Source organism: Variovorax sp. V116, from assembly GCF_041154435.1.
Taxonomy (GTDB): Bacteria; Pseudomonadota; Gammaproteobacteria; order Burkholderiales; family Burkholderiaceae_C; genus Variovorax; species Variovorax paradoxus.
In genome coordinates, this window is sequence record NZ_AP028661.1 from 4,965,001 (window position 1) to 5,185,920 (window position 220,920).

221 protein-coding genes, 1 tRNA gene and 2 pseudogenes (2 of these 224 cut by a window edge) are annotated in these 220,920 nt (G+C 68.5%); 93 read left to right on the plus strand and 131 right to left on the minus strand.

All coding sequences use genetic code 11. From position 1 onward, the window contains the following. Together ACAM58_RS23715 and ACAM58_RS23720 are read left to right on the plus strand one after the other, a co-directional pair. Positions 1-608, plus strand: the end of a protein-coding gene (locus tag ACAM58_RS23715; RefSeq protein ID WP_018907346.1) for an ATP-binding cassette domain-containing protein. Its footprint begins 1,300 nt before the window's first position; 608 of the gene's 1,908 nt are visible here — the last part of the coding sequence; the start codon falls outside the window, past its left edge; it ends in the stop codon at positions 606-608. A gap of 93 nt (positions 609-701) precedes the next feature. Continuing rightward, a complete protein-coding gene (locus ACAM58_RS23720; protein WP_015867533.1) occupies positions 702-2,453 on the plus strand; it encodes a phospholipase D family protein in 1,752 nt (583 codons plus the stop codon). 10 nt (positions 2,454-2,463) lie between these two features. Here ACAM58_RS23720 and ACAM58_RS23725 read toward each other — a convergent pair whose 3' ends face one another. From ACAM58_RS23725 to ACAM58_RS23740, 4 genes are all read right to left on the minus strand, one after another. Next, positions 2,464-3,372: a copper chaperone PCu(A)C gene (locus ACAM58_RS23725; protein ID WP_015867534.1), complete on the minus strand. Its 909-nt coding sequence runs from the start codon at positions 3,370-3,372 to the stop codon at positions 2,464-2,466. Positions 3,373-3,407: 35 nt separating this feature from the next. Continuing rightward, on the minus strand, positions 3,408-5,690 hold the full coding sequence (locus ACAM58_RS23730; RefSeq protein ID WP_369663674.1) for a TonB-dependent receptor: 2,283 nt from the start codon (positions 5,688-5,690) through the stop codon (positions 3,408-3,410). Positions 5,691-5,806: 116 nt separating this feature from the next. Further along, positions 5,807-6,178: a DUF2946 family protein gene (locus ACAM58_RS23735; protein ID WP_015867536.1), complete on the minus strand. Its 372-nt coding sequence runs from the start codon at positions 6,176-6,178 to the stop codon at positions 5,807-5,809. Between the two features lie 11 nt (positions 6,179-6,189). Beyond that, on the minus strand, positions 6,190-7,350 hold the full coding sequence (locus ACAM58_RS23740; RefSeq protein WP_230537990.1) for a TraB/GumN family protein: 1,161 nt from the start codon (positions 7,348-7,350) through the stop codon (positions 6,190-6,192). Positions 7,351-7,458: 108 nt separating this feature from the next. Between ACAM58_RS23740 and ACAM58_RS23745 the strand changes: the two genes are divergently transcribed. Both ACAM58_RS23745 and ACAM58_RS23750 read left to right on the plus strand, forming a co-directional pair. Then, positions 7,459-7,872 carry a VOC family protein gene (locus ACAM58_RS23745; RefSeq protein ID WP_015867538.1) on the plus strand — a complete coding sequence of 138 codons (414 nt, stop codon included), beginning with the start codon at positions 7,459-7,461 and terminating at the stop codon, positions 7,870-7,872. Beyond that, the gene (locus ACAM58_RS23750; protein ID WP_018907344.1) at positions 7,869-9,083 is read left to right on the plus strand and encodes a toxin-antitoxin system YwqK family antitoxin; all 1,215 of its coding nucleotides are present in this window, start codon (positions 7,869-7,871) and stop codon (positions 9,081-9,083) included. The genes ACAM58_RS23745 and ACAM58_RS23750 overlap by 4 nt, the downstream gene beginning before the upstream one ends. Positions 9,084-9,114: 31 nt before the next feature. On the opposite strand, the gene ACAM58_RS23755 is transcribed toward ACAM58_RS23750, so the two are convergent. The 3 genes from ACAM58_RS23755 to ACAM58_RS23765 are packed head-to-tail and all read right to left on the minus strand — an operon-like array spanning position 9,115 to position 12,113. Continuing rightward, complete coding sequence (locus ACAM58_RS23755) at positions 9,115-10,089, minus strand: tripartite tricarboxylate transporter substrate binding protein (RefSeq protein ID WP_015867540.1); 975 nt, start codon at positions 10,087-10,089, stop codon at positions 9,115-9,117. 3 nt (positions 10,090-10,092) lie between these two features. Further along, positions 10,093-10,323, minus strand: coding sequence for a hypothetical protein (locus ACAM58_RS23760; protein WP_015867541.1), 231 nt, complete (start codon positions 10,321-10,323; stop codon positions 10,093-10,095). Continuing rightward, positions 10,320-12,113, minus strand: a complete 1,794-nt coding sequence (locus tag ACAM58_RS23765; protein ID WP_369663675.1) for an FAD-dependent monooxygenase — start codon at positions 12,111-12,113, stop codon at positions 10,320-10,322. The genes ACAM58_RS23760 and ACAM58_RS23765 overlap by 4 nt, the downstream gene beginning before the upstream one ends. Positions 12,114-12,196: 83 nt before the next feature. Here ACAM58_RS23765 and ACAM58_RS23770 point away from each other — a divergent pair, with 83 nt between their 5' ends. Next, on the plus strand, positions 12,197-12,976 hold the full coding sequence (locus ACAM58_RS23770; protein WP_015867543.1) for a LuxR C-terminal-related transcriptional regulator: 780 nt from the start codon (positions 12,197-12,199) through the stop codon (positions 12,974-12,976). Here ACAM58_RS23770 and ACAM58_RS23775 read toward each other — a convergent pair whose 3' ends face one another. Continuing rightward, positions 12,977-14,047 carry a fumarylacetoacetate hydrolase family protein gene (locus ACAM58_RS23775; RefSeq protein ID WP_369663676.1) on the minus strand — a complete coding sequence of 357 codons (1,071 nt, stop codon included), beginning with the start codon at positions 14,045-14,047 and terminating at the stop codon, positions 12,977-12,979. Between the two features lie 134 nt (positions 14,048-14,181). Here ACAM58_RS23775 and ACAM58_RS23780 point away from each other — a divergent pair, with 134 nt between their 5' ends. Together ACAM58_RS23780 and ACAM58_RS23785 are read left to right on the plus strand one after the other, a co-directional pair. Then, positions 14,182-15,414, plus strand: coding sequence for a DUF3108 domain-containing protein (locus tag ACAM58_RS23780; protein WP_369663677.1), 1,233 nt, complete (start codon positions 14,182-14,184; stop codon positions 15,412-15,414). Positions 15,415-15,534: 120 nt separating this feature from the next. Then, positions 15,535-15,813, plus strand: a complete 279-nt coding sequence (locus tag ACAM58_RS23785; RefSeq protein WP_015867546.1) for a DUF3567 domain-containing protein — start codon at positions 15,535-15,537, stop codon at positions 15,811-15,813. A 77-nt stretch (positions 15,814-15,890) separates the two neighbouring features. Here ACAM58_RS23785 and ACAM58_RS23790 read toward each other — a convergent pair whose 3' ends face one another. Continuing rightward, positions 15,891-16,952, minus strand: coding sequence for an AbrB family transcriptional regulator (locus ACAM58_RS23790; RefSeq protein WP_369663678.1), 1,062 nt, complete (start codon positions 16,950-16,952; stop codon positions 15,891-15,893). A gap of 126 nt (positions 16,953-17,078) precedes the next feature. On the opposite strand from ACAM58_RS23790, the gene ACAM58_RS23795 reads away from it, so the two are divergent. Further along, positions 17,079-17,849 (plus strand): ChaN family lipoprotein, encoded by a 771-nt coding sequence (locus ACAM58_RS23795; protein WP_369663679.1) that lies wholly within the window; start codon positions 17,079-17,081, stop codon positions 17,847-17,849. Between the two features lie 31 nt (positions 17,850-17,880). On the opposite strand, the gene ACAM58_RS23800 is transcribed toward ACAM58_RS23795, so the two are convergent. Next, positions 17,881-19,215 (minus strand): aminotransferase class III-fold pyridoxal phosphate-dependent enzyme, encoded by a 1,335-nt coding sequence (locus tag ACAM58_RS23800; RefSeq protein ID WP_307595586.1) that lies wholly within the window; start codon positions 19,213-19,215, stop codon positions 17,881-17,883. A 67-nt stretch (positions 19,216-19,282) separates the two neighbouring features. On the opposite strand from ACAM58_RS23800, the gene purU reads away from it, so the two are divergent. Next, on the plus strand, positions 19,283-20,140 hold the full coding sequence (purU, locus tag ACAM58_RS23805) for a formyltetrahydrofolate deformylase (protein ID WP_307595585.1): 858 nt from the start codon (positions 19,283-19,285) through the stop codon (positions 20,138-20,140). Positions 20,141-20,167: 27 nt separating this feature from the next. Here the strand turns inward: purU and ACAM58_RS23810 are convergent, their stop codons facing one another. The 4 genes from ACAM58_RS23810 to ACAM58_RS23825 form a co-directional block, all read right to left on the minus strand. Beyond that, positions 20,168-20,545 (minus strand): YXWGXW repeat-containing protein, encoded by a 378-nt coding sequence (locus ACAM58_RS23810; protein ID WP_015867551.1) that lies wholly within the window; start codon positions 20,543-20,545, stop codon positions 20,168-20,170. Between the two features lie 132 nt (positions 20,546-20,677). Further along, the gene (locus ACAM58_RS23815; protein WP_369663680.1) at positions 20,678-21,946 is read right to left on the minus strand and encodes a GDSL-type esterase/lipase family protein; all 1,269 of its coding nucleotides are present in this window, start codon (positions 21,944-21,946) and stop codon (positions 20,678-20,680) included. A gap of 122 nt (positions 21,947-22,068) precedes the next feature. Further along, on the minus strand, positions 22,069-25,365 hold the full coding sequence (locus tag ACAM58_RS23820; protein ID WP_369663681.1) for a carboxyl transferase domain-containing protein: 3,297 nt from the start codon (positions 25,363-25,365) through the stop codon (positions 22,069-22,071). An 11-nt stretch (positions 25,366-25,376) separates the two neighbouring features. Then, positions 25,377-26,990, minus strand: coding sequence for an AMP-binding protein (locus ACAM58_RS23825; protein ID WP_369663682.1), 1,614 nt, complete (start codon positions 26,988-26,990; stop codon positions 25,377-25,379). A gap of 86 nt (positions 26,991-27,076) precedes the next feature. Here ACAM58_RS23825 and ACAM58_RS23830 point away from each other — a divergent pair, with 86 nt between their 5' ends. From ACAM58_RS23830 to ACAM58_RS23840, 3 genes are all read left to right on the plus strand, one after another. Next, complete coding sequence (locus tag ACAM58_RS23830; RefSeq protein ID WP_369663683.1) at positions 27,077-27,775, plus strand: TetR/AcrR family transcriptional regulator; 699 nt, start codon at positions 27,077-27,079, stop codon at positions 27,773-27,775. A 30-nt stretch (positions 27,776-27,805) separates the two neighbouring features. Beyond that, positions 27,806-29,068 carry a branched-chain amino acid ABC transporter substrate-binding protein gene (locus ACAM58_RS23835; protein ID WP_369663684.1) on the plus strand — a complete coding sequence of 421 codons (1,263 nt, stop codon included), beginning with the start codon at positions 27,806-27,808 and terminating at the stop codon, positions 29,066-29,068. 434 nt (positions 29,069-29,502) lie between these two features. Then, entirely contained in the window at positions 29,503-32,727 is a 3,225-nt protein-coding gene (locus ACAM58_RS23840; RefSeq protein ID WP_369663685.1) for a bifunctional cytochrome P450/NADPH--P450 reductase, read from the plus strand. 12 nt (positions 32,728-32,739) lie between these two features. Here ACAM58_RS23840 and ACAM58_RS23845 read toward each other — a convergent pair whose 3' ends face one another. The 5 genes from ACAM58_RS23845 to ACAM58_RS23865 form a co-directional block, all read right to left on the minus strand. After that, positions 32,740-33,513, minus strand: a complete 774-nt coding sequence (locus ACAM58_RS23845) for a triacylglycerol lipase (RefSeq protein WP_015867558.1) — start codon at positions 33,511-33,513, stop codon at positions 32,740-32,742. Between the two features lie 86 nt (positions 33,514-33,599). Continuing rightward, complete coding sequence (locus ACAM58_RS23850) at positions 33,600-34,235, minus strand: TetR/AcrR family transcriptional regulator (RefSeq protein ID WP_307595580.1); 636 nt, start codon at positions 34,233-34,235, stop codon at positions 33,600-33,602. Positions 34,236-34,285: 50 nt separating this feature from the next. Next, positions 34,286-34,816, minus strand: a complete 531-nt coding sequence (locus ACAM58_RS23855; RefSeq protein WP_307595579.1) for a phasin family protein — start codon at positions 34,814-34,816, stop codon at positions 34,286-34,288. A 17-nt stretch (positions 34,817-34,833) separates the two neighbouring features. Beyond that, the gene (locus ACAM58_RS23860) at positions 34,834-35,391 is read right to left on the minus strand and encodes a hypothetical protein (RefSeq protein WP_062364305.1); all 558 of its coding nucleotides are present in this window, start codon (positions 35,389-35,391) and stop codon (positions 34,834-34,836) included. A 137-nt stretch (positions 35,392-35,528) separates the two neighbouring features. After that, entirely contained in the window at positions 35,529-37,202 is a 1,674-nt protein-coding gene (locus tag ACAM58_RS23865; protein ID WP_369663686.1) for a wax ester/triacylglycerol synthase family O-acyltransferase, read from the minus strand. A 153-nt stretch (positions 37,203-37,355) separates the two neighbouring features. Between ACAM58_RS23865 and ACAM58_RS23870 the strand changes: the two genes are divergently transcribed. Together ACAM58_RS23870 and rocF are read left to right on the plus strand one after the other, a co-directional pair. After that, positions 37,356-39,449, plus strand: a complete 2,094-nt coding sequence (locus ACAM58_RS23870; RefSeq protein ID WP_369663687.1) for a prolyl oligopeptidase family protein — start codon at positions 37,356-37,358, stop codon at positions 39,447-39,449. Beyond that, positions 39,446-40,369, plus strand: a complete 924-nt coding sequence (gene rocF / locus ACAM58_RS23875) for an arginase (RefSeq protein ID WP_015867564.1) — start codon at positions 39,446-39,448, stop codon at positions 40,367-40,369. Before ACAM58_RS23870 ends, rocF begins: the two co-directional genes overlap by 4 nt. Positions 40,370-40,375: 6 nt before the next feature. Here the strand turns inward: rocF and ACAM58_RS23880 are convergent, their stop codons facing one another. From ACAM58_RS23880 to ACAM58_RS23900, 5 genes are all read right to left on the minus strand, one after another. Next, positions 40,376-41,425, minus strand: a complete 1,050-nt coding sequence (locus ACAM58_RS23880; RefSeq protein ID WP_244883464.1) for an aromatic acid exporter family protein — start codon at positions 41,423-41,425, stop codon at positions 40,376-40,378. 5 nt (positions 41,426-41,430) lie between these two features. Next, on the minus strand, positions 41,431-41,922 hold the full coding sequence (locus tag ACAM58_RS23885) for a MarR family winged helix-turn-helix transcriptional regulator (RefSeq protein WP_018906600.1): 492 nt from the start codon (positions 41,920-41,922) through the stop codon (positions 41,431-41,433). A gap of 50 nt (positions 41,923-41,972) precedes the next feature. Continuing rightward, the gene (locus ACAM58_RS23890; RefSeq protein WP_155736568.1) at positions 41,973-42,665 is read right to left on the minus strand and encodes a DUF2242 domain-containing protein; all 693 of its coding nucleotides are present in this window, start codon (positions 42,663-42,665) and stop codon (positions 41,973-41,975) included. Positions 42,666-42,748: 83 nt separating this feature from the next. Continuing rightward, positions 42,749-43,402 (minus strand): nucleoside/nucleotide kinase family protein, encoded by a 654-nt coding sequence (locus ACAM58_RS23895; RefSeq protein ID WP_369663688.1) that lies wholly within the window; start codon positions 43,400-43,402, stop codon positions 42,749-42,751. A gap of 31 nt (positions 43,403-43,433) precedes the next feature. Then, positions 43,434-44,705, minus strand: coding sequence for a Glu/Leu/Phe/Val dehydrogenase (locus ACAM58_RS23900; RefSeq protein WP_015867569.1), 1,272 nt, complete (start codon positions 44,703-44,705; stop codon positions 43,434-43,436). Positions 44,706-44,906: 201 nt separating this feature from the next. On the opposite strand from ACAM58_RS23900, the gene ACAM58_RS23905 reads away from it, so the two are divergent. Then, positions 44,907-45,368 (plus strand): hypothetical protein, encoded by a 462-nt coding sequence (locus ACAM58_RS23905; RefSeq protein ID WP_369663689.1) that lies wholly within the window; start codon positions 44,907-44,909, stop codon positions 45,366-45,368. A 22-nt stretch (positions 45,369-45,390) separates the two neighbouring features. Here the strand turns inward: ACAM58_RS23905 and ACAM58_RS23910 are convergent, their stop codons facing one another. Further along, positions 45,391-48,363 carry an L-glutamate gamma-semialdehyde dehydrogenase gene (locus tag ACAM58_RS23910; RefSeq protein WP_369663690.1) on the minus strand — a complete coding sequence of 991 codons (2,973 nt, stop codon included), beginning with the start codon at positions 48,361-48,363 and terminating at the stop codon, positions 45,391-45,393. Between the two features lie 88 nt (positions 48,364-48,451). Here ACAM58_RS23910 and ACAM58_RS23915 point away from each other — a divergent pair, with 88 nt between their 5' ends. Continuing rightward, positions 48,452-48,925: an Lrp/AsnC ligand binding domain-containing protein gene (locus ACAM58_RS23915; RefSeq protein ID WP_018906595.1), complete on the plus strand. Its 474-nt coding sequence runs from the start codon at positions 48,452-48,454 to the stop codon at positions 48,923-48,925. Between the two features lie 6 nt (positions 48,926-48,931). Here the strand turns inward: ACAM58_RS23915 and ACAM58_RS23920 are convergent, their stop codons facing one another. Beyond that, positions 48,932-49,630, minus strand: a complete 699-nt coding sequence (locus ACAM58_RS23920; protein ID WP_018906594.1) for a YggS family pyridoxal phosphate-dependent enzyme — start codon at positions 49,628-49,630, stop codon at positions 48,932-48,934. A 51-nt stretch (positions 49,631-49,681) separates the two neighbouring features. Between ACAM58_RS23920 and ACAM58_RS23925 the strand changes: the two genes are divergently transcribed. From ACAM58_RS23925 to ACAM58_RS23935, 3 genes are read left to right on the plus strand one after another with little or no spacing between them, the layout of a single operon-like run. Beyond that, entirely contained in the window at positions 49,682-50,725 is a 1,044-nt protein-coding gene (locus ACAM58_RS23925) for a type IV pilus twitching motility protein PilT (RefSeq protein ID WP_015867574.1), read from the plus strand. A 28-nt stretch (positions 50,726-50,753) separates the two neighbouring features. Continuing rightward, a complete protein-coding gene (locus tag ACAM58_RS23930; protein WP_015867575.1) occupies positions 50,754-51,890 on the plus strand; it encodes a PilT/PilU family type 4a pilus ATPase in 1,137 nt (378 codons plus the stop codon). 43 nt (positions 51,891-51,933) lie between these two features. Further along, the gene (locus ACAM58_RS23935; RefSeq protein ID WP_015867576.1) at positions 51,934-52,842 is read left to right on the plus strand and encodes an NAD(P)-dependent oxidoreductase; all 909 of its coding nucleotides are present in this window, start codon (positions 51,934-51,936) and stop codon (positions 52,840-52,842) included. 47 nt (positions 52,843-52,889) lie between these two features. On the opposite strand, the gene ACAM58_RS23940 is transcribed toward ACAM58_RS23935, so the two are convergent. The 3 genes from ACAM58_RS23940 to ACAM58_RS23950 all read right to left on the minus strand — a co-directional run bounded on the left by ACAM58_RS23940 (position 52,890) and on the right by ACAM58_RS23950 (position 54,766). Continuing rightward, positions 52,890-53,666 carry a BON domain-containing protein gene (locus tag ACAM58_RS23940; protein WP_015867577.1) on the minus strand — a complete coding sequence of 259 codons (777 nt, stop codon included), beginning with the start codon at positions 53,664-53,666 and terminating at the stop codon, positions 52,890-52,892. Then, on the minus strand, positions 53,663-54,307 hold the full coding sequence (locus ACAM58_RS23945; RefSeq protein WP_018906593.1) for an SIS domain-containing protein: 645 nt from the start codon (positions 54,305-54,307) through the stop codon (positions 53,663-53,665). Before ACAM58_RS23945 ends, ACAM58_RS23940 begins: the two co-directional genes overlap by 4 nt. A gap of 87 nt (positions 54,308-54,394) precedes the next feature. Further along, positions 54,395-54,766, minus strand: a complete 372-nt coding sequence (locus tag ACAM58_RS23950) for a YraN family protein (protein ID WP_015867579.1) — start codon at positions 54,764-54,766, stop codon at positions 54,395-54,397. A gap of 45 nt (positions 54,767-54,811) precedes the next feature. On the opposite strand from ACAM58_RS23950, the gene rsmI reads away from it, so the two are divergent. Then, the gene (gene rsmI / locus ACAM58_RS23955) at positions 54,812-55,768 is read left to right on the plus strand and encodes a 16S rRNA (cytidine(1402)-2'-O)-methyltransferase (RefSeq protein WP_018906592.1); all 957 of its coding nucleotides are present in this window, start codon (positions 54,812-54,814) and stop codon (positions 55,766-55,768) included. Between the two features lie 9 nt (positions 55,769-55,777). Here rsmI and ACAM58_RS23960 read toward each other — a convergent pair whose 3' ends face one another. Next, a complete protein-coding gene (locus tag ACAM58_RS23960; protein WP_026284233.1) occupies positions 55,778-56,617 on the minus strand; it encodes an IclR family transcriptional regulator in 840 nt (279 codons plus the stop codon). A gap of 100 nt (positions 56,618-56,717) precedes the next feature. Here ACAM58_RS23960 and ACAM58_RS23965 point away from each other — a divergent pair, with 100 nt between their 5' ends. From ACAM58_RS23965 to ACAM58_RS23985, 5 genes and pseudogenes are all read left to right on the plus strand, one after another. Continuing rightward, complete coding sequence (locus tag ACAM58_RS23965; protein ID WP_278876595.1) at positions 56,718-57,710, plus strand: tripartite tricarboxylate transporter substrate binding protein; 993 nt, start codon at positions 56,718-56,720, stop codon at positions 57,708-57,710. Positions 57,711-57,747: 37 nt separating this feature from the next. Then, positions 57,748-58,772: pseudogene (locus ACAM58_RS23970) on the plus strand (class I adenylate-forming enzyme family protein); the annotation flags it as partial. A gap of 171 nt (positions 58,773-58,943) precedes the next feature. Then, complete coding sequence (locus ACAM58_RS23975; protein ID WP_369664511.1) at positions 58,944-59,261, plus strand: hypothetical protein; 318 nt, start codon at positions 58,944-58,946, stop codon at positions 59,259-59,261. A gap of 17 nt (positions 59,262-59,278) precedes the next feature. Continuing rightward, complete coding sequence (locus ACAM58_RS23980) at positions 59,279-60,064, plus strand: citryl-CoA lyase (protein ID WP_369663691.1); 786 nt, start codon at positions 59,279-59,281, stop codon at positions 60,062-60,064. Further along, the gene (locus ACAM58_RS23985; protein ID WP_015867585.1) at positions 60,061-60,882 is read left to right on the plus strand and encodes an SDR family NAD(P)-dependent oxidoreductase; all 822 of its coding nucleotides are present in this window, start codon (positions 60,061-60,063) and stop codon (positions 60,880-60,882) included. Before ACAM58_RS23980 ends, ACAM58_RS23985 begins: the two co-directional genes overlap by 4 nt. A 30-nt stretch (positions 60,883-60,912) precedes the next feature. Here ACAM58_RS23985 and ACAM58_RS23990 read toward each other — a convergent pair whose 3' ends face one another. Both ACAM58_RS23990 and ACAM58_RS23995 read right to left on the minus strand, forming a co-directional pair. Next, positions 60,913-61,644, minus strand: coding sequence for a glutathione S-transferase (locus ACAM58_RS23990; RefSeq protein ID WP_369663692.1), 732 nt, complete (start codon positions 61,642-61,644; stop codon positions 60,913-60,915). 54 nt (positions 61,645-61,698) lie between these two features. Then, positions 61,699-62,331: an FMN-dependent NADH-azoreductase gene (locus tag ACAM58_RS23995; RefSeq protein ID WP_278876590.1), complete on the minus strand. Its 633-nt coding sequence runs from the start codon at positions 62,329-62,331 to the stop codon at positions 61,699-61,701. A 104-nt stretch (positions 62,332-62,435) separates the two neighbouring features. On the opposite strand from ACAM58_RS23995, the gene ACAM58_RS24000 reads away from it, so the two are divergent. Continuing rightward, positions 62,436-63,338, plus strand: a complete 903-nt coding sequence (locus ACAM58_RS24000; protein WP_015867588.1) for a LysR family transcriptional regulator — start codon at positions 62,436-62,438, stop codon at positions 63,336-63,338. Between the two features lie 222 nt (positions 63,339-63,560). Here the strand turns inward: ACAM58_RS24000 and ACAM58_RS24005 are convergent, their stop codons facing one another. Next, positions 63,561-64,133 (minus strand): helix-turn-helix domain-containing protein, encoded by a 573-nt coding sequence (locus ACAM58_RS24005; protein ID WP_062364282.1) that lies wholly within the window; start codon positions 64,131-64,133, stop codon positions 63,561-63,563. Between the two features lie 188 nt (positions 64,134-64,321). Here ACAM58_RS24005 and ACAM58_RS24010 point away from each other — a divergent pair, with 188 nt between their 5' ends. Further along, positions 64,322-64,651: a helix-turn-helix domain-containing protein gene (locus tag ACAM58_RS24010; protein ID WP_307595564.1), complete on the plus strand. Its 330-nt coding sequence runs from the start codon at positions 64,322-64,324 to the stop codon at positions 64,649-64,651. Between the two features lie 130 nt (positions 64,652-64,781). Here ACAM58_RS24010 and ACAM58_RS24015 read toward each other — a convergent pair whose 3' ends face one another. The 4 genes and pseudogenes from ACAM58_RS24015 to ACAM58_RS24030 form a co-directional block, all read right to left on the minus strand. Continuing rightward, the gene (locus ACAM58_RS24015) at positions 64,782-64,871 is read right to left on the minus strand and encodes an IS3 family transposase (protein WP_369664512.1); all 90 of its coding nucleotides are present in this window, start codon (positions 64,869-64,871) and stop codon (positions 64,782-64,784) included. Between the two features lie 175 nt (positions 64,872-65,046). Continuing rightward, positions 65,047-65,172: pseudogene (locus ACAM58_RS24020) on the minus strand (hypothetical protein); the annotation flags it as partial. Positions 65,173-65,412: 240 nt separating this feature from the next. Beyond that, a tRNA-Arg gene (locus tag ACAM58_RS24025) sits at positions 65,413-65,487 on the minus strand. A gap of 43 nt (positions 65,488-65,530) precedes the next feature. After that, positions 65,531-66,211: a TetR family transcriptional regulator gene (locus tag ACAM58_RS24030; RefSeq protein WP_015867590.1), complete on the minus strand. Its 681-nt coding sequence runs from the start codon at positions 66,209-66,211 to the stop codon at positions 65,531-65,533. A 176-nt stretch (positions 66,212-66,387) separates the two neighbouring features. Between ACAM58_RS24030 and ACAM58_RS24035 the strand changes: the two genes are divergently transcribed. From ACAM58_RS24035 to ACAM58_RS24050, 4 genes are all read left to right on the plus strand, one after another. Then, positions 66,388-67,662: an efflux RND transporter periplasmic adaptor subunit gene (locus tag ACAM58_RS24035; protein WP_015867591.1), complete on the plus strand. Its 1,275-nt coding sequence runs from the start codon at positions 66,388-66,390 to the stop codon at positions 67,660-67,662. Between the two features lie 16 nt (positions 67,663-67,678). Then, complete coding sequence (locus ACAM58_RS24040) at positions 67,679-70,843, plus strand: efflux RND transporter permease subunit (protein WP_015867592.1); 3,165 nt, start codon at positions 67,679-67,681, stop codon at positions 70,841-70,843. Continuing rightward, on the plus strand, positions 70,836-72,260 hold the full coding sequence (locus tag ACAM58_RS24045; RefSeq protein WP_015867593.1) for an efflux transporter outer membrane subunit: 1,425 nt from the start codon (positions 70,836-70,838) through the stop codon (positions 72,258-72,260). Before ACAM58_RS24040 ends, ACAM58_RS24045 begins: the two co-directional genes overlap by 8 nt. 115 nt (positions 72,261-72,375) lie before the next feature. Further along, positions 72,376-72,984: a cytochrome c5 family protein gene (locus ACAM58_RS24050; RefSeq protein ID WP_015867594.1), complete on the plus strand. Its 609-nt coding sequence runs from the start codon at positions 72,376-72,378 to the stop codon at positions 72,982-72,984. Between the two features lie 68 nt (positions 72,985-73,052). On the opposite strand, the gene ACAM58_RS24055 is transcribed toward ACAM58_RS24050, so the two are convergent. Genes ACAM58_RS24055 through ACAM58_RS24065 form a run of 3 tightly spaced genes read right to left on the minus strand, consistent with a single transcriptional unit; the run spans position 73,053 to position 75,125 of the window. Continuing rightward, positions 73,053-73,604 carry a DUF2946 family protein gene (locus ACAM58_RS24055; protein ID WP_027729890.1) on the minus strand — a complete coding sequence of 184 codons (552 nt, stop codon included), beginning with the start codon at positions 73,602-73,604 and terminating at the stop codon, positions 73,053-73,055. 5 nt (positions 73,605-73,609) lie between these two features. After that, on the minus strand, positions 73,610-74,620 hold the full coding sequence (locus ACAM58_RS24060) for a YheT family hydrolase (RefSeq protein WP_038107951.1): 1,011 nt from the start codon (positions 74,618-74,620) through the stop codon (positions 73,610-73,612). Between the two features lie 52 nt (positions 74,621-74,672). Next, on the minus strand, positions 74,673-75,125 hold the full coding sequence (locus ACAM58_RS24065) for a nuclear transport factor 2 family protein (RefSeq protein ID WP_015867597.1): 453 nt from the start codon (positions 75,123-75,125) through the stop codon (positions 74,673-74,675). A 218-nt stretch (positions 75,126-75,343) separates the two neighbouring features. Here ACAM58_RS24065 and rutA point away from each other — a divergent pair, with 218 nt between their 5' ends. Genes rutA through rutF form a run of 6 tightly spaced genes read left to right on the plus strand, consistent with a single transcriptional unit; the run spans position 75,344 to position 79,631 of the window. Then, on the plus strand, positions 75,344-76,459 hold the full coding sequence (gene rutA, locus ACAM58_RS24070) for a pyrimidine utilization protein A (RefSeq protein WP_027729891.1): 1,116 nt from the start codon (positions 75,344-75,346) through the stop codon (positions 76,457-76,459). Positions 76,460-76,472: 13 nt separating this feature from the next. Then, positions 76,473-77,231, plus strand: coding sequence for a pyrimidine utilization protein B (gene rutB / locus ACAM58_RS24075; RefSeq protein ID WP_018906584.1), 759 nt, complete (start codon positions 76,473-76,475; stop codon positions 77,229-77,231). A gap of 34 nt (positions 77,232-77,265) precedes the next feature. Continuing rightward, positions 77,266-77,658 (plus strand): pyrimidine utilization protein C, encoded by a 393-nt coding sequence (gene rutC / locus ACAM58_RS24080; protein WP_369663693.1) that lies wholly within the window; start codon positions 77,266-77,268, stop codon positions 77,656-77,658. Positions 77,659-77,660: 2 nt separating this feature from the next. After that, a complete protein-coding gene (rutD, locus tag ACAM58_RS24085) occupies positions 77,661-78,461 on the plus strand; it encodes a pyrimidine utilization protein D (RefSeq protein WP_027729892.1) in 801 nt (266 codons plus the stop codon). After that, positions 78,458-79,057: a malonic semialdehyde reductase gene (locus tag ACAM58_RS24090; protein WP_018906582.1), complete on the plus strand. Its 600-nt coding sequence runs from the start codon at positions 78,458-78,460 to the stop codon at positions 79,055-79,057. The genes rutD and ACAM58_RS24090 overlap by 4 nt, the downstream gene beginning before the upstream one ends. A gap of 46 nt (positions 79,058-79,103) precedes the next feature. Next, complete coding sequence (gene rutF / locus ACAM58_RS24095) at positions 79,104-79,631, plus strand: NADH-dependent FMN reductase RutF (RefSeq protein ID WP_341461374.1); 528 nt, start codon at positions 79,104-79,106, stop codon at positions 79,629-79,631. A gap of 160 nt (positions 79,632-79,791) precedes the next feature. Here rutF and rutR read toward each other — a convergent pair whose 3' ends face one another. Further along, positions 79,792-80,550, minus strand: a complete 759-nt coding sequence (gene rutR / locus ACAM58_RS24100) for an HTH-type transcriptional regulator RutR (protein ID WP_015867604.1) — start codon at positions 80,548-80,550, stop codon at positions 79,792-79,794. A 202-nt stretch (positions 80,551-80,752) separates the two neighbouring features. Between rutR and ACAM58_RS24105 the strand changes: the two genes are divergently transcribed. The 7 genes from ACAM58_RS24105 to ACAM58_RS24135 all read left to right on the plus strand — a co-directional run bounded on the left by ACAM58_RS24105 (position 80,753) and on the right by ACAM58_RS24135 (position 87,960). After that, entirely contained in the window at positions 80,753-81,757 is a 1,005-nt protein-coding gene (locus ACAM58_RS24105) for an isopenicillin N synthase family oxygenase (protein WP_027729893.1), read from the plus strand. 325 nt (positions 81,758-82,082) lie between these two features. After that, positions 82,083-82,469, plus strand: a complete 387-nt coding sequence (locus ACAM58_RS24110; protein WP_015867606.1) for a VOC family protein — start codon at positions 82,083-82,085, stop codon at positions 82,467-82,469. 67 nt (positions 82,470-82,536) lie between these two features. Further along, a complete protein-coding gene (locus tag ACAM58_RS24115) occupies positions 82,537-83,652 on the plus strand; it encodes a BMP family ABC transporter substrate-binding protein (RefSeq protein ID WP_062364277.1) in 1,116 nt (371 codons plus the stop codon). 25 nt (positions 83,653-83,677) lie between these two features. Then, positions 83,678-85,216 carry an ABC transporter ATP-binding protein gene (locus ACAM58_RS24120; RefSeq protein WP_062364275.1) on the plus strand — a complete coding sequence of 513 codons (1,539 nt, stop codon included), beginning with the start codon at positions 83,678-83,680 and terminating at the stop codon, positions 85,214-85,216. Continuing rightward, the gene (locus tag ACAM58_RS24125) at positions 85,209-86,360 is read left to right on the plus strand and encodes an ABC transporter permease (protein ID WP_062364273.1); all 1,152 of its coding nucleotides are present in this window, start codon (positions 85,209-85,211) and stop codon (positions 86,358-86,360) included. The genes ACAM58_RS24120 and ACAM58_RS24125 overlap by 8 nt, the downstream gene beginning before the upstream one ends. After that, the gene (locus ACAM58_RS24130) at positions 86,357-87,289 is read left to right on the plus strand and encodes an ABC transporter permease (RefSeq protein ID WP_062364271.1); all 933 of its coding nucleotides are present in this window, start codon (positions 86,357-86,359) and stop codon (positions 87,287-87,289) included. The genes ACAM58_RS24125 and ACAM58_RS24130 overlap by 4 nt, the downstream gene beginning before the upstream one ends. Next, positions 87,286-87,960 carry a cysteine hydrolase family protein gene (locus ACAM58_RS24135; RefSeq protein WP_062364270.1) on the plus strand — a complete coding sequence of 225 codons (675 nt, stop codon included), beginning with the start codon at positions 87,286-87,288 and terminating at the stop codon, positions 87,958-87,960. Before ACAM58_RS24130 ends, ACAM58_RS24135 begins: the two co-directional genes overlap by 4 nt. A 7-nt stretch (positions 87,961-87,967) precedes the next feature. Here ACAM58_RS24135 and ACAM58_RS24140 read toward each other — a convergent pair whose 3' ends face one another. Further along, positions 87,968-88,729 carry a hypothetical protein gene (locus ACAM58_RS24140; RefSeq protein WP_062364268.1) on the minus strand — a complete coding sequence of 254 codons (762 nt, stop codon included), beginning with the start codon at positions 88,727-88,729 and terminating at the stop codon, positions 87,968-87,970. 56 nt (positions 88,730-88,785) lie between these two features. Here ACAM58_RS24140 and ACAM58_RS24145 point away from each other — a divergent pair, with 56 nt between their 5' ends. The 3 genes from ACAM58_RS24145 to ACAM58_RS24155 are packed head-to-tail and all read left to right on the plus strand — an operon-like array spanning position 88,786 to position 90,861. Beyond that, positions 88,786-89,379 (plus strand): LemA family protein, encoded by a 594-nt coding sequence (locus tag ACAM58_RS24145; RefSeq protein ID WP_027730126.1) that lies wholly within the window; start codon positions 88,786-88,788, stop codon positions 89,377-89,379. Between the two features lie 16 nt (positions 89,380-89,395). Then, the gene (locus ACAM58_RS24150; protein ID WP_027730127.1) at positions 89,396-90,334 is read left to right on the plus strand and encodes a YgcG family protein; all 939 of its coding nucleotides are present in this window, start codon (positions 89,396-89,398) and stop codon (positions 90,332-90,334) included. A 2-nt stretch (positions 90,335-90,336) separates the two neighbouring features. Further along, positions 90,337-90,861: a TPM domain-containing protein gene (locus ACAM58_RS24155; protein ID WP_027730128.1), complete on the plus strand. Its 525-nt coding sequence runs from the start codon at positions 90,337-90,339 to the stop codon at positions 90,859-90,861. A 116-nt stretch (positions 90,862-90,977) separates the two neighbouring features. On the opposite strand, the gene pdeM is transcribed toward ACAM58_RS24155, so the two are convergent. Beyond that, a complete protein-coding gene (pdeM, locus tag ACAM58_RS24160) occupies positions 90,978-91,661 on the minus strand; it encodes a ligase-associated DNA damage response endonuclease PdeM (protein ID WP_062364267.1) in 684 nt (227 codons plus the stop codon). 76 nt (positions 91,662-91,737) lie between these two features. Here pdeM and trxC point away from each other — a divergent pair, with 76 nt between their 5' ends. Next, on the plus strand, positions 91,738-92,187 hold the full coding sequence (trxC, locus tag ACAM58_RS24165; protein ID WP_015867617.1) for a thioredoxin TrxC: 450 nt from the start codon (positions 91,738-91,740) through the stop codon (positions 92,185-92,187). Between the two features lie 15 nt (positions 92,188-92,202). Here trxC and ACAM58_RS24170 read toward each other — a convergent pair whose 3' ends face one another. From ACAM58_RS24170 to ACAM58_RS24265, 20 genes are all read right to left on the minus strand, one after another. Continuing rightward, entirely contained in the window at positions 92,203-94,971 is a 2,769-nt protein-coding gene (locus ACAM58_RS24170; protein ID WP_062364265.1) for a ligase-associated DNA damage response DEXH box helicase, read from the minus strand. Next, on the minus strand, positions 94,968-96,623 hold the full coding sequence (locus ACAM58_RS24175) for an ATP-dependent DNA ligase (protein ID WP_028254167.1): 1,656 nt from the start codon (positions 96,621-96,623) through the stop codon (positions 94,968-94,970). The genes ACAM58_RS24170 and ACAM58_RS24175 overlap by 4 nt, the downstream gene beginning before the upstream one ends. Further along, positions 96,620-97,750, minus strand: coding sequence for a ligase-associated DNA damage response exonuclease (locus tag ACAM58_RS24180; protein WP_028254168.1), 1,131 nt, complete (start codon positions 97,748-97,750; stop codon positions 96,620-96,622). Before ACAM58_RS24180 ends, ACAM58_RS24175 begins: the two co-directional genes overlap by 4 nt. Positions 97,751-97,822: 72 nt before the next feature. After that, a complete protein-coding gene (locus ACAM58_RS24185) occupies positions 97,823-98,347 on the minus strand; it encodes a DUF3617 family protein (protein WP_028254169.1) in 525 nt (174 codons plus the stop codon). A gap of 71 nt (positions 98,348-98,418) precedes the next feature. Continuing rightward, complete coding sequence (locus ACAM58_RS24190; protein WP_062364261.1) at positions 98,419-99,126, minus strand: phosphatase PAP2 family protein; 708 nt, start codon at positions 99,124-99,126, stop codon at positions 98,419-98,421. Between the two features lie 49 nt (positions 99,127-99,175). After that, positions 99,176-100,339, minus strand: coding sequence for a Gfo/Idh/MocA family oxidoreductase (locus ACAM58_RS24195; protein WP_028254171.1), 1,164 nt, complete (start codon positions 100,337-100,339; stop codon positions 99,176-99,178). A 151-nt stretch (positions 100,340-100,490) separates the two neighbouring features. Then, positions 100,491-101,456, minus strand: coding sequence for a substrate-binding domain-containing protein (locus ACAM58_RS24200; protein WP_027730147.1), 966 nt, complete (start codon positions 101,454-101,456; stop codon positions 100,491-100,493). A gap of 58 nt (positions 101,457-101,514) precedes the next feature. After that, positions 101,515-102,516 carry an ABC transporter permease gene (locus tag ACAM58_RS24205; protein ID WP_028254172.1) on the minus strand — a complete coding sequence of 334 codons (1,002 nt, stop codon included), beginning with the start codon at positions 102,514-102,516 and terminating at the stop codon, positions 101,515-101,517. Next, the gene (locus tag ACAM58_RS24210; RefSeq protein WP_028254173.1) at positions 102,503-104,044 is read right to left on the minus strand and encodes a sugar ABC transporter ATP-binding protein; all 1,542 of its coding nucleotides are present in this window, start codon (positions 104,042-104,044) and stop codon (positions 102,503-102,505) included. Before ACAM58_RS24210 ends, ACAM58_RS24205 begins: the two co-directional genes overlap by 14 nt. After that, positions 104,041-105,210, minus strand: a complete 1,170-nt coding sequence (locus ACAM58_RS24215) for an ROK family protein (protein WP_028254174.1) — start codon at positions 105,208-105,210, stop codon at positions 104,041-104,043. The genes ACAM58_RS24210 and ACAM58_RS24215 overlap by 4 nt, the downstream gene beginning before the upstream one ends. Before the next feature lie 237 nt (positions 105,211-105,447). Beyond that, a complete protein-coding gene (locus ACAM58_RS24220; RefSeq protein ID WP_015867628.1) occupies positions 105,448-105,867 on the minus strand; it encodes a F0F1 ATP synthase subunit epsilon in 420 nt (139 codons plus the stop codon). A 12-nt stretch (positions 105,868-105,879) separates the two neighbouring features. Then, positions 105,880-107,280, minus strand: a complete 1,401-nt coding sequence (gene atpD / locus ACAM58_RS24225; protein WP_015867629.1) for a F0F1 ATP synthase subunit beta — start codon at positions 107,278-107,280, stop codon at positions 105,880-105,882. Between the two features lie 127 nt (positions 107,281-107,407). Next, positions 107,408-107,797: a hypothetical protein gene (locus tag ACAM58_RS24230; RefSeq protein WP_018906554.1), complete on the minus strand. Its 390-nt coding sequence runs from the start codon at positions 107,795-107,797 to the stop codon at positions 107,408-107,410. Between the two features lie 87 nt (positions 107,798-107,884). After that, complete coding sequence (gene atpG, locus ACAM58_RS24235; protein WP_018906553.1) at positions 107,885-108,760, minus strand: F0F1 ATP synthase subunit gamma; 876 nt, start codon at positions 108,758-108,760, stop codon at positions 107,885-107,887. A 21-nt stretch (positions 108,761-108,781) separates the two neighbouring features. After that, positions 108,782-110,335: a F0F1 ATP synthase subunit alpha gene (gene atpA, locus ACAM58_RS24240; protein WP_015867632.1), complete on the minus strand. Its 1,554-nt coding sequence runs from the start codon at positions 110,333-110,335 to the stop codon at positions 108,782-108,784. Between the two features lie 48 nt (positions 110,336-110,383). After that, complete coding sequence (locus tag ACAM58_RS24245; protein ID WP_018906552.1) at positions 110,384-110,914, minus strand: F0F1 ATP synthase subunit delta; 531 nt, start codon at positions 110,912-110,914, stop codon at positions 110,384-110,386. A gap of 8 nt (positions 110,915-110,922) precedes the next feature. Next, complete coding sequence (locus tag ACAM58_RS24250; protein ID WP_007830193.1) at positions 110,923-111,393, minus strand: F0F1 ATP synthase subunit B; 471 nt, start codon at positions 111,391-111,393, stop codon at positions 110,923-110,925. Positions 111,394-111,470: 77 nt separating this feature from the next. Next, positions 111,471-111,737, minus strand: a complete 267-nt coding sequence (atpE, locus tag ACAM58_RS24255; protein WP_172672154.1) for a F0F1 ATP synthase subunit C — start codon at positions 111,735-111,737, stop codon at positions 111,471-111,473. A 58-nt stretch (positions 111,738-111,795) separates the two neighbouring features. Beyond that, entirely contained in the window at positions 111,796-112,665 is an 870-nt protein-coding gene (gene atpB / locus ACAM58_RS24260; RefSeq protein WP_015867634.1) for a F0F1 ATP synthase subunit A, read from the minus strand. Between the two features lie 4 nt (positions 112,666-112,669). Further along, positions 112,670-113,155: an ATP synthase subunit I gene (locus ACAM58_RS24265; protein ID WP_015867635.1), complete on the minus strand. Its 486-nt coding sequence runs from the start codon at positions 113,153-113,155 to the stop codon at positions 112,670-112,672. Positions 113,156-113,312: 157 nt separating this feature from the next. On the opposite strand from ACAM58_RS24265, the gene ACAM58_RS24270 reads away from it, so the two are divergent. The 4 genes from ACAM58_RS24270 to lipA are packed head-to-tail and all read left to right on the plus strand — an operon-like array spanning position 113,313 to position 116,208. Next, on the plus strand, positions 113,313-114,206 hold the full coding sequence (locus tag ACAM58_RS24270) for a D-amino acid aminotransferase (protein ID WP_018906550.1): 894 nt from the start codon (positions 113,313-113,315) through the stop codon (positions 114,204-114,206). Then, positions 114,203-114,517, plus strand: coding sequence for a YbeD family protein (locus tag ACAM58_RS24275; protein ID WP_018906549.1), 315 nt, complete (start codon positions 114,203-114,205; stop codon positions 114,515-114,517). Before ACAM58_RS24270 ends, ACAM58_RS24275 begins: the two co-directional genes overlap by 4 nt. A 19-nt stretch (positions 114,518-114,536) precedes the next feature. Next, positions 114,537-115,217 carry a lipoyl(octanoyl) transferase LipB gene (lipB, locus tag ACAM58_RS24280; RefSeq protein WP_018906548.1) on the plus strand — a complete coding sequence of 227 codons (681 nt, stop codon included), beginning with the start codon at positions 114,537-114,539 and terminating at the stop codon, positions 115,215-115,217. A 7-nt stretch (positions 115,218-115,224) separates the two neighbouring features. Further along, entirely contained in the window at positions 115,225-116,208 is a 984-nt protein-coding gene (gene lipA / locus ACAM58_RS24285) for a lipoyl synthase (protein WP_015867639.1), read from the plus strand. Between the two features lie 20 nt (positions 116,209-116,228). On the opposite strand, the gene ACAM58_RS24290 is transcribed toward lipA, so the two are convergent. Continuing rightward, on the minus strand, positions 116,229-117,797 hold the full coding sequence (locus ACAM58_RS24290) for an MFS transporter (protein ID WP_028254145.1): 1,569 nt from the start codon (positions 117,795-117,797) through the stop codon (positions 116,229-116,231). Positions 117,798-117,909: 112 nt separating this feature from the next. Here ACAM58_RS24290 and ACAM58_RS24295 point away from each other — a divergent pair, with 112 nt between their 5' ends. From ACAM58_RS24295 to ACAM58_RS24320, 6 genes are all read left to right on the plus strand, one after another. Then, the gene (locus ACAM58_RS24295) at positions 117,910-118,815 is read left to right on the plus strand and encodes a LysR family transcriptional regulator (protein ID WP_018906546.1); all 906 of its coding nucleotides are present in this window, start codon (positions 117,910-117,912) and stop codon (positions 118,813-118,815) included. A gap of 111 nt (positions 118,816-118,926) precedes the next feature. Further along, positions 118,927-120,459, plus strand: a complete 1,533-nt coding sequence (locus tag ACAM58_RS24300; protein ID WP_018906545.1) for a class I adenylate-forming enzyme family protein — start codon at positions 118,927-118,929, stop codon at positions 120,457-120,459. Then, positions 120,440-121,576 (plus strand): SLC13 family permease, encoded by a 1,137-nt coding sequence (locus tag ACAM58_RS24305; RefSeq protein WP_018906544.1) that lies wholly within the window; start codon positions 120,440-120,442, stop codon positions 121,574-121,576. The genes ACAM58_RS24300 and ACAM58_RS24305 overlap by 20 nt, the downstream gene beginning before the upstream one ends. A gap of 37 nt (positions 121,577-121,613) precedes the next feature. Further along, on the plus strand, positions 121,614-122,327 hold the full coding sequence (locus ACAM58_RS24310) for an AraC family transcriptional regulator (protein ID WP_018906543.1): 714 nt from the start codon (positions 121,614-121,616) through the stop codon (positions 122,325-122,327). A gap of 71 nt (positions 122,328-122,398) precedes the next feature. Beyond that, entirely contained in the window at positions 122,399-123,250 is an 852-nt protein-coding gene (locus ACAM58_RS24315; protein WP_028254146.1) for a DMT family transporter, read from the plus strand. Positions 123,251-123,323: 73 nt separating this feature from the next. Beyond that, positions 123,324-123,647 carry a hypothetical protein gene (locus ACAM58_RS24320; RefSeq protein WP_015867646.1) on the plus strand — a complete coding sequence of 108 codons (324 nt, stop codon included), beginning with the start codon at positions 123,324-123,326 and terminating at the stop codon, positions 123,645-123,647. A 78-nt stretch (positions 123,648-123,725) separates the two neighbouring features. Here the strand turns inward: ACAM58_RS24320 and ACAM58_RS24325 are convergent, their stop codons facing one another. The 12 genes from ACAM58_RS24325 to ACAM58_RS24380 all read right to left on the minus strand — a co-directional run bounded on the left by ACAM58_RS24325 (position 123,726) and on the right by ACAM58_RS24380 (position 133,227). Continuing rightward, entirely contained in the window at positions 123,726-124,769 is a 1,044-nt protein-coding gene (locus ACAM58_RS24325) for an NADP-dependent oxidoreductase (RefSeq protein ID WP_018906541.1), read from the minus strand. A 117-nt stretch (positions 124,770-124,886) separates the two neighbouring features. Beyond that, on the minus strand, positions 124,887-126,284 hold the full coding sequence (locus ACAM58_RS24330) for a HAMP domain-containing sensor histidine kinase (protein ID WP_015867648.1): 1,398 nt from the start codon (positions 126,282-126,284) through the stop codon (positions 124,887-124,889). Further along, entirely contained in the window at positions 126,281-126,979 is a 699-nt protein-coding gene (locus tag ACAM58_RS24335; RefSeq protein ID WP_026284223.1) for a response regulator transcription factor, read from the minus strand. The genes ACAM58_RS24330 and ACAM58_RS24335 overlap by 4 nt, the downstream gene beginning before the upstream one ends. A gap of 50 nt (positions 126,980-127,029) precedes the next feature. Next, the gene (locus ACAM58_RS24340) at positions 127,030-127,437 is read right to left on the minus strand and encodes a hypothetical protein (protein WP_018906539.1); all 408 of its coding nucleotides are present in this window, start codon (positions 127,435-127,437) and stop codon (positions 127,030-127,032) included. Beyond that, positions 127,431-127,931 carry a DUF4260 domain-containing protein gene (locus ACAM58_RS24345; protein WP_015867651.1) on the minus strand — a complete coding sequence of 167 codons (501 nt, stop codon included), beginning with the start codon at positions 127,929-127,931 and terminating at the stop codon, positions 127,431-127,433. Before ACAM58_RS24345 ends, ACAM58_RS24340 begins: the two co-directional genes overlap by 7 nt. Further along, the gene (locus ACAM58_RS24350; protein ID WP_018906538.1) at positions 127,924-128,391 is read right to left on the minus strand and encodes a Spy/CpxP family protein refolding chaperone; all 468 of its coding nucleotides are present in this window, start codon (positions 128,389-128,391) and stop codon (positions 127,924-127,926) included. Before ACAM58_RS24350 ends, ACAM58_RS24345 begins: the two co-directional genes overlap by 8 nt. Before the next feature lie 45 nt (positions 128,392-128,436). Continuing rightward, entirely contained in the window at positions 128,437-128,808 is a 372-nt protein-coding gene (locus ACAM58_RS24355) for a hypothetical protein (protein WP_018906537.1), read from the minus strand. Positions 128,809-128,943: 135 nt separating this feature from the next. Further along, positions 128,944-130,740 carry a phosphoenolpyruvate--protein phosphotransferase gene (ptsP, locus tag ACAM58_RS24360; protein ID WP_015867654.1) on the minus strand — a complete coding sequence of 599 codons (1,797 nt, stop codon included), beginning with the start codon at positions 130,738-130,740 and terminating at the stop codon, positions 128,944-128,946. Positions 130,741-130,750: 10 nt separating this feature from the next. Then, a complete protein-coding gene (locus ACAM58_RS24365) occupies positions 130,751-131,020 on the minus strand; it encodes an HPr family phosphocarrier protein (protein WP_015867655.1) in 270 nt (89 codons plus the stop codon). After that, complete coding sequence (locus tag ACAM58_RS24370) at positions 130,989-131,444, minus strand: PTS sugar transporter subunit IIA (protein ID WP_015867656.1); 456 nt, start codon at positions 131,442-131,444, stop codon at positions 130,989-130,991. The genes ACAM58_RS24365 and ACAM58_RS24370 overlap by 32 nt, the downstream gene beginning before the upstream one ends. Continuing rightward, positions 131,441-132,688 carry an MFS transporter gene (locus ACAM58_RS24375; RefSeq protein WP_369663694.1) on the minus strand — a complete coding sequence of 416 codons (1,248 nt, stop codon included), beginning with the start codon at positions 132,686-132,688 and terminating at the stop codon, positions 131,441-131,443. Before ACAM58_RS24375 ends, ACAM58_RS24370 begins: the two co-directional genes overlap by 4 nt. Then, positions 132,685-133,227 carry a hypothetical protein gene (locus tag ACAM58_RS24380; RefSeq protein WP_015867658.1) on the minus strand — a complete coding sequence of 181 codons (543 nt, stop codon included), beginning with the start codon at positions 133,225-133,227 and terminating at the stop codon, positions 132,685-132,687. Before ACAM58_RS24380 ends, ACAM58_RS24375 begins: the two co-directional genes overlap by 4 nt. Before the next feature lie 89 nt (positions 133,228-133,316). On the opposite strand from ACAM58_RS24380, the gene ACAM58_RS24385 reads away from it, so the two are divergent. Next, positions 133,317-133,814 (plus strand): TlpA disulfide reductase family protein, encoded by a 498-nt coding sequence (locus ACAM58_RS24385; protein ID WP_015867659.1) that lies wholly within the window; start codon positions 133,317-133,319, stop codon positions 133,812-133,814. A 202-nt stretch (positions 133,815-134,016) separates the two neighbouring features. Next, the gene (locus tag ACAM58_RS24390) at positions 134,017-134,604 is read left to right on the plus strand and encodes a GNAT family N-acetyltransferase (protein WP_015867660.1); all 588 of its coding nucleotides are present in this window, start codon (positions 134,017-134,019) and stop codon (positions 134,602-134,604) included. Positions 134,605-134,616: 12 nt separating this feature from the next. Here the strand turns inward: ACAM58_RS24390 and ACAM58_RS24395 are convergent, their stop codons facing one another. The 23 genes from ACAM58_RS24395 to ACAM58_RS24505 all read right to left on the minus strand — a co-directional run bounded on the left by ACAM58_RS24395 (position 134,617) and on the right by ACAM58_RS24505 (position 151,779). Next, positions 134,617-135,123, minus strand: coding sequence for a peroxiredoxin (locus tag ACAM58_RS24395; protein WP_015867661.1), 507 nt, complete (start codon positions 135,121-135,123; stop codon positions 134,617-134,619). A 94-nt stretch (positions 135,124-135,217) separates the two neighbouring features. Continuing rightward, a complete protein-coding gene (gene rpsQ, locus ACAM58_RS24400) occupies positions 135,218-135,487 on the minus strand; it encodes a 30S ribosomal protein S17 (RefSeq protein WP_015867662.1) in 270 nt (89 codons plus the stop codon). Between the two features lie 9 nt (positions 135,488-135,496). Next, complete coding sequence (rpmC, locus tag ACAM58_RS24405; RefSeq protein WP_026284221.1) at positions 135,497-135,706, minus strand: 50S ribosomal protein L29; 210 nt, start codon at positions 135,704-135,706, stop codon at positions 135,497-135,499. A 55-nt stretch (positions 135,707-135,761) separates the two neighbouring features. Beyond that, complete coding sequence (rplP, locus tag ACAM58_RS24410) at positions 135,762-136,178, minus strand: 50S ribosomal protein L16 (RefSeq protein WP_015867664.1); 417 nt, start codon at positions 136,176-136,178, stop codon at positions 135,762-135,764. Between the two features lie 28 nt (positions 136,179-136,206). After that, entirely contained in the window at positions 136,207-137,133 is a 927-nt protein-coding gene (rpsC, locus tag ACAM58_RS24415; protein ID WP_015867665.1) for a 30S ribosomal protein S3, read from the minus strand. Positions 137,134-137,150: 17 nt separating this feature from the next. Further along, positions 137,151-137,483, minus strand: a complete 333-nt coding sequence (rplV, locus tag ACAM58_RS24420) for a 50S ribosomal protein L22 (RefSeq protein ID WP_007838134.1) — start codon at positions 137,481-137,483, stop codon at positions 137,151-137,153. A gap of 9 nt (positions 137,484-137,492) precedes the next feature. Then, positions 137,493-137,771, minus strand: coding sequence for a 30S ribosomal protein S19 (rpsS, locus tag ACAM58_RS24425; RefSeq protein WP_007838132.1), 279 nt, complete (start codon positions 137,769-137,771; stop codon positions 137,493-137,495). Between the two features lie 10 nt (positions 137,772-137,781). Next, a complete protein-coding gene (gene rplB / locus ACAM58_RS24430; protein ID WP_015867666.1) occupies positions 137,782-138,606 on the minus strand; it encodes a 50S ribosomal protein L2 in 825 nt (274 codons plus the stop codon). 2 nt (positions 138,607-138,608) lie between these two features. Next, positions 138,609-138,944 (minus strand): 50S ribosomal protein L23, encoded by a 336-nt coding sequence (rplW, locus tag ACAM58_RS24435; protein WP_007838129.1) that lies wholly within the window; start codon positions 138,942-138,944, stop codon positions 138,609-138,611. Continuing rightward, positions 138,941-139,561 (minus strand): 50S ribosomal protein L4, encoded by a 621-nt coding sequence (rplD, locus tag ACAM58_RS24440; RefSeq protein ID WP_013543942.1) that lies wholly within the window; start codon positions 139,559-139,561, stop codon positions 138,941-138,943. The genes rplW and rplD overlap by 4 nt, the downstream gene beginning before the upstream one ends. After that, positions 139,561-140,241, minus strand: coding sequence for a 50S ribosomal protein L3 (gene rplC, locus ACAM58_RS24445; RefSeq protein WP_015867667.1), 681 nt, complete (start codon positions 140,239-140,241; stop codon positions 139,561-139,563). Before rplC ends, rplD begins: the two co-directional genes overlap by 1 nt. A 254-nt stretch (positions 140,242-140,495) precedes the next feature. Continuing rightward, positions 140,496-141,047 (minus strand): hypothetical protein, encoded by a 552-nt coding sequence (locus ACAM58_RS24450; protein WP_307597097.1) that lies wholly within the window; start codon positions 141,045-141,047, stop codon positions 140,496-140,498. A 17-nt stretch (positions 141,048-141,064) separates the two neighbouring features. Further along, positions 141,065-142,645, minus strand: coding sequence for a hypothetical protein (locus ACAM58_RS24455; protein ID WP_307597098.1), 1,581 nt, complete (start codon positions 142,643-142,645; stop codon positions 141,065-141,067). 145 nt (positions 142,646-142,790) lie between these two features. Further along, positions 142,791-143,105, minus strand: coding sequence for a 30S ribosomal protein S10 (gene rpsJ / locus ACAM58_RS24460; protein WP_007838118.1), 315 nt, complete (start codon positions 143,103-143,105; stop codon positions 142,791-142,793). Between the two features lie 21 nt (positions 143,106-143,126). Continuing rightward, a complete protein-coding gene (gene tuf / locus ACAM58_RS24465; protein WP_012745744.1) occupies positions 143,127-144,320 on the minus strand; it encodes an elongation factor Tu in 1,194 nt (397 codons plus the stop codon). Between the two features lie 196 nt (positions 144,321-144,516). Next, complete coding sequence (gene fusA, locus ACAM58_RS24470) at positions 144,517-146,616, minus strand: elongation factor G (RefSeq protein WP_015867670.1); 2,100 nt, start codon at positions 146,614-146,616, stop codon at positions 144,517-144,519. A gap of 96 nt (positions 146,617-146,712) precedes the next feature. Then, positions 146,713-147,186: a 30S ribosomal protein S7 gene (gene rpsG / locus ACAM58_RS24475; RefSeq protein ID WP_007829591.1), complete on the minus strand. Its 474-nt coding sequence runs from the start codon at positions 147,184-147,186 to the stop codon at positions 146,713-146,715. 153 nt (positions 147,187-147,339) lie between these two features. Then, positions 147,340-147,717: a 30S ribosomal protein S12 gene (gene rpsL, locus ACAM58_RS24480; RefSeq protein ID WP_013543948.1), complete on the minus strand. Its 378-nt coding sequence runs from the start codon at positions 147,715-147,717 to the stop codon at positions 147,340-147,342. Positions 147,718-147,907: 190 nt separating this feature from the next. Further along, positions 147,908-149,077: a D-alanyl-D-alanine carboxypeptidase family protein gene (locus ACAM58_RS24485; protein WP_015867671.1), complete on the minus strand. Its 1,170-nt coding sequence runs from the start codon at positions 149,075-149,077 to the stop codon at positions 147,908-147,910. A 52-nt stretch (positions 149,078-149,129) separates the two neighbouring features. After that, entirely contained in the window at positions 149,130-149,762 is a 633-nt protein-coding gene (locus ACAM58_RS24490) for an alpha/beta hydrolase (RefSeq protein WP_062364242.1), read from the minus strand. A gap of 72 nt (positions 149,763-149,834) precedes the next feature. Beyond that, the gene (locus ACAM58_RS24495; RefSeq protein ID WP_015867673.1) at positions 149,835-150,188 is read right to left on the minus strand and encodes a ferredoxin; all 354 of its coding nucleotides are present in this window, start codon (positions 150,186-150,188) and stop codon (positions 149,835-149,837) included. Between the two features lie 32 nt (positions 150,189-150,220). Further along, positions 150,221-151,336 carry a VanZ family protein gene (locus tag ACAM58_RS24500; RefSeq protein ID WP_018905078.1) on the minus strand — a complete coding sequence of 372 codons (1,116 nt, stop codon included), beginning with the start codon at positions 151,334-151,336 and terminating at the stop codon, positions 150,221-150,223. Positions 151,337-151,350: 14 nt separating this feature from the next. Continuing rightward, a complete protein-coding gene (locus ACAM58_RS24505; protein ID WP_015867675.1) occupies positions 151,351-151,779 on the minus strand; it encodes a CopD family protein in 429 nt (142 codons plus the stop codon). A 364-nt stretch (positions 151,780-152,143) separates the two neighbouring features. Here ACAM58_RS24505 and hemB point away from each other — a divergent pair, with 364 nt between their 5' ends. Together hemB and ACAM58_RS24515 are read left to right on the plus strand one after the other, a co-directional pair. Then, a complete protein-coding gene (gene hemB / locus ACAM58_RS24510) occupies positions 152,144-153,133 on the plus strand; it encodes a porphobilinogen synthase (protein WP_015867676.1) in 990 nt (329 codons plus the stop codon). Positions 153,134-153,136: 3 nt separating this feature from the next. Continuing rightward, complete coding sequence (locus tag ACAM58_RS24515; protein WP_015867677.1) at positions 153,137-154,297, plus strand: magnesium transporter CorA family protein; 1,161 nt, start codon at positions 153,137-153,139, stop codon at positions 154,295-154,297. 89 nt (positions 154,298-154,386) lie between these two features. On the opposite strand, the gene ACAM58_RS24520 is transcribed toward ACAM58_RS24515, so the two are convergent. Beyond that, positions 154,387-154,755 carry a hypothetical protein gene (locus tag ACAM58_RS24520; RefSeq protein WP_015867678.1) on the minus strand — a complete coding sequence of 123 codons (369 nt, stop codon included), beginning with the start codon at positions 154,753-154,755 and terminating at the stop codon, positions 154,387-154,389. A gap of 255 nt (positions 154,756-155,010) precedes the next feature. On the opposite strand from ACAM58_RS24520, the gene ACAM58_RS24525 reads away from it, so the two are divergent. Further along, positions 155,011-155,910: a LysR family transcriptional regulator gene (locus tag ACAM58_RS24525; RefSeq protein ID WP_307595021.1), complete on the plus strand. Its 900-nt coding sequence runs from the start codon at positions 155,011-155,013 to the stop codon at positions 155,908-155,910. 21 nt (positions 155,911-155,931) lie between these two features. Here ACAM58_RS24525 and ACAM58_RS24530 read toward each other — a convergent pair whose 3' ends face one another. Beyond that, positions 155,932-156,615: a dienelactone hydrolase family protein gene (locus ACAM58_RS24530; protein WP_307595023.1), complete on the minus strand. Its 684-nt coding sequence runs from the start codon at positions 156,613-156,615 to the stop codon at positions 155,932-155,934. A gap of 40 nt (positions 156,616-156,655) precedes the next feature. Next, entirely contained in the window at positions 156,656-157,261 is a 606-nt protein-coding gene (locus tag ACAM58_RS24535; RefSeq protein ID WP_174545063.1) for a 2-hydroxychromene-2-carboxylate isomerase, read from the minus strand. 73 nt (positions 157,262-157,334) lie between these two features. On the opposite strand from ACAM58_RS24535, the gene ACAM58_RS24540 reads away from it, so the two are divergent. Further along, entirely contained in the window at positions 157,335-158,081 is a 747-nt protein-coding gene (locus ACAM58_RS24540) for an SDR family oxidoreductase (RefSeq protein WP_369663695.1), read from the plus strand. Positions 158,082-158,083: 2 nt separating this feature from the next. Further along, on the plus strand, positions 158,084-158,737 hold the full coding sequence (locus tag ACAM58_RS24545) for a MarC family protein (protein WP_015867683.1): 654 nt from the start codon (positions 158,084-158,086) through the stop codon (positions 158,735-158,737). A gap of 6 nt (positions 158,738-158,743) precedes the next feature. Here ACAM58_RS24545 and ACAM58_RS24550 read toward each other — a convergent pair whose 3' ends face one another. The 10 genes from ACAM58_RS24550 to purT all read right to left on the minus strand — a co-directional run bounded on the left by ACAM58_RS24550 (position 158,744) and on the right by purT (position 169,587). Then, complete coding sequence (locus ACAM58_RS24550; protein WP_369663696.1) at positions 158,744-159,205, minus strand: EVE domain-containing protein; 462 nt, start codon at positions 159,203-159,205, stop codon at positions 158,744-158,746. 7 nt (positions 159,206-159,212) lie between these two features. Further along, positions 159,213-160,379, minus strand: coding sequence for an ABC transporter substrate-binding protein (locus tag ACAM58_RS24555; protein ID WP_369663697.1), 1,167 nt, complete (start codon positions 160,377-160,379; stop codon positions 159,213-159,215). 43 nt (positions 160,380-160,422) lie between these two features. Further along, the gene (locus ACAM58_RS24560) at positions 160,423-162,303 is read right to left on the minus strand and encodes a long-chain fatty acid--CoA ligase (RefSeq protein ID WP_369663698.1); all 1,881 of its coding nucleotides are present in this window, start codon (positions 162,301-162,303) and stop codon (positions 160,423-160,425) included. A 4-nt stretch (positions 162,304-162,307) separates the two neighbouring features. Then, a complete protein-coding gene (locus ACAM58_RS24565; protein ID WP_018905088.1) occupies positions 162,308-163,081 on the minus strand; it encodes an ABC transporter ATP-binding protein in 774 nt (257 codons plus the stop codon). A 469-nt stretch (positions 163,082-163,550) separates the two neighbouring features. Next, the gene (locus ACAM58_RS24570) at positions 163,551-164,381 is read right to left on the minus strand and encodes an ABC transporter ATP-binding protein (protein ID WP_369663699.1); all 831 of its coding nucleotides are present in this window, start codon (positions 164,379-164,381) and stop codon (positions 163,551-163,553) included. Further along, positions 164,378-165,454 (minus strand): branched-chain amino acid ABC transporter permease, encoded by a 1,077-nt coding sequence (locus ACAM58_RS24575; RefSeq protein ID WP_018905090.1) that lies wholly within the window; start codon positions 165,452-165,454, stop codon positions 164,378-164,380. Before ACAM58_RS24575 ends, ACAM58_RS24570 begins: the two co-directional genes overlap by 4 nt. A 94-nt stretch (positions 165,455-165,548) precedes the next feature. After that, entirely contained in the window at positions 165,549-166,424 is an 876-nt protein-coding gene (locus ACAM58_RS24580; RefSeq protein WP_369663700.1) for a branched-chain amino acid ABC transporter permease, read from the minus strand. Positions 166,425-166,441: 17 nt separating this feature from the next. After that, positions 166,442-167,272 carry an AraC family transcriptional regulator gene (locus ACAM58_RS24585; RefSeq protein WP_018905092.1) on the minus strand — a complete coding sequence of 277 codons (831 nt, stop codon included), beginning with the start codon at positions 167,270-167,272 and terminating at the stop codon, positions 166,442-166,444. A 110-nt stretch (positions 167,273-167,382) separates the two neighbouring features. Beyond that, positions 167,383-168,321, minus strand: coding sequence for an alpha/beta hydrolase (locus ACAM58_RS24590; RefSeq protein WP_018905093.1), 939 nt, complete (start codon positions 168,319-168,321; stop codon positions 167,383-167,385). Between the two features lie 63 nt (positions 168,322-168,384). Continuing rightward, positions 168,385-169,587 (minus strand): formate-dependent phosphoribosylglycinamide formyltransferase, encoded by a 1,203-nt coding sequence (gene purT, locus ACAM58_RS24595; RefSeq protein ID WP_369663701.1) that lies wholly within the window; start codon positions 169,585-169,587, stop codon positions 168,385-168,387. A gap of 180 nt (positions 169,588-169,767) precedes the next feature. On the opposite strand from purT, the gene ACAM58_RS24600 reads away from it, so the two are divergent. Genes ACAM58_RS24600 through ACAM58_RS24610 form a run of 3 tightly spaced genes read left to right on the plus strand, consistent with a single transcriptional unit; the run spans position 169,768 to position 172,811 of the window. Next, positions 169,768-170,616 (plus strand): 3-hydroxybutyryl-CoA dehydrogenase, encoded by an 849-nt coding sequence (locus ACAM58_RS24600; RefSeq protein ID WP_018905095.1) that lies wholly within the window; start codon positions 169,768-169,770, stop codon positions 170,614-170,616. 34 nt (positions 170,617-170,650) lie between these two features. After that, the gene (locus ACAM58_RS24605) at positions 170,651-171,466 is read left to right on the plus strand and encodes a crotonase/enoyl-CoA hydratase family protein (protein ID WP_062364226.1); all 816 of its coding nucleotides are present in this window, start codon (positions 170,651-170,653) and stop codon (positions 171,464-171,466) included. Positions 171,467-171,476: 10 nt separating this feature from the next. Then, positions 171,477-172,811, plus strand: a complete 1,335-nt coding sequence (locus ACAM58_RS24610; RefSeq protein WP_062364225.1) for a serine hydrolase — start codon at positions 171,477-171,479, stop codon at positions 172,809-172,811. An 18-nt stretch (positions 172,812-172,829) separates the two neighbouring features. On the opposite strand, the gene ACAM58_RS24615 is transcribed toward ACAM58_RS24610, so the two are convergent. Next, positions 172,830-173,600: a type III pantothenate kinase gene (locus ACAM58_RS24615; protein ID WP_015867697.1), complete on the minus strand. Its 771-nt coding sequence runs from the start codon at positions 173,598-173,600 to the stop codon at positions 172,830-172,832. 134 nt (positions 173,601-173,734) lie between these two features. Between ACAM58_RS24615 and lysM the strand changes: the two genes are divergently transcribed. Beyond that, a complete protein-coding gene (lysM, locus tag ACAM58_RS24620) occupies positions 173,735-174,196 on the plus strand; it encodes a peptidoglycan-binding protein LysM (RefSeq protein ID WP_018905098.1) in 462 nt (153 codons plus the stop codon). Between the two features lie 355 nt (positions 174,197-174,551). Here the strand turns inward: lysM and ACAM58_RS24625 are convergent, their stop codons facing one another. Beyond that, positions 174,552-174,965, minus strand: a complete 414-nt coding sequence (locus ACAM58_RS24625) for a rhodanese-like domain-containing protein (protein ID WP_062364223.1) — start codon at positions 174,963-174,965, stop codon at positions 174,552-174,554. A 221-nt stretch (positions 174,966-175,186) separates the two neighbouring features. Between ACAM58_RS24625 and ACAM58_RS24630 the strand changes: the two genes are divergently transcribed. The 3 genes from ACAM58_RS24630 (at position 175,187) to ACAM58_RS24640 (ending at position 178,995) form a co-directional block, all read left to right on the plus strand. After that, complete coding sequence (locus ACAM58_RS24630; protein ID WP_015867700.1) at positions 175,187-176,296, plus strand: TRAP transporter substrate-binding protein; 1,110 nt, start codon at positions 175,187-175,189, stop codon at positions 176,294-176,296. 120 nt (positions 176,297-176,416) lie between these two features. Next, positions 176,417-177,085 (plus strand): TRAP transporter small permease subunit, encoded by a 669-nt coding sequence (locus tag ACAM58_RS24635; RefSeq protein WP_015867701.1) that lies wholly within the window; start codon positions 176,417-176,419, stop codon positions 177,083-177,085. Further along, a complete protein-coding gene (locus tag ACAM58_RS24640) occupies positions 177,082-178,995 on the plus strand; it encodes a TRAP transporter large permease subunit (protein ID WP_369663702.1) in 1,914 nt (637 codons plus the stop codon). The genes ACAM58_RS24635 and ACAM58_RS24640 overlap by 4 nt, the downstream gene beginning before the upstream one ends. A gap of 49 nt (positions 178,996-179,044) precedes the next feature. Here ACAM58_RS24640 and ACAM58_RS24645 read toward each other — a convergent pair whose 3' ends face one another. Further along, positions 179,045-181,108 carry a PEP/pyruvate-binding domain-containing protein gene (locus ACAM58_RS24645; protein ID WP_369663703.1) on the minus strand — a complete coding sequence of 688 codons (2,064 nt, stop codon included), beginning with the start codon at positions 181,106-181,108 and terminating at the stop codon, positions 179,045-179,047. 138 nt (positions 181,109-181,246) lie between these two features. Between ACAM58_RS24645 and ACAM58_RS24650 the strand changes: the two genes are divergently transcribed. Next, positions 181,247-183,193, plus strand: coding sequence for a DUF6600 domain-containing protein (locus ACAM58_RS24650; protein ID WP_369663704.1), 1,947 nt, complete (start codon positions 181,247-181,249; stop codon positions 183,191-183,193). Between the two features lie 98 nt (positions 183,194-183,291). Beyond that, complete coding sequence (gorA, locus tag ACAM58_RS24655; protein WP_369663705.1) at positions 183,292-184,650, plus strand: glutathione-disulfide reductase; 1,359 nt, start codon at positions 183,292-183,294, stop codon at positions 184,648-184,650. Here the strand turns inward: gorA and ACAM58_RS24660 are convergent. Then, on the minus strand, positions 184,647-185,543 hold the full coding sequence (locus ACAM58_RS24660) for a ketopantoate reductase family protein (RefSeq protein ID WP_369663706.1): 897 nt from the start codon (positions 185,541-185,543) through the stop codon (positions 184,647-184,649). The two genes, gorA and ACAM58_RS24660, sit on opposite strands and share 4 nt — an antisense overlap. 108 nt (positions 185,544-185,651) lie before the next feature. On the opposite strand from ACAM58_RS24660, the gene ACAM58_RS24665 reads away from it, so the two are divergent. Both ACAM58_RS24665 and ACAM58_RS24670 read left to right on the plus strand, forming a co-directional pair. Continuing rightward, positions 185,652-187,169, plus strand: a complete 1,518-nt coding sequence (locus ACAM58_RS24665; RefSeq protein ID WP_015867707.1) for an AMP nucleosidase — start codon at positions 185,652-185,654, stop codon at positions 187,167-187,169. A 150-nt stretch (positions 187,170-187,319) separates the two neighbouring features. Beyond that, complete coding sequence (locus ACAM58_RS24670; protein WP_018905106.1) at positions 187,320-188,279, plus strand: tripartite tricarboxylate transporter substrate binding protein; 960 nt, start codon at positions 187,320-187,322, stop codon at positions 188,277-188,279. A 9-nt stretch (positions 188,280-188,288) separates the two neighbouring features. Here the strand turns inward: ACAM58_RS24670 and ACAM58_RS24675 are convergent, their stop codons facing one another. After that, positions 188,289-188,990 (minus strand): helix-turn-helix transcriptional regulator, encoded by a 702-nt coding sequence (locus ACAM58_RS24675; protein ID WP_018905107.1) that lies wholly within the window; start codon positions 188,988-188,990, stop codon positions 188,289-188,291. 83 nt (positions 188,991-189,073) lie between these two features. On the opposite strand from ACAM58_RS24675, the gene ACAM58_RS24680 reads away from it, so the two are divergent. Continuing rightward, positions 189,074-190,255 (plus strand): cytochrome P450, encoded by a 1,182-nt coding sequence (locus ACAM58_RS24680; protein ID WP_307595054.1) that lies wholly within the window; start codon positions 189,074-189,076, stop codon positions 190,253-190,255. A gap of 21 nt (positions 190,256-190,276) precedes the next feature. Here the strand turns inward: ACAM58_RS24680 and ACAM58_RS24685 are convergent, their stop codons facing one another. Further along, positions 190,277-191,248, minus strand: coding sequence for a pyridoxamine 5'-phosphate oxidase family protein (locus ACAM58_RS24685; protein ID WP_307595056.1), 972 nt, complete (start codon positions 191,246-191,248; stop codon positions 190,277-190,279). Beyond that, complete coding sequence (locus ACAM58_RS24690) at positions 191,245-191,904, minus strand: glutathione S-transferase family protein (RefSeq protein WP_018905110.1); 660 nt, start codon at positions 191,902-191,904, stop codon at positions 191,245-191,247. The genes ACAM58_RS24685 and ACAM58_RS24690 overlap by 4 nt, the downstream gene beginning before the upstream one ends. Positions 191,905-192,036: 132 nt before the next feature. Here ACAM58_RS24690 and ACAM58_RS24695 point away from each other — a divergent pair, with 132 nt between their 5' ends. The 3 genes from ACAM58_RS24695 to ACAM58_RS24705 are packed head-to-tail and all read left to right on the plus strand — an operon-like array spanning position 192,037 to position 194,822. Next, positions 192,037-192,927, plus strand: coding sequence for a LysR family transcriptional regulator (locus ACAM58_RS24695; RefSeq protein WP_018905111.1), 891 nt, complete (start codon positions 192,037-192,039; stop codon positions 192,925-192,927). Positions 192,928-192,983: 56 nt separating this feature from the next. Further along, complete coding sequence (locus ACAM58_RS24700) at positions 192,984-193,967, plus strand: ATP-binding cassette domain-containing protein (protein WP_018905112.1); 984 nt, start codon at positions 192,984-192,986, stop codon at positions 193,965-193,967. A gap of 12 nt (positions 193,968-193,979) precedes the next feature. Continuing rightward, positions 193,980-194,822, plus strand: coding sequence for an ABC transporter permease (locus ACAM58_RS24705; protein ID WP_062364207.1), 843 nt, complete (start codon positions 193,980-193,982; stop codon positions 194,820-194,822). Between the two features lie 439 nt (positions 194,823-195,261). Here ACAM58_RS24705 and ACAM58_RS24710 read toward each other — a convergent pair whose 3' ends face one another. Then, a complete protein-coding gene (locus ACAM58_RS24710) occupies positions 195,262-196,227 on the minus strand; it encodes an IS110 family transposase (RefSeq protein WP_369663129.1) in 966 nt (321 codons plus the stop codon). Between the two features lie 446 nt (positions 196,228-196,673). On the opposite strand from ACAM58_RS24710, the gene ACAM58_RS24715 reads away from it, so the two are divergent. From ACAM58_RS24715 to ACAM58_RS24730, 4 genes are all read left to right on the plus strand, one after another. Then, complete coding sequence (locus ACAM58_RS24715; RefSeq protein ID WP_062364206.1) at positions 196,674-197,132, plus strand: MarR family winged helix-turn-helix transcriptional regulator; 459 nt, start codon at positions 196,674-196,676, stop codon at positions 197,130-197,132. Positions 197,133-197,221: 89 nt separating this feature from the next. After that, positions 197,222-197,647: an organic hydroperoxide resistance protein gene (locus ACAM58_RS24720; RefSeq protein ID WP_015867717.1), complete on the plus strand. Its 426-nt coding sequence runs from the start codon at positions 197,222-197,224 to the stop codon at positions 197,645-197,647. 202 nt (positions 197,648-197,849) lie between these two features. Continuing rightward, positions 197,850-198,968 (plus strand): DUF2855 family protein, encoded by a 1,119-nt coding sequence (locus tag ACAM58_RS24725; RefSeq protein ID WP_369663707.1) that lies wholly within the window; start codon positions 197,850-197,852, stop codon positions 198,966-198,968. Positions 198,969-199,001: 33 nt separating this feature from the next. Further along, positions 199,002-200,036: a serine/threonine protein kinase gene (locus ACAM58_RS24730; RefSeq protein WP_062364204.1), complete on the plus strand. Its 1,035-nt coding sequence runs from the start codon at positions 199,002-199,004 to the stop codon at positions 200,034-200,036. A 5-nt stretch (positions 200,037-200,041) separates the two neighbouring features. Here ACAM58_RS24730 and ACAM58_RS24735 read toward each other — a convergent pair whose 3' ends face one another. Continuing rightward, entirely contained in the window at positions 200,042-201,013 is a 972-nt protein-coding gene (locus tag ACAM58_RS24735) for a LysR family transcriptional regulator (protein ID WP_307597294.1), read from the minus strand. A 91-nt stretch (positions 201,014-201,104) separates the two neighbouring features. Between ACAM58_RS24735 and ACAM58_RS24740 the strand changes: the two genes are divergently transcribed. The 3 genes from ACAM58_RS24740 to ACAM58_RS24750 all read left to right on the plus strand — a co-directional run bounded on the left by ACAM58_RS24740 (position 201,105) and on the right by ACAM58_RS24750 (position 205,306). Next, a complete protein-coding gene (locus tag ACAM58_RS24740; protein WP_307597297.1) occupies positions 201,105-202,817 on the plus strand; it encodes an acyl-CoA dehydrogenase family protein in 1,713 nt (570 codons plus the stop codon). 82 nt (positions 202,818-202,899) lie between these two features. Then, on the plus strand, positions 202,900-203,838 hold the full coding sequence (locus ACAM58_RS24745; protein ID WP_307597299.1) for a tripartite tricarboxylate transporter substrate binding protein: 939 nt from the start codon (positions 202,900-202,902) through the stop codon (positions 203,836-203,838). A 316-nt stretch (positions 203,839-204,154) separates the two neighbouring features. Continuing rightward, the gene (locus ACAM58_RS24750; protein WP_307593337.1) at positions 204,155-205,306 is read left to right on the plus strand and encodes a CaiB/BaiF CoA-transferase family protein; all 1,152 of its coding nucleotides are present in this window, start codon (positions 204,155-204,157) and stop codon (positions 205,304-205,306) included. Here ACAM58_RS24750 and ACAM58_RS24755 read toward each other — a convergent pair. The 5 genes from ACAM58_RS24755 to ACAM58_RS24775 form a co-directional block, all read right to left on the minus strand. Next, a complete protein-coding gene (locus ACAM58_RS24755; protein ID WP_307593340.1) occupies positions 205,301-206,206 on the minus strand; it encodes a LysR family transcriptional regulator in 906 nt (301 codons plus the stop codon). The two genes, ACAM58_RS24750 and ACAM58_RS24755, sit on opposite strands and share 6 nt — an antisense overlap. A gap of 37 nt (positions 206,207-206,243) precedes the next feature. Beyond that, complete coding sequence (locus ACAM58_RS24760; protein WP_028254072.1) at positions 206,244-206,729, minus strand: hypothetical protein; 486 nt, start codon at positions 206,727-206,729, stop codon at positions 206,244-206,246. After that, entirely contained in the window at positions 206,726-208,762 is a 2,037-nt protein-coding gene (htpG, locus tag ACAM58_RS24765; RefSeq protein ID WP_307593342.1) for a molecular chaperone HtpG, read from the minus strand. The genes ACAM58_RS24760 and htpG overlap by 4 nt, the downstream gene beginning before the upstream one ends. Before the next feature lie 110 nt (positions 208,763-208,872). Further along, positions 208,873-209,916, minus strand: a complete 1,044-nt coding sequence (locus ACAM58_RS24770) for an ABC transporter substrate-binding protein (protein ID WP_307593344.1) — start codon at positions 209,914-209,916, stop codon at positions 208,873-208,875. A 57-nt stretch (positions 209,917-209,973) separates the two neighbouring features. Beyond that, entirely contained in the window at positions 209,974-210,891 is a 918-nt protein-coding gene (locus tag ACAM58_RS24775) for a LysR family transcriptional regulator (protein ID WP_307593346.1), read from the minus strand. A 99-nt stretch (positions 210,892-210,990) separates the two neighbouring features. Between ACAM58_RS24775 and ACAM58_RS24780 the strand changes: the two genes are divergently transcribed. Both ACAM58_RS24780 and aqpZ read left to right on the plus strand, forming a co-directional pair. Beyond that, positions 210,991-212,001: an NAD(P)-dependent alcohol dehydrogenase gene (locus ACAM58_RS24780; protein ID WP_015867729.1), complete on the plus strand. Its 1,011-nt coding sequence runs from the start codon at positions 210,991-210,993 to the stop codon at positions 211,999-212,001. Positions 212,002-212,175: 174 nt separating this feature from the next. Continuing rightward, the gene (gene aqpZ, locus ACAM58_RS24785) at positions 212,176-212,892 is read left to right on the plus strand and encodes an aquaporin Z (protein ID WP_307593349.1); all 717 of its coding nucleotides are present in this window, start codon (positions 212,176-212,178) and stop codon (positions 212,890-212,892) included. A 3-nt stretch (positions 212,893-212,895) separates the two neighbouring features. Here the strand turns inward: aqpZ and ACAM58_RS24790 are convergent, their stop codons facing one another. The 5 genes from ACAM58_RS24790 to ACAM58_RS24810 form a co-directional block, all read right to left on the minus strand. Next, positions 212,896-213,234: a hypothetical protein gene (locus ACAM58_RS24790; protein ID WP_015867731.1), complete on the minus strand. Its 339-nt coding sequence runs from the start codon at positions 213,232-213,234 to the stop codon at positions 212,896-212,898. Positions 213,235-213,345: 111 nt separating this feature from the next. Then, complete coding sequence (locus ACAM58_RS24795) at positions 213,346-214,749, minus strand: sensor histidine kinase (protein WP_369663708.1); 1,404 nt, start codon at positions 214,747-214,749, stop codon at positions 213,346-213,348. Between the two features lie 61 nt (positions 214,750-214,810). After that, a complete protein-coding gene (locus ACAM58_RS24800) occupies positions 214,811-215,467 on the minus strand; it encodes a response regulator transcription factor (protein WP_018905127.1) in 657 nt (218 codons plus the stop codon). An 86-nt stretch (positions 215,468-215,553) separates the two neighbouring features. Further along, positions 215,554-216,675, minus strand: a complete 1,122-nt coding sequence (locus ACAM58_RS24805) for a winged helix DNA-binding domain-containing protein (RefSeq protein ID WP_369663709.1) — start codon at positions 216,673-216,675, stop codon at positions 215,554-215,556. Positions 216,676-216,685: 10 nt separating this feature from the next. Next, positions 216,686-217,507 carry a pseudouridine synthase gene (locus ACAM58_RS24810; protein WP_015867735.1) on the minus strand — a complete coding sequence of 274 codons (822 nt, stop codon included), beginning with the start codon at positions 217,505-217,507 and terminating at the stop codon, positions 216,686-216,688. A gap of 146 nt (positions 217,508-217,653) precedes the next feature. Here ACAM58_RS24810 and ACAM58_RS24815 point away from each other — a divergent pair, with 146 nt between their 5' ends. The 4 genes from ACAM58_RS24815 to ACAM58_RS24830 form a co-directional block, all read left to right on the plus strand. Then, complete coding sequence (locus ACAM58_RS24815) at positions 217,654-218,793, plus strand: glycosyltransferase (protein ID WP_369663710.1); 1,140 nt, start codon at positions 217,654-217,656, stop codon at positions 218,791-218,793. Further along, a complete protein-coding gene (locus ACAM58_RS24820) occupies positions 218,790-219,281 on the plus strand; it encodes a hypothetical protein (protein ID WP_018905130.1) in 492 nt (163 codons plus the stop codon). Before ACAM58_RS24815 ends, ACAM58_RS24820 begins: the two co-directional genes overlap by 4 nt. Further along, on the plus strand, positions 219,278-219,856 hold the full coding sequence (locus tag ACAM58_RS24825; RefSeq protein WP_018905131.1) for a dual specificity protein phosphatase family protein: 579 nt from the start codon (positions 219,278-219,280) through the stop codon (positions 219,854-219,856). Before ACAM58_RS24820 ends, ACAM58_RS24825 begins: the two co-directional genes overlap by 4 nt. 100 nt (positions 219,857-219,956) lie before the next feature. Further along, positions 219,957-220,920, plus strand: partial view of a zinc-binding dehydrogenase gene (locus ACAM58_RS24830; protein ID WP_369663711.1) — the 5' portion only. The gene runs 167 nt beyond the window's last position; only the first 964 of its 1,131 coding nucleotides appear in the window; the start codon lies at positions 219,957-219,959; the stop codon falls past the right edge of the window.

Genomic DNA, 220,920 nt, shown 5'->3' on the forward strand with positions numbered 1-220,920 from the left:
GCGAGCGCAACCGGCTGCTGCTGGCGCGCCTGTTCGCGCGCCCGGCCAACGTGCTGGTGCTCGACGAACCGACCAACGACCTGGACATCGACACGCTGGAACTGCTGGAAGGCCTGCTGCAGGACTACGACGGCACCGTGTTCCTGGTCAGCCACGACCGCACCTTCCTGGACAACGTAGTGACCAGCACGATCGCCTTCGAGGGCGACGGCCACTGGCGCGAATACGAGGGCAGCGTGCAGGACTGGCTGATCCAGTCGAAGCGCGCGCGCGAGATCGCGGAGCAGCGGCAGGCCGCCGGCGCCCCGCCTGCCCCGCCGCCCGCACCGGCTCCCGCCGCCGCCGAACCGGCGCCCGCGCGTCCGGCCGGCGCCGCCCGCAAGAAGCTCAGCTACAAGGAACAGCGCGAACTCGAGGCGCTCCCGGCGCTGATCGAGGCGCTCGAGGCCGAGCAGAAGCGCATCGGCGAAATGCTCGAGCTCGACGGCGGCGCGATCTACGCCAGCGACGCTTCGCGCGCGGCCGAGTTGAGCCAGCGCCACGCCCAGATCGACGACGAACTGCTGGCGGCGCTGGAACGCCAGGAAGAGCTGTCCGCCGGGCGCTAGTTCATTGGTTCTACGACGGGCCGTCCCGCCGTCCCACGCCGCGGCGGCGCCGACTGGGCTATATATGCGGCTTCCAAGCTCCGGGAACGCCGCATGTCTTCCTTCTACGCGCTCTTTGGCCGAAGCATTGCGCTTCTTGTCCTTGTCCTGCAGGGCGCCTGCGCACAACTGCCCGAGCACGTCGACCGGCCGGTCTCGACCGCGCTCGCCTCGCCCAACGGCACCGCGCTGGAGGCCCTGGTGCAGCAGCGGCGCAAGGCCGACGGGGCGCGCTTCGAATCCGGCTTCCTGCTGCTCGCGGGGCCGCCCGCCGCCTACGGCAGTCGGCTCGCGCTGATCGAAGGCGCGCAGAAAACGCTCGACCTGCAGTACTACGCCATCCATGCCGACGCCAGCACCGGCCGGCTGGTGCGGGGACTTCGAGCGGCGGCCGAGCGCGGCGTGCGCGTGCGAATCCTGCTCGACGACCTGCACAGCACCGGGCGCGATGCGCTGGTGCTGGGCCTGGCGTTCGTGCCGAACATCGAGATGCGCCTGTTCAACCCGCTGGCCGGCGCGCGCGGGACTTCGCTGGCGCGCGTCTTCAACTCGATCGGCGATGCCTCGCGGATCCAGCAGCGGATGCACAACAAGCTCTTCCTCGCCGACAACGTGCTCGGCGTCACCGGCGGGCGCAACCTGGGCGACGCCTATTTCGGCAATGCGCTGAAGGGCAACTACATCGACGTCGACATCCTGGCGGCCGGGCCGATCGTGCGGGACCTGTCGCGCAGCTTCGACAGCTACTGGAACAACGAACGCGCCTACCCGGTCCAGTCGCTGGTCAAGCGCAGCGAGCTGGAGGCCATCCGCGAGCGCGCGCAGCAGGCCGACCGGGAACTGGCCGACGAGTCGGCTCGGGCGCAGAACTCGCCGCCGCCGGCCCCCCCGCCGCCCGCGCCCGGAACAGAACCGAAGGACGGCGCCGCCCCGACGCCGGCACAGCTCGCCCGCGCCTGGGACGAAAAGCCGATGGACCTGCGAACCGCCCGTTTCGTCTGGGCGCCCGCGGTGATGCTCGCCGACCAGCCCGGAAAGATCCCGGCCGACAAGGGCGCCGAGAAGACGAGGGCGCCGGGCCTGGTCGTGAGCCAGCCCGGGGACGCCGCCAGCTCGTCGCGGCGCGCGGCGGCGCTCGAAGCCAGCTCCGACCTGGCCGCGGGCAGCGACACGGTGGTCGAAGGCCTGCTGCAGCTGATCGGCCAGGCCCGCAGCGACCTGCTCATCATCTCGCCCTATTTCGTGCCCGGCCCGGACATGATGCAGGCCTTTGCAGCGGCGCGGGGGCGGGGCGTGCGCATCCGCGTGCTGACCAACTCGCTGTCGTCGAACGACGCGCCGGTGGCGCATGTCGGTTACTCCCGCCATCGCGAGGATCTGCTCAAAGTGGGCGTGGAGCTCTACGAGCTGCGCAGCGAGCAGGCCAGCGTCGGCAATGCCTTCGGCTCGTCGGGCAGCGGCGGCAGCCTCGGCGAATCGCGCTCGATGCTGCATTCGAAGGTGCTGGTGATGGACGGCCGGCTGCTGGTGGTCGGCTCGATGAACCTGGACCTGCGCTCGCAGCTGCAGAACACCGAGATCGCGCTGCTCGTGCGAAGCGCCGAGCTCTCGCGCGCGGCCTCCGCCCAGATCGAGCGCGGCATGCGCGAGGGCTCATGGCGGGTCGAGCTGGACGGCGGCTCGCTGGTCTGGCGGGCGCCCGAAGGCAGCGGGCTGAAGGACACCTCCACCGAGCCCGACGCCAGCCTGACCCTGCGCCTGCTGCTGCGGCTGTTCGGTCCGCTGGCGCCGGACCAGCTGCTGTAGGGCGCCGGCGTCAGTGCTTGTGCTGATGGGCCGGCGCGGCGGTGTCGGCTCCTTCGGGCGCGCCCACCGGCAGGTTCAGCTCGAGCGAGCTCTTCTGGCCCTTGGCATCCTCGAAACGCAGCGTCATCGGCACGGTCGAACCCTTGGCCAGCGCCTGCTTCAGGTCCATCATCATCACGTGGTAGCCGCCCGGCTTGAGCTCGACGGTCTGGCCGGCAGGCAGGTCGAGGCCGCCCGGCAGTTCGCGCATCTTCATGGTGTCGCCTTCCATCTTCATCTCGTGCACCTCGGCCACGCCGGCGGCCGGCGTCGTGATGCCGACCAGCCTGGCGCCCGTGGGCGCGGTGAGTTTCATGAAGGCCCCGGTGCCGCTCTGGCCCGGCACCGACTGGCGCACCCAGCCGTCGCGCACGTCGACCGTGGCCACGCCCTGCGCCACCACGTCGAGCCTGGCGGCAGGGCTCTTGAGCCCGGTGGTCGAAGTGCCCGAGGCCGGCACTTCCGCCCAATCGATGCTGCCCACGTCGCAGGTCTGCAGCACCTTGAACCACAGCGGGCCGGGCGTGCCCGGCACCTTGCCGCGCAGCACGAACTCGGCGCGCTCGCCGGCGGGCAGCGCCGCTTGCGGGTTTTCGGCGGTCCAGCGCACTTCGCCGTCGCCGGCGTTCTTCTGCACGTCGAGCTTCCAGCCCTTGCGCGCCTGGGCGTCGCTCAGCAGGAAACCCTTGGGCAGGCGCACGGCCAGGCCGGTAGTGGCCTTGGCGCCTTCGCAGGCATGGCCGACGCGGAAGGCCGCGTTGTAGTCGCTGCCGACGGTGGCGCCGCCGCGCGGCAGCGTGACGTGGGCGCAGGCGGCGGCCGTGCCTGCCAGCAGGGCGCAGGCGGCGGCGGTCTTGAGGATGGTGCGCGGATGGTTCATTGCGGGAACTCCTTGAAAAAGGCGGTTGAAAGGAATCAGAGGTCGAACTTGAGTTCGGCCACGTAGGTGCGTTGCGGATAGGGGTGGAAGGCCCAGTACTTGTTGTTGTTCAGGTTGTCGATGCCTAAGGCGGCGCTCCATTGCCGGTCGATCCGGTAGCGGATGCGCGCGTCGACCACGAAGAACTTCGAGAAGCCCATGTAGGCCGCGCCGTTGCCGTCGCTGTTGTCGAGCGTGCCGTACTGCTTGCCGCTGTAGCGGGCGCCGACGGTGTAGCTCCACCTCGCATCGGGCCGGTAGGTGGCGAGCAGCGTGGCCCGCAGCTTCGGCACGCGCGGCTGCTCGCGGCCGACGCTGGCCGGAAAACCGCTGTTGGCCGCGATCTTCGAGCGCGTCAGCGTGAGGCTGCCGCTCAGGTCCAGCCCCTTCACGCCCACGTCGACCGCGTTCAGCGCCACCTCCAGGCCGCGGGTGCGGATGGCATCGACGTTCTGCACCGTGCTGACCAGATTGGTGAGGGCCTGGCTGTAGAGCGCGTCCTTGGTGTTCTCGAAGAACAGCGTGGTGCGCAGCACGCCGTCGAGCCCCCAGCCCTTCAGGTCGCGCTCGGCGCTGAGCTCCGTCGTCCAGGAGCGCTCCGGCCGCAGGTTCGGATCGGTGTTGACGATGCGGTTGCCGTCGATCGAGCCCTGGTAGAGCTCGCTCACCGTCGGCATGCGCACTGCCCGGCCGGTCGATGCCTTGAGCAGCCAGTCCGGCGTGGCCTGCCAGGCAAGGGCCGCCTTGGGCGAGTCGTAGCTGTTCCTGCGCGGCGCGAAGTCGAGCAGCTTCGTCGCGCTGCCGAGCTGGCCGCCGTAGGCCTCCCAGCGTTCGTGGCGCAGGCCGAGCGTGGTCTTCCAGTCCTTGGCGAAGCGCCAGGTGTCCTGCACGTAGAGCGACTGCAGCCGGGTTTTGCCGTTGAAGCCGGAGAACGGCGACACGGCCGGCCCGGCGATCCAGTCGAGCGTGTTGCCGACGCTGGTGCGCAGGCGGGCGGTGTCCTGCTGGAAGCCGAAGTCGACCACGTGCGCGCCCACGCCCTCGGCCGAGCCGATGGGCCGCCATGTGCCGGCGGCCTTGAAGGTGTGCCAGCCGGAGCCCCCCATGTCGGTGGTGCGGCCCGGTCCGCCGCTGAAGGCGCCGGGCAGCGGCGTGGTCGGCGTGCGCGAGGTGTCGCGCGCATAGTCGAACAGGCTTGCGGACAGCTCCCAGTCGAACACCCCGCCGGTGTGGCTCTTCACCGAGAGGCCATGCATGTAGTGGGTGAGCGCGGTTTCGGTCGGCGCCAGCGCGGCGCTCGGCGCATCGAGGTTGTAGCTCCGCCCGGCGATGTTCACGCGCCCCGAATACACCGGCCCACCGAAGGCATCGCGCAGGTAGGTGTCGACGCTGCCGTGCGTGGTGTTGTTCCAGGCGCCCAGCGTGTAGGTGGCGCGCACCGTGGGCGAGAAATCGTAGGCCAGCTTGAGCTTGGCCTGCTCCTGCGTGGTGTCGTAGATCGTCGAGCCGCCTACCAGCCACCAGGGCTGGTTCGACGGGTCCAGCCCCAGAACCGCCCCGGTGACCGGCGTGCCGGCATTGCCCAGGGTGCCGGCACTCGCGAGCCGGTTGCCGAACACCAGCGCCTGCCCCTTGCTGTGGGTGCGCGAGGCGCTGAGCCACCATGACCAGTCGCCGCTGCGGCTGCCCAGCGAGAGCTCGAGCTGCTGGCCGGCGGGCGAGGAGTGGCTGTTGTACAGGTCGAAGTTGGAGGCGAAGCCGCTGAGCTTGGCGTGCGCTTCGAGCCGGGTGGGCATGCGCGTCACGTAGTCGACCACGGCGCCGACCGAGTTGCCCGGATAGGCCGCCGAGAACGGCCCGTACAGCACGTCGACCCGCTCGATCTCCTCGGGCGAGACCATGCCCCAGCGCGGCGCGTAGGTAGCGCCGTTGCCCAGCGGGTTCGACAGCATGACGCCGTCGGCATACACCATCGAGCGCGCGCTGTTGCCCGTGCCGGAGGCGCGCGTGGCAAGCACCGCATGGTTGAAATCGCCGATGTAGCGCTTGCGCACCACGAGGCTGGGCAGGTACTTGAGCGCGTCTTCGCCGTCGGTGGCGTTGACGGTTTCGGCGATCTGCTCGTGCGTCACGCCCTCGATGGTGGTCGGAATCTGGGTCGGCAGCGAGGTCGGGCGGCCGCCGCTGACCGTGACGGTGCTCAGGGTGCGCGCACCGCTGCCGCCGGATGGATCAGGCGCGTCCTGCGCCCACGCGGGCGCGCCAAGGGGAAATGCCATGGCGATCGCCATGGCGCGGGAATGCTTTTTCACTGGGAACCTGCTCCACGAACTTCAAGCCGGACAGGCCGCATGCACCCGTCGATCGGGCGCACGCAGCTACGGTTTTGACAGCTTCAGGAGAAGGCGGGAGGCCCGCGCGCCGGCAGCGGCGCGGCGGTGGCCGCGGCCAAGCGCGCGGCGGGAATGGACTGGACCACGCGGCCGAGCGGCAGCGGAAGGTCGAAAGCGGCAGCGGACGGCGACGGCGGCGGCGCGCCGGTCAGCACGCACAGCGGGCAGTCCATGTGCGAGGCGCCCATCTCCTGCACGCCGTCTTCGGTGTGGACCACCGCCTTGATCGAACCGGCGCTCGAGCACACCAGTTCGACGGCCTGCGGATGCACGATCGGCGAGGCCACCGCCGCGCCGATCGAGAGCGCGAACCACAGCAGCACCCAGCGGCCGACGAGGCCGAGGAAGCGGGGGTGGTTTCGCAGCAGGTGCATGGCGTTGGCGATTATCGGCGCTGTTTGTTCTTTGGTGCCGGTGCGCGCTGAGCGGACTTGGCATTGCCCGAACTCCGGGTGCCCGAGGCCTTGGCGCCGGAAGCCTTGGCGCCGCGATTGCTCCTGGCCCCTTGCGCGCCGCGGGCGCTCGCCTTGGGCGCGGGTGCGGTCGGCACCGCGGCGGGCGGCTGCGCCACCAGCGGGACCGCCTCCACCTTGAAGCCGCGCGCCGCCAGCAGCGCCGGCAGCCCCTGCGGACCGACCATGTGCAGCGCGCCCACGGCAGCGAACACGCGCTTGCCGCCCGCGTGCATGCGCTCGATGCCGTCGGCCAGGCCCGGGTTGCGGTCGTCCAGCAGGCGCTTCATGAGCCGCTGCTCGGCGGGCGTGTTGAGGCAGTTGCACCACTCGGGGTAGCGGCCGAGCTTGTCCGCGTCGCCGCGTGCCCAGATGTCGGCCAGCTCCTTCATCTGCGCGCGCAACTGGCCCGATTCCAGTTCGCTCAGGGCCGCGTCGATCTGCTCGGCCTCCTCGGCCTCGGAGTCGCCGGTCAGCATCTTCAATTGCGCGGCCGCGCTTTCGAGCGCGAACACCGGCTTGTTGTTGTTGCGTGCGGAGACGGCCAGCGCCTCGTCGGCGCCGAACTCGGGGTACAGGCCGTCGGCGCGCGCCACCAGGCCGGTCAGCGCCATGACCTGCAGGATGGGCTGCAGCCCCGTGGCCTGGCCGGGCGGCACGCAGGCGGCCTCGTTCTGGCGCGCCAGCCGCTGTGCGCGCTCGCCACTGAGCAGCCGCGCGACCACGGCCGGATCGGCCTGCTGCGTCAGGGGCTGCATCGCGACCGGGTCGCGCACGTCGAGTTCCAGTGCCAGCGCGTCGCTTTGCTCCAGCGCCTTCTGCACGGTGGGCCCGGGCCGCACCCACTCGGCGCGCCCGAGATGAATGGTCCCGTAGAGCCAGGAAGTGCGCCCGTCTCGCTCGGCGCGCCACAGCAGGCCGCGGTCGGCCGCGTTCCACTGGCCGACGGCCGCGCCGGGCTTTCCGAGGCTGGCAATGGCAGACGGCGGGCAGGCGGCCTGCGCCGCCAGCGCGAAGACGCAGCAGGCGCCGGCCAGCGCAAGGCGCGGCAGGCGCGAAAGCAGGGACGCACGCGCGGGCGTCTTCGTCTTCAAAAGGGTGTCGCGCCTCGGCGCAACCAGGATCCGGAGTATCCGCAAGGCTTGCTCCACGATGAAAGAAAGTCCGGCATTCTCACAGCACCGCTGCCCATAATCCGGAACATGCAGAGCATCTTCCATCTTGCCTTCCACGTCCGCGATCTCGACGCGGCCCGCCGCTTCTATGGCCAGGTTCTGGGCTGCGCCGAGGGCCGCAGCACCGGCACGTGGGTCGATTTCGACTTCTTCGGCCACCAGATCTCGCTGCACCTGGGCGAACCCTTCGCCACCACGCGCACCGGCCGTGTCGGCGACGCGATGGTGCCGATGCCGCACTTCGGCATCGTGCTCGCGCTGCCCGACTGGCAGGCGCTCGCGAAGCGGCTGAAGGCCGCCGAGATCGAGTTCGTGCTCGAGCCCCAGGTGCGCTTCGAGGGCCAGCCGGGCGAGCAGTGGACCATGTTCTTCTGCGACCCGTTCGGCAATCCGATCGAGGTCAAGGGCTTTCGTTCCCTGGCAGCGCTCTACGACAAATGAACCCTCCGCCCCGAGCCGCCCCGGGCTGGCTCGCAGCCTCTGCGGGCGCCGGCGCAGCCGCATTGCGCGCCGCGGCGGCGGTACTGTGGCTTCTTTTTGCGGCGGGCACCGCCCACGCGGCCATCGATTGCGAGCTCAACGACCGCAAGGCCGATCCGTCCGACGGCAGCAGCACCGCGGGCAAGACGGGGCTGATGCGCTGCAAGGAGCGCGAAACCGGCGAACTCCAGCGCGAGCAGCAGATCCAGAACGGCGTCTTCATGGGCCTGGCGCGCTTCTATGAAAAAGGCAAGCTGGCCAGGGAGCACACGCTCAACGCCAAGGGCCACATCCACGGCCTCGCCCGCGAGTTCGCGCCCAACGGGCAGGTCGTGCGCGAGGCGGTCTACGACGACGGACAGGAGCAGGGCCTGGTGCGCAGCTTCTACCCGGGCGGGCAGCTGCGCCGCGTCACCTTCTATCCAGCCGTCGGCACCGACCGCGCCTTCGTCGAGTTCACCGAACGCGGCCAGATGTCGGCGCTGCGCTGCGGCGAAACGCCCATGCTGGCGCCGGCCGTCGACGACGCCCGGCTGTGCGGGTTCATCAGCGGGCCGTCGCAGGTCGAGCTGTTCGATGCGGGCGGCATCCTGCGCTCGCGGCTGTCGTACCTGTCGGGCAAGCGGGTACGTTCGCAGAGCTTCTACGACAACGGCAAGCCTTCCGTGCAGGACGAGATCGTCGGCAGCCAGCGCACCGAGCGCCAGTTTTCATCCGAAGGCGTGAAGCGCCGCGAAACGGTGTGGCTGCTGGTCGAGCGCAGCGCGGTGCGGCAACGCGAGCAGGAGTTCTCCGAAAAGGGAACGCTGATCCGTGACCAGCGATGGAACCCGGCGGGCGAACCGATCGGCGACGACAGCTACCACCTCAATGGCCGGCCGCGCAGCAAGTCGGTCTACCGCGGAAGCGGCAATGCGCGCACGGTCGAGATTACCGAGTTCTACGAGAGCGGCCAGCGCGCCGCCCACGGCCGCTACCTGGTGGCGGGCCGCGGGCGCCAGGTGCCGGTGGGCACGCACCGGCGCTTCAGCGAAAAGGGCAACCTGCTGGCGGAATCGAGCTTCGATGCCAAGGGCCGCGTGACGCGCGAGCGCAGCTGGGACGAGAACGGCGAACTGCAGCACGACGAGCACGTGCTCGAGGACGGCTCGCGCAAGGCCTACACGCAGTAGCACGGCCCACCCCGGGGCCGCGCGGGCTTCATCAATCCAGCTTGATGCCGGCCTGCTTGATGATCGGGCCCCAGCGTTTCGACTCGGCGCGCGACAGCGCCGCGAACTGCGCCGGTGTGCCCGGCATGGCTTCCATGCCGAAATCGTCGAAGCGCTTCTGCACGGCCGGCGTGCCGAACGCGCGGTTCAGCTCGCTGTTGAGCCTGGCGACCACCGCGGGCGGCAGCCCCGCCGGGCCGAGGATGCCCTGGAACGCGAACACCTCGGTGTTGGGCACGCCCACTTCGGCCAGCGTCGGCACGCTGGGCAGCGTCTTGCTGCGCGCGCCCGAGCCGATGGCCAGCACGCGCACCTTGTTGCCCTGCATGATCGGCAGGCCCGAGGCCAGGTCGAGGAACATGCACGGCACCTGGCCGCCCATCACGTCGGCCATGGCGGGCGCCGCGCCGCGGTAGGGAATGTGGGTGATGAAGGTGCCGGTGCGGGCCTTGAACATTTCCATGGCCAGGTGGTGCGGCGAGCCATTGCCCGGCGAGGCGTAGTTGACCTTGCCCGGATTGGCCTTCGCGTAGGCCAGGAACTCCTTGAAGTTCTTGGCCGGAAAGTCGGGATGCACCACCAGCGCGAGCGGGAACTTGCCGATCGCGCCGATGTAGGTGAAGTCCTTCTCCGGATTGAACGGCAGCTTGCTGAACAGGTGCTCGTTGAAGGCCAGCACGGCGTTGTCCGCCGAGAGGATGGTGTAGCCGTCGGGCTTGCTCTTGGCGACGAGGTCGGCGCCGATGTTGGTCGAGGCGCCGGGGCGGTTGTCGACCACGATCTGCTGGCCCAGCGTCTGGCGCATGGCCTCGGCCAGCACGCGTGCGATCACGTCGGTGCCGCCGCCAGCCGGATAGGGCACCACCCACTTGATGAGTTGCGCCGGGTAGTCCTGGGCGCGGGCAAAGGGCGCGGCGGTTACGGCGGCGCCGGAGGCGAGCGTGGCGAGAAGGGTGCGGCGATCCATGGATCAGTCTCCTTTTTGTATTGGTTCGGTTGCGGACAGCGATGGTACGGGCAGCGCGTGCAGTGCGTCGGCCAGCGCGGCGCGGCAGCGCGCCTCGTCGCCGACCTGCTCGAACAGCAGCAGCGCGAGGCGGGCCAGGAACAGCGATTCGCGTTCGGCGCCGGCCTCGGTGATGGCGCGCGCGCACTCTGCATAGAGCCGGTCGCGCGCGTCGGATGGAAGCGGTGTGGTCATCTGGCAATCTCCGTGGAAGCGGCGGCTGCAGCGCGGGCCAATGCGGCCTGCAATGCGCCGCGGGGCAAGCGCCGCCAGCGCGCGGCCACATGGCCGTCGGGGCGCAGCAGGTAGACGGCACCATCGCGCGCGCCCAGCGCCTCGAACACGTCAGGGCCGACGTGCGCGTCGGCGCCTGCGATGCCCGGGCCTGCAATGGTGCGCACCGCGAACGGCAGCGCGCCGCCAAGCGCCTGTGCCAGTTCATCGTCCGGCAGCGGCACGGCATCGGCGCCCGGCCGGAGCACCAGCAGCGTGAAGACCGGCCCGATCCAGTCGGTCAGGTGGCCTTGCTCGAGCTGCTGCTCGGCCATGACCTCTCCAGGCAATGGCCCCGCAGGCAGCGCATCGCCTTCGCTCGACAGCGCCGAATCCGCGTAGCGCACGGCCTGGGTCTGGCGCGGGTTGATCAGCTGCGCAATGCCGCGGTGCACCTGCGACAGCGAAAGCGCGGCCTCGCGCAGCAGGTCGAAGCCGCGCGACGGCGGCGACATGAACTCGGTGCTGCGCATCGCGTTCTCGGCATTGACGTGAAAGGCCGCGATGCGCTCCTGCGAGTACGAATCGAGCAGCGACGCGTCCGACAGGCCGCGCGCCACGAAGGCCAGCTTCCAGGCCAGGTTGTCCGCATCGTCGAAGCCCGAGTTGAGGCCGCGCACGCCGAAGATCGGCATCGCATGCGCGGCATTGCCCGCGAACAGCACGCGGCCGTGGCGGTAGCTGTCGAGCGTCATCGCACCCGCGCGGTAGACCGAGGTCCAGACCGTCTTCCATGGCAGGTGGCCTTCGCCGATGGCGTTGAGGTGGCGCTGCACGAATTCGGCCACGGCCGCCGGCTTCAACGCGTCCTCGGTGCCCTGGCCCGCGCGCAGCTGGTAGTCGATGCGCCAGATGTCGTCAGGCTGGCGGTGCATCAGCACGGTCGAGCCCGGGTTCCACGGCGGGTCGAACCAGGCGCGGCGCTCGGTGGGGTGCGTGCTGTGCAGCTCGATGTCGATGATCACGTAGCGGCCCTCGTAGCCCGTGCCCTCGAGCGCGAGCCCGAGCGCCTTGCGCACGAAGCTCTGGCCGCCATCGCAGGCGGCAAGCCACTGGCCGCGCAGCCGGTAGGCGCCCTCGGGGTTGCGCACGTCCAGCGTCACGCCCTCGTCGTCCTGCGCGAGGCCGGTGAGCTCGGTGCCCCATCGGATGTCGACGAGCCCCGGCGACGCCTCGTTGCGGCGGAGGATCTCGTCCAGCAGGTACTGCTCGATGTAGTACTGCTCCAGGTTGATCATCGGCGGCAGCTTCTGGCGCTCGTCATGCGGCATCTCGAAGCGGAACACCTCGGCCGTCTTGTAGAAGCTGCGCCCGCCGGTCCACGGCAGGCCCTTGGCCATGAAGGCCGGCAGCACATGGAGCCGCTCCATGATCTCCAGGCTGCGGCGCGAGATGCAGGCCGCGCGGCTGCCCACGCACACCGTGTCGTCGGCCTCGAGCACCACGCTGCGCACGCCGTGGTTCGCGAGCCCCAGCGCCAGCGCCATGCCGACCGGCCCGCCGCCCGCGATCACCACCGGATGGCGGCCGGGCTCCATGCCGTCGTGCCCGAGCGCCGGCGTGCGCGCCGGGTAGCGCGTGTAGTGAAAGGCGCCGACGGAAGGCGGCAGTTCGGTGGCGCTGGCCGGCGGCGGCACCGGGCCGCTGGCGGCATCGGCGGCCCGTGCGCCGGGCGGCGGCGCGGTGGCCGGAGCGGTGGGGTTCGTCATCATGCAGCGGGATTGTCCCGATGCGCGGCGCTGGCCATTGTCATAACTTCGTACGAAGTAATTACCCTGCCCTACCTGCTCCCCCCATGAGACGCTGGCGCATCCAGCCCGCGGCGGACACCATGCTGTCCGCCGCCCTCGCCGGCGACGTGCTCGCGGGCATCGGCACGCCGCACCTGGCGGCCAGCTGCCTTGCGGCCATGCACCGCGTGATGCCCGTCACCTTCTGCACCGTGTTCGCGGTCGACGCCACCGGCCGCATCGAGGCGGTGTCGGCCGCCAGCAGCTACGGCACCACGGCCGAACGCACGGCCGAGCGCTACGTGGCGCAGCGCTTCGACCTGCTCGATCCCAACATGACCTGGCTGGCGGCGCGCAAGCTGCCCCGGCGCGCGCAGCTCTGGCTGGGCCACCAGCGCGCCGACGAGGTGGCCGACCCGGCCTACCGCGCGGCCTGCTACGGCGACGTGGGCATCCGCGAGCGCGCGTCGGTGCTGCGCCTGACGCCCACCGGCCAGCGCGTGGCCGTGAGCTTCTACCGGAGCCTCGCGCAGCCCGAATTCGGCGCCGCCGACTTCGCGGCCATCGAGCGCCACGCCACGCTCCTGGCCGACGCCACGCTGGCCCATGGCCGCAGCGCCATGGCCGCCCGCGAAGCGGTGGCGCCCACGCTCGCCTCGCGCCTTCTCACCCTGAGCCTGCGCGAGCGCGAAGTCATCGGCCACCTGATGGCCGGCCGCACAGCCAAGGAAGCGGCGCGCGAAATCGGCATCGAACTGACGACGGTGCGCACCCACCAGTACCGGGCGTTCCGGCGGCTGGGGATACGCAGCCAGAAGGAGCTGCTGCGCGCCGCGCCGCGCTAGTCAGCCTTCGGCGCCGTCGTCGTCCTGCGGGTTCGCCAGCGACACCGGCGCCACCTTCGCCCGCCCCGCCGCCGACACGATTTCCTGGTCGATCGCGCCGAACAGCGAGCGGCCATCGAGCCCCTTCATCTCGATGCGGATGGTGTCGCCGAACTTCATGAATTCGGTCACGGGCTCGCCGCCCTGGATGGTTTCGATGCAGCGCTTCTCGGCAATGCACGAATAGCCCTTGGGCCAGTCCATCTGGCCGTTCTTTTCCACGCCCTTGTTGCTCACGGTGCCGCTGCCGACGATGCTGCCGGCGCGCACGTTGCGCGTCTTGGCGATGTGGGCGATGAGCTGGCCGAAATGGAAGGTCATCTCGGGCCCGGCGTCGCACATGCCGACCTTGCGGCCGTTCCAGCTGCTTTGCAGCGTGAGGTGCACGCGGCCGTGCTGCCAAGCTTCGCCGATCTCGTCGAGCGTCACGGCCACGGGGCTGAAGGCGGTGGCCGGCTTGCTCTGGAAGAAGCCGAAGCCCTTGGCCAGCTCGGCAGGGATCAGGTTGCGCAAGCTCACGTCGTTGGCCAGCATCACCAGGCGGATGCCGTCGAGCGCCTGGTCGGGCGTGGCGCCCATCTTCACGTCGCCGGTGATCACCGCGATCTCGGCCTCGAAGTCGATGCCCATGGCTTCGCTGGGCACGACCACGTCGTCGACCGGGCCGAGGAAGTCGTCGCTGCCGCCCTGGTACATCAGCGGGTCGGTGTAGAAGCTCTCTGGCACCTCGGCATTGCGCGCCTTGCGCACCAGCTCGACGTGGTTCAGGTAGGCCGAACCGTCGGCCCACTGGTAGGCGCGCGGCAGCGGCGCCATGCACTGGGCGGGGTCGAACGGGAAGGAATGGCGTGCGCGGCCGGTGTTGACCGCGTCGTACAGGTCCTGCAGCTGCGGGCTCATGAAGCCCCAGTCGTCCAGCACCTGCTGCAGCCGGCTGGCGATGCCAGTGGCGTAGTGGGCGAGCGTGAGGTCGCGCGAGACGACGACGAGCTGGCCGTCGCGCGAGCCGTCCTTCAGGGTGGCGAGTTTCATGATGGCAAATGCGTGATGAAGGACACGGCGCGAACACGAGAGCCGGCGCCGCGCCCACTAAACTGGTTGAACGGGCGGCAGTGTACCGAGGTGCTCCCGGTGAACCTCGGCGCCGGCGCCCACTCCACCACCTCATGCCGACGCTTGTCGCCTCCCAGCTGCCGTCCTCCGCCGCCCCGCCCGCACGCCCGTCATGGCGCGCGCTGGCCGGGCTGACGCTGGCGGTGGCGCTGGCCCACGTGCTGTTGCTGGACCTGGCTCCCACGGCCATCGGGCCCGACCCCTCGCCGCTCGCGAACAAGTTCATCACCCGCACCATCGTGATTGCACCGCCGGCCGCGGAAAAGCCGGCCGCGCCGGCCGCCGCAGCGCCAGTGGCCGAGGCCAAGCCGCCGCCGCCCGCAAAGCCGCGCCGGCCGCGCGAGCCGTCCAGGCCCCGGCCGGTGGCGCCACCATCCGAGCCAGTGCCGCAGCCGGCGCCGGCGCCGGAACCCCAGGTTTCGGAACAGCCCCCGCCGCAAACGCCAGACCTCACGGCGCAGAACGCTATTGATTCAGGAGCGACACCTCCCGACCAGGCAGCCAGCGCCCCGGCAGGCGCCGTGCTGGGCGGGGCGGGCAGCACGGCCAACGCCGGCGTCGGAAACGGCGCGCCCGGCGAGGCTGCGGGCGCCGCCAGCGCCGCGGCAGGCAATGTCGTCGGGCCCGAGGCGCTGCGCATCCCCGGTTCGGTGAAGCTCGCCTTCGCGGTCACGGGCCAGCAGGGCGCCTCGCCGATGCAGGGCGTTTTCGGCGACCTGGTCTGGCTGCAGGACGGCAGCAGCTACGACGCCCGGCTGTCGCTCAAATTCCTGTTCCGGACCATCCGCAGCCAGCACAGCACCGGCCGGATCGGCCCCACCGGCATCGAGCCGGCGCGCTTTTCGGAGAGCCGCAAGGGCGAGGTCGCCTCGCACTTCCTGCGCGACCAGGGCCAGATCATGTTCAGCAACAACGCGCCCAGCGTGCCCCTGCTGCCCGGCGCGCAGGACCGGCTCAGCGTGGTGATGCAGTTGGGCGGCATGCTGGCGGGCGATCCGGGCCGGTATCCGGCCGGCAGCCGCATTTCCATCCAGACCGCCGGGCCGCGCGACGCGGGCGTCTGGGTGTTCAACATCGAGGGCGAGGAGCAGATGAGCGTGCCGGCGGGCGACTACGCCGTGCGCAAGCTCACGCGCAGCCCCCGGCGCGAGTTCGACGACAAGATCGAAATCTGGCTCGCGCCGGCGCTGGGGTACCTACCCGTGCGGATGAAACAGACACAGCCCAACGGCGACTTCGCCGACATGCAGTTGCGTGAATCCCTTCCCGCGGGGCCGTCCAGCTGATAGTACAAATGAGGTAAAGAAACACCGTTGTGACCGCAATGCGACAACCCTTCTTGAAACTGGCGCGTTGATTGCTATCTAAACCCCATGAACGCCATCGACATCCTCACAGGCCCCGCAATGAACATGCTCTATGACTCGGAGTCCTTCGTCGTCGTGCACGTGCAGCCGAACGAAAGCGACGCCCCGGACCAGCCCAATGTCCCGGTGCTGGAACGCCACGGCTTCGAGATCGTCGACAAGCGCTCGGGCAAGGAGGTCTACCTCGACGGTTCCTGGGCCGAACTGTTCCAGCAGCAGATCGCCGCCTGGCAGCTCAACACGCCCACGCAGGAAGAGGTGGAAGACACGCTCGAGGGCTATGCCGAGCTGGCGCACACGCCGGTGCTGGTGCACTGAAAACCCGGGTTCCCCGCCCGCCCGAACAAGAAAGCGCCCGAGCGGCGCTTTTTTTGCGTCTTTTCAGCGCCTGCCGCTCATTTCCGTTGGTAAATCCATCGGTACATCGGCCCCACGAGCAGCAGCACCGCCACCAGCCGGCAGACCTGGAACGCCGTCACCACCGGCACGCCCAGCTGCAGCACCTTGGCGGTGATCGACATCTCGGCAATGCCGCCCGGCGAAGTGCCCAGGATCATGGTGGCGGGGTGCAGCCCCGTCGCCCAGGCCAGCAGCCAGGCGGCCCCCGCGCACAGCACCAGCATGCCGACGGTGCCCAGCGCCACCGATCCCAGCCAGCGCGGCGCCGTGTGCAGGAATTCGCGGCTGAAGCGCACGCCCAGGCTGACCGCAATCACGAGCTGCGCGGTGTTCGACATCCAGCCGGGCACGGCCGACAGCGGCTGGCCGGCGATGGTGAAACCCATCGCCACCAGCAGCGGCCCCATGAACCAGGGATTGGTGCGGCCCAGCGCCCGCATCGCAAGTCCGCCGGCGGCGGTGGCCAGGGCGAGCAGCAGGAGCCCGCCCGCATTCACTTCGCGCACCGTGGACGGATTGACTTCGAGCCCGTGCAGGCCGCTCCACTGCATTGCGAACGGAATGGCGATGGTCACCACCACCAGCCGCAGGCTGTGCGCCGCGGCCACGAGGTCGGTGCGCGCACCGGCCGATTCGGCCAGCAGCGTCATCTCGGAGGCGCCGCCGATGGCGCCAGCGAAGTAAGTCGTGGCTCTCATGGAACTGGCCGGCACATGCGGCATTCGCCGGGCGTGCAGCCCATGCAGCCAGCGCCCGAACCCCCAGCCGAGCAGCAGGGCCCAGGCGATGGCCAGCGCAATGGCCCACCAAACGCCGGCCACCAGCGCCACCACCTGCGGCGTGAAATAAAGGCCCAGCACCGTGCCGATGGTCCATTGCCCGGCATTGCGCAGCGGCGTGAAGCTGGCCGTGGGCGCACCGGCAATCGACGCCAGCGACACCGCCAGCAGCGGGCCGATCATCCACGGCAGTGGGGTGTGCAGGGCGAGGCAGATTTCGGCCGCGGCGAGCGCGAGCAACAGCGTGGCCAGCACGCGAACCAGAAAGCGGAGAGACACGGGCAGGAAGGGAAGAAGCGGAATTGGATGGCACTGCGTGCGAGCGCCAGCGCATAGTATGGCGCGATGCGATGCCAACCCTTTTCCGCACGGGCTTCCCGATTGCTGCTGCCCCTGTTCGCTGCCATGGCCCTTGCGGGTTGCACCGCATTTCAGGACGGCCCCGATGCGCCGGTGGCGCGGCGCGCGGCGGCGCTGCTGCCGGTGGACGCGCTGATCCTGGGCGAGCAGCACGACGCCCCCGAGCACCATGCGATCGAGCGCGAAACCGTCCAGGCGCTGGCCAGCCGGGGCCAGCTGGCCGCACTGCTGCTCGAAATGGCCGAGGAAGGCCACAGCACCCTTCGCCTCGACGCCGCGGCCACCGATGCGCAGGTGCGCGACGCGCTGGCCTGGAACGACAAAGCCTGGGCCTGGCAGAGCTACGGTCCCGTGGTGATGGCCGCGGTGCGCGCCAGCGTGCCCGTCATCGGCGCCAACCTGCCGCGTTCGCGCATGAAGAACGCCATGGCCGACGTCTCGCTCGACGTGCAGCTCAACGGCGAGGCCTACACCGCGCAGCAGGACGCCGTGCGCGAAGGCCACTGCAAGCTGCTGCCCGAGCCGCAGATCGTGCCGATGACGCGCATCCAGGTCGGGCGCGACCGCGCCATGGCGCAGGCCATCGTCAAGGCCCGCCAGCCGGGCAAGACGGTGCTGCTGGTCAGCGGCGCGGGCCATGCCACCAAGGTGCTGGGCGTGCCGCAGCACCTGCCGACCGACGTGTCGGTCAAGTCCGTGCGGCTGCAGGCCGGCGAATCACCGGACGAGGAGCAGGACAAGGAAGCCTACGACGCCGTCTGGCGCACGGCGTCGCTGCCGCCGAAGGACTATTGCGCGGACATGCGCGCTCGATAACCGCGGCCTTCGCCCTGAAGGCCGCGCCGGCTCAGGCGAACTTCCTGATCGAATCCGCGAGCGTGTTGACCAGCGTGTCGATGTGCTGCTTCTCCACGATGTAGGGCGGCGCAATCACCAGCACGTCGCCCGCGGGCCGCACCAGCGCGCCCTTGTGGAAGCAGTCCAGGAAGATGTCGTAGGCGCGCTTGCCCGGCGCGCCCGCGATGGGCGCGAGCTCCACCGCGGCGGCCAGGCCGAGGCTGCGGATGCTGACCACGTTCGGCAGGCCCTTGAAGGCGCTGTGGAAGGCATCGCCCAGCACCTTGCCCATTTCGCCGGCGCGCGCGAACAGGTTTTCTTCCTTGAACAGGTCGAGCGTGGCAATGGCGGCGGCGCAGGCCACCGGATGGCCCGAGTAGGTGTAGCCATGGAAGAACTCGACCACGTGCTCTGGCGCGTCGGTCTTCATCATCGCGTCGTAGAGCTTGTCGCGGCAGATCACGCCGCCCAGCGGAATCACGCCGTTGGTCACGCACTTGGCAAAGTTCAGCATGTCGGGCACCACGCCGAAATAGTCCGACGCGAAGTTGGTGCCCATGCGGCCGAAGCCGGTGATGACCTCGTCGAAGATCAAGAGGATGCCGTGCTTGTCGCAGATCTCGCGCAGGCGCTTCAGGTAGCCCTTGGGCGGCAGGTACCAGCCGGCCGAACCGGCCACCGGCTCGACGATGATCGCGGCGATGTTGCTCGGATCGTGCAGCGGCAGGATGCGCGTTTCGAGTTCGACCAGCGGGTCTTCGGCCCACACCGGCTCCTCGTTGTGGATGTAGGCATGGTTCACCGGATCGTGGATGAAGCGCATGTGGTCCACGCGCGGCAAAAAGGCCGCGCCGAACACCTTGCGGTTGCCCGGGATGCCCCCCACCGACATGCCGCCGAAGCCCACGCCGTGGTAGCCCTTCTCGCGGCCGATGAACACGTTGCGGTGGCCTTCGCCGCGCGCGCGGTGGTAGGCCAGCGCCACCTTCATCGAGGTGTCGGCCGCCTCGGAGCCCGAATTGCAGAACAGCACCTTGTTGAGGTCGCCGGGCGCCAGCGAGGCGATCATCTCGGCCGCCTTGAAGGCCTTGTCGTTGCTGACCTGGAAGGCGGTGGCGTAGTCCAGCGTGTCGAGCTGCTTCTTGATCGCCTCGTTGATGGGCTTGCGGTTGTGGCCCGCGCCCACGCACCAGAGCGACGAGATACCGTCGATCACCTTCTTGCCGTCGTGCGTGGTGAACTCCATGCCGTCGGCGGCCACGAAAACGCGAGGGTCTTTCTGGAAGTGGCGGTTGGGAGTGAAGGGCAACCACTGGTTGCCCATGTTGAAGTCCTGATAAGCCATCGATTGCTCCTGCTTAACGCGCACCAAAAAACGGCATTCTGGCACCCCTGCGACAATCGTGCCCCTCATGACGACCACAACGCCCGCTTACATCCTGACCCTCTCCTGCCCCGACCGGACGGGCATCGTGCATGCCGTTTCGGGCTTCCTGCTCGAACGCGGCGGCAACATCGAGGAAGCCGCCCAGTACAACGACCACGACACGGGCCTGTTCTTCATGCGCGTGCGCTTCGCCTGCAGCGACCACACCGAGGCGGCGCTGCGCGAACAGCTCGCCACCTTCGGCGCCGGCTTCGGCATGAGCCTGCAGCTGCACGCCGCGGCCGAGCCCATGAAGACCGTGATCCTGGTCAGCAAGGAAGGCCACTGCCTGAACGACCTGCTGTTCCGCTGGAAGAGCGGGCTGCTGGCCATCGACGTGCGCGCCATCATCTCGAACCACCGCGACTTCTACCAGCTGGCCGCCAGCTACAACGTGCCCTTCCATCACATTCCCGTGACGGCCGCCACCAAGGCGCAGGGCGAAGCAAAACAGCTGGAGATCATCGAGTCCGAGGGCGCCGAGCTCGTGGTGCTCGCGCGCTACATGCAGATCCTGAGCAACGGCCTGTGCAAGAGCCTGGCGGGCCGGGCCATCAACATCCATCACTCGTTCCTGCCCAGCTTCAAGGGCGCCAAGCCCTACTACCAGGCGCACGACCGCGGCGTGAAGCTCATCGGCGCCACCGCGCACTACGTGACGGCCGACCTCGACGAAGGCCCGATCATCGAGCAGGACGTGGCGCGCGCCGACCACACCGACACGGTCGAGGACCTCACGGCCCGCGGCCGCGACACCGAGAGCCAGGTGCTGGCCCGCGCGGTGAAGTGGCACAGCGAGCACCGCGTGCTGTTGAACGGGCACCGCACGGTCGTGTTCCGGTAGGCGGCGCCCGTCCAGGCATACCGCTAGTCAATACCGGTTCGGATTGTCCGGGCGGCGGTCGTAGCGGTTCGGCACGCCGTCGCGGTCGCGGTCCCAATAGCCGCGGCGGTATTCCCAGCGGCCATCGCGCTCGCGCCATTCCGGCGGACGGTAGGCGTAGCCCGGGCGGGCGCGCACCCACATGCCCCGGACCCACACATGGTTTCCACCGCGCCATTCATAGTGCCCCGGCGCCCACACGTAGCCGCGGCGCGGCGGCGGAATGCGCTCGTGGCGGGGCGGAGGCGGCGGCACTTCGACATACACCCCGGGCTGCGCCTGGGCGGCGGTCGGCACCATCAGCGCGCCACCCACCGAGAACAGCGAAGCAGCGGCAACGGAAAGGGTCATTGCGAGTTTTTTCATGGGGATCCCCTCATGAGTGGTTGGAGCCTTCATGCTGACCAACCCATGTGAAGCGCCTGTAAGCACTCGGCGGGACTTTGTGTAGAGGTGTTTCCTCGAAAGTAGTACCTTTGTAGGCACTTACTGCGCCCACTACTCCTGCAGTTCGCGCAGATCGACGGCCGCGGCCATGGCGGCATGGCCTGCCTTGTTGGGGTGCAGGTGGTCGCCGTTGTCGTAGGCGGGGTTCAACGTCGTCGGATCGGCCGGGTTGCGCAGCACGGCGTCGAAATCGATCATGCCGTCCACGTCTTGGCGGCTGCGGATCCAGCGGTTGACCTCGCCGCGCATGGCCTCGGTGGCCTCGGTCCAGTAGGGCGTGTTCCTGAACGGCGGCACGGTGCCGATCAGCACCTTCACGCCCTTGGCGCGGGCCTGCTTGATCAGTTGCTGCAGGCCGTCGGTGATGCGCTCGGCCGTCGCCACCTCATGGTCCGGCGTCGGCCGCCCCGGCAGCACGAACACGCTGCGGCCGATGTCGTTGGTGCCCAGCAGGATCATCACGTGCGTCACGCCGCTCTGCCCGAGCGCATCGCGCGCAAAGCGCGACAGGCCGTTGGGGCCGATGCCGTCGACCAGCAGCCGGTTGCCGCCGATGCCCATGTTCAGCACCGAAACCGCCTGCGCCGCCGCAGGACTGTTGCGCAGGCGCGTGGCGAGCAGTTCGGGGTACGAGCCGTCGCCCGCCTCGCCGCCGCCCGCGGTGATCGAGTCGCCGAAGGCCACCACCGTGCGCACGGGCTGCGTCGCCATCACGTCGAGTCCGGTCACGATGTGGTTCAGCGGCAGGGGCGCGGCATCGTGCAGCCTGGGCGCTGCAACGGCGTTGCCGCCCGCCACCCAGACGGTGCCGGGGGATTGCAGGTGCACGGTTGCAAAGGGCACGGCGCGATCGAAGAAGGCACTCACCGCCACCGCCTGCCCGGCGTCGACCTTCAGGTCGGCGCCGTCGCTCCAGGCTTCGGCGCCCGGCGCGATGACCGTGCTTGCGCGCCCACCGAAGCGCAGCTTGCGCAGCGTGGCCGGCGAGACCGCGCCGCCACCGGTGCCCTGGCCCACGCTGGCCTCGGCGATGCGCAGGGGCGTCTTGCCGAAGCGGTTGGAAAAGCGGATGCGAACGCGTTCGCCGCGCAGCGCAGACTCGACCTGCTGCCGCAGCGTCTGTCCACGGAACGCATCGCCGCCGGGCCGGGGCGCCGCAGCCGTGAGGAGCGGATTCGCACTGAGTTCGCGGAAATCCACTGGCGCGGCCGCCCATCCGGCCACCCAGTGCGCCTCGGCAGGCTGCTTCGGCCGCGCGTCGGGCTGAACGGCCTGCACGGCCACGGCAACGACGAACAGCAGGCAACCCACTGCGGCCATCCAATGCCGCAGAGCACCTTGGCGAAGAGCGAAGAACCAATGCGAACCCAGTTTCATGCACGCAAAGCGCTTCAGTTTACGAAGCCGCCTTGCCATTGCATGTGACGAGGTCTAGTGCATGGTTACCAAGTGTCTACATAGGGCGACGCGGTTTGCGCAGAGCGCCCCGCGGAGGCGAGTCCGCGCACCAGCCAGGTGCGGGTTTCGGCGGGATCGATCACCGCATCGATCTCGAGCGTCTGCGCCATGTGGATCGCCTCGCCATTGGCGTATTGCTGCGCCACCAGCGTCTTGAACAGCGCGTCGCGCTCGGCGCCCTCGGCCGCCGCCGCCAGCTCCTTGCGATAGCCCAGGCGCACCGCGCCCTCGAGCCCCATCGCGCCGAATTCGCCGGTCGGCCAGGCCACCGTGAACACCGGCGCATCGAAGCCGCCGGCCGTCATGGCCTGCGCGCCCAGGCCGTAGCCCTTGCGCAGCACCACCGCAAAGAAGGGCACGCGCAGGTGCGAGGCCACCATGAACATGCGGCAGACATGGCGCACCTGCGCCTGCGCCTCGATCTCGGGGCCGACCATGAAGCCGGGCGTGTCGCACAGCGAGACGATCGGCAAGCCGTGCGCATTGCACAGCTGCATGAAGCGCGCCGATTTGTCGGCCGCCTCCACGTCGATCGCGCCGCCCAGGTGGTGCGGGTTGTTGGCCATCAGCCCCACCGGCTTGCCCTCGATGCGCGCGAGCGCAGTGACGATGCCGGCGCCAAAGCCGGCGCGCAGCTCGAGCAGCGAGCCCGTGTCGGCCACGCCGCGCATCGCGGCGCGCACGTCGTACACGCGCAGCCGGTTCTCGGGCACCACGTGGCGCAGCGCGCGCGGGTCGGCGCATTGCCAGTCGCTCACCGGCCCCTGGAAATACGAAAGGTATTGCTTTGCCGCAGCCACCGCCGCGGCCTCGTCTTCCACCAGGATGTCGATCACGCCGTTGCGCGACTGCACGCTGCTCGGCCCGATCTGCTCGGGCGCGAAGCTGCCGAGCCCGCCGCCCTCGATCATCGCGGGGCCGCTCATGCCGATGTTGCTGCCGCGCGTGGCAATGATCACGTCGGCGCAGCCCAGCAGTGCCGCGTTGCCCGCGAAGCAGCGGCCATGCACGATGCCCACCACCGGCACCTTGCCCGAGAGCGCCGCGAACTGGCTGAAGGTGTGGTTGTTGAGGCCCGCGACGATCGGCATGTCGGTGTCGCCCGGCCGTCCGCCGCCGCCTTCGGCGAACAGCACCACCGGCAGCTTCAGCTGGTGCGCGATCGACAGCATGCGGTCGGTCTTGTGGTGGTTGCGCATGCCCTGCGTACCGGCCAGCACCGTGTAGTCGTAGGCCAGTACCGCGCAGCGCGAAGCCTCGGGGCCGAACTGCTTCGCGTTGATGCTGCCCAGGCCCGTCACCATGCCGTCGGCCGGCGTGTTGGCGACCAGGTCTTCGAGCGTGCGGCGGCGCGTTTGCGCGGCGATGGCAAGAGCGCCGTATTCGATGAAGTTGCCGGCGTCGGCGGCGGTGTCGCACAGGTCGGCGATGTTCTCGCGCGCGGTGCGCCCGCCCTGCGCATGCCGCTTGGCCACGGCCGCGCCGCGGTTGGCATCGAGCGTGAAGGCATGGCGGTCGATCACCTTCTGCAGGTCGGGGCGGATCGCGTCGAGGTCTTGTTCGGTGCGCGCCTCGGCTGCCGCCGCCTCGGCATCGACCGGCTCCAGCCGCACCAGCGACTGGCCTTCGACGAGGTAGTCGCCCGCTTCGGCGAGCAGCGCAACCACGCGGCCCGCGACGGGCGCGTGCAGCAAGTGCTCCATCTTCATGGCCTCGAGCACGCCGAGCTGCGCACCGGCAGGCAGCACATCGCCCACCGCCACTTCGAACTGCACCAGCTTTGCGGGCATCGGCGCCTTGATCGCCAGGCCGTCCGCATCGTCGTCTTCGATTGCCGCCGCCTGCGTATCGACAGGTGCGATCTTCTTCGCATGCTTCTCAAGCGATGCCGCGGCGGCCAGCAGGTCGCCCAGATGCGCTTCGACGAAGCGCGTGTGCACCGCCTGGCTTGCGAACTCGGGCCGCGCCGCAACGGCGCGCAGCAATGCAAGATTGGTCGCGATGCCGTCGATGTGGCATTCGTCGAGCGCGCGCAGCGAGCGGCGCAGCGCGTCGGCAAAACGCGGCGACGGCGAATGCACGATCAGCTTGGCAAGCAGCGTGTCGTAGTGCGGCGATGGCGCAAGGCCTGCATAGCCGTGCGTATCGACGCGCACGCCGGGCCCGCTCGGCAGGTCGAAGCGCGCGAGCGTCCCGCCCGAGGGCCGCGCGCTGCCGTGGGCATCGAGCGTCTCGGCATTGATGCGCCATTGCACCGCAAACCCGCGCTGTGCCGCCGTGCGGCCGGCTTCCACGCCGAGCGCCTCCAGGGACTGGCCGGCTGCCACAGCCATCTGCAGCTGCACGAGATCCAGGCCCGTCACGGCCTCGGTCACCGTGTGCTCGACCTGCAGCCGCGGGTTCGCCTCGATGAACACGAAAGGGAGCGTGGCCGATTCGGCATCGACGAGGAATTCGAAGGTGCCCAGGCTGCGGTAGCCCGCGGCCCTGGCCATGCGCAGCGCGGCCTGCGTGATGGACGTGCGCAGCGCATCGGGCAGCGAGGGGCTGGGCGCGATCTCCACCAGCTTCTGGAAGCGCCGCTGCAGGGTGCATTCGCGCTCGCCGAGGCTGGCCACGGCCTGGCCGTCGCCGAGCACCTGAATTTCGATATGGCGCGCATTGCGCATCAGGCGCTCCACGTACACGCCTTCGACGCCGAAGGCCGCCTTGGCCTCGGACATGCAGCGCGCATGCGCTTCGGAGAGTTCGTCCGCATTCATGACAGCGCGCATGCCGCGCCCGCCACCGCCGCCGATGGCCTTGATCATCACGCCCGCGGCGCCCTGCGCCTGCTGCTCGGCAAAGAAGGCCTGCGCCTGGGCGAGCGTCACGGCGCCGGCGCTGCCGGGCATCACGGGAACGTCGCATTGCGTGGCAAGCGCGCGTGCGCGCGCCTTGTCGCCGAACAGCGCCAGCTGCTCGGGCGCGGGGCCGATGAAGACCAGCCCCGCCTCCGCGCAGGCCTGTGCAAAGTCCGCGCGTTCGCTCAGGAAGCCGTAGCCGGGATGCACCGCGTCGCAGCCCTGCGCCTTTGCTACGCCGATCAGCGCGGCAACATCGAGGTAGGCCGAGGGCCCGGCCGCATCAAGCGCGACGGCCACGTCGGCCAGCTGCACATGCAATGCCGAGGCATCGTCGCGCGCATGCACCGCCACGCTCGCAATGCCGAGGTCGCGCAGCGCACGCACCAGGCGCACCGCGATCTCTCCGCGGTTGGCAATCAGGACTTTGGAGAACAAGGGAGGACCTTTCAGGCTTTGTCTTTCAGCAGGCGCCGCAGCACCTTGCCGGCACCGGTGGTCGGCAAGGCATCGATGAAGCTCACGGCGCGCGGCGCCTTGTAGCTGGCCATGTTGTCGCGCGACCAGGCGATGAGCGCATCGGCCTCGAGCGCCGCGCCGGGCTTGCGCACGATGAAGGCCTTGACCACCTCGCCCTTCTCGGCATCGGGCTGCGCGATGACCGCGGCCTGGGCCACCGCGGGATGCTTGATGAGGATGGTCTCGACCTCCTCGGGGAACACGCTGTAGCCCGAGACCTTGATCATCTCCTTGAAGCGGCCGATGAAGGTCAGGTAGCCATCGGCATCGAGCTTGCCCATGTCGCCGGTGTGCACCCATCCATTGCGCAGCGTGGCCGCCGTGGCCTCGGGCTTGTTCCAGTAGCCCTTGAAGGAGCCGGGGCTCGCAAGCACGATCTCGCCGACCTCGCCCGCGGGCAGGTCGGCTTGCGTGTCGGGGTCAATGATGCGGATGCACACGCCCGGCACCGCAACGCCCTGCGTGCCCCAGCGCGGCGCATGGTGCGGCGTATAGGTGTCGCAGGTGTGGGTTTCGCTGAGACCGTAGGCGGCCTCGAACGACGTGCAGTTGGGCGCATGCGCGCGCCACTGCGCGGCCAGCGGCTCGGTGAAGGCGATGCCGAAGCTCGTGACCGGATTGCGCCGCAGGCTCGAGAGGTCGAAGCTGGCGATGTCGGGCACCTGCATGCAGGCCACGTTCATCGGCGCGATGCTGTACCACCAGCTCACCTTGTAGCGCGCAATGGCCTGCAGCACCGCGCGCGGATCGAAGCGGTGCAGCAGCACCGAGGCCGCGCCGCTGAGCACCGGCACGTTCACGCCCATCAGCATGCCGGCGATGTGATAGAGCGGCGCAATGGAAAGCAGCACGTCGTCGCCGGCCACGCCGTTGCAGTCGGCCGCCGCGCGGGTCTTGAAGAGCGCATTGCCGTAGCTCAGCATCGCGCCCTTGGGCAGCCCGGTGGTGCCGGAGGTGTAGGTCATGAGCGCCACGTCGTCGAGGTCGATGGCCACCGGCCGGGGCACCGCGCCGCCCTGCATCACGGCCAGGAAGTCTTCGCATCCTTCGGGCACGCTGCGCGGGGCGCTGCGCTCGGCGAGCAGTTCGGCGGGAAGGTCGGGCACGGGCTCTTCGGGCAGCAGGTCGGCGTAGTGCACCACGAACACATGCGCGAGCGCGCTCTGCGGCTGCACCTTGCGCACCACCGGCAGCAGCGGCGCGGCGGCGACGATCACGCGCGCCTGCAGGTCGTTGACCTGGTAGGCGAGCTCGTGCTCCTTGTTGAGCGGGCTGCCCGGGCAGACGATGGCGCCGATCTTCTGGATGCCGAAATGCGCGACCAGGTACTGCGGGCAGTTGTTGAGGAACAGCACCACCGGCTCGCCCTTCTTCACGCCGATGGCCTGCAGCCGGGCCGCGAAGGCGTCGCTCGCGCGGTCGAGCTGGGCCCAGCTCATGGCGTGGCCGTACCAGAGGCAGGCCGGGCGTTCGCCGCGCTCGCGCGCATGGGCGCGCAGGTACTCGTGCAGCGGCTGTTGCGGACGGTCGGGCAATGTCTCCATGGCGTCACTTTCTCAGGGTTATCGATAGCCGGCTGCAGGAGCCAAGCGCTTGCCAATGGGTGCATGGTGCACCAACAATCCTACCCATGGGTATAACTTCCGCGACACGGCACAAACCCTCTGGCAAGGCCGAAACCTCGGCCGCCGCCACGGCACAGCCGCACCTGCCCCAGGGCACCGGGCGCCAGCGCGCGGCCACGCAGGGCACCGACCTGCAGCGCGAGCGCATCCTGCAGGCCGCGGCGCAGCTCTTTGCGGCGCAGGGCTATGCCAACACCACCATGGCGCAGATCGTGCGCGCGCTGGGCGTGACCAAGCCCTTCGTGTACTACTACTTCCGCGACAAGCAGGAGATCTTCGAAACGCTGTCGTGGCGCCCCGCGGTCGACTGCTTCACCGCGCTCGATTTCGCAGCCGGCGATCCGCGCCGCGCGAGCGAGAAGGTGCTCGAAGGCATCGAACGGCTGATCCGCGCGACCATTGCGCACCATCCCTGCGCCTTCTTTCCGTACCGCGAGCCGCAGGTGTACCGGCCCGAATACATCGCGGCGCAGAAGAAGCTCGCACATCACTTCTACGACCTGCTCTGTCCGCTGCTCGAAGAAGCGCGCCGCGACGGCGACCTGGACTTCGAGGAAACCAAGATCACAGCCCTCGCGGCCTGCAGCCTGCCGGGCTTTCTCTACAGCTGGTACCGGCCGAACGGCCGCCTCTCGCCCGACGAGGTAGCGGCCGAGCTCACGAAGCTCGCGAGCCGCGTGATCGGCCTTCGCAGCCCGGACTGACTTCCCCCAAAAAACCGAGAGAGACAAACCATGAAATCCAAGCACGCGCCACTGGCGCCGATCGCCCTTGCCTGCCTGCTGGCCGCTGCCGGCGGCGCCCAGGCGCAGCAACAGCAGCCCAGCTACAAGATCGCCTACATCGACCCGCTCTCAGGGCCGTTCGCGAACGTGGGCGAGCTGATGCTCACGCACACGCAGTACGCCATCGAGGAGATCAACGCCAAGGGCGGTGTGCTCGGCGGCACGAAGCTGCAGCTGCTGCAGTTCGACAGCAAGCTCTCGGCGCAGGAGAGCCAGAGCGCGCTGCAGGCGGCCATCGACCAGGGCGCCCAGGCCATCGTCACGGGTGGGTCGGGCTCCTCGGTGGTGTCGGCACTGGTGCAGTCGGTGGCGCGCTGGAACCAGCGCAATCCGGGCAAGGAGCTGATCGTGCTGAACCATTCGTCGATCGACCCCGAGATGACCGGCAAGAACTGCAGCTTCTGGCACTTCCAGACCGAGGCCAACACGGCGATGAAGATGAAGGCGCTGGCCAACTACATCAAGAAGACGCCGGACGTGAAGAAGGTCTACCTGCTGAACCAGGACTACGCCCACGGCAAGCAGTGGGCGAGCTACGGGCGCCAGCTGGTGGGCCTGGCGCGGCCCGACGTGCAGTTCGTCGGCGAAACGCTGCATCCGATCGGCCGCGTGAAGGACTTCTCGCCCTACATCGCCAACATCAAGCAGAGCGGCGCCGACTCGGTCATCACCGGCAACTGGGGCCAGGACATGACGCTGCTGCTCAAGGCCGCGGGCGATGCCGGCTACAACCTGCGCTATTTCAACCACAGCGCGGGCTCGGTGCCGGGCACGGTGCTGGCGGTGTCGCAGGCCAAACTCGGGCAGCTGACCTGGGTGGCCGAGTGGCATCCGGGGCAGGCCGACACGCCGCGCGCCGATGCGCTGGCCAAGGCCTACAAGGCGAAGACGGGCAAGGACTTCCTCGCGCCGCGCATCGACTTCACGCCGCGCCTTCTGGCCGCCGCGATCAACAAGGCCGGCTCGACCGACACGGTGAAGGTGGCGCGTGCGCTCGAGGACATGAGCTACGACTCGGTGGTGGGGCCGATCCGCATGCGTGCCGAGGACCACCAGCTGCTGCTGCCGCAGGTGGTCAACACGATCGCGCCGGTCGACGGCAAGACCGTGAAGGTGGGTTGGGAAGGGACGAACTACGGCTTCCGGACGGACGCTGTCTATACGGGCAACGAGCTGGCGCAGGGGTCTGAGTGCAAGATGGTTCGGCCTTGAGGGCTTCTGCTTGCTGTTGCGGCTGAAGTCCTTCAGGGCGCGTGCACAGATCACCGGGTACTCCCCTCCGCGAATGTCCCCCGGGGGCTACGCCCCCTCCTCCTTGATTTCGCTGCGGGGAGCACCCGATGCTCTGTGCACGAGGACACGCTCCGGGTGCACCGCTGATCAACCAGTGCTCTGATCACGCTCCCGCCGATGGGGTGCCTTGCGCAGCGAAATAAAGGAGGAGGCCGCAGGCCGGGGGACATTCGCGGAGCAAGGCACCCCGTCGGCGGGAGCGCACCCTGAATCAGCGGCGCCACCGAACAAAGGCAAAGGCACCGAACCAGCCTAAGGGAAACCCCGTCCTGCCCCCCACCGGTGCCCTCGGGATACTCCGGAGTCACACGCCGGAATCTCCGAAGCGGGTCCACTCCAAAGGCACGACACCCATGGCAGGCAAAAACTCGCTCCATCCGATCCCGCATCCCGCCAAGAAGCCCTTCGTCGGCAACCTGCTGTCGATCGGCTCCGACTCCCCCGTGCTCGACATGTGGAAGATCGCGCAGGAGCTCGGCGGCATCTACTGGCTCGACATGCCGGGCATGCCGGTGATCGTGGTGTCCTCGCCCGCGCTGGTCGACGAGCTGTGCGAAGAGGCGCGCTTCGACAAGAGCACGCGCGGCGCGCTGCGGCGGCTTCGCGCAGCGTCGCACGGCCTCTTCACCTCCGACACGCACGAGGAAACCTGGTCGAAGCCGCACAACATCCTGCTGGCCAACTTCAGCCAGCGTGCCATGCAGGCCTACCACCCGATGATGCTGGACATCGCGGGCCAGCTGGTCACCAAGTGGGAGCGCCTGAACTTCGACGAAGAGGTGGACGTGGTGCGCGACATGACCGCGCTCACGCTCGACACCATCGGCCTGTGCGGCTTCGGCTACCGCTTCAATTCGTTCTACCGCGAGGGCTTCCATCCTTTTGTCGATGCAATGGTGCGCACGCTGGAGACGGTGCAGAACCGCCGCGGCCTGCCGCTCGAGGAGTTCATGCTCAAGAAGGAGCTCGCGCAGCAGCGCAAGGACATCCGCTTCATGCACAAGATGGTGGAAGACATCATCGAGGAGCGCCGCGCGGGCGGGGCCGACATTGCCACCAAGCCCGACCTGCTGAGCTACATGATCGCGGGCGTCGACAAGAAGAGCGGCGAGAAGCTCACCGACAAGATGATCCGCGACGAGTGCATCGAATTTCTCATCGCGGGGCACGAGACCACCAGCGGCCTGCTCTCGTTCGCGATCTACTTCCTGCTGAAGAACCCCGAGGCGCTGGCCAAGGCGCAGGCCGAGGTCGACAACGTGTTCGGCCCCGACACCTCGCAGAAGCCGACCTATGCGCAGGTCAACCGCCTGCAGTACGTGATGCAGGTGCTGAAGGAGGCGCTGCGCCTGTACCCGACCGCCCCCGCCATCGCGATGCGCGCGAAGGAAGACACGACCATCGGCGGCCAGTACACGATCAAGAAGAAGAACATGGTCATCATGCACGCGCTGGCGCTGCATCGCGACAAGGGCATCTGGGGCGAGGACGCCGACGAATTCAACCCCGACCACTTCAGCCGCGAGGCCGAGCGCGAACGGCCGGTGAATGCCTTCAAGCCCTTCGGCAACGGGCAGCGCGCCTGCATCGGGCGCCAGTTCGCATTGCAGGAAGCGGTGCTCACGCTGGGCATGATCCTGCAGCGCTTCGACCTCGTCGACCACACGGGCTACAAGCTCCGCATCAAGGAGGCGCTCACGATCAAGCCGGAAGGCCTGAAGATCAAGGCGCTGCTGCGCGACCCGGCCACGCGGCCGCGCGGCAACACCGCCGATGCGGCCGCCGCGCCGGTGCAGCCCAGGCAGGCCGCCGCGCGCAAGCCGCAGGCCGCGCGGCACGGCACCTCGCTCCTGGTGCTGCAGGGCTCCAACCTCGGCACGGCCGAAGACCTGGCGCGCCAGCTGGCCGAGGCCGGCGAGCTGCGCGGCTTCTCGACACAGGTGGCCTCGCTCGACGACTACGCCGAGCGGCTGCCGGCCAATGGCGCCGTCGCCATCGTCTGCGCCTCGTACAACGGCGTGGCGCCCGACAACGCGGCCGAGTTCCATCGCTGGCTCGACAAGGCCGACGATTCGCTCAACGGCGTGCGCTTCAGCGTCTTCGGCTGCGGCAACACCGACTGGGCCGCCACCTACCAGGCGGTGCCGCGGCGCATCGACGAGCGGCTGGCGGCGCTCGGCGCCACGCGGGTGCATCCGCGCGGCGAGGGCGATGCGCGCGAGGACATGGACGGCGCCTTCCAGGACTGGAGCGACGCGCTCTGGCCCGAACTGGTGAAGGCCTTCGGCATCCAGTCCGGCGCCGACACGCCCGCCGAGGCCGAGCCGCTCTACACGCTCGAGGAACTGCCGCCGCCGCAGAAGAACGCGCTCGTCGACGCGCTGGGCGCGGTGGCGCTGCGCGTGATCGAGAACCGCGAATTGCAGAAAGATCCCGGCAGCGCCGGCGAAGCGGGCCGCTCCACGCGCCACGTCGAGCTGATGCTGCCCGAGGGCGTGGACTACCGCGCCGGCGACCACCTGAGCGTGGTGCCGCGCAACAGCCCGGCGCAGGTGGAACGCGCGATGGCGCGCTTCGGATTCGACCGCGCCGCGCATGTGCGGCTGCATGCCGACTCAGGCCGCAAGACCGCGCTGCCGGTCGACCAGGTGATTGCGGTCGACCGCCTGCTCGGCGACTATGTCGAGCTGCAGGACGTGGCCACGCGCAAGCAGATCGCCACGCTCGCGGCATACACCGAGTGCCCGGCCACCCGGCCGAAGCTCGCCGCGCTCTCGGGCAGCGACGACGCCTCGCAGGCCGCCTACAAGGCCCAGGTGCTGCACAGGCGCAGGTCGCTGCTCGACCTGCTCGAGGAGCACCGCGCCTGCCAGCTGCCGTTCGCGGTGTTCCTAGAAATGCTATCGCCGCTCTCGCCGCGCTACTACTCGATCTCTTCCTCGCCCACGATGACGCCGGGGCGCTGCAGCGTCACCGTGGGCGTGGTGAGCGCGCCGGCGCTGTCGGGCAAGGGCAGCTTCGAGGGCGTGTGCTCCAACTACCTGGCGCGCGCCGAAGCGGGCGACACGGTGCACGGCGTGATCCGCGAAACCACGGCCGAAGGCTTCCGCCTGCCCGAGGATGCGCAGCGCCCACTCGTCATGATCGGCCCCGGCACCGGCCTTGCGCCGTTCCGCGGCTTCCTGCAGGAGCGCGCGGCACAGGCCGAGCGCGGCCAGGCGCTGGGCGATGCGATGCTGTTCTTCGGCTGCCGCCATCCCGAGCAGGATTTCATCTACGCCGAGGAGCTCGAAGCCTGGTCGCACCGCGGCCTGATGAAGCTGCACACCGCGTTCTCGCGCGCGGGCGAGCGCAAGGTCTATGTGCAGGACCTGATCCGCGAGCAGGGCGCGGCCGTGTGGAAGCTGCTGGAAGCGGGCGGCGTGATCTACGTGTGCGGCGACGGTTCGCGCATGGAGCCCGACGTGCGGCGCACGCTGGCCGACCTGGCGCGGGGGCACGGCCACGACGGCGCGGCATGGATGGACCAGATGATTGCCGACCAGCGCTACGTACTGGACGTCTGGGCGGGAGCGTAGCCCCGCCGCAGCTCAGGCCTTGCGGCTCGGATCGGGATAGACCAGCGGCCCGAGCAGGCCGCGGTTGAAGGGCTTCCACTCGCCCTCCGGCTGCGCCAGCCGATCGGCCAGCGCATAGAGCACCGCCGGATGCGCGCCCAGCCCGAGGTGGCTCGCCACCACCTCGATGTTTTCCGCCTGCGGCCCCGGCTTCTCGAGGCTGCAGCGCCAGGCGACGACGCCGTCGGTGCGGCTGAAGATCGAGGTCGTGGGCACCGGCGGCGTGGGCTGCACGAACTTCATGCGGCGCGGGTCATGCGAGCTCTGGCCGCTCACGCCCTCGTACACGCGCCATGCATTGGTGGCGCGCGGGCTGCCGGAGAACGGGCTGCCCAAGGTGATGACGTTGCGCACCAGCGCCGGCTGCGCCGATGCCAGCAGCCGCGCATAGACGCCGCCCAGGCTCCAGCCGATCACGCTGACCTTCTGGCCGCTCTTTTCAGCGAGCGATTTCAGGAGCGCGAGCATGCCGTCTTCCACGCCTTCGCGCGGGCCGAAGTTGCGGCCCTGGCCCCAGCCGTGCGCGTCGTAGCCGCGGCTGCACAGGTAGCGGCGCAGCACCAGCGTGGAGCCGTCGCCCGCCACGAGGCCGGGCAGCACGAGCACCGGATGCCCGTCGCCGCGCGGCGCGAGCTGCAGCAGCGGCCACATCGCGATGCCGGCGCCCGTTTCCCAGAGTGCGCGCGCCTCGGCCAGCAGCAGCAGGCCGGACGGCGGCGCGATGGGGTCTCGGGTGGCGGTGGTCATGAGGGCGGCTTTCCTTTCTGTTCTTTGTTCTGTGGGACGAGCATGGCGAACCAAAGTTTCACCGCCCCGTCGGACAACAGCGATCTTTATCCGAGGTATTTGCCCCGCAGGTAATCAAGGTAAGCCCTCGATTCGCTGGAAACATACGGGGAAATCAGGGTGAGCGTGTAGAAGGCCGCCAATCCCGGGTCGGCCTGCGCCAGCGCGTCGCGCCCCGGCACCAGGCGTTCGAACGAGAGCCAGCAGGTGGTGGTGAAGACCATCTGCAGGGCGAGGATGCGGGCCTGCTCGGCGCTGGTCTCGATCACGCCCGAGGCCACCAGCCCTTCGCACAGCGCCTGCGCCGCCAGCAGGTTCTGCGCGGTGAGCGCCTGCGCGCGCTGGCCGAGCGCCGGGTATTCGCCGGCCAGGAAGGCCATGTCGCGGTAGATGAAGCGGTACTGGTCGATCGCTTCGAAGCGCAGGTGCAGCGCGAGCCAGAGATCGTCGATGGCGGTGATCGAACCCGCGGAGCCGTCGAGCACTTCGAGCCGCTGCTCGAAGCGCCGGAACAGCCACTCGACGATCAGCTGCTTGGCCTTGAAGTGGTAGTGCAGGTTGCCCGGGCTGATGCCGAGCTCGGCCGCGATCTTGTGCGTGGACACGGCCGGCAGGCCCTGCGCATTGAACAGCGCGAGGCTGGCCTGCAGGATGCGGTCGCGCGTGGTGTTGGAACTGGCCACAACCGGCTGGTGCTGCTGCGTGCGTCGGTGCTTCGCCGGGCTGCCGGCGCTCAGCGCTTGCCGCTGCCGCGCGGGCCGGCGTTCCTGGGCTCGAGTTGCGCGAGGCGTTCGCGCAGCCGAATGACTTCTTCGCGCAGCGCCTGCACCTCTTCCGCGCTGGGCATGCCCAGGCGCTGCAGCGCGGTGGCCACGCGCTGGTCGAACACGTCCTCGAACTTGCGCAGGCCGAAGCTGTCGAGACCCGGAAAGCCGCGGGGAACCGCGGCCTTGGCACCCGCCGCCGGATCGAACCTGGCCTGGCCGATGCCCAGCAGCCCCTCGATCACGTTGGCCTGGCGCTTGGCGACGTCGTCGCGCACATTGCCGAGCACCTTCAGGCCGGCGCGCAGCAGGCCCTCGGCGCCGACGGCCTTCTTGCCCCGCGCGGTGTCCGGTGCGGCAGCAGCCGTTCTCTTCTTCGATACCGCAGCCTTCTTCCCGGCTGCGGGCGCCTTCCTGGCCGCAGGAGTTTTCCTTGCAGGCTTCGCAGGCGCCGCCCTCTTCTTCCTGGAATCGTCCGTCGGATCGGGGTGGGTCGCCATGCGTTGTTGCTCCAGGGTCAGGCCGCCTTGCGGGCGGCGGTGCGGCGAACCGGCTTCTTGGCAGCGGCGGCCTTGGCCTTCACGCTGCGCACGGGCTTGGCTTCTTCGGTGCCGCTCACGCGCACTTCGATCTGCCTGGCACCGGCAGCGACCTTGTCGGCGATCTGCACCGACACGTTGGCGATCGGCTGGTTCAGCGCATTCAGCGTCTTGACCACCGAGGTGACGACGGGCGACTCGACGCGCGCCACGCGGCCGGCCACGGTTTCGATGCCGCTCGTGGTGCCCGCGGCGACGCGGTCCATCACCGAGACGATGCGGCCGGTGTCGATGTCCAGGCGGTTGGCCAGGAAGCCGTTGATCTTTTCCTGCGCGCCGATCAGGTTGGCCTTGACCTGCTCGCTCACCAGCGGAATCTGGCGGCTGCCGAGGAATTCGCTGTAGCGCGACGCGGCGCCGCCGAGCAGGCGATGGACGCCGGCGCGGTAGGCACCCACCAGGGTCTTGCCGGCGTCGTTGTACTGGCCGATGACGTGGATGGCGGCGGAAGAGAAGGAGGCTTGCGTGGTGGTCATGTGGATTTCCTGGAAGTTGATCGGGTCGCTGGGTTCGCGATGAAGTGATCTTCTTCCAGAGTGCCTAGGCCTGGAAAGCTAGAACAGTCGGAAAACTAGTCCAACTGCCCCAATTTTCCGGCCCTCGTGCCTGGCGATCATGCCGCAGCGGCCACCCTGGCGCGCTTGGCGGGCGCCGCGGGCTTGCTGCGCGGCGCGGCCTTGGGTGCGGCTGTCTTGGCCGGTGCCTTCCTGGCGGCGGTCTTGGCGACCGGTGCCTTGGCCGCGGGGGCTTTGGCGGCCGGCGGCTTCTTCGCCGCCGCCTTTTTTGCAACCGGCTTGGGCGCCGCCTTCACGGCGGGCGCCGGCTCGGGAGCCGCCGCTGCCTTCGCGGGCGCCGCGCCCGCCGCCGCGGGATGCGTCTGCGTCAGGCCCAGCAGCAGCTGGTGCTCGGCCAGCATGTAGTCGCCAATCTCGGTGATGTCGGGCACCGCGCGGCGGCAGGCGATGAGGCCGTAGTCCATGCGCCCGTTGTAGCTCTGCACCGTGACGTTGAGGGCGGTGCCGTGGCTCGCGATCGACACCGGGTAGTAGCTGGTGACCAGCGCGCCCGCAAAGTACATCGGGAACGGCGCGCCCGCCACATTGGAGATGGCCACGTTGGCAGCCGGCGGCAGCAGGTTCACGAGGCCCGAGCGGCCCACCATCGAGGCGATGCCCGACACCAGCCAGGGCGCGGCAAAGGTCGGGAAGTCGTCGAGGATCACCGCCTTGAAGCGGTTCATGGTCGACTTCGAACTGGTCGACGACGCGTTGATCGCCTTCAGCCGCTGCACCGGGTCGGTGATGTCGGTGGCCAGGCTCACGAGGATCATGCTGGCCTGGTTGTTGGCCGTGTCGTCGCCCGCTTCGCGCAGGCTCACGGGAACGCCGGCCACCAGCGGCTTGGCGGGCAGCTCGTTGTTGTCGGCCAGGTAGTGGCGCAACGCCCCGGCCACGGTGGCCATCACCACGTCGTTGAGCGACACGCCGAAGTGCTTGGCGATGTGCTTGGTCTCGGCCAGCGAGATGGTGCGGCCGGCAAAGGTGCGCTGGTTGGTGATCGACACGTTCAGCGAGGTGCGCGGCGCAAACAGGTTGAACTTCTTGGGCGCGGTGGCGGCGTCCTTCTCGGCCGCCTTCTCGTCGGGCTTGGCGAGGCCGCCGAGCGCGCGCGCGATGGCCGGCGCCATCTTGAAGAGCTTGACGTACTGCTGCGCCGTGTTGCGCAGCGCCGCGGTCGCAAGCTCGGCCATGCCCAGCTGGTAGCCGCTGCTGCGCGCGCGGGCGCGCGGCGGCTTGACCACGCGGCCCGTGGGCTCGAGGTCGAAGATGGCCTTGCCGAGCGCCACGCCGGCCTGCCCGTCGATGCCCGCATGGTGCACCTTGGTGTAGAGCGCCACCTGGCCGCTCTTCAGGCCGTCGATGATGAAGAACTCCCACATCGGCCGGCTGCGGTCGAGCAAGGTGGAATGCAGCCGCGCCACGTACTGCTGCAGCTGCCGGTTGGTGCCGGGCCTGGGCAGCGTGATGTGGCGCACGTGGTAGTCGAGGTCGATGTCCTCGTCGGCCACCCACACCGGGTTGGTCATGTCGAAGGGCATCAGCGCGAGCTTGCGCGTGAACACGTCGGCCAGGTGGATGCGGCTGGACATGAACTGCTTGGCATCCTCGTAGAAATCGCCCTTGTAGCCCTTGGGCAGGTCGAGCACGTTGAGCGAGCCCACGTGCATCGGCATCTCGGGGGTTTCCAGGTGCAGGAAGGTGGCATCAAGACCGCTCAGGTGTTTCATGTGTCGTGTCTCCTTGTGTGCGCAGGCGCCGTCCGGCAGGATACCCGTGGGAGCCCCGCGCATCGAGGCCAAACGGCCGAACGCGGGTTTGTCACTAGGCCGGCGCGCGGTGCGCTATGAATTCAGTAGCTTCGGCCGACCCTGACGGCAGGCATGCCTTTCTTCACGGCGGATTCGTACACTGCGCCCATGACATCCACCGCTTCCACGCAGACCGACGAGCACCAGTGGCTCGAAGACATCGACGGCGCCGAACAGCTCGAATGGGCGCGCCAGCACAACGCGAAGACCGTGCAGCGCTACGCGCGTTCGCCCGCCTTCGAGCGGATGGAGCAGGGCATCCTCGAAGTGCTCGACTCCGAGGCCCGCATTCCGATGGTGCGCAAGATCGGCCCGCTCTTCTACAACTTCTGGCGCGACAAGAAGAACCCCAAGGGCCTGTGGCGGCGCACCACGCTGGCCGAATACCGCAAGCCCCAGTCCGACTGGGAAACCGTGCTCGACCTCGACGCGCTGGCCGAGGCCGACAAGGAAAACTGGGTCTGGCATGGCGCCGATTGCCTGCAGCCCGGCTACAAGCGCTGCCTCGTCTCGCTCTCGCGCGGCGGCGCCGATGCGAACGTGGTGCGCGAGTTCGACCTCGAGCTCAAGCAGTTCGTCGCGAGCGGCTTCACGCTGCCCGAGGCCAAGAGCAACGTGGCGTGGAAAGACATCGACCACCTCTACGTGGCCACCGATTTCGGCCCCGGCTCGATGACCGGTTCGAGCTACCCGCGCATCGTCAAGGAATGGAAGCGCGGCACGCCGCTGGAAAGCGCGGCCACGGTCTACGAGGGCGGCGAGGACGACATGACGGTCAGCGCCTGGCGCGACAACACGCCGGGCTTCGAGCGCGACTTCGTCTCGCGCCAGATGGACTTCTACGACAGCGAGACCTGGCTGCGCACGGGCGACGGCCGGCTGGTGAAGATCGACGTGCCCGACGACGCCAGCACCGAGGTCACGCGCGAGTGGATGCTGGTCGAGCCGCGCAGCCCCTGGACCGTGGGCGGCACCACCTACAAGCCGGGCTCGCTGCTGGCAATGCGCTTCGACGACTACATGGCCGGCCGGCGCGAGATCACCGTGCTGTTCGAGCCCGACGACACGACCGCGCTCGACGACTATTCGTGGACCCGCCACCACCTGATCCTCAACGTGATGCACGACGTGGTGAACCGGCTCGAAGTGCTCACGCCGCAGGCCGGCTCCAAGGCATGGAAGCGCGAGGGCCTGGGCGGCGCGCCCGAGCTCTCGACCATCGCGGCCGGCGGCGTCGACGAGGACGAGAACGACGACTACTTCCTGACCGTGAGCGGCTTCCTGCAACCGACCACGCTCTACATCGGCACCATCGGCCGGGGCGAGCCCGAGCCGCTGAAGGACAGCCCCGCCTTCTTCGATGCCTCCGGCTATCGCGTGAGCCAGCATTTCGCCACCTCGAAGGACGGCACGCGCGTGCCCTACTTCGAGATTGCGCCCAGGAACCTGCAGGCCGACGGCAGGAACCCCACGCTGCAGTACGCCTACGGCGGCTTCGAGATCTCGCTGCAGCCCAGCTACAGCGGCGCCATCGGCCGCGCATGGCTCGAGCGGGGCGGCGTCTACGTGGTGGCCAACATCCGCGGCGGCGGCGAGTACGGGCCGCGCTGGCACCAGGCCGCGCTGCAGCGCGACCGCCTGCGCACCTGCGAGGACTTCGCCGCGGTTTCGGAGCACCTCGTCGCGCGCAACATCACTTCGCCGCCGCACCTGGGCGCCATGGGCGGCAGCAACGGCGGGCTGCTGATGGGCAACATGCTCACGCTGTATCCCACGCTCTACGGCGCCATCGTGAGCGAGGTGGCGCTGCTCGACATGAAGCGCTACACGCATCTGTCGGCCGGCGCCTCGTGGATTGCCGAATACGGCGACCCGGACGATCCGGAAGAATGGGCCTGGATCCAGGCCTTCTCGCCCTACGAGAACGCGAAGAAAGGCCAGCCCTATCCGCCGGCGCTCTTCACCACGTCGACGCGCGACGACCGCGTGGGCCCGGTGCATGCGCGCAAGATGCATGCGAAGCTGGCCGCCATGGGCTACGACAGCAGCTTCTACGAGAACATCGAAGGCGGCCACAGCGCGGCCACCGACAACAAGGAGGCCGCCTTCATGGACGCCCTGGGCTACGCCTACCTGTGGGAGCACATCGGACGGACATCCGCATGAGCAACGACAACGGCACCACCCTCGAACTGATCGGCGCGCCCACCGACGTCGGCGCCAGCGTGCGCGGCGCCGGCATGGGCCCCGATGCGCTGCGCGTGGCCGGGCTGCCGGAGGCGCTCGCGCGGCAGGGCTTCACCGTGATCGACCGCGGCAACCTCGCGGGCCCCGCCACGCCGTGGACCGCGCCGGCCAACGGCCTGCGCCACCTCGACGAGGTGATTGCCTGGAACCGCTCCGTCTACGCCGCCGTCGACACCGCCCTGGGCACCGGCCACGTGCCGCTCATGATGGGCGGCGACCACTGCCTGGCCATCGGCTCGATCAGCGCCGTGGCCTGGCATGTGCGCAAGCGCGGCAAGAAGCTGCGCGTGCTGTGGCTCGATGCGCACTCCGACGTCAACACCGAAACCACCAGCCCGAGCGGCAACCTGCACGGCATGCCCGTGTCCTGCCTGCTGGGCCACGGGCCCGCGGCGCTCACCGGCTGGAGCGGCGAGCGCGCGGCGCTGGAGCACGATGCCATCCGCTTCATCGGCATCCGCAGCGTCGACGCGGACGAGAAGGACGCCATCCGCACACTCGGCCTGCATGTGTTCGACATGCGCCACATCGACGAGCACGGCATGCGCACCACCATGACCGAGGCGCTGCAGGACGTGGACGAAGACACCCACCTGCACGTGAGCTTCGACCTGGATTGCCTCGACCCGAACATCGCGCCCGGCGTGGGCACCGGCGTGCGCGGCGGCCCGACCTACCGCGAGATGCAGCTGTGCATGGAAATGGTCGCCGACACCCGCCGCCTCGGCTCGGTCGACGTGGTGGAGCTGAACCCCGCGCTCGACGTGCGCAACCAGACCGCCGAAGTGGCGGTGGAGCTGATCGAGAGCCTGTTCGGAAAGTCGACGCTGGTGCGCTGAGCGGTTTCAGGCCGCGGATGCCGCGGATGCCGCTGCCGCCACACAGCGCTGCATGCGCTGCAGGTCTTCGAGCAGCAGGCACACCGGTGCCGCCAGCAGCAGCAAGGCGGACGAGGCGCCCGGCGACTCATGCCGGCGTGCGAGCTGCGCAAGCTTGGCAAGATCAGGCACGCCCTGGCCATCGAGCGCATCGGCCATGGCGGCGAGCGCGGCGGCCGCGGCCCGGGCGGTGTCCTGCCACGCTGCGCCGCCAGCCGGCATGCGGCGCAGCATGCGTTCGAGCACGGTGGCGTCCTGGAAGATCCGCGCCGCGAGCCGCGCCTTGCTGCGGCAGGACTGCGCCGCCGGCACGGCAGCGCCGCGGCGCCACCAGCGGGCTTCCAGGTCGGCACTGCCCGCGAGCAGCGCCAGCCGGGCGAGCGCCGCGCGCGCGGCGGCATTGGCACGCTCGGCCTCGGACTCGGCAGGCAGCCCGGCAGCGTCGCCCGGGCCGAGTGCGGCCAGCGTGGCCAGGCGCTTCGCCATGCCGCGCAGCAACGCGGCACAACCCGCATCGAAGCGCGGACCCGCGCGGTACTCCGACGCGACGAGCGCCACCGCCAGCGCCACGCCCACCCCGATGCCGATTTGCAGCATGCGCAGCAGCGCCACGTCGAGCGCCGAGTGGCCGGGGATGGCGCCGGCCGAAAGAATGAGCAGCGCGGCCACCGGCGCGCTGCGAAAACCCGGCAGCGCGGCGCCGGCAAAGGCCAGCAGCATCACGGTGGCCAGCGTGGTCGCGAGCACCGGCGCGCCCCGGTGCTGCAGGTAGACCCCCGCGAGTCCGCAGAGCGCGCCGGCGGCCGTGCCGCGCAGGCGCTCCCAGCCCGCGCCGAGCGTGCCGCCGGCGCTCGGCCGCATGACGATCAGCACGCTCATCACGGCCCAGAAGCTCTCGGGCAGCCGCATCGCCACGGCCACCAACCATGCCAGCGCCACCGCGGCCGCCAGCTGCGCGCCCGCGCGCCAGCGGCCCTCGCGCCAGAAGCCGCCGATGCGCTGCAGGGCCGGTGCCATCGGCATCATCGCGGCCGCGCCGCGCCCGTCGAGGACTCGCCGCCCTCTTCGAGTGCGCCGGCGATGCGGTCGAGCAGCCCGCAGGCCTGCAACAGCAGCGCGCGCTGTTCGGCGCCCAGTGTGGCGCCGATGGCGCGGGCCAGGGCGGCCTCGCGCGAGCGCATCAGCGCCTTGAGCCGGCGCAGGCCCTCGGGCGTGAGCGACAGCAGCCACTGGCGCCCGTCGGTGGCATGCGGCGCGCGGCCGATCCAGCCCTCGGCTTCCAGTTCGGCCAGCAGCCGGGTCAGCGATTGGAGCTTGACGCGTTCATGCGCCGCGAGCGCGGTGGGCGTGCACGGCCCGTGCCGGTGCAGCTGGCCCAGCACGCTGAGCTTGGCCACGCTCGGGCCGTCGGGCGCGGCCGGGCCGCTGCGCAGCTGGCGCGAGAACTGCGACACCGCGGTGCGCAGGCGCGCGGCGCACTGCAGCGCGTCGGCGGAGTCGAGGTTGGAAGCCATGCCAGATTGTAAGACGCATCTTGCTATCTGGCGCGGCGGCCGCAGGACGCTCAGCCCGGATTCGGCACCGGCTTCACGGGAAAGGTGGTGGCCGGCGCCGCAGGGTTCAGCGGCGCGGCGGGCCGCGGCGCCTCGGGCGCCACGCTCGGCACGTCGGGCTCTTCGCCGCCCTGGCCTTCGAGAAAACGGTCGAGCAGCGCGAAGAAGCGGTCGTAGAACAGCTCGTCGGTGAGCGTTTCGCTGGCCACCTTGACCATCGCGTCGTCGCTGCCGGCAAAGGGCAGCGAGAGCGAGCCGAAGGCGCCCACGCCCACGCTGGCCGAGTTGTTGACCTTCTTGATGCCGTAGCGGTCCTGCAGCGCGGTCGCGAAGGCCACGGTGCTGCGCTTGCCGGCCTTGCCGCCCTCGCGTGCGCACACCACGCGGAACTCGACCTCCACATGCACCTCGGACGCCGGCTGGAAGCTCTTGCGCCCGGTCACCAGGTCGGCGTTGGCCGCGCTGATCATGTAGCCCTGGCTCAGCAGCGCACGGCGCGCGGCTTCGCAGGTCTGGGCTTCGGTGGCGGCGTAGGTGCGCGTGTGGGTGGTGGTGGAGTCGAACTCCTCGGTCTCGTACGACACGCGGCGCGTGCCGCCATTGCTGCCGCAGCCGGCGAGCACCAGCAGGGACGCGAGGCCGAGGACCAGAACGGGCGTGCGAAGGACGGAAAGAACCGAAGTGGAAAGGGGAGGCATGGTCATGGAGCGGCGAATCCTAACCGGCGTGTCCGCCGGCGAAGCTTCGAGCATGCCCGGGCGCCGGTGTTCCCCGGCGGCGCGAATTTTCAGGACCAGTGCAGCACGTGGTGCGCCCGTCCGCGCGTGGCGGCAATCAGGCGTGCGTTGGGTGCATCGGTGCCGGCCACCCAGTCGCGCGCGGCCTCGGCGCTGCGGCCGAACTGCTGGTGGCGCTTCAGCAGGCGCTCTTCGCGCACGGCGTCGTCGATGTCGACGTACCAGGCCTCATCGAGCATGGCCGCCGCGCCGGCCCAGGGACCGTCGTCGTGCAGAAGATAGTTGCCCTCGGTGATGACCAATTGGGTCTGCGGCAGCACCGCGATGGCGCCGGCGATCGGCTCCTCGATCTCGCGGCGGAATTCGGGCGCGTAGACGATCGGGTCGTGCGGCCCCTGCATGCGAAGCCGCTGCAGCAGCGCCACGTAGCCGGCGCTGTCGAAGGTGTCGGGGGCGCCCTTGCGGCCGGCGCGGCCGAGCCGCTGCAGCTCGACGTTGGCCAGGTGGAAGCCATCCATCGGCACGACCTGCGCGCGCCCGGCGCCCACGGCCCGCAGCAGCGCCAGCGCAAGCGTGGACTTGCCCGCGCCGGGTGCGCCGACCAGCCCCAGCAGCTTGCGCCGGCCGTCGGCCATCAGGGCCTGCAGGCGGGCGAGGGCGTCGGCGGGAATGGACGGAAGTTGTTGCTCGGGAGAGATGCTCATCCCCCGAGCGTACAACCTTGGCTTCAGCGGATCAGGGGTACAAACCGCGTTCCTGGCGGGCCATCAGGATGCGCTCGCAGGCCACCGCGTAGGTCGCCGTGCGCAGCGTGATCTTGTGCCTGTCGGCCGTGTCCCAGATCTGGTTGAGAGCCTTCATCATGATGCGGTCCAGGCGCACGTTGATCTCGTCCTCGTCCCAAAAGAAGGACGAGAAGTCCTGCACCCATTCGAAGTACGAAACCGTCACGCCGCCGGCGTTGCAGATCACGTCGGGCACCACCAGCACGCCGCGCTCGGCCAGGATGTCGTCGGCCGTGGGCACCGTGGGGCCGTTGGCGCCTTCGAGCACCAGCTTGGCGCTGGTCTTCTGTGCGCGTTCGGCGGTGATCTGGCCTTCGAGCGCCGCGGGAATCAGGATGTCGCAGGCCACGTCCCAGAAGGCTTCGTTGGGCACCACGTCGCCGCCCTTGAAGGCGACGACGCCTTCCTTGTTGGCCACCGGGATCAGCGTCGCAAGGTCGAGGCCGTTGCTGTTGACGATGGTGCCGGTGTGGTCCTGCACCGCGACGATCTTGGCACCCGCCTCGGCAAAGAGTTCGGCCGCGACCGAGCCCACGTTGCCGAAACCCTGCACCGCGATGCGCGCGCCGCGCAGGTCCAGGCCCAGGCGGCGCGCCGCTTCGCGGCCGGTGACGAACACGCCGCGGCCGGTGGCCTTGACGCGGCCCAGCGAGCCGCCCAGGTGCAGCGGCTTGCCCGTGACCACGCCGGTGGCGGTGCCGCCGACGTTCATGGAGTAGGTGTCCATCATCCACGCCATGATCTGGGCGTTGGTGTTGACGTCGGGCGCGGGAATGTCGGTGTGCGGGCCGATGATGATGCCGATCTCGCTGGTGTAGCGGCGCGTGACCTTCTCCAGCTCCTGCAGCGAAAGCTTCTTCGGGTCGACGCGGATGCCGCCCTTGGCGCCGCCGTACGGCAGGTTGACGGCGGCGGTCTTGATGGTCATCCAGGCCGACAGCGCCATCACTTCTTCCAGCGTGACGTCGGGGTGGAAGCGCACGCCGCCCTTGCCCGGGCCGCGGCTCATGTTGTGCTGCACGCGGTAGCCCTCGAAGTGGGCGATGGTGCCGTCGTCCATCTCGATCGGCACGTCCACGATCAGCGCGCGCTTGGGGCGCTTGAGCGTCTCGACCCAGCGGGCCAGCGGGCCGAGGTAGGGCACCACGCGGTCGACCTGCGAAAGGTAGGTGCCCCAGGGGCTGTTGGCGGTCGGATTGACGAAGGAGAGCTTTTCACTCATGGGAGATCCCTTGGTTGGAATGGATGGCCGCAACGATAGACCTCTCGCGCCCGCCGCGCCATGTCTTATGCGCGCCGCGATGGCGGTTATGCAAGAGAGGTTTGGCCGAACATGACAAAACGGTCATCGCCGGGTCATCGGCCCCCGAGCTGCGGTTCCTAGAGTGGGGGCTGCCAACCACCGATCGAAAGGACCGATTCCATGACCCGCTCTTGCACCCGCCTCCTGGCCACGGCCGCCGTCTCGTCGCTGCTGGGCCTGGCCGCCGCGCCGAGCCTTGCCGGCAACTATGCGGAGGGCGATCCGCGGCCCGTTCCGTTCGCCTCCTCCACCACGCGCGCCGCCGTCTCGGCCGACGCGCGGCAGTGGCTCGCTACCGCGCCCACGCAAGGCTATGCCGAAGGTTCGCCGCAGCCCGAGCCGCGGGTGTCGCCCAACAGCCGCGCGGCCGTGGCGGCGGACACGCAGCTGTGGATCCGCTCGGGCCTGGCCGCGCGGCAGAACGGCGAAGCGGGCGCCGATCCGTCGAGCCCCGCCTACCGGCAGGCGGCCGCCGAATATGCGCGGCTGCGCACCAGCCCGGCCTACGGCGCGCTGATCGACCAGTTCAACAGCCGGTCATCTTCCGCACGCGCCGAAGAAGACGGCCATTCCCTGCGTTGAGGAAAGAAGACGAACGGCGCCCTCAGGCCACCGCGCTCAGCAGCGCCGCGTTGCCGCCGGCTGCCGTGGTGTTGACCGTGACCGTCTGCTCGGCACAGAAGCGGTAAAGGTAGTGCGGCCCGCCGGCCTTGGGGCCGGTGCCGCTCAGCCCCTCGCCGCCGAAGGGCTGCACGCCGACCACCGCGCCGATGATGTTGCGGTTCACGTAGATGTTGCCCACGTGCGCCCGCGCCGCGAGCGCCTGCGCGCGCGAGTCGATGCGGGTCTGGATGCCGAGCGTGAGGCCGTAGCCGAGCGCGTTGATGCGATCGATCACCTCGGCGGGATCGCTCAGCGCGCCCTGGCCCCAGCGCGCGATCTGCAGCACCGGCCCGAAGATCTCGCTGGTCACGCTGTCGATCGAGGGCACCTCGTAGGCCTGCGGCGCGATCAGGTTGCCTTCGGCTGAAGAAGAAGCCGGCGCGAGCAGCCGCTTCGCCTCCGAATCCAGGCGCTTCAGATGGCGCCGGATGTTGTCGGCCGCCTCGCCGTCGATCACCGGCCCCACGTCGGTCGAAAGCAGCGCCGGGTCGCCGGCGGCCAGCTCCCCGGCCGCGCCGCGGATCATCTCGATCACCGCATCGGCGATGCCCTCGTGCAGCACCAGGAGGCGCAAGGCCGAGCAGCGCTGGCCGGCCGAACGGAATGCGCTCTGCACCACGGCGTCGACCACCTGCTCGGGCAGCGCGCTCGAATCGACCAGCATCGCGTTGATGCCGCCGGTCTCGGCGATCAGCGGCACGATCGGGCCGTCCTTGGCGGCAAGCGCGCGGTGGATGATGCGCGCCACCTGGGTCGAACCGGTGAACACCACGCCCGCCACGCCCGGCGCCGCCACCAGCGCGGCGCCCACGGTTTCGCCGGGCCCGTGCAGCAGCTGCAGCGCATCGGCCGGCACGCCCGCGGCATGCAGCAGCTTCACGGCTTCGAGCGCGATCGCCGGGGTCTGTTCGGCCGGCTTGGCCAGCACCGTATTGCCGGTGGCGAGCGCGGCCGCCACCTGGCCCGCGAAGATCGCGAGCGGAAAATTCCACGGGCTGATGCACACCCAGGGACCGCGCGCCGTGAGCCGCAGTTCGTTGCTCTCGCCCGTCGGGCCGGGCAGCGCCACGGGCTGCATGATGCGTTCGGCCTCGTCGGCGTAGTAGCGCAGGAAGTCGACAGCTTCGCGCACTTCGGCCACCGCGTCGCCCCAGGTCTTGAAGGCCTCCTTGACCAACAGCGCGCAGAAGCGCGGCAGCTCGCGCTGCAGCGCGTCGGCGGCCTGGCGCAGCATGGCGGCGCGCGCCTCGACCGGCGTCTTGCGCCAGCTGCGGAAAGCGGCGGCGCTGGCGGCCACGGCCTTGGGCGCGCTCGCGGCATCGAACAGTTCGACATGGGGCACCGCGGTGGTCTCCAGCGCCGCGAGCAAGGGCGCGCGCATCGGCTCGACGGCAAGGTCGATGCCTTCGCTGTTGCGCCGTGCCGGCGCCGGGCCGTAGAGCGCGGGCGGCAGCGGCAGGGCGGGGTTCGCCTCTTCGAGCCAGAGCGGCGACATCAGCAGCTCGCCGATGTCCACCTGCTCGTCGCCGAGCTGGTTCACGAACGAGGAGTTGGCGCCGTTTTCGAGCAGGCGCCGCACGAGGTAGGCGAGCAGGTCCTTGTGCTGGCCCACCGGGGCGTACACGCGCACCGGCGCGTCGGTGCTCTTCATCACTTCGCGGTAGACGCCCTCGCCCATGCCATGCAGGCGCTGCAGCTCGAAGGGCGCACCGGCCGCCTCGGCCATCTGCAGGATGGCCGCGATGGTGCCCGCGTTGTGGGTGGCGAACTGCGGATAGACCGCATCGGGCGCCGACAGCAGCGCGCGCGCGCAGGCCAGGTAGCTGACGTCGCTGTGGTGCTTGTGCGTGAAGACCGGGTAGTGCGGCAGGCCGAGCTCCTGGGCCCGCTTGATCTCGGCGTCCCAGTAGGCGCCCTTCACGAGGCGGCACATCAGCCGCAGCTTGTGCCGGCGCGCCACCGCCGTGACGTGCGCAATCAGTTCGAGCGCGCGTGTCTGGTAGGCCTGCAGCGCCAGGCCGAAGCCGCGCCATTGCGGCCGTTCGGCGGCCACGCGCGCGGCCAGCGCCTCGAACACGTCGAGCGACAGCTCGAGCCGGTCGACCTCTTCGGCATCGATGGTGAGGTTGAGGCCGGCATCGGCCGCCAGTTCGCACAGCTGCCACACGCGCGGCACCAGCTCGCGCATCACGCGCTCGCGCTGCGCGTCCTCGTAGCGCGGATGCAGCGCGCTGAGCTTGATGGAGATGCCGTCGTTGTGCTCGGGCCCGCGCGCCGCATCGGCACCGGCCGCAATGGCGCCGATGGCTTGCGTGTAGCTCTCGAGGTAGCGCAGCGCATCGGCATCGGTGCGCGCGCCTTCGCCGAGCATGTCGTAGCTGAAGCGCAGCGCGCCCTGCCGGCGGTGCGCCGAGCGGGCCTCGTCCATGGCCTCGGCGATGGTCTGTCCGAGCACGAACTGGCGCCCCAGCAACTGCACCGCGCGCAAAGTGGCGGCCACCACCGTGCGGGAGCCGAGCTTGGCCATGAGGCCGGGCGGATGGTCGCCTTCGGGCAGGAATTTCTTCGACATCGCGATGGCGGCGGACGACAGCCGCGACAGCGTGGAATCGGCCGTGCCCTCGAAATCGGCCCGGCCCAACTGGTCGGCCGTGAGCGCGATGGCCGTGGCGGCGTCGGGCACGCGAAGCAGCGCCTCGGCCAGGCGCATCAGCGCAAGGCCCTCGGCGCTGGAGATCGGGTATTCGCGCAGCAGGCTTTCCATGGCCCAGAACGGCGGCGGATGGCGGCGCACCGCCTCCACCCAGGGCGTGGCGGCGGCAGCCGCGGCGCGCCAGTCGAGCGCGCCTTCGAGCGAGGCAAGCCGGTGCGAGACGACATCGGCTTCAGGGCGGTAAGGGATGGGCAGGTGCATGGCAGTTCCTTGGTTCTATCCCCTATAGTCTTTGGATATAGACCGAATCTTTTGCCAAAAAATACGGAGCCGGCCGGATAATTCACCAATGCTCGACCTGGATCTGGATCGCATCGACCTTCGGCTGCTGAAGATTCTTCAGGAAGACGGCCGCATCACCAACCTCAAGCTGGCCGAGTTGGTGGCGCTCTCGCCCACCGCCGTGCTGGCGCGGGTGCAGCGGCTCACGCGCGAGGGTTTCATCCAGGGCTACGAGGCGCGGCTCGATCCGCACAAGCTCGGGCGCGGGCTCACGGTGTTCGTCGAGATCCTGCTCGACCGCACCACGCCCAACGTGTTCGAGCAGTTCAAGGCCGCGGTGCAGGTGCGCGACGAGATCATGGAATGCCACATGGTTGCGGGCGGCTTCGACTACCTGCTCAAGACCCGCATGGCCGACATGGCGGCCTACCGCGAATTCGCGGGCACGGTGCTGTGGCAACTGCCGGGCGTGCGCGAAACCCGCACCTACGCGGTGATGGAAGAAATCAAGAGCAGCGCGCGGCTGCCGCTGGCCGTCTAGCGCCCGTCAGGCGGCCTTGGGCCGGCCGCCGAAGATGGCGGTGCCGATGCGCACCATCGTGCTGCCGGCGCTCACGGCCGCTTCCAAGTCGGCGCTCATGCCGAGCGACAGGGTGTCGAGTTCGATGCCGGCGTCACGCATCGCGTCGTACACCGCCCGGGCGCGCAGGCACAGTTCGCGCTGCGCGGCGAAATCCGGCGCCGGTTCTGGAATGGCCATGAGCCCGCGCAGCCGCAAATGTGGCAATGCCGCCACAGCACGCGCGAGCGGCAGCGCCTCTTCGGGCGGCACGCCGGACTTGTTGGCGCCGCCGTCCACATTGACCTGCAGGCACACCTGGAGCGGCAGCAGATGCGCCGGCCGCTGCGCCGAAAGGCGCTCGGCGATCTTGATCCGGTCGATGCCGTGCACCCAGTCGAAATGCTCGGCCACGGGCCGCGTCTTGTTGCTCTGCAGAGGGCCGATGCAGTGCCATTCGAGCTCCGCGCGCAGGTCCGACAGCGCGGAGATCTTGTCCAGCCCCTCCTGCACGTAGTTCTCGCCGAAGGCCCGCTGGCCCGCCGCATGGGCCTCGCGCACGGCCTCGGGCCCGAAGGTCTTGGACACCGCCAGCAGCCGGACTTCGGCCGGGTTGCGCCCATGTTCGGCACAGGCCTTTGCGATCCGGTTCTTTACTTGCTGGAGGTCGTCGCCAATCATCGTCATAATCTTCCAAAATCGTATCAAAACGTCACCGAACTCGAGCCGAGGACCCCCGTGGACATTACCCAGCTGCTGGCATTCAGCGTCAAGAACAAAGCCTCCGACCTGCACTTGTCGGCCGGCCTGCCGCCGATGATCCGCGTCCACGGCGACGTGCGGCGCATCAACGTCGATGCGCTCGACCACAAGTCGGTGCACGCCATGGTGTACGACATCATGAGCGACACGCACCGCAAGCACTATGAAGAATTCCTGGAGGTCGACTTCTCGTTCGAGATCGACGGCCTCGCGCGCTTCCGCGTGAATGCCTTCAACCAGGCGCGCGGCGCGGCGGCGGTGTTCCGGACCATTCCCTCGAAGATCCTCACGCTGGAGCAGCTCAACGCGCCCAAGATTTTCGCGGAACTGGCGCTCAAGCCGCGCGGGCTGGTGCTGGTGACCGGGCCCACCGGCTCGGGCAAGTCGACCACCTTGGCCGCGATGGTCAACTACCTGAACGAAAACGAGTATGGCCACATCCTCACGGTGGAAGACCCGATCGAATTCGTGCACGAATCCAAGAAGTGCCTGATCAACCAGCGCGAGGTCGGGCCGATGACGCTGTCGTTCTCCAACGCGCTGCGCTCGGCGCTGCGCGAAGACCCGGACGCCATCCTGGTGGGCGAGCTGCGCGACCTGGAAACCATTCGCCTGGCCATGACCGCGGCCGAAACGGGCCACCTGGTGTTCGGCACGCTGCACACCTCGTCGGCCGCCAAGACCATCGACCGGATCATCGACGTGTTCCCGGGCGAGGAAAAGGAAATGATCCGCGCCATGCTGTCCGAATCCTTGCAGGCCGTGATCTCGCAGACGCTGTGCAAGACCAAGGACGGCCAGGGCCGCGTGGCGGCGCACGAGATCATGCTGGGCACGCCGGCCATCCGCAACCTGATCCGCGAGGCCAAGGTGGCGCAGATGTATTCGGCCATCCAGACCGGCCAGGGCGCGGGCATGCAGACGCTGGACCAGAACCTGACCGACCTCGTGCGCCGCAATGCCATTTCGGCCGCCGAGGCGCGCGGCAAGGCCAAGATCCCCGAAAATTTCCCTGGCTGATCCCAGCCCTTCGGAGCACCGACACATCATGGAACGCGATCAAGCCAGCCAGTTCATCAACGACCTGCTCAAGCTCATGGTGAGCCGCAACGGCAGCGACTTGTTCATCACCGCGGACTTTCCGCCCGCGATCAAGGTCGACGGCAAGGTCACCAAGGTGTCGCAGCAGGCGCTGGGGGCGCAGCACACGCTGGCGCTCACGCGCTCGGTCATGAACGACCGCCAGACGGCGGAGTTCGAGCGCACCAAGGAATGCAACTTCGCGATCTCGCCGACCGGCATCGGCCGCTTCCGCGTGAACGCCTTCGTGCAGCAGGGCAAGGTCGGCATGGTGCTGCGGACCATTCCGGCCAAGCTGCCGACCATCGACGGCCTGGGCATGCCGCAGATCCTGAAGGACGTGTCGATGACCAAGCGCGGCCTCACCATCCTGGTGGGCGCCACGGGCTCGGGCAAGTCGACCACGCTGGCGGCCATGATCGACTGGCGCAACGAAAATTCCTACGGCCACATCGTGACGGTGGAGGACCCGGTCGAATTCGTGCATCCGCACAAGAACTGCGTGGTCACGCAGCGCGAAGTGGGCATCGACACCGACAGCTGGGAAGCCGCGCTCAAGAACACGCTGCGCCAGGCGCCCGACGTGATCCTGATGGGCGAAATCCGCGACCGCGAGACCATGGAGCACGCCGTGGCCTTTGCCGAGACCGGCCACCTGTGCATGGCCACGCTGCACGCCAACAGCGCCAACCAGGCGCTGGACCGGATCATCAACTTCTTCCCCGAAGAGCGTCGCGCGCAACTGTTGATGGACCTGTCGCTGAACCTGCGCTCGCTGATCTCCCAGCGCCTGGTGCCCACCGAGGACGGCCAGGGCCGCGTGGCGGCGGTGGAAGTGCTGCTGAACACGCCGCTCATTTCCGACCTGATCTTCAAGGGCGAGGTGGGCGAGATCAAGGAGATCATGCGCAAAAGCCGCAACCTCGGCATGCAGACCTTCGACCAGGCGCTGTTCGACCTGTTCGAAAGCCACTCGATCACCTTCGAGGACGCCATCCGCAACGCCGATTCGGCCAACGACCTGCGGCTGCAGATCAAGCTCAACAGCCAGCGCGCGCGCAGCACCGACCTCTCGGCCGGCACCGAGCACTTCGCGATCGTTTAGACGCAGGTGACGGGGGCTTCGCGTTGGCTTTAAGCTCTCGCCCATGAGCAGCATCAATCCCCGAACCTACGAATCCACTCCCTCCCAGACGGTGGCCTTCCTGGGCCTTGGCGTCATGGGCGGCCCGATGGCCGGGCACCTGGCCAAGGCCGGCCACAAGGTCACGGTCTACAACCGCACGCCGGCCAAGGCCGAGGCCTGGGTCGCCGAATTCGGTGCGCCCGGCCGCCACGCCGCTACCCCGCGCGAAGCGGCCGCGGGCGCCGACATCGTCTTCAGCTGCGTGGGCAACGACGACGACCTGCGCGCCGTGGTGCTGGGCCCGAACGGCGCCTTTGCCGGCATGAAGAAAGGCAGCGTGCTGGTCGACCACACCACCGCCTCGGCCGACGTGGCGCGCGAGCTCGCGAACGCGGCGGCGGCAGCCGGCCTGCAGTTCATCGACGCGCCGGTGTCCGGCGGCCAGGCCGGCGCGCAGAACGGCGCGCTCACCGTGATGTGCGGCGGCGACAAGGCGAGCTTCGAGCGCGTCAAGCCGGTGATGGAGGCCTTCGCGCGCGCCGTCACGCTGCTGGGCGCGAGCGGCGCCGGCCAGCTCGCCAAGATGGTGAACCAGATCGCCATCGCGGGCCTGGTGCAGGGCCTGTCCGAAGCCATTGCCTTCGGCCAGCGCGCGGGCTTGGACATGAAGCTGGTGCTCGAGGTGATCGGCAAGGGCGCCGCCCAGAGCTGGCAGATGGACAACCGCGGCAAGACCATGATCGACGGCAAGTTCGACTACGGCTTTGCGGTCGACTGGATGCGCAAGGACCTGGGCCTGGTGCTCGACGAGGCCAAGCGCAACGGCGCGCGCGTGCCCGTGACGGCGCTGGTCGACCAGTTCTACGCCGACGTGCAGCAGGCCGGCGGGCGGCGCTGGGACACGTCGAGCCTGATCATCCGGCTCAAGTAAAAACAAAAAACAAAGCCCGCGCGAAGCGGGCTTTGTTTTTTGCGGGGTCAGCGCACCGGCGTGGCCGTGGCGCCGCCGGGCTGGGCCGGCGGCAGCGGCTCCATCGGCGGCAGCGGCACGCGCGACGACGACGAAGAAGACCCGGGCGCCGACGACGGCGCGGGTGCCGGTGCAGGCGATCCGGTGCCGCCGCGCTGCGCCTGCTGCGCCTGGCTGGCCAGCTCGGCTTCGCTCACCACCTCGACCACGCGCACCACCTTCTGCACGCCCGAGATGCCGCGTGCGATTTCGGTCGCGCGGTCGGTCTCGCGGCGCGTCGCAATGCCCATCAGGTAGACCACGCCGCGCTCGGTCACCACCTTGAACGAGTTGGCGAAGATGTCCTTGGCATCGAGCAGCGAGGCCTTGACCTTGCCGCTGATGAACAGGTCGTTCGAGCGGTCCTGGAAGGTGCTGGGCGGGCCGACGGTGAGCTCGTTGACCACCGAGCGCACGTTGTCCACGCGCTGCACCAGGTCCTCGACGCGGCGGCGGTCGGCGTCGCTGCCCACGGCGCCGGTCAGCAGCACCTGGCGGTTGAAGCTGGTGACGCTCACGTACATGTTGTCGTTGGCGATCTCGCGCACGCGGGCCGCTGCGCGCAGCTCGATGCCCTGGTCGTCGAGCTGCGCGCCGGAGCTGCGGCGGTCGGTGGCCACCATGCCCACGCCCACCGCCGCGGCCCCTCCGACCACGAGCGGCACGCAGGCCGAAAGCCCGGCAACCAGGACGGTTCCCGAGGCAAGTGCAATGGCGAAGCGCTGGAACGGTGTCGTTGTCGTCATGTGGAAGCTTCCTGTTCTCCGAGTAGCTGGGCATCCACGCCGTCGCACAGGCAATGCAGCGCGAGCAGGTGGATTTCGTGGATACGCGCCGCACGTTCGTGCGACACGCCGATCTGGACGTCCGTTTCGCGCAGCGCGCGGCCGATGGCGCCACCGGTTCCGCTGCTGCCCGCGCCGGGCGAGGCCGGCTGGCCCGCGCTGGCGTTGCCCAGCAGCGCCACCACCGTCATGTCGCGCTCGTGCGCAGCCAGCACCGCGGCCAGCACGGCCGCCGACTGGCCGCTCGCGCTCAGCGCCAGCAGCACGTCGCCGGCCTGGCCGAGCGCGCGCACCTGGCGGGCAAAACGGTCGGCGTCGGTGGCAGCGGCGCTGTCGGCCGACGGGTCGGTGGGATCGCCGGGCAGCGCGATGGCGCCGAGCTCGGGGCGCTCGCGCTCGAAGCGGCCGACGAACTGCGCCGCGAACTGCGCCGCCAGCAGGCCCGAGACGCCCGCGCCGCAGGCCAGCACCTTGCCGCCGCTGGTCACGCAGGCCAGGATCGCCTGCATGGCCTGCGAAATGGGTTTGCTGAGGATGGGGCCGGCCTGGTACTTGAGGTCGGCGCTGTCGATGAAGTGTTGCTGAATCCGTTGCTCGAGCATGGGGCGCGATGATACCGGGGGGCGTTGAAACAAGACGTTTGCGATGGATGGGAGGATGAATGTGTGGGTGGAGCCCGCGGCGCGCTTTCAGTTCCCGCCCGCGTCGAACGCGCCCTGCAGCCAGGTGATGCGCTCCTCGACCAGCACCACGTCGAAACGGCAGGGCGGCAGCGTGCGCAGCCCGTTCAGGTAGTGCCGCGCCGCAAACACGATGCGCCGCTGCTTGAGCCCCGTGATGCTGCCGCCGGCGCCGCCGTGGGTGCCGCTGCTGCGCTGGCGCACCTCCACGAACACCAGCGTGGCGTCGCGCGGATCGCGCATGATCAGGTCGATCTCGCCGCCGCCGCGCCCGGGCGTTCGATAATTGCGCGCTACCAGCGCCAGGCCGGCGCATTGGAGGTGGTCGAGCGCGGCGTCTTCCGCCGCATCGCCGCGATGCTTGGTCGTGATGGTCTTCATGCTGGCTCCCTGCCCGCTTCTTTTTTGTTCCTACGGAGAAACTTCTTGGCTTCACTAGCACCCGCTTCCTTCGGCGCCGCCCTTTCGGCCGCGCGCGATGCCTCGGGTGCACAGCATTATCCGCAGGGCACGCTCTACGTGGTGGCCACGCCCATCGGCAACCTGGCCGACATCACGCTGCGCGCGCTGCACGTGCTGCAGCTGGTCGATGCGGTCGCCTGCGAGGACACGCGCCACACGCAGAGCCTGCTGCGCGCCTACGGCATCGACCGGCCGAATGCCCAGCTCCTGGCCGTGCACCAGCACAACGAGGCCGAGGCCGCGCAGGCCGTGGTCGCGCGGCTCGCGCAGGGCGAGCGCATCGCTTACGTGAGCGATGCCGGCACGCCCGGCGTGAGCGACCCGGGCGCGCGGCTGGTCGCAGCCGTGCGCGGTGCCGGCCAGCGCGTGCTGCCGCTGCCGGGCGCGAGCAGCGTCACCACGCTGGTCGGCGCCGCCGGCCTCGTGGCGGCGGGCGGCGAAAGCAGCGCCTTCGTGTTCGCGGGCTTCCTGCCGACCAAGGCCGGCGAGCGCGACGCGGCCGTGCAGGCGCTCGCACAGGAGCGGCGCGCCGTGGTACTGCTGGAAGCGCCGCACCGCATCGAAGCCGTGGCCCGCGCGCTGGCGACGCTGGGCGAGCGCCGCATCACCGTCGGCCGCGAGCTCACCAAGCAGTTCGAGGAGATCGCGACCGTCGCCGCCGCCGAGCTGCCGGGCTGGTTCGCAGCCGGCCGCGACCGCACGCGCGGCGAATTCGCGCTGGTGCTGCACCCCGTGGCCGCGGCCGCCGACGACGGCGCCGAAGGCGAACGCGTGCTGCGCCTGCTGCTGGCCGAGCTGCCCGTGAAGACTGCTGTGCGGCTTGCGGCCGAGATCAGCGGGGCGCCGCGCAATGCGCTGTATGAAGCGGCGCTGCGCATTCGCAACGACGACGGCAACGAAGACGACGAGAGCGGCGCGTAGCCGCCAGCCTCAAAGCCCGCCCGGCAGCAGCGCGGCCAGTGCCTCGCGCATCCAGCGCGCGATCAGCTGCTGGCGCTCGCGCGGCATGCGGTCCAGGGTCGACGCCACGCTGATCGCGGCCACAGGCTCGCCTTCGCTGTTGCGCACCGCCATGCCCACGGCCAGCACGCCATCGGTGGCATGGTTGCCGATGACCGACCAGCCGCGCTCACGCGTGGCGCGCACCAGCAGCGCCATGCGCTCGGGCGTCATGCCGCCGTAGCGGCCCAGCACACGCGCATTGGCGGCGACGGCGGCATGGACCTCGTCGTCGGGCAGCGCCGACAGCAGCGCCAGGCCCGCCGCGCCCACACCCAGCGGCTGGCGCGTGCCCACCTGGATCACGAGGATCTGCACCGGATGCGTGCCCACATGGCGCGCGATGCAATGCGACGCCGGGCCTTCGCGCACGATCGCGAAAGCCGCATCGCCGCAGGCCGCACTCACGCGCTCCAGCACCGGACGCAGGCGCACCGCCATGTTGGGCATGCCGGCCGGTTGCGCCATGGCCGCGAGCCGCGGCCCCGCCACATAGCGAAAGCGCCCGCGCTGCGCGGCATAGCCGCTCTCCACCAGCGTGGCCAGCAGGCGGTGCACCGTGGCGCGCTCCAGCCCCGCTGCGCGGCACAGGTCGACCACGCGCAGGCCTTCGCGGCCGCTGGCCAGCACCGCGTCCAGCAACTGCAGGCCGCGCCGCAGCGTGCGGCTGCCGGGGTCGTCGCCGGGCTCTGCGCTGGAGATGCGCGCGGCCGCGGCGCGGGCCGAAACGTCCGCCTGGCGGACGTTCTTATTCACGGTTCGGGAAGGCATGCGAAAGAATTTCTCGGTCGACGGAGCCATCGCGCAGTGTGCCGCAGCACGGCAGGACGCAGCCCGCGACAGGCATTGCATACCCAACTGGAGACAAGAAGTGAGCTCGTATTCCGCACCCCGCCGGCATTGGCTGGCATTCGCCGCCGCCCTCGCCTGCAGCGCCGCGCTGCCCCTGCAGGCGCAGCCCGCCACCCCCTGGCCGTCCAAGCCCGTGAAGCTCGTGGTCGGCTATGCCGCCGGCGGCGCCACCGACGTGATCGCGCGCCTCGTCGCCATCAAGCTGGGCGAGCAGCTCGGCCAGCCCCTGCTGGTGGACAACCGAACGGGCGCCAACAGCAACGTGGGCGCCGAGTACGTGGCCCGCGCGCCCGCCGACGGCTACACGCTCTACGTCTACACCATCGCGAACACCATCAATGCCTCACTCTACGGCAAGCTCGGCTACGACCCGGTCAAGGACTTCGAGCCCGTCGGCCTGATCGCCAAGATTCCCAACATCCTCGTGGTGAACCCGTCGTTGCCCGTGAAGAACGTGGCCGACTACGTGCGCTTTGCCAAGGAGTCGAAAGAGGGCATCACCTTCGCGTCGTCCGGCAGCGGCTCGTCCATCCACCTGTCGGGCGAGATGTTCAAGATGCAGGCCGGGCTCAACATGCTGCACGTGCCCTACCGCGGCAGCGCGCCCGCCATCACCGACCTGCTGGGCGGCCAGGTGCAGTCGATGTTCGACAACACGCCGTCGGCCCTGCCGCACGTGCAGGGCGGGCGCCTGCGCGCCATTGCCATCACCAGCGCCCGGCGTTCGCCGCTGCTGCCCGACGTGCCCACGCTGGCCGAGTCGGGCTATCCGGGCTTCGACGTGCAGTCGTGGTTCGGCTTGGCGGCCCCCGCGGGCACACCGCGCGCCGTGATCGACCGCCTGAATACTGCGCTCGGCAAGGTGCTGGCCGCGCCCGATGTGCGCCAGCGCCTGCAGGAGCTGGCCGCCACCCCCGAACCCGGCACGCCCGAGCAGATGCGCAGCTTTGCCGCGGCCGAGATCAAGCGCTGGCGCGACGTCGTGAAGGCATCCGGCGCCAAGGCCGACTGACAGCGACCACCAGAGCCTGCAAGGAGCACACCCACCCATGTTTCCGATCGACTTCTTCTGGCGCGCCGCGGTGCGCTGGCCCGACAACATTGCCATCGACGCCCCCGAGGGCGCCATCCGCTACCAGGAACTTGCTGCCCAGGTGGCGGCGCTGGCGGCCGCGCTGGTCGCGCTCGACCCCGCGCCGCAAAGCCGCGTCGCCATCTGCGCGAAGAACAGCGCGGAGCACATTGCCGCGCTGCTCGCGGTGCTGGCCTGCGGCAAGGTTTGGGTGCCGCTGAATCCGCAGAGCACGCGGCCCGAGATCCGCCGCATCGTCGATGCCACCGAACCTTCGATCCTCGTGCTCGACGCGGCCTGCGCCGCGCTGCTCGACGGTGCGCCCGGCGCGCGCATCCACACCGGCACGGCGCCGCAGCACGAAGCCACCATCGCGGCGCTGGTGACCCGGCATGCAGGCGCGCCGCGCCCTTCCTTCGCGCTGCCGCTGGACGCCACGCAGGCGATCAAATTCACCGGCGGCACCACCGGCGCGCCCAAGGGCGTGATGCAGCCCTACCGCGCATGGCTCGCTAACATCGCCAACCAGATCCACGCCTGGGGCTTCGACGAGCACGAGCGCTATGTGGTGGCGGCGCCAATCACGCACGGCACCTCGACCTACGTGCTGCCCATCCTGGCGCAGGGCGGCTGCCACGTGGTGCTGCCCGCGGCCGGCGCCGAGGCCGTGCGCACGGCCTTCCGCGAACGCGGCGGCACGACATGCTTCATGCGCCCACGCTGGTGTACATGCTGATGGCGCTGCCGGGCGTGTCGCGCGCCGACTTTCCGCACCTGCGCCGGCTGATCTACGGCGGCGCGCCGATGCCTTCGGAAAAGATCCGCGAGGTGCGGGAATTCTTCGGCCCGGTGCTGGGCACCACCTACGGCCAGACCGAGGCGCCCCAGATCCTCACGGTGATGCGCCCCGAAGACTTCGAGGACGAGCGCAACTGGGCCGCCGTGGGCCGCACCGCGTGGTTCAGCGATGTGGCCATCATGGCGCCGGACGGCCGGCTGCTGCCCGCGGGCGAGGTCGGCGAAGTGGTGGCGCGCGGCGACCTGCTGATGGCCGGCTACTGGCGCCTGCCCGACAAGACCGCCGAGACGCTGGTGGACGGCTGGCTGCACACCGGCGACCGCGGCCTCGTCGACGAGCGCGGCTACCTCTACCTGAAGGACCGGCTGAAGGACATGGTCATCACGGGCGGCTTCAACGTGTACCCGGTGGACGTGGAGAACGCGCTGGGCCAGCACCCCGCCGTGCACGAATGCGCCGTGTTCGGCATTCCCGACGACAAGTGGGGCGAGGCGGTGCAGGCCGCCGTGCAGCTGCGCCCCGGCCGCCACGCCACCGAAGCCGAGCTGATTGCCTTCGTGCGCGAACGCCTGGGCCCGGTGCAGACGCCCAAGCACATCCATTTCCACGAGGCCCTGCCGCGCTCGCCCGTGGGCAAGGTGCTCAAGAGCGCCGTGCGCGAACTCGCCATGGCGGCCGCCGCCACATCCTGAACGAAAGAAACCACGCGATGACTTCCTCCTCCGCCACTCCCGTCACCCGCCTGTGCACCCACACGCTCACGAGCCTGCACTACCGCGACGCCGACCTGGTCGAAGACCTGCTCGGCAAGAAGACCTTCACCGAGGTGATGCTGATGCAGATCCTCAACCGCACGCCGCGCGGCGTGGACCTGCGCATCACCGATGCGGTGCTGGTGGTGCTGATGGAGCACGGCCTCACGCCCAGCGCCATCGCCACGCGCCTGATCTACATGAGCGCGCCCGAGAACCTGCAGGGTGCCGTCTCGGCCGGGCTGCTGGCCGTGGGCAGCTCGTTCGTCGGGACCATGGAGAACTGCGCCGGCCTGCTCGACCGCATCGGCGCCGCCGCCGACCCGGATGCCGAGGCGATGGCCATCGCGCGCCACTACAAAGGCCTCAAGAGCCCGGTGCCCGGCTTCGGCCACCACCTGCACAAGCCGGTGGACCCGCGCGCCTACAAGCTGCTCGACATGGCGCGCGCCGAGCCCGAGCTGGCCGGCCACAAGGTGCGGGCGCTGGAGCGCCTGTCCGCCGCGGTGGACGCCGTGGCCGGACGCCCCATCACCATCAACGCGACCGGCGCGGTGGCCGCGCTGCTGGGCGAGATCGGCGTGCCCACCGGCGTGATGCGCGGCTTTGCCGTGATCTCGCGCGCCGCCGGGCTGGTGGCGCACATCGTGGAGGAGCAGCAGAGTCCGTCGGGCCGCTTCATCTGGGACACCGTCGAGCACGCGATTCCGTTCCTCGGCGCGAGCGGGAAGGATGACGCATGAGCTTCACTCCTCCTGCGCTGCCACTGGACCTGTCGGGTCGGGTCGTCTTCGTGCTGGGCGCGGGCTCGGCGGGACCGGGCTGGAGCATCGGTCGGGCGTCGAGCGTCACCTACGCCCGGCTCGGCGCGCACGTGTGCGTGGCGGACCGCGACGCCGCCTCCGCCGAGGAAACCACTGCGCTGATCCGAGCCGAAGGCGGCACGGCCGAGACCTTCGTCGGCGATGCGGCGGACGAAGCCGACGTGGTTCGGCTCTTTGGCGAAGCACGCGAGCGCTTCGGCACGGTCGACGTGCTGCACCACAACGTGGGCATCGGCAAGACCGGCGGACCCATGGAAACCAGCGCCGAGGACTTCGACCGCATCCACGCAGTGAACGTGCGCAGCCTGCTCCTGGCCACCCGGCAGGTGCTGCCCGGCATGGTCGAGCGCGGGCGCGGCGCCATCGTCGCCATCTCGTCGATCGCGGGCATGCGCTACCTGGGCTATCCGCACCTGGCCTACGGCGTGACCAAGGCCGCGGTCACGCAGTTCACGCGCATGGTGGCGCAGCAATATGCAGCCCAGGGCGTGCGTGCCAACACCGTCGTGCCAGGGCTGATCGACACGCCGCGCATCGCCACCACGGTGGCGAAGATGTTCTCGGACACCAGCCTGGAAGAGGCCAAGGCAGCCCGCGCGCGGCAGGTGCCCGTGGGCCGCATGGGCACGGCCTGGGACGTGGCCCATGCCTGCGCGTTCCTGGCGTCGGATGCGGCCGCCTATGTGACCGGCACCGAGTTGCTGGTGGATGGCGGCATCACCGGCAAGTTCGTGTAGCCCCATGGCATGCCTGCCGATGCGCAGGCCTCAGCCATCCAGCTCCGCATACCGCCTGAAGATCCCGTCCTCGTTGAACGCGATACGGCGCGGGCTTTGCAGGTAGTCGTGCACGCGCTGGCGGCGCCGGATGTTGTCGTGCAGCTTCTCGACCGCGGGCGTGGCGGCCAGCGCCCGGGCCGCGGCTTTCGGGAAGGCGTAGCGCAGGCCGTCCACCAGCTGGAACAGCGACAGGTCGGCATAGGTCAGCACATCGCCCACAAGGTGCGACGGCCCCGCGGGGTTGCGCTGCAGCACGCGCTCGAACCAGTTCAGGTACTTGGGTATCCGCTCTTCGCGGAAGGCCCGCGCGCGCTGCACGGCCGCATCGCGCTGGTCTTCGTAGTAGGCGCCGGTGGAGATCGGGTGGTGCGTGTCGTGCGCCTCGGCCACCACGTCGGCAATGGTGAGTTGCAGCTGGTGCGTCCAGAGGCCGTCGGATTCGCCGACGCCCGAAAGCCCGAGCCGCGGCCCGAGGTACAGCAGGATGGCCGCGGTCTGTCCCACGACGATGTCGCCGTCGATCAGGAACGGCGGCGCGAAGGAGGGGCGGACGATGTCGGGATCGTCGAGCCGGTCGCCCAGTGCGGACCCGCCGCCGCCCTTCGACTCGGGCAGCCGCGCCACGTCGACATAGTCCGCGCCGGCCGCCTCGAGCGCGAGCCGCACGAATTCCCCGCGGCCCTGGATGGTGGGCCAGTAGTGGAGTTGATAGGTGGTCATGGGGCCATGGTGTCAGGCTCCGCATGCCCCTGCAACCGCCGCGCTCTTGGGCCCTCAGAGCCCCTCGGCAAGCTCCACCGCGCGGCGCCTGGCCTCGGCCCTGGCGCCGGCATCGACCTCCGGGCCCATCAGCGTTTTCTCCACCACCACGGAGCGCACCTCGCGCACGCCGATGAAGCGCAGCCAGGTCTCGATGTAGGGCAGCTGGAAGTCGAGCGCGTGCGCGGAGCCGTCCTTGCCCAGGGGGTAGTCCAGGCCCCTTGCGCACACCACTGTCGCGCGCCGCGTCTGCAGCATGCCCGACAGGCCCGAGGCGTCGAAGCGGAACAGCACGTCCTTGTGCGACACCACGTCGATCAGGTGCTTCAGCTTGTAGGGAATGCCGAAGTTCCACAACGGCATCGCCAGCACGATGTGGTCCACAACGTGGAACGGCGCGGCGATGCGGCGGACCTCGTCCCAGGCCGTTTGCTGGGCGCCGGTCAACGGCACGCCGTTGATGCCGGCGTACTTGGCATCGAGCATGTCCTGCGACAGCTCGGGCAGCTGCATGGTCCAGGGGTTCAGCGTGGTGACATGGCAGTCCGGGTGGATGCGCGTCACTTCATTGATGAAGGCGCCGGCCACTTCGATGCTGGCGGAGCGCGTCTTCCTGGGCGAGGTCTCGATGTAGAGCAGTTCTTTCATGGCGTGCAGGGGTGAGTGGTTCGGAACGCCGAGGCTAGGCAGCACGGACCCTGCACACAAGCAACATAATTTGCATCCATTCAGAACGAATTTCACTGAAACCCATGCTCGACTCCCAACAGCTGCGCGCCTTCGTCTCGGTGGCCGACCACGGCAGCGTGACCCGCGCGGCCGACGCCATGCACCTGACGCAATCGGCCGTGAGTGCGCAGATCCGGCGGCTCGAAGAGCAGCTGGGCTGCCGCGTCTTCGATCGCACCACCCGCTCGCTGCAGCTCACGGCCCAGGGCAGCGTGCTGCTGAGCTATGCGAGGAGCATCCTCAAGCTGCAGCAGCAGGCGGTCTCGCGGCTTGCGGCGCCGCGCCATGCGCCGGCCACGCTGCGCCTCGGATGCTCGGAGGGCTTTCCCAGCGAATGGCTGTTCGGCGCGCTCGCGGGCTTTCGCGAGCGCAGGCCCGACGTGCATGTGGAAATCAGCTGCGGCATCAGCACGATGCTGGCCAAACAGGTGCGGCAGCACTCGCTCGACCTGATGGTCGGCACGGTCTGCGACGCCGGCAGCGACACCGAAACGCTCTGGATGGAGCCGCTGGTCTGGGCCTTTTCGGCAAAGGCGCTGCTCGACCCCGAGGCGCCCGTGCCGCTCGCGTTCCTGTCGGAGCCCTGCCCGTTCCGCGAAGCCGCGCTCGCCTCGCTGGCCGGGCATGGCACGACCCACTGGCAGATCGTCCTTACTGCGCAGAGTTCTGGCGCATTGGTGGCGGCTGCAGCCGCCGGTTTGGCCATCACCGTGCTGACGCCTTCGGGCATGCCGTCTGGCCTGCGCTCCATTCCGCCGGGAAGCTTTTTGCCGGTGCTGCCGGCGGCGCGGTTTGTGATTCAGCACTGGAAAAGTGGCACTCCTTCCGAAGCTCTGTCAGCGCTGGCCGACGACGTTCGCGAGGCTTGTTTTCGGTGGCGCGGGGCGCATGCCGGTGCGTTCGAGTCGCGGGTGCGCACGGCGTGAGTCGAATCAAATTGCGGTCAAGCTACCGATCGTCGCCGTGTTGGGCTTGAAGCGACAACGCATCTTTCACGCGTGGCGCGTGGGCGAGCAATCAACCGACCAAACTGCGGTCTGCCCGAGCACAATCGCACCGCCACACACGGCCGCAGAGTTCTGGCAGCACCCCAGGGGCGAGAACTCGCCAGGTATCTCTTCCGAGAATATTGGCGCCGCTCTCCCCTTTCACTCGCGCAGCGTGAACACCACCGACAAGTAGGACACCGGCTGCACTTGGATCGTCTCAATCCCGTGCAGTGCGGTCGCATCGAACAGCAGCGAGTCCCCCGCCCCTACCGCCACCGACTTGCCGCCGTAGCGGTAGCTGACCTCCCCGGACAGGAAGTACAGGAACTTGAGGCCTGGATGCTGGAAGGTCACATAGGGATCGGCGCCGGGCAGCAATGTGACCAGGTAGGGCTCGACGAACAGGTTGCCCGACAGCAGGTGGCCCAGCAGCTCGTAGCGGTAGTCCGCCACGGCGCCGATGCGATCGACCAAGACACCATGTCCTGCACGCACATGGCAAAAGTCAGTGCGCCGTGCCTGATCACTGAAGAAGCGTGAGGTCGGCACATGCAGGCCCTGCGCGAGGCGCTCCAGGGTCTCCACCGAAGGCGAGACCAGCCCGCGCTCGATCCGAGAAAGCATCGAGGCAGAAATCCCCGAGGTCTTGGCCAGTTCGCCGCCAGACACATCGGCCGCCATGCGCAGCGCCCTCACCTGCGCGCCGATACGCGCCGCGGACAGACTGCGCACGACGGGCGTTGGCTGCCGTGACCGGGCACGTGTTACCGAAGCTGGCAGCCGCAAAGGCCGGGCGGTAGGTAACGGGGATGCAATTGCTCGATTGGGCATGTAGAGACTTGCCTTGAAGCGGAGTTCGCAAGTTCATATTCTACGAAAAACGTAGAGACTCGAAAAGGCGAACTTACGACTATCGTAGAGTGCCTCTCACGCCATCTCCTCGCTCAGTCTTCGGTGCACGCTTGAGGCTTGCGAGATTGGCGGCAGGTTTGCCACAAGACAAGCTTGGCGTTAAGGCGGGACTGGATGAAGGTACTGCCAGCGCACGCATTTCGCGCTACGAGAGCGGAATCCACGAGCCAAGCATTTCTTTTGCGCATCGGCTGGCAGACGAGCTTGGCGTCCCAGCCCCCTACTTTTACGCAGCGGATGACGAGCTCGCCAAGCTCATCCTGTGGTTCGGTCAGCTAAACACCCAACAGAGGAAGTCGCTGCTCGAATTCGCAAGTCATATCAAATCGTCTTCGTAGATGAGGATTGCGGCGCCCGATAACATCGGCTGAATAGCGATAGGGCGGATACGCCATGACGCAAGGGGTCGGGTGTTGAATGCGGCCAAGCTCTGAATCTAGGGGGTGCGGATGAAAACTTGGACTGGTTTTATGTCGCAGTTTCGAGACTGGGTCGGTACTTGATGGGGGTGCGAGAGCCAAGGGATATCTTGATCCGCTTCTCGTTGTACCAACGGATGTTTCAGCCGTCCGACAGATCCTTCACATGCGGAGTTGTCGGGCGAGCACGCCTTGCGGGACCTTAAGCGGATGAGCTTCGCTTCTCCGATACACGGCGGCCAACCCGGCAAGAGAAAGTAGGCGCCGCGATCTGAGTGACGATGGCCGGGTGTCGCGGTCGGCTGCCGTCTCGATGGCTGCATCCAGGATCGTATCAACCAACGAGCATCTGGATGCGCTCCGATAGACCAGCTGAAGACCGGGCCTTCGAAGCAGTCGATGATCGGCGACAGGTACGCCTTGCCGGACGGGATCTGCAACTCGGCGATGTCGGTCAGCCACTTTTCGTTCGAAACCGCCGCCTGCGATTGATGAGATCCTCAGGTGCCGGACTGATCTCTCCCAGATAGGAGCCGTATCGGCGCGGCGCGGCGCGGCTTGGCTTGGCTTGGCTTGGCTTGGAGGACGATCAGGCTCTCTTGCTTGTGGACAAGAATTCCCCAGACGAGAAAACAAAAAAGCCGGACACCTTTTGAAAGTGTCCGGCTTGCTTTGCTATCTGGTCCCGCCGCCAGGAATCGAACCTGGATCTCAGCCTTCGGAGGGCCGAATTCTATCCGTTGAAATACAGCGAGGAATCTGGGCTCCGGCAGAACCGGAGCCTCGCATTATCGCCCATCAGGCGGCGATTTCTTCTTCACCTGCTTCGTTTCCGATGCCCGCCGGGGAGTTCCGCACAAAGCCCAGGCCGGCCAGGTAGACGCGGAAGGTGCGGCGGCCGGTGGGCACCAGGTCGAAGGCGGTGGGGTCGAGCAGCCAGTTCTGGATGAGCCCGCTGATCAGCGCGTGCAGGCCCTGGGCGGCGGCGGGGCCGGGCACGGGCAGCTTGATGCGGTCCCGCCGCGCGGCCAGGCGCAGGGCTTTTTCGAAATCGCCCACGCAGGCGTTGCGGGCGTCCAGGTGGCGCTGCTGCACCGAGGCCATGTCGTGGGTGTATTCGACCTTGTGGGTGGCCACGTCGAACACGCGGCGCACCTGGGGGTCGGTGGTCATGAGGGTGAGGGCGTGCACCATGCCCTCTTCTATCTCGGCCAACGGGTCGTCGTCGGGGCCCGCGGCTGCGGCGGCAGCGCGGGGGCCGGCCTCCAGCGGGAGGATGACGCGTTCCATCATGGCGTTGAAGAGGGCGGCCTTGTCCTTGAAGTGCCAATAGATGGCGCCGCGCGTGGCCCCGGCCTGCTGCGCAATCTGCTGCAGCGAGGTCTGCGAGACGCCTTGCGCCTGAAACAGCAGCTCCGCGGCATCGAGCAAGCGATTCCGCGTGGCCAGTGCCTCTTCCTTCGTACGACGTGCCACCAAGTCTCCCAATTTGTAAAGCCAAGCCCTTTCCCAGGCGTAGGGCCATTCGACACTGTCACTATACATCCATGAATGTATGTAAACTAGCGGGCTTCCCCGATGGCCCGGCTGTTTATGCTGGCTTTCTGTTCGCTTCGCGAACGCGCCATCTCCCGTCTTTGCTTCAAAGGATTCGCATGCCTCTCCTGCATGTTTCGCGTCAATCGTCGTTCTCGCCGCGCCTCGCGATCGTGGCCGCTGCTGTGGTGTTGGCGCTCGCGGCCTGTTCCAAGGGCGATGCGCCGGCCGGCCCGGGTGGCGGTGCCGGCGGCGGCGGTGCCCGCCCTGCCCCTGAGGTGGGCGTGGTGGTTGCCGCGCCCACCGACGTGGGCCTGGTGACCGAACTGCCGGGCCGGCTCGAAGCCTCGCGCGTGGCGCAGGTTCGCGCCCGCGCCTCGGGCATCCTGCTGAAGCGCGAGTTCCGCGAAGGCAGCGACGTGAAGGCCGGCCAGCTGCTGTTCCGCATCGACCCGGCACCGCTGGTGGCCGCCGCGCAAAACGCGCAGGCCACGCTGGCCCGTGCCGAAGCCAACGCGGTGCAGGCCAAGGCACTGGCCGACCGCTACAAGCCGCTGGTCGAGGCCAACGCGGTGAGCAAGCAGGAATACGCGACGGCCGTGGCTTCGCAAAAGACGGCCGAGGCCGACGTGGCCGCGGGCCGCGCCGCAGTGCAGACGGCCAAGATCAACCTGGGCTATGCCGACGTGACTTCGCCCATTGCCGGCCGCATCGGCCGCGCGCTGGTGACCGAAGGCGCGCTGGTGGGCCAGGGCGACGCGACCGAACTGGCCGTGGTGCAGCAGATTAACCCGATGTACGTGAACTTCACGCAGTCGGCGTCCGACGTGCTGAAGCTGCGCCGCGCACTGGCCGCCGGCCAGTACAAGCGCGCGAGCGGCGAAGAAGCCGCCAGCGTGAACGTGGTGCTGGAAGACGGCACCGACTACGCCCTGCCCGGCAAGCTGCTGTTCTCCGACCTGACGGTGGATTCGACCACCGGCCAGGTCACGCTGCGCGCCGAGGTGCCCAACCCGAAGGGCGAGCTGCTGCCCGGCCTGTACGTGCGCGTGCGGCTGGAGCAGGCGCAGGCCACCAACGCGATCACGATTCCCCAGCAGGCGGTCACGCGCACGCAGCAGGGCGACACGGTGTCGGTGGTGAGCGCCGACGGCAAGATCAGCCAGCGCACGGTGAAGATCAGCGCCGCCAAGGACAACCAGTGGGTGGTGCTCGATGGCCTGAAGGCGGGCGAGCAGGTGATGGTCGACGGCTTCCAGAAGCTGCAGATGATGCCGCCCGGCACGCCGGTGAAGGCGGTGCCATGGAAGAAGCCGGACCCGAGTGCGGCTCCGGCGCCCGCGGCACCCGCTCCTGGTGCCGCCCCCGCGGCCGCACCGGCCGAGAAGAAGTAATCAGGAGCGCGCCCGCATGGCCAAATTCTTTATCGACCGACCGATCTTCGCCTGGGTGATCGCGCTGTTCATCCTGGTGGGCGGCAGTGTCGCCATTACCCAGCTGCCGATCTCGCAGTACCCGCCGGTGGCTCCGCCGGCCATCGTGATCAACGTTGCCTACCCGGGCGCCTCGGCCCAGACGCTGGAGGACAGCGTGCTGTCCGTGATCGAGCGCGAGATGAACGGCTCGCCAGGCCTGATCTACATGGAATCGGTGGCCCAGGCCGACGGCACGGGCACCATCACCATCAGCTTCGAGGCGGGCACCAACCCCGACCTCGCGCAGGTGGACGTGCAGAACCGGCTCTCCCGCGCCACGCCGCGCCTGCCGGCCGCGGTCACGCAGCAGGGTGTGCGCGTGGACAAGTCGCGCAACAACTTCCTGATGTTCGTGATGCTGTCCTCGGACAACCCGAACTTCGACCCGGTGGCGCTCGGCGACTATGCCGCGCGCAACGTGGTGCCCGAACTGCAGCGCGTGGTCGGCGTGGGCCAGGCCCAGCTGTTCGGCTCCGAGAACGCGATGCGCATCTGGATCGATCCGAACAAGCTGCAGGGCTACAACCTGTCGGCCACGGACGTGAACAACGCGATCCGCGCGCAGAACGCGCAGGTGTCCTCGGGCACCATCGGCGACCTGCCCAACATCCCCGGCCAGGCCATTGCGGCCACGGTGGTGGTGAACGGCCAGCTGGCCAACGTCGACCAGTTCAAGGACATCGTGCTGCGCGCCAACACCGACGGCTCGACCGTGCGGCTGAAGGACGTGGCGCGGGTGGAGCTGGGCGGCCAGTCGTATGCCACCTCGGCGCGCCTGAACGGCGTGCCCGCGGTGGGCATTGGCGTGCAGCCCACGCCCAACGGCAACGCGCTGCAGTCGGCCAAGGCGATCCGCGCCAAGATGGCGGAGCTGGAGCGCTTCTTCCCGCAGGGCGTGAAGTGGAACATTCCGTACGACAGCTCGCGCTTCGTGCAGATTTCCATCACCGAAGTGGTCAAGACGCTGCTGGAAGCCATTGCGCTGGTGTTCATCGTGATGTTCCTGTTCCTGCAGAACTGGCGCTACACGATCATCCCGACCATCGTGGTGCCAATTGCATTGCTGGGCACCTTTGCCATGCTGCTGGCCATGGGCTTCTCGATCAACGTGCTGACCATGTTCGGCATGGTGCTGGTGATCGGCATCGTGGTGGACGACGCCATCGTGGTGGTGGAGAACGTCGAGCGCATCATGAGCGAGGAGGGGCTGTCGCCGCTCGAAGCCACGCGCAAGGCCATGAAGCAGATCTCGGGCGCCATCATCGGCGTGACGGTGGTGCTGATCTCGGTGTTTGTGCCGCTGGCGTTCTTTGCGGGCTCCACGGGCAACATCTACCGCCAGTTCTCGGCGGTGATGGTGACCTCGATCGCCTTCTCGGCCTTCATGGCGCTGTCGCTCACGCCGGCCTTGTGCGCCACGCTGCTCAAGCCGGTGGAAGCGGGCCACCACCACGAGAAGACCGGCTTCTTCGGCTGGTTCAACCGCGGCTTCACGCGCACGGCCAAGGGCTATGAAAGCGTGGTCGCGCGCATTTTGCGGCGCGCCGCGCGCTACCTGGTCATCTACGTGGCGATCATCGGCGCGGTGGTGTTCACCTACCTGCGGCTGCCGAGCTCGTTCCTGCCGGCGGAAGACCAGGGCAACATCATCGTGAACGTGCAGCTGCCCCCGGGTGCCACGCAGGAGCGTGCGCTGTCGGTCATGCAGCAGGTCGAGGGCTTCATCCTGAAGCAGCCCGAAGTGCAGAGCATCGTGGGCGTGATGGGCTTCAGCTTCTCGGGCCAGGGGCAGAACGCGGGCCTTGCCTTCGTGACGCTGAAGGACTGGGAGGAACGCAAGGACCCGGCCCATTCGGCCAGCGCGCTGGCGGGCCGTGCCTTTGGTGCGCTCTCGGGCATTCGCGATGCGTTCATCTACCCGCTGAGCCCGCCGCCCATTCCTGAACTGGGCAATGCGAGCGGCTTCAGCTTCCGGCTGCAGGACCGCTCGGGCGCGGGCCACGAGGCGCTGATCAATGCGCGCAACCAGCTGCTGGGCATGGCCGGGCAGAGCAAGATCCTGTCGCAGGTGCGCCCCGACGGCCTGGAAGACGCGCCGCAGCTGCAGATCGACATCGACCGCGACAAGGCGAATGCCCTGGGCGTGACCTTCGATGCGATCAACGCCACGCTGTCGACGGGCCTGGGTTCGAGCTACATCAACGACTTTCCGAACCGCGGCCGCCTGCAGCGCGTGGTGGTGCAGGCCGATGCGCCGGCGCGCATGCAGCCTGACGACCTGCTGCGCCTGAACGCCAGCAACACCAAGGGCCAGCCGGTGCCGCTGTCGGCGTTTGCGACCACCAAGTGGGTCAAGGGCGCGACGCAGACGGTGCGCTACAACGGCTACCCGGCGATCCGCATCAGCGGCGACGCCGCGCAGGGCTACAGCACGGGCGCCGCGATGGCCGAGATGGAAAAGCTCGCCGGGCAGCTGCCGCAGGGCTTTGGCTTTGAATGGACGGGCCAGTCGCGCGAAGAAAAGCTCGCGGGCTCGCAGGCGATCGTGCTGTACGGCTTTGCGATTCTGGCGGTGTTCCTGTGCCTGGCCGCGCTGTACGAGAGCTGGTCGATTCCGCTGTCGGTGATCCTGGTGGTGCCGCTGGGCGTGCTGGGGGTGCTGCTGGCGACCATGCTGCGCGCCTACTCGAACGACGTGTACTTCCAGGTGGGGCTGATCACCATCATCGGCCTGTCGGCGAAGAACGCGATCCTGATCATCGAGTTTGCGAAGGACCTGCAGGCGCAGGGCAAGGGCATCGTCGAATCGGCATTGGCCGCGGCCCACCTGCGGTTCCGCCCGATCATCATGACCTCGCTGGCCTTCGGCCTGGGCGTGGTGCCGCTGGTGCTTGCCTCGGGGGCCGGCTCGGCCAGCCAGCGCGCCATTGGCACGGGCGTGCTCGGCGGCATGGTGACGGGTACGGCGCTGGCCGTGATCTTCGTGCCGGTGTTCTTCGTGGTGGTGCGCAGCCTGTTCAAGGGCAGTGCGCGCCAGCATGAAGCCGACAAGCGGCACGCGGAAGCAGCCGGCATCACGGAAGAAAAAGCACATGACTAAGAAACTGATTCCCACAGCCTTGGCCGCGGCAATGCTGCTGGCCGGCTGCTCGCTGATTCCGACCTACGAACGCCCGGCGGCGCCGGTGCCCACCACCTTCCCGGGCGACCCGGCGCAGCCGGCCGGCCAGGCTGCGGCCGCGGTGCCCTGGGAAGAGTTCTTCACCGATTCGCGGCTGAACGGGCTGATCCGCACCGCGCTGGAAAACAACCGCGACCTGCGCGTGTCGGTGCTCAACATCGAGCAGGCGCGCGCGCAGTTCCAGATCGAGCGCGCGGCGCTGTTCCCGGCGCTGGGCCTCACGGGCAGCGGCTCGCGCTCGAGCCCCAACCCCTACCAGGCGTTCGACAGCAGCGCGGGCAGCGTGTCGTCGCAGTACAGCGTGAACCTGGGCGTGACCGCCTGGGAGATCGACTTCTTCGGCCGCATCCGCGCGCTGAAGGACCAGGCGCTGGCGCAGTACCTGGCCACCGAGGAATCGCGCAAGGCCGCGCAGGTGAGCCTGATCGCGGCGGTGGCCACCGGCTGGCTCACGCTGATTGCCGACGACGAGCTGCTCGAGCTCACGCGCCAGACCTTGGTGACGCGCGAAGAGTCGGTGCGGCTGACCAAGATGCGCTTCGACAACGGCGTGTCGTCCGAGCTCGACTTCCAGGCCGCGAACTCGCTGGCCGAGACCGCGCGCGCCTCGTACGCGCAGCAGCAGCGCACGCGCATGCAGGACGAGAACGCGCTCGCCCTGCTGCTGGGCGCGCCGGTTCCGGCCGATGCCACCGCGGGCGGCATCAAGGGGCTGGACAGCGTCAAGCCGATGCCCGACGTGCCGGCGGGCCTGCCCTCCGACCTGCTGGCCGAGCGGCCCGACATCCGCGCCGCCGAGCAGCAGCTGATTGCGGCCAACGCCAACATCGGCGCGGCGCGCGCCAACTTCTTCCCGCGCGTGTCGCTGACCACCACGCTGGGCACCGCGAGCAGCGAGTTCTCGGGCCTGTTCGACCGCGGCTCCAGGGCCTGGTCGTTCGCGCCCTCGGTCACGCTGCCGATCTTCGATGCGGGCCGCAACCGGGCCACGCTCGATTCGGCCAAGGCCGGGCGCGAGATTGCCGTGGCGCAGTACGAGAAGTCGATCCAGACCGCGTTCCGCGAAGTGGCCGACGCGCTGGCCGGGCGCGCCACGCTGGGCGAGCAGGTGCGTGCGCAGCGCGCGCAGGCCGATGCCGAGGCGGTGCGCTTCAGGCTCTCGGACATGCGCTACCGCAACGGCATTGCCAGCGCGCTGGACCTGCTCGATGCGCAGCGCTCGCTGTACACGGCGCAGCAGTCGGCGGTCACCACGCGCCTCTTGCAGCTGCAGAACCAGGTCACGCTCTACAAGACATTGGGCGGCGGCTGGGCCACGCCCGGCAGCAAGGGCTGAGGCTTTCGCGCGACGGACGGTGAGCGGCCTTGCGTCCTTTGGGCGGAGGGCCTCTCTATAATCGCCGGTTGATTCGAAAAAGCCCCCCGACGAGCCCCCGTTATTGAGGACGCCAATGAGCGCAGACCCGCACTACCAGGCCACAGAAGACGCCCACACCGGCCCGATCAAGAACCCGAAGCAACTGCTGCTGGCGGTATTTTTCTCCTTCGTAGCACCCATCCTGATCATCGTGGGCCTTGTGGCCTATGTGGTTTCGGGCAACAAGCCCGCGGGCACGGCCGAGGGCGACAACATGTCGCTGTACGGCGTGTCGCAGGATGCGCGCGACCGCGAAGTGGCCGAACGGCTCAAGAAGGTCGGCGCCATCGAGATCCGCGATGCCAACCGTCCGCTGGCAGCCGGCGAGGCCGTCTTCAAGGCGCAGTGCGCAGCCTGCCACGGCGCGCCCGGCATTCCCGGCGCTCCGCACTACGGCGACGCCGCAGCCTGGGGCCCGCGCATCGGCCAGGGCTACGAAACGCTGCTCGATCATGCGCTGCATGGCAAGGGCGCGATGCCGCCCCAGGGCGGCGGCGACTTCGAAGACCTCGAAATCGGCCGTGCCGTGGTCTACATGGCCAATGCCGGCGGCGCCAAGTTCGCGGTGCCCGACCGCCCCGCGGCGGCGGCGGCGCCTGCCGATGGCGCGGCTTCGGCGCCCGCGGCGGCTGCCAGCAAGTAACCGGGCCCAGGCCCCCAAAGAGAAAGCCGGCTTCGCGCCGGCTTTTTCATGTCCGCTGCCAGCTGCAGCTACTCATTTGATAGCAAGACGAGCCGGCGCGCCGAGGGGCTCAGCACATGGCCGAAGCGCTGCGGCAGGTCGGCCGCATGCACCGGCTCGGGGGTCCACAGGCCCTGCTCCACCGCGTCGGCGGCTAGGCCCACGTCCTGCGTATGGACCAGCCCGACCCCGAGGGGCGCCGCCAGGAAAAGGCGCCCGTGCTCGTCGAGCAGGCAGGCCGAGATGGCGCCCGCCGCCTGCCCGGTGTGGGCCGTGACGGCAAAGCCCGCGCCATCGGCAATGCGCCAGACGAAGGGCGCGGCCTCCAGTTCGACATACACGCGCTGCGGGCCGTTCTGGAAGAACCACTGGCCTTCTTCATCGTGGTCGTAGTTGCGCTGGATGAAGTCGATCAGCTTCTCGTGCCGCAGCATCGAGCCCTTGGCCGCGGGGAAGGCGCCTTCGGCCTGGGTGCGGTCGTCGCGCATGTACCAGTTGCCGCGCGCGTCCAGGCCGAGCCAGCCGTAGCAGTGCGGCACGTTGGGCCACTTGGCAAGCGCCTGTTTGACGATGTCGTCCATGGGCGTTATTTTGCGCGCGCCTGCGCCGCCGTGGAGGGTGCAAACCCGGCCAGCCAGCCGCCCACGCGCTCGGGCATGCCCTGCACATGGCCCGGCGGCGGCCCGAGCGGAAAGCCCACGTGGCCGCCGTGCGCGGGCTGCCACAGCGTGACATGCGGGCCGACCTCGCCGGGGCCGGGCAGGCTCTGCGCCGGAATGAACGGGTCGTTCCGCGCATTCACCACCAGCGTGGGCACGCGGATCGCCCTCAGGTGCGGCTTGGACGAGCCGCGGGCCCAGTAGTCGTCGGTGTTGCGAAAGCCGTGCAGCGGCGCGGTGAACACGTCGTCGAAGGCATAGAGGTCGCGCGCCGCAAGCAGCCGCTCGCGGTCGAACAGGCCCGGAAACTGCGCCAGCTTGGCCAGTGCCTTGGGCTTCATGGTGGCAAGGAACATGCGCGTGTAGACCAGCCGGTTGAAGCCGCGGCCAATGGCCGCGCCGCCGGCCGCCAGGTCGAGCGGCGCGGACACCGAAGCCACCGCATTCACCGAGGCGCGGGCCGTGTCGCCGGCCTCGCAGGCCCAGCGCAGCAGCGCATTGCCGCCGAGCGAGACGCCCGCGGCCAGCACCGGGCCGCCGCCGCGCTGCGCATGCTGCTCGCGCATGCGCTGCAGGATCCAGCCGATCTCTTCGTAGTCGCCCGAGTGGTAGGCGCGCGGCGCCAGGTTGAGCTCGCCGCTGCACCCGCGGAAATGCGGCACGGCAAAGGCCATGCCCTGCGCGGCGGCAAAGGCCGCGAAGGCTTCGGCGTAGTGGCTGCGCGACGACCCCTCCAGCCCGTGGAACAGCACAAGCAGCGGCTGCGGGCCGGGCAAGGCCGCATCGATGAAGTCGACATCGATGAAGTCGCCGTCGGGCGTGGTCCAGCGCTCGCGGCGGTAGGCCGGCGCAGAGCCCTCGAAGCGGCGCGCATAGAGCGCCGGCCAGATGGTCTGCAGGTTGCCGCCGGGCAGCCAGCGCGGCGCCATGTAGCCCATGGCCGCGTGCAGGGAAGAGGAAGAAGAATTCGGCGCGGCGGCGGTCATCGCTTCAGTGCAGGGTCTGGGGCAGCTCGTTCACGTCGCTGGGCTCGCGCGCGCTGCCGGGGCTCGCGTGGTGCGCCACCAGGCGCCACCCTTCGACGGTCTTGTGATAGACGTTGGTGGCCAGCACGAAGGCGTGCTTGGGGCCTTCGGAGGTGAGTACCTCGATGCGCTCGAGCACGTTGTGCACGGCGCTTGCCAATGACTCGATCTTGCGCACGCGCGCTGGCGTCGCGTGGATGGCGCCGTTGCCGAACATCTGCTCGAAGGCGGCGCGGATGGCGGTGGCGCCTACCAGCCGCGGGCCGCCGGGATGCACGCAGAACACCTCGTCCTCGTCGGCCCAGCACGCCATCAGGGCATCGATGTCGCCGCGCTGCAGCGCTTCGTAGAAGGCGGCTTCGACGTCGTCGGCAGTGCCGCCGATGGCCGCGGCGGCGCGGAGTGGGGTCTTGGGCATGGGGTGATTTTGCCGCGCGATCGATGACATGGGGCTGCACCGCTTTGGCCTTGCGGCGCACCGCGTTGCCGCAGCGCGGGCGGTTCGTCCGCTCCACTTTGGACCAAATGGTCAAAACACAACATCCAAAAGCACTCAAACCGTTGATTTAAAACGGCTTTTCCAACTGGCACGGGCCATGCATAGGGCTTTGCGACCCCGCAACAGGAGCTTTTTGCATGAACGTCGGCATCTTCATTCCCATCGGCAACAACGGCTGGCTGCTCTCGGAGAACGCGCCGCAGTACAAGCCCAGTTTCGAGCTCAACAAGGAGATCACGCTGGCGGCCGAGCGCTACGGCGTGGACTTCGTGCTTTCGATGATCAAGCTGCGCGGCTTCGGCGGGAAGACGGAGTTCTGGGACCACAACCTCGAGTCGTTCACGCTGATGGCCGGGCTCGCGGCCGTGACCACGAAGATCAAGCTCTTTGCCACCGCCGCCTCGCTGGTGATGCCGCCGGCCATCGTGGCGCGCATGGCGTCGACCATCGACTCCATCTCCAACGGCCGCTTCGGCCTGAACCTCGTCACCGGCTGGCAGCGGCCCGAGTATTCGCAGATGGGCATGTGGCCGGGCGACCAGTTCTTCGGCACGCGCTACCAGTACCTGTCCGAATACATCCAGGTGCTGCGCGAGCTCTGGGGCACGGGCCAGTCCGACTTCAAGGGCGACCACTTCCAGATGGACGACTGCCGCCTGAGCCCGCAACCGCAGGCCGACATGAAGGTGATCTGCGCGGGCCAGAGCGATGCGGGCATGGACTTCTCCGCAAAGTACGCCGACTACAACTTCTGCTTCGGCAAGGGCGTGAACACGCCCAAGGCCTTTGCGCCCGCGGCCGAGAAGCTCATCGAGGCCACGCGCAAGACCGGCCGCCACGTCACCACCTACGTGCTGATGATGGTGATTGCCGACGAGACCGACGAGGCCGCGCGCGCCAAGTGGGAGCACTACAAGGCCGGCGCCGACCACGAGGCCATCGCCTGGCTGGGCCAGCAGGGCGGGGCCGACACCAGGTCGGGCGCCGACACCAACGTGCGCCAGATGGCCGATCCGACCTCGGCCGTCAACATCAACATGGGCACGCTGGTCGGCTCCTACGCCACCGTCGCGCGCCTGCTCGACGAGATGGCCGAGGTGCCGGGCACCGAGGGCGTGCTGCTGACCTTCGACGATTTCGTGCAGGGCGTCGCGGCCTTCGGCGAACGCATCCAGCCGCTCATGAAGAGCCGCGTGCACGTGCAGAGCCCCGTGCCCTCGCAGGCCGAAGCCGAACAACGCCTTGCGGCCTGAGCAGGAGCGCCACGTGAGCACGCCAGCACGCAACACCACCCTCACATCGGACACTCCCGTCGGCGCGCCGCGCCTGCCCGGCGCACCGGCGCCGCAGGTGCTGTCCGCGCGGCCCGAACCGCTCGCGCTGCATGCCAGCGACTCGGCGCTGATCGTGGTCGACATGCAGAACGCCTATGCGTCGATGGGCGGCTATGTCGATTCGGCCGGCTTCGACATTTCCGGCGCGCAGGGCACCATTGCCAACATCGCGCGCACCATCGCGGCGGCGCGCGCGGCCGGCATGCTGGTGGTGTTCTTGCAAAACGGCTGGGACGCCGCCTATGTCGAGGCCGGCGGGCCGGGCTCGCCCAACTGGCACAAGTCAAATGCGCTCAAGACCATGCGCGCGCGGCCCGAGCTTGCGGGCAAGTTCCTCGCCAAGGGCGGCTGGGACTACGAACTCATTGCCGAGATGAAGCCGCAGCCCGGCGACATCGTGGTGCCCAAGACGCGCTACAGCGGCTTCTTCAACAGCACGCTCGACAGCACGCTGCGCGCACGCGGCATCCGCCACCTGGTGTTCACCGGCATCGCGACCAACGTGTGCGTGGAGTCGACCCTGCGAGACGCCTTCCACCTCGAATACTTCGCCGTGATGCTGGAAGACGCGACGCACGAGCTGGGCGGCGCGGCCATCCAGAAGGCCTCGGTCTACAACGTCGAGACCTTCTTCGGCTGGGTCTCCACCGTCGACGACTTCGTGCGCAGCTTCGCGCCAAGCGCCGCCTGACTTTCAATCGTTCAACCCACAGCAAGGAACCCCCATGCCCAAGCAAGCCATCATCCCGGCCGGAACCACCACGCCGATCGCTCCCTTCGTGCCCGGCACCATGGCCGACGGCATCGTCTACGTGTCGGGCACGCTGTCCTTCGACAAGGACAACAACGTGGTCCACGTGGGCGATGCCTCGGCGCAGACGCGCCACGTGCTCGAGACGATCCAGAACGTGATCGCAACGGCCGGCGGCACCATGGACGACGTGACCTTCAACATGATCATGATCAAGGACTGGGCCGACTACGCCAAGGTCAATGCGGTGTATGCCGAGTTCTTTCCGGGCACCAAGCCTGCGCGCTACTGCATCCAGTGCGGCCTGGTGAAGCCCGATGCGCTGGTCGAGATTGCGTCTATCGCCCACGTCGGCAACAAGGCCTGAGCATGCCGCTGCACTACGAAGTGCATGGGCCGGCCGATGGCGAGGCGGTGCTGCTGTCATCGGGCCTGGGCGGTTCGGCCGCCTTCTGGCAACCGCAGCTTGGCGCGCTGGTCGAAGCGGGCCACCGCGTGATTGCGTACGACCAGCGCGGCACGGGCCGCAGCCCCGCCGCGCTGGATGCGGGCTATGCCATTGCCGACATGGCGCGCGACGTGGTGCAGATTCTCGACGCCACGGCCACGCCGCGCTGCCACCTGGTGGGCCATGCGCTGGGCGGGCTCGTGGGCCTGCAGCTGGCGCTCGACGAACCGGCGCGCGTGGCCAGCCTGGTGCTGGTCAATGCGTGGTCGAAGCCCAACGCGCATTCGGCGCGCTGCTTCGATGCGCGGCTTGCGCTGCTCGATGCCTGCGGCCCGCGCGCGTACGTGGAAGCGCAGCCGATCTTTTTGTACCCCGCGGCCTGGTGCGCGGAACATGCGCAGCGCGTGGCCGACGAGGTCGACCATGCGTTTGCGCACTTCCCCGGAGAAGCCAACATGCGCGCGCGCATCGGTGCGCTGCGCGCCTTCGACGTCGATGCACGCCTGGGCGCCATCACCGCGCCCACGCTGGTGGCCGCCGCCATGGACGATGCGCTGGTGCCGTGGACCTGCTCACAGCGCCTGGCCGATGGCCTGAAGGACGTGACGCTCCACTTCCTGCCGCACGGCGGCCACGCGCACAGCGTGACCGAGGCCGCCGCCTTCAACCGCAGCCTGCTCGACTTTCTCGCCCGGGTCAGCGCACCCGGCGTTCCCGCATGACCATGATGAAACCCGCCCTCGACGACGCCGCACTGGCCCTTCTTTTTACCGAGGCGCGCAGCCACAACGGCTGGACCGCCGAGCCCGTGACCGATGCGCAGATCCGCCAGGTCTACGCGCTGGCCTGCATGGGACCGACCTCGGCCAACTGCTCGCCCGCGCGCTTCGTGTTCGTTCGCACGCCCGAAGGCAAGCAGCGCCTCGCGCCGGCGCTTTCGAAGGGCAACCTCAACAAGACCATGGCTGCGCCCGTCACCGTGATTGCCGCGTGGGACCGCAAGTTCTACGACAAGCTGCCCACGCTGTTTCCGCATGCCGATGCGCGCAGCTGGTTCACCGGCAGCCCCGAGGCCGCGCATGAAACCGCCTTTCGCAACGCCAGCCTGCAGGCGGCCTACCTGCTGCTGGCCGCGCGCGCGGTGGGGCTCGACGCCGGGCCGATGTCGGGCTTCGACAAGGCGAAGGTCGATGCCGCGTTCTTCGAGGGCACCGACTGGAGCGCCAACTTCCTGATCAACCTCGGCCATGGCGATTCGGCCAAGGTGTTCGGGCGCCTGCCGCGGCTCGGCTTCGACGAAGCCTGCGTCCTCGCCTGAAGCCCGTCTTCACAACGGAGACTTTTTTCTCATGCTGCCCAACGCAATGGCCTCCAACCACGTCATGCCGAGCGGTGCGCCGCCTGTGCTGCCCAAGGCCGACTACCGCAACGCCATGGCGCGGCTGGGTGCGGCGGTCAACATCATCACCACCGACGGGCCCGCAGGCCGCGCCGGGTTCACCGCCTCGGCCGTGTGCAGCGTGACCGACGAGCCGCCGATGCTGCTGGTGTGCCTGAACCGCTCGGCCTCGGTGTACCCCGCGTTCACGGCCAACGGCGTGCTGTGCGTGAACGTGCTGGCCGCGGGGCACCAGGCGCTCTCGGGCCTGTTCGGCGGCAAGACGCCGATGGACGAGCGCTTTGCCGCAGGCCGATGGAGCCGCAAGGCCACGGGCTCGCCGGTGCTCGAAGATGCCGCGGCCTCGTTCGACTGCCGCGTGGTGCAGGCCACGAGTGCGGGGACGCATGACGTGCTGTTTTGCGAGGCGTTGGCGATTGCGATTGGGGGGGCGGCGCAGAGCTTGATTTATTTCGATCGGCGGTATCACGAGATTGCAGCGCCGCCGCACTGACTTTCTTTCCTTTCCCCTCTCCCTTGTCTTCTCCCCTCTCCCTCCGGGAGAGGGTCAGGGTGAGGGCAGCGGCCTTTCCAACCGCAGCGCATCTTCCAACGCCGCCGGCCCTCACCCCAGCCCTCTCCCGGAGGGAGAGGGAGCAAGAGAGAGAAGCTCGTTAGCGCGGTGCAATGCCCTGCAGCACGATCCGCTGCACGTTCTCCACCGTCTGCTCGAAGAACGCCGGATCCTCCAGCGTATGCCCCGTCAGCGCCTGCACCTGCACGCCGAAATCCGCATAGTGCTGCGTGACGGCCCAGAGCGTGAAGATCAGGTGATGCGGATCGACCGCTGCGAGCTTGCCGGCGGCAATCCATGAACGGATGACCTCCGACTTGCGCTCCACCAGCGTGCGCAGCTCGCGGTCGAGCTCGTCGCGCAGGAGCGGCGCGCCCTGGATCATCTCGAGGCAGAACAGGCGCGATGCATCGGGCCGGTCGCGCGAGACCACGAGCTTGCGGCGGATGTAGCCACCGATGGCTTCGGCCGGGTCCTGCTCGGCGCTGAAGCCGCGCAGCGGTTCGAGCCACAGCGCGAGCAGGTCGCGCAGCACGTTGACGTACAGCTCCTCCTTGTTCGCGAAGTAGTAGAGCAGGTTGCTCTTGGACACATCGGCGCGCGCCGCCACTTGGTCGATGGACGTGCCATGCAGGCCAAAGCGCGAGAACAACCCAAGCGCGGCGCCGAGGATGGCGCTGCGCTTGTCCTCGATCTGGCGCAGCCTGCGGCTCACCGCGGATGCGCTGCGCACGGCGGGCTTCGCGCGCTTGCGCGCCGGGCCCTTCACCGGAAGGGTCACCGGGATCTTCACCGGGCTTTTTTTGGCCGGGATCTTCTTCGTGCTGCTGGCTGCGGCCAGCGCCTTGGTCTTCGGCATCTTCCCTCGCTTCATCGATTGCTTGCTGGTTCTTCTTTCAACGCGCACCACTGTAAGGCCGCGATGCATCGCGTTGCGCCAGCGCGGCCTTCGCGCGCCGCCGGCACGCACCATGCTGACGCGGCCAACGCGTTTTGTCCATTTGGTCCAACTGGCACAGACGTTGCATGGCGAAAGGCATGCCAAGCACGAGGACCGACACATGACAACGCTGCTGTCCGTACCCATCATCGATCTCGCGCCCTACTTCGCCGGCACGGCCGAAGGCAAGGCGCAGGTTGCGGCCAAGGTGGACGAGGCCTGCCGCAGCATCGGCTTTCTGGTCATCACCAACCATGGCATTCCGGCCGAGCTGATTGCGCGCGTGTCGCAACTCTCGCGCCGCTTTTTCGACATGCCGCTGGCCGAGAAGCGCAATGTCGACCGGCCGCGCGAGGACGCGGTGCGCGGCTACAGCGCGGTGGGCGAAGAGGGGCTTTCGTACAGCCTGGAAGAGGCCGCGCCCGGCGACCTGAAGGAATCGTTTTCCATCGGCCCCTCCAACGTGCCCGATGACGACTACCACCGCGGCCCCGCCGCCGGCCCGCACTTCGAGCCCAACAGCTGGCCGCCGATCGACGGTTTCCGGGAGGCTTATGAAAGCTACTTCGAGGCCATGAGCGATCTCTCGCGCTCGATGATGCGCATCTTCGCGCTCGGCCTTGCGCTGCCCGAGCCGTTCTTCGACGACAAGATCGACCGGCACATCAGCATGTTCCGCGTGCTGAGCTATCCGCCGCAGCGCGAAGCGCCGCTGCCGGGCCAGCTGCGCGCAGGCGCGCACAGCGACTACGGCAGCCTCACGATCGTGCTGCCCGACGACAAGGGCCTGCAGGTGTTCAACAAGGCGGGCCAGTGGGTCGACGTGCCGCAGGTGGAAGGCGGCCTGGTGGTCAACATTGCCGACCTGATGATGCAGTGGACCAACGACCAGTGGGTGTCGACGCTGCACCGCGTGGTCAATCCGCCGTTCGAGATGGCCAGCACCAACCGCCGCCAGTCGCTGGTGTTCTTTCACCAGCCCAACTACGACGCGATGGTCGAGTGCCTGCCGAGTTGCCTGGCACCGGGCGAGCAGCCGAAGTACGCACCGATTTCTTCGGGCGACCACCTGACCTCCAAGTTCGTCAAGCAGACGACCTTTGGGGGGACCAAGGTCGCGGTCTAAATGAAACCCCGCGATCGTTGTTGTTCGGGGCGCGCTCCCGCCGACGGGGTACCTTGCTCCGCGAATGTCCTCCGGCCTGCGGCCTCCCCCTTGATTTCGCTGCGCAAGGCACCCCATCGACGGGAGCGTTGTACAGAGCAGTCGTTGATCGGCCAGCACCACAGCCGCGCCCATCGTGCACAGGGCATCGGGTGCTCCCCGCAGCGAAATAAAGGAGGAGGCCGCAGGCCGGGGGACATTCGCGGAGGGGAGTACCCGGTGGCCTGTGCACGCGCCCTGAACAAGAGCGCCGCGAACAAGAACAACAGCGCCAAGAAAAACTGACATGCCCCACCTCTCCTACGTCAACGTCTTCGCAAAAGACGTGGTCGCGCTCAGCGGCTTCTACCAGCGCGTGTTCGGCTTCCCGGAGATCGAGGCCATTCGCTCGCCGATCTTTCGCGGGCTCGACACCGGCAAGTCGAGCCTCGGCTTCAACGCGCTCGATGCCTACGAGCTGCTGCACCTGGCCGAATTTTCCGACACGCGCGGCGTGAAGTTTCTGCTGAACATCGACGTCGACAGCAAGGACGACGTCGACCGCATGGTGCCCATTGCGCTGGAGGCCGGCGCCACGCTGGTGAAGCCACCGTACGTCACCTACTACAACTGGTACCAGTCGGTGCTGCTCGATCCCGAGGGCAATGTGTTTCGCATCAACTTCATGATGTGACGCACGCGGCCCGCCCTCTTCTTCTTTCTCCCCGTTCTTCGACACGCTCCCCACGAAAGGTTGCTCCATGCTGATGCTGCTGCGCACTCCCACCCACGGCTTCGCCTTCGGCCTTGCATCGGCGCTTGCGGCCGGCGGCGCGTTGTTCACGCTGCCCGCCTTGGCGGCCGACGGCTTCACGCTCAAGGACAAGCCGAAGATCGCGATGCTCTACTTCGGCCCGAAGAACGACGGCGGCTGGACGCAGGCCTTCGACGAGGCGCGCGTGAAGATCGAGAAGGAGATCGGCCAGAAGATCCAGTTCGTCGAGAACGTGCCCGAAGACGCATCGGCCATCAAGCCCGCGGCCGAGAAGTTCATCCAGCGCGGCGCCAACATCGTGATCGGCACCGCCTTCGGCTACTCCGACAGCTTCAAGGACCTGGCCGCCAAGTACCCCGAAGTGGCCTTCCTCAACGGCTCGGGCACCACCAACGGCAGCAACCTCGAATCGTTCTACGGCCGCACCTACGAGAGCCAGTACCTCTGCGGCATGGCCGCGGGCGCGGCCTCCAAGACCGGCAAGCTCGGCTTCGTTGCGGCCAACCCCTTCGGCGTGGTGAACTGGACCATCAACGCCTTCGCGCTCGGTGCGCAGAAGATGAACCCCAGCGCCACGGTCAACGTGATCTACACCGGCGCCTGGAACGACCCGGTGAAGGAACGCGCCGCCGCGGCCGCGCTGATCGACCAGGGCGCCGACGTGATCGGCCAGCATGTCGATTCGCCCACGCCGCAGATCGTGGCGCAGGAGCGCGGCGTGTACGGCACCGGCCACCACCGCGACCTGCGCCAGTTCGCGCCCAAGGCCACGCTGTGCTCGTCGGTGTGGGTGTGGGACCGCTTCCTTTCGCCAGAGCTCAAGAAGATCATGGCCGGCAACTGGAAGCCCGGCCAGTACGGCGCCTTCATCGAGATGAAGGACGGCGGCACCGACATCGCGGGCTTCGGCCCTGCGGTGCCCAAGGACAAGGCGTCGCAGATCACGGCCGAACGAGACGCCATCATGAAGGGCAAGCAGGTCTACGCCGGCCCGCTCGCCGACCGCGACGGCAAGGAGCGCGTGGCCAAGGGCGCGGTGCTGTCGGATGCCGATCTCTGGAAGATGGACTGGTTCGTCAAGGGCGTGGTCACGCAGAAGTAAGTAAGAAAAAAAGAAGGCAACGCCAATGCCCAACGCGCTCGAGCTCACCGGCATCCGCAAGTCCTTCGACGGCTTTGCGGCACTGACCGACGCGCACTTCGAAGCGCGCTGGGGCGAGGTGCATGCGCTCTTGGGCGAGAACGGCGCGGGCAAGTCGTCGCTGATGAACATCGCGGCCGGGCTCTATGCGCCGGAGGCGGGCCAGCTGCTGGTCGACGACAACCCGGTGCGTTTTGCCGGACCGCGCGATGCAGCCAGGCACCGCATCGGCATGGTCCACCAGCATTTCAAGCTGGTGCGGCCGTTCACGGTGGCAGAGAACATCTTGCTCACCGCGCCGGCGCCGGCGCCGGCCGAGTTCCAGAGCCACGGGGAGCGCCTGCGCGAAATCTCTCGCGTCATCCGCAACAAGGCCTCGGAGCTGGGCTTCGAGATCGATCCATCAAAGCGCGTCGATGCGCTGTCGATTGCCGAGCAGCAGCGCGTCGAGATCCTCAAGGTGCTGCTGGCGGGCGCGCGCATCCTGATCCTCGACGAGCCCACCGCGGTGCTCACCGACCAGGAAGCCGCGCGCCTCTTGCAGACGGTGCAGGGCCTCGCACGCGGCGGCTCGGCCGTGGTGCTGGTCACGCACAAGATGGCCGACGTGAAGACCTATGCCGACCGCGTGACGGTGATGCGCGGCGGCCGCACGGTCGCCACGCTGGCGCCGGGCGCCACCTCGGTGGCCGAGCTCGTGAAACTTACCGTGGGCGAATCGATTGCCACGCAAAGCTATCAGGCCGCAAAGTCGCCGCGTGGCCCGGTGCGGCTCACGGTGCGCAGGCTGCGCTCGGCGGCATCGCCCGAGGGCCGCCGCGTGCTCGACGGCGTCGAGCTCGAACTGCATGCGGGCGAAATCTACGGCCTGGCCGGTGTCGGCGGCAACGGACAGGGCGAGCTGGCCGGCGCCATCATGGGCCTGCCGGATGCGGGCGGTGCGCTCGAAGGCGAGATCCATCTGAACGGCCACGGCGACCTCAAGGCCATGAGTGCACCGGAGCGCCGCAACGTGGGCATTGCCGCGATCCCGGCCGACCGCTACGGGCTCGCGCTGGCTGGCGGCCTTTCGGTGGCCGAGAACTACGCCATCGGCCGTGTGCACACCGGCCGCTACGGCCCGGCCTGGCATCTGCGGCGCGGCCGCATGCAAGACGACACGCAGCAAGCGGTGCGCGCCTTCGACGTGCAGGGCGTGCGCTCGGTGGCGCAGAAGGCCGCGCTGCTGTCCGGCGGCAATGCGCAGAAGCTGGTGCTCGCGCGCGAGTTCGGCAAGGCGCCCTCGCTGGTGCTCGCGCACAGCCCGAGCCGCGGGCTCGACGTGCGCGCGAGCGCCGAGGTGCATGCGCGCCTGCGCGCCGCGCGCGACGGCGGCGCCGCGGTGCTGCTGATCAGCGAGGACCTCGACGAGGTGCTGCAGCTGGCCGACCGCGTGGGCGTGATGGCGCGCGGGCGCATCGCCGGCGAATTCGCGCAGCCGGCCGACCGGCAGGCCATCGGACAGGCGATGGTGGACCATGGTTGACGCCACGCTCGCGGCCATCGCGCAGCCGGCGCAGACCGATCCGGAGGCCGCGCAGCGCGCACGGCGCCAGCCGCTGGCGCGCCGGCGTTACGCGCTGGAGATCCGCCAGCACATGGGATGGCGGCGGCAGGCGCTGATCCTTGCGGCGGCGCTCCTTGCGGGCCTTGCGATTTCCGCCGCCATCCTGGTGGCGGCCGGCGTTCCCGCGGGCGAGCTCGCCAACGAGTTCGTGATGCAGACCTTCTTCGACGGCCAGAACTTTCGCGCCGTGCTGTTCCAGGCCGCCCCCATGATCCTCGTGGGCCTGGCTGGCGCGCTGGCGTTTCGCGCGCGCTTCTGGAACCTGGGGCTCGAGGGCCAGATGATCTGGGGCGCCATCGGCGCGACGGCCGTCTCGATGTGGCAGGTCGGGCCCGAGCCGCTGCGCCTGCCGCTGATGTTCGCGGCCGCCATCGGCTGCGGGCTGCTCTGGGTGCTGGGGCCGGCGTGGCTGAAGATCAGGCTCGGCGTGAACGAGATCATTTCCACGCTGATGCTCAACTACATGGCGGCCAACTTCCTGCTGCACCTGGTCTATGGCAGCTGGAAGGACCCGAAGGACAACTTCCCCTATTCGCCGCAGTTCCGCGCCTTCGAGCGGCTGCCCGAACTGGGGGCCGGCGTGAGCAGCGCCATCGTGCTCGCGGCCGTGGTGGCGCTCCTTGCATGGTGGCTGGTGGGCCTGAGCCGCGCCGGGCTGTACCTGCGCTTCGTCGATGCCAATCCGCGCGTGGCGCATGCCAATGGCGTGCCGGTGCGCCGCACCATCTACGGCGCCGTGCTGCTGTCGGGCGCGATGGCCGGGCTCGCGGGCCTGGCGGTGGCCTCCGGGCAGGAGGGGCGGCTCACGCAGGCCTTCTACCAGGGATACGGCTTCTCGGGCATCCTGATTGCCTTTCTTGCGCGCAACAACCCGCTCGCGGCCACGGTGGTGGCGCTGCTGGTGGCGGCCCTGTTCGTCACCGGCCGCAGCCTGCAGGTGTTCTACCAGGTGCCGTTCTCGATGGTGCAGCTGATCCAGGCCATCATCGTGGTGTGCGTGGCGTCGAGCGATTTCTTCATTCGCCATCGGCTGCGGCGCGTGGGTGCGGAGGCGGTGCAATGAGCGGAAGCATCGTTCTCAACTGGCTCGCAAGCACGCCCGACTTCGCGGTGCCCTATGCGCTCGCGGCGCTGGGCCTGATCATCAGCGAGCGCGCGGGCGTGCTGTCGCTCGGCGCCGAAGGGCTGATGTTGGTCGGCGCGCTCGCGGGCATCGGCGCGCAGATCGCCATGGGGCAGCCGGCCGTGTCGCTGGTGCTGGCGATGCTCGCGGCCAGCGCGGTGTCGCTGCTGTTCGCGGCGATGGTGATCTGGCTGCGCGTGAACCAGGTGATCGCGGGGCTCGCGCTGGTGTTCTTCTGCCAGGGCCTCACGGCGCTGGTCGGCTCGCTCGCCGAATGGACCAACCATGCCACCGGAGGCATCGGCGCGATGGCGCTGTGGCCGCTGTCGCTCCTGCCCGGCGCCGGCCGGCTGTTCGAGCAGAACGCCATGGTCTGGCTCACGCTGCCGATCTTCCTTGCCGTGGCGTGGTTTCTCTCGCGCAGCTCGGCCGGGCTCCGGCTGCGGGCGGTGGGCGAGAACCCGCAGGCGGCCGATGCGGCCGGCATCCGCGTTGCCCTGTGGCGGCTGGCCGCGGTGCTCGCGGGCTCGGCGCTGGTGGGCCTGGCGGGCGCGTACATCTCGGTGGTCAGCACCAAGCTGTGGATCGCGGGCATGACCGGCGGGCGCGGCTGGATCGCGGTGGGGCTGGTGATCTTCGCGCGCTGGTCGCCGTGGAAGGCGCTCGTGGGCGCGCTGCTGTTCGGCTGCATCGAGGCGCTGATCCCGCAACTGGCCGCGGCCGGCGTGCAGCTGCCGCAGTACTTCGTGATGATGACGCCCTATGCGGTGACGCTCGCGGTGATGGTGTGGGTCGCGCTCTCGCGGCGCGGCGCCGACGAAGAGCCCGGCGCGCTGGGCCAACCCTACGTGCGGGAAGAACGCCGGTGAAGGCCTGGGTCTACAACGAGGAGCGCGAGCTCGACGCAGCGCAGTTCGCCGACTACCTGGACCCGGCCAGCACCGCGGTCGTGTCCATCGACATGCACCGCGGCCACCTGGACGACAGCCCCGACTGCCCCTGCCCCGCCCCGCGGGCGCGCGACGTGGTGGCGCCCATCGACGGCTTCCACGACGCGGCGCGCGCGCTGGGCGTGCGCATCGTGCACATCCGGTCGGTGCTGCGGCCCGGCGGCGTGGACGACGTCCACGGCATTCCGTCCGCATGGCGCCGCACCTTTCCGCTGCACGTGGGCGAAATTCCGAATGCCGACGCGCACGCCATCGAAGGCTCCAAGTGGACCGAGTGGGTCACGCGCGTGGCGCCCGGCGACATGCGCGTGGACAACAAGCGGCGCCTCTCGGCCTTCTACCCGACCGACCTCGACTTCCTGCTGCGCAACCAGCGCATCGAGACGGTGGTGCTCAACGGCGGCTTCACCGACTGCTGCGTGCTCAACACGGCCTTCGACGCGAGCAACCGCAACTACCGCGTGATCGTGCTGCGCGACCTGGTGCGCGGCACCGATGCGCACTTGGAAGGCGCGGCGCTTGCGATGGTGTCGCTGCACCTGGGGCTGGTGCTCGACTCGGCCGAACTGCTGCGCCAGTGGCGCGGCTGAGGGTCCGTCAGCCCGCCAGTCCCAGCCAGCGCCGCACCACGGCCTGCATGTCGCCCTGCGCGGATTCCCACACCAGCTCGGGCGCCGCCACATGCACGCCCGGCGGCGCGATGCGCAGCGCGAGGTCGACCAGCTCGGCCACCTTCGATGCGCGCACCGGCTGCTCGCTGCTCGGCACCATGAAGCGCACGATCGAGAGCATCCAGGCCGCGAGCCTTTCGGCGGGGTTGGCGAACCTGGCGTTGAGCGGCTTGCGCGCCGAGCGCACGAGGATCACGCGGTCGAAGCCGTTGGCGACCACGGCCTGCTCGTCGAGGCTCGCGAGCCCGCGCTTGAGCGCCTCGGGCAACTTGCCCTGGTCGTGCGGCTGCACGATGGCCAGCGTGCGCACGCCGCAGGCGCGCAGCCAGCGCGCGAGCTCGGGCAGGTCCGAAGGCTGCGGCACCCAGAGCGCGCGTTCGCGGTCGTGATAGAGCCGCGGCGGGTCGAAGGCGATGACGGCGCTGTCAGCCGATGCCAGCGGCCATTGCGCGATCGGCAGGCCGGGGGCGAGGTAGGTTTCAACGCCGCGCAGCCCGTCGCGGATCGGCTCGCATGCCAGCACGCGCGCATGGGCAACCCGGTGGCTGCCCGCAAGCCGGCGCAGCAGCTCCTGGCCCAGGGCGCCGGTCGCACCGGCCACCAGCAGCGTGCCGGTGGCCGCCGCTGCAGCGGGCAATGCGGCCGCGCGGTTGGCGCCCCGCAGGGCATGGAGAGGATCGAGGGCCATGGAGCCTTCTATGCTAACTTCGGCTTCCATCTGCGGAGGTAATGCAAATGACGATGATGAAACGCTGGCTCCTGATTCTTGCTGCGGCGCTTTCGCTGAGCGGCTGCGGCTACAACCAGTTCCAGTCGCTCGACGAGGCCAGCAAGTCGGCCTGGAGCGAGGTGCTCAACCAGTACCAGCGGCGCGCCGACCTGGTGCCCAACATCGTGGCCACCGTGAAGGGCGAAGCCAGCTTCGAGCAGGACACGCTCACCAAGGTGATCGAGGCGCGCGCCAAGGCCACCTCGATCCAGGTGACGCCCGAGACGCTCAACAACCCCGAGGCCTTCAACAAGTTCCAGCAGGCGCAGGGAGAGCTCTCTTCGGCGCTGTCGCGGCTCATGGTGGTGGCGGAGCGCTATCCGGAGCTCAAGGCCAACCAGGCCTTCCGCGACCTGCGCGTGACGCTCGAAGGCACCGAGAACCGCATCACCGTGGCGCGCAACCGCTACATCCAGACGGTGCAGGAGTACAACGTGCTGGCGCGCAGCTTCCCGACCAACATCACGGCCAAGATCTTCAGCTACCAGCCCAAGCCCAACTTCTCGGTTCAGAACGAAGCGCAGATCTCGACGCCGCCGACGGTCGATTTCTCGGCACCCAAGAAGTAAGCAAGACACCCGCCTGATGGCCCTTGCCCTCTTCCGCCGTGTGCTGGCCACCGTCCTGCTGGCCGCGGCTGCATGGGCCGGCCTTGCGGGAGCGGCATGGGCGCAGGGCCTGCTGCCGGTGCCCGCGCTCACGGCGCGGGTGATCGACCAGACCCAGACGCTGGCCGAATCCGAGCGCGCCGATCTCGAAGCCAAGCTGGCCGCGTTCGAGCAGCGCAAGGGCTCGCAGATGGTGGTGCTGATGGTGCCCACCACCGCGCCCGAAGACATCGCGAGCTACGCCAACCGCGTGGGCAATGCCTGGAAGATCGGGCGCAAGGAGGTCGGCGACGGCATCCTGGTGATCGTGGCCAAGAACGACCGCAAGATGCGCATCGAAGTGGCCAAGGCGCTCGAGGGCGCGGTGCCCGACCTCGCGGCCATCCGCATCATCGACGAGGAGATGAAGCCGCGCTTTCGCAACAACGACTTCGCGGGCGGGCTGAACGCGGCCGTGGCCCGGCTCATCGGGCTGGTCGACGGCGAGGCGCTGCCCGCGCCTTCCAGCAGCGGCGGCAACAGCAGCAAGGATTCCGGCGAAGGCATCGACTGGGAGAACCTCGCGATCTTCCTGTTCGTCGGCGTCTTTGTCGCGGCGCCGATCGTGCGCTCGATCGCCGGCAAGAAGCTGGGCTCGGTGGTCATGGGCGGCGGCATCGGCGTGATTGCCTTCCTCATCACGACCAGCATCGTCATCGCGGTGCTGGCGGGCCTGGCGGCGCTCATGGTGTCGCTGTTCTCGGCCGTGGCGGCGACGAGCCCGGCGCGGCGCGGTGGTGGCGGATTCGGCGGCTGGGGCGGCGGCGGTAGTGGCGGCGGCTGGAGCAGCGGTGGCAGCAGCGGAGGCGGAAGCGGTGATTTCAGCTCCGGCGGCGGCGGCGATTTCGGGGGCGGCGGCGCCTCGGGGGACTGGTAGGCATGGCAACGGCAACGCTTTTCTCGAAGCTCGCCCGCATCTGGCGCCACCAGTGGATGGACGAGGCCGATGTGCGGCGCGTGCTGCCCGATGCCGCCATGGAGCGCCTGGCGGCGCGCGTGGCCGCGAGCGAGCGCCGCCACAGCGGCGAGATCCGCATCTGCGTGGAAGCGGGCCTGCCCTGGTCCTACCTGCGGCGCCATGCCTCGGCGCGCGAGCGTGCCGTCACGCTGTTCGGCAAGCTGCGCGTGTGGGACACCGCGCACAACAACGGCGTGCTCATCTACCTGCTGCTGGCCGAGCATGCGATCGAGATCGTGGCCGACCGCGGCATCGATGCGCACGTCGACGATGCCGAATGGGCCGCGATGGCGCAGCGCATGGGCGCGGCCTTCCGCGAGGGCCGCTTCGAGGACGGGCTCACGCAGGCGCTGGAAGAAATGTCGGCCTTGCTGGTGGCGCACTTTCCGCTGGCCGAGAACGAGCCCGACACCAACGAGCTGCCCGACCAGCCCGTCGTCCTTTGAATTTCTCCCTCCCCTCCCGGGGGAGGGCCGGGGTGGGGGCGAGCGGCGGTGGCATGGGGCACGCTCTGGCAGCCCCCATCCCAACCATCCCCCGGGAGGGGAAGGAGCTCAACCCCTTACTCCGATGGCGGCAGCGCCCACACGCTTTTTCCGCCCACCGCATAGAAGCGCCGCCCCGGCGCGCGCTCCATCAACCAGCCGCCCGTGAACTCGCCGAAAGCCGGCAGCACGGCCTGCTGCGCATCGCTCGCGAAGCACGGCAGCCGCACGCTGTCGCGCCCCGGCCCGTAGAGCCGGCAGACGGGATGCAGGTGCCCCGCGAGCACGAAGTGCGTGGCATGCGCCTGCGGATGGTGGCAGCAGGCAAAAGGGCCGAGCAGATAAGGCTCGTCGACCACCTCGATGCCGAGCTCGGCGGGCGGATCGCCCGCGCGGCTGTCGTGGTTGCCCCGCACCAGCGTCATGCCGATGGACGCATGCGCCGCGCGCCAGGCGGCCAGCGCCGCCAGCACCTGAGGCGTGCGCGCCTGCGCCGCATGCAGGAAATCGCCAAGGAACACGATGCGCTGCGGCGCATGGGCCGCAATGAGCGCGTCGAGCCGCGCCAGGTTCTCCTGCGTGGTGCCGCCCGGCACCGGCTGGCCGAGCGCGCGGTAGGTCGCGGCCTTGCCGATGTGCAGGTCGGCAATGAACAGCACGCGGCCATCGGGCCACCAGATGGCGTGCTCGGGCAACAGGTGCAACAGTTCGCCGGCCCACTGGACCGGGAGCGCCGATGCTGGGAGATTCGAAGCGGTCACGGGCCACGAGTGTCGCAAAAGACGCGCAGGCCGGCGGCCTTCTTGCAATTCACCCCGCGAGCCCCAGTTCTTCAGAATGACCGACACGCCTTCGCTGCACATCGTCTGCCCGCACTGCCACACCACCAACCGCGTGCGCGCGGCGCAGCTGGGCAGCGCGCCCGACTGCGGCAACTGCCACCGCGCGCTGTTCACCGGCCACTCCACCGCGCTGCCGGACGAAAAGACCTTCGACCGCCACATCGCACGCAATGAAATCCCGGTGCTGGTGGACTTCTGGGCGCCCTGGTGCGGCCCCTGCCGCCAGATGGCGCCGGGCTACGAACAGGCCGCGGCCCAGCTCGAACCGCAGGTGCGGCTCGCCAAGGTCGACACGGAGGCCGTGCCGGCACTGGGCGCGCGCTTCAACATCCGCAGCATCCCGACGCTGGCGCTGTTCCGCGGCGGCCGCGAAGTGGCGCGCCAGGCCGGCGCCATGGGCGCGGCGGACATCGTGCGCTGGGTCAAGGCGCACGGCGCGGGTTGAGCTGAACCGGGCGGCTCAGAGCGGCGGCAAGGGCCGTGAGGGCCGCCTGCGCTCGCGGCGCGGCGCAGCCGGCGGCTTGCCCGGCCCTTCCTGGCCGAACGCGAGCGTGCTCTTCACGCGTTCCACGCCGCCGGCCGTGACCACGCCGCCCGCGGCCTTTTCGAGCTGCTCGACCATGCGCGCAATGCGGTCGGCCACGTTCTCGTTCGACAGCTTCTCGCGGAACAGCTCGACCATGAGCGGAAACGAAAAAGGCGTGGGCCGCTCGAGCGGCTTCAGCACCAGCTGCTGGGTCGCCATGCGTGCGAGGCTGGCCGCCAGTCGCCCGATTTCGAGCTCCTGCGCAAGCAGTTCCTGCTCGGCCTGCAGCAGCAGCTTGTTCGCCGGGTCGTACTTGCGGAACACCTCCCAGAACAGCGAGGACGAGGCCTGCAGCTGCCGGCTGCTGCGCTTCTCGCCCGGATAGCCCTGGAAGATCAGCCCCGAAACGCGGGCAATCTCGCGGAAGCGGCGCTGCGCGAGTTCGCCCGCGTTGAGCGAGGCCAGCACCTCGTGCAGCAGCGTGGCATGCGCATCCTCGCCCTGCGGCAGGCGCAGCACCTGGGGCAGCAGCGCGGGCCAGTCGACCGGCGTGGCGCTCAGCAGCTCGAAGCCGTAGTCGTTCACCGCAATGGAGAAAGTGCGCGCCTCGTGCTGCGCCACGCGCCAGGCCAGGAGGCTCGCAAGCCCCATGTGCACGTGGCGTCCCGCGAAGGGATAGAGGAACAGGTGCGAGCCTTCGCGCGTGGCGAGCGTTTCGGCCAGCAGCGTCTCTGGCGTGGGCAGCGCCGACCATTGCTGCTGGATCTCGAGCAGCGGCCGCACGCACTGCAGCTCGGGCGAGTTGTAGCGCCCCGCGCCGGCCAGCGCGAGCTGCTGCACCACCGCATCGGCCAGCGTGGTCGACAGCGGCATGCGCCCGCCGTTCCAGCGCGGCACCGCGGCGCGCTTGCCAGTGGCGCGCCGCACCCAGGCCGTCATGTCGTGGATGCGCACGAGCTCGAGCAGCCGGCCGCCGAACAGAAAGCAGTCGCCGGGCTTCATGCGCGCGACAAAGCCTTCCTCGACGCTGCCGATCCTGGCGCCGCCCATGTACTGCACCGCCATGCTCGCATCGCTCACGATGGTGCCGATGTTCATGCGGTGGCGCCGCGCGAGCCGCGCATCCGGTACGCGCCAGACGCCCTCCGCATCAGGCACCGCGCGGCGGTAGTCGGGATACGCGGCCAGCGATGGCCCGCCCTGCGACACGAAGGACAGGCACCACGCCCAGCTCTCGCGCGAGAGCTGGGCATAGGCGGCGGTGCCGCGCACTTCGGCATACAGGTCGTCAGGCACGAAGCCGCCGCCGAGCGCCACCGTCACCAGGTGCTGCACCAGCACGTCGAGCGGCTGCACCGGCGTGTGGCGCGCCTCGATGTGGCCGGCCGCAATGGCCGCGCGCGCCGCGGCGCCTTCGACCATCTCGATGCTGTGCGTGGGCACGAGCGTGATGCGCGAGGGCCGGCCCGGTGCATGGCCCGAGCGCCCCGCGCGCTGCAGCAGCCGCGCCACGCCCTTGGGCGAACCGATCTGCAGCACGCGCTCGACCGGCAGGAAGTCCACGCCCAGGTCCAGGCTCGAGGTGCAGACCACGGCCTTGAGCTCGCCGTTCTTGAGGCCCAGCTCGACCCACTCGCGCACCGCGCGGTCGAGCGAGCCGTGGTGCAGCGCGATGAGGCCGGCCCATTCGGGCCGCGCCTCGAGCATGGCCTGGTACCAGATCTCCGATTGCGAGCGCGTGTTGGTGAACACCAGCGTGGTGCTGCTGGCGGCAATCTCGTCGAGCACCTGCGGCAGCATCGTGAGGCCCAGGTGCCCGCCCCACGGAAAGCGCTCGGCGCGGCCGGGCAGCAGCGAATCGACCACCAGCTTCTTGGGCACCGCGCCCTGCACCAGCACGCCTTCTTGTTCACCGAGCAAGGCGTGCATGGCCTCCTGCAGGTTGCCGAGCGTGGCCGACATGCCCCACACCGCGAGCCCCGCATTCCAGCGCCTGAGCCGCGCGAGCGCCAGCTGCACCTGCACGCCGCGCTTGTTGCCGAGCAGCTCGTGCCATTCATCGACCACCACCATTCTCACGCGGCCCAGCACCTCGCTCGCGTCGGCGCGCGCGAGCAGCAGCGACAGGCTCTCGGGCGTGGTGACGAGCACCGTGGGCAGGCGCTCGTTCTGCGCGCTGCGCTCGGCCGACGAGGTGTCGCCGCTGCGCGCGCCGGCGCTCCAGCGGTGCACGTCGATGCCCTGGGCATCCATGGCTTCGAGCGGTTGCTGCAGCGCACGCAGCGTGTCGGCCGCGAGCGCGCGCATGGGCGTGATCCACAACACGGTGAGCGGCGGCGGCGTGGCCTTTGCGCTGCGCGAGGGCGGCGGCGCCGCGGACGAAAACGCCTGCAGTGCGCCGAGCCACACCGCGTAGGTCTTGCCCGCGCCGGTGGTCGCGTGCAGCAGCCCGGAGCGGCCCGCGGCCACGGCCTTCCATACGTCGCGCTGGAACTTGAAGGGCTTCCAGCCGCGCGCGGCAAACCAGGCGTCGAGCGCAGCCTTGACTGCCGCTGCCTTGCCCCTTCCCCTTCCGGGGGAAGGCGGGGATGGGGGCTCGCGGCCTTCGACAGCAGGCGGTGGATCCTTGATGCGCCGCTTGCCCCCACCCCGGCCCTCCCCCGGAAGGGGAGGGAGAAATTCAGGGTCCACGGGCGCGGTCATGACGGCAGCAATGCAGCGAGCGTCTGCAGGGTATCGGCTTCCGCCACCGGCTTGTCCTCGCGCCAGCGCAGCATGCGCGGAAAGCGCACCGCGATGCCGCTCTTGTGGCGCGTGCTGCGCGCAATGCCTTCGAAGCCGAGCTCGAACACCAGCGTGGGCGCGACGCTCTTCACCGGGCCGAAGCTCTCGACCGTGGTCTTGCGGATGATCGCGTCCACGCGCGCCATCTCGGCGTCGGTCAGGCCCGAATAGGCCTTGGCAAAGGGCACGAGCTTGCGGTCCTCCTGTTCGGGCGGGCCGTCCCAGACGGCGAAGGTGTAGTCGCTGTAGAGGCTCGCGCGCCGGCCGTGGCCGCGCTGCGCGTAGACGAGCACGGCGTCGATGCTGAGCGGATCGATCTTCCACTTCCACCACACGCCCACGTCCTTGGTGCGGCCCACGCCGTACTGCGCGTCGCGGCGCTTGAGCATCATGCCCTCCACGCCCAGGCTGCGCGCGGCTTCGCGCTGGCGTGCGAAGTCGCTCCACGCGATGCCGGTGAGCATCGGGCTCGGTAGCAGCGACGGGTGCTGCATGCGCGTGACCAGTTCGTCGAGCAGCAGCCGGCGCTCCGATTGCGGCAGCGCGCGCAGTTCGCGTCCTTCCCATTCGAGGATGTCGTAGGCCAGCAGTACCACCGGGATCTCGCGCAGCAGCTTCGCGCCCAGCGTCTTGCGGCCGATGCGCTTCTGCAGTTCCGCGAAGGGCTGCACGCGGTCGTCGCGCCAGACGGCAATCTCGCCGTCGAGCACCGTGCCGTCGGGCAGCGCATCGCCCAGCACGGCCAGCTCGGGAAAGCGCTCGGTCACCAGTTCCTCGCCGCGCGACCACAGCCAGCTGGCGCCCGCGCGCTTGACCAGCTGCGCGCGGATGCCGTCCCACTTCCATTCGACGATCCAGCCGGCCGGCGGGCCGAGCGCGGCATCGAACTGCTCGAGCGGCAGGTTGAAGGCATGCGCAAGAAAGAACGGGTAGGGCTGCCCGCTGGTCTTCTGCACCTGCTCCGCGCCCGACTCCGGCGCGATCAGCGCGCGGTAGTCTTCCGCCCGCGGCCGGCCGCCGATGTGGGTGTAGCCCATGAGGCGCTGCGCCACGCGCTTGGGATCGATGCCGCCCACGCCCGCGAGCGCCTGCGTGACCAGCAGCTTCGACACGCCCACGCGGAAGGCGCCGGTGATGAGCTTGAAGTACACCAGCCGCTCTTCGGCCGCGAGCTGGCGCCACTGCGCGCGCAGCCGCGCGGGCAGTTCGTCGGGCGCCGCCTTGCCGGCTTCGCGCAGCGGCAGCAGGTGCTCCTCGACCCAGCGCGCCAGGCCGAGGTCGTGCGCCTCGGTGGGCGGCGGCAGCAGCAGCGCGATGGTCTCGGCCAGGTCGCCGACCGCCTCGTAGCTCTCGTCGAACAGCCATTCGGGCAGGCCCGCGGCCTCCTGCGCGAGCAGCCGCAGCAGCTTGGTGGGCACCAGCTGGCGCGGCTTGCCGCCGGCCAGGAAGTACACGGCCCAGGCGGCATCGGCCGGATCGGCCTCGCGCAGGTAGCGCTGCAGTGCGGACTGCTTGGCAAGGCTCGAAGTGCTGGCGTCGAGCTCGCGGTAGAGCGCGGCGAAGTCCTTCATGGCCCTGTTGCTCCTTCCCCTTCCGGGGGAAGGTCGGGATGGGGGCCAGCAGCGTCCGCATCGGGCGCCGTTGGCCCCCATCCCGGCCCTCCCCCGGAAGGGGAGGGAGTTTGCTGCTCGTCGTCCTCGTCGCCGTACTCGGTCCTGAAGCCCTGCGCCTCCAACCCGTTCTCGCTGAGCCAGCGCACCATCACCGCCACGCTGCCGTGGGTGACGAACACCCGCTCGGCCCCTGTGCCCGCGATGGCCTGCTGCAGGCCGGGCCAGTCGGCGTGGTCCGACATCACGAAGCCGCGGTCCACGCCGCGCCGGCGGCGCGTGCCGCGCAGTTGCATCCAGCCGCTCGCGAAGGCGTCGGCATGGTGGCCGAAGCGGCGCATCCACGGCGTTCCCTGGGCCGAGGGCGGCGCCAGCACCAGCGCGCGCTTGAGCAGCGCGGCATCGACGCCCGCATCGGTCACGCGCAGCGTCTGGGGCAAGGCCACGCTCGCGGCGCGGTACACGGCATTGAGCGGCTCCACGGCGCCGTGCACCACGATCGGCCCGATGGAAGCGTCCACGCCATGCAGGATGCGCTGCGCCTTGCCGAAGGCATAGCAGAACAGCACCGACGCGCGGCCGGCCTCGGCGTTGGCGCGCCACCAGGCGTCGATCTCGGCGAACAGCACGGCCTGCGTGGGCCAGCGGTAGATCGGCAGGCCGAAGGTCGACTCGGTGATGAAGGTGTCGCAGGGCACGGGCTCGAAGGGCGCGCAGGTGCCGTCGGGCTCGGTCTTGTAGTCGCCCGAGGCCACCCACACGCGGCCGCCGTGTTCGAGCCGCACCTGCGCCGAGCCCAGCACGTGGCCGGCCGGATGCAGCGAGATGCGCACGCCGTGGTGCGCGATCGCCTCGCCATACGGCAGCGTCTGCAGCGCGATGTCGCCGCCCAGGCGGGTGCGCAGCGTGCCGGCGCTGTCGGTGTGCGCGAGGTAGTGGCCGTGGCCGACGCGCGCGTGGTCGGAATGCGCGTGAGTGATGACGGCGCGCGCCACCGGCCGCCAGGGGTCGATGTAGAAATCGCCCGGCGGGCAGTAGAGCCCCTCGGGGCGAGCAACGACGAGATGGTCTTCTTCCTTCGCGGCCATGGCCCGCCATGGTAGGCGCTGGCGGGCCGCTGCGGCGCCGAACACGGGCCGCGAAGCGCTGTGGGCCGGCGCCTACTTCTGCTTCTTGTGTCCGCCCATCATCTCGAGCACGTTCATCTTCATGCCGTTGGACATCACCATGTCGCCGGGCTTCTGGTCCGCCTTGCAGGGGCCGATCCAACGGGCTTCCATGACGGCCGAGCCTTCGGCGCGCCCCATCAGCGGCGGGCTGTAGCTCGACTTGCTTTCCATGCGGTAGGCCGAGCTGAAGTCGCCGCTCATCACCGCGTGCGTGGTGGCGGTGGTGGGGCCGACCTTGCAGACCGAATCGACCACCAGCTTGCCGCCTTCGTTGCGCAGCTCCTGCTTCGAGCAGCTGTCCTTGCCCATGCCCTGCCCCATGTCGCGCAAGGCCTTGTCGGTGGCCGCGTCGATGCACTGCTGGACGGTCTGGCTCGCGCCCTTGGCGCCGGTGCCGTCGCCGGTCTGTATTTCCCACAGGCCGGGCTTGCGCGCGGGATAGTCGATGGCCAGCGCGGGCAAGGCCGTGCTGCAGGCCAGCGTGAAGAGGGCAATGGCGGATGGGCGGATCTTCATGGCGGGCTCCCGGTCGAGACGATGCCCGGGTTCTACAGCGCGCGCGGCGCCGGTGGAATAGCGCAATCGGCCTACGCCGGCCGTGCCTGCACGGCCGCTGGCGCCGCCACGGCCTTGCGGGGACGCGAGGCCAGCCCGAAGCCGATGCCCAGCGCCAGCCCGCCGAGCACGTCGACCAGCACGTGCTGGCGCACCGCCATCGTCGAATAGACGATGGCCACGGCCCAGGCAATGTTGAGCGCGCGAGCCCACGCGGGCGCCGCCACCTCGCGCAGCTGCCGCGCGAGCACCACGCAGGCGAACACGGAGAACGACACATGCAGCGACGGAAACGCGTTGCCGGCCGCATCGACGGTTTTCAGCAAATGCAGCGAGGTGCCCGGGCGGGTGTCGATGCTGAAGTTCGGGATGGCGGTCGGCACGAACCAGAACACCACCAGCGCGATGCCGGTCATGAAGGCGCAGCCCAGCGCAAAGCTCCAGAGCTCCCGCCTGTCCTTGGCCAGGAACACCGGCAGCGCGATGTAGAGCCACAGCGAAAGATAGACCGGCAGCAGCGCCGGCCAGAAGGCGATCAGCCGGTCGAACGCGGTGAGCGGCAGCGTCCAGGGCGGGCCGGCGTTCTTCATGATCCAGAAATACAGCGGGAAGAACCCCGCGGTCGCGACCGTGTTGCCGACCAGCTTCAGCGGCCAGAGCGCACGGCACCGCCAGCCCAGGGCGCGAAGCCAGGGCTGCGGGTTCGAAGGCGGCGGATGCTCGGAAGAAGAAGGTGTCATGAACGCCCGATGCGGTGCGCCCGGGACTCGCGCAAGCGAGCCCGCGGCCCTACCAGGGCGTCCATTTTGATTCGCTTTGGGCCGAGGCCACCGTGCGCTCGATGAAGCGCACGCCGCGCGCGCCGTCTTCCACGCGCGGGTAGTCGGCCGCAATGGGATCGGCCGGCTGGCCTGCGTTCCGTGCGCGGATGTCCGCCACCACGCCGGCGTAGATGTTGGCAAAGGCCTCGATGAAGCCTTCGGGATGGCCGGCAGGCAGGCGGCTGGCGCGCTGCGCCGCCTCGCACAGCCAGGGCGAGCCGCGCGTGAAGATCTGCTTCGGGCCGTCGTGCGGCAGGTGCACCAGCTGGCTCGGCTGCTCCTGCCGCCATTCGAGCGTGCCGAGCGTGCCCGACACGCGCAGCCGCAGGTCGTTCTCCAGGCCGGTGTTGATCTGCGAGGCAATCAGCACGCCGCGCGCGCCGCCCTTGAAGCGCAGCAGCAGGCTGCCGTCGTCGTCGAGCATGCGGCCCGGCACCAGCGCGCTCAGGTCGGCGCACAGGCTCTCGATCTCCAGACCGGTGACGCTCGCGACCAGGTTCTCTGCGTGCGAGCCGATGTCGCCGATGGCGCCGGCCGCGCCGCTCCGCGCGGGGTCGGTGCGCCAGTCGGCCTGCTTGTTGCCGGCGCCTTCGAGCTGGCTCGCGAGCCAGCCCTGGTTGTATTCGACCACCACCTTGCGCAGTTCGCCGAGCCGGCCCGAGCGGACCATCTCGCGCGCCTGCCGCACCATCGGATAGCCGGTGTAGTTGTAGGTCACGCCGAACAGCGTGCCCTGCTTCTTCACGGCCGCGACCAGCGCGTCGGCCTGCGCGCGCGTGTGCACCAGCGGCTTGTCGCACACCACGTGGAAGCCGGCTTCGACGAAGGCCTGCGCGACCGGAAAGTGCACGTGGTTGGGCGTGACGATCGAGACGAAGTCGATGCGCTCTTGCGGCGGGCGCTTGAGCTCATCGGCCAAGAGCGACTGCCAGTCGCCGTGGTTGCGGCCATCGGCCAGGTGCAGGTCGCGGCCCGAGGCGCGCGCCTTGTCCGGACTCGACGACAGCGCGCCGGCCACGAGCTCGATCTGCCCGTCGAGCGCCATGGCGTTGCGGTGCACGGCGCCGATGAAGGCGTTGCGGCCGCCGCCGACCATGGCGCAGCGGAGCTTGCGGGGAGGTGTATCGCTCATCAATATCCTCGATGGTCCTGGGTCACTGTCCCCTCTCCCTCCGGGAGAGGGCTAGGGTGAGGGCATCGGCGCTTGCGAGCACATGGCCTCGGCCATCGCCGCTGGCCCTCACCCCAACCCTCTCCCCGAGGGGAGAGGGAGCAAGGCAATCTCAGAACGGCGAGTTCGGGTGGTAGAAGTCCTTGGCGTTTTCCTTGGTGATCAGCACCGAAGGAATGATCGTGGTCGCAGGCAGCTTCTCGCCCTTCAGCCGCGCCTCGGCCGTGAGCTTGATCGCGTCGTAGATGAACTTGGGCGAGTAGCTCACGTCGGCGCCGATGCGCTTGTCCTTGCCGTCCATGATGGTCTTGACCATGCCCTTGGCGCCCGCGCCGCCGAAGACGATCTTGATGTCGTCGCGCTTGGCCTGCTCGATGGCCTTGAGCACGCCCACGGCCATGTCGTCGTCGGCCGCCCAGATGGCGTCGATGTTCTTGAAGCGCGTGAGGTAGTCCTGCGTGACCTTGAAGGCGTCGTCGCGGTTCCAGTTGGCGTACTTGGCGTCGAGCAGCTTGATATCGGGATAGTTCTTGAGCACCGCGTTGAAGGCGTCCATGCGCTCGTTGTCCAGCGTGGTCGCAATGCCGCGCAGCGCCACCACGTTGCCCTTGCCGCCGAGCTGCTTGGCGATGTACTCGGCCGGAATGCGGCCGAAGGCGGTGTTGTCGCCGGCCACGTAGGCGTCCTGCGCGCTGATGTCGGTGAGGCCGCGGTCGACCACGGTCACGTAGGCGCCCTTGGCCTTGACCTGCGCCACCGGCTTGGTCAGCGCGGCCGATTCGAACGGAAACACCACGAGCGCATTGATCTTGGTGACGGTCGACAGGTCTTGCAGCTGGTTCGCCTGCTCAGGCGCGTTGGCCGCGGTCTTGATCGTGATCTTCAGGTCCTTGTGTTCCTTCTCCAGGTCCTTCTTCGCCTGGTTGGCCCAGTAGTTGATGCCGCCCATGAAGCTGTGCGTGGCCGCCGGAATCGAGACGCCGAGGTTCACTTTCTCGGCGGCGAATGCGGGCAGGCTCGCGAGCGCCGCGGCCGCCACGGCCGTGAGTGCGATGCGACGTGTGAAGAAGCTTGTCATGCTGGATGTCTCCTTGTGGTTGATGAGTGATGAAGAGAAGGAACGAAACACGAGCGCACTAGCGGCGCCCTCTTTGCAGGAACGCGACGATGATGATCACGAAGCCCTGCACCGCGGCGTTGAGGTACACGCTGATGATGCTGGTGAGGTTCAGGATGTTGCTGATGACCGAGAGCAGGATGGCGCCCACCACGGTGCCCGTGATGCTGCCCGCGCCGCCCTTGAGCGCGGTGCCGCCGACGATCACCGCGGCAATCGCCTCGAGCTCCCACAAGAGGCCCGTGGTCGGCGAGGCCGATCCGAGGCGCGGCACGTACAGCAGCGTGGCAATGCCCACGCACACGCCCAGCAGCACGTAGGTGAGGATCTTCACGCGGTCCACGTCCACCGCCGCATAGCGCGCGACCTGTTCGTTGGAACCGATGGCCTGCACGTAGCGCCCGTAGGCCGTGCGGTTCAATATGACGCCGCCGATGATCGCGACGATCACGAACACCCACACCGGCACCGGAATGCCCGCCAGGCTTGCGTAGTACACCGGCGCATAGAGGTCCGACAGGTCGTTGTCGAGCGTGAGCGCGCCGCCATCGGCAAAGTACGTGAGGTAGGCGCGGAAGATACCGAGCGTGCCCAGCGTGACGATGAAGGGCTCGATGCGCCCCTTGGTGATCAGGAGCCCGTGCGCCAGGCCGAACAGCGCGCCCAGCACCACCGCGAGCACCGCGCCCAGCACCACCGCCATCAATGGCGAGCCCGAGGCCGGACCGGCCCAGTTGATGAACATGATCACGCTGCCTGCAATGAGTGCCGCCATCGAGCCCACCGACAGGTCGATGCCGCCCGAGATGATCACGAAGCACATGCCCACCGCGATGATGCCGATGAAGGCCGTGCGCGTGAGCACGTTCGTCGCGTTGTCGACGGTCGCGAAGTCGCTGTTGAGCAGCGTGCCGCCGATGCACAGCAGCACCAGGCCGATGACCGGGCCGAGCCCGTGCAGGTGCTCGGTCCAGCGCGGCTTGCCCTCGCTGCGGTGTTGCGCGGCTTCAGGCTGCGGCATGGGTGTCTGCTGTTCCGGTGGCATGAGCGATGAGCTCCTCTTCAGTCAAGTGGTCGGCGTTGAGCATGGCAACCAGGCGGCCCGCGCGCATCACCGCGACGCGGTGGCACAGGCCGATGAGTTCCATCAGCTCCGACGAGACGACGATCACCGCGAGCCCTTCGCGGGCGAGTCGCTGGATCAGAAAGTAGATGTCGCGCTTGGCACCGACGTCGACGCCGCGCGTGGGCTCGTCGAGCACCACCACCTTGGGTTTGGGCTGCAGCACCTTGGCGAGCGCGAGCTTCTGCTGGTTGCCGCCCGAGAGCGACGAGGCGCGCACGTCGAGCGAGCCGGTGCGGATGCCGTAGTCCTTCACCGCCTCGGCGAGCGCGCCGCGTTCGGCCTCGGGCTGCAGCCAGGGCTGCGCATAGCGTTCGAGCGCCATCAGCGTGAGGTTCTGGCGCAGGCCGAAGTTCACGTGCAGGCCCTTGCCCTTGCGGTCTTCGCTCAGGTAGGTGAGACCGTGCTTCGCGGCGTCGCGCGGGCTGCGCCAGCCCTTGTGGTGCGGCACGGGCTTGCCGAGCATCTCGACCTGGCCGCTCGCGGGTCTGAGGCCCAGCAGGCCTTCGAACAGCTCGGTGCGGCCCGCGCCCACCAGCCCCGCGAAGCCGAGGATCTCGCCGGGGCGCACCTCGAAGCTCGCGTCCTGCGCCCAGCCGGGCACGCTGAAGCTGCGCACGCGCATGGCGGGCGCATCGGCGGCCACCACCAGGTCGCGCGGCGGGTACAGGTCGGCCAGCTCGCGGCCCACCATGAGGTTGGCCATCTGCTGGCGCGTGAGCTCGGGCGTGGGCGCACGCGCCACGAAGCGGCCGTCGCGCATCACGATCACCTCGTCGGTCACCTGCTCCACTTCGTCGAGCTTGTGCGAGATGTAGACGATGGTCACGCCATCGGCGCGCAGTTGCGCGATGAGCTTGAAGAGCCGTTCGGTTTCGCCCGGGGTCAGCGTGGCGGTCGGCTCGTCCATCACCAGCAGGCGCGCGCGGCGTGCAATGGCCTTGGCGATCTCGACGAGCTGCTTCTCGGCCACGATGAGCCTTCGCACCTTGGTGCGCGGGTCGACCTGCAGGCCGACGGCAGCGAGTGCAGCGGCGGCGTCGCGCTCCATCGCGGCGTCATCGAGCAGCCAGCCCTTCTTCTTCTCGTGGCCGAGGAAGATGTTCTGCGCCACGCTCAGGTCTTCGGCAAGGTTGAACTCCTGGTGGATCAGCACGATGCCCAGCGCCTCGGCGTCGCGCGAGCTCGTGAACTGCTGCGGCTGGCCGTTGATGCGCAGCGTGCCGCCGGTGAGCGGCTCGTAGCCCGACAGGATCTTCATCAGCGTGGACTTGCCCGCGCCGTTCTCGCCGAGCAGGCCGTACACGCGTCCAGGCGCCAGCGAGAAGCTCACGCCGTGCAGCACCTGCACCGGGCCGAAGGCCTTCACCACGCCGTCGAATTCGACCGCCACGCTTCCCTTGCCTTGTGCTTCTGCGTTTGTCATGGCGCCACTCCGCGGACCTTCAGTGTCTCGTGCATCGCGAGCACGCCGGCACCGACCAGGCCGCCCTGCACGCCCAGCGGCGTGTACTGGATTTCCAGGTGCCGCGTGGAGAGCGCGAGCGAGCGCTGGTACACGCTCTGCCGCACGGCCGCCAGGAACAGCGGCCCGATGCGCGTGATGCCGCCGCCGATGAACACATGCGAGGGATTGAAGAAGTTCACCACCGACGCCAGCATCTGGCCGATGAGGTTGCCGGCGCGCTGGATGATGCCGTTGGCCGCGGTATCGCCGGCGCGGCTCGCCTGGCCCACGTCGATGGCATCGATGCGCCCGTGCAGGCGCAGGCACTCGGCCAGCATGGCGCTTTCGCCGGCCTCGGCCGCCTGCACCGCCATGCGCGTGATGGCCGGCCCTGCCGCCATGGCCTCGACGCAGCCGACGTTGCCGCAATGGCAGCGCGGCCCGTCCTGGTCCACGCAGATGTGGCCCACGTCGCCGGCCGAACCGGCCGCACCGCGATAGACCTCGCCATGGCAGACGATGCCGCAGCCGATGCCGGTGCCGATCTTGATCACGAGGAAGTTGTTGAGCGAACGCTTCAGCCGCCAGAGCTCGCCGAGGGCCATCAGGTTCACGTCGTTGTCGACGAAGACGGGCGCCGCGTAATCCTCGCGCAGGTAGTCGCGGATCGAGAAGCTGTCCCAGGCCGGCATCAGCGGCGGATTCACGAGCTGGCCGATCTCGAAGTTGACGGGGCCGGGCACGCCGATGCCGATGCCCAGCACGTCCTTCGCGCCGTGGCCGCAGCGCGCGAGCAGTTCGCGCATCAGCACACGCACCCGCGCCAGCACCACGGCCGGGCCTTCGCGCACATCGGCTGGCTCGTCGTGCTGCGCGAGCACCGTGAGGTCGGAGCGCAGCACCGCGACGTCGAGGCTGGTGGCGCCGATGTCGATGCCCACGAGCACGCCAAGCCCGGCATGCAGCTGCAGGTTCTCGGCGCGGCGCCCGCCCGACGAGCGCTGCAGGCCCGCTTCGGCCAAGAGGCCCTGTTCGACCAGGCCGGCGATCAGCGCATTGGCCTTGCTCTTGGAGAAGCCGAGCTGTTCGGCCATGGCATGGCGCGAGCCGCCGGCCGACCAGAAGGTGGTCTCCAGCAACCGCATCTCGTCTGCAGTGATGCCACTCCAGGGTGCCACGCGCTTTGTCTCCAATATTCTTTTGGCCGCCGGCTGCAGCAACCGCAGTCCGGGGCGAAGGCGAATACTAGGGGCGCAGCTTCAGCCGGACAAGGCCAAACTTCGACCATGTTCAGACCAAAGTGAGGCTTTTTGCAGGAGCGGCGGACGCAAAAAAGCCGCCCGGAGGCGGCTTTTTCGTGGAGCGCTTTTCTTCGCTCCTGCTTACTTCTTCTGGCGGTACTTGCGCAGCGCAGCGATCTGCGCAGCCATCACGGCCAGTTCCGACTGCGCCATGGCGATGTCGATGTCGCTCTTGGCGTTCTTGAGCGCTTCCTCGGCGGCTGCCTTGGCCTGGTTGGCCTTCTCGTCGTCGAGGTCCTTGCCGCGGATCGCGGTGTCGGACAGCACGGTGACGGCGTTGGGCTGCACTTCGAGAATGCCGCCGGCCACGAAGACGAACTCCTCGCCGCCGTCGGCCGTTTCGATGCGCACGGCGCCGGGGCGGATGCGCGTGATCAGCGGCGTGTGGCGCGGGTAGATGCCGAGCTCACCGGCTTCACCGGGCAGCGCGACGAACTTGGCTTCGCCCGAGAAGATCGACTCTTCCGCGCTGACCACGTCCACATGAATGGTGCCTGCCATGGTGATTCCTTGTTAAGCGACCTTCTTGGCCTTTTCGAACGCTTCGTCGATGCCGCCCACCATGTAGAACGCTTGTTCGGGCAGGTGGTCGGCTTCGCCGTTCACGATCATCTTGAAACCGCGGATGGTTTCGGCCAGCGGCACGTACTTGCCGGGCGAACCCGTGAACACTTCGGCCACGTGGAACGGCTGCGACAGGAAGCGCTGGATCTTGCGCGCGCGGGCCACGGCCAGCTTGTCTTCCGGTGCCAGTTCGTCCATGCCCAGAATCGCGATGATGTCGCGCAGTTCCTTGTAGCGCTGCAGCGTGCCTTGCACGGCGCGGGCCACGTTGTAGTGCTCTTCGCCGACCACGTTCGGGTCGAGCTGGCGCGAGGTCGAGTCGAGCGGGTCCACGGCGGGGTAGATACCGAGCGAAGCGATGTCGCGCGACAGCACCACGGTGGAGTCCAGGTGGGCGAAGGTGGTGGCGGGCGACGGGTCGGTCAAGTCGTCGGCCGGCACGTACACGGCCTGGATCGAGGTGATCGAGCCGACCTTGGTCGACGTGATCCGCTCCTGCAGGCGGCCCATTTCCTCGGCCAGCGTCGGCTGGTAGCCCACGGCGGAAGGCATGCGGCCCAAGAGAGCCGACACTTCGGTACCGGCCAGCGTGTAGCGGTAGATGTTGTCCACGAAGAACAGCACGTCGCGGCCTTCGTCGCGGAACGACTCGGCAATGGTCAGGCCGGTCAGTGCCACGCGCAGGCGGTTGCCCGGGGGTTCGTTCATCTGGCCGTAGACCATGGCGACCTTCGAGTCCTCGAGCTTCTCGAGGTTCACGACGCCGGAGTCGGCCATCTCGTGATAGAAGTCGTTGCCTTCGCGGGTACGTTCACCCACACCGGCGAACACCGACAGGCCCGAGTGAGCCTTGGCGATGTTGTTGATGAGTTCCATCATGTTCACGGTCTTGCCCACGCCGGCGCCGCCGAACAGGCCCACCTTGCCGCCCTTGGCGAACGGGCACACGAGGTCGATCACCTTGATGCCGGTTTCCAGCAGGTCCTGCGAAGGCGACAGTTCGTCGTATGCGGGGGCCTTGCGGTGGATCGATGCGGTGAGGTCCTGGCTCACGTCGCCGCGCTCGTCGATCGGACGGCCGAGCACGTCCATGATGCGGCCGAGCGTGGCCTTGCCGACGGGCACCGTGATGGGTGCGCCGGTGTTGGTGACGATCAGGCCGCGGCGCAGGCCGTCGGACGAGCCGAGCGCAATGGTGCGCACCACGCCGTCGCCGAGCTGCTGCTGGACTTCGAGGGTCAGCCCGCCGCCTTCGAATTTCAAGGCGTCATAGACCTTGGGCATCTGGTCACGCGGGAACTCCACGTCGACCACGGCGCCGATACATTGGACAATTTTTCCTTCAGCCATGGCGTTTCCTTCTGGATCTCAATAATGTTGCGACAGGTTCTTGCAGAAGCGTCCTTGTGCCATCGCGGGCCGCTTTTGCAAGAATGCCGGACGGGCCGGCACCCTTGATTTCTTCAGTTGCTTCCGATCAGCACTTCAGCGCCGCGGCCTGTGCGGCAAAGGCATCGCTGGCAGCCTTGCAGGCCTGGCCCAGCGCGGCCTTGTCGGTGCCCATCGAAGCCCAGGCTGCCTTGGTCTGCTCCACGCTTGCCTTCATCGCATCGGCGGCAGCGCCGCTTTGCGCCGACACGCACGCCTGGGCCTTGGCCAGGTAGTCGTTGCACTCCTGCGGCAGGTCCGCGGCCGATGCCGTGGGAGCGGCAGCTGCGGGCGCGGCCGGTGCAGCCGGAGCGGCAGGCGCCGCGGGAGCGGGCGCCGGTGCAGCGGCAGGTGCCGGCGGTGCAGCAGGCGCCTCTTCCTTCTTGGAGCAGGCAGTCAGCGCGGCGGCCATGGCCACCAGAACGAGAAGTTTCTTCATTTGTGCAGAGTCCCCAGAAAAAGGCCTTCGGTTATCGGTTCGCAGTGCGAAGCGCGAATGGCAATGTGGCCCGGTCCATTGCCGCAATCAAACACCGGCAGCCGCAGCGGCGCCGGACACGATTTCCGAAAGCTCCTTGGTGATGCCTGCCTGGCGGGTCTTGTTGTAGACCAGCTTGAGCTCGTTGATCACATTGCCGGCGTTGTCCGTCGCCGCCTTCATTGCGACCATCCGAGCCGAGTGCTCGGACGCCATGTTCTCGGCCACGGCCTGGTAGACCAGCGACTCCACATAGCGCACCAGCAGCTCGTCGATCACGCTCTGCGCATCGGGCTCGTAGATGTAGTCCCACGAATGCTGGCCGGCCTCGACCTGCAGCGAGTCTGCGGCCAGCGGCAGCAGCTGCTCGACGAGCGGCTCCTGCTTGATCGTGTTGATGAACTTCGTGTAGCACAGGTACACGGCCGAGAGCTTGCCTTCCGCGTAGGCGTCGAGCAGCGTCTTGACCGGACCGATGAGCTTGTCGAGATGCGGCGTGTCGCCCAGGTGGGTGACGTGGGCCACGACGCGCGCACCGATGCGGTTCAGGAAGCCCAGGCCCTTGCTGCCGATGGCCACCGACTCGATCGCGATGCCCGCGCCCTGGGCTTCCCGCAGCTTGCCGGTGACGGCGCGCAGCAGGTTGGTGTTCAAGCCGCCGCACAGGCCCTTGTCGCTCGTGACGATGATGAAGCCGATGGCCTTGGCCTCGTTCTTCTTCATGAACGCGTGCGTGTACTCGGGATTCGCCTTGCCCAGGTTGGCCGCGATGTTGCGGATCTTTTCGCTGTAGGGGCGGGCGGCACGCATGCGCTCTTGCGCCTTGCGCATCTTGGAAACCGAGACCATTTCCATGGCCTTGGTGATCTTCTTGGTGTTTTCCACCGATTTGATCTTGCCGCGGATTTCCTTACCAGCTGCCATGAGTGCTCCTTGTCCGGCCGATCAGGCGAACGACTTCTTGAACGACGTGATGGCGGCGGTCAGCTCGGCCTCGGCGTCCTTGTCGAGCGCCTTGGCCTTTTCGATCTTGTCGAGCAGCGCAGCATGGCTGGACTTCAGGAACTGGTGCAGGCCGTGTTCGAACGGCAGCACCTTCTTGATCTCCAGGTCGTCCATGAAGCCCTTGTTCACCGCGAACAGCGTGGCGCCCATCAGCGAGATCGGCAGCGGGCTGTACTGGGCCTGCTTGAGCAGTTCGGTCACGCGGGCACCGCGGTCCAGCTGCTTGCGGGTGGCTTCGTCCAGGTCGGAGGCGAACTGCGCGAACGCAGCCAGCTCACGGTACTGGGCCAGGTCGGTACGGATACCGCCCGACAGGCCCTTGATGACCTTGGTCTGCGCCGACGAACCCACGCGCGACACCGAGATACCGGCGTTGATGGCGGGGCGGATACCGGCGTTGAACAGGTTGGTTTCCAGGAAGATCTGGCCGTCGGTGATCGAGATCACGTTGGTCGGAACGAAGGCGGACACGTCGCCGGCCTGCGTTTCGATGATCGGCAGTGCCGTCAGCGAACCGGTCTTGCCCTTGACTTCACCCTTGGTGAAGGCTTCGACGTAGTCGGCGTTCACGCGGGCTGCGCGTTCGAGCAGACGCGAGTGGAGATAGAACACGTCGCCGGGGTAGGCTTCGCGGCCTGGCGGGCGGCGCAGCAGCAGCGAGACCTGGCGGTAGGCCACGGCTTGCTTGGAGAGGTCGTCATAGACGATGAGCGCGTCTTCGCCGCGGTCGCGGAAGTATTCGCCCATGGTGCAGCCCGAGTAGGCCGACACGTACTGCATGGCGGCCGATTCGGAGGCCGATGCGGCCACCACGATGGTGTAGTCCATCGCGCCGGCTTGTTCGAGTGCGCGCACCACGTTCTTGATCGACGAAGCCTTCTGGCCGATCGCAACGTAGACGCAGGTCATGTTCTGACCCTTCTGGTTGATGATCGCGTCGATTGCCACGGCGGTCTTGCCGGTCTGGCGGTCGCCGATGATCAGCTCGCGCTGGCCACGGCCGATCGGCACCATCGAGTCGATCGACTTGAGGCCGGTCTGCATCGGCTGGTCGACCGACTTGCGGGCGATCACGCCCGGTGCGACCTTCTCGATCACGTCGGTCATCTTGGCGTTGATCGGGCCCTTGCCGTCGATCGGCTGGCCCAGGGCGTTCACCACGCGGCCGATGAGCTCGGGGCCGACGGGCACTTCCAGGATGCGGCCCGTGCACTTGACGGTGTCGCCTTCGGAGATGTGCTCGTACTCGCCCAGGATCACGGCGCCGACCGAGTCGCGCTCGAGGTTCAGCGCGAGGCCGAACGACGGCGTGCCGTCGGCCGTGGGCGGGAACTCGAGCATTTCGCCCTGCATCGCGTCGGACAGGCCGTGCACGCGCACGATGCCGTCGGTCACCGAAACCACGGTGCCCTCGTTGCGGATGTTCGCGCTGACTCCGAGGCCCTCGATGCGGCTCTTGATCAGTTCGGAAATTTCTGCGGGATTGAGTTGCATGACTCTTTCCTTCTTTCTTTGAGGCTACAAGTAGAGGGCTGAAGACCGTCAGGCCGCCAGCGCAACTTTCATTTGTTCAAGGCGCGCTTTGACGGAGGTGTCGAGCACCTCGTCGCCGACCACCACACGAATGCCGCCGATCAGTTCCGGCTCTTGCTGGACCGTGACCTGCAGCTTGCGGCCGAAGCGCTTTTCGAGCGCGGCCGCCACATTGGCCAGGGCCGACGCATCGATCGGGAAGGCGCTGTAGACCACGGCGTCGGACGAACCGCTCTTCGCGTTGGCCAGTGCCCGGAACTGCTTCGCAATTTCCGGCAGCACCGAGAAGCGCCCGTTCTCGAGGAGCGCACCCAGGAAGTTCTGGGCATGGGCGGGCAGCGGCGCACCGAAGGCGCCGGCGACCACGCCGAGAACCTGCTCGGCCGTGGCCTTGGGGTTGTCGGCGAACTGCTGGAGCTCCGGATTGGCCGAGATGACGGCCATCTTTTCGAGCCAGGCGCTGGTGCCGGCAACGTCGGACGACGAGGCCTTGAAGAGCGCCTCGGCGTAGGGGCGTGCAATGGTGGCGAGTTCTGCCATGGCTTCTATCAGAGTTCGGTCTGCAGGCGGGCGAGCAAATCGGCGTGAACGCCTGCATTCACTTCCTTGCGCAGGATCTGCTCTGCGCCCTTGACAGCCAGGGCCGCGACTTGCTCGCGCAGTGCTTCGCGCGCCTTCAGTGCCTGCTGGTCGGCTTCGACGCGTGCGGCTGCAACGATCTTGTTGCCTTCCTCGGTCGCGCGGGCCTTGGCCTCTTCAACGATGGCCTGGGCGCGACGTTCGGCGTCGGCAAGACGTTGTGCGGACTCGTTGCGTGCCTGGCCCAGTTCGGCTTCCACGCGCTTGTTGGCGGCGGAGAGTTCGGACTTGGCCTTGTCGGCGGCAGCGAGGCCTTCGGCGATCTTCGCAGCGCGGTCGTCCAGCGCCTTCGCGATCGGCGGCCACACGAACTTCATCGTGAACCCGACCAGGATCAGGAACACGATCATCTGAACGATCAGGGTACCGGTAATGCTCACTTTTCACCCTCTCTTTGGGATTGAATGCGAAGCCATTCCACAGAGGGGAACGACGACACGGGTCCGACGAGAAAGACTTACTTCGGCAGGTTGGCGATCTGAGCCAGGAACGGGTTGGCCGTTGCGAACCACAGGGCGATACCGGTGCCGATAATGAAAGCGGCGTCGATCAGACCGGCCAGCAGGAACATCTTGGTTTGAAGTTCACCCATGAGTTCAGGCTGACGTGCGGCCGACTCGAGGTACTTGCTGCCCATGATGCCGATGCCGATACATGCGCCCACAGCGCCCAGACCGATGATCAGGCCGGCGGCCAGTGCAACAAAGCTAATAACTTCCATGATGACTCCTAGAGGACTTTGGTTGAAGAGAAAACAAAAAAACGAAAACGAAACCGGATGATCAGTGGTGATCGTGGGCCTGGCCGATGTAGACCAGCGCCAGCATCATGAACACGAACGCCTGCAGCGTGATGATCAGGATGTGAAAGATGGCCCATGCGGTACCCGCAACGATGTGGCCGAGTGCCAGCAGCACGCCGGTGGTCGACAGCGTCCAGGCGCCGCCCATCAGCGCGATCAGCAGGAAGATCAGTTCACCGGCATACATGTTGCCGAACAGCCGCATGCCGTGCGAGACGGTCTTGGCGACAAACTCGATCATCTGCATGGCGAAGTTGAACGGATACAGCGCCCAGTGGTTGCCGAACGGCGCCGTGAAGAGCTCGTGCACCCAGCCGCCCAGGCCCTTGATCTTGATGTTGTAGTAGAGGCAGACCAGCAGCACGCCCACCGACAGGCCCATTGTCACCGAGAGGTCGGCCGTGGGCACGACGCGCAGGTAGGCATGGTGCGGGTCTTCGCCGGCGATGTGGAAGATCTTGGCCCAGATCGCCGGGAACAAATCGACCGGGAACAGGTCCATTGCATTGAGCAGGAAGATCCAGACGAAGATCGTGAGCGCCAGCGGGGCAACGAACTTGCGGCTGGTGGCGTTGTGGACGATGCCCTTGGCCTGCTGGTCGACCATTTCCACCAGCAGTTCGACGGCCGCTTGAAAACGGCCCGGAACGCCCGAAGTAGCCTTGCGGGCAGCCAGCCAGAGCAGCCAGCAACCCAGGATGCCCAGTGCTATCGAGAAGAAGAGCGAGTCGAAATTGAAAACCGAAAAGTCCGCAACACCCCCAGGCTTGGAGCTTTGCAGGTGCGTCAAGTGGTGAATGATGTATTCACCCGCGGTCTGACCATGTTCCGCAGCGTTTTCAGCAGCCATTCAGTTACTCGTCTCTATGTTGCCGGCGCCGGGGCGAGAACATCACCGCCAACCAGGCCGCCTTCATTGTCACCACCAGGCCGATCAGCATTGCTGGCCAGCTCAGCGCCGTTATCAGCCTTGGCGCTGCGAACAACATCGCAATCGACAAGGCCATCTTGACCATTTCCCACAGGAAGAACCCAACCACCGCAGTGCCCGGATTCAGGGAAGAAAACCGGCCGGTCAGCCCCCGCGCGAACACCGCAGCAGGAATGACCACCGCAATCGCGCCGTAGCCGGCGGACCACCCCAGATTTTGCCTCCCCGTCAGTCCCCAGGCGGCCAAAGCCACCAGCAGACCGACAACCAACTGCCCCGCGATGACCCACCAAGGGGAGATCGAGGGATGCCTTGCTCGCAGTTCACGCGCCTCATCGGCGGTCAACGGCTTGTATTCTGCGTCGAGGTCTTCCGCGACTTGTTCATCTTTTCGGGCGATTGTTTTCATTTCGAATGAAGCCCGGATGACGACCCAGAATTTCTACAAAGCCATTGATTATAAGTAAAAACCCAGCCCATCCGACCACCCGAGCTGTCGCGTTTGCAAATCGAGGCTTCATCGGCTGACGAGAACCCGACCTGCCGCGCGCAACCATAATTCCAGCATGCACCCTCTTACCGCCGCAATCCCCTCCACGCTCTGCTATCTCGACGGCGAGTACACCGCGCTCAAGGACGCACGCATCAGCGTGCTCGACCGCGGCTTCATCTTCGGCGACGGCGTCTATGAAGTCGTCCCCGTCTACGGCGGCCAGCCCTTCTGCTTCGAGGAGCACATGGCGCGCCTCGATCGCTCGCTGGCCGAACTGCAGATCGCCAATCCGCTCACGCTCGCCCAGTGGCGCGGCATCGTGATGCGGCTCGTCGAGGCGGGCGGCGATGCGCCCCAGGCCGTGTACTTTCAAATTACCCGCGGTGTCGCGCCGCGCGATCATGCCATGACCCGTGGCGTGCACCCGACCGTGTTCGTGATGGTGAATCCGCTGCCGCCGGTGGCCGACGCCGTGCGCGCCAAGGGCGTGGCCTGCGTGAGCGCGGCCGACTTCCGCTGGCAGAAGGCGCACATCAAGAGCACCAGCCTGCTGGGCGCGGTGCTGGCGCGGCAGATCAGCGTCGAGGCCGGCGCGGCCGAGACCATCATGTTCCGCGGCGAATGGCTCAGCGAGGCCTCGTCGAGCAACGTGTGGATCGTGAAGGACGGCGGCCTCGTGGGGCCGCCCAAGGACAACCTGGTGCTGACCGGCATCCGCTACGGCCTGCTCGAACGGCTGTGCGCCGAGTGCGGCATCCCGTTTGCGCTGCGCCGCATCTCTCGCGACGAGGTGTTCGGCGCCGACGAGCTGCTGCTCTCGTCGGCCAGCAAGGAAGTGCTGCCGGTCGTGACGCTCGATGGCCAGGCGATTGGAAATGGCCGTCCCGGCCCCATCTACCAAGCCTTGTACGCCGCCTACCAGCAGGCCAAGCTGAGCAACGCGCAAGCGCAAGGAGTTCCCGCATGACCGACACCAACGACAAGATCGAAACCGCCACCGTTCACGTCCCCGATCCGCGCAAGGAATCGCTGATCGAGTACCCCTCGCAGTTCCCGATCAAGGTCATGGGCGTCAAGGCCGATGGCTTCGTGCACGCGATCACTCAGATTGCCGAGCGCTTCGATCCGGCCTTCGACGCCGCCACGGTCGAGCTGCGCGACAGCAAGGCGGGCAACTACCTGGGCGTGACGATCACCGTCACCGCCACCAGCCGCGAGCAGCTCGACGATCTCTACCGCGCACTGTCGGCCCATCCGATGGTCAAGGTCGTTCTCTGAAGAAAGCGCCGGGCACGCGATGAGCACGGGCATCGAAGCCACATGGCTGGGCGCCGCCGACTACGCCGCCACCTACGGCGCAATGAAGCAGTTCACGCTCGAGCGCCAGCCCGAGACGCCCGATGCGCTGTGGATCTGCGAGCATGCGCCGGTCTTCACGCAGGGGATCGCGGGCAGGCAGGACCACATCCTGAACCCTGGCGCGATCCCGGTCGTGCAGACCGACCGCGGCGGCCAGGTCACCTTCCACGGCCCGGGCCAGGTGGTGGCCTATCCGCTGATCGACCTTCGGCGCGCGGGCTACTTCGTGAAGGAATACGTCTACCGCATCGAGGAATCGGTGCTGCGCACGCTGGCCCACTTCGGCGTGACGGGCCACCGCGTGGCGGGCGCACCGGGCATCTACGTGCGGCTCGACGACCCTTTCTCGCATGCCGCGCTGACCGGCCCGCTGCCCGCCGGCGACCCGTTCCGCGGCCTCGGCAAGATCGCCGCGCTCGGCATCAAGGTGAGCCGCCATGCCACTTACCACGGCGTGGCGCTCAACGTCGCGATGGACCTCGAACCCTTCTCGCGCATCAACCCTTGCGGCTATGCGGGGCTGCAAACGGTCGATCTTTCTACAATCGGGGTCCAAACCACATGGGAAGAAGCTGCCCGGGTCCTGAGCCAGAAGCTCGGCACCTACCTGGCGCCTTAGCAATCCAATGAGCACCACAGAAGTCGTCCGCGACGCGCAAAGCGCCGAAAACTACAACCCGCTCGCCAAGCAGAAGGCCGCGGCCAAGCTCTCGCGCATTCCCGTCAAGGTGGTGCAGCAGGGCGAGGTGCTCAAGAAGCCCGAATGGATCCGCGTGAAGGCCGGCAGCCCCACCACGCGCTTCTACGAGATCAAGCAGATCCTGCGCGAAAGCAACCTGCACACGGTCTGCGAAGAAGCCTCGTGCCCGAACATCGGCGAATGCTTCGGCAACGGCACGGCCACCTTCATGATCATGGGCGACAAGTGCACGCGCCGCTGCCCGTTCTGCGACGTGGGCCACGGCCGCCCGGACCCGCTCGACAAGGACGAGCCGCTCAACCTCGCCAAGACCATCGCCAAGCTGCGCCTGAAGTACGTGGTGATCACCAGCGTCGACCGCGACGACCTGCGCGACGGCGGCAGCCAGCATTTCGTCGACTGCATCACGAACATCCGCGAGCTCTCGCCGATGACGCAGATCGAGATCCTCGTGCCCGACTTCCGCGGCCGCGACGACCGCGCATTGGAAATCCTCAAGGCCGCGCCGCCGGACGTGATGAACCACAACCTCGAAACCGCGCCGCGCCTCTACAAGGAAGCGCGCCCCGGCAGCGACTACCAGTTCAGCCTCAACCTGCTGAAGAAATTCAAGGCGCTGCATCCGCAGGTGCCGACCAAGAGCGGCATCATGGTGGGCCTGGGTGAAACCGACGAAGAGATCCTGCAGGTGATGCGCGACATGCGCGCCCACGACATCGACATGCTGACCATCGGCCAGTACCTGTCGCCGTCGGGCTCGCACCTGCCGGTGCGCCGCTACGTGCACCCCGACACCTTCAAGATGTTCGAGGAAGAGGCCTACAAGATGGGCTTCAGCCACGCGGCCGTGGGCGCGATGGTGCGTTCGAGCTACCACGCGGACCAGCAGGCGCACGCCGCGGGCGTCTGACAAACGGCCGCCGGCGCGCCTTATCGCCCGCCGGCCACCCCAGGTGCCGCGTCCCGCGCGGACGCAGCCTGCCGGCCGCCGAACACCGCGAAGCTGAGCGCCGCGGTCAACCAGGCGCCGAGCGCGCCGTACAGCATGACCCATCCGAAGCCATGGGTCACGGCGGCCTGCAGGAGCGCACCGGAGGCATCCGGCACCGCCAGCGTGGCCGCCAGCGCCTGCTGCGCCCCCGCCACGTCCCCGCCCGCGAGCTGCTCGGCCAATGCGCGCAGCCGCGCCGCATCGAGCGCCGTCCCCAGCAAGCCCCGCAGCGCAGCCAGGATGCCCGCCACCAGCACCAGCCCCATCACCGCGATGTTGATGGCCAGCGAGATGAGGCGCGCGCTGACGTCCATGCCCGAGGCCATGCCGGCGCGGTGCGCGGGCACCGAGGCGGTGGTCATGTTGGTCGCGGGCGTGGTGGTCAGGCCCAGGCCGATGCCGGCGACCAGCGCACCGGGCAGCACCGTCCAGCCGCCCAGCTGCGCGAGGCCGCTGCCCCACTTCATCGCCATGAAGCCCAGGCCGATCAGGAACAGGCCTGCGGGAATCACGAAGCGCGCCTGGTAGCGCAGCAGCAGCCACTGCGCGATCGGCGGCATCACGAGGAAGGGCACCGTGTAGACCAGCAGCGCCAGGCCGGCGGCGGTCGTGCCGTAGCCCAGGCCGGCGGAGAAATACAGCGGCAGGTAGATCATGAACGGCCAGTAGCTGCAGTTCATGCCGATGCAGCCGAGGATGGCGCCCGAGAAGTCGCGGATGCGGAACACAGAGAAGTCGAACATCGGGTGCGGATGGAAGCGCTCGACCGCGACGAAGGCCGCGAGCCCCGCCGCGGTGGCGGCCATCAGGCCCAGCGCGGCCGGGCTGGTCCAGCCCAGGCTGTCGCCCTGCGTGATCAGCCAGGTGAGCCCGAGCACCGCGGTGGTCAGCGTGACGATGCCCGCCAGGTCCAGCTTCTGTTGGCGGGCCAGCGGATCGCGCGACTCCGCCACGCCGGCCATGATCAGCGCCAGCCCCAGCAGCGCCAGCGGCACGTGCGCGAGGAAGACCCAGTGCCAGCTGGCCAGCGCGATGATCGCGCCGCCCACCACCGGCCCGAACCCCAGGCCGATGCCGGCCACAACGCCCCAGATCGCGAAGGCGCGGCCGCGCGCCCGGCCGTCCGGAAACTGGTGCGACAGGATCGCAATCGAGCAGATGAACATCGCGCCGCCCGCCATGCCCTGCAGGAAGCGCGCGGCAATCAGCACCGGCGTGCTGGGCGCCAGGCCGCACAGCAGCGAGGCCAGGCCGAAGGCCAGCACCGTGAGCGCGAACATGCGGCGCCGTCCGTAGCGGTCGGCCAGGGTGCCGGTGGCCATCAGCACCGTGGTGCAGGCGATGGTGTAGGCGTTCATGATCCATTGCAGGTCGCGGAAGCCGGCGTGCAGCCGCGCTTCGAGCACCGGCAGGATGATCGGCACGCTGGAGATCTCCAGGCCGAACATCAGCGCCGCCAGGCAGATGGCGGCCAGCGCGAGGGAGGGATGGCGGGGGAAAGAGGACATGGGGACGTGAAGGGAAAGTAGGTGGTCCGGGGCATTCTCAAGACCCCGATTTCATTAGGCAAATGATTAAATTTCCTTCCACTCAGGAAGCGACTTCATTAATCTGGCGGCCATGAACTTCGATACCGGCCTCCTGCAAGCCTTCACCGCCGTCCACCGCGCCAATGGCTTCACGCGCGCCGCCGAGCAGCTGCACCTGACGCAATCGGCGGTCAGCCACCAGATCCGCCGGCTCGAGGAACTGGTCGGGCGCCCGCTGTTCCACCGCACCACGCGGCGCCTGCGCCTGACCGCCGACGGCGAAGACTTTCTTCGCCATGCCGAGCGCATCCTGCAGGCGCAGGACGCGCTGGCGCGGCACTTCCGCTGCTCGCCGATCGAAGGCACGGTGCGCTTCGGCGTGCCCGAGAGCTTCATGAGCGAGGGCCTGCCGCAGCTCCTGCAACAGTTCGCGCGCAGCTGCCCCAACGTGAGGCTGGAGGTGAGCGTGGGCCTGACGCTCGACCTGGCGACGATGGTGCGCGAGCGCGAGCTCGACCTGGCGGTGGTGGTGTCGGTCTCGGGCGAGGTCGAGGGCACGCTGCTGCGGCGCCTGCCGATGGTGTGGGCCGCGGCCGAGGGCTTCGAGCGTGCGGAGGGCGCCTCGCTGCCGCTGGCCTATTCGCCGCCGCCCTGCGTGTGCCGCCAGGTCAGCATCGACGCGCTCAACACCGCCGGCATCCCCTGGCACGGCGCCTTCAGCTCGCACAGCCTGCAGGACCTGCGCACGGCCGCGCTGAGCGGCCTGGCGGTGGCCACCTTCACGCGCGACAACCTGCGCCCCGGCATGGCGGCGCTGGACGAGCGCCATGGCCTGCCGGCGCTGCCGATGCTGGACTTCACCTTGGCCTACGGCGAAGGCGATGCGGGGGAACGCAGCCCGGCCGTGGCCGAGCTCGGCCGCCTGATCGAGCAGGCCGAGTGGGCGCACCGGGACAAGGCCGCGCGGCGGCCGCGCCGTACGCTGCGCGCGGCGTAGGCGCACGTCCGTCGCGTGCGGCTCAGCGCCGGGCCGGGGTCTTCGCTATCCTGCCGTCTGGCCAAGACGAAGGATCGAATTTTGCAAACGCACCCTGCCATTCAAGCCGCCATGGAGCGCGGCTTCGGCGCCATCGCCGACCTGGTTCGCCTCCACGCGCAACACACGCCCGGCCACGCCGCGCTCGCGGACGCGCAACAGGCACTGGACTACGGCGCGCTCGACGCGCTGATGGACCGCGTCGCGGCCGCCCTGCAGCGCGACGGCCTCGGGCCGGGCGATGCCATCGCGGTCTGCGCGGCATCCTCGGTGAACTACGCGGCGGTGTTCCTCGGCGCCTTGCGCGCGGGCGTCGCGGTCGCGCCGCTGGCGCCCGGCTCCACGCCGTCCAGCCTGGCCCGCATGATCGAGGACGCCGATGCGCGCATCCTCTTCACCGACGCCTCGGCCGCCGAGGTCGTCGGCCCCGCCAAGGAAGGCGGCATCCCGCGCGTGGCGCTCGACGGCTCCGCCGCCGGGCAGGCCCTCGATCGCTGGCTCGCCCCCGCGGGCACGCAGCCGCGCGCCGTCGAGACGCAGCCCTCCTGGCCCTTCAACATCATCTATTCGTCGGGCACCACCGGCGAGCCCAAAGGCATCGTGCAGGGCCACGGCATGCGCTGGGCCCACGTGCAGCGCGGCGCCAGGTACGGCTACGGCCCCGACACCGTCACGCTGCTGTCGACGCCGCTCTATTCGAACACCACGCTGGTGGTGTTCTTTCCGACCATTGCCTTCGGCGGCTGCGTGGTGCTGATGCCCAAGTTCGACGCGCTCGGCTACCTGCAGCTGGCCGAGCAGCGCCGCGTGACGCACACGATGCTGGTGCCGGTGCAGTACCAGCGCCTGATGGCGCATCCGCGCTTCGATGCGCACGACCTCTCGTCCTTCCGCTTCAAGTTCAGCACCAGCGCGCCCTTCAACGCCGCGCTCAAGGCCGATGTGCTCAAGCGCTGGCCCGGCGGGCTGATCGAGTTCTACGGCATGACCGAAGGCGGCGGCACCTGCATCCTCGAAGCCCACCTGCATCCGGACAAGCTGCACACCGTCGGCCAGCCGGCCGAAGGCAGCGACATCCGCCTGATCGACGAGGAGGGCCGCGAGATCCCGCGCGCCAACATCGAGCTGGCCGGCGAGGTGGTGGGCCATTCGGGCGGCATGATGACCGGCTATCACCGCCAGCCCGAGAAGACGCGCGAGGCCGAGTGGTTCGACGCCGCCGGCAAGCGCTTCATCCGCACCGGCGACATCGGCCGCTTCGATGCCGATGGCTTCCTCACGCTGTTCGACCGCAAGAAGGACATGATCATCAGCGGCGGCTTCAACATCTATCCGAGCGATCTCGAAGCCGTGCTGCGCGGCCATGCGGCCGTGGCCGACGTGGCGGTGGCCGGCGTGCCGTCGGAGCAATGGGGCGAGACGCCGGTGGCCTTCGTGGTGCGCCGCGAGGGTGACGGCACGTCCGAGGACGCGCTGCTGCAATGGGCCAACGCGCAGCTCGGCAAGACGCAGCGCCTGGCGCGTCTGCAGTTCATTGACGAGTTGCCGCGCAGCGCGATCGGCAAAGTGCTCAAGCGCGAACTGCGTGAACTCGCCGGCCGCTGAAACGCAGGCGCGGGCAGCCGCGCCCTCCGAACACGGCGGCGGCAACGGCCTGCTGTGGCTGCTGGCCGGCGTCGCGCTCCTGTTCGCCTTCCTGCGCCCGCGCGCGCCGATGGACTGGCTCCGGCTGGTCGACTGGCAGACCGTGGGCGCGCTCGCGGGGCTGCTCGCGATCACGCAAGGGGTCGAGAAAAGCGGCATGCTGCAGGCCGCCGCCCAGCGCCTGCTCGCGCGCACGCACAGCCAGCGCAGCCTGGCGCTGATGCTGACCGCCAGCGCGGCGTTCCTGTCCGCGCTGGTGACCAACGACGTGAGCCTGTTCCTGCTGGTGCCGCTCACGCGCGTGCTCGCCAGCCAGGCGCACCTGCCGCTCGCGCGGCTCGTGGTGCTCGAGGCACTGGCGGTCAATGCGGGTTCGGCCCTCACGCCCATCGGCAATCCGCAGAACCTCTACCTCTGGCACCGCTCGGGCGAGAGCTTCGTCGGCTTCATGGGCATGATGCTGCCGACCGTGGCCGTGATGCTGTTCTGGCTCTTCGCGGCGGCCTGGCTGCTGGTGCCGCGCACGCCCATCGCGCTCAAGCCCGAGACCGAGGCCGCGCCGGTGCAGCCGCGCCTCCTTGCACTGGCGGGCGTCCTGTTCATCGGCTTCGTGGTCGCGCTCGACCGGCACTGGCTGCTCGCGGGCCTGGGCGTGGTGTTCGCGGTGTTCCTGCTGAGCTATCCGCGCGTGCTGAAAGACATCGACTGGGCGCTGCTCGCGATCATTGCGCTGATGTTCGTGGACCTGCGCCAGCTGGCCGAGCTGCAGGCGATTGGGTCGCTGCTGAACCACTGGCCCATCACCGAAGGATGGCGCGCCTACCTTGCCGCCATCGTCGCCTCGCAGTTCATCAGCAACGTGCCGGCCGCGATCCTGCTCGACGGCCATGTGCGCGACCTGCCGGCGCTCGCGGCCGGCGTGAGCGTGGGCGGCTTCGGCTGCGTGCTGGGCTCGCTGGCCAACCTGATCGCGCTGCGCCTGGCCAGGCTGCCGCACGGGCTGCGCGAGTTCCATCGCATCAGCATTCCGTTCCTGCTGGTGTGCGCGGCCTCGGCGCTGCTGCTGCGGCTCGGGTGACAGGCGGGGAGCGCCGCAAGACAATCAGCCCTTCACCATGCACCAGCCCGCCCCGCCCATCCTTTCGCTGCGCCACTACGGCAGCTCGCGCGGCAGCCATGCGCACGACCACTTCCAGGTGCTGGTCGGCCTGGAAGGCGTGCTGGAGATCGAGGTCGAAGGCCGCGGCGCCGGCATCGGCGCTGGCCAGGCGCAGGTGGTCGCGCCCGGCGACCGGCACGACTTCGAAGCACGCGGCAGCGGCGGCAGCAGTTGCCTCGTGCTCGACACCGCGCATGCGCCGTGGGCCCGGTGTACCGGGCGCGCGCCGGCCGACCCGCTTCAGCTGCATGCGCTGGCGCGCTATCTCGCGCACTGCACGGCGCAGCCGCAGCAGTTCGCGCTCGCGCTGCAGCACGGCCCCGCGCTGCTGCTTGAAGCCTGGAGCCCCGCGCCTTTTTCTTCAATGCCGCACACGCGCCGCCGCCGCATCGACTGGCCGGCGCTCGCAGCCTGGGCCCGGGCGCGGTGGCACGAGCCGCTCACGGTCGCCGACCTGGCCGAAGTCGCCTGCCTGAGCCCCAGCCAGCTCGCGCAGCGTTGCCGCGAGGAACAGGGCCTGAGCGCGATGCACTGGCTGCGCGGCCTTCGGCTGGCGCATGCGCGCGAACTGCGGCTCGAGGGCATGGGCGTCGCCGAAACCGCGCGCCGAACCGGCTACCGCTCGCCCTCGGCGCTCACCGCCGCGCTGCGTCGGCGCGATCGCTGCTGACCGGCCACACCGTCGTTGCGCGACGACGCACCGGCGCTGCGCGACGGCCGGCCGGGTTAGCCTTGCCCTCCATGTCGCCCACCTTCCTTGCCTTGCTCGCGATCACGCTCTGGGCCACGCTCGCCTCGCTCGGCACCGCCCTCGCGCACCTGCCGCCCTTCCTCCTGACCGGGCTCGCGCTGATCATCGGCAGCCTGCCGAGCTGGCCGCTGGTGCTGCGGGACCGCGCGGCCTGGCGCGTGCCGCCGCGCACGCTGGCGCTGGGCGTCTATGGCCTGTTCGGCTTTCACTTCCTGCTGTTCATCGCGCTGCGGCATGCGCCGCCGGTCGAGGCCAACCTGGTCAACTACCTGTGGCCGCTGTTCATGGTGGTGCTGGCGCCGGTGCTGCTGCCGGGCCTGTCGCTCAGGCCGCTGCATCTGGCGGCGGCGCTGCTGGGCTTTGCGGGCGCGGCGGTCGCGATCCTCGGCACGCGCGGCGGCGCGGGCGCTGGCGCCAACGCGATCCAAGGCTACTGGGGCTTCCTGCCGGCGCTGGGCTCGGCCTTCATCTGGGCCAGCTATTCGCTGTGGACGAAGCGTGTCGAAGCCTTTCCGACCTCGGCCATCGGCCTGTTCGGGCTGGTCTCGGGCGTGCTCTCGCTGGCCTGCCACGCGCTGCTCGAAGCGCCGGCCGCGCTGTCCGGCAAGGACTGGCTGCTGCTCGTGCTGTGCGGCCTCGGCCCGCTGGGCGCGGCCTTCTTCGTGTGGGACATGGCGCTCAAGCGCGGCGACCCGCGGCGCATCGGCATCCTGAGCTATCTCACCCCCCTGGGCTCGACGGCGCTGCTGCTGCTCGTGACCGGCCGGCCGCTGACCTGGACCATCGCGCTGGCCGCCCTGCTCATCATTTCGGCAGCCGTCATGGGCACACGCGCACGCTGAATGGCGTTCGTCCGACGGAAGCGCGCGTTTTTATGGCTAGAGTGGAGGCTCAGGAAAAAAGGAGCCCCCACTCATGGAAAACAAGAACAAGAACGAAGATTTCGAGATCACGCCCAAGCTGGTGTTCGACCTGAACCTGGCGCTGTACCTCGACCTGGTGGCCGCCCTGGAGGGCGCGGGCGCCATCACCTACCGCCAGATGGCGGCCCGGGTGCTCAACATCAGCATGGATGCGCGCGCCGACGGCGAGAACGGCCTCGCAACCGCGCTCGAGGGCGTCGCCAAGGGCTTTGCCGGCCAGGGCGGCGGCCTGTCGATCGAACTGCTGAAGGCCGCGCGCAGCCTGCGCGAGGACGACGCAATGGGCGACATTCCGATGCGGCCGACCGACGAGTGAACTGAGCGGCGAGCGCCGCCAAGAGCGCCCAGGTCGTCGTCGGGGCCCGACTGCGGCCGTCCGATCGACGCCTGCGCTTCAGTCCTGCGCCACCTGCAGCACCAGCTTGCCGAAGTTCTCGCCGCTGAACAGCCGGTTCAGCGCATCGGGGAAGGTGTCGAGCCCCACGACCACGTCTTCCTTGCTCTTCATGCGGCCGTCCTTGAGGTAGCCGGCCAGCTCGGCCACGGCAATGGGGAAGCGGTCCGCGTAGTCGAACACCACGATGCCTTCCATGCGCGCGCGGTTCACCAGCAGGCTCAGGTAGTTGCGGGGGCCGGCCGCGGGCATGCTGTTGGCGTTGTTGTACTGGCTGATGGCGCCGCAGATGATCACGCGGGCCTTGCGTGCGAGCCGCGCGAGCACCGCGTCGAGGATCTCGCCGCCGACGTTGTCGAAGTAGATGTCCACGCCCTTGGGGCAGTGCGCCTTGAGGCCGTCGCGCACGGCACCCGCGCCGGCCTTGTAGTCGATGCAGGCGTCGAAGCCCAGCTCCTTCACCACCCAGTCGCACTTGGCCTGGCCGCCGGCGATGCCGACCACGCGGCAGCCCTTGATCTTGGCGAGCTGCCCGACGGTCTGTCCCACGGCGCCCGCGGCACCGGAGATGACCACCGTTTCGCCCGCCTTGGGCTGGCCCACGTCCATCAGCCCGAAGTAGCCGGTCATGCCCGGCATGCCGAGCACGTTGAGCCACTGGTGGATGGTGCCGGCGCGCAGGTCGATCTTGGCGAGCCCGTTGCGCTTGATCTCTTCCTGGGGCACGAGCATGTATTCCTGCACGCCCAGCGTGCCGTAGACCGTGTCGCCGACCGCGAAGTCCGGATTCTTCGACGCGATGACGCGGCCGATGCCGCCCGCGCGCATCACGGCGCCGATTTCCACCGGCGCGATGTAGCTCTTGGCGTCGTTGAGCCAGCCGCGCATGGCGGGGTCGAGCGAGAGCGAGAGGGTCTTGACCAGCACGCCGCCCTCGGCGGGCTCGCCGACCGGCTCGGTGGTGAACTGCCAGTGTTCGCGCGTTGCCGCGCCCTCGGGCCGCTTGGCGAGCCTGACCTGGTGATTGACGGGCGTTTCGGCCATGGGAGGTCTCCTTGGGAAAGGTCGTTGTTGCGGCGCCATGCTAGCGGCGCGCGGCGCTGCTGGCCGTAGCGCAGGCGACAGCACCGCGCCGGACCCGCGCCCAGGTCCGCCAGCCGCTCAGGCCAGGCGAACCACGATCCGCAGGCCCGGATTCGCGTTGTGCACCGCGAGGCTGCCGCCGTGGGCCTCGGCGATCAGCCGGCAAAGGTACATGCCCAGCCCGACGCCGCCGGTGGCGCGCGCGCGCGCGCTGTCGGTGCGGTAGAAGGCCTCGGTCAGGCGTTCGAGCTGGGCCTCGTCGACGCCGGGGCCGTGGTCGCGCACCTCGATCTCCACGCCCTGCGCCGGCCCGTCGACCACGGCGCGCAGCGACACGCAGGGCGGGCGGGGCGCATCGGTGCTGTAGCGCAAGGCGTTGTCCAGCAGGTTGCGCACCAGCAGGCGGATGCGCATGCGGTCGACGGCATGCGGCGGCAGTCCCTCGGCCAGGTCCAGGTGCACCTGCGGGGCGCCCGGCATCTCGGCCGCGACTTCGCGCACCAGTGCCGCCAGGTCGACCGGCTCGCGCTGCAGCGCCACGTGCGGGCTTGCGAGCCGCTCGCTCTCGAGCAGGTCGCTGATCAGGTCGCGCATCTCGTTCAAGTCGCGCAGCAGCGCCTCGCGCTCGGCCTGGCTTTCGGGCGTGGCCGGCAGCAGCTCGGCATTGAGCCGGGCGCGCGTGAGCGGCGAGCGCAGCTCGTGGCTCAACGCCAGCAGCAGCCCGCGCTTGGCATCGAGCATGGCCTGGATGTCGTCGGCCATGGTGTTGATGTGCTCGGCAAGGTCGCCCAGGTCGTCGTTGCGGCGGATCGGGATCGGCTGCGTGAACTCGCCGCGGCCGAAGCGCTGCGCGCCTTCGCGGATGTCGATCAGCGGCCGCAGCAGCCGGCTGACATAGGCATAGCCCAGCACCACGAGCAGCAGCAGCGCGCAGAGCGTGGCCCACCCGACGATGCGCGGCGCGAGCTGCCAGAGCCTGGGCGACCAGCCGAAGATGACGCGGTGGCCATCGGCGGTCGGGCGGACGAACCACTTGTCGTTCCAGGGTTCCTCGTCGCGGTCGTGCATCCAGCCGCCTCGGCCGTTGCTGCCGCCAGGGTTCGAGTCCCAGTTGACCTTGGGGCCGGTGATGCGGATCGTGATCGGCAGCCGGGCGACCAGCGCCTGCGCGCGCGCCACGTCGGGCGGCGTGCCGATCTCGGCGACGAGCCGGTCGGCATAGTCGACCAGCATCGGCTTGGCGGCCTCGGCCCAGCCGGTGGAAAAGGACTTCTTCATGCCGCCCATGAACACCGCCGCCATCACCAGCGCCAGCATCACGAACATCATGACCAGCCGGATGCGCAACGAACGGCGCCAGCGGCGCTTGCCCTGCACCTTCTCGTGCCACTGTGCGTGCCACTGCCTGTGCAGTTCCGCCCGGCGCGATGCGATCCCGTGCAGCGCCTCGCGCAAACTCCGCCGCCTGCGCCTCATGCAGGCTCGCTGCGCGCGACGGCCAGCGCATAGCCGGCATTGCGCAGCGTCTTGATGCAGTCCAGCGGCTCGAGCTTCTTGCGCAGGCGGCTCACCACGATGTCGACGGCCCGGGTGTAGAGCTCGGCCTCGTGGCCGCGCAGGCGGTTCAGGATGTCGTCGCGGCTGAACACCTTGCCGGGCTCGGCCGCCAGCAGCGCGAGCAGTTCGAACTCGGTGCCGGTGAGCTCCACGCGCTCGCCATGGCGCAGCACCTGGCGCCGGTCGAGGTCGATCGACAGCCCGTCGAACACGCGGTGCTGGGTGCCGTTGCCGTTGGCCGCCGCCGGCGTGCTGCGCTGGCGGCGCAGGATGGTCTGCACGCGCGCCACCAGCTCGCGCGGCTCGAAGGGCTTGGGCACGTAGTCGTCGGCGCCCAGCTCGAGGCCGACCACGCGGTCCATCACCTCGCCGCGCGCGGTGAGCATCACGATGGGAATGTCGCTCTCCTTGCGGATCTCGCGGCACAGCGCAAAGCCGTCCATCTCGGGCAGCATCACGTCGAGGATCGCCGCGTCGAACGGGCCCGCGCGCAATTTGGCGAGCCCTTCGCTCGGGCGCACCGCGCTCTCCAGCGTGTAGCCGAAGCGGGCGAAGTAGGTGGTCAGCGGCGCGGCGAGATGTTCGTCGTCGTCGATCAGCAGGATGCGCGGCATGGCGGGATTGTGCCTCCTGACAAGAAGGTGGCGAATGACCTCGCCGACCATCAGGCCCGCCGGCATCGCACCGCCCAGGCCAGGCCCGCCACGAGAACGCAGAGCAACAGCGCGTGGTAGACCACGTCGGGCACCGTGCGCGGACCGATGCCCGCGATGATGGTGCCGAGCCCGACCAGCGTGCCCAGCAGCGCGAAGCCCTGGCCGATGATGGCGGCGCGGCGCGCATGATGGGGACGCAGCCAGGTCGCGGCCGAGGCCAGCACCAGCACGGTGGCTATCACCGCCTCGGCATTGCGGGCCGCGGCATGCGCGTAGCCGGACACCAGCAACCCCGCGTGCACCGTCGACGCGAGGCCGAGCATGGACGCCTCCGCCAGCATCCATGCGCGCGCGGCCGGCGCGTGCACGGCGGGGGAAGCGCTGCGGCCGCTGCGCATGGACGCGTCGCTCACCATGGATCGGCCCTGCCGATGCGGCCCAGGTGGGTGGCAGCGAAGCCCGCCGCGTACTTGAGCCCGTAGCCCAGCGCACGGTCGACGCCGATGTGGGCCAGCCAGATCAGGCTGCCGGCCACCGCCCAGGGCATGGCCGCGAGTACGCCGAGCGCCAGCAGCAGCACCGGGCCGACGTACGAGTGCGCGGCGTTGTAGAGCGCCGCGCCCGTGCGCGGGCCCGCGAGGTAGCCCAGCAGCGACAGATCGGGCACGAGCAGCCAGAGCGCGAACACGCCCCAACCCGCGCCGAACTGCGCGTAGGCGGCGAGCGCCGCGCCCAGCACCACGGCGCCTTCGAGCCGCAGCAGCGCGCGCACGCCGCCCGCCGCGGCCACGGCCTGCTCGGGGGATGCCGCGGAACCGGCTTCGGCGGGCCGAAGGTATCGCCCCCTGGCAGGGAGGTGGCGAAGCGACACGAAGTGCGCGAAGCCCGGGGGCGAGCCAAGCCTAGCCATGATGGCGCCAGCGGCGTCCGCCGCGATCCATGAAGTCACGCACCTTCTGCTGCTGCGCGGCGTTCAGGCTGTCGAAGAAATCGGCGGCGGCGGCGATGATTTCCGGGCTGCCGTTGCGCATGGCCGAGGTCTTCTCGTCGACGAGCCGCGTGGCGGCCGCCTGGTCGAGCTTGTTGCCCGCGAACAGCGCCTTGAACTGCGAACGCGGATCGCCCGCCCCGCCCGCGCCGCGCATGGCTTCACGCTGCGCCTGCAGCTTCTCGGCCAGCACCGTGAGCTTCTGCTTCTGCGCTGCGTCGAGTTCCAGCTTGCTGCCGACGCGCTCGACCATCCTGGTGCGGAACTCGGCGGAATCGCCGCTGCCCCAGCCGTGCCGATGCCCGGCGCAGCCGGCAATGCTGCCCGCCACCACCGCAAGGCCGGCGAAACCGAAGAGAGTGCGTTTGATCCAGTGTTTCATGATGTTCCTTGCGGCCCGCGGAGTGCCCTGCGGGCGTGATGTGTCTTAAAGTTTGTTGCTGTTGCCGGCGGCTGCGGCTCGTGCATCGACGGGGTTCTGCAGGGTCGAGACGACCTTGCTGTTCACGCGCGAACCCGAGGTCACGTTCTGGTCGGGTGCGGCGGCGGTGCGCATGGCTTCAAAGACGACGCCTGCGCGGTCCCTGGAAACGGCCATGGTCTCGGCGCCGCGCGAACCGCGCACGACGTTCTGGTCCGGTGCGGAAGCCGTGCGAGCGGCTTCGGCGTTGACTTCGGCGCGGCTCTTGGCCGAGGCGAGCGGCTGGACGCCTTCGTAGGACTCAGCCTTGGCACCGGCTGCAGCGAGCAGCGCGAAGGAGCCGATGGCAACGACTTGGGTCAGGGAGAGGGATTTCATGTCAGGCCTTTCTGTAGTGGAAGAGGAGACCTGATGGTGCTTGCGACGCGTCTGCAAGTCCTTTCGCCGCAGTTTCGGCGTGTTTCGTTTTATTTCGGCTCCGCCCTGCCTCTGAGCGGATTGAAATAGTAAGAACTAATTTCCGGCCAGCACCGACGCCGGATCGTCCGACTCGAGCACGCCCTTGGCCCATTCCTCGAGCTTGCCGGTGTCCGCGCGCAGCACCTCCTGCTTGACGGCGAGGATGCGCGACGGATGCATCGAGAAGCTGCGCAGTCCGAGGCCGAGCAAGAGGCGCGTGAAGGCCACGTCGCCCGCCATCTCGCCGCACACGGCCACGCTCTTGCCCTGGCGGCGGCATTCGGCAATGGTGTCGGCCACCAGCCTGAGCACCGCGGGATGGGCCGGGTCGTAGAGGTGGGCCACGGCCTCGTCGGCGCGGTCGATGGCCAGCGTGTACTGGATCAGGTCGTTGGTGCCGATCGACAGGAAGTCGAAGTACTTCAGGAAGGTCTTGAGCGTGAGCGCGGCGGCGGGAATCTCGATCATCGCGCCGAGCTTCACCTTGCCGTACACGGCGCCGCGGCTGTCGAGCTCCGAGCGCGCGAAGTCGATCAGCGACAGCGTCTGGCGGATCTCGCTGACGTGCGCGAGCATCGGGATCAGCAGGTGGATCTCGCCGTGCGCCGCCGCGCGCAGGATCGCGCGCAACTGCGTGAGGAACATCGCCGGGTCGGCCAGGCTCCAGCGGATGGCGCGCAGGCCGAGCGCGGGATTCAGGTGCTCCTGCTTGCTGACGGCCTTGCCGTCGAGCGGCTTGTCGGCGCCCACGTCGATGGTGCGGATGGTGACCGGCATGCCCTGCATGCCTTCGACCGCGCGCTTGTAGGCCTGGTATTGCTCTTCCTCGTCGGGCAGGCGCGTCTGGTGCTGCGACTCGCGGCCCATGAAGAGGAACTCGCTGCGGAACAGCCCGACGCCCACTGCGCCGGCCTTGACGGCACCGACGGTGTCCTCGGGCATCTCGATGTTGGCGAGCAACTCGACGCGCTGGCCGTCGAGCGTCACCGCGGGCTTGTGGCGCAGGCGTGCGAGCCGGCCGCGTTCGAGGTCGCCCTGGCGCTGCTTGAAGCCGTACTCGGCCAGGATGATCGGCGAAGGATCGACGATCACCACGCCGGCATCGCCGTCGATGATCACCCAGTCGTCCTGGCGCACCAGCTGGCTCGCGGTGCGCGCGCCCACCACGGCCGGAATGTCCATGCTGCGCGCGACGATCGCGGTGTGCGAGGTGCGCCCGCCCACGTCGGTCACGAAGCCGGCGAACACGCTCTTCTTGAACTGGAGCATGTCGGCCGGCGACAGGTCGTGCGCGATCAGCACCAGCGGCGCGTCGATGCCGTCGCCGGCGGTGGGGTCGTCGTCTTCCTCGGCCGCGGGGCGCTTGCGGCGCGGCGGGCTCGGCGCCAGCACCGCGGCCGTGCCCTTCATGCGGTGCAGCAGCCGCTCGACCACCTGCTCGAGGTCGGCCTTGCGTTCGCGCAGGTACTCGTCCTCCATCTCGTCGAACTGGCGCGCGATGATTTCGAGCTGCGTGGTCAGCGCCCACTCGGCGTTGTAGAGCCGATCGGTGATCCAGTGCTTGACGCCGCCGGTGAGCGCCTCGTCCTGCAGCAGCATCTGGTGCACTTCGAGCAGCGCGGCGAGCTCGTGCGGCGCATCGTTGGGGCCCATCAGCGCGACGCTGGCCTGCAGCTTGGCAAGTTCGTCGGCCACTGCATTGCGGGCCATGCGCACCCGGTCGATCTCGGTCTCCACTTCCTCGGGCTTGATGAAGTAGTGGGCCACGTCGATGCGGCTGGACACCACCAGCACCGCGCGGCCAATGGCAATGCCACGGGCGACGGGGAGGCCGTGGACTGCGAAGGTCATGGCGGCTCCCTTACTCGCCTTCGCCGAACTTGTCGTTCATCAATTGAACGAGGGCATCCATCGCCTCTTCTTCCTGCGGGCCGTTGGTCTCGAGTTCGACGGTCGAGCCGAGCCCGGCGGCCAGCATCATGACGCCCATGATGCTCTTGGCATTGATGCGGCGGTCGCCGCGCGAGAGCCACACCTCGCAGGGAAAGCTGCCTGCGATCTTGGTGAGCTTGGCCGATGCGCGCGCATGGAGGCCCAGCTTATTGCTGATGGTCACGGATTTCTTGATCACTGTGCTTTCTCTTCGCCTGGTTCTGGGGTGCCGCCACCGCCACCTGCATGACGCCCGCGGTGCCGCCCGCGATGGCGCGCTGCACCAGCGTCTCGAGCGGCTCGTGGCGGTAGGTCACCGCGCGCAGCAGCATCGGCAGGTTGACGCCCGCCACCAGCCGCGAGCGGACGCCGTCCACCAGCTTCTGCGCCACGTTGCAGGGCGTCGCGCCGAACACGTCGGCCAGCACCAGCACCTGCGAGCGCGGTGCATTGAGCTGCTGCTCGAGCGTGATGCGGGCTGCCGCCAGCGTTTCTTCGGGCGACACATTGGGCAGCACGTCGAGTGCGACGATGGCCTGTTCGCAATCGGGGAACACATGCAGCGCGCACCGCCGCAGCGCCTGCGCGAACGGTGAGTGGGCGATGATGAGGATGCTGTTCATGCGGGTCGGGGGACTACGCACCGATTATGCGGGGGCGCCCAAAGGAAGTAGACATACGACATAACGCAGCAGGCGAGGAAAACGGACAGCGCCGCACGGAATGACGCCGCCTGGTCGAGCCCGGCGCTGGCGAACAGGTCGATCAGCAGGCCGATGCCCCACTGCACGACAAATACGCCTGCAAAGACCACCAGGTTGTAGGCCGACAGCGCGCGACCCGCGAGCGCAGTCGGCAAGGCCAGGGCGACGGCGGGCTGGGCCAGCGTGACAACGGTGGAAACGCACAGGAAGACCACCCAGGCCATCGTCCCCGCCGCCGGGCCAGCTATCAAAACCAGAGCAAGCACGAGCATCCCGAGCGGCATGCCCCAGGCCAGCAGCCGGGCGGCGGGAATGCCGCGGTGCGCGAGCCGCGGATTGACCATGCCCCAGAGCCCATAGGTGGCGAGCAGCGCGACGCTGATCCAGAACAGCGCGCCGGCGGCCTCCTGGGGCGTGTAGCCCGCCACGCGCGTGAGCCATGGCACGACCCAGAGCGTCTGCATCGCGACGAAGCCGCCGTAGTTGAAGAAGCCGATCGGCGCGAGCTTGCGGAAGAAGGGATCGCGCCACACGGCCGCATAGCTGCCTCCGCCCTGGTTCTTTTCCCGGGTGGCGGCGCCGTCATGCCATGCCGGCGCGGCCCATGCGATCAGCACCATCGACACGAGCGCGCCCGCCGCCAGCAGCCAGAACAGCGGCCGCCAGCCGAGGTAGGGCATGAGCCACTGCACCGGCAAGGTCGCGCCGACCAGGCCGAAGGAGCCCACCATCAGCATCCACGAATTGCTGCGCAGCTGCATGGGCGGCGTCAGCCAGCGCCGGTAGCCGGTGAGCGGCGCCATCAGGCAGGCGCTCACGCCGACGCCGGTGAGCACGCGCGCCGCCAGCAGCAGCCAGAAATGCGTGGCCACCGAAAACAGAAGGCAGCCGGCCACCGCGGCAGACAGGAAGCAGACGATCACGCGCTTGGGCCCATGGCGGTCGAGCCAGGTGCCCATGGGCAGCTGCGTGAACGCGAAACCCAGGAAATAGCCGCCCGCGAGCAATCCAAGGTCGCGCGACTCGAGTCCGAACTCGGCGGTGAGCGCGGGCGACAGCGTGGCCGTGATGGCGCGCACCAGCGTCGAAAGGAAATAGGCGAAGGCAAAGGCCAGGAAGACGGTGGCGATGCGCCGCCGTCCGGCAAGCAGGCCGCCGCTCATGGGAGACGCAGGCCCTCGAAGAAGGTGGTCGCCGCCTCGGGCGCGGAGGGGCGGCCGAGCACGGTGGCCTGATAGAGCGCGACACCGCCGTTCTTCTTCGACTGGGCGAACCAGAGCACCTGGACCGGCGCGGCGCCCTTTTGCGGCGGCTGGGCATCGAGCCGCACCGGCGCGGGCGCCGCGATCGCGCGTTTCAGTACGGCAGGGGCTTCGGTCATCTGCGCCTCGCCCAACTGGCTGCGGGTGGCAGCGCGCCACGCCCGGAGCCAGGCCTCGGCCTGCGCCGGGCTCTCGGCCGAGGCATGGGCCACCGCGAAGGTCGCACCGCCGGTCTCGCAGCCCGCCATGTCGACCTGCACCGACTCGGCGCCGAGCGGCAAGGCGCGGTCGGCGCGGTCCGCCTTGCAGGGCAGGAGGACGACCAGGCCGTCGTCGGCAATCGGCACCTCGCGCCAGTTGAAGGTGGGGCTGCAGGCGGCAAGCGCGAGCGTGGCGGCTGCGGCCAGCGCGGGCCGGAAACGGGAGTCGGACGATGGCATCGGAAAGCCATTATCGAGCCGCCCGCACGCCCGCCGGCACGATCCGGCCGGCGGAACTAAAATCGGCCGGCCCCTCTCCATCCGCTGCCATGAAAAAATACATCACCGTCGCCGCAGTCGCCCTTGCATTGGCCGCGGGCGTGGGGGTGTACCTGGGTTCCGGCACCACCGAGGCACCGGCCTCGACCTTCGTGCTGCTCGACGGCAGCAAGAAAAGCACCAACGACCTGAAGGGCAAGGTCACCCTGGTGAACTTCTGGGCCACCAGCTGCGTGACCTGCGTGGCGGAAATGCCCAAGGTCATTGCCACCTACGACAAGTACAAGTCCAAGGGCTACGACACGCTGGCCGTGGCCATGAGCTACGACCCGCCAAGCTACGTCGTCAACTTTGCCGAGACCCGCAAGCTGCCGTTCAAGGTGGCGATCGACAACACCGGCAGCGTGGCCCAGGCCTGGGGCGACGTGAAGCTCACGCCCACCACCTACCTGGTCAACAAGAAGGGCGAGATCGTCAAGCGCTATGTGGGCGAACCCGATTTCGCCGAGCTCCACAAGCTGATCGAGAAACTGCTCGCCGAGGCTTGATCCGCACGAGGTGCAGGGGCGAACGCATAGCAACAACCCGAAGCATGCTTCGGCCCGGACTTTGCTAATCTGCGCCTTCCGCAGTTCTTGCGCACCCCGCCTCTTCGATGACCGACTCTCCCGTGGCCGCCTCGCGTGAGCCCGCACCGATCCTGTTCGCCGCATGCGCAGGCATGGCCTACTGGATCTCATCGCTGCGCGTATGAGCTTTTCGGTTTCACGCCCGCTGCCGCTGGCCGACACGCCAGCCGTCGTGCTCCTGACGCCGGAGGAACCCGCCGAACTCGATGCGGCGCGCGCGATCTTCCGCGACTACGCCGCCTCGCTGGACATCGACCTGTGCTTCCAGAATTTCGAGGAAGAGGTCGCCACGCTGCCTGGCGACTACGCCGAGCCGCGCGGCGCCCTGCTGCTCGCGCTGGTCGATGCCGCCCACATCAAGGAGGAAGCCGGGCAACGCGCGCCGACCCTCATGCGCGCCAATGGCACGCTGGCGCACGTGGCCGGCTGCTGCGCGCTGCGCCCGCTCGACAACACCGACTACGCCAATGCCGCGGAGATGAAGCGGCTGTTCGTGCGGCCCGGCTTTCGGGGGCTGGGCGTCGGGCGGCAGCTTGCCGAAGCCATCCTCGACGCCGCGCGCGGCGCAGGCTATGCCTGCGTGCTGCTCGACACGCTGGACGACATGGAATCGGCCCGCGCGCTCTACGAAGACCTGGGATTCGAGGAAGTGCCGCCCTACTATCACAACCCGATCGCGGGCGCGCACTACCTCAAGGTGGACCTTTAGCCAGCTCCGCCGTCAGCCGCGGGCCTGGGCCAGCAGCGTCTCGGCATTGCTGACCTCGAACTTGCCCGGTGCCTCGACGTTCAGCGTGGCCACCTTGCCGTCCTTCACGAGCATCGAATAGCGGTTGCTGCGCAGGCCCATGCCGCGGCCGGTCAGGTCGAGCGTGAGGCCGGTGGCCTTGGCGAAATCGGCGCTGCCGTCGGCCAGCATGCGCACCTTGGCGCCGGTCTTCTGGTCGCGCGCCCAGGCGCCCATCACGAAGGCGTCGTTCACGCTCACGCACCAGATCTCGTCCACGCCGGCGGCCTTGAAGTCGTCGTAGTGCTGCACATAGCCGGGCACGTGCTTGGCCGAGCAGGTGGGCGTGAAGGCGCCCGGCAGCGCGAACAGCGCAATGGTCTTGCCGGCCGTGGCCTTGCTCACGTCCACCGGGTTCGGGCCGATGCTGCAGCCTTCGCCTTCGACCTCGGAATATTCCTGCAGGGTTGCCGAAGGAAGGGTGTCGCCGACTTTGATCATCTGAGTGCTCCTGAAAAAGAAAAACGGCCCACATTGTGGGCCGTTTCCGGATGGGTTGCCTTCAAGAGGCTTCCCGAGATCGATCAGCCGGTGATCAGACCAGCACGGCCTTCTCGACCAGGCGGGTCACGACCCAGTTCTTGGTCTTGGAGATCGGACGGCTTTCCGTGATCTCGATGGTGTCGCCCAGCTTGTACTCGCCCTTTTCGTCGTGGGCGTGGTACTTGCTCGTCTTGGCCACGATCTTGCCGTAGAGCTCGTGCTTCACACGGCGCTCGACCAGCACGGTCACGGTCTTGGCACGCTTGTCGCTGACCACCTTGCCGATCAAGGTGCGCTTGAGGGATTTTTTAGCTTCCGTCATGTTCACTCCTTACTTGGCGGCTTGGGTTTCTTGCTGCTTCTGAGCAAGAATGGTCTTGGCGCGCGCGATGTCGCGGCGCGTCACGCGCAGCGTCGAGGTGTTCGACAGCTGTTGCGTGGCTTTCTGCATGCGCAGGCCGAAATGGGCCTTCTGCAGGTCCTTGATTTCGGCTTGCAGGCCTGCGACGTCCTTCGTGCGCAGGGTTGCAGCCTTGGTCACCTTGGCCGGAGCCGCGGTTTCTTTTTTCTTACGTGTTGCCATGGATGTTCTCCTCTCAGGCGCCGAGCTGGCGAGCGACGAAGGTCGTACGCAGCGGAAGCTTGGCGGCGGCCAGGCGGAACGCTTCGCGGGCGAGTTCTTCGGGCACGCCGACGATCTCGAACACGATCTTGCCAGGCTGGATTTCAGCGACGTAGTACTCGGGGTTGCCCTTACCGTTACCCATCCGCACTTCGGCGGGCTTGGTAGAGATCGGCTTGTCCGGGAACACGCGGATCCAGATACGGCCACCGCGCTTCACGTGACGCGAAATCGCGCGGCGAGCGGCTTCGATCTGGCGCGCCGTGAGGCGGCCGCGGTCGGTGCATTTGAGACCGAAGTCACCGAAGGCAACCGAGTTGCCCCGGGTTGCGACGCCGGTGTTGCGGCCCTTTTGTTCCTTGCGGAACTTTCTGCGTGCAGGTTGCAGCATTTTTAATACTCCGTAGTTCTAAGACCGATCACTCGGTCTTGGCACCGTCAGCTGCTGCAGCTGGCGCGGCTTTGCGGACGCGCTTAACGGCGGGTTTCGAGTCTGCACCCGGAGCAGCGGGAGCTGCGCCAGTGGCTTCTGCGGGCTTGTCGCTGCCGTCGGCCGGGGCGGTGTTGCCACCGATCGGGCCACGGGCACCGGCGCGCGGGCCGGGGCCACGACGGTCCGAACCCGGACGGTCGCCACCCGGGCGGCCATCGCGGCGCGGACCACGCGGGCGACGCTCGTCGTCCGGACGCGGCGTTTCGACGGCCGGCAGGTCGTTGCGGCCCAGCGTGTCGCCCTTGTAGACCCAGACCTTGACGCCGATGACGCCGTAGGTGGTCTTGGCTTCCGAGGTGCCGTAGTCGATGTCGGCGCGCAGCGTATGGAGGGGCACGCGGCCTTCGCGATACCACTCGGTACGGGCAATTTCGATGCCGTTCAGGCGGCCAGCCGACATGATCTTGATGCCCTGGGCACCCAGACGCATGGCGTTCTGCATGGCGCGCTTCATGGCGCGGCGGAACATGATCCGCTTTTCGAGCTGCTGCGTGATGCTGTCGGCGATCAGCTGGGCATCGATTTCGGGCTTGCGCACTTCTTCGATGTTGACTGCCACCGGCACGCCGAGCTGCTTGCCCAGTTCGCGCTTGAGGTTCTCGATGTCTTCGCCCTTCTTGCCGATCACGACGCCCGGACGAGCCGAGTAGATCGTGATGCGTGCGTTCTTGGCGGGACGCTCGATCATGACGCGCGACACCGAAGCGTTCTTCAGCTTCTTCTTGAGGTATTCGCGGACCTTGATGTCTTCGGCCAGCATGCCCGCGAAATCGCGGTCGCTTGCGTACCAGCGGCTGGACCAGTTACGGGTAACCGCAAGGCGGAAGCCGGTCGGATGGATTTTCTGTCCCATATTTCTTCCAGGCGTTCTTAGTTGCCAACCGTCACGTACACATGGCACGTGGGCTTGCTGATGCGGTTACCGCGACCCTTGGCTCGCGCCGTGAAGCGCTTGAGCGTTGCGCCCTGTTCGACGTAGATGGTCTTGACCTTCAGTTCGTCGATATCGGCGCCATCGTTGTGCTCGGCGTTGGCAATTGCCGACTCGAGCACCTTCTTGATGATCACAGCGGCCTTCTTCTGCGTGAATTGCAGGACGTTGAGCGCTTGATCAACCTTCTTGCCGCGGATCAGGTCAGCGACCAGACGGCCCTTGTCGACCGAGAGGCGGACACCGCGGAGGACTGCACGTGTTTCAGACATGGTCGTTCCTTACTTCTTCTGGACTTTCTTGTCCGCGGGGTGCCCCTTGAACGTGCGCGTGAGCGCAAATTCGCCGAGCTTGTGGCCGACCATCTGGTCGGTGATGTAGACAGGCACGTGCTGCTTGCCGTTGTGCACGGCAATGGTCAGGCCGATGAACTCGGGCAGGACCATCGAGCGGCGCGACCAGGTCTTGATCGGCTTCTTGTCCTTCGTCGTCACGGCCTTGTCGGCCTTGGCCACGAGGTGATGGTCAACAAACGGACCCTTTTTGAGAGAGCGAGTCATTTGCTATCCCTTACTTCTTGCGGCGCGACACGATGAAGACCTGCGTGCGCTTGTTGTTACGGGTACGGTAGCCCTTGGTCAGGTTGCCCCATGGGTCGACAGGATGGCGGCCTTCGCCGGTCTTGCCTTCGCCACCACCGTGCGGGTGGTCGACAGGATTCATCACCACGCCGCGAACGGTCGGGCGAATACCCATGTGACGCTTCACACCGGCCTTGCCGAGTTGGCGCAGGCTGTGCTCTTCGTTCGCGACTTCACCGATGGTGGCGCGGCATTCGATGTGGATGCGGCGCACCTCACCCGAACGCATGCGGACCTGGGCGTAGACGCCTTCGCGAGCCAGCAGCGTGGCCGACGTGCCGGCCGAACGCGCGATCTGCGCGCCCTTGCCGGGTTGCAGTTCGATGCAGTGGATCGTCGAACCGACCGGAATGTTGCGGATCGGCAGCGTGTTGCCGGCGCGGATCGGGGCTTCCGAACCGCTCAGCAGCGTTGCACCAGCCTCAAGACCGCGCGGGGCGATGATGTAGCGGCGCTCGCCGTCGGCGTAGCAGACCAGGGCAATGTGGGCGGTGCGGTTCGGGTCGTATTCGATGCGTTCGACCTTGGCCGGGATGCCGTCCTTGTTGCGCACGAAGTCGACAACGCGGTAGTGGTGCTTGGCACCGCCGCCACGATGACGGATCGTGATGTGGCCGTTGTTGTTGCGGCCGGCCTTCTGGAACTGGGGCTCCAGCAGAGGCGCGTGAGGAGCACCCTTGAACAGGTGGTCCCGCGAGATCTTCACCGCGCCGCGTTGGCCCGGCGAAGTGGGTTTCATCTTGATGACGGCCATGATTAAGCGCCTTCCCCGACGAGGTTGAGCTCTTGACCGGGCTTGAGCGTCACATAGGCCTTGCGAACGTTGTCGCGGCGGCCGATGGACTTGCCAAAGCGCTTGGTCTTGCCCTTGGTGTTGAGCACCGACACGCCCTGGACTTCGACCTTGAACATCAGTTCGACAGCGGCCTTGATCTCGGGCTTGGTGGCGTCTTGCAGCACCTTGAAAGTGACAGCGTTCGACTTCTCGCCGACCATCGTGGCCTTTTCGGACACGATCGGGGCGACCAGCACCGCCATCAGGCGGCCTTCTTCGAACGTACGTTCAGCGGCGGTAGGGTTCACGCGGCTCATGCGAACATCTCCTTGAGCTTGTCGACGGCACCCTTGGTGACCAGCACCTTCTTGTAGTGGACCAGCGACACCGGATCGGCGTAGCGGGGTTCGACCACGAGAATGTTCACCAGATTGCGCGAGGCAAGGTACAGGTTTTCGTCGACTTCTTCGGCGATCACGAGCACGGACTCGAGATTCATCGCCTTGAAACGGGCTGCCAGCGGCTTCGTCTTGGGCGAATCCACGGTCAGCGAATCCACCACGGCCAGACGGCCTTCGCGAGCGAGCTGCGAGAAGATGGCGGCCATGCCGGCGCGGTACATCTTCTTGTTGATCTTCTGCGAGAAGTTTTCGTCAGGCATGTTCGGGAAGATCCGGCCACCCCCGCGCCACAGCGGCGAGGACGTCATACCGGCACGGGCGCGGCCCGTTCCCTTTTGCTTGAAAGGCTTCTTGGTCGAGTGCTTGACCTGCTCGCGGTCCTTCTGGGCGCGCGTGCCTTGGCGGGCGTTGGCCTGGAATGCAACGACGATCTGGTGGACCAGGTCTTCGTTGTAGTCACGGCCGAACACGGTCTCGGGGGCGTCGTATTTCGACGCGGCCTGGCCTTGTTCGTTCAGGAGTTCGAGTTGCATTACTTCGCTCCTTCAGCCGCTTGCGGCTTGGCCTTGATGGCGGGACGCACGGTGACGAAGCCACCCTTCGAACCCGGGATCGCGCCCTTGATGAGCAACAGTTGACGCGCTTCGTCGATGCGGAAGACATCGAGGTTCTGCGTGGTCTTGGTGACGTCGCCGAGGTGGCCCGTCATGCGCTTGCCGGGGAACACGCGACCGGGGTCTTGTGCCATGCCGATCGAGCCGGGAACGTTGTGCGAACGGCTGTTGCCGTGCGACGCGCGCTGCGAGCTCATGTTGTGGCGCTTGATCGTGCCAGCGTAGCCCTTGCCGATCGAGGTGCCTTGCACGTCGACCTTCTGGCCCACCGAGAACACGCTGCTCGCGGCGATCACGGCGCCAGCCTTGTGCTGGCCTGCGGTATCGGCGGTCACGCGGAATTCGCGGATGATTTCACCAGCTTCGACACCCGCCTTGGCGAGGTGGCCGGCTTGGGGCTTGGTCACGCGCGATGCCTTGCGCGAACCGAACGTCACTTGCAGTGCGACGTAGCCGTCGGTCTCTTGCGACTTGATCTGGGTCACACGGTTGTTGGACACATCCACCACCGTGACAGGAACTGCGTCCCCGTCATCGGTGAAGAGACGCATCATCCCCACCTTGCGGCCCAGCAACCCGAGGGAGTTGCTCAGACTCATTTGTTTTCTCCAAAAATGGAAACTCCCCTCGCCGCTGCCACTTCAATTGGCGACAGCGTTTGGCCGATTCCCCTGGGGGTACCCGGCCTGCGAAGGAAGGTTGATAAATCTCCGCTCTCAAGGCGCCCGAATGGACGCACGAAGGGCAGAGCCAGCGATTATAGCCCGCGATGCGGGCGCAGTGCAAGCTGCATTGTGAAGCGGCCCGGAAGGCACCTGCCCCCTGTCTTGGGCCGCTTTTTACTGCTTCCGGCCTATTTGACGGGCATCGTGATGATGCTGTCGCCACCCGGCGTGGACTTCATTTCGCCGCTGGATTTCAAGGTCGGCGCGGCCGTGCCGGTCTGGATGGGGACCGAAACCGCGCTCGAGGCGCCGCCGTGCCTGATGAACACATTGAGGTAGGCCAGCCCCTCGGCCTCGCTCACCACGACGACGGTGGCCGTGGTCCGCTTGCCGGCCGGCAGCGCGAGGGTGCTGCTTCCCTGGAGGGCCAGCCCCTTGTCGGCGCTCAGGCGGACCGTGGCACCCTCGGCGTCGGTCACGCCGTCGAATTGCAGCACGACAGGCGTGGCCTGGCCCACTCGCGGCGTGGCGTCGAGCCGGTATTCGAGCTTGACGCCGGCGCCGCCGGGCTTTTGCGGCGCCGTGGTCATGGGGGCGGCCTGGCGCTGCTGCTGCGACGCTGCGTGCCTGGCGCTGCGCGACCCGGGGTCGCCGTCTGCCGCGGCCGGTACCGACAGCATTGCCAGTGCGAGGCACACGAGGCACGCGAGGGCCATCATCGAATTCGATCGGATGTTCATGGCGGCCTTTCTTGCTACTACTGAATGGAGACGTTGAAGCATGCGTCGAGACTGCTGCGGTCCGTCACTGCCAGAACGTACTCGCCAGCCGACAGGCTGACCGTATTGCCGGTTCGGGCAACCAGGCCGCCCCTGAAGATGTCGAAATCGGGGTTGGATCCCGCCGGACCGCCATTCACGACGATCTGGTAGCTGCGGTTGGCAGGCGCGGTGAAGCGGACATAGGAGAAGTTGCCGAGCTTGTTGCCCGTGCCGGCGTCGTTGGAGACGCAGGCCTGGGTCACGGCGCCGCCCACGGTCGCCACCCTGTACATCGGGATCGCAACCGGAATTGCGCCGTCGTTGGTTTCGGCGCCGCCGAACGGATCGTTGTCCGTCGCGTTGATGCCCTGCCCGCCCAGCAGGGTGGCCAGGGCCGACGCGCTGCCCGGCGCGGTCGCGTTGAAGGCCGCCGAGAAAGGATGGATCGAGGTGACGGCCGCGCCGCTCCTGAACTGGAAGCCGGTCAGCGTGTCGTGGATCGGCTTGAAGCCCACCTGCTGGTTGAGATTCCAGAAGATCGACTGGATCGAGGTCTCGCGGTACCAGCCCGGCTGGGTTGCCGCACCGGCGGAAAGGTCGATGTTGATGCTCTCCCGGACGGACGCCTGTTGCGCCCCGCCCGAATCGACATAGTTCCGGCGCCCGAGCGCAATGCCCGACCAGGCATTGCCCCAGCCTTCCGAGAACGCGAGCCGGCGATCGGTACGCTGGCTCTGGCTGTGGTCCCCGCCCATCGAGTCGTCGCGGCTGAAGGAGGACTGGTAGTAGTGCCCCCACTCGTGGGCGATCACCGAGGTGTCGTATTCATCGGTATCGACGTCTTCCTTGCCCAGCACATAGATTTCGCGGCCGTTGCTGCCCCTGTCGACGAAGAAAGTGGTGCCGATCTGCCCCGCCGCGACGCTGCCGGGGGACGGCGCATTGTTGATGCTCCAGAACACGCGCAAGGCCGGAAACGCCGTTGCAGGCGCCGCCGAGACCACCTTCTGCATGGCGGTGTAGACCGTATCGAGGATGGCAAAGGGCGCCGCCACCCGGTCCCCCGTGTAGCTCGAGCCGCCCCAGCCCGAAGGTGCATGGAGGTCGCGCACCGAGGCGGCCACGCCCGACGAGAAGGCGGGGCTCTGCATGGTGTAGAGGCCACTGGAGCGCGTGTTGTCGCGCACCGTCACATCCCAGCTTGCGCCCGGGCCGCTTCGGACCAGCTGCGCCTTGACCCGCACCGCGATCGCCGTGTTCGCGGGCACGGACACCGCATAGGCGCCGTTGTCGTCGGTGGTGGCCGTGGCCAGTGGCGCGGACGTTGCCGCATTGAGCACTTCCACACTGGCCCCTCGCACGGGCCGGGGCGCCGAGCTGGCATAGACGAGGGTGCCGTTCGGATTCGGCACGGATTCATAGGTGGCCGTGCCGCTCAGGGTGACCGGACCCGCCACCGGCAGCGGGAAGCCGGCGAAGCCGCCGCCACCACCTCCCCCGCCTCCGCCACCGCAGCCGGCCAGCAGCGCCGCGGCAACACATGCCGCGATCCATGCAGAAGAGTTCTTGTAGCTCATAGCTTGTACTGCCCTCGTTTCAGCCCCGGCCCCGCTGGCCCCGAAGAACACCGGTGCGCGAGGATGCCACAGTTGGAAGACAAATGAAAAAGCCCGCTTGCATTTCTGCAAGCGGGCTTCTCAGGAAACGCAGCGCGAGGCTGGTTTACTGCAGCTTGATCTCGACGTCCACGCCGGCCGGCAGGTCGAGCTTCATCAGCGCGTCCACGGTCTTGTCGGTCGGGTCGACGATGTCCATCAGGCGCTGGTGCGTGCGGATCTCGAGCTGGTCGCGCGAAGTCTTGTTGACGTGCGGCGAACGCAGGATGTCGAAACGCTTCATGCGGGTCGGCAGGGGCACGGGGCCCTTGACGATCGCGCCGGTGCGCTTGGCGGTATCAACGATTTCGGCTGCCGACTGGTCGATCAGCTTGTAGTCGAACGCCTTCAGGCGGATGCGGATTTTTTGCTTGGTAGCCATGGTGATTCCTTTGCGTGCGGCTTAGATGTCGAGGATCTTTGCCACGACGCCCGAACCCACGGTGCGGCCGCCTTCGCGGATGGCGAAGCGCAGGCCTTCTTCCATCGCGATCGGGTTGATCAGCTTCACGGTGATGCTGACGTTGTCGCCAGGCATGACCATTTCCTTGTCCTTGGGCAGCTCGATCGCGCCGGTCACGTCCGTCGTGCGGAAGTAGAACTGCGGACGGTAGTTGTTGAAGAACGGCGTGTGACGGCCACCTTCGTCCTTGGACAGCACGTACACCTCAGCGGTGAAGTGCGTGTGCGGCTTGATCGAGCCGGGCTTGCACAGCACCTGGCCGCGCTCGACTTCTTCGCGCTTGGTGCCGCGCAGCAGCACGCCGACGTTGTCGCCAGCCTGGCCTTGGTCGAGCAGCTTGCGGAACATTTCCACGCCGGTGCAGGTGGTCTTGACGGTCGGGCGGATGCCCACGATCTCGATTTCCTCGCCGACCTTGATCACGCCGCGCTCGACGGCGCCGGTCACCACGGTGCCGCGGCCGGAGATCGAGAACACGTCTTCCACGGGCATCAGGAAGGTGCCGTCCACGGCGCGCTCGGGCGTCGGGATGTAGGTGTCGAGGGCTTCGGCCAGCTTCATGATGGCTTCTTCGCCGAGCTTGCCCTTGTCGCCTTCCAGGGCGAGCTTGGCCGAGCCGTGGATGATGGGGGTGTCGTCGCCCGGGAATTCGTACTTGTCCAGCAGTTCGCGCACTTCCATTTCGACGAGCTCGAGCAGTTCGGCGTCGTCCACCATGTCGCACTTGTTCAGGAACACGATGATGTAGCCCACACCCACCTGGCGCGCCAGCAGGATGTGCTCGCGGGTCTGGGGCATGGGGCCGTCGGCGGCCGAGCACACGAGGATGGCGCCGTCCATCTGGGCCGCGCCGGTGATCATGTTCTTGACGTAGTCGGCGTGGCCGGGGCAGTCGACGTGGGCGTAGTGGCGGTTGGCCGTCTCGTACTCGACGTGGGCGGTGTTGATGGTGATGCCGCGGGCCTTTTCTTCGGGCGCCGCGTCGATCTGGTCGTAGGCCTTGGCTTCGCCGCCGAACTTGGCCGACAGCACCGTGGCGATGGCCGCCGTCAGCGTGGTCTTGCCGTGGTCAACGTGACCGATCGTGCCCACGTTCACGTGCGGCTTGGTGCGGGTGAATTTACCTTTTGCCATTTTTCAATCCTTGAAAGAGCATTCCCGTGTATTGGTTTTATGTCTGCACCCGATTGCTGGTTCGCCTCGCACGGGAACGTGGCGGCACCGGATCGCAGACAAAGAGAGCCGCGCACTGCGCGACCCCACATTCTTTTTAATCAGTTGGGGACAGAGCAGATTTGCTGCGCAAATCCTGGTCTGTCCCGCAAAGACATTACTTTGCGCGAGCAGCCACGATGGCTTCGGCAACGTTGCGCGGAGCTTCGGCGTAGTGCTTGAACTCCATCGTGTACGTGGCGCGGCCTTGCGACATCGAACGCAGCGTGGTCGAGTAGCCGAACATTTCCGACAGCGGCACTTCGGCCTTGATGGACTTGCCGCCACCGATCATGTCGTCCATGCCCTGCACCATGCCGCGGCGTGACGAGAGGTCGCCCATCACGTTGCCGGCGTAGTCTTCAGGCGTTTCGACTTCCACGGCCATCATCGGCTCGAGGATCACGGGGTTGGCCTTGCGGGCGCCTTCCTTGAAACCGAAGATCGCGGCCATCTTGAACGCCATTTCGTTCGAGTCCACGTCGTGGTACGAGCCGAAGTGCAGCGTGACCTTGACGTCGACGACGGGGTAGCCCGCCAGCACGCCTTGCGTCAGTGCTTCCACAACGCCCTTTTCCACTGCGGGGATGTATTCGCGAGGAACCACACCGCCCTTGATGGCGTCGACGAATTCGAAGCCCTTGCCGGCTTCCTGCGGCTCGAGCTTGAGCACGACGTGGCCGTACTGGCCCTTGCCGCCCGACTGGCGCACGAACTTGCCTTCGGCTTCCTCGACGGTCTTGCGGATCGTTTCGCGGTAGGCCACCTGCGGCTTGCCCACGTTGGCTTCCACGCCGAACTCGCGCTTCATGCGGTCCACGATGATTTCGAGGTGCAGCTCGCCCATGCCGGCGATGATGGTCTGGCCCGATTCCTCGTCGGTCTTGACGCGGAACGACGGGTCTTCCTGGGCAAGGCGCTGCAGGGCGATGCCCATCTTTTCCTGGTCGGCCTTGGTCTTGGGCTCGACGGCCTGCGAGATCACCGATTCCGGGAAAACCATGCGCTCGAGCGTCACGACGGCTGCCGGGTCGCACAGGGTTTCGCCCGTGGTGACTTCCTTCAGGCCCACGCAGGCAGCGATGTCGCCGGCGCGGATTTCGTTGACTTCTTCGCGGTTGTTCGCGTGCATCTGCACGATACGGCCGATGCGCTCCTTCTTGCCGCGCACCGGGTTGTAGACGCTGTCGCCCTTGGTCAGCACGCCCGAGTAGACGCGCACGAAGGTCAGCTGGCCCACGAACGGGTCGGTCATCAGCTTGAATGCGAGCGCCGAGAACTTCTCGTTGTCGTCAGCCTTGCGGGTGACGGGGGCTTCGTCTTCGTCGGTGCCGTTGACCGGGGGAATGTCGGTCGGAGCGGGCATGTATTCGACGACGGCGTCGAGCATGGCCTGCACGCCCTTGTTCTTGAAGGCCGAGCCGCACAGCATCGGCTGGATTTCGCCGGCGATGGTGCGCTGGCGAATGGCCTTCTTGATTTCCTCTTCGGACAGCTCGCCGCCTTCGAGGTACTTGTTCATCAGCTCTTCGCTCGCTTCGGCAGCGGCTTCGACGAGTTTTTCGCGGTATTCGTTGCAGACGTCGGTCAGGTTCGCGGGGATTTCACCGTAGGTGAAGGTCACGCCCTTGTCTTCGTCCCAGATGATGGCCTTCATCTTCACGAGGTCGACGATGCCCTGGAAGTGCTCTTCGGCACCGATCGGGATCTGGATCACGACGGGGTTGGCCTTCAGGCGGTCCACCATCATCTGGCGCACGCGCAGGAAGTCGGCGCCGGTGCGGTCCATCTTGTTGACGAACGCGAGGCGCGGAACCTTGTACTTGTTGGCCTGGCGCCAGACGGTTTCCGACTGGGGCTGCACGCCGCCGACAGCGTCGTACACCATGACGGCGCCGTCCAGCACGCGCATCGAGCGCTCGACTTCAATGGTGAAGTCCACGTGGCCGGGGGTGTCGATGATGTTGATGCGGTGTTCTTCGAACTTGCCGGCCATGCCCTTCCAGAAGCAGGTGGTGGCAGCCGAGGTGATCGTGATGCCACGCTCTTGCTCTTGCTCCATCCAGTCCATCGTGGCGGCGCCATCGTGCACTTCACCGATCTTGTGGTTCACACCGGTGTAGAACAGGATGCGCTCGGTCGTCGTGGTCTTGCCGGCGTCGATGTGCGCGGAGATGCCGATGTTGCGGTAGCGCTCGATGGGGGTCTTGCGGGACATGATTTACTTTCGGGTTAAATGCGTTGAGCGCTGGGCCTTGAGCACGGGCGACGTCGCCCGAAACTCAACACCCAACGCCCAAGCGAAGTTTGATTCTTAGAAGCGGAAGTGGCTGAATGCCCGGTTGGCTTCTGCCATGCGGTGCACTTCGTCGCGCTTCTTCATGGCGCCGCCACGGCCTTCCGTGGCTTCCATCAGTTCGTTGGCCAGGCGCAGGGCCATCGACTTCTCACCGCGCTTGCGGGCGGCTTCCTTGATCCAGCGCATCGACAGGGCGAGGCGGCGGACCGGGCGGACTTCGACCGGCACCTGGTAGTTCGCACCACCGACGCGGCGCGACTTGACTTCGACCATCGGCTTCACGTTGTTGATGGCAACGGTGAAGGCCTCGAGCGGGTCCTTGTCGGGGTTCTTCTTTTCGATGAAGTCGAGCGCGCCATAAATGATGCGCTCGGCAACAGCCTTCTTGCCGCCTTCCATGATCACGTTCATGAACTTCGACAGCTCGACATTGCCGTACTTGGGATCCGGCAGGATTTCACGTTTGGGGACTTCGCGACGACGTGGCATTTTTCTAACCTCTTTGCTTCAGTTGGCATCGTTTCCGATACCGCGAGAGCCATTCCGGACTCTCACTTACTCGACCCGACATTGGGTCACTTCGTTCGATGTGCCCGCCAAGGCAACCGAACACCGCTTGTTTGTTTTCTACGACAGGAAGGCTTAAGCCTTCTTGGGACGCTTCGCGCCGTACTTGGAACGCGACTGCTTGCGGTCTTTCACGCCTTGCAGGTCGAGCGAACCGCGCACGATGTGGTAGCGAACACCGGGCAAGTCCTTGACACGACCGCCGCGAACCAGCACGACGCTGTGTTCCTGCAGGTTGTGGCCTTCGCCGCCGATGTAGGAGATGACTTCGAAGCCATTGGTCAGGCGGACCTTGGCAACTTTACGAAGCGCCGAGTTGGGCTTCTTGGGCGTCGTGGTGTAGACGCGGGTGCAGACACCGCGGCGTTGCGGCGAGTTCTGCATGGCAGGGCTCTTCGAATTGATCTTTTCGACCGTTCGACCCTGACGCACCAGTTGATTGATGGTTGGCATGAATGAATTAGTCCCAAAACAACCCGGCCCTGGCTGTGAAGCCGCCCCTGTCTTGTCGTGACGCAAGGCAAGGAAACCGGGAATAACGAAAACGTGAAACCCTTCGGAAAATTCCGAAAAGCCCACGAGTATAGCAGGCGGGCTTGAAACGGCAAGGACAGCGTCGGCCGGCGCTGCCTGGCGCCCTTCCTTACTTGATCCAGAGCCGGACGGCGTCCCAGGCGCGGCCGAGGATGCCGGCCTGCTCGACGCCTTCCAGCGCCACCAGCGGCACGTCCGCCAGCGGCTGGTCGTCCAGCGTCACCTTGAGCGAGCCCACCGGCTGGTACTTGGTGAACGGCGCCACCAGCGGATCGGGGCGCGCCACCTGGGTCTTGATCTTGCTGGCGGTACCGGCCGGTACCGCGACCACGATGGCTTCCGGGCGGCCCAGCTTGAGCGTGTTGGCCTTGCCCTTCCAGACCGCCGGCGTGGCGGCCGGCTGGCCGGCGTCGAACAGGCGCACCGCGTCGTAGGCGGTGTAGCCCCAGTTCAGGAGCTTTTGCGATTCGTTCGCGCGCACGGTCTCGCCCGAGGTGCCCAGCACGATCGACAGCAGCCGGCGCCCGCCGGTCAGGTTGGGGAAGTCGCGCTTGGCGGTGGCGATCATGCAGTAGCCGGCCGCTTCGGTGTGGCCGGTCTTCAGGCCGTCGACGGTCGGGTCGCGGAACAGCAGCAGGTTGCGGTTGGTGTCGTTGGTCGAGGGCGTGCCCGGGTAGCGGTACTTCTTGATCGCGTAGTACTTGGCTTCTTCCGGGAAGTCGCGCACCAGGCGCGTCGCAAGGATGCTCAGGTCGCGCGCCGTGGTGGTGTGGCCGGGCGCGGTGAGGCCTTCGGGGTTCTTGTAGCTCGTGTTCTTCATGCCCAGCGCCTTGGCCTGGGCGTTCATGAGCTCGACGAAATGCTCCACGGTGCCGCCCACGCCTTCGGCCAGCGCCACGGTGGCGTCATTGCCCGACTGCACGATCAGCCCCTTGATCAGGTCTTCGACCGGCACCTGCATCTTGGGATCGATGAACATGCGCGAGCCGGGCATCTTCCAGGCGCGCTGGCTGACCGGCATGGTCTGGGTCAGCGTGATCTTCTTGGCGCGCAGCGCGTCGAACACGATGTAGGCCGACATCAGCTTGGTGAGCGACGCCGGTTCGACCGGGCTGTCGATGTCCTTCTGCGCAAGGATCTGGTTGGCCGTGACGTCGAGCAGCAGGTAGCTGCGCGCGGCGATCTCGGGCGGTGCCGGCACCTGGGCAGCGGCGATCATGCCAACCGATGCGGCGGCGGCCAGCACCAGCGCGCGAAACGCGTCAAAAAAACGATTCATGGGAGCAATAGGAGAGACGGGAGGAGACGAAAACGCAAGCCCGTGAGGCTTTTCATGCGGCGCCCGCGCGCAGATGGCGGACGACCAGGCTTTTGAGGAGGGGCAATTGTCCGTGAAAGAAATGGCCGCCGCCCGGAATAACCGTGACAGGCAGTGACTGCGGCCGCGCCCAGTCCATGACCGCCGCCAGCGGCACCGTGTCGTCGGCCTCGCCGTGGACCACCAGCGTGCGCTCGTGCGCCTCGGCCGGCAGCGTGGCGACCGAAAAGCGCGAAGCCGCCGTTCCAACCAGCACGAGCTGCCGCAGGTCGCGAGCGGCCCAGAGCTTTTCGGCCGCGCAGCTTGCCACGAAGGCGCCGAACGAGAAGCCGGCAATCGCCAGCGGGCCTTCGGGCGCGAGCTGGGAGACGACGTTCATCATGTCTTCGCATTCGCCGCGCCCCTCGTCGTGCACGCCTTCGCTCGCACCCACGCCGCGGAAGTTGAAACGCACCGCGGTCCAGCCGCAGGAGACAAACGCGCGCGCCAGGGTCTGCACCACCTTGTTGTCCATGGTGCCGCCGAACAGCGGATGCGGATGGGCGATCACGGCGATGCCGCGCGCGGCCTCGGCTGGCTGGTCGCGCTGCACCTCGATGGCGCCGGCGGCGCCCTGGAGGCGGATCTTTTCGGTCTGGGAATTCATGATGCGAGGAATGGAACTGACCGGCCCCGAGGGCTTGGGTGCACGGTACGAGCGCGGGATCCCGCCAAAAGTTCAGCGGCCCACATCGGGAGGCAGCAGCAGGCGCTCGACGACCTGGCCGTTCTTCAGGTGCGAGTCGACGATCTCGTCGATGTCGTCGGCATCGACGAAGGTGTACCAGACCGCTTCGGGATAGACCACCGCCACCGGGCCGCCGGCGCAGCGGTCCAGGCAGCCCGCCTTGTTGACGCGCACCTTGCCGGGACCGGCCAGCCCCGCCTCCTTGACCTTCGCCTTGCAGCGATCGAAACCCGCCTGGGCGTTGTGCAGGGCGCAGCAGTCTTCGCCGTTCTTGCGCTCGTTCAGGCAAAAGAAGATGTGGCGGCCGTAGTAGCCGCGCGGCGCGGCAGAAGAGGAACTGGGCATCGGTAGATTTTAGTGACGCCCGCCGCAGGCCATCAGCCGGCCGGCCGCCCCCGGCGCGACAGCGCGGCCACCACATAGGCAAGGACCGCGAACGGCCACAGCCACCCGAGCCACTGCGCCAGCCCGTGGAAGCGGATGAAGCGCCCCTGCTCCCAGGTGGCGAGGGTCTGTGCGAAATAGGCGCTCTCGGGCGCCTGGTTCAGCAGGCTCAGCTGGATCACCAGCGCCACCAGCAGCAGGGCCGCGCAGAGCCGCCGCGGCGCTCCGAGCAGCAGCACGCCGGCCACCAGCGCCGTCGCAATGCCGACCTGCACCGGCAGGCCCAGCCAGGCCCATGCGTGCTCGGGGCCGTAGCTCAGCGCCGCCGACAGCGCCGAGGCGCCGATGCCCGCCAGCAGCGTGAGCGGCAGCAGCACGGCACGCCGGGCGACCGTGCGCGTCACCATGAAAGCCAGCAGGCACGGCACCAGGGCACCGAGCATCACGCACAGCAGCTCGACGGCCGGCACCAGCGGCTCCAGCTCGAACTGGCGCAGCGGCATCCAGTCGATGAAGGGCGTGTCGAGCAGCCACTCCGAGACCGCGACTTCGAGCCGCTCGAACACCTGGCCGAGGCCGAAGGTCACGGCTGCCGGGAACAGCAGCGCCAGCGGCCACAGCGCGAGCAGCACCAGCGCGCCGCGCGAATCCTCGACGAACCACAGCGAGCGCGTGCGGCTCCAGTGCGCCACCGCGCCGAGCCGCTCGAGCCCCGCCGCGAGCAGGGCCCCCAGCAGCGCGCCGGAGCTGTTCAGGCCCAGGTCGACATTGGAGGGAATGCGCGCAGGCAGATAGCTCTGCAGCGTTTCCATGGCAAAGGCCACGGCCGCGCCGGCCAGCGTGGCGCGCAGCACCGCACGCCAGACGCTGGCGTCGCGCCGCGTCCGCAATACCGCCAGCGCGCACAGGAAGCCGAAGGGCACGTAGCCGCCCACGTTGATCGCGAAGTCGAAGCCCGTCCAGTACTTGGGCCACGAGGCCGACAGGTAGGCCCACGGCGCAATGCCCTGGTCGCGCCAGTCGGCGAACGGGTACAGGCTGGCATAGACGATCAGCGCCGCGTAGGCCAGCGCCAGGGGCAGCGCGGCGGACTTGTGCTGCGTCTCCACCGTGGCTTTCGGGCTCAGAACGGCTTGACCACCACCAGCACCACGATGCCGAGCAGCAGCAGGACCGGCAGTTCGTTGAACCAGCGGTACCAGCGGTCGTTGCGCTGGGTGCCCCCGGCCACGAAACGGCGCAGCAGCACGCCGCAGGCATGGTGATACCCGATCACCGCCAGCACCAGCGCCAGCTTGGCATGCAGCCAGCCGTTGCCGGGGCCGCGCCCGATGCCATAGCCCAGCCAGAGCCAGAGGCCGAAACCCAGCGCCGGAATGGCCAGGAAGGTCGTGAAACGCAACAGCTTGCGCGCCATCAGAAGCAAGCGCTCGCGTTCGGCCACGGACTCGGGCGGCACCATCGCCAGGTTGACGAAGATCCGGGGGAGGTAGAACAACCCCGCGAACCAGCTGGCAATGAAGACGATGTGAAGAGATTTAACCCAGAGCATGGGGCCAGTTTAGTGGCGGGCCGCGCCGTGCAGGCCGGGCTTTGGCGCCGGCGCGGATGCAGCGGGCAAAAAAAAGCCCGACGTCTTCACGTCGGGCTGGGAAGCCCTTTTGCTGTCACACATCAAGGCACCCGCTCAGGGAGGAAAAGCGGGGAGCGGTAAACCGCCCGCTTTTGAATTTAACAAAGGCGAAACAAAGTTTCAAGCGGCTCGGGTCAGATTCTTTGACAATTCCGCACGAAAAAACGAGAACCTTCGATTTACGTCGCCGGCGTGGTTGTCGGACAACCCGCGGACGAGCGCCCGATGCACGAACTGGCGCTTCAGGCACAATTTTCCGCCTATGACGCCATCTTCCTTTGCCATGTATCCCGCCGGCCGGCCGCGCCGCCTGCGCCGCGACAGCTTCACCCGCAACCTCGTCAGGGAGCATGCGCTGACGGCGCACGACCTCATCTACCCGGTGTTCGTGCAGGAAGGCGAGAAAAAGCGCGATGCCGTGGCGTCGATGCCCGGCGTGGATCGCCTGAGCCTCGACCTGCTGCTGCCGGTGGCCGAGCAGTGCGTGGAGGCCGGCATCCCGGTGATGGCGCTCTTTCCGGTGATCGATGCCGGCCTCAAGACGCCCGCGGGCGACGAGGCCTTCAATCCCGAGGGGCTGATTCCGCGCGTGGTCGCGGCGCTGAAGTCGCGCTTTCCGGAGCTCGGCGTCATGACCGACGTGGCGCTCGACCCCTACACCAGCCACGGGCAGGACGGCCTGCTCGACGACACCGGCTACATCCTCAACGACGCCACCGTCGAAGTGCTGGTGAAGCAGGCGCTCACACAGTCGCAAGCCGGCGTGGACATTGTGGCGCCCAGCGACATGATGGACGGGCGCATTGGCGCGATCCGCACCGCGCTGGAAGCCCGCGGCGACATCCACACCCGCATCATGGCCTACAGCGCCAAGTACGCGAGCGCCTTCTACGGGCCGTTCCGCGATGCCGTGGGCTCGGCCGCGACGCTCGGCAAGAGCAACAAGAAGGTCTACCAGATGGACCCGGGCAACAGCGACGAGGCGCTGCGCGAAGTGGGCCTGGACATTGCCGAGGGCGCCGACATGGTGATGGTCAAGCCCGGCATGCCCTACCTGGACATCGTGCGCCGCGTGAAGGACGAATTTCGCGTACCCACCTTCGCCTACCAGGTGAGCGGCGAATACGCGATGCTCAAGGCCGCGGCCCAGAACGGCTGGCTCGACCACGATGCGGTGGTGCTCGAAAGCCTGCTCGCCTTCAAGCGCGCCGGCGCCGACGGCGTGCTCACCTACTTTGCGCTCGACGCCGCGCGGTTGCTGCAAAAACAATAGCGCATGCGCATCTTCGAAATCGACCGCTCGCGCGTGAGCGAGCACCCGGCGCTGGCTCCGCTCGCGCTGCCCGGGGCCTGCGCGGCGCAAGGCTATCTCTGGATTTCGCTCACGCGGGACGAATTCCGCGCCTCGCTGCCCGCGGTCCAGCAGATCCTGCAGTCGCTCTGCCAGGCGCAGCTGGTCGACCTGCATGTGGCGGACCTGCTCAACGACCAGCTGCCGTCGCACTACGACTACACCTCGCAATACGACGTGCTGGTGTTCCGGCGCCTTTCGAGCGGCCCCGGCCAGGCGGCGCTGGGCAATGGCAAGGGCACCACGGGCGGCGAGCCGCCCCTTCCCGCACCCTTGCGCCGCGGCCCTCCGGTGCTGCGCCGGGTCGACACCCGCCCCGTGGGTTTCGCGCTGTTCGACCGCGTGCTGCTGTCGGTGCATCCCGAGGACGGCGCGGTGCGCGACGTGTTTGCCGCCCGGCTGCTCGCCGCCGGCTCGCCGGACGACAAGGGCGCCCCCGCGCTCGACGTGCGCGCCACCTCGGCCCGCGTGCCCACCGGCACCGCCGACCTGATGCTGCGCGTCATCAACCAGATCGTCGACGGCTACCTGGACATGCGCCGCGAACTCACGCGCCAGCTCGACCATTGGCAGACCGAGCTGATCGATCCGCGCAGCCGCTTCACCAACTGGGGCGCGCTGATGGAAGCCCGGCAGTCGCTGCACCACCTGGACGAGATCTGCGAGGACCAGCGCGCGGCCATCCAGGACTGGATCGACTCGCTCGAGACGCTGCCCCCAGCCAAGGGCGAGGCGGAGCAGCGCGAGCGGGAACTGATCATGGTGCGAAGCCGCGACGTGCTCGAGCACATCGAGCGCGTGGTGCACCACGTGCGCCGGCTCGAACAGAACGCGGAGACCGCGGTGCAGATGCATTTCAGCGTGCAGGGCCACCGCGCCAACGACATCATGCGGGTGCTCACCGTGCTGACGGCCATCTTCCTGCCGCTCAACCTCATTGCCGGCATCTTCGGCATGAACTTCGAGTTCATTCCGCTGGTGCACAAGGCCGATGGCTTCTGGATTGCCATGACGGCGATGCTGGTGATCGCGCTGCTGCTGGTGCTGGTGTTCTGGCGCAAGCGCTACCTGGCGCGCACGCGCTGAAGCGCGCAACCCGCCTGAAAGCAAAAAGGCCACGCAATTGCGTGGCCTTTTTTGCTTGCCCGCGAGGGGCAGCAGCGGTTTCGCCGGTCTTACTTGGCGACGGCGCCCGAGCCTTGCTGGGCCTGGACGCGTGCGTCCATCGGGTGGGGCATGGTCGAGACGACCTTGCTGTTGACGCGCGAGCCCGAGGTCACGTTCTGGTCGGGAGCGTAGGCGGTGCGGACGGCTTCGGCTTCCACGAGCGCACGGTCCTTCGACACGGCGACCGTTTCCGGGCCGCGCGAGCCGCGGGTCACGTTCTGGTTGGGGGCCGATGCGGTCCGCACGGCTTCGGCGTTGACTTCGTCGCGGCTCTTGGTCGAGACGGCGGTGTTCACGCCATCGTAGGTTTCGGCTTGGGCGCCGGTGGCGGCCAGCAGGGTCAGGGCAGCGGCGGCGAGGATGTGCGAGGTCTTCATGTCAATTCCTTGTGTTGGTTGGATGGTTCGTCCACCAGGCTCGCTCGTTCGTTCGTGCTCACCTGTGCGGCGAGTTTCCAACTGAACGGCCGGTGTAAATCACGCGGAACAGAGACACGGTGTTTCCTCTATTGAAACAATGACGCGCCGGCGGCATGCACACGAACCGAGCGCGCACCGGCGCCTGCAAATGCCGGGTCTTCCCCGAAAATCGAAGCGGGCCGGCCGCGGAACGGAAACAATGGGCGCTTTGACATGGACAGTCTCGATCTGATCAGAACCTTCCGGGAAGTGGCCTCGCATGGCAGCTTCTCGCACGCGGCAAAGAAGCTCGACATGTCGAAGGCGACGGTCAGCAAGTACGTGGCGGAGCTCGAAACGCGCTTCGGCGTGCGCCTTCTCAACCGCTCGACGCGCTCCGTGAGCCTGACCGATGCCGGGCAGTTGCTGCTCGAGCGCAGCACCCCGGTGCTCGAAATGGTGGAGCTCACGCAGGCCGAGCTGCAGGAGCGCGCCAGGCAGCCCGGCGGCCGGCTGCGGATTTCGGCGCCGCACGGCATGGGCAACGGCGAGTTCCCGGGCCTGCTGGCCGACTTCATGCGCTACTACCCGGACGTGAGCATCAGCCTGCAGCTGACCAACCGCACGGTCGACCTCGCGGAAGAAGGCATCGACGTCGACATCCGCAGCGGCCCGGTGGCGGACGCCAACCTGATCGTGCGCAAGCTGATGCTGATGGAGATGGTGGTCTGCGCCTCGCCGGTCTACTGGAAGAAGCACGGCAAGCCCGAGCATCCGCGCGACCTCGCGGGGCACGAGGCGCTCACGCATTCGCTGCTGGGCGCCCAGCCGGTCTGGCGCTTCGACGACGGCGGCGAGCCGCTGGACGTGCCGGTGAAGAGCCGCATGGACTGCACCGAGGGCGCGCCGCTGATCCGGGTGGCGATGCGCGGCTTCGGCGTGATCTACCTGCCCTCGATCCTGGTGCAGTCGCACATCGACCACGGCGAACTGGTGCCGGTGCTGCAGGGCTATGCGCGCAAGGACATGTGGCTGTCGGCGGCCTACCTGCAGCGGCGCCACAACAGCGCCGCGCTGCGTGCGCTGCTCGACTTTCTGCAGACCCGCATCGGCGCGGGCGCGCGCAAGCAATAAGCCGCCGGGCTCCGGCCGCGCTCAGCCGACGTGCTTGGCGAAGAATTCGAGCGTGCGCGTGCGTGCGAGCTTGGCGGCCTCGGCGTTGTAGGAGCCGCGCTGGTCGCAGTTGAAGCCATGGCCCGATTCGTAGACCTGCACCTGCACCTCGGGATGCGCCTTCTTGAAGGTCTCGATGGTGTCCAGCGGGATCCAGTGGTCCTGGTTGCCGAAATGCGCGAGCACCGGCACCTTGGGCTGGCGCGCGGTTTCTTCCGGCGTGGTCATGCCGCCGCCGTAGTAGGGTGCTGCGGCGGCAATGCCCGGAACCAGGCTGGCGGCGCGCCAGACCAGCAGGCCGCCCCAGCAATAGCCCACGATGCCGACCTTGCCGGCCTTGGAGGCATAGGCCACGGCGGCCTCGATGTCCTGCAGCACGCCGGGCGCGGGCAGCGCCTCGACCGCGGTCTTCAGCGCGAAGCCGGCCTTCATGTCCTCGTCGCTGTAGCCGAGCTCGACGCCGGGCTTCACGCGGTGGAAGGTCGAGGGCGACACCGCCAGGTAGCCGTCGGCCGCGTAGCCGTCGGCCACAGAGCGGATGTGCGAATTGACGCCGAAGATCTCCGGCACCACGACCACCGCGCCGCGCGGCTTGCCGGCGGGCTCGGCCACGTAGGCGGGAAAGGTGAAGCCGTCCTTGGCTTTCAGATCGATGAATTGACCCATGATGTCTTGCTCCTTGAATCGCAACTGAATGGAATGCCGGTTACTGGCGCAGCGCGCGCTCGACGAAGTCGAGCCGGTCCTGGCCCCAGAATATCTCGCCATCGATGACATAGCTTGGCGCACCGAACACCTGGATGTCGATCGCTTCCTGCGTGTAAGCCTCGTAACGCTCCTGCACCGCCTGGCTCTGCGACTGCTCCGCGCGCTTGGGCGACAGCCCGCATTCGACCACCAGCGAATCGAGCACCTTCGGGTCGCCGATGTTGCGCTCCTGCACCCACACGGCCGCGAACACCGCCGCGCACATGCGCATGGCGGCCTCGGTGCCGTCGTGCATGTCGACCGCGATGATGACCCGGGCCGCGTCGTCGCTGGCCACCGGGAAGAATTTCGGCTTGGTGTTCAGCGGCAGGCCGAGGTGGCGCGAGCAGCGTGCGAGGTCGACCAGCCGGTACGCCTGGCGCTGCGGCGCGCGCTTGCCCAGCGGCAGCCCGCCCGACACCGGGAACACGCTGCCCAGGTCGATCGGCCGCACGCGCACCGTGGCGCCGGCGGCCGCGGCGATCGCGGCAAAGCGGGAATGCCCCAGATAGGTCCATGGGCTCTGTGGCGCAAAGTAATAGTCAATGGTCTTGTCAATGCTCATGCGCATGCCCCCGATGATGTAATCCAAGCCAACGGTTTTAACTGACACGCAGTTTCTCTGCAGGAGGTAGGTTTTGGACCAGGTGCTCTTGATCACGGGCGGCGGCCGCGGCATCGGCGCCGCCACCGCCCTGCTGGCAGCGCAGCGCGGCTACGCGGTGGCCGTCAACTACGCGAACAACTCGCTCGCCGCCGACGAGGTGGTGCGCGCCATCCGCGCGGGCGGCGGCACCGCCATGGCCGTGCAGGCCGACGTGGGCGACGAGGCCCAGGTGCTGGCCATGTTCGAGAAGGTCGATGCCCGGCTCGGCCGGCTCACGGCGCTGGTCAACAACGCCGGCGTCGTCGACGTGCAGGCCCGGGTCGACGAAATGAGCGTGGCGCGCCTGGAACGCATGTTCCGCGTCAATGTGATCGGCAGCTTCGTCTGCGCGCGCGAGGCGGTGCGGCGCATGAGCACCCGGCACGGCGGATCGGGCGGCGCCATCGTCAATGTCTCGAGCGCCGCCGCGCGGCTGGGTTCGCCGGGCCAGTACGTCGATTACGCGGCCGCCAAGGGCGCGATCGACACCTTCACCATCGGCCTGGCCAAGGAAGTGGCCGCCGAGGGCATTCGCGTCAACGCGGTACGCCCCGGCCTGATCGACACCGAGATCCACGCCTCCGGCGGCATGCCCAAGCGCGCCTTCGAGCTCGCACCCACCGTGCCGATGCAGCGCACCGGCAGCGCCGAGGAAATTGCCGGCGCGATCCTGTGGCTGCTGTCCGCCGAAGCGAGCTACACCACCATGGCGCTGCTCGACGTGACCGGGGGAAGGTAGGTATGAGCACCTCGATGGACCTGATCAAGCCGCTGGTCACGCTGGTGGCCATCGTCAACCCGCTGGCCATCGTGCCCTTCTTCATCCACTACACGCAGGGGTATTCCGATGCGCAGCGCCGGCACACCGTGCGCATGTCGGCCTTCAGCGCCTTCGTGGTGATTGCGGTCAGCGCGCTGATCGGGCTGCAGCTGCTGGCGTTCTTCGGCATCTCGATTGCCAGCTTCCAGGTGGGCGGCGGGCTGCTGCTGCTCATGAGTTCGCTCTCGATGCTCAACGCCAAGCCGGCCGAGAGCAAGACCAATGTCGAGGAGCTGCGGGCCACCGAAGTGAAGGCCTCGATGGGCGCATCGATCGCAGTGGTGCCGCTCACCATTCCGCTGCTCACCGGGCCGGCCACCATATCGACCGTGGTGATCTACGCCGACAAGACCCAGCACCTGTGGGAGCTCGGGCTCCTGGTGGGCTACGGCGTGGTGGTGGCGCTGGCCACCGCGCTGGCGTTTTCGCTGGCTCAGCCGATTGCGCGCGTGCTCGGCAAGACGGGCATCAACATCATGACGCGGCTCATGGGCCTGATCCTCGCGGCGCTCGCGGTCGAGGTCATGGCCGACGGCCTGGGCAAGCTGTTTCCGATCCTGCAGCGCGTGGGCTGACGCCCTTCAGCCCAGCATCTTCTCGATGATGCGCCAGTGCGCGGGCTCGACCGGCGTGATCGACAGCCGGTTGCCCTTGCGCAGCACGACGAGGTCCGCCAGCTCGGGCCTGGCGCGCAGCTCGGGCAGCGGCAGCAGCCGCGTCTTGCGCACGGCCTGCACGTCGACCAGCAGCCAGCGCGGATCGTCCTTCTTCGACGCCGGGTCGTAGTAGGGCGACTTGGGGTCGAACTGCGTCGGGTCGGGCTTGATGCCCGAGGCCACGCGCGCAATGCCCGCGATGCCGGGCTCGGGGCAGCTCGAGTGATAGAACAGCACGCCGTCGCCGACCTTCATGCCGTCGCGCATGAAGTTGCGTGCCTGATAGTTGCGCACGCCGGTCCACGCCACGGTGGCGTTGGGCGCGGCGAGCGCATCGTCGATCGAGACCTCGTCGGGCTCGGATTTCATCAACCAGTAATTGGGCATGGTCCCGTTATGGTGTCACATAGTCGGAAACCACGACCCATTTCCCGTCCTTGATCTGCGACAGGCGGGACTGATCGTTGCCCAGGCGCTTGGTGGCGGTGTAGCTGCTCTTCGGGCTGCCGAACATGTCGGGCTCGAAGGTCATGCTGTCCATGGCCTTGATGAAGCTGTCGGTCGTGAGGTTCGGGCCGGCCTTCTGCGCCGCCTTGATGAACGAATCGATGATGACGTAGCCGTACACCGAGAACACCGTCGGGTCTTCGTTGAACTTGGTCTTGTACTTGTTGGCCCAGAAGCGCAGCGGCTGCGACTGCTCGTCGGTGTAGGGGTTCTGCACCGTCATGGTGGCGTAGATGCCGTCCATCGCCTTGCCGCCGAGCTTGTGGATCAGGTCGGTGTAGGACGCGCTCGAACCCAGGAAGGTCGGGTTGAAGCCGGTCTTGCGCGCCTCGCCCACGGTGCCGATGGTCTCGCGGATGATGGTGCCGAGCACCACGAGGTCGCAATTGGCGGCCTTCATCTTGGCGACCTGCGAGCTGAAGTCGGTGGCGCCCCGCTTGAACGAGGTTTTTTCGGCCAGTTCCATGCCGGCGGCCTTCAGGCCCGCCTCGGCGCCGCGCTGCACCTCGAGCCCGAACTCGTCGTCCTGGTAGATGGTGCAGACCTTCTTGGCGCCCTTCTCCTTGATCATCTTGGGCAGCGCCAGGCGGATCTGGTCGTAGTAGGTGGCGGCGAACGAATACTTGAGCCGGTTCAGCGGCTCGTACATTTCGCGCGCCGCGGTGATCGGCATGAAGTTGACGATGTTCTTCTCGAACTGCACCGGCATGGCCGCCATGTTCTGCGCGGTGCCGATGTGGCCGGCCATGATGAAGATCTTCTCCTGGTTGACCAGCTTCTGCGCCGCGAGCACGGCCTTCTTCGGGTCGTAGCCCGAGTCCTCGACGAAGAGCTTGAGCTTGCGGCCATTGATGCTGCCCTGCTCGTTGAGTTCGTCCACGCGCAGTTGCATGCCGTTGCGCGCCTGCTTGCCGAAGCCCGCGAGCGGGCCCGACAGGTCCTGGATGGTGCCGATGCGGATCTCGTCCTTGCCCACGCCCTGTTGCTGCTGCGCCGACGCGAACGCTGCGGCCAGGCCCAGCACGGCCAGGGTCGTCACTGTCTTGAGCTTCATGGGGTTGTCTCCTCGGGTTGGCGAAAAATGGATCAGCGGTGAATCAGCGGTACATGGCCTCGATGCGCTCGGCGTACTTGGCCTGGACCAGCTTGCGCTTGAGCTTCATCGTCGGCGTGAGCTCCTCGTCCTCGGCGGAGAGCTGTGTTTCGAGCAGGAAGAACTTCTTGATCTGCTCGACCCGTGCAAACTTCGCGTTGACGCGGTCGATCTCGCCCTGGATCAGGTCCAGCACCTCCTGCGCGCGCGTCAGGCTCTCGTAGTTGCCGAACGGCACGTCGTGGTCCTGCGCAAACTTCTCGACGTTCTCCTGGTCGATCATGACGATCACCGTGAGGTAGGGTTTCTTGTCGCCGATCACCACTGCGTCGGTGATGTAGGGGCTGAACTTGAGCTCGTTCTCCAGCTCGCTCGGCGTGATGTTCTTCCCCCCTGCCGTGATGATGATGTCCTTCATGCGGTCGGTGATGCGGAAATACCCTTCCGCGTCGACCGTCCCCACGTCGCCGGTGTGCAGCCAGCCGTCGGCGTCGATGGTCTCGGCGGTCTTCTCGGGCAGGTTGAGGTAGCCCATGAAGACATTGGGGCCGCGCACCAGGATCTCGCCGGTCTTCGGATCGAGGCGCACCTCGTTGTAGCTGGTGGCCGGGCCGATCGACCCCGGCCGGATGCGCGAGGGCGGCACGCCCGTGGAGGCGCCGCACGATTCCGTCATGCCCCAGACCTCGAGCATGGGCACGCCCAGCGCCAGGTACCAGCGCACGAGCTCGGGCGAGATCGGCGCCGCGCCGGTCACGAGGAAGCGCGCGCGGTGGATGCCGATGAGCTTGCGCACGTTGTCGAGCGCGAGCCAGCGCGCCAGCCGGAACTTCAAGCGCAGCCAGGCGCCCACCGGCCGGCCCTCGAGCACGCGATCGGCGATCTGCCGGCCGACGCCGATGCTCCAGCCGTAGGCGGCCTGCTGCAGGCGGCTGGCTTCCTTCAGCGCAATCATCACGCCCGAATAGAACTTCTCCCACACGCGCGGCACGGCGGTGAACACGGTGGGCGAAATCTCGCGCACGTTCTCGGGCACCGTCTCCGGGTTCTCGACGAAGTTGAGGATCGAGCCGGTGTACATCGCAAAGTATTCGCCGCCCATGCGCTCGGCGATGTGGCACAGCGGCAGGAAGCACATGCGCTCGTCGCCCTCGCCCTGGGCCAGCAGGGTGTTGTAGCCGCGCATGGTGTAGACCAGCCCGCGATGGCTGTGCATCGCGCCCTTGGGCTTGCCGGTGGTGCCCGAGGTGTAGACCAGGATCGCGAGGTCTTCGGGCCGGCAGGCGGCAATGCGCTGCGCCAGCGCCTGCGGATGGGCCTGCAGGTGGTCGCGGCCGAGTGCGCGCAGGGCATCCAGGCTGATGACGCCGGGGTCGTCGAGCTCGCGCAGGCCTTCCATGTCGAACACCACGACCTTGCGCAGCATCGGCAATTGCGCGCGCACCTCGAGCGCCTTGTCGAGCTGCTCGTCGTCCTCGACGAAGAGCACGGTGGTGCGCGAGTCCTCGCAGAGGTAGTGCACCTGCGAGGCCGCGTCGGTGGGATAGATGCCGTTGGACACGCCGCCGCAGCTGAGCACGGCCACGTCGCACAGCACCCACTCGATGACGGTGTTGGCAAGGATCGACGCGCGCTCGCCCTGGCCGAAGCCCAGCGCCAGCAGGCCGCCCGCGATCTCGCGCACGGCCTCGGCGGTTTGCCGCCAGGTCCAGGCGCGCCAGATGCCGAATTCCTTCTGCCGCATCCAGACCTTGTCGGCGCGCAGCTCCACGGCCTTCCAGAACACGGCCGGGATGGTGTCGCCCGGCACGGCGATGCCCGGACTCGGCTGCAGGTGCGCGAGGTCCCAGAGGCCGGCGGGAGCGCGCAGGGTGGTTGTGCTCATGCCGTCATCTCCAGGTCTTCTTCTTTTTCCAGCGCCGCTCGCCGCGCACGCCGTCGTCCTTGACGCCGAGATAGAACTCCTTGATGTCTTCCTTCTCGCGCAGGCGTTCGCAGGTGTCTTCCATGACGATGCGGCCGTTCTCGAGCACGTAGCCGTGGTCGGAGGCGTTGAGCGCCATGTTGGCGTTCTGCTCGACCAGCAGGATGGTGGTGCCGCGTTCGCGGTTGATGCGCACGACGATCTCGAAGATCTCCTTCGTCAGCTTGGGGCTGAGGCCGAGGCTGGGTTCGTCGAGCAGGATGAGATGCGGCGCGGCCATGATGGCGCGCGAGATGGCGAGCATCTGCTGCTGGCCGCCCGAGAGCAGGCCCGCATCCTGCGTGGCGCGCTCGCGCAGGATCGGAAAGTAGGCATAGACGCTTTCCATGTCGCGCGCCACGCCGTCGCGGTCCTTGCGGGTGTAGGCGCCCATCAGCAGGTTGTCCTTCACCGACAGCAGCGGGAACACCTCGCGGCCTTCGGGCACATGGCTCAGGCCCTGCTGGACGATGTGGGCCGGGTCCTTGGCGGTGATGTCCTTGCCCTGGAATTCGATGCTGCCTTTTCTCGGGTCGATGATTCCGGAGATCGTTTTGAGGATGGTTGTTTTTCCTGCGCCGTTCGAACCCAGGACGGTCACTATTTCGCCCTGCCTGACCTTCAGGCTCACGCCACGGATGGCCTTGATGGGGCCGTAGGCGCTTTCGACGTTGAGCAACTGGAGGACGACGTCGGTCACTTCGTTGTCCCTCGAGTTTTCGACAAGGGCGGGGAGCGGCGTTGGGGCCCATGCCCCGGGCGGGCCGACGTCACCGGCCCTTCGGGCTTCCCTGCGCTGCTCACGCCAAGCGGGGTCTCGCAGAACTCGCTTCGATCAAACAGCTGCGAGCCCTGATCCGCTTGTCGCTCCGCTGCTCGGCGGTGCCTCAACGGCCCGCCCGGGGCATGGGCCCCAACGCCGTGGGCACGCTCAGGGTGGTTCCACCTCCGCTCGAGCCCGGTGTGCGGTGCGGGGCGGGCGCCCCCTCTGTGCCGCTGAGGAGCGCAGCTTTCCGCGGATAAGGGCTCGCCCTTGTTTGAGCGAAGCGAGTTTGGGCGAGACCCCGCGGAAGGCGAGCACCGGAAGGGAGCCCGAAGGGCCGGCATAGTGGGGGCGACCGCGCCGCACCGCATACCGGGCGTCTCCAACGAAGCAGCGAACAAGACATTCACGCCGCCACCCTCCTCAAGCTGCTCACGTCATCCACAGTCCCAAGATAGGCCTCGACAACACGCGCATCCGCCTGCACCTCGCGCGGCGTACCGGTGGCCAAGACTTCGCCCATGTTCATGGCCAGCACGCGGTCCGACACCTTCGACACCAAAGACATGTCGTGCTCGACCATCAGCACCGAAACGCCCAGTTCATGCTGGATGTCCTGGATCCAGAACGCCATGTCCGCCGTCTCTTCGACGTTGAGCCCTGAAGAAGGCTCGTCGAGCAGCAGCAGCTTCGGCTCGGTGCACAGCGCACGCGCGAGCTCCACCACCTTGCGCACGCCATACGGCAAGCCGGCCACCATCGAGTCGCGATGATGCTGCAGGTCCAGCAGGTCGATCACCTGCTCCGCCTTCTCGCGCGCCGCAATCTCCGCACGCCGCGTGGCGGGCGTGAAGAACACCTCGCTCCAGAACCCCGTCTGCCGGTGCGTGTGGCGGCCGATCAGCAGGTTGTGCAGCACCGTCGCGTGTTCGAACAGCTCGATGTTCTGGAAGGTGCGCGCAATGCCCAGTGCCGCAATCGCGTGCGGTGCCTGCTGCGTCAGCGCCAAGGGCCCCGCGGCCTCGCCATGCCACGTGATCTCGCCCATCGTCGGCGTGTAGATCCGGCTGATCAGGTTGAACACCGTCGTCTTGCCCGCGCCGTTCGGGCCGATCAGCGTGAACACCTCGCCGCGGCGCACGTCGAAGCTCACCTTGTTGACCGCGAGCACGCCGCCGAAGCGCACGCTCAGGTCCTTGGCCGAAAGAAGAACGTCGCCGCTGCTGCTGCTCGTCATCTCAGGCGATCCGACTTGGTGAACGACTTCTGCCGCTTGAACAGGCCCTTGCGGTAGAACGGGAAGAGCTGCAGCCAGGTGCGGATCTTGAGCCAGCGGCCATACAGCCCCAGCGGCTCGAACAGCACGAACGCGATCAGCACCACGCCGTACACCAGCCCCTGCAGCCCCGGTGCCTGGCCGACCACGGCCGGCAGCCAGTCTTTGCCCATCGAGATCAGCTGCGGCATCGCAATCAGGAAGATCGCGCCCAGGAACGCGCCATGCACCGAGCCCAGGCCGCCGATCACCACCATCAGCAGCAGGTCGATCGACTGCAGGATGTTGAACTGGTCCGGCGAGATGAAGCTCAGCTTGTGCGCATACAGTGCGCCGCCCAGCCCCGCGAGCGCGGCCGAGATCGCGAACGACATCGTCTTGTAGCGCGCCAGGTGAATGCCCATGCTCTGCGCCGAGATCTCCGAATCGCGGATCGCGACGAAGGCGCGGCCGGTCGGCGAGCGCAGCAGGTTCAGGATGCCGAGCGTGCTGAGCACCGCCACCACCAGGCACAGAAAGTAGAAGCCGTTGCCCGACCCGAGCGACCAGCCGAAGAGCTGCGGCGGCTTCACATGCAGCCCCGCGTTGCCGCCCGTCACGCTCTCCCAGCGCGCGAACACTTCCTCCACGATGAAGCCGAACGACAGCGTGGCGATGCCCAGGTAGATGCCCTTCACGCGCAGGGCCGGCAGCGCGACCACCACGCCCACCGCCGCCGACAGCGCCGCGGCCGCGAGCAGCGCCATCGGAAACGGCACACCCAGGTTCGTCAGCACGCCCTGCGTGTAGGCACCCGCGCCAAGGAACGCCGCGTGCCCGATCGAGAACTGCCCCGTGAAGCCCGCCAGCAGCATCAGGCCCAGGCCGACGATGCCGTAGATCAGCACGAAGGTCAGCTGCGCGAGCCAGTACTCGTCGATCGCCCAGGGTGCGACGACGAGGAACGCGGCGAGCAGGCCATACCAGAACACATGGCCGCCGTGCCGCGCGAGGCGGATGTCCTGGTCGTAGCTGGTCTTGAAGATGAAGCGCATGAATCAGGTCCGTCGCCGGGCCGCCCCAAGGCGGACCTGCGCACCCTCGGGGGGCAGCGAGTACACGAAGTGACGAGCGTGGGGGCACATGCTTCTAGACTTTTTTTCGCAGCTTCTCGCCGAACAATCCGTTGGGCTTGATCATCAGCATCAGCAGCACCACGATGTACGGGGCCGTGTCCTTGAAGCCGTCGGGCAGGTAGAAGCCCGCGAACGATTCGACGATGCCGATCACCAGCCCGCCGACGATCGCGCCCGGCAGGCTGCCGAAGCCGCCCACCACCGCGGCCGGAAAGGCCTTGAGCCCGATGAAGCCCATGTTGGCGTGCACGAAGGTGATGGGCGCGAGCAGCATGCCGGCAATGGCCGCGACCGCCGCCGCGAGCCCCCACACCAATCCGTTCAGGCGCTTCACCGGAATGCCCATGTAGTACGCCGCGAGCTGGTTCTGCGACGAGGCCTGCATCGCGATGCCGAGCTTGCTATAGCGGAACATCGCGAACAGCAGGGCGCAGAGGATGGCCGTGGCAACGATGATCGCGAGCTGTTCGAGGTTGACCACCAGTTCGCCCAGCTTCCAGATCTGGTCCTTGTAGGGCACGGGCAGCGTGTGGGTGTCGGTACCGATGCCCGGCACCATGGTGATGAGCCCGCGCGCCACGTAGGCGATGCCGATGGTCAGCATCACGATGGAGAACTGCGGCTGGCCGAGGATCGGGCGGATCACCACCAGCTCTAGCAGCACGCCGAAGGCCGCCATCGCCACCACCGCCAGCAGGGCCGCGAGCCAGAACGGCAGGCCGAGCAGCGACATGCCGGCAAACGCACCGAAGGCGCCGAGCATCATCAGGTCGCCCTGCGCGAAGCTCACGGTTTCGGTGGCCTTGTAGATCAGCACGAAGCCCAGCGCGATCAGCCCGTAGATGCAACCTTGCGCAATGCCCGACAGCAGGAGTTGGAGGATCTGCATGGGGCCTCTTCTTGCGGCTAGTGCCTGAAGCCGCCGGCCGCGTCGTGCAGCGCGAGGCGGCGGGAACCCGCCAGGATGTCGCTGGGCTTCAGGCCGTAGACCTGGCGGATCGAGTGGCTGAAGTGCGTCGAATCGGGGTAGCCGGTGTCCAGCGCGATGTCGGTCAGCGTGCCGGCCTGGCGCACGTAGCGCAGCAGGCTGCGCGCGCGCTTCCAGGCGCGGAAGGCGCGGAACGCCATGCCGGTTTCCTGCTTGAACAGATGCAGGAAGCGCGAGAAGGAAAGATGCACCGAGGCCGCGCAGTCTTCGGCCGAGGCGGGTGCGGCCGGGTCGGCGTTGATGGCGTCGATCACCTTGCGGATGCGCGCATCGAGCGCGCGCGGCGCCAGCGGCTCGCCGAAGAACAGCGCATCGAAATCGAAGCCCTCGAAATTCATGCCGCGGCCCGACGCGGCAAGCAGGTGCGCATGGGCATCGTGCATGCGCCGCACGAAGGCTGGCGCATCGACCGGACCGCAGTGCTGCATGAAGGCCGGCATGCGGGCGGGATCGACCGACTCCGATTCGATCAGCAGGTTGAAGATGAGCGGATGCGCGCTTTCCACGCGGTGCGGCACCTGCGGCGGCACCACCAGCAGTTCGCCCGTCTGCCAGGCGCCGCCGCCGATGCACAGGCGGTTCGGCGGCGCGCCCGCGGGCGACACGTACACGCCGTGCCCGCCCATCGTGCGCTCGGCCGCGGCCCCGAGCAGCCCGGCGTAGAACACGCGCTGGTGCGTGAGCCACATCAGGCGCTCCCCGCGCTGCGCGCCGCCGCTTTCGGGCGGCGCCGTCTTCGTTCGCTGCATGGTGTCTGTCTCCTGCATCGGGCCGCCGCCGGCCTGGGGCCGGCGTTGCGTTGGCTGGATCGTAGCGGCGGGGGCCGGCTGCGCGGCGTGCATTTGCGCGGGGACTTTCCCTAGGCGAGCGCGCGGCGAAGCTCGGCGCAGCACAGCGCGATGGCCGTATCGGCCTCGTCGAGCACCTTGCCCATGGTGATGAAGCCGTGGATCTGGCGCTCGAAGCAGACGTACGCGGCGCGGTTGCCGGCGGCGGTCAATGCCTCGGCGTAGGCCATGCCTTCGTCGCGCAGCGGGTCGTAGCCGGCCGTGAGCACCAGCGCGGGCGGCAGGCGGGAGAGATCGGCATGCAGCAGCGGCGACGCGCGCCAGTCGAGGTCGTGCAGGGGGTCGTCGATGTAGTGGTCGTGGAAGTAGGCCATCGTGTCGCGGGTCAGGAGGTAGCCCTGGCCGTTGGCCTGGTGCGAGGGATGGCCGCGGCGCATGTCGGTGGCCGGATAGATCAGCAGCTGGAAGGCGATGGGCAGGTCGCCGGCATCGCGCGCCGCAATGGCCGCCACCGCCGCGAGGTTGCCGCCCGCGCTGTCGCCGCCCACCGCGAGGCGGCCGGCATCGAGGCCGAGCGAGGCGGCCTCGCGGCGCACCCAGCGGGTGGCGGCCAGCACGTCGTCGACCGCGGCCGGGAAGCGGTGCTCAGGCCCCATGCGGTAGTCGACCGACACGACCGCGCAGCCCGCGCCGTTGGCGAGCGAGCGGCACAGCACGTCATGCGTGTCGAGGTCGCCGATGACCCAGCCGCCGCCGTGGAAGTACACGAGCACCGGCAGCGCGGCACCGGGCGTGGAGCCCAGCGGGCGGTAGAGGCGCACCGGGATGGTGCCGTGCGGCCCGTCGGCGTTCAGCTCGCGGACTTCGGCGACCGGCGGGGCCTCGGGTTGGGTGGTGGTGCGGCGCTCGCGATAGAAGGCGCGCGCCTCGGCCGGCGAAAGCGTGTGGGTCGGCGGGATGCCGCGCGCCTCGATGAAGTCGAGCAAGGTGCGCGCCTGGGGATGCAGCATGGTGTCTCCGGTGGATCGGTCCGACCATGCCCGCGCCGCCCTGGCGCGGCTTGCGAAAACTGGCTAAGCCTTGCGCGGCTTCACGCGCGAGGCGGCATCCTTGGCAAACCTGCGGGCCGTGCCGGTGTCGGCCGCATGCACCAGCGCCACGCCCATGCGGCGCTTGGCAAAGCTCTCGGGCTTGCCGAACAGGCGGATGTCGCTGCCGGGCACCCGCAGCGCCTCGGCCACGCCGTCGAAGGCAATGCCGGTGGCATCGACGCCGCCATAGATCACCGCGCTCGCGCCCGGGCTCTTGAGCGAGGTGTCCACCGGCAGGCCGAGGATGGCGCGCGCATGCAGCTCGAACTCGTTCTGCCATTGCGTGGCCATGGTCACCATGCCGGTGTCGTGCGGACGCGGGCTCACTTCGCTGAACCAGACCTCGTCGCCCTTCACGAACAGCTCGACGCCGAACAGGCCCTGGCCGCCGAGGTCGGACGTGACGGCCTCGGCAATCTGCTGCGCCTTCTGCAGCGCGGCCGGCGCCATGGGGTGCGGCTGCCAGCTTTCGACGTAGTCGCCGCTCACCTGCACATGGCCGATGGGTTCGCAGAACCGGGTCTGCACCGCGCCGGCCGCGTCCTTGGCACGCACGGTCAGCAGCGTGATCTCGTAGTCGAAGTCGATGAAGCCTTCGACGATCACGCGGCCGTGGCTCACGCGGCCGCCGGCCATGGCGTAGTCCCAGGCCTTCTGCACGTCGGCCGGGCCGTCGATCTTGCTCTGGCCCTTGCCGGAGCTGCTCATCACGGGCTTGACGATGCAGGGGTAGCCGATGCCGGCGTCGATGGCCGCCTGCAGCTCGGCCAGCGAGTCGCAGAACTTGTAGGGGCTGGTGGGCACGCCCAGCGTCTCGGCGGCCAGGCGGCGGATGCCTTCGCGGTCCATCGTGAGGCGGGCGGCGCGGGCCGTGGGAATCACGCGCACCACGCCGGCGTCTTCGAGCTGCTGCAGCATCGGCGTGGCGATGGCCTCGATCTCGGGCACCACCAGCGTGGGCTTCTCGGCCTCGATCAGCGCCTTGAGCTGCTCGGGGTCGCTCATGGTGATGGTGCGCGCATGGTGGGCCACCTGCTGGCCGGGCGCGTTCTCGTAGCGGTCGACCGCGATGGTCTCCACGCCCAGGCGCTGCAGCGCAATCAGCACCTCCTTGCCGAGTTCGCCGGAGCCCAGCAGCATCACGCGGGTGGCCGAGGGGGAAAGAGGAGTGCCGAGGGTGGTCATGGTCGGAGTCGGAAAAGAGGGAGGAAAAAGCAATCGCCGCACTGTAAGCCACCCGCGCACCGCCCGTGTCACGCGCGGCAACGGCGCGCCGGCGGGGCTGCTTCACAATCGATCTCCTGCCGCGGTGGCGCGTCCACCCGCTCGCTTTTTTTCCGCTTTTATTCTTCAAGGAGTTTTCTCATGACGATTCAGACCGTCGGCATCATCGGCGCCGGAACAATGGGCAACGGCATTGCGCAGGCCTGCGCGGTGTCGGGCGTCAACGTGGTGATGATCGATGTCGCCCAGGCGGCGGTCGACAAGGGCCTGGCCACCGTCTCGGGCAGCCTGGACCGCCTGATCAAGAAGGAAAAGCTCACGGCCGGGCAGAAGGCCGCCGCGCTTGCGCTGATCAAGGGCTCGACCGATTACAACGACCTGAAGGGCGCGCAGCTGGTGATCGAGGCCGCCACCGAAAACCACGCACTCAAGCTCAAGATCCTGAAGCAGGTCGACGAACTGGTGGCGCCCGAGGTGATCATCGCCTCCAACACCTCGTCGATCTCGATCACGCAGCTCGCAGCCGCCACCTCGCGCCCCGACCGCTTCATCGGCATGCACTTCTTCAACCCGGTGCCGATGATGGCACTGGTGGAGCTGATCCGCGGCTATCTCACGAGCGACGCCACGCACGATGCCGTCAAGGCGCTCGCCGAGAAGCTGGGCAAGTCGCCCATCACGGTGAAGAACGCGCCGGGCTTCGTGGTCAACCGCATCCTGGTGCCGATGATCAACGAGGCTTTTTTCGTGCTGTCCGAAGGCATCGCCACGGCCGAGGACATCGACGCCGGCATGAAGCTGGGCTGCAACCAGCCGATCGGCCCGCTGGCGCTGGCCGACATGATCGGCCTGGACGTGTGCCTGGCCGTGATGGAGGTGTACCTCGAGCAGTTCGGCGACTCCAAGTACCGGCCGTGCCCGCTGCTGAAGGAGATGGTCGCGGCGGGCCAGCTGGGCCGCAAGACGGGCCGCGGCGTCTACACGTACTGATCCGGCGTCCAACAAAAACAAGGAGACAAACGCCATGACCGCCACCCCCACCACCCCACCGGCAGAAGGCTGCATCGACACCCAGGTGATCGGCCACGTGCTCTTGATCGGCATCAACCGCCCGGCCAAGCGCAACGGCTGGACGCCGCCGATGTTCCGGCAACTGGCCGAGGCCTACACCCGGCTGGACGACGACCCCGAACTGCGCGTGGGCGTGCTGCATGCCTTCGGCGACCACTTCACGGCCGGGCTCGACCTGCCGGCGGTCACCGAGTACATGAAGCGCGGCGAGAAGGCGGTGCCGGCGGGCCTGGTGGAGCCGCATGATTTCGGCCTGCCCGGCTACCGCCGCCGCACCAAGCCGATGGTGGCGGCGGTCAAGGGCATCTGCTTCACGGTGGGCATCGAGCTGATGCTGGGTGCCGACATCGTGGTGGCGGCCGACAACTGCCGCTTCTCGCAGATGGAAGTGCAGCGCGGCATCATGGCCACGGGCGGCGCCACGCTGCGCATGGCCGAGCGCGCGGGCGTGGGCAACGCCATGCTGCACCTGCTGACGGCCGACGAGTTCGACAGCGCCGAAGCCTATCGCCTGAACTTCGTGCAGAAGGTGGTGCCGGCCGGGCAGGAGCTCGACGTGGCGCTGGCCATTGCGCAGCGCATCGCGGCGCAGGCCCCGCTGGCGGTGGTGGCGACCCGGCTCAACGTGATCAAGGCCGTCGAACAGGGACCGCTCGCAGCCGTGTCGGAATTCATCGAGACGCAGAAGCACCTCTCGAACAGCGAGGACGCGGCCGAAGGCGTGCGCTCCTTTGTCGAGCGCCGGCCCGCGCGCTTCAGCGGCCGCTGAGACCCCGACGATGATGACGATCCACTTCAAACGCACGGCGCTCGCCGCCGTCTTCGCACTGCTCGCCGTGAACACCACCACCTCCCTGGCCCAGGCGCCCGCCGCCTCCCCTCCCGATCCCGCGGCCACCTCGGTCGAGGCCATGGGCTGGATGAAGGGCTTTCCGCCCCCGCCCGACAGGCTCATCACCTTCGACGATCCGGCGGGCGGCGTGTTTCCGCGCACGCGCTGGAGCTTCTCGCATGTGCGCGAAACCGTGCCCACGGCCAATGTGTGGCGCGGCAGCGGCGTGCCGAGCCCCCTGCCGGCCGCGCCGCGCAGCGACCTCGAGGCCGTGACCTTCAAGCCGCTGGGCAGCGAGGAGACGCTGAGCTTCGGCCAGATGATCCCGCGCACCTACACCGACGGCATCCTGGTGCTGCACCGCGGCCGCGTGGTCTACGAAAAGTACTTCGGCGCGCTCACGCCCGAGCGGCCGCACATTGCGATGTCGGTCACCAAGTCCTTTGTCGGCACGCTGGCGGCCATCCTCGCGGACGAGGGCAGGCTCGACCCGTCGGCGCCGGTCACGCGCTACCTGCCCGAGCTCAAGGACACGGCCTATGGCGACGCCACGGTGCGCCAGGTGATGGACATGACCATCGGCGTGCACTACTCCGAGAACTACGCCGACCCGAAGGCCGAGATCTGGGACTATGCGCGCGCCGGCGGCATGCTGGCGCAAGGCCCGAACTACACGGGCCCGAAGTCCTTCTACGAATTTCTCGCCACGCTGAAGAAGGAAGGCGCGCACGACGCCGCCTTTGCCTACAAGACGGTGAACGCCGAGGTGCTCGCCTGGATCCTGCGCCGCGCCAGCGGCCAGTCGCTGGCCGACCTGCTGAGCGAGAAGATCTGGCGCCGCATCGGCGCCGAGCAGGACGCTTACTTCATGGTCGACCGCATCGGCACCGAGTCGGGCGGCGGCGGCCTCAACACCGTGCTGCGCGACCTCGCGCGCTTCGGCGAGACCATGCGCAACGGCGGCCGCGCGCCCAACGGGCAGCAGGCCATTCCCAAGGCGGTGGTCGAGGACATCGCGCGCGGCGCCGACCCGGCCAAGTTCGCCAAGGCCGGCTACGCGCTGCTGCCGGGCTGGTCGTACCGCAACATGTGGTGGGTCACGCACAACCCGCACGGCGCCTACATGGCGCGCGGCATCCACGGCCAGAGCATCTATGTCGATCCGAAGGCGGAAATGGTGATCGTGCGCTATGCCGCGCACCCGGTGGCGGCCAGTGCGGGCAACGATCCGCTCACGCTGCCGGCCTTCCAGGCCGTGGCCGAGGCGCTGATGCGGCCCTGACCTAGGCCCTGGATGGGGTCAGCCCCGCGCCTGGGCGATCACCAGCAGGCCGTCCATGATCAGGCTCTCGACCAGTTCGAAATGCCCGTTCATCACGGGCGCCATCTTCCAGCCCGCGCCGCCGGTCATGTAGCAGGCCGGCTCGGCGCCGCAGTGCGAGCGCACGTGCTGCACCATGCGCTCGACTGCACCGGCAATGGCATAGGTACCCCCGCTGGTGAGCGCGTCGCTGGTGTTGGTGGGGAATTCGCGCACCTCGCCGGTCGGCACGTGCAGCCCCGCGGTGCCCGACTCCAGCGCGCGCAGCATGATGCCGTGGCCCGGCAGGATCAGTCCGCCCAGGAACTTGCCGCCGGCATCGATGGCCTCGACCGTCACGGCGGTGCCGATCATCACCACCACCATCGGCCGCGCCGGCCCCGCGTCCAGCATCCGGTGGCGCGCGCCGATCATCGCCACCCAGCGGTCGGCGCCCAGCCGCGTGGGATGGTCGTAGCCATTGACGATGCCGGCCTCGGCCGCGCTCGACACCACCCAGCGCGGCGCGCAGTCGAAGCGCTCGACGATCTGCTCCTCGGCGCGGCGGCGCACCGCGTCGCCGGCCACCACGCAGCCGAGCATGGAGCCGGGCGCGGGCAGGTCGGCCCAGGGGCCGTCGGCCAGCCGCTCGATGTGGTCGAGGAACTCCGCCCCATGCGCCTGCAGCGCGGCCCCCGGATGCGCCGCATCGTAGAGCGCCCATTTGAGGCGGGTATTGCCGATGTCGATCGCGAGGAAGGGGGATGCCATGGGCGGGATTATTGCGACTTTGTTGTCGCGGATGCTGGCGCATCGTTGACACACGCGGCGCGGACCTACGCGGCCGTGCCCGGTTTCGCCGCTACATTCGCGATTCCCCTCAACCAAGGCGCAAGGAGAGAACCATGGGTTTGCTTAGTTTCATCAAGGAAGCCGGCGAGAAGCTGTTCGGCGGATCGTCGGCGCAGGCGGCCGAGCCGGACGCCAACGCCAAGGCCGCGGCCGCCATCAAGACCTACATCGAGACGCAGAATCTCGGCCTCACGGGCCTGGAAGTGACCTACACCGCGAGCAGCGGCGTGGTGACGCTGGCCGGCCAGGCGCCTTCGCAGGAAGCCAGCGAAAAAGCCGCGCTGGCCGCGGGCAACGTGGCGAACGTGACGAGCGTCGACAACAACCTGGTCGCACCGCCCGCCCCGCCGGCGCAGTACCACGACGTGGTGAAGGGCGACACGCTGTCGGCCATCTCCAAGAAGTACTACGGCGACGCCAACAAGTACAACGCGATCTTCGAGGCGAACAAGCCGATGCTGAGCCATCCGGACAAGATCTATCCGGGGCAGAAGCTGCGCATTCCGGCGCTGTGAGCTGATTCGCTCGTGGCTGCAACGCGAAGGGCCCACTGGTTTCAGTGGGCTTTTTTATTGGGTGGTTTTGTTTGGCGCTGTTGTTCAGGGTGCGTGCACAGGCCACCGGGTACTCCCCTCCGCGAATGTCCCCCGCCTTCGGCTCCTCCTTTATTTCGCTGCGGGGAGCACCCGACGCCCTGTGCACTGGGCACGCTCGTGGTGTACCGCTGATCAACCAGTGCTCTGATCACGCTCCCGCTGATGGGGTGCCTTGCGCAGCGAAATTAAGGGGGAGGCCGAAGGCCGGAGGACATTCGCGGAGCAAGGTACCCCGTCGGCGGGAGCGCGCCCTGAACAAAGCCCGAACCCGAACCTAGTTCTGCTTCCAAGGCAGCCCGCGCTTGCGCCAGCCGCCGATCTGCCCGCGGTGGCCGCTCTCGTCCGGATTGCCCTCGAAACCTTCGAGGATGTTGTAGGCCTCCAGGCCCAGTTCGGTGGCGCGCCGGGCGGCGGCGATGGAGCGCACGCCGCTGCGGCACAGCAGCACCAGCTTCTTGTTGCCGTCTTCGCCCGCGGCACGGATGCCGCCGTCGAAGGCCGGGTTGAGCGCCATGCCCGGCCACTGCTTCCAGGCCAGCGGCACGGCGCCGGGCACGTAGCCGACCCATTCGCGCTCGGCATCGGTGCGCACGTCGACCAGGACCGCCTCGCCACTCGCCATCCACTGCGCGGCCTGCTCGGGCGTCACGTCGCCGGCATAGCCTTTTTCACCAACGGGTTCGGTCATCTCTTTCTCGTCCTTCCAATCGATAGGGTTACTTCAAGGGCAGCGGTCTTCTTTCGTTGCCCGGCGCCCTCGCCGGATGACGGAATTTTTCACCAGTTCGTGAAAACCCTGTTTGTCGCGTTTTCCTGCGCGCCAAAGATGCGGCTTGGGCCTGCCACACGATAACGCCAAGAGGCGGGCAGGGTTTCCTTGTCATCAGAACTTGTACGGAGAGAGACAACATGACAGACAGCAAATCGCCCCGCCGCCGCAGCCTGCTCAAGGGCGCGGCCGTGGCCGCAGGCGCCATGTCGGCGCCGATGGTCAGCATGGCCCAGACCACCTCGCTGCGCTTCCAGAGCACCTGGCCAGCCAAGGACATCTTCCACGAATATGCGCAGGACTTCGCGAAGAAGGTCAATGACATGGCGGGCGGCCGCCTGAAGATCGAGGTGCTGCCCTCGGGCGCGGTGGTCCCGGCCTTTCAGCTGCTCGAGGCGGTGAACAAGGGCACGCTGGACGGCGGCCATGGCGTGGTCGCCTACCACTACGGCAAGAACTCGGCGCTCGCGCTGTGGGGTTCGGGGCCGGGCTTCGGCATGGACGCCAACACGGTGCTGGCCTGGCACAACTACGGCGGCGGCAAGGCGCTGCTCGACGAGATCTACAAGAGCCTGAACATGGAGGTGGTGTCGTACCTCTACGGCCCCATGCCCACGCAGCCGCTGGGCTGGTTCAAGAAGCCGGTGGCCAAGGTGGAGGACATGAAGGGCCTCAAGTTCCGCACCGTGGGGCTCGCGGTGGACATGTTCACCGAGATGGGCACGGCGGTGAACCCGCTGCCCGGCAGCGAGATCGTGCCCGCGCTGGACCGCGGGCTGATCGATGCGGCCGAGTTCAACAACGCGTCGAGTGACCGCGTGCTCGGCTTTCCCGACGTGGTGAAGAACTGCATGCTGCAAAGCTTCCACCAGTCGGGCGAGCAGTTCGAGGTGCTGTTCAACAAGGGCAAGTACAGCGCGCTGCCGCAGGAGCTGCGCTCCATCATCGACTACGCCGTGCAGGCCGCGAGCGCCGACATGAGCTGGAAGGCCGTGCAGCGCAACTCGCAGGACTATGCCGACATGAAGAAGGCCGGCATCAAGTTCTACAAGACGCCCGATGCGGTGCTGCGCGCACAGCTCGCGGCATGGGACAAGACCATCGAGAAGAAAGCCGCGGAGAACCCGTTGTTCAAGAAGGTGCTGGATTCGCAGCGCATCTTCGCCGAACGCGCGCTGCAATGGCAGAACGACTACGGGGTGGACTTCAAGATGGCCTACGCGCACTACTTCGGCAAGAAGAAGAGCTGACCCCTCGGTCTGCGCGCGCTTCGTGTCGCTTCGCCAACTCCCTGCCAGGGGACGACAGCACCTGTGGACCGGCAAGGCCGGCTCCACGGTGCTTCACGAACGGTCCCCGTCCATCTCGCCATGACCATCCAACGCTTTCTCCACGCCGTCGACCGGTTCAGCATGGTCGTGGGCAAGACCTTCTCGTGGCTCATCGTGGCGCTGATGCTGCTGGTGTGCGGCGAGGTCTTCAAGCGCTATGCGCTCAACGCGCCCACTGCCTGGATCTTCGATGCCAACAACATGCTCTACGGCACCCTGTTCATGATGGGCGGCGCCTACACGCTCTCGCAGGCCGGCCACGTGCGCGGCGACTTCCTCTACGGCAGCATGAAGCCGCGCACGCAGGCCGCGCTCGACCTCGTGCTGTTCATCCTCTTCTTCCTGCCCGGCGTGGTGGCGCTCACCTGGTCGGGCTGGACCTACTTCGGCGAATCGCTCGCCATGCGCGAGCAGACCTTCAATGCCGTCCCGATTCCGCTCTACCCCTTCAAGTTCGTGATTCCGGTGGCCGGCGCCGTGCTGCTGCTGCAGGGCATTGCGGAGATGGTGCGCTGCGCGCTGTGCCTGAAGACTGGCGCGTGGGCGCCGCGCCTGAAGGACGCGGAGGAAATGGACGTGGTCGGCGAACAGCTCGCCGGCAGCACCCTCGTCGACGAGGCCGACAAGCGCGAGGTGATCGACAAGGCCAAGGCCATCGAGCAGGCCGCGCAGCAGCGCAAGAGCGGCACGACGGGAGGCACCCAGTGAGCGAACCCGCACTCGGCCTCTCGATGCTCGGCCTGATCGTGGTCGTGATCATGCTGGGCTTTCCCACGGCGTTCACGCTGATGGGCCTGGGCATGTTCTTCGGCTTCATCGCCTTCTACGATCCCGCCGCGCACTGGCTGGACAACAGGATCTTCGACCTGATGGTGCAGCGCGCCTTCGGTGCCATGACCAACGAGACGCTGCTGTCGATCCCGCTGTTCGTGCTGATGGGCTACGTGATGGAGCGCGGCGCGCTGGTCGACAAGATGTTCCACAGCGTGCAGCTGGCCTTCCGCCGCGTGCCGGGATCGCTCGCGGTGACCACGCTGATCGTCTGCACCTTCTGGGGCATCGCGAGCGGCCTGGTCGGCGCGGTGGTGGTGCTGATGGGCGTGATCGCGATGCGGCCGATGCTCAACGCCGGCTACGACACGCGGCTGGCGGCCGGCGTCATCACGGCGGGCGGCACGCTCGGCATCCTGATTCCGCCCTCGGTGATGATCATCGTGTACGCGGCCGTGGCCGGGCAGTCGGTGGTCAAGCTCTATGCGGCGGCGATGTTCCCGGGCTTCTTCCTCGCCTTTCTCTACCTGGTCTACGTGATCGGCTGGGCCATGCTGCAGCCGAAGGTCGCGCCCAAGCTGCCGGCCGACCAGCAGCGCGCCCCCGTCTCGCCCTGGGTTGCGCACATCGCGGCCAGCTATTCGCCGCGCATGCTGCCCGCGCTCGCGGCGGCCGTGGTGTCGCCGGCGCGCGCGCTGCGCGGCGCGGCCGAGGGCGTGCGCATCACCTGGTGGATGTTGCTGCGCGGCCTGCTGAGCGCGCTGGTGCCGCTGGCGCTCGCGGCCGCGACTCTGGGGTCGGTCTGGTGGTACGTGGCGATCTACTCGCAGGCGGACAACAGCAGCAGCGGCAAGGCGCCGGTGGCGCAGCAGCAGCAGGCGCCGCCCGAAGCTTCGTCGTCCGGAACCGGGCTGGCCGAACCGCCGACGTCCGATGCACCGAAGGAGCCCACGGCGGAAGACGGCCTGCAGGAGCCGCCGGGCGGCGTCGAGGAGCCCCCCGGCAGCGAGGCCCCGGCGCCCGCGGCGGCCGAGAGCGGCCTGCAGCAGCTGGGCGAAGCGGTCGATGCGCCGAAGACCGCCGCCGTGCCCGAGGCCTTCTACACCGGCTTCCTGCTGGCCAGCCTCTTCACGCTCGCGCTGCTGGCCTGGTACTACTGGCGCATGGACGCGGAGCAGTTCGAGATCCTGCGCATGCTGGTGTCGTCGGTGATGCCGCTGGCCACGCTCACGCTGGTGGTGCTGGGCGTGATCCTGTTCGGCATCACGACCGCCACCGAGTCGGCCGCGGTGGGCGCGGCCGGCGCCTTCCTGATGGCTTGGCAGGCCGGCACGCTGAACTTCAAGAAGACCAAGGAGGCCGTGTTCCTCACGCTCAAGACCACCTCGATGGTGTGCTGGCTGTTCGTGGGCTCGGCGCTGTTCTCGGCGGTGTTCGCGCTGCTGGGCGGCCAGCGCATCGTCGAGGAATGGGTGCTGGGCATGAACTTGAGCCCGCTGCAGTTCCTGCTGCTGTCGCAGGCGATCATCTTCATCCTGGGCTGGCCGCTCGAATGGACCGAGATCATCGTGATCTTCGTGCCCATCTTCCTGCCGCTGCTCGCGCACTTCCAGATCGACCCGCTGCTGTTCGGCGTGCTGGTGTTCGTGAACCTGCAGGCGGCGTTCCTGTCGCCGCCGGTGGCGATGTCGGCCTTCTACCTGAAGGGCGTGTCGCCGCCGCACGTGACGCTCAACCAGATCTTCGCGGGGATGATGCCCTACATGCTGATCGTGATCCTGTGCATGGTGTTCATGTACATCTGGCCGGGGCTGACGCTGTGGCTGCCGCAGTACCTGTATGGATGAAGCGCCGCTGGCAGCACTGTGAGCGGAACCGGCCGGCGAAGGCCGGCGCTCAGCGCCGCCGCTCCACGTACGGCCGCGCCTGCAGCAGCACGATGCGCTCGCCCACGGTGGCCCATTCGATGTCCTGGTCGACGCCGTTGAACGCACGCTTCACCGCCGCCCCCACGGTGGCCAGCCGCACCACCAGATCGTCGGTCAGCACGTGGCGGCCGGCCTCCACCGGTACTTCCTTCACGCCGCCGTCCTTGTCCAGCTGCAGCGCGGTTTCTTCGGCCGAGCGGCTCAGCACCTGGATCGCCTTGGACCAGCTCGAGTACATCACCTGCTCGGCCACGCGCCGCCCCTCCACCACGCGGATGCCGATGCCGCGCTTGGCCGAGATGTAGGTGACGTGCGGGTGGCCGGCGTCGAAGGGGTCGCGCGTGATCATCACGCCGGCGCTGGTGGCATCAATGGCCGTCTGCACGAACACGCCCATCAGCACCGACTCGGCGCCGAAGCCCGCGGCGCTGCGCGCCTCCCAGGCCTCGGGGTTGAACACCGAGGCCCAGACCTTCTTCACCGCGAGTTCGAGCGCGTCGCCGGTCTTGACGTTGGGCACTGTGGTGTAGAGCCCCGCGCCGCTGAAGCCCGGCAGGTCTTCCGAGTTGGACGAGCTGCGCACGAACACGCCGCCACCGCCGAGCTGCGCCTGCCATGCGGCGCGCCACGCCGCCGCATCGGCCGCATCGACGGGCCACTGCGCGATCTCGCCCTGCAACTGCGCCAGCGCCTTCTGCCGGACCTGCGGATCGCCCGCGAAGCCGGGCTGCTGCTGCATGCGCGCGATGCGCTCGGCCAGGCCGTTCGCGTGCATGAAGCGGTCGTAGTGCGCAAAGGGAATGCAGAAGCCGTCGGGCACGGTCGTGCCTGGAATGCGCGCGGCCAGCACGGCGCCGAGATTGGCGGCCTTGGCGCCGCACTGCGCGCTGTTGCGGGCGCGCAATGACGCGAGCGGCAGCAGGCGGGTTTCACGCAGGTCCGGCTTCGCGGCCTTGCCGCTGCCTGGCAGTGCGCCGGTGGCCGCCGCACGTGCTGCGCGCGGCGGCAGCGCGGCAATTTCTTCCGCCGTGAGGCGGCGCACCTGGTAGCCCGAGGCCGCCACCTTGAGCGCCACCCACTGCCCTGCGTGCTCGCGCAGCACGGCCGCGGCATCGCGCACATAGGCGTTGGGAATGCCCCAGCCCTTGGCGAGCAGGTTGACGTGCGAGAGCGCCGTGGACGGCCGCTCGGTCAGCACGCCGGCCACGGGCGGCAGGCCGATCGGCACCTGGCGCAGCACGGCGATGTCGCCCGGCAGCAGCGCGTTCAATGCATTCGCGCCGGAAGCCTCGTCCACGATGCGCACGCGCCCCGTGGCCGTGCCCAGGTTCATCGGCATGTAGGGCTGCTCGCGGATCAGCGCCTCCTGGCTGACGAAGTCGACGCCCGCCTCGTTCGCGATGCGTTCGTGCAGCGTGGAATTGGTCTTGAACTTCACGGGCGCGAAGAAGCCGGCCTTCACCTGTGCATCGGCCTCGCGCAGCAGCGCGGGAGTGAGCCGGTCGCCTTCCCAGAACTCGTAGGTGAAGCTGCCGATGTTCTGCTGCCAGCTCAGCGTGCCGAACAGGAAGCGGCGGTCCGGCACGAGGTAGTTGCGGTCGATCTCGCGCTTGCCCGCGCGCGGCGCGAGCCCGGTCTCGCGCACGAAGCGCACATGCAGCTGGTAGCGCGGCGTGTCGATGTAGTAGGTGCGCACGGGCCGGGCCCGGCGGTCGACGGCGAACAGCACGTGGGCCAGCTGCATCGGCGTGCCGGCGTCGTAGACGCGGGCCAGCGTGTCGAAGTCGCCGCGGCTGCGCAGCGCCGGCAGCGAGGCGGGCGCAGCCGGCCGCGCGGGAAGCTGTGCGCCTTCCGGGGCGGACTTGTTGCTGTTCTGCTGCTGGTAGTAGGAAGGCTTGCGCGCGAGCTGCGCGTGCGCGGGCGCGGCGGCCATGGCCATGGCGGCGCACGCGAGCGCCGCGGTCCATTGCGCCGCGCTATGGTTTGGGTAGCGCAATTCGCCCGGTGCACAGGCGTTCTTGTTGTTTTTCATGCCGAGTCCTCGATTACAAGCGGTTGCCGAATGTGCGCGCGCTTCACCAAGCAGGGGACATGCGCTGACAGCGGCAGCGGATTCTCGCGCGTTACATATCCACCGCTTTCATCCGCCCCCGGGAACCGGAGACAAACCATGAACCGCCCCGCCTTTCTCGATCTTCACCGGCCATGGCACCGATGGCTGCTCGGCCTCGTGCTGCTGTGCCTCGGTGCGGCCGCCAGCGCGCAGCAGGACCCGCCGGGACGCGTGGCGCGCCTGAACCTGCAGCAGGGCACCGTGAGCTTCGCGCCCGCCGGCGAAGACAGCTGGTACGACGCGCAGCCCAACCGCCCCCTCACCACCGGCGACCGGCTCTGGACCGACCGCAATGCGCGCGCCGAAGTCCACATCGGCTCCGCGGCGCTGCGCATGGACGGGCAGACGCACATCGAATTCTCCGAACTCGACGACGACACCGTGCGCCTCACCGCGAACCAAGGCAACCTGCAGCTGCGCGTGCGCGACGAGCTGGCGGGCCAGCGTGTCGAGGTGGACACCGGCAACCTCGCAGTCGTGATCGACGCGCCCGGCGAATACCGCGTGGCGGCCGACCCAGCTGCCGGCACCACCTGGATCGCAGTGGCTTCGGGCCATGTCACGCTGCATGGCGAGAACGGCGAATCGCAAGCGCTGGGCGCGCGGCAGCAACTCACCGTGTCGGGCCGCAACCTGGCCGCTGTGGGCGGCGCACCAGCGCAAAGCGGCAGCTTCGATGCCTGGGTGGCCGAGCGCAACCGCATCGAGGACCAGTCGATCTCCGCACGCTACGTGTCGCGCGAGGTCGTCGGCTACCAGCAGCTCGACGCCTACGGCGACTGGCAGAGCGACCCGAACTATGGCGACGTCTGGTTCCCGCGCAACGTGGATGCCGACTGGGCGCCCTACCGCGACGGCCAGTGGGTCAACATCGCACCCTGGGGCCTGACCTGGGTCGACGCTGCGCCCTGGGGCTTTGCGCCCTTCCACTATGGCCGCTGGGCGCGCCTGGGACCGCGCTGGGCCTGGGTGCCGGGGCGGCCGGCCGCACGGCCCGTGTACTCGCCCGCGCTGGTGGGCTTCGTGGGCGGCAGCGGCGCCAATGCCGCCTTGCAGATCGGCAACGGCCGCAGCGGCGTGGGCTGGTTCCCGCTGGCCCCCGGCGAGGCATGGCGGCCCGGCTATGACGCGAGCCAGCGCTACCTCGACCAGGTGAACCGCATGGCGGCCTACCGCAACCGCCAGGCCGAGCTGCGCAACGGCTTCTATGCCAACCAGCAGATGGCGGGCGCCGTGACCGTGCTGCCGGCCGACCGCTTCGGCCGCGGCCCCTTCGGCCGGCGCGACCTGGTGCGGCTGCCGGACGACCGCTTCGCGCGGGTGCCGGTGGCGCCGGCGCCGGGCGTCCCGATGCAAGGCTTCGGCGGCGGCTTCGGCCGGCCGGCCGCTGCGCTGCCGCCGACGCAGCTGATGGCGCGCGAACAGCAGGAACTGCGCTACGAGCAGGCACGGCGAACCCGGCAGATGCAGCAGGCGCAGCAGGTGCAGGCGATGCAGCAACAACAGCAGCAGCAGCAAATGGAATGGCAGCGCCAGCAGGGCTTGCGCCAGCAGCAGGATTGGCAGCAGCGCGGCGCGCATGACCAGTGGCAACAGCAGCGGCAGCAGCAGCAGCAGCAGCAGCAGTTGCAGGTCCAGCAACAGCAGCAACAGGCGCTGCGGCAGCAGCAGGAGGCGCAGCAGCGCGCCCAGGCGCAAGCCCTGCAGCAGCAACAACAAATGCAGCAGATGCAGCAGCAACAGCGCGCGGCGCAGCAGCAGGCATTGGCCCAGCAACAGATGCTGCGCCAGCAGCAGGAGATGCAGCAACGCGCCGTGCAGGCGCAACAGCAGGCCCAGCAGAACGCGATGCGCCAGGCGCAGGAAGCGCAGGTGCGCGCCCTCCAGCAGCAGCGCGGCTTCGCGCCTGCACCGCCTTCACCGCAGCAGCAGCCGCAGCTTCAGCCAGGCCAGCGCGGCGGCGACGACCGGCGCAGGTTGATGACCTCTCCGGACCAGCGCTGAACCTCCAGGGCTTGCACGGCGCCATCGCTCCGCGCAAGTCCCGCCGCAAGCGGCGCCCTCGGCCGGCGGCTACAGTCGCCGCCAAGGAGCGTCTTTTCATGCCCACATTCGACTTCGATCTTTTCGTCATCGGCGGCGGCAGCGGCGGCGTGCGCGCCGCGCGCATGGCGGCCCAGCAGGGGGTGCGCGTGGGCCTGGCCGAGGCGGCCGACCTTGGCGGCACCTGCGTCAACGTGGGCTGCATTCCGAAGAAGCTCTACAGCTACGCGGCCGGCTATGCCGAATCCTTCGAGGAAGCCGCGGGCTACGGCTGGCAGCTGCCGCAGGCGCCGCAGTTCGACTGGGCGCATCTCAAGGCGCAGCGCGCGAAGGAAATCAAGCGGCTCAACGGCGTCTATGCCTCGCTGCTGAAGAATTCCGGCGTGGTGCTGGTCACCGGCTGGGCGCAGCTGCTCGACGGCCACACGGTCGAGGTCGACGGCAAGCGCCACACCGCGCGCCATCTGCTGGTGGCCACCGGCGGCACGCCCTACGTGCCCGACTTTCCGGGCCGCGAGCACATCGCCAGTTCCGATGCGATGTTCGACCTCGACCCGTTCCCCAAGCGCCTGCTGGTGGTGGGCGGCGGCTACATCGCCTGCGAGTTCGCATCGATCTTCAACGGCCTGGGCGCCCAGGTGACGCAGCTGCACCGCCGCGCGCACCTGCTCACCGGCTTCGACGACGACGTGCGGCAGTTCCTGGCCAACGAGATGGGCAAGGCGGGCGTCGACGTGCGGCTGAACTGCGAGGCCACCTCGATCACGCGCGGGGCGCACGGGCTCACGGTCACGCTCGCGCGCGGCCAGCAGATCGAAGCCGACACGGTGCTCTTTGCAACCGGCCGCGTGCCCAACACCCAGGGTCTCGGCCTGGACGCGGCGGGCGTGAAGCTCGACGAGCGCGGCGCCATCGCGGTCGATGCGCACTACCGCAGCTCGGTGCCGTCGATCCATGCGGTGGGCGACGTGTCCACGCGCGTGCAGCTCACGCCGGTGGCGCTGGCCGAGGCGATGGTGGTGGTCGACGAACTGTTCGGCAAGGGCCGGCGCCGGCTCGACTACGAGTTCATTCCGACAGCCGTGTTCACGCACCCCAACATCGGCACCTGCGGCTACACCGAGCTCGACGCGCGCGCGAAGTTCGGCGACGTGGCGGTGTTCTCGAGCGAATTCAAGTCGCTGCGCCACACGCTGTCGGGCCGCACCGAGCGCACCTTCATGAAGCTGGTGGTCGACAAGGCCAGCGACCGCGTGGTGGGCCTGCACATGGTGGGCGCCGATGCGGGCGAGGTGGTGCAGGGCTTTGCCGTGGCGATGCGCGCGGGCGCGACCAAGGCGCTGTTCGACAGCACCATCGGCATCCACCCGACGGCGGCCGAAGAGTTCGTGACTATGCGCGAACCCATGCCAGGCTAGCGCTGCTTGCCCTCGAGCAGCTTCACCATCACGAACAGCACGCGGTTGGCGGGCGTGGGCACGCCCAGCGCCTCGCCGCGGCGCACGACGAAGCCGTTGAGGTGGTCGATCTCGCTGGGCTTGCCGCGTGCGAGGTCCTGCGCGGTCGATGAATACTGCGAGGGCATCGACTGCGCGATGCCGCGGACGGCCGCATCGGTATCGCCTGGAATCTCGACGCCCTCGGCCCTGGCCACGGCCAGGCATTCGGCGACCACGTCGCGGATCACCTCGGCCACGCCCGTGGCCTTCACGAGCTCGCCGTAGGGCAGTTGCGACACGGCCGACAGCGCGTTGTAGGCGCAGTTCAGCACCAGCTTGGCCCAGAGCGAGCCGCGCACGTTGCCCGAAATATGCGTGGGCACGCCGGCGGCCACCAGCTGCTGCGCCGCCTGCTCGCTGTGGCGCGAAGGCGCGATCACCAGCTCGCCGCGGCCGTGGTGCTTCACGTGGCCCGGGCCGGCCATCTCGGTGGCGACATAGACCACGGCGGCGGCCACCTCGCTGGACGGCAGCGCCGCGCGCACGCGCTCGTCGTTGTCGACGCCGTTCTGCAGCGTGAGCACCAGCGCATCGCGCGACAGATGCGGCCCGATCTGCGCCGCGGCCGATTCGGTGTCGGTGGACTTCACGCAGAACAGCACAAGCTGGGCGCCCTGCACCGCATTCGGCTCGGTGCTTGCGCCGAGCGGCACCTGCTCGTCGAAGGTCTTCGTCTCCAGCCGCAGCCCGTGGGCGCGCACGGCCTCCACGTGCCAAGGCCGGCCGATCAGCACCACCTCGTGGCCCGCGCGCGCCAGCATGGCGCCGTAGTAGCAGCCGACTGCGCCGGCGCCCATGACTGCGACTTTCATCGATTCGATTCCTTGGTTGTCTGCAGGAGGCTTCGAGGTTAGCCGTTCGGCCGCCGCGCCGCAGCGGGCGGGCATGCCGGCGCCGCATTGGCATTGCACAATGCCGTCATGCCCTACATGCCCACTTTCGTCGCTCCCGCCCGCTTCAACGACGCCGCCGCCGCACTCGAACAGGTCAAGTCCATCTACCAAGGGGGCCTCGCGCACCTGCGCGAATCGATGCTGCGCTTCGTGGCCGGGGAGGCGCTGCCGGGCCGGGTGCGGGCCTGCTACCCGTTCGTGCGGGTGCACACGCACACCGTCTCGCGCCACACGCCGCCGGCCAACGCGGGGCTGAGCTACGGCTTCGTCGCCGGACCGGGCCGCTACGAGACCACGCTGACGCGGCCCGACCTGTTCTCGCGCTACTACCTCGACCAGTTCCGCCTGCTGCTGGAGAACCATCAGGTCGAGATCGAGGTGGGCACCAGCACGCAGCCGATCCCCATCCACTTCTCCTTTGCCGAGAACGACCACATCGAAGGCACGATGAGCGAGGAGCGCCGCGCGCTGATGCGCGACGTGTTCGACCTGCCCGACCTGGGCGTGATGGACGACGGCATTGCCAACGGCACCTACGAAGCGCTGGCGGGCGAGGCGCAGCCGCTGTCGCTCTTCACGGCCGCGCGCGTGGACTATTCGCTGCACCGGCTGCGGCACTACACCGGCACCGCGCCCGAGTGGTTTCAGAATTTCGTGCTGTTCACCAACTACCAGTTCTATATCGACGAGTTCGTGCGCCTGGGCCACGAGGCCATGGCCGACGAGAAGAGCGAGTACGTGGCCTTCATCGAGCCCGGCAACGTGGTCACGCGCCGGCGCGGGCTGGCCGCGGGCGCCAGCACCAACTACGGCGGCCTGCTCGACGGCAGCCAGGGCACGGCGCCGCCGCGCCTGCCGCAGATGCCGGCCTACCACCTGGTGCGCGAGGACTGCAGCGGCATCAGCATGGTGAACATCGGGGTCGGCCCGGCCAACGCCAAGACCATCACCGACCACATCGCCGTGCTGCGCCCGCATGCCTGGATGATGCTGGGCCACTGCGCGGGCCTGCGCAACGCGCAGCAGCTCGGCGACTACGTGCTGGCGCATGCCTATGTGCGCGAGGACCACGTGCTCGACGAGGAACTGCCGCTGTGGGTGCCGATTCCGGCGCTGTCGGAAATCCAGCTCGCGCTGGAAAAAGCGGTGGCCGACGTCACGCGCTACACCGGCCCGGACCTCAAGAAGATCATGCGCACCGGCACGGTGGCGAGCACCGACAACCGCAACTGGGAGCTGCTGCCGGGCAACCAGCCGCAGCGCCGCTTCAGCCAGAGCCGGGCCGTGGCGCTCGACATGGAAAGCGCCACCATCGCGGCCAACGGCTTCCGCTTTCGCGTGCCCTACGGCACTTTGTTGTGCGTGAGCGACAAACCGCTGCACGGCGAGATCAAGCTGCCGGGCATGGCCAACCACTTCTACCGCGAGCGCGTGGAGCAGCACCTGCGCATCGGCATGCGGGCCATCGACATCCTGCGCGAGCAGGGTTCGACCCGGCTGCACAGCCGCAAGCTGCGCAGCTTCGCGGAGGTCGCCTTCCAGTAACCGCCGGGCTTACCTAGGGTTTTCACCTACTTTTGAAAGTAGGTGGGCGACGCATTTCGCGGACATCATCCGGCAACCTTTCTCACAACCGGAAACAAAATGTCTCGCTCGTCGCCCGGGAAGCTTTCTCGCCGCAACTTCAATGCATGGATGGCGGGCGCGGCCGCTGCCGCCGGGGCCGGGCCTGCGCTGCTGTGGCCTCGCCTGGCCGGCGCGGCCGAGCCGCAGCTCGTTTCGAAGCTGCGCATCGTGATTCCGGCCAACGAAGGCGGCGGCTGGGACCAGACCGGCCGCGCGCTCGGCGCGGCGCTGCTGGCCTCGGGCGCGGCGGGCGATGTGGTCTACGAGAACATCGGCGGCAAGGGCGGCACCATCGGCCTCGCAAAGTACGTCGAGAAATACGATGCCGACCCCGACACCCTGCTGATGAGCGGCATGGTCATGGTCGGCGCGGTGGCGCTGCAGAAGCCGGCTGTCACCATGGCGCAGGTGGCGCCGGTCGCGCGCCTCACCAGCGACTACGAGGTGGTGGCCGTGAAGGCCGATTCGCCGATCAAGACGCCCAAGGATCTGATCGCCCAGCTGCGCACCGATGCGGCCAAGGCGGTCATCGCGGGTGGCTCGGCCGGCGGCGTGGACCACATGTACGCCGGCATGCTGGCCCGCGTGGCCGGCAACACCGCGGGCCTGGTCTACCAGCCCTACCCGGGCGGCGCGCAGGTGGTGGAAGCACTTGCCACCGGCAAGGCCGTGGCGGGCATCTCGGGCTTCAGCGAGTTCAGCGCGGGTCTTTCCAACGGTACGCTGCGCGCCATCGGCGTGTCGTCGAAGCGGCCGTTCCTGGGCATTCCGTCGGTGCGCGAGCAGGGCGTGGACGCCGACCTGGCCAACTGGCGCGGCGTGCTCACCGGCAAGAAGGTGACGGCGGAGCGCCGGGCCGTGCTGCTCGAGGCGGTGCACCGCGCCACCAACGCCGATGTCTGGCAGAAGACCATCAAGCGCAACAACTGGGATGCGTACTGGATGGCGGGCAAGGATTTCGAGAGCTTCCTCGAGCTGGACCTGGCGATGGCCGGTCCGATGATCTACCTGCTCAAGCTGAAGGCCTGAGCGCGCGCTTCAGGCAAAGAGCTCGGGCATCTCGCGCTGCGCCTTGGGCGTGAGCGCAAGCGCGCGGCCGTCGAGCTCCTGGCGCACCCAGCCGCGGCGCAGCGACAGCTGGAGCCAGGCCGCGCCGAGCGCGCCGCCCAGGTGCGGGCGGCGCTCGCTCCAGTCGAGGCAGGCGCAGGCAAAGCGCCGGCGCGAGCGGCGCACCGCATCCACCTCCACGCCCAGGCTCTCCAGCGCGATGGCGCCTTCGGGCGTGAGCTCGTACGAGCCGCTCTGCAGGCCGCTGAGCCAGCCTTGCGCGTGCAGCCGGTCGTGCAGCGCGACGCCGGCGGCGCCGGCCATGTGGTCGTAGCAGGTGCGCGCGGCGCGCAGGCGGCTCGGCGTGCTGGGCTTGAACTGCGCGGTGCGCGGCGCGCCGGCCACCACCATCAGGCTTTCGAGCGCGGCCGCCACGTTGTCGCCCGCCAGCCGGAAGTAGCGGTGCTTGCCCTGCACGAGCAGCTCGACCAGCCGCTCTTCCTTGAGGCGCGCGAGGTGCGCGCTGGCGGTGGAGGCGGCCACCTCGGCCACGGTGGCCAGCTCGGTCGCGGTGCGCGCGTGGCCGTCCATCAGGCAGCTCAGCATGCGGGCGCGCGCGGGCTCGGCGATGGCACCGGCCAGGCGGGCCAGCTGCACGTCGGCATTGGAGGAAGAAGAAGAGCTCGTGTCCATGCGCCGATCCTAAGACGCCGCCGCATCCCACACTTCGTTCGCGGCCGAAGTGTGGCGGCGGCGGCAATTGCACACTGCGCGGCATGAACACAAGCCCCACGCCCTCCGCCTTCGACGGCATGCCGCTCGACCCCGTCGCGGCCGTCACGCATGCCGATCCCTATCCCTACTACGCCGAACTGCGCGCGGGGCCGCCGCTCGCGTGGAACGAGGCGCTGCGCCTGTGGGTCGCGAGCCGCGCGGAGGTGATCGAATCGCTGCTGCTCGCGCACGGCGGCGCGCTGCGCGTGCGGCCGGCGGCCGAGCCGGTGCCGCGCGCCATTGCGGGCAGCGCGGCAGGCGAGGTGTTCGGCCACCTCGTGCGCATGAACGACGGCACGGCGCACCAGGCCCATCGGCCCGCGCTGCAGCGTGCGCTGGCGGGGCTGGACCTGGGCGCAGTGCGCACCGCGGCCTTGCGGGTCGCCCGCGATGTGCCGGTGCAGCCTGTGTCGGACGCGCTGTTTTCCATGCCGGTGCGGACCGTCGCGCACCTGCTGGGCTTTGCCGATGAGGCGCTGCCGCAGGTGGACCGGTGGATGCGCGATTTTGTCGCCTGCCTGTCGCCGCTGTCCACGGCAGAGCAGCTGCAGGATGCGAGCGCGGCCGCGGGCGCACTCATGACGCGCTTCGAGGCGCTGGCCGCGGGCGCAACGCCACGCGATGGAACACTGCTCGCGGCCGCGCTCGCCGAGAGCCAGGCCAGCGCGCCGCTCTCGCGCGCGCTGCTCGCGAACCTCGTCGGCCTGCTCTCGCAGACCTGCGACGCAACGGCCGGCCTGCTGGGCAACAGCCTGATCGCGGTGATGCGCGAACCGTCGCTGCAAGAGGCCGCGCAGACCCAGGTCGGGCTGCTGGCGATCGTGGAAGAAACGGCGCGGCACGACCCCTCGGTGCACAACACGCGGCGCTTCGTGGCCGAGCCCGTCACCATCGCGGGCACGCCGCTGGCGGCGGGCGATGCGGTGTTGCTGGTGCTGGCCGCGGCCAACCGCGATCCCGCGCTCAACCCGGAGCCCGAGCGCTTCAGCCTCGTGCGCGCGCGGCGCCGCATGCTGGGCTTCGGCCACGGCATGCACGCCTGCCCGGGCCAGGCGCTGGCCTGCACGCTGGCCGCCGCGGGTCTGGAGGCCGTGCTGCATCGCACGCCCGATCTCGCGGCGCTGCGCGCGCGCGGCTGGCACTACCGGCCCTCGGTCGCCGCGCGCATTCCCGTCTTTCATTGATGACGGGAGCGCGAAGGCCGTTCAGGCGCGCGCGGCAGCCCAGCGCCCGGTGCCTTCGAGGTGCGGCGACAGCGCCGCGTCGCCCCAGCGCAGCGGCAGGGCGGCGGGCCGGCGCAGTGCGTGCTCCACATGCAGCCGCAGCAGCCGCTCGGCGCCTTCGAACTCGGCGATCTCGGGGCCGTCCAGCACCAGCTCGGCGGTGGCCGCCACGTGCAGCAGATCGCCGTTGTCATAGTCGATGAACAGCAGCCCCGCGCGCGGATGGGCCACCAGGTTGCCCAGCGTGTTGAAGAAGCGGTTGCCGTTGAAGTCGGGCACCGTGAGCACGCCGCCCGCGTCGACGCGAACAAAGCCGGGCCGCCCGCCGCGATGCGACACGTCGACACCGTGCGAGCGCGCATCGGCCGCGTCGCCGCTGGCCGCATCGCCTGGGTACGCGGTGGCGATGAACAGCGTGTCGGCGCTGCCGATGAGGCGCTGCGCATCGAGGTCGAGCGCATCGAGCCGCTGCACGGGCGCGCGGCCGCCGCGCGCGGCCACCAGTTCCGGTTCGCGCGCCTGGATGTAGCGCGGGCAGTTGCCGAAGCTCTGCTGCACCGCGACCATGAAGCCGCCCGCATCGAGCGACTCGACCGTGCCGTTCATGCGGTTGCGCCGCCGCGTGTGCGGCTCGATGCCCAGCAGGCCGAGCGTGGCCCCCTGCACGAGCTGCCCCGCCAGCGGATCGCCGGCCGCCGGCAGCGCATCGACGCGCAGGTGCGTGGCATCGGGCGAATGCGCGAAGCCGGCGGGCGCCGCGAGCACGCTGGCCCAGGGCTGCAGATTGGCGTCGAGGCTGCCGACCACGAGGAAGGGCAGCTGCGCGAAGAATTCGCGGTGCTGGTCGGGCATGTAGTCGCGGATCACGCGCGGGCCCATGGTCTCCATGCGGTCGCGCCAGCCCGTCTGTACCTGCAGCGCGCGCTCGCCGGCGTGAAAGGGTGCGGCGATCATGATTCAGCCGCCGCAAGGCCGACCGGCGTGCGCACCATCGGCACGAAGCCGGGCAGCGCCTCCACGCGCGCGAGCCAGGCGCGCACCTGCGGGTAGGCGTCGAGCGACACGCGGCCTTCCGGTGCATGCGCGACATAGGCGTAGTTCGCGATGTCGGCCAGCGTGGCCGCGGGCCCGGCCAGGAAGGGCTGCTGCCCCAGGTGAATCTCCATCACCGCGAGCAGCGCATGCGAACGCGTGACCGTCTCGGCGGGATCGGCGGCCAGGCCGAACAGCGCCATGACGCGCGCGGCGGCCGGCCCGTAGGCCAGCGGCCCCGCGGCCACCGAGAACCAGCGCTGCACGCGCGCCGCGCCCACCGGGTCGCGCGGCATCCAGCGCGCCGGATCGGGCGAATAGCGCTCGTTGAGGTAGACCAGGATCGCGTTGGAATCGGCCAGCGTGGTTTCGCCGTCCTCGATCACCGGCACCTGCCCGAAAGGGTTGCGCGCCAGGAACTCGGGCGTGCGGTGGGCGCGCTGCTTCAGGTCGAGTTCGATCACTTCGAAAGGCAGGCCGAGCATCGAGAGGAACAGCCGCACCCGGTGCACGTGGCCCGAGATGGCGCTGCCGTAGAGCTTGATGGGTTGTGCGGGCGGGGAGGCGATGGCGTTCATGGTGGTTCTCTGCAATGTGGAGTGGGCGTGATCCGGATTCTTCTCTCTTGCGCTGAATGAAGGAATAGCCGTTATTGCATTTGACTGCTGCGTAAATCGGCTTAATCCGGTTTATTCCGGTTTAATGGCGCCATGGATCGTTTCAAGGCCATGCAGACCTTCGTGCAGATTGCCGACCAGGGCAGCCTGACCCGCGCCGCCGAGGCGCTCGGCAGTTCGCTGCCCGCGGTGGTGCGCGCGCTCGCCGCGCTGGAGGCCCACCTGGGCGTGCGCCTGTTCCACCGCACCACGCGCCGCCTCTCGCTCACCGAGGAGGGCCGCCATTACCTGCCGAGCGCGCGCGAGGTGCTGCTGGCCGCGGACGCCGCCGACCTCGCGCTCAAGGCCGAGGCGCGCGAGCCCGCGGGCCAGCTCACCATCACCGCGCCGGTGCTGTTCGGCCACATGTACGTGGCGCCCGCCATCACGCGCTTCATGCAGCGCCACGACAAGGTGCGCTGCACCGTGCTGCTGCACGACCGCACGGTGAACCTGCTGGAGGAAGGCATCGACGTGGGCATCCGCATCAGCCCGCTCGCGGATTCGTCGCTCGTGGCGCAGACGCTCGGCACCATCCGGCGCGTGGTGGCGGTGAGCCCCGAGTACCTCGCGCGCCACGGCATGCCGCGCCATCCGCGCGAGCTCCATGGCGCGCCCTGCGTGCGCGGCCGCGTCGACGCGCCGCCGCAGTGGGTGTTCCACGAACGCGGCAGGACCGTGAGCGTGACGCCGAGCTGCCGCCTCGAGTTCAACCACCTCGCGCCGGCCATCGAAGCCTGCGCCGCGGGCATGGGCTTCGGCACCTTCTTCTCCTACCAGGTGCTGCCGCATGTGGCGCAGGGCCGGTTGAAGCTGGTGCTGGAAGACTTCGAGCCGCCGCCGCGGCCGGTGAGCGTGATCTACCCGAACGCGCGGCTGCTGCCGGCCCGCACGCGCGCCTTCATCGACTGGATGAAGACCGAGTTCAGCGGCCTGCGCATGTAGGGCGGCGGCGGCAGCAGTGGCTCCGAACTCGCGCGGCTTGTCCATCGGTTGAAGCGATGGCGGCAGGCTTCGCGGGCCTGCGTCAGAATGGCCGCGTGCCCTCCTCTTCTTCTTCCTCCGCCCCGCTCTTCCACGCCAGCCGCCTTTGCAAGCGCTACGGCGGCACCACGGTCGTGGACGACCTGTCGTTCGAGATCGCGCCCGGCGAATGCCTGGGCGTGATCGGCCCGAACGGCGCCGGCAAGACCACCACCATCCGCATGTGCCTGGGCCTCACCACGCCCGACGGCGGCGACATCTGCGCGTTGGGCCTGCAGATGCCGCGCGATGCGCTGGCCATCAAGGCGCAGCTCGGCGTGGTGTCGCAGTTCGACACGCTCGACCCCGACTTCAGCTGCGCCGAGAACCTCGTGGTGTACGGCCGCTACTTCGGCTTCAGCAAGGCGCAGGTGCGCGAGCGCGTGCCGCAGCTGCTGGAGTTTGCGGCGCTCTCTCACAAGGCCGATGCCAAGCCGGGCGAGCTCTCGGGCGGCATGCGCCGGCGCCTCTCGCTGGCGCGCGCGCTGGTGAACGACCCCAAGCTGCTGCTGCTCGACGAGCCCACCACCGGGCTCGACCCGCAGGCGCGCCACCTGATGTGGGAGCGCCTGCAGGTGCTGCTGCAGCAGGGCAAGTCGATCCTGCTGACCACGCACTTCATGGACGAGGCCGAGCGCCTGTGCTCGCGCCTGCTGGTGCTCGACCACGGCCGCAAGATCGCCGAGGGCCGCCCGCGCGACCTGATCGCCGAGCACCTGGAGCCCGACGTGGTCGAGGTGTATGGCAACGGCGCGCTGTCCTTGGCCGAATCGCCCGAACTGAAGGCGATGGCAGCGCGCGTGGAAGTGAGCGGCGAGACCGTGTTCTTCTACACGCAGGATGCGCGCCGGCTGCTCGACGCGCTCAGCCGGCACGGCCGTCTGCGCACCTTTCATCGGCCCGCGAACCTCGAAGACCTTTTTCTCAAGCTCACGGGCCGGCAGATCCGCGAGGACGGCTAGGCCACGACGATCATGAATACCACGACTGCAAGTTCTTCTTCTGCCGCGCCATCGCCGCCGGCCCGTTCCGTGTGGCGCGCGCCCGAGCTCTCGCTGCGCTGGTGGCCCGTGTTCCTGCGCAACCTGCTGGTGTGGCGCAAGCTCGCGATCCCCAGCCTCATCGGCAACATCGCCGAGCCGCTGATCTGGCTCGTGGCCTTCGGCTACGGCATGGGCGCGCTGGTCGGCGAGGTGTCGGTCGACGGAACCCGCGTGCCCTACATCCTGTTCCTCGCGAGCGGCTCGATCTGCATGAGCGCGATGAATGCCGCGAGCTTCGAGGCGCTGTATTCGGCGTTCTCGCGCATGCATGTGCAGAAGACTTGGGACGGCATCATGAACGCGCCGGTCGGCCTGGACGACATCGTGCTGGCCGAGATGCTGTGGGCCGCGTTCAAGTCGATCTTCACCGTGACCGCGATCCTGTTCGTGATGCTCGGGCTGGGCATCAGCCACAGCCCCAAGCTGATCGTCGCGTGGATGGTGCTGATCGGCGCGGGGATCACCTTCTCGTCGATTGCGCTGATCTTCAATGCGCTCGCGAAGGGGTACGACTTCTTCACTTATTACTTCACGCTGTTCATGACGCCGATGATGTTCTTGAGCGGCGTGTTCTTTCCGCTGGAGCAGCTGCCTTCCGCCGTGAGGGCCGTGGCGGCGTGGCTGCCGCTGACCAATGCGGTGGCGCTGGTGCGGCCGCTGTTCATGGATCAATGGCCTGGCGGGTGGTGGGTGCATGCGGGGGTGCTGGTGGTTTATGGGGTTGTTTCTTTTTGGGTGGCGTTGGCTTTGACTCGGAAGAGGTTTCGGGGGTAGGTTTTTTGGAGTTCCGGGGCCGGGTCTCGCCCCGGCGGGCGACTCACTTTCTTTGCTTCGCTTCGCCAAAGAAAGTAAGCAAAGAAAGGCGACCCCTACTGTCTGCGTCCCTTCGCTTCGCTACGGGCAACCTGCGGTGCTCGATTACGGCGGGGGTCCGCAGAACTCGCTTCGCTCAGACAGCTGCGGCCCTGATCCCGCCTCCATCTGCGCTCCTCGGCGCATACAGAAGGGGTGGGAACGGGCAGCCTTCGCTTCGCTCGGCCCCAATACCAACAGCCAATACCAACGGCCCAATCCAATCCCAACCACCGCGGCGCTGCGCGCCGCGGTGGCTTGGTGGCCGAGCGAAGCAAAGGCCCGAGTGGTTTGCCCTCCCCTCTGTATGCGCCGAGGAGCGCAGCGTTTTGCGGATCAGGGCTCGCCCTTGTTTGAGGTTCTATGTTTTTTGCAAGTCAGTTTTAGGGATCAATCGAGCTGGATCGAACACCTCGTTGCCCTTCCAGATAGCGAATGCCACGCGCAACAGCTTGCGCCCAAGAATCATCAGCGCCGCGGTGGTCGCGAAGCCCTTGGCACGGATCGACTGGTACAGCGGCTTGAGGGCCTTGCTGTGACTCGCGGCGAAGCCCGCCAGATACATCTGCCGGCGCAGCAGCGGTGGGCCCTTCTTGCTCAGGCGACGTCGCCCGCGTTTGGTGCCGGAGTCGTTGGGGCGTGGGTCCAGGCCGCTGTAGGCCACCAGTGCATCTGCGTTGGCGAAGTCGAAGCGGCTCAGCAGCGTGGCGAGCAACGCCGAAGTCTGCGGGCCGATGCCGGTGATCGTGCGCAGACGCTCGCATCCCTGGGCCATCTGCGCATCGCTGGCGATCAACGCTTGGACCTGCTGGTCCATCGACTGCAGCAAGGCGTCGAATGCCGCCTGCAGTTTTGCAGTCTCGATGCCCTTCGTATCGATTCCTGTGAAGACCTGGCGCAAGGCCGATCGATGCGTGGCCACCTGGGCTCGGCGCGCGAGCAGATCCTGCAACCGTTGCTGCAACGAGCTGCCAGGTTGCCAGGGGTGCAGCCGGGCACGATGCTCGACGAGATACCGGGCAATCACCCCGGCGTCCACGCCATCGGTCTTGGCCCGGGTGCCCAAGGCACGCGCGTAGAAGTAGACGTCGCGCGCATTGAGCACATAGACCTTCAATCCGGCCTGGCTTGCCAGGTGCGCCAACAGAGTGTGATAGCGGCCCGTGGACTCCATGGCGATGAGCGCATGCGCCGGAATCGCTCGAAGCCAGTTCGAGATACTCACAGCGTCGTTGGCGACACTGCACGGTCGTCGCTCTGGTCCCATGGCGATGACCAGCTCGGCCTTGGACACATCCACGCCGATGCACAGGGTGGGCTCTTGCATGACAACACCTCCGATTGGACAATTTGTCGTGTCGGGGTGCAGCCCACCTGCCACGTTGGCTTGCCTTCAGATCGGTGGTCGTTGCACCGCCAGGTGCAGCGCCGCTCAGTTCCTGATCGACGTTGGAAGGTGGGGCGGGAGAAATCTCAAAACTGTCGGTCCGCTGCCGCGGCCGAATCCGAAGCGAGTCCCTCCACCCCGACACCCAAACATACAAGCGAAGCGAGTTTGGGCGAGACCCCGCGAAACGCGAGCACCGCAGGTTGCCCGTAGCGAAGCGAAGGGACGCAGACAGTGGGGTCGCCTTTCTTTTGCCTACGTTTCTTTGGCGAAGCAAAGAAAAGTAGGTCGCCCGCCGGGGCGAGACCCGGCCGGAAAATAACCCGACAACAGCATCCAAAAATATTACATTGCACGCAATTCAATTGCGAACTACAATTCCAGCCATGCGCAGCAGCACCAAGCAAGCCTCAGACGAAATGCTCAAGCTGGACAACCAGCTCTGCTTCGCCGTCTATTCCGCCTCCTTGGCCATGACCCGCCTCTACAAGCCGGTCCTGGAAAAGCTGCAGCTCACCTATCCCCAATACCTCGTCATGCTCGCGCTGTGGGAGCAAGACGGCCCCACGGTCTCCGAGCTCGGCGAGCGCCTCTCGCTCGATTCCGGCACGCTCACGCCGCTGCTCAAGCGGCTCGAAGCCATCGGCTATGTCACACGGCTGCGCGACGTGGCCGACGAGCGCCGCGTACACATCACGCTCACCGCCGCGGGCCGCAAGCTCAAGGCGCGCGCCGCCAGCGTGCCCGGCTGCCTCATGGCCGCGGCGCAATGCTCGGTGCCTGAACTCATCTCGCTCACCCAGCAGATCCAGACGCTGCGCGACCGCATCAGGAAAGCGGCCTGACACGCACGCACCCAAGACAGGTTTCCCCCGCTTCGATTCAAAAAAGAAGCTCTTTTTCACCACCCTCACCAACCCAAGGAATCACCACCATGACCACCAAGCTCGACAAGGTTCTCTACACCGCTGAAGCCCACACCATCGGCGGCCGCGACGGCGCAGGCAAGTCCAGCGACGGCGCCATCGACGTCAAGCTCAGCTCGCCCGGTTCGGGCAAGCCCGGCACCAACCCCGAGCAGCTGTTCGCGGTCGGCTATGCCGCCTGCTTCATCGGCGCGATGAAGGCCGTCGGCCCGAAGATCGGCGTGAAGGTGCCCGAGGACGTGGCGATCGACTCCAGCGTTTCCCTTGGCCCGACGAACGGCGGCGCCGCCTACGGCATTGCGGTGAAGCTGGCCATCACGCTGCCGGGCCTGGACGCCGAGCAGAAGCAGAAGCTGGTCGATGCGGCCCACCAGGTCTGCCCGTACTCGAACGCCACGCGCGGCAACATCGACGTCGAACTCTCGATCGCCTGATTCCGCCCCCTGCGCAAGGGGTTAAAAAAAGAAGAGCGTCCCGGCCACAAGCCGGGGCGCTTTTTCTTTTTCATGGCCGGCGTTGTCCCGCGGGTGACGCGGAACAGGGAAACGCGATAGCGCCTTTCATCGAGCTTGGCTAATGTGGCTGCAGCACGCGCCATCCCGCGCAACTCACACCACCACCATGGAGATCCACACCATGAGCACCACCACCAGCTTCCTGGTCCGCAAGGGCGAACTCGCCACCACGCAACTGCACACGGCCACCGACCAGCCGCTGGCCGACGGCCAGGTGCGCGTGCGCATCGACAGCTTTGCGCTCACCTCCAACAACATCACCTACGCCGCCTTCGGCGATGCGATGAGCTACTGGCAGTTCTTTCCGTCCACGGAAGAAGGCTGGGGCAGCATCCCGGTGTGGGGCTTTGCCAGCGTGGTGCAGTCGCTGCACCCGGGCGTGGCGGCGGGCGAGCGGCTCTACGGCTACTGGCCGATGTCGTCGGGCGCTGTGCTGAGCCCCGACCGCCTCTCGCCCGGGCGTTTTACCGACGCCGCCGCGCACCGTGCCGAGCTGCCCGCGGTCTACAACCAGTACTTCCGCTGCAACGCCGATCCGCTCTACACCGCGGACACCGAGGACGTGCAGGCGCTGCTGCGCCCGCTGTTCATCACCTCGTGGCTGATCGACGACTTCATGGCCGACAACGATTTCTTCGGCGCCAACACCATGCTGCTGTCGAGCGCGTCGAGCAAGACGGCCTACGGCACCGCCTTCCAGCTGCGCCAGCGCGAAGGCGTCGAGGTGATCGGCCTGACCTCCGCCGCCAACGTGGCCTTCTGCGAAAGCCTGGGCTGCTACCACCGCGTGCTGAGCTACGACGCGCTCGACGGCATCGCGGCCGCCACGCCCTGCGTCTATGTGGACTTTGCGGGCAACGCCGGGCTGCGCAACGCGATCCACACGCGTTTTTCCAACCTCAAGTACAGCTGCTCGATCGGCGGCACGCACGTGGAGCAGCTCGCGGCCAAGGGCGCGGGCAAGGACCTGGCCGGTCCGCGCGCCACGCTGTTCTTTGCGCCGGCGCAGATCAAGAAGCGCACCGCCGAATGGGGCGCCGACGAATTCGGCCGGCGCATGGTGGCCGCCTGGCACCACTTCCTGGCGAGCGTGACCGACGCGAAGAACCCCTGGCTGCGCGCCGAGCACCACCACGGCGGCGAGGCGGTGCAGGCCGCCTATGCGCAGGTGCTGGCCGGCAAGGGCGACCCGCGCATCGGCCATGTCCTTTCGCTTTACAAACAACCGGGCGGCCTCTGACATTCCGGGCGCCGGGGTAGCGACAATCGCCGCATGACCCTTTCCCCCGCTGCGCCCGCGAATACCCATCCCTACGAGAACCTCACGCCCGATGTGGTGCTGGACGCCCTGGCAACGCTCGGCCTGCACGGCGATGGCCGGCTCACGGGCCTGAACTCGTACGAGAACCGGGTCTACCAGGTCTACCTGGAAGACCGCAGTGCGGTGGTGGTCAAGTTCTACCGCCCCGAGCGCTGGAGCGAAGCCGAGATCCTCGAAGAGCACGGCTTCTCGCTCGAACTGGCGGCGGCCGAAGTGCCCGCCGTGGCACCGCTGGCCTTCGACGGCAGCACGCTGCACCGCCACGGCGGCTTCGCCTTCAGCGTGAGCCCCTACCGCGGCGGCCGCGCGCCGGAGCTCGACGATTTCGAAGTGCTCGAGTGGGTCGGCCGCTTTCTCGCGCGCATCCACACGGTGGGCAGCGCACGGCCCTTCGAGGCCCGGCCCGCGCTCGACCTGCAGACCTTCGGCATCGCCTCGCGCGACTGGCTGCTGGCCAACGACAAGGTGCCGCTCGACGTGCAGCGCGACTGGGAAAAGGCCTGCAACGAAGCACTGGACATGATTGCCGCCACGGCGCTGGCGGTGAGCGCCCCGGCCTCCGATTTCAAGCCGCGCAAGCTGCGCCTGCACGGCGACGTGCACCCCGGCAACATCCTTTGGACCCCGACCGATCGCCCCGGCGGCGGGCCGCACTTCGTCGACCTGGACGATGCGCGCACCGGCTTCGCGGTGCAGGACTTGTGGATGCTGCTGTCGGGCGAGCGCGCGCAGCGCACCGCGCAGCTCTCGGGGCTGCTCGACGGCTACGAGCAGTTCCGCGAATTCGACCGCCGCGAGCTCGCGCTGATCGAGCCGCTGCGCACCCTGCGGCTCATCCATTACAGCGCCTGGCTCGCGCGCCGCTGGGAAGACCCGATCTTCCCGATCAACTTCCCGTGGTTCGGCTCCAGCGACTACTGGAAGGGCCAGATCCTCGTGCTGCAGGAGCAGTGCGAGCAGATGGCCGAAGAGCCGCTCTACGCCTAGAAATGTCAGCCCCCCGGCTTTTCACTTCGCTTCGCTGCGTGTAATTCTCCACCCCCCGAGGGGGAGGCCCGGTCGCCTTGGGGCGGCCCGGCGGCGGCCGGTTGCACGTTGGCCACGCCCTGCAGCAGCCGTTCGGCCAGCACGTTCGGCGGCCCGCTGCGCCACACGCCATGCGCCTCCGATTGCGCCACCGCGCGGTCGAGCGGCCGGAACACCGCGCCGCGCAGGGCCGAATGCCGCATGGCCTGCGGCACCAGTGCCACGCCCATGCCCTGCGACACCAGCGAGACCACCGCGAGCCAGTGGCGCACCTCGTGCCGCACCTCGGGCAGGAAGCCGGCGTCGGCGCAGATCGACAGGATGCGCTCGTGGTAGTCGGGCGAGGCCTCGCGCGAGAACAGCACGAAGGGCTGGTTGCGCAGGTCGGCCGGCGCCAGCACGCGCTTGCGCGCGAGCGCGTGGCCCGAGGGCAGGCAGCACACGAAAGGCTCGGACAGCAGCAGCCGGTGCTGCAGCTCGGGCGGCATGCGGCTGGTGTGGACGAAGCCCAGGTCGAGCCGGTCGTGCAGCAGCTCGGCGATCTGCACGCCTGAATTGAGTTCGGCGAGCGTGATGCGCACCGCCGGGTGCCGGGCCTGGAACGCGCGCAGCGCCTGCGGCAGACCGCGGTAGAGCATCGCACCGACGAAGCCGATGCGCAGCCGCCCGGCCGAGCCCGCGGCCACGTCGCGCGCCTCGAGCGCCGCCTCTTCCGCCTGCAGCAGCAGCCGCCGCGCCGAAATGCGCAGCGCCTCGCCCGCATGCGTGAGGCGCACCTCCTTGCTGTTGCGCTCGAACAGCCGCGCGCCCACCGACTCCTCGAGTTGGCGGATCGCCACCGACAGCGGCGGCTGCGAGATCGACAGGCGCCGCGCGGCGCGCCCGAAGTGCAGCTCCTCGGCCAGCACGGAAAAGTAGCGCAGGTGTCGCAGTTCCATGAATAGGCAAATCGAATCGAACAAGACCTATTCGATATTAGACACGGATCGCCTGGAAACCAACAATGCGGCGAACCAGGAGACAAAACGCATGGCCCAGAACGACGCCACCGCCGCGCACGCGCACCCGATTCCCGACCGCCACGGCCAGAACCTGTTCAGCACCGACACCGAGCTGCACAAGCTGCTCGCGCTCTACCTGCCCGCCGACCTGCTGGCCCACATGCAGCCGCACTTCGAGCGGCTGGGCGGCCTCGCGGGCGGCCTGCTCGACGACTTGGCCGGCACCGCCGACCGCAACCCGCCCACGCTGGAGCAGCGCACGCGCACCGGCCTGGACGAGCAGAAGATCGTCAAGCACCCGGCCTACGTCGAGATGGAACGCCTCGCGCTCAGCGAATTCGGCCTGGCCGCGATGTCGCACCGCGATGAGACGCTGGGCTGGAAGGGCAGGATGCCGCCGCTGGTCAAGTACGTGCTGACCTATCTCTTCGTGCAGGCGGAGTTCGGCCTGTGCTGCCCGGTCTCGATGACCGACTCGCTCACGCGCACGCTCAGGAAGTTCGGGGGCCCCGAGCTGGTCGCGCGCTTCCTGCCGCGCCTGACCTCGCTCGATTTCGACGAGCTCGCGCAGGGCGCGATGTTCATGACCGAGCAGGCCGCGGGCTCCGACATCGCGGCCACCGCGACGATGGCGCGGCAAGAGACGGATGGCAGCTGGCGCCTCACCGGCGACAAGTGGTTCTGCTCCAACCCCGATGCCGACTTTGCGATGGTGCTCGCACGCGCCGACAACGGCCCGGCCGGCATGAAGGGCGTGTCGCTGTTCCTGCTGCCGCGCCGGCTCGAAGACGGCAGCCTCAACCATTACCGCATCATTCGCCTCAAGGACAAGCTGGGCACGCGCTCGATGGCCAGCGGCGAGATCCGGCTCGAAGGCGCCGTCGCGCACCTGGTGGGCGAGGAAGGCCGCGGCTTCGTGCAGATGGCCGACATGGTCAACAACTCGCGCCTGTCGAACGGCGTGCGTGCCGCGGGCCTCATGCGCCGCGCGGTGGCCGAGGCCGAGTACATCGCCGCCGAGCGCCGCGCCTTCGGCCGCACGCTCGAGCAGATGCCGCTGATGCAGCGCCAGCTCGACAAGCTGCGCCTGCCGGCCGAGCAGGCGCGCACCATGGTGTGCCAGACCGCACTGGCGCTCGCGCGCTCCGACGCCGGGGAGCCTGATGCCTACGCGCTGCTGCGCATCCTCACGCCGCTCATCAAGTTCCGCGCCTGCCGCGATGCGCGCAAGGTCACGGGCGACGCGATGGAAGTGCGCGGCGGCTGCGGCTACATCGAGGAATGGAGCGACCCGCGGCTCGTGCGCGATGCGCACCTGGGCTCGATCTGGGAAGGCACGAGCAACATCGTCGCGCTGGACGTGATCCGCGCCGTGAAGCGCGAGGGCTCGCTGCCGGTGCTGCGCGCGCACTGCGAGCAGCTGCTGGCCGATGCGGCGCTGCCGCCGGCCTTTGCCAAGGCGCTGCGCGATGCACTGGCGCGCGCCGCCGCGCTGGCCGAGACGGCCGCGCGAGAAGGCGGCGACGTGCTGGCGCGCCAGGCCGCCTCGGCGCTCTACCACTGCACGAGCAGCATCGCGATGGCCTGGGAGGCCGCGCGCAGCGGTTCCGCCCCGCGCCTTCGCTGGGCCCAGCTGGTGCTGCTGCACCGCGTGCTGCCGCGCGACCCGCTCGCGCCCGACGCGATGCCCGCGGACTGGAACAGCGCGGCCACCACGCGCACCGCCAAGGCCACGGCCTGATTCACGACGACAGAGAAAAAACGGAGACATCATCTTGCGACACCTCACCCTCTTCTTCGCGGCCCTGACCGCCTGCGCCGCGCTGCTGGGCGCCGCTCCCGCCGCACAGGCCCAGGGGCCTTTCCCCTCCAAGCCCCTGGTGCTGGTCGTGCCCTTCCCGCCCGGCGGCCCGACCGACGCCATGGCCCGTACGCTGGCCGCCGAGATGAAGGACCGCCTCGGCCAGCCGATGATCGTGGAGAACCGCGCAGGCGCGGGCGGCAACATCGGCGCCGACTACGTGGCGCGCACCGAGGCCGACGGCCACACGCTGCTGTTCGGCACCTCGGGCCCGCTGGCCATCAACGCGAGCCTCTACCGCAAGATCAGCTACGACCCGGTCAAGAGCTTCGCGCCGGTGATCCAGGTCGGCTACCTGCCGAACATCCTGGTGGTGAACCCTGCGCTGCCGGTGAAGGACGTGAAAGAGCTGGTCGCCCATGCCAGGGCGAACCCGGGCAAGCTCAGCTATGCGTCGTCGGGCAACGGCGCGTCGTCGCACCTGGCGGGCGTGCTGTTCAACTCGGTGGCCGGCACCGACCTGCAGCACATCCCCTACAAGGGCACCGGCCCCGCGCTCAACGACCTGCTCGGCAACCAGGTGAGCATGACCTTCACCGACATCCTCACCGCGCTGCCTTATGTGAAGGCCGGCAAGCTGCGCGCGCTGGGCGTGGCGACGCTCGCGCGCTCGCAGGCGCTGCCCGAGGTGCCGACGATTGCGGAGCAGGGCTACAAGGGCTACGACGTGAGCGTGTTCTTCGGCATCGTCGCGCCGGCCGGCACGCCCGCGGACCGAGTGGCCAGGCTCAACCAGGCTTTCGCCGAAGTGCTGAACTCGCCCAAGGTGAAGCAGATGTTCGCGGCGCAGGGCCTGGAAGCCTCGGCGGACACCTCGCCGCAGAAGCTCGGGCAGTTCATCGTGAGCGAGTCGGCCAAGTGGAAGGACGTGGTGAAGAAGTCGGGGGCGCAGCTGGATTGATTTGCGCCTTTGTTGCCTTTGTTCAGGGCGCGCTCCCGCCGACGGGGTACCTTGCTCCGCGAATGTCCCCCGCCCTTCGGGCTCCTCCTTGATTTCGCTGCGCAAGGCACCCCATCGGCGTGATCGTTTTTCAGCGCAGTGGTTGATCGGCGATGCACCGGCGGCGTGCCCCGGCGCACAGAGCATCGGGTGCTCCCCGCAGCGAAATCAAGGAGGAGGCCGCAGGCCGGGGGACATTCGCGGAGGGGAGTACCCGGTGATCTGTGCACACGCCCTGAATAAAAAAACCCAACACACAAAAACACGGAACACCGAAATGACAAACCCTCAAGGCGCCCTCGCAGGCATCCGCGTCCTCGACATCTCGCGCATCCTCGGCGGCCCCTACTGCGGCCAGATCCTTGGCGACCACGGTGCCGACGTGCTCAAGGTCGAGCCGCCGCAGGGCGACGACACGCGCACCTGGGGCCCGCCCTTCAAGGACGGCGTGGCTTCGTACTACCACGGCCTGAACCGCAACAAGCGCGTGCAGCACCTCGACTTTTCCACGGACGAAGGCCGCGAGGCGCTGCTCGCGCTCGTGGCCGAGGCCGACGTGCTGATCGAGAACTTCAAGACCGGCACCATGGAGCGCTGGGGCATCGGCTACGAGGCGCTCTCGGCGCGCTTTCCGCGCCTCGTGTGGTGCCGCGTCTCGGGCTTCGGCGCCGACGGTCCGCTGGGCGCGCTGCCCGGCTACGACGCCGCCGTGCAGGCCATGACCGGCATCATGAGCATCAACGGCGAAGCCGACGGCGGCCCGCTGCGCGTGGGCCTGCCGGTGGTCGACATGGTGACCGGGCTCAATGCGGTGATCGGCGTGCTGCTCGCGCTGCAGGAGCGCAACCGCAGCGGCCGCGGGCAGTTCGTGGAGGCCGCGCTGTACGACAGCGGGCTCTCGCTGCTGCATCCGCATGCGGCCAACTGGTTCATGGATGGCACCGAGCCCCGCCGCACCGGCAACGCGCATCCCAACATCTATCCCTACGACGCGCTGGCCACCGGCACCGACCCGGTGTTCGTGGCGGTGGGCAACGACCGCCAGTTCGCGAGCCTGTGCCGCTGCATCGGCCGGCCCGCGCTGGCCGACGATCCGCTCTACCGCACGGCCGGCGCGCGTTCGGTGCACCGTGCGGGGCTCAAGCAGCAGCTGGAAGCGGCCATGGCCGCGTTCGACGGCCGTGCGCTGGTCGAGCAGCTGATGGCCGCGGGCGTGCCCGCCGCGCCGGTGCTGCCGGTGGATGCGGCGCTCGAGCACCCGCACACGGCGCACCGCGAAATGGTGGTGGAAATGGAAGGCGGCTACCGCGGCATCGGCGCGCCGGTGAAGCTCAGCCGCACGCCGGCGAGCTACCGGCACGCGCCGCTCACGCCGGGCGAGCGCTTCCTGCCCGATGCCGCGGCCGGCACTGGCACCAGCGGCTCATAGCCCGGGCCGCGCGCCGGCGCCCGCCTTGGGCGCATGGAAGGCCTGCATGAACGCGCCCTGCAGCTCCGCCGGCAGGTCGGGCCGGTGGCACATCGCATAGCCGAGGCTCGGCGGATCGTCGGCGAGCGCAACAAAACGGATGTCGGGCCGTGCGATGCAGGCGAGCGATTCCACCACCAGCCCGATGCCCGCACCGGCCGCCACCAGCCCCACGAGCGAGATCGACGAGCTTGCGCACTGGTTGACCTGCGTGGTGATGCCGGCACGCGCAAGGTAGGCGGCGATGCGGTCGAACACCACCGGCCCGATGTCGCGCCGCACGCCGACCAGCGTCTGCTGCCGCAGGTCCGCCGCCGCAATGCGGCTGGCGCCCGCGAGCGGATGCGCGGCCGGCATCACGGCCATGAAGCGGTCGCGGGCCACCTCGCGCACCACGAGGTCGTCGCGCGAGGACGGCGGATGCACCACCGCGAGGTCGAGCCTGCGGTGCGCCACGGCCTCCTCGAGTTCGTCCGACAGGCCCTCGGTCAGCGCCAGCACCACGCCCGGATGCGCGGCCGAAAAGGCACGCATCGCATCGGGAAAGAAGGACAGCGCTGCGATGGGCGTGACGCCGATCTCCAGCCGGTCGAAGGCGCCGCGCCCGATGGCGCGCGCGGCCTCGTCGGTTTCGGAGGCGCGCGACAGCAGCCGCCGCGCGTGCGGCAGCAGGCGCGCGCCCTGCTCCGTCAGCCGGACGCCGCGCGCCTGCCGGTCGAACAGCGCAAAGCCCAGGGCCTCCTCGAGCCGCTGCACCCGCACGCTGAGCGCGGGCTGCGAGATGGCGAGCAGCGAGGCGGCGCGCCGGATGTTGCCGATCTCGGCCAGCGTGACGAAGCATCGCCATTGCTTGAGTTCCAAGGGGCGGTCTCCAGCACAGCGCCGCGGGCTGCGGCGGTCAGGGCGCGACGGGATTGCCCGGCGTGCCGGGGCTGCCGGCCGCAGCGTCGGCGGCATTCGCGGGCGGGCGGTAGGAGACGCGCACCGCGGAAGGCTGCGGCGCGGAGACTGCAGCCGCCGTCGTGACCGGCGCGGCGCCGCCCGCCGGCGCGTACCCGGCCTTGCCCGCATTGGGATCGTGCAGCACCACGCTCTTGCCCACGCCCACGCCGGTGCCGACCGGCCCGACGCCAACGCCCACTCCCACGCCAGCCGTGCCGGCCACCACGCCGGTGTTGTTGACCGCCACGCCCGCGCCGAGCGGGCCCCAGCCGGTGTTCAGGCCGACGGAGAAATTGCCGTCCTTGGTGGCACCCAGGCCGAGCGAAAGCCCGGGCACCAGCGGAATGCCGATGTGATAGTGCGAACAGCCGCTCACCATGGCCAGCAGGAGCGCCGCCGCAAGGGCGGCTGCTGCACGGGCGGTGCGCGGCCGGGCCTTCACACCAGCAGCGCGTTGACGCGCCTCACGTAGGCCGCGGGATCGGCCGGCAGGCCGCCTTCGGCCAGCAGCGCCTGGTCAAAAAGAATGTTCGCAAGATCATCGAAATGCTCGGAGCCGTCGAGCTTCTTCACGAGCGCGTGCTCGGCGTTCACTTCGAGCACGGGCTTGAGGTCGGGCGCGGGCTGGCCGGCCTGCTTGAGCATGCGCGCGAGCTGCGTGCTCATGCCGCCGTCCTGCACCACCAGGCAGGCCGGCGAATCGACCAGGCGCGTGGTCACGCGCACGTCCTCGGCCTTGTCCTTGAGCGCTTCCTTGAGCTTCTCGAGCAGCGGCTTGAAGGATTCGGCGGCTTCCTCGGCGGCTTTTTTCTCGGCCTCGTCCTGCAGCTTGCCCAGGTCGACCGCGCCCTTGGCCACGCTCTGCAGCGGCGTGCCGTCGAACTCGGTGAGGTAGTTGAGCGCCCACTCGTCGACGCGGTCGGTCATGAGCAACACCTCGATGCCCTTCTTCTTGAAGACCTCGAGCTGGGGGCTGTTCCTGGCGGCGGCGAGCGTGTCGGCCGTGATGTAGTAGATCGCGTCCTGGCCTTCCTTCATGCGCGCCTTGTAGTCGGCAAAGCTCACGCTCACGGTGTCGCTCGTGGTGGAGGCGAAGCGCAGCAGCTTGGCGATGCGGTCGCGGTTGCCGAAGTCCTCGCCCAGGCCTTCCTTGAGCACGGCGCCGAACTCGGCATAGAACTTGGCGTACTTGCCCGATTCGTCGGCGGCGGAGGCCGCTGTTTCGGCAGCCGTCGGCGCGTTCTTGTCGACCACATCGGTCACGGCCTCGGTCGGCTCGGGGGCCGGCACCGATTCGCCCGAACCCACGTCGATCTTGCCTTCGCCGCTTTCCGGCCCGGTCTTCTGCTTCCTGGCCAGGTCCTCGAGCATGCCGAGCACGCGCTTGGTGCTGCCTTCGCGGATGGCCTTGACGTCGCGGCTTTCCTGCAGCAGCTCGCGGCTCACGTTGAGCGGCAGGTCGGACGAATCGATCACGCCCTTCACGAAGCGCAGGTAGCTGGGCAGCAGCGCCTCGGCGTCGTCCATGATGAAGACGCGCTTCACATAGAGCTTGACGCCCGCGCTCTTCTCGCGGTTCCATAGGTCGAACGGCGCCTTGGCGGGGATGTAGAGCAGCTGCGTGTACTCGGTGCTGCCCTCCACGCGGTTGTGGCTCCAGGCGAGCGGCGCCTCGTAGTCGTGGCTGATGGTCTTGTAGAACTCTTCGTACTGCTCGGGCGTGATGTCCTTCTTGGGGCGGCTCCAGAGCGCGCTGGCCTTGTTGACCGTTTCCCATTCGCCGGTCTTGACCATGTCGCCGGGCTGGTCGTTCTCGCCTTCCTTCCATTCCTCCTTTTCCATGAGGATGGGCAGCGAGATGTGGTCGGAATATTTGCCGACGATCTGCTTGAGCTTCCAGGCGTTGAGGTATTCGTCGGCGTCGTCGCGCAGGTGCAGCGTGATGCGGGTGCCGCGCTCGGGGCGCGTGATGTCGGCCACCTCGAAGTCGCCCGCGCCGCCGCTCGTCCAGCGCACGCCCTGCTCGGGCGGCAGGCCCGCGCGGCGCGATTCGACCGTGATCTTGTCGGCCACGATGAAGCCCGAATAGAAGCCCACGCCAAACTGGCCGATCAGCTGTGCATCGGCCTTCTGGTCCCCGCTGAGCTTGCTCACGAAGTCCTTGGTACCACTTTTGGCGATGGTGCCGAGGTTCTCGATGGCCTCCTGGCGCGACAGGCCAATGCCCTTGTCGGTGATGGTGATGGTGCGCGCGGCCTTGTCGAAGGAAAGCCGCACGTCCAGCTCGGTCTGGTCTTCATACAGCTCGGGGTGGTCGAGCGCCTCGAAGCGCAGCTTGTCGCAGGCGTCCGATGCGTTCGAGATCAGCTCGCGCAGGAAGATTTCCTTGTTCGAGTAGAGCGCATGCGTGACAAGGTGCAGCAGCTGCGCGACTTCAGCCTGGAACGGGAGTTTCGTATTGGAAGAATCAGCCATGGGAAGAGAAGAAATATCGAAGCCAAAAAATTCTAAGCCGGGCGGCCTTGACCGCACGCTCGACTCGCCAACTCTGCGAGTTGGGGCTTTCGCCCCGAAAAACAATAGGCCTACCGGGCCTGCGATTCCACCTCGCGGGTCCAGCGGTCGATCAGCCGCTTGCGCTCGGCGGCCCTGCCGTATTTCTCGAAGTCGTACTTGATGAGCTTGACCTCGCTCATGGGCGGAATGCGCGGATCGGGCTTGAAGGTCTTGTTGGCGGGCGACTGCAGGCTGCCGACCTGCCCGCCGATCGCCTGGCCGGCCGGGCTCATGAGCCAGTCGTAGTAGCGCTTCGCATTCTCCTTGTTGCGCGCGCCCTTGACCAGCGCGATGCCGCCGACCTCGTAGCTCGTGCCCTCGCAGGGCGCGGCCGTCTTGACCGGGAATCTGTCGTACCGCCAGCGCTCGAAGCCGAAGATGAAGCTCACGCCCACTGCCACCTCGCCCTTGGCCACGTTGGGCGCCTGCGCCTGGCCGCTGCGGGTGTAGCTGGTGACGTTGCGGTGCAGCTTCTTCAGATAGTCGAAGGCCGCGTCCTCGCCCATCTGCTGCACCAGGCCCGCGATGATGGTGTAGGCCGTGCCGCTGGAGGCCGGATGCGAGATCTCGATCTCGCCCCGGTATTCGGGCTTGGCGAGGTCGGCCCAGCACTTGGGCTCGTGCAGCTTCTTGCGCCTGAGCAGCTCGGTGTTGAAGCCGAAGCCGATGGCGCTGGTGTAGAAGCCGCCCACCATGTTCTGCGACATGGCGTACTGGCGCACCGACCAGTCGTGCAGGTCGTTGATGTAGGCCGGCCGGTAGGCTTCGAGCAGGCCTTGCTCGGCCGCCTGCAGGAACGGGTCGCCGGTGCCGCCCCACCAGATGTCGGTCTTGGGATTGGCGGCCTCGGCGCGCAGCTGGGCGCCGATCTCGCCGGTGCCCTTGTGCGCCTGCTGCACCCGGATGCCGGTCTCGCGCGTGAAGGCGGCGGCCGCGGCTTCGCACCAGCCCGCGTCGGTGCTGCACAGGGCATTCACCGTGCCCTCGGCCGCCGCGCCCGTGGAAAAAAGCAAGGCCATGGCGCCCGCGCAGGCGGCAAGGGCCGCGGCATTCCTCTGGACAAAGGGGCGCATGCGTTCTCCGGTGGATGAGTGGATGAAAGGCGACCCGAGGATAGCGGGCAAAGCCGCTCAGCGGGCCGCCAGCAGCGGCGGCAGGTGCTCGGCCAGCCAGTCGACCACCACGCGTGTCTTGTGCGGCAGGTAGCGGCTGCGCGAGCGGATCACGTTGAGCGCGAATCCGAAGGGCCGCGGCTCCTCGAACACGCGCACCAGCGTGCCGGCCGCCAGCGCATCGGCCGCGAGCCAGGCCGGCAGGCGCGCCAGCCCCATGCCGCCGATGGCGGCTTCGAGCAGCACCTCGGCGCTATCGCAGCGCAGCCGCGAGGGCAGCACCACTTCCACCAGCCGGCCTTCCCCGTCGTGGAAGCGCCAGGGCGAGACCTGCCCGTCGCGCGCATAGAACACGGCCTCGTGCGACGGCGATGCACCCAGTTCGGCCACGCTGCCCGGGCGCCCGCGCTCGGCCAGGTAGGCGGGCGCGGCGCACAGCGCCATCCATTGCACGCCGACCGGCCGCGCCACCAGCTCGGCGCTGTCGGCCAGCTCGCCGCTGCGGATGGCCAGGTCCAGCCCGTCTTCGACGAGGTCCACGCGCCGGTCGTTGAAGGAAAGCTCCAGCGACAGCCCCGGATGCCGGCGCGCCAGCGCGAGCAGCAGCGGCCCGACCTTCAGCCGCCCCAGCATGGCCGGCATGCTCAGGCGCACCAGCCCGGCCGCGGTGCTGCGCGCGGCATCGGCCATGGCCTCGGCGGCGTCGAGCTCGGCCAGCACGCGCCGGCAGCGCTCGTAGTAGCCGTGGCCTTCTTCGGTGAGGCTCTGGCTGCGCGTGGTGCGCAGGAAGAGCCGCGTGCCCAGCCGCGCTTCGAGCCGCCCGATGCTCTTGGCCACCGCCGAGCGCGTGACGTGCAGCCGCTCGGCCGCGCGCGCAAAGCTGCCGGCCTCCACCGCGGCCACGAACTCTTCGATGCCTTGCAGGCGTGGACTCATTGGATACTTTCAGGCGCCATGAAGTTGAAAATTATCCGCCACTGGATAGATCAACTCGCCAATAGCATGAAAGCTTCTTTTTTCATGGAGGCTTTTTTCATGCAGGCAAGCAGAACGCTCAGGCGCTGGCAACTTTCTTCCTTCGGCCGCGAGCAGCTCGAACAGGTGGCGCTGCCGCTGCCCACGCCCGGTCCGGGCCAGGTCCTCGTCGAGGTGGGCGCGGTGTCGCTCAACTACCGCGACCTGCTGATGATCCGCGACGGCATGGGCATGACGTTCGACCTGCCCTTCACGCCCGGCTCGGACATGGCCGGCACGGTGGTGGCGACCGGACCGGGCGTGCAGCGCCTGGCCGTGGGCGACCGCGTGGTCAACACCTTCTGGGGCGGCTGGATCGACAGCCACTGGCCGGCCGAGGCCGTGCCGATGGGCGGCCCCGGCCCGGGCATGCTGGCCTCGCACGTGCTGATCGACGCCGCCTGGGCCGTGGCCGCGCCGGCCACGCTCGATTTCGCGCAGGCCAGCACGCTGCCGTGCGCCGGCCTCACGGCCTGGTTCGCGCTGGCCGAGACCGGCGCGCTGCGGCCCGGCCAGACCGTGCTGGTCCACGGCACCGGCGGCGTGGCGCTGTTCGGCGTGCAGCTCGCGCGGCTGCATGGCGCGCGCGCCATCGTGGTCACGGGCAGCGAGGAGAAGCGCGCGCAGACGCTGGCGCTGGGCGCCAGCGAGGTGCTGATGCGCGAGGGCGACTGGCCGGCCGAAGTGCGCCGCCTCACGCAAGGGCGCGGCGCCGACCACGTGCTCGAACTCGCGAGCGGGCCGAACCTCGACCGTTCGCTGCAGGCGGTGGCGCAGGGCGGGCGCGTGTCGATCATCGGCATGCTCGGCGGCGAGACGCTCAGCGCATCGTTCTACGCGATGGTGCTCGGCCGCGTCACGGTGCAGGGCATTGGCGTGGGCCATCGGCGCGCGCTCGAAGACCTGGTGCGCGCCGTCGACGCCAATGCGCTCGAGCCCGTGATCGCGGCGCGCTACGCCTTCGACGACGTGCCCGATGCGCTCGACCACCTCGCGCGCGGCGCCTTCGGCAAGATCGTCGTCGTGCCCTGACCACGCCGTTTAGCGGTTTGCGCAACGCGTGTCAGAAACAAAAGACCGCTCAACTGTGAACAGGTTCCGCCAGGTGCAACAACATGCGTGACGCATGCTGTTTACGTTCCTAGAATCCGCCCGCGCATGGCCCTGGGCCACGCAATTTTTTCAACTTCTGGAGGGATGGAGCAGATGGAACATAGCACCTACAAAAAGTGGTCGGCCGAGTTCATTGGTACTTTCTGGCTCACGCTGGGCGGCTGCGGAAGCGCGGTGCTGGCGGCGGCCTTTCCCAACAACCTGGGCATCGGCTTCCTGGGTGTCGCGCTGGCGTTCGGCCTCACGGTGCTGACCGGCGCCTATGCGCTCGGCCCCATCTCGGGCGGCCACTTCAATCCCGCGGTGTCGATCGGCCTCGCGGCCGCGGGGCGCTTCAAGGCCTCGCAGCTCGCGGGCTACATCGTGTCGCAGGTGCTGGGTGCAATTGCCGCGGCCGGCGTGCTCTACCTGATTGCCACCGGCAAGCCCGGCGCCGACATCGGCGGCTTTGCCACCAACGGCTTCGGCGAGCACTCGCCCGGCAAGTACGGCATGACCGCCGCGCTGGTGTGCGAGGTGGTGATGACCGCGGTGTTCCTGATCGTGATCCTCGGCGCCACCGCCAAGCGCGCGGCCGGCGGCTTCGCGGGCCTGGCCATCGGCCTGTGCCTCACGCTGATCCACCTGATCTCCATTCCGGTCACCAACACCTCGGTGAACCCCGCGCGCAGCACGGGCCCGGCGCTGTTCGGCCCGTCCTACGCGGTGTCGGAGCTGTGGCTGTTCTGGGTTGCGCCCATCGCGGGCGCGATCATCGGCGCGCTGATCTACCGCGCACTGCTCGCGAACAGCGACGCAACGACTGACTGATCGTCAGCTGCCGTTGGCCGACTGCACGAGCGGCAGCGCGGTCGACTGCCCGATCGATTCGGTGCCCGTCGCATGCGAGGCCGCATAGGCGCCGGCCTGCACGTCGGACACCGGTGTCGTCGAGTTCATGGCCGGTGCGCTGGTCGACTGGCCGATGGACTCGGTGCCGCTGGGCCGCGCGGCGGCCATCGCGCCGGCCTGCACCTCGGGGTTCTCGGGCGAGTTCATCTGCAGCGGGTGGTAGTCGGAGCCATCGGTCGTTTCGGCCGATGCATTCACGGCACCGAGCGCCGCAAAAGCAGCGAAGGAGCCAAGGGCAAGAAGCTTGAAGGAAGTGCGCATGGTGTGTGCTCCTGAGGGTTTGTCTCCGGCCGCGTGCCAGCGCGCGAACTGCGCGTGGCAGGGCCTGCATGCACTCTAGGCAGCCCGGCTGAGCGGGGCGTGAGCAGGAAATTAGCCCGGCGTGAGCGGCATTGATGCCGCAGGCAGGTGCACCCGTGCCAGCAGCCCCGGACTGCCGCCCTCTTCTGCTTCATCGCGGTTGCGCAGCTCGATGCGCAGGCCGTGCCGCTCGGCCGCGGTGCGCGCAATCGCCAGCCCGAGGCCGCTGCCGCCCACCGGCGCACCCGGCACGCGAAAGAAGCGGTCGAACACGCGGCCGATGGCCGAGGCCGGAATGCCCGGGCCGTTGTCGAGCACATCGACCACCGCATGGCCGTCGACCTCGTGCAGCCGCACATCGACCACGCCGCCTTCGGGCGCATAGCGCAGCGCGTTGTCGATCAGGTTGTCGAACACGCTGCGCAGCTCGGCGGCCGGCGCCTGCACCACGGGCGCGATCGAGCCCTCGAAGCCGATGTCCACGCGCCGCGCGTCGGCCAGCACCATCAGCTGGCTCACGCTCTCGCGCAGCAGGGTTTCGATGTCGACCGGCTCGCCCGGCATGGGACGCCCCGGCGCGTCCTGCCGCGAGAGGCTCAGCAGCTGCTCGATGAGGTGCTGCGCGCGCGTGACGCCGGCTTCCAGCTGGTTGAAGCGCTCGGTGGCTTCGCCCGCGGGCACGTGCGCGCGCAGGTTCTCGATCTGCAGGCCGATCGCGGCCATCGGCGTGCGCAGCTCGTGGGCCGCGTCCTGCACGAAGCGGCGCTGCGTGGCGAAGGCACTGCGCATGCGCGACAGCAGCTGGTTGAAGGCCTGCACCAGCGGCGCGATCTCGTCCGGCACGCGCGCCAGCGACAGCTCGGTGGGGCGGCGCTCGTCCTGCGAGGCCACGTCGCGCGCCACCGCGCGCAGCGAGCGCGAAGCCGCCGACACGATGAGCCACAGGATCAGCAAGGCCAGCGGCAGCAGCAGCGCGATCGGCAGGCCTTCGAGCAGCGCACGGCGCAGGGCGCGGCGCCGGCGGTAGTCCTCGTTCTGCAGCACCTGCACGCGCGGCTGGTCGGCGCGCGGCCCGGCCTCGGCCGTGAACACGCGCCAGCGTGAGGGCGCGGGCGCATCGGCGCTCGCATCGCCGAAGCCCGGCTGCGGCTGCAGCGGCACCACCGCCAGCGGCGGCCACGAGCTTGCGCGCAGCGTGCGGCCGTCGGCGCTCCAGATCTGCACCACGAAGGCGCCGCGCACGAGGGCGGCGTTGCCGTCGAGCGGGCGCGGCGTGCGCGGCGGATCGCTGCCCGCATAGGAATCGGCCACCAGCCGCATCTGCTCGTCCAGCGCGTTGTGCACCAGGTCGCCATAGGCCACGAAGGTGAACCACGCCGTGAGCGCGGCCGCCACCAGGTGCAGCGTGACGAGCCAGACCAGGAGCTGCGTGCGCAGCGAGCGCGGGCGCCACCAGCGGCCCGGCGCCGAGGTCATCTGAATACCTCCGTGCTTCGCACTGCGGTGCGAGCTTGCTTGGGGCGGCCCGGCGCCGCGCTCATGCCGCCACGCGCCAGCCGAGCCCGCGCACGTTGCGGATCGATTCCGCGCCGAGCTTGCGGCGCATGCCGTGGATCAGCACGTCGATGGCGTTGCTGGTCACTTCCTCGCCCCAGCCGTAGATGCGGTTCTCGAGCTGCTCGCGCGAGAGGATGGCGCCGGGCCGCTCGAGCAGGGCGTGCAGCAGCGCGAACTCGCGTGCGGTGAGCGCCTCGCGCACGCCATCGACCAGCACCTCGCGCGTGGTGAGGTCCAGCTGCATGGTGCTGCCGCCGATCAGCGAATGCGCGGCGCCGTCGCGACGGCGCACCACGGCCCGCATGCGCGCGAGCAGCTCGCGGAATTCGAAGGGCTTGAGCAGATAGTCGTCGGCACCCAGGTCGAGGCTGTGGATGCGGTCGTCCAGGCCGTCGCGCGCGGTGAGCACCAGCACCGGCGTGGCGTCGCCGCGTTCGCGCGCGCGGCGCAGCACCTCGGTGCCGTCCTGCCGCGGCAGGCCCAGGTCGAGCAGCACGCAGGTGTAGCCGCCGTCGCCGAGCGCGCTTTGCGCGAGTTCGCCGTCGCGCACCCAGTCGGCCGACCAGCCCGCGCCCTCGAGCGCCTGCTTCAGGCTGCGCCCGATCATCTCGTCGTCTTCCACCAGCAGCACTCGCATCGCGTCGACTCCTTGGGCGGCAAGGTAGCACGCGGTCGGGATGACCGGTAGTGCCCTGCGCCGTGGCGCAGCGTAGGAGCGGAGTCTTAGGCGGGGCTTAGCACGCGGACCTCGTGCCGCCCGCCCTCGCCATCCGCCGCAAAGGCCAGCAGGCGCAGGGCCTCCTCCTCCACGCCGAGCCGGCCGGCCTTCGGCCAGCGCGTGAAGGGCTCCAGCACCACCGCGGCCGCGTTGTTGTTCGCCGCGCGCTCGACCTTCCAGACGCCCGCGACGAAACCATCGAGCAGCACCGTGCCGCGCACGATGCCGTTGGCGGTGAACACGCGCGCGCGGTGCGCCTCGCTCATCACGCGGCTGCGGTCGGCGTGCGAGAGCAGCAGGTTGTCCCATTCGGCGACCAGGCGCGGCGGCGCGGGTGTGCCCGGGTCGGGGCGCGGCGCGCGCGGCAGGTCGAACAGCTCCTGTCGCTGCTCGCCGACGAAGCTGCGCAGCTGCGGCCGCAGGCGCTCGGCCACGGCCTTCCAGCCCGTGAGGCCCGACCATGCGCCCGCATCGGCCAGCGTGGCGGGGCCGAAGGCCGCGAGGTAGCGCAGCAGCAGCGCGTCCTGCGTGGCCGGCGCGATGTCGGCGGCGGGTTCGCCGAGCCACTGCGCGATGGGCTGCAGCCGTGCGCTCTGGTGCGCGTTCCAGCTGCCCGCGGGCGGCAGGTGCACCAGCGGCACGCTGTTGCGGATGAGTGCGGCGAGCGAGGCGGGCTCGCGGTCTTCAAAGCGCGCCGCCAGGGCCTGGCCGAGTTCGGCGCTGGTGAGCGGGCTTTCGCGCAGCAGCGCGAGGCCCGCCTCCACCACCGCCGCGCGATCGATGCCTTCGAGCGCCCGCGCGTGGCTGCTGCCCTTCAATCCGCGCTGATGCACGGGCTCGAGCAGCGGCCGCCAGGCCAGTGCATCCGATGCAGCCACCAGGTGCAGGGTCGCGCGCATCGCCGACATGCGCACGACGCGGCGCTGCTTCAGGGCTTCGGTCAGCTGCTCGCGGCGAAAGCCTTCGAGCCGGCTCCACAGGCCGATGTAGGGTGGGTTGGGCGCCTGCGCCTGCAGGCCCGCGAGCTTTTCGATGGCCTGTGCGGGAGCCGCCTTGCGCCGCTCCAGCAGCATCTGCCGCGCCAGCGTGGCCCGGTTCAATGCGCGCTGGCTCAGCACCACGGCCATCGGCGGCGGCTCAGAACTTCTCGTGCGGGCCGAGGTAGCGCCACTGCCCCACAGGCAGGTTGCCGAGCATCACCTTGCCGATGCGCACGCGCTTCAGGCCCACCACCTTCAGGCCGACCAGCTCGCACATGCGGCGGATCTGGCGCTTCTTGCCCTCGGTGAGCACGAAGCGCAATTGCTCGGGGTTCTGCCATTCGACCCGCGCCGGCTTGAGCGGCTGGCCGTCGAGGCTCAGGCCGTGGCGCAGCCTGGCGAGCATCGCGGGCGGAAAGACCGCCTGCACATTGGTGGTGACGGGGTCGTCGTCGTCCATGCGCACCAGCTGCCCGGTGGGCGCGGGCTGGCCCAGGCCGTGGTAGGCCACGCGCACCAGGTACTCCTTCTCCATCACCGAGTCCTCGCCGATCAGCTGGCGCGCGATGCGCCCGTCCTGCGTCATCACCAGCAGGCCGATCGAATCGATGTCGAGCCGCCCGCATGGCGCCAGGCCGCGCAGCTGCTGCGGGCTGAAGAAGAAGCGCGCGTTGTCCTCGGCCCAGCGGTTCTGCGGCGTGAAGAGCGTCACCGCGGGCTCATGGCCGTCTTCGGCCTGGCCGCTCACGTAGCCGATGGGCTTGTTGATGAGGATGGTGACCTGGTTCGCCTGCTGGCCCTTGGCGGCCTTGTCGACCTCGATGCGGTCGGAGGGCGTGACCTTCACGCCCATTTCGGCCGGCTTGCCGTTCACCTTCACCCAGCCGTTGGCGATCCATTCGTCGGCCTCGCGGCGCGAGCAGAGGCCGAGCTCGGCCATGCGTTTGTTGAGGCGGATCGGGGCGGGGGCGTCGGTCATGCGGGGCGCGGTCGGTTGGGGGCAGGCAGGTCACGCCCGGTGGAGCGGTGCGCAGCCGCATTTTCGCCGATGGCGGCCGCCCGCGGGATGTGTCGCAATGCATGGGGATAATGCGCGCCAATGGCCCGCCGGCGGCCTCCACCCGCATGACCAAAATACTGATCCTCAGCGTGAGCGCCGGCAACGGCCACGTGCGCGCAGCACAAGCCCTCGAAGCCGCGGTGCAATCGACCCCGCCGCACACGGCGGTCCACATCGACGCCATGGCCCATGTGGCCGGCGGTTTCCGCAAGGTCTACACCGACTGGTACATCCAGCTCGTGAACCGCGCGCCCGAGCTGTGGTCCTACCTGCACCAGCGCACCGATGCCACGCCGCACCATGCGCCTTCGCAGCGCCTGCGCCGCGGCATCGAACGGCTGAGCACCGGCGCCCTCGTGCGCGAGATCCGCCGCGAAAAGCCCGACGCCGTGATCTGCACCCACTTCCTGCCCGCCGAGCTGCTGATGCGCGAGCGCAACCGCGGCCGCATCGACTACCCGGTGTGGCTGCAGATCACCGACTACGACCTGCACAACATGTGGCTGGTGCCGGGCATGGCGGGCTACCTGGCCGCGACGGAGGAGGTGGCCTTCAGGCTGCGCGCGCGCGGCATTCCCGAAGAGCGCATCCACGTGACGGGCATTCCGGTGATGCCGGCTTTTTCCGAACCCGATGCGCCGGCGCTCGCGCGCCATGCCTGCGCCGCGGCGCTCGGCCTCGATCCCGCGCGGCCCGTGCTGCTGATGGCCTCGGGCGGCGCGGGCGTCGGCGACCTGGCGAGCATGGTCGAGCGCGTGCTCTCGCTTGGCGGCGACAGCGGCCTGCAGGTGATTGCCGTGGCCGGCCGCAACGCCGAGGCCCACGGCAAGCTGCAGGCCCTGGCCGCCCGCCATCCGGGGCGCGTGGTGGCCATCGGCTTCACCAACGAGATGCACAAGCTCATGGCCGCGGCCGACCTGGTCGTGACCAAGCCGGGCGGGCTCACGGTGTCGGAGTGCCTCGCGCTCGGCAAGCCGATGCTGCTGATCTCGCCGATTCCAGGGCAGGAAGAACACAACGCCGGCTTCCTGATGGAAGAAGGCGCGGGCTGGCTCGCCTACGACGCCATCGGCCTCGACTACAAGGTGGCGCGCCTCATGGCCGACCCCGCCAAGCTCGCATCCATGGCCCAGCGCAGCCGCGCGCTCGGCAAGCCGCGCGCGGCGGCCGCGGTGCTGCGGCACGTGCTGGGCGAAGCCGCATGACGGGCGCCGTGGAGAAGACGGGCGTGGCCCGCACGCTCGGCTACCTCGCGTGGGTGGTGGTGATGGCGTTCTTCTTTGCCAACGCCGAGATCCAGATCGAAGGCGGCGCCGGCTGGGCCACCTCGCTGCCTACCTGGCGCATCGAGAACAGCATCTGGCTCGACATCTTCTGGGGCGGGCGCGCGATGACGGGCTATCACGCCTGGGTCTTCACCTTCATGGTGCTGGTCTTCTTTGCGCCGCTGGCCTTCAACGGACGCTGGACCTGGCGCGACACAGGGCTGGCCGTGGCGGGCCTGATCGTGTTCTGGGTCTGCGAAGACTTTCTCTGGTTCATCATCAACCCGGCCTTCGGCTGGGCCCGCTTCAATGCGGTGGATGCCTTCTGGCACAAGCACTGGATCTGGGGCGCGCCGGTCGACTACTGGGGCGGGCTGGCAGTGGCCCTGCTGATCCTGGTGGCGCGGCACTGGCGGCGCGCGAAATGAGCGCAAGGAAGCACAAGCGCAGGCACGGCAGCGACGCCGCCGCGGCGCACGCCGCGCCGCGCCCCGGGCACTGGGCCGATCCGCTCGACACGCTCGGGGTCGAGAACCTGCACCGCATCACGCCCACGCTGTACCGCAGCGCGCAGCCGCGCATTGCCAACGTGGCGGCGCTGAAGGCGCTGGGCATCCGCACCATCGTGAGCCTGCGCTCCTTCAACGACGACCGGAAGGTGTTCGCGGGCAGCGGCATCCGCCTGGTGCGCGTGCCGATCAACACCTGGTCGATCGACGACGCCAAGGTGCTGCGCGCGCTGGTGGCCATTCGCGAGGCCGAGAAGCAGGGGCCGGTGCTGATCCACTGCATGCACGGCGCCGACCGCACCGGCGTGGTCGCGGCGGCCTACCGCATGGCGGTGCAGGGCTGGGACAAGGAAAGCGCGCGCCAGGAGATGTTCCGCGGCGGCTATGGCTACCACACGCTGTGGCGCAACATCCCGCGCTACATCGAGCGCTTCGATGCACAGAAGATGGGCCATGCGCTGGCCCATGCACCGGCGGTTCCTGCCGTGTCCTGAAGGCGTCTGCAGCTTTCGCGCACCGCTCCTATACTGGCCGCCCCGTGGCCCTGGGCCACCTTCGAACCTGCCTCTTCCACGAGGCACAAGGGGCTCATCCATGGCACTGCAACTGCGCTCCCTCGTCCGCGCGAACGGCGAACTCGAACTCTCGCTGCACGACGAGCCGATTCCCGAACCCCAGGCGCACGAAGTCGTGATCCGCATCGAGGCCTCGCCGATGAATCCGTCGGACCTGGGCCTGCTGTTCGGCGCGGCCGACATGGGCACCGCCAAGGTTTCCGGCACGCCCGAACGGCCGATCGTGACGGCCACCGTGCCCGAGCGCGCCATGCCGGCGATGGCCGGGCGGCTGGACCAATCGATGCCGGTCGGCAACGAAGGCGCCGGCGTGGTGGTCAAGGCCGGTTCGTCGCCCGCGGCACAGGCGCTGCTGGGCAAGACGGTGGCCGCGATCGGCGGCGCGATGTATTCGCAGTACCGCGCGGTGGCCGCGGCCCAGTGCCTGGAGCTGCCCGCGGGCACGGCGCCGGCCGAAGGCGCATCGTGCTTCGTGAACCCGCTCACTTCGCTCGGCATGGTCGAGACGATGCGGCGCGAAGGCCACAAGGCGCTGGTGCACACGGCCGCGGCATCCAACCTGGGCCAGATGCTCAACAAGATCTGCCAGAAGGACGGCATCGCGCTGGTCAACATCGTGCGCAAGCCCGAGCAGGAGGCGCTGCTGCGCGGCATCGGAGCAAAGTACGTGTGCAGCACGAGCTCGCCCACCTTCCTCGAAGACCTGACGCAGGCGCTGGTCGAGACCGGCGCCACGCTGGCCTTCGACGCCACGGGCGGCGGCAAGCTCGCGGGCCAGATCCTCGGCTGCATGGAAGCGGCACTCAACCGCACCGCCAAGGAATACAGCCGCTACGGCTCGACCACGCACAAGCAGGTCTACATCTATGGCGGCTTGGACCGCTCGCCGACGGAGTTCGTGCGCAACTTCGGCATGGCATGGGGCATGGGCGGGTGGCTGCTGTTTCCGTTCTTGCAGAAGCTCGGGGATGAAGGCGTGCAGC

Excerpts from the sequence above, each read along its gene's own strand:
- fusA (WP_015867670.1), bottom strand. The coding sequence starts at position 146,616 with ATGTCCCGCAAGACCCCCATCGAGCGCTACCGCAACATCGGCATCTCC.
- rpsG (WP_007829591.1), bottom strand. The coding sequence starts at position 147,186 with ATGCCACGTCGTCGCGAAGTCCCCAAACGTGAAATCCTGCCGGATCCC.
- ACAM58_RS24560 (WP_369663698.1), bottom strand. The coding sequence starts at position 162,303 with ATGAGCACAACCACCCTGCGCGCTCCCGCCGGCCTCTGGGACCTCGCG.
- ACAM58_RS23840 (WP_369663685.1), top strand. The coding sequence starts at position 29,503 with ATGGCAGGCAAAAACTCGCTCCATCCGATCCCGCATCCCGCCAAGAAG.
- ACAM58_RS23755 (WP_015867540.1), bottom strand. The coding sequence starts at position 10,089 with ATGGATCGCCGCACCCTTCTCGCCACGCTCGCCTCCGGCGCCGCCGTA.
- ACAM58_RS24270 (WP_018906550.1), top strand. The coding sequence starts at position 113,313 with ATGCACCCTCTTACCGCCGCAATCCCCTCCACGCTCTGCTATCTCGAC.
- ACAM58_RS23835 (WP_369663684.1), top strand. The coding sequence starts at position 27,806 with ATGAAATCCAAGCACGCGCCACTGGCGCCGATCGCCCTTGCCTGCCTG.
- ACAM58_RS24125 (WP_062364273.1), top strand. The coding sequence starts at position 85,209 with ATGGTTGACGCCACGCTCGCGGCCATCGCGCAGCCGGCGCAGACCGAT.
- ACAM58_RS24825 (WP_018905131.1), top strand. The coding sequence starts at position 219,278 with ATGAGCGCAAGGAAGCACAAGCGCAGGCACGGCAGCGACGCCGCCGCG.
- ACAM58_RS23800 (WP_307595586.1), bottom strand. The coding sequence starts at position 19,215 with ATGGCTTATCAGGACTTCAACATGGGCAACCAGTGGTTGCCCTTCACT.
- ACAM58_RS24320 (WP_015867646.1), top strand. The coding sequence starts at position 123,324 with ATGGAAAACAAGAACAAGAACGAAGATTTCGAGATCACGCCCAAGCTG.
- ACAM58_RS24645 (WP_369663703.1), bottom strand. The coding sequence starts at position 181,108 with ATGAAAAACAACAAGAACGCCTGTGCACCGGGCGAATTGCGCTACCCA.
- ACAM58_RS24455 (WP_307597098.1), bottom strand. The coding sequence starts at position 142,645 with ATGAGCTACAAGAACTCTTCTGCATGGATCGCGGCATGTGTTGCCGCG.
- ACAM58_RS23930 (WP_015867575.1), top strand. The coding sequence starts at position 50,754 with ATGGAACGCGATCAAGCCAGCCAGTTCATCAACGACCTGCTCAAGCTC.
- rpsC (WP_015867665.1), bottom strand. The coding sequence starts at position 137,133 with ATGGGACAGAAAATCCATCCGACCGGCTTCCGCCTTGCGGTTACCCGT.
- ACAM58_RS23895 (WP_369663688.1), bottom strand. The coding sequence starts at position 43,402 with ATGAGCATCTCTCCCGAGCAACAACTTCCGTCCATTCCCGCCGACGCC.
- ACAM58_RS23855 (WP_307595579.1), bottom strand. The coding sequence starts at position 34,816 with ATGGCGACCCACCCCGATCCGACGGACGATTCCAGGAAGAAGAGGGCG.
- ACAM58_RS23825 (WP_369663682.1), bottom strand. The coding sequence starts at position 26,990 with ATGGAGACATTGCCCGACCGTCCGCAACAGCCGCTGCACGAGTACCTG.
- lysM (WP_018905098.1), top strand. The coding sequence starts at position 173,735 with ATGGGTTTGCTTAGTTTCATCAAGGAAGCCGGCGAGAAGCTGTTCGGC.
- ACAM58_RS24175 (WP_028254167.1), bottom strand. The coding sequence starts at position 96,623 with ATGAAGGACTTCGCCGCGCTCTACCGCGAGCTCGACGCCAGCACTTCG.
- ACAM58_RS24820 (WP_018905130.1), top strand. The coding sequence starts at position 218,790 with ATGACGGGCGCCGTGGAGAAGACGGGCGTGGCCCGCACGCTCGGCTAC.
- ACAM58_RS24385 (WP_015867659.1), top strand. The coding sequence starts at position 133,317 with ATGAAAAAATACATCACCGTCGCCGCAGTCGCCCTTGCATTGGCCGCG.
- ACAM58_RS24155 (WP_027730128.1), top strand. The coding sequence starts at position 90,337 with ATGGCAACGGCAACGCTTTTCTCGAAGCTCGCCCGCATCTGGCGCCAC.
- ACAM58_RS24450 (WP_307597097.1), bottom strand. The coding sequence starts at position 141,047 with ATGAACATCCGATCGAATTCGATGATGGCCCTCGCGTGCCTCGTGTGC.
- ACAM58_RS24735 (WP_307597294.1), bottom strand. The coding sequence starts at position 201,013 with ATGGAACTGCGACACCTGCGCTACTTTTCCGTGCTGGCCGAGGAGCTG.
- ACAM58_RS24505 (WP_015867675.1), bottom strand. The coding sequence starts at position 151,779 with ATGCTCTGGGTTAAATCTCTTCACATCGTCTTCATTGCCAGCTGGTTC.
- ACAM58_RS23735 (WP_015867536.1), bottom strand. The coding sequence starts at position 6,178 with ATGCACCTGCTGCGAAACCACCCCCGCTTCCTCGGCCTCGTCGGCCGC.
- ACAM58_RS24065 (WP_015867597.1), bottom strand. The coding sequence starts at position 75,125 with ATGCCCAAGACCCCACTCCGCGCCGCCGCGGCCATCGGCGGCACTGCC.
- ACAM58_RS24685 (WP_307595056.1), bottom strand. The coding sequence starts at position 191,248 with ATGATCGCCGCACCCTTTCACGCCGGCGAGCGCGCGCTGCAGGTACAG.
- ACAM58_RS24650 (WP_369663704.1), top strand. The coding sequence starts at position 181,247 with ATGAACCGCCCCGCCTTTCTCGATCTTCACCGGCCATGGCACCGATGG.
- ACAM58_RS24525 (WP_307595021.1), top strand. The coding sequence starts at position 155,011 with ATGGACAGTCTCGATCTGATCAGAACCTTCCGGGAAGTGGCCTCGCAT.
- rutF (WP_341461374.1), top strand. The coding sequence starts at position 79,104 with ATGGCCTCCAACCACGTCATGCCGAGCGGTGCGCCGCCTGTGCTGCCC.
- ACAM58_RS24740 (WP_307597297.1), top strand. The coding sequence starts at position 201,105 with ATGGCCCAGAACGACGCCACCGCCGCGCACGCGCACCCGATTCCCGAC.
- ACAM58_RS23720 (WP_015867533.1), top strand. The coding sequence starts at position 702 with ATGTCTTCCTTCTACGCGCTCTTTGGCCGAAGCATTGCGCTTCTTGTC.
- ACAM58_RS24580 (WP_369663700.1), bottom strand. The coding sequence starts at position 166,424 with ATGCAGATCCTCCAACTCCTGCTGTCGGGCATTGCGCAAGGTTGCATC.
- ACAM58_RS24585 (WP_018905092.1), bottom strand. The coding sequence starts at position 167,272 with ATGCAGCGAACGAAGACGGCGCCGCCCGAAAGCGGCGGCGCGCAGCGC.
- ACAM58_RS23910 (WP_369663690.1), bottom strand. The coding sequence starts at position 48,363 with ATGCACCTGCCCATCCCTTACCGCCCTGAAGCCGATGTCGTCTCGCAC.
- hemB (WP_015867676.1), top strand. The coding sequence starts at position 152,144 with ATGTATCCCGCCGGCCGGCCGCGCCGCCTGCGCCGCGACAGCTTCACC.
- atpA (WP_015867632.1), bottom strand. The coding sequence starts at position 110,335 with ATGCAACTCAATCCCGCAGAAATTTCCGAACTGATCAAGAGCCGCATC.
- ACAM58_RS24200 (WP_027730147.1), bottom strand. The coding sequence starts at position 101,456 with ATGACAAGCTTCTTCACACGTCGCATCGCACTCACGGCCGTGGCGGCC.
- ACAM58_RS24345 (WP_015867651.1), bottom strand. The coding sequence starts at position 127,931 with ATGGCTAGGCTTGGCTCGCCCCCGGGCTTCGCGCACTTCGTGTCGCTT.
- ACAM58_RS23870 (WP_369663687.1), top strand. The coding sequence starts at position 37,356 with ATGCCTTTCTTCACGGCGGATTCGTACACTGCGCCCATGACATCCACC.
- rpsL (WP_013543948.1), bottom strand. The coding sequence starts at position 147,717 with ATGCCAACCATCAATCAACTGGTGCGTCAGGGTCGAACGGTCGAAAAG.
- ACAM58_RS24190 (WP_062364261.1), bottom strand. The coding sequence starts at position 99,126 with ATGACACCTTCTTCTTCCGAGCATCCGCCGCCTTCGAACCCGCAGCCC.
- ACAM58_RS24665 (WP_015867707.1), top strand. The coding sequence starts at position 185,652 with ATGCCCTACATGCCCACTTTCGTCGCTCCCGCCCGCTTCAACGACGCC.
- ACAM58_RS23985 (WP_015867585.1), top strand. The coding sequence starts at position 60,061 with ATGAGCTTCACTCCTCCTGCGCTGCCACTGGACCTGTCGGGTCGGGTC.
- ACAM58_RS24535 (WP_174545063.1), bottom strand. The coding sequence starts at position 157,261 with ATGAGCATTGACAAGACCATTGACTATTACTTTGCGCCACAGAGCCCA.
- ACAM58_RS24530 (WP_307595023.1), bottom strand. The coding sequence starts at position 156,615 with ATGGGTCAATTCATCGATCTGAAAGCCAAGGACGGCTTCACCTTTCCC.
- ACAM58_RS24380 (WP_015867658.1), bottom strand. The coding sequence starts at position 133,227 with ATGCCATCGTCCGACTCCCGTTTCCGGCCCGCGCTGGCCGCAGCCGCC.
- ACAM58_RS24130 (WP_062364271.1), top strand. The coding sequence starts at position 86,357 with ATGAGCGGAAGCATCGTTCTCAACTGGCTCGCAAGCACGCCCGACTTC.
- lipB (WP_018906548.1), top strand. The coding sequence starts at position 114,537 with ATGAGCACGGGCATCGAAGCCACATGGCTGGGCGCCGCCGACTACGCC.
- ACAM58_RS24040 (WP_015867592.1), top strand. The coding sequence starts at position 67,679 with ATGGCCAAATTCTTTATCGACCGACCGATCTTCGCCTGGGTGATCGCG.
- ACAM58_RS24705 (WP_062364207.1), top strand. The coding sequence starts at position 193,980 with ATGAATACCACGACTGCAAGTTCTTCTTCTGCCGCGCCATCGCCGCCG.
- ACAM58_RS24340 (WP_018906539.1), bottom strand. The coding sequence starts at position 127,437 with ATGGTGAGCGACGCGTCCATGCGCAGCGGCCGCAGCGCTTCCCCCGCC.
- atpB (WP_015867634.1), bottom strand. The coding sequence starts at position 112,665 with ATGGCTGCTGAAAACGCTGCGGAACATGGTCAGACCGCGGGTGAATAC.
- ACAM58_RS24315 (WP_028254146.1), top strand. The coding sequence starts at position 122,399 with ATGTCGCCCACCTTCCTTGCCTTGCTCGCGATCACGCTCTGGGCCACG.
- ACAM58_RS24390 (WP_015867660.1), top strand. The coding sequence starts at position 134,017 with ATGAGCTTTTCGGTTTCACGCCCGCTGCCGCTGGCCGACACGCCAGCC.
- rutD (WP_027729892.1), top strand. The coding sequence starts at position 77,661 with ATGCCGCTGCACTACGAAGTGCATGGGCCGGCCGATGGCGAGGCGGTG.
- ACAM58_RS24805 (WP_369663709.1), bottom strand. The coding sequence starts at position 216,675 with ATGGCCGTGGTGCTGAGCCAGCGCGCATTGAACCGGGCCACGCTGGCG.
- ACAM58_RS23915 (WP_018906595.1), top strand. The coding sequence starts at position 48,452 with ATGCTCGACCTGGATCTGGATCGCATCGACCTTCGGCTGCTGAAGATT.
- ACAM58_RS23780 (WP_369663677.1), top strand. The coding sequence starts at position 14,182 with ATGCCGACGCTTGTCGCCTCCCAGCTGCCGTCCTCCGCCGCCCCGCCC.
- ACAM58_RS24690 (WP_018905110.1), bottom strand. The coding sequence starts at position 191,904 with ATGAACGCCATCGCCTCCCCGCCCGCACAACCCATCAAGCTCTACGGC.
- ACAM58_RS23760 (WP_015867541.1), bottom strand. The coding sequence starts at position 10,323 with ATGACCACACCGCTTCCATCCGACGCGCGCGACCGGCTCTATGCAGAG.
- rutC (WP_369663693.1), top strand. The coding sequence starts at position 77,266 with ATGCCCAAGCAAGCCATCATCCCGGCCGGAACCACCACGCCGATCGCT.
- tuf (WP_012745744.1), bottom strand. The coding sequence starts at position 144,320 with ATGGCAAAAGGTAAATTCACCCGCACCAAGCCGCACGTGAACGTGGGC.
- ACAM58_RS24370 (WP_015867656.1), bottom strand. The coding sequence starts at position 131,444 with ATGAACAGCATCCTCATCATCGCCCACTCACCGTTCGCGCAGGCGCTG.
- ACAM58_RS24000 (WP_015867588.1), top strand. The coding sequence starts at position 62,436 with ATGCTCGACTCCCAACAGCTGCGCGCCTTCGTCTCGGTGGCCGACCAC.
- ACAM58_RS23785 (WP_015867546.1), top strand. The coding sequence starts at position 15,535 with ATGAACATGCTCTATGACTCGGAGTCCTTCGTCGTCGTGCACGTGCAG.
- ACAM58_RS24060 (WP_038107951.1), bottom strand. The coding sequence starts at position 74,620 with ATGGGCTACATGGCGCCGCGCTGGCTGCCCGGCGGCAACCTGCAGACC.
- ACAM58_RS24800 (WP_018905127.1), bottom strand. The coding sequence starts at position 215,467 with ATGCGAGTGCTGCTGGTGGAAGACGACGAGATGATCGGGCGCAGCCTG.
- rplB (WP_015867666.1), bottom strand. The coding sequence starts at position 138,606 with ATGGCCGTCATCAAGATGAAACCCACTTCGCCGGGCCAACGCGGCGCG.
- ACAM58_RS23860 (WP_062364305.1), bottom strand. The coding sequence starts at position 35,391 with ATGACCACCACGCAAGCCTCCTTCTCTTCCGCCGCCATCCACGTCATC.
- ACAM58_RS24485 (WP_015867671.1), bottom strand. The coding sequence starts at position 149,077 with ATGAATCGTTTTTTTGACGCGTTTCGCGCGCTGGTGCTGGCCGCCGCC.
- ACAM58_RS24185 (WP_028254169.1), bottom strand. The coding sequence starts at position 98,347 with ATGAAGATCCGCCCATCCGCCATTGCCCTCTTCACGCTGGCCTGCAGC.
- ACAM58_RS24335 (WP_026284223.1), bottom strand. The coding sequence starts at position 126,979 with ATGCCGCGCATCCTGCTGATCGACGACGACGAACATCTCGCCGCGCCG.
- ACAM58_RS24660 (WP_369663706.1), bottom strand. The coding sequence starts at position 185,543 with ATGAAAGTCGCAGTCATGGGCGCCGGCGCAGTCGGCTGCTACTACGGC.
- ACAM58_RS24610 (WP_062364225.1), top strand. The coding sequence starts at position 171,477 with ATGATGACGATCCACTTCAAACGCACGGCGCTCGCCGCCGTCTTCGCA.
- ACAM58_RS23770 (WP_015867543.1), top strand. The coding sequence starts at position 12,197 with ATGAGACGCTGGCGCATCCAGCCCGCGGCGGACACCATGCTGTCCGCC.
- ACAM58_RS24245 (WP_018906552.1), bottom strand. The coding sequence starts at position 110,914 with ATGGCAGAACTCGCCACCATTGCACGCCCCTACGCCGAGGCGCTCTTC.
- ACAM58_RS24810 (WP_015867735.1), bottom strand. The coding sequence starts at position 217,507 with ATGACCGACGCCCCCGCCCCGATCCGCCTCAACAAACGCATGGCCGAG.
- ACAM58_RS23960 (WP_026284233.1), bottom strand. The coding sequence starts at position 56,617 with ATGCCTTCCCGAACCGTGAATAAGAACGTCCGCCAGGCGGACGTTTCG.
- ACAM58_RS24615 (WP_015867697.1), bottom strand. The coding sequence starts at position 173,600 with ATGGCATCCCCCTTCCTCGCGATCGACATCGGCAATACCCGCCTCAAA.
- ACAM58_RS23725 (WP_015867534.1), bottom strand. The coding sequence starts at position 3,372 with ATGAACCATCCGCGCACCATCCTCAAGACCGCCGCCGCCTGCGCCCTG.
- ACAM58_RS24120 (WP_062364275.1), top strand. The coding sequence starts at position 83,678 with ATGCCCAACGCGCTCGAGCTCACCGGCATCCGCAAGTCCTTCGACGGC.
- rutR (WP_015867604.1), bottom strand. The coding sequence starts at position 80,550 with ATGCCGAAGACCAAGGCGCTGGCCGCAGCCAGCAGCACGAAGAAGATC.
- ACAM58_RS24395 (WP_015867661.1), bottom strand. The coding sequence starts at position 135,123 with ATGATCAAAGTCGGCGACACCCTTCCTTCGGCAACCCTGCAGGAATAT.
- ptsP (WP_015867654.1), bottom strand. The coding sequence starts at position 130,740 with ATGACCTTCGCAGTCCACGGCCTCCCCGTCGCCCGTGGCATTGCCATT.
- ACAM58_RS24210 (WP_028254173.1), bottom strand. The coding sequence starts at position 104,044 with ATGACAAACGCAGAAGCACAAGGCAAGGGAAGCGTGGCGGTCGAATTC.
- ACAM58_RS24290 (WP_028254145.1), bottom strand. The coding sequence starts at position 117,797 with ATGTCCTCTTTCCCCCGCCATCCCTCCCTCGCGCTGGCCGCCATCTGC.
- ACAM58_RS24195 (WP_028254171.1), bottom strand. The coding sequence starts at position 100,339 with ATGAGCGATACACCTCCCCGCAAGCTCCGCTGCGCCATGGTCGGCGGC.
- ACAM58_RS24590 (WP_018905093.1), bottom strand. The coding sequence starts at position 168,321 with ATGCTGCATCCCCAGGCGCGCACCTTGCTCGACTTCATCGAGGCGCGC.
- ACAM58_RS24180 (WP_028254168.1), bottom strand. The coding sequence starts at position 97,750 with ATGGCCGCGAAGGAAGAAGACCATCTCGTCGTTGCTCGCCCCGAGGGG.
- ACAM58_RS24575 (WP_018905090.1), bottom strand. The coding sequence starts at position 165,454 with ATGCGCTTCATCTTCAAGACCAGCTACGACCAGGACATCCGCCTCGCG.
- ACAM58_RS23845 (WP_015867558.1), bottom strand. The coding sequence starts at position 33,513 with ATGACCACCGCCACCCGAGACCCCATCGCGCCGCCGTCCGGCCTGCTG.
- ACAM58_RS23975 (WP_369664511.1), top strand. The coding sequence starts at position 58,944 with ATGGTCATCACGGGCGGCTTCAACGTGTACCCGGTGGACGTGGAGAAC.
- ACAM58_RS24115 (WP_062364277.1), top strand. The coding sequence starts at position 82,537 with ATGCTGATGCTGCTGCGCACTCCCACCCACGGCTTCGCCTTCGGCCTT.
- ACAM58_RS24275 (WP_018906549.1), top strand. The coding sequence starts at position 114,203 with ATGACCGACACCAACGACAAGATCGAAACCGCCACCGTTCACGTCCCC.
- ACAM58_RS24680 (WP_307595054.1), top strand. The coding sequence starts at position 189,074 with ATGAACACAAGCCCCACGCCCTCCGCCTTCGACGGCATGCCGCTCGAC.
- ACAM58_RS23940 (WP_015867577.1), bottom strand. The coding sequence starts at position 53,666 with ATGACGACAACGACACCGTTCCAGCGCTTCGCCATTGCACTTGCCTCG.
- atpD (WP_015867629.1), bottom strand. The coding sequence starts at position 107,280 with ATGGCTGAAGGAAAAATTGTCCAATGTATCGGCGCCGTGGTCGACGTG.
- ACAM58_RS24090 (WP_018906582.1), top strand. The coding sequence starts at position 78,458 with ATGACCATGATGAAACCCGCCCTCGACGACGCCGCACTGGCCCTTCTT.
- ACAM58_RS24700 (WP_018905112.1), top strand. The coding sequence starts at position 192,984 with ATGGCGGCAGGCTTCGCGGGCCTGCGTCAGAATGGCCGCGTGCCCTCC.
- ACAM58_RS23745 (WP_015867538.1), top strand. The coding sequence starts at position 7,459 with ATGCAGAGCATCTTCCATCTTGCCTTCCACGTCCGCGATCTCGACGCG.
- ACAM58_RS24715 (WP_062364206.1), top strand. The coding sequence starts at position 196,674 with ATGCGCAGCAGCACCAAGCAAGCCTCAGACGAAATGCTCAAGCTGGAC.
- ACAM58_RS24725 (WP_369663707.1), top strand. The coding sequence starts at position 197,850 with ATGAGCACCACCACCAGCTTCCTGGTCCGCAAGGGCGAACTCGCCACC.
- rutA (WP_027729891.1), top strand. The coding sequence starts at position 75,344 with ATGAACGTCGGCATCTTCATTCCCATCGGCAACAACGGCTGGCTGCTC.
- ACAM58_RS23890 (WP_155736568.1), bottom strand. The coding sequence starts at position 42,665 with ATGACCATGCCTCCCCTTTCCACTTCGGTTCTTTCCGTCCTTCGCACG.
- rplV (WP_007838134.1), bottom strand. The coding sequence starts at position 137,483 with ATGTCTGAAACACGTGCAGTCCTCCGCGGTGTCCGCCTCTCGGTCGAC.
- ACAM58_RS23900 (WP_015867569.1), bottom strand. The coding sequence starts at position 44,705 with ATGAGTGAAAAGCTCTCCTTCGTCAATCCGACCGCCAACAGCCCCTGG.
- ACAM58_RS23775 (WP_369663676.1), bottom strand. The coding sequence starts at position 14,047 with ATGAAACTCGCCACCCTGAAGGACGGCTCGCGCGACGGCCAGCTCGTC.
- ACAM58_RS24600 (WP_018905095.1), top strand. The coding sequence starts at position 169,768 with ATGACGATTCAGACCGTCGGCATCATCGGCGCCGGAACAATGGGCAAC.
- rpsJ (WP_007838118.1), bottom strand. The coding sequence starts at position 143,105 with ATGGCTACCAAGCAAAAAATCCGCATCCGCCTGAAGGCGTTCGACTAC.
- ACAM58_RS24750 (WP_307593337.1), top strand. The coding sequence starts at position 204,155 with ATGACAAACCCTCAAGGCGCCCTCGCAGGCATCCGCGTCCTCGACATC.
- ACAM58_RS23905 (WP_369663689.1), top strand. The coding sequence starts at position 44,907 with ATGACCCGCTCTTGCACCCGCCTCCTGGCCACGGCCGCCGTCTCGTCG.
- ACAM58_RS24520 (WP_015867678.1), bottom strand. The coding sequence starts at position 154,755 with ATGAAGACCTCGCACATCCTCGCCGCCGCTGCCCTGACCCTGCTGGCC.
- ACAM58_RS24265 (WP_015867635.1), bottom strand. The coding sequence starts at position 113,155 with ATGAAAACAATCGCCCGAAAAGATGAACAAGTCGCGGAAGACCTCGAC.
- ACAM58_RS23810 (WP_015867551.1), bottom strand. The coding sequence starts at position 20,545 with ATGAAAAAACTCGCAATGACCCTTTCCGTTGCCGCTGCTTCGCTGTTC.
- ACAM58_RS24775 (WP_307593346.1), bottom strand. The coding sequence starts at position 210,891 with ATGAGTCCACGCCTGCAAGGCATCGAAGAGTTCGTGGCCGCGGTGGAG.
- ACAM58_RS24625 (WP_062364223.1), bottom strand. The coding sequence starts at position 174,965 with ATGACCGAACCCGTTGGTGAAAAAGGCTATGCCGGCGACGTGACGCCC.
- ACAM58_RS23815 (WP_369663680.1), bottom strand. The coding sequence starts at position 21,946 with ATGGCCGCAGTGGGTTGCCTGCTGTTCGTCGTTGCCGTGGCCGTGCAG.
- ACAM58_RS24545 (WP_015867683.1), top strand. The coding sequence starts at position 158,084 with ATGAGCACCTCGATGGACCTGATCAAGCCGCTGGTCACGCTGGTGGCC.
- ACAM58_RS24630 (WP_015867700.1), top strand. The coding sequence starts at position 175,187 with ATGACAGACAGCAAATCGCCCCGCCGCCGCAGCCTGCTCAAGGGCGCG.
- ACAM58_RS24105 (WP_027729893.1), top strand. The coding sequence starts at position 80,753 with ATGACAACGCTGCTGTCCGTACCCATCATCGATCTCGCGCCCTACTTC.
- ACAM58_RS24140 (WP_062364268.1), bottom strand. The coding sequence starts at position 88,729 with ATGGCCCTCGATCCTCTCCATGCCCTGCGGGGCGCCAACCGCGCGGCC.
- ACAM58_RS24550 (WP_369663696.1), bottom strand. The coding sequence starts at position 159,205 with ATGCCCAATTACTGGTTGATGAAATCCGAGCCCGACGAGGTCTCGATC.
- ACAM58_RS24605 (WP_062364226.1), top strand. The coding sequence starts at position 170,651 with ATGACCGCCACCCCCACCACCCCACCGGCAGAAGGCTGCATCGACACC.
- ACAM58_RS24205 (WP_028254172.1), bottom strand. The coding sequence starts at position 102,516 with ATGCCGCAGCCTGAAGCCGCGCAACACCGCAGCGAGGGCAAGCCGCGC.
- ACAM58_RS23945 (WP_018906593.1), bottom strand. The coding sequence starts at position 54,307 with ATGCTCGAGCAACGGATTCAGCAACACTTCATCGACAGCGCCGACCTC.
- ACAM58_RS23920 (WP_018906594.1), bottom strand. The coding sequence starts at position 49,630 with ATGACGATGATTGGCGACGACCTCCAGCAAGTAAAGAACCGGATCGCA.
- ACAM58_RS24515 (WP_015867677.1), top strand. The coding sequence starts at position 153,137 with ATGCGCATCTTCGAAATCGACCGCTCGCGCGTGAGCGAGCACCCGGCG.
- ACAM58_RS24555 (WP_369663697.1), bottom strand. The coding sequence starts at position 160,379 with ATGAAGCTCAAGACAGTGACGACCCTGGCCGTGCTGGGCCTGGCCGCA.
- ACAM58_RS24730 (WP_062364204.1), top strand. The coding sequence starts at position 199,002 with ATGACCCTTTCCCCCGCTGCGCCCGCGAATACCCATCCCTACGAGAAC.
- ACAM58_RS24635 (WP_015867701.1), top strand. The coding sequence starts at position 176,417 with ATGACCATCCAACGCTTTCTCCACGCCGTCGACCGGTTCAGCATGGTC.
- rocF (WP_015867564.1), top strand. The coding sequence starts at position 39,446 with ATGAGCAACGACAACGGCACCACCCTCGAACTGATCGGCGCGCCCACC.
- ACAM58_RS24145 (WP_027730126.1), top strand. The coding sequence starts at position 88,786 with ATGAAACGCTGGCTCCTGATTCTTGCTGCGGCGCTTTCGCTGAGCGGC.
- ACAM58_RS24170 (WP_062364265.1), bottom strand. The coding sequence starts at position 94,971 with ATGACCGCGCCCGTGGACCCTGAATTTCTCCCTCCCCTTCCGGGGGAG.
- ACAM58_RS24790 (WP_015867731.1), bottom strand. The coding sequence starts at position 213,234 with ATGCGCACTTCCTTCAAGCTTCTTGCCCTTGGCTCCTTCGCTGCTTTT.
- ACAM58_RS23980 (WP_369663691.1), top strand. The coding sequence starts at position 59,279 with ATGACTTCCTCCTCCGCCACTCCCGTCACCCGCCTGTGCACCCACACG.
- ACAM58_RS23995 (WP_278876590.1), bottom strand. The coding sequence starts at position 62,331 with ATGAAAGAACTGCTCTACATCGAGACCTCGCCCAGGAAGACGCGCTCC.
- ACAM58_RS24230 (WP_018906554.1), bottom strand. The coding sequence starts at position 107,797 with ATGAAGAAACTTCTCGTTCTGGTGGCCATGGCCGCCGCGCTGACTGCC.
- ACAM58_RS24310 (WP_018906543.1), top strand. The coding sequence starts at position 121,614 with ATGCACCAGCCCGCCCCGCCCATCCTTTCGCTGCGCCACTACGGCAGC.
- htpG (WP_307593342.1), bottom strand. The coding sequence starts at position 208,762 with ATGGCTGATTCTTCCAATACGAAACTCCCGTTCCAGGCTGAAGTCGCG.
- ACAM58_RS24215 (WP_028254174.1), bottom strand. The coding sequence starts at position 105,210 with ATGCGGTTGCTGGAGACCACCTTCTGGTCGGCCGGCGGCTCGCGCCAT.
- ACAM58_RS23990 (WP_369663692.1), bottom strand. The coding sequence starts at position 61,644 with ATGACCACCTATCAACTCCACTACTGGCCCACCATCCAGGGCCGCGGG.
- ACAM58_RS24295 (WP_018906546.1), top strand. The coding sequence starts at position 117,910 with ATGAACTTCGATACCGGCCTCCTGCAAGCCTTCACCGCCGTCCACCGC.
- ACAM58_RS24675 (WP_018905107.1), bottom strand. The coding sequence starts at position 188,990 with ATGGACACGAGCTCTTCTTCTTCCTCCAATGCCGACGTGCAGCTGGCC.
- ACAM58_RS24495 (WP_015867673.1), bottom strand. The coding sequence starts at position 150,188 with ATGCCCAGTTCCTCTTCTGCCGCGCCGCGCGGCTACTACGGCCGCCAC.
- gorA (WP_369663705.1), top strand. The coding sequence starts at position 183,292 with ATGCCCACATTCGACTTCGATCTTTTCGTCATCGGCGGCGGCAGCGGC.
- ACAM58_RS23865 (WP_369663686.1), bottom strand. The coding sequence starts at position 37,202 with ATGAAACACCTGAGCGGTCTTGATGCCACCTTCCTGCACCTGGAAACC.
- rpsQ (WP_015867662.1), bottom strand. The coding sequence starts at position 135,487 with ATGACGGAAGCTAAAAAATCCCTCAAGCGCACCTTGATCGGCAAGGTG.
- ACAM58_RS24110 (WP_015867606.1), top strand. The coding sequence starts at position 82,083 with ATGCCCCACCTCTCCTACGTCAACGTCTTCGCAAAAGACGTGGTCGCG.
- rplD (WP_013543942.1), bottom strand. The coding sequence starts at position 139,561 with ATGCAACTCGAACTCCTGAACGAACAAGGCCAGGCCGCGTCGAAATAC.
- ACAM58_RS24220 (WP_015867628.1), bottom strand. The coding sequence starts at position 105,867 with ATGGCAGGCACCATTCATGTGGACGTGGTCAGCGCGGAAGAGTCGATC.
- ACAM58_RS23950 (WP_015867579.1), bottom strand. The coding sequence starts at position 54,766 with ATGAAGACCATCACGACCAAGCATCGCGGCGATGCGGCGGAAGACGCC.
- purU (WP_307595585.1), top strand. The coding sequence starts at position 19,283 with ATGACGACCACAACGCCCGCTTACATCCTGACCCTCTCCTGCCCCGAC.
- aqpZ (WP_307593349.1), top strand. The coding sequence starts at position 212,176 with ATGGAACATAGCACCTACAAAAAGTGGTCGGCCGAGTTCATTGGTACT.
- ACAM58_RS23830 (WP_369663683.1), top strand. The coding sequence starts at position 27,077 with ATGGGTATAACTTCCGCGACACGGCACAAACCCTCTGGCAAGGCCGAA.
- ACAM58_RS23935 (WP_015867576.1), top strand. The coding sequence starts at position 51,934 with ATGAGCAGCATCAATCCCCGAACCTACGAATCCACTCCCTCCCAGACG.
- ACAM58_RS24355 (WP_018906537.1), bottom strand. The coding sequence starts at position 128,808 with ATGAAATCCCTCTCCCTGACCCAAGTCGTTGCCATCGGCTCCTTCGCG.
- ACAM58_RS24055 (WP_027729890.1), bottom strand. The coding sequence starts at position 73,604 with ATGGACGACATCGTCAAACAGGCGCTTGCCAAGTGGCCCAACGTGCCG.
- ACAM58_RS24720 (WP_015867717.1), top strand. The coding sequence starts at position 197,222 with ATGACCACCAAGCTCGACAAGGTTCTCTACACCGCTGAAGCCCACACC.
- ACAM58_RS24045 (WP_015867593.1), top strand. The coding sequence starts at position 70,836 with ATGACTAAGAAACTGATTCCCACAGCCTTGGCCGCGGCAATGCTGCTG.
- ACAM58_RS24710 (WP_369663129.1), bottom strand. The coding sequence starts at position 196,227 with ATGCAAGAGCCCACCCTGTGCATCGGCGTGGATGTGTCCAAGGCCGAG.
- rplC (WP_015867667.1), bottom strand. The coding sequence starts at position 140,241 with ATGAGTCTGAGCAACTCCCTCGGGTTGCTGGGCCGCAAGGTGGGGATG.
- lipA (WP_015867639.1), top strand. The coding sequence starts at position 115,225 with ATGAGCACCACAGAAGTCGTCCGCGACGCGCAAAGCGCCGAAAACTAC.
- rplP (WP_015867664.1), bottom strand. The coding sequence starts at position 136,178 with ATGCTGCAACCTGCACGCAGAAAGTTCCGCAAGGAACAAAAGGGCCGC.
- rplW (WP_007838129.1), bottom strand. The coding sequence starts at position 138,944 with ATGAGCCGCGTGAACCCTACCGCCGCTGAACGTACGTTCGAAGAAGGC.
- ACAM58_RS23730 (WP_369663674.1), bottom strand. The coding sequence starts at position 5,690 with ATGGCATTTCCCCTTGGCGCGCCCGCGTGGGCGCAGGACGCGCCTGAT.
- atpG (WP_018906553.1), bottom strand. The coding sequence starts at position 108,760 with ATGGCAGCTGGTAAGGAAATCCGCGGCAAGATCAAATCGGTGGAAAAC.
- ACAM58_RS23885 (WP_018906600.1), bottom strand. The coding sequence starts at position 41,922 with ATGGCTTCCAACCTCGACTCCGCCGACGCGCTGCAGTGCGCCGCGCGC.
- ACAM58_RS23795 (WP_369663679.1), top strand. The coding sequence starts at position 17,079 with ATGGCCCTTGCGGGTTGCACCGCATTTCAGGACGGCCCCGATGCGCCG.
- ACAM58_RS24150 (WP_027730127.1), top strand. The coding sequence starts at position 89,396 with ATGGCCCTTGCCCTCTTCCGCCGTGTGCTGGCCACCGTCCTGCTGGCC.
- purT (WP_369663701.1), bottom strand. The coding sequence starts at position 169,587 with ATGACCACCCTCGGCACTCCTCTTTCCCCCTCGGCCACCCGCGTGATG.
- rpsS (WP_007838132.1), bottom strand. The coding sequence starts at position 137,771 with ATGACTCGCTCTCTCAAAAAGGGTCCGTTTGTTGACCATCACCTCGTG.
- ACAM58_RS24795 (WP_369663708.1), bottom strand. The coding sequence starts at position 214,749 with ATGACCTCGGCGCCGGGCCGCTGGTGGCGCCCGCGCTCGCTGCGCACG.
- ACAM58_RS24035 (WP_015867591.1), top strand. The coding sequence starts at position 66,388 with ATGCCTCTCCTGCATGTTTCGCGTCAATCGTCGTTCTCGCCGCGCCTC.
- ACAM58_RS23880 (WP_244883464.1), bottom strand. The coding sequence starts at position 41,425 with ATGGCACCGGCCCTGCAGCGCATCGGCGGCTTCTGGCGCGAGGGCCGC.
- ACAM58_RS24570 (WP_369663699.1), bottom strand. The coding sequence starts at position 164,381 with ATGACGAGCAGCAGCAGCGGCGACGTTCTTCTTTCGGCCAAGGACCTG.
- ACAM58_RS23765 (WP_369663675.1), bottom strand. The coding sequence starts at position 12,113 with ATGATGACGAACCCCACCGCTCCGGCCACCGCGCCGCCGCCCGGCGCA.
- ACAM58_RS24350 (WP_018906538.1), bottom strand. The coding sequence starts at position 128,391 with ATGAAACACTGGATCAAACGCACTCTCTTCGGTTTCGCCGGCCTTGCG.
- ACAM58_RS23750 (WP_018907344.1), top strand. The coding sequence starts at position 7,869 with ATGAACCCTCCGCCCCGAGCCGCCCCGGGCTGGCTCGCAGCCTCTGCG.
- ACAM58_RS24490 (WP_062364242.1), bottom strand. The coding sequence starts at position 149,762 with ATGAATTCCCAGACCGAAAAGATCCGCCTCCAGGGCGCCGCCGGCGCC.
- ACAM58_RS24050 (WP_015867594.1), top strand. The coding sequence starts at position 72,376 with ATGAGCGCAGACCCGCACTACCAGGCCACAGAAGACGCCCACACCGGC.
- ACAM58_RS24375 (WP_369663694.1), bottom strand. The coding sequence starts at position 132,688 with ATGAGCGGCGGCCTGCTTGCCGGACGGCGGCGCATCGCCACCGTCTTC.
- ACAM58_RS24670 (WP_018905106.1), top strand. The coding sequence starts at position 187,320 with ATGGCGGGCGCGGCCGCTGCCGCCGGGGCCGGGCCTGCGCTGCTGTGG.
- ACAM58_RS24695 (WP_018905111.1), top strand. The coding sequence starts at position 192,037 with ATGGATCGTTTCAAGGCCATGCAGACCTTCGTGCAGATTGCCGACCAG.
- ACAM58_RS24330 (WP_015867648.1), bottom strand. The coding sequence starts at position 126,284 with ATGAGGCGCAGGCGGCGGAGTTTGCGCGAGGCGCTGCACGGGATCGCA.
- ACAM58_RS24815 (WP_369663710.1), top strand. The coding sequence starts at position 217,654 with ATGACCAAAATACTGATCCTCAGCGTGAGCGCCGGCAACGGCCACGTG.
- trxC (WP_015867617.1), top strand. The coding sequence starts at position 91,738 with ATGACCGACACGCCTTCGCTGCACATCGTCTGCCCGCACTGCCACACC.
- ACAM58_RS24325 (WP_018906541.1), bottom strand. The coding sequence starts at position 124,769 with ATGGCCGAAACGCCCGTCAATCACCAGGTCAGGCTCGCCAAGCGGCCC.
- ACAM58_RS24770 (WP_307593344.1), bottom strand. The coding sequence starts at position 209,916 with ATGCGCCCCTTTGTCCAGAGGAATGCCGCGGCCCTTGCCGCCTGCGCG.
- ACAM58_RS24780 (WP_015867729.1), top strand. The coding sequence starts at position 210,991 with ATGCAGGCAAGCAGAACGCTCAGGCGCTGGCAACTTTCTTCCTTCGGC.
- ACAM58_RS24300 (WP_018906545.1), top strand. The coding sequence starts at position 118,927 with ATGGAGCGCGGCTTCGGCGCCATCGCCGACCTGGTTCGCCTCCACGCG.